Consider the following 230,686-nt stretch of genomic DNA (forward strand, 5'->3'; position numbering starts at 1 on the left):
TTCTAAATGTTATAATGGTGGTATAAAAATAAAAGGAGTTTGCCATGATTGGAAAGAACATAAAATCCTTACGTAAAACACATGACTTAACACAAGACGACTTTGCCCGAATTGTAGGAATTTCTCGAAATAGCTTGAGCCGGTATGAAAATGGAACGAGTTCAGTCTCTACGGAATTAATTGACATCATTTGTCAGAAGTTTAATGTATCTTATGTCGATATTGTAGGAGAAGATAAAATGCTCAATCCTGTTGAAGATTATGAATTGACTTTAAAAATTGAAATTGTGAAAGAAAGAGGTGCTAATCTATTATCTCGACTCTATCGCTATCAAGATAGTCAGGGAATTAGCATTGATGATGAATCTAATCCTTGGATTTTAATGAGTGATGATCTATCTGACTTGATTCATACGAGTATCTATTTAGTAGAAACTTTTGATGAAATAGAGAGATATAGCGGTTATTTGGATGGAATTGAACGTATGTTAGAGATATCTGAAAAACGGATGGTAGCCTAATGGAAATCCAAGATTATACCGATAGTGAATTCAAACATGCTTTAGAGCGGAACATTCGCTCACTGACAAGAGGAAAAAAGTCCAGTAAGCAACCTATAGCGATTTTGCTTGGAGGGCAAAGTGGTGCCGGTAAGACTACAATTCATCGTATTAAACAGAAAGAATTTCAAGGAAATATTGTTATCATAGATGGTGATAGTTTTCGTTCTCAGCATCCACACTATTTAGAACTGCAGCAAGAATATGGCAAAGATAGCGTTGAATACACCAAAGATTTCGCAGGGAAAATGGTAGAGTCTTTAGTAACAAAATTGAGTAGTTTGGGATACAATCTTTTGATAGAAGGAACTTTACGAACAGTTGATGTTCCAAATAAAACAGCAAAACTCTTGAAAAATAAGGGGTATGAGGTACAATTAGCCTTAATTGCAACAAAGCCTAAGCTGTCCTATCTGAGCACCCTTATCCGATACGAAGAACTATACGCTATCAATCCAAATCAAGCACGCGCAACTCCAAAAGAACATCATGATTTCATTGTAAATCATCTAGTTAATAATACACGACAATTGGAAGAACTAGCTATCTTTGAAAGAATTCAAATTTACCAACGAGATAGAAGTTGTGTATATGATTCGAGAGAAAATACAACTTCAGCAGCAACAGTTCTTCAGGATTTACTGTTTGGGGAGTGGAGTCAGGTCGAGAAAGAGATGCTTAAATCTGGAGAAGAAAGATTGAAAGATTTAACTAATCGAAATGGTTGTTAGATCATGAGTTTTAAAATATAGTCTATTGGATCGTCAATTAAAAAATAACGATCCTTTTTTATACTCTCTATTTTCTTCTTCTTCATATTTTTTCAAAAGTTTTAGCATTCTTCAGTCATGATTTCCTAACACTATAAGTACAAATTTAGCACAGTTTATGATTATTTTAAATCTTTGGGGTTTATTAAACTCTTGATTTTTTCAAGAAGCTATGGTATTCTTTTGTTAGTTAATAAACTTACAAAGGAGAAAAGATGTTTTCACCTACTAAATTAAAAGAAAAAAGAGAGAGTCAGGGCTTATCTCAATCTCAACTTGCATCCAGTTTGGGAATTAGTAGAGCTTCGTACTTTAATTGGGAATCAGGTAAAACAAAACCGAATCAAAATAATCTAAGCAAATTGAGTGAGATTTTTAATGTAGACCCTCGATATTTTGAATCAGAGTATGAAATAGTAGAAACCTATCTCAAGCTAACTAAAAAGAATCAAAAAGCAACACTTCATTATGCTACAGAATTGTTGAACAAACAGAATGCGAAGGTTGTAGAAATTCCTGAGCGTTTTGCTTATAAAGTTTACGAAAAATTATCAGCTGGTACAGGAACAGCTTATTTTGATGATGGTAATTACGATACAGTTTATTTTAATCATCAATTTGATTATGACTTTGCATCATGGGTGTTTGGAAATTCAATGGAACCGACATATGAAAATGGTTCTGTAGCCCTTATTAAGCAAACGGGATTTGATTATGACGGGGCTATCTATGCCATAGATTGGGATGGTCAAACCTATATTAAGAAAGTGTATCGTGAAGAAAATGGGCTTCGTTTAGTTTCACTCAATCGGAACTATTCAGATAAGTTTGCGCCTTATGATGAGAATCCTCGCATTATAGGGAAAATAGTTGGGAACTTTATGCCTTTAGAGGACTAAGCATGAGTTGGTTTGATTATAGTCTAGAACCTCAAAGTGACATTGCCTTTATTGATATGAAATCTTTTTACGCAAGTGTAGAATGTGTAGATAGAGGATTACACCCACTTAAGACTTCGCTTTGTGTTATGAGTCGTGCAGATAATTCTGCTGGTTTAATTCTTGCTTCCTCTCCTATGTTTAAAAAGGTCTTTGGAAAGTCGAACGTTGGACGTTCCTATGATTTACCATTTGATGTAAAGACTCGCAAATTCTCTTATTATAATGCTAAGAAGCAAGGTTTACCGACAACGATAGACTATGTCCGCTATATAGAGGAATGGGCAAAATCAACCGTGATTGTCCCTCCGAGAATGGATACTTATATAGCAGTCAATATGGAGATTCAAAAAATCTTTCATGATTTTGCGGCACCAGATGATATTTATCCCTACTCAATTGATGAAGGATTTATTGATTTAACAAGTTCATTAAATTATTTTGTACCAGATAAAAGTATTAGTAGGAAAGATAAATTAGATATTATTTCGGCTGCTATTCAAAAAAAGATTTGGAGAAAAACTGGAATCTATTCAACTGTAGGCATGTCTAATTCCAATCCCTTATTAGCTAAGTTAGCACTAGATAATGAAGCGAAAAAGACTCCGACAATGAGAGCCAATTGGTCCTATGAGGATGTCGAAAAGAAAGTATGGGCTATTCCTAAAATGACAGATTTCTGGGGAATTGGAAATCGGATGGAGAAGAGATTACATGGTTTAGGTATCTTTTCGATTAAAGAATTGGCACAGGCTAATCCTGACTTGATAAAAAAAGAGCTTGGCATTATGGGTCTAGAGTTATGGTTCCACGCCAATGGGATTGATGAAAGTAATGTTCATAAACCTTATAAGCCAAAGTCAAAAGGGATAGGGAACTCTCAAGTTTTACCAAGAGATTATATTAAACCAAGAGATATTGAAATTATCCTTCGTGAGATGGCAGAACAAGTTGCAGTTAGATTGAGAAGAGCTGGTAAAAAAGCAACAGTAGTTTCTATACACTTGGGTTATTCTAAGGCGGAACAGAAACGATCTATTCATACTCAAATCAAGATTGAACCAACCAATCAAACAGCACTACTGACAAACTACGTTTTAAAGTTATTTCACACTAAATATACTTCAGGAGCTATCAGGAATGTGGCAGTGAATTATTCTGGTTTAGTGGATGAATCCTTTGGATTGATTTCATTATTTGATGATATTGAAAAAATAGAAAAAGAAGAAAGGCTCCAGTCCGCAATCGATGCTATTCGAACAGAATTTGGTTTTACTTCACTATTGAAAGGAAATGTCCTAGATCAAGCTTCTAGAACAATTGCAAGAAGTAAACTTATTGGTGGTCATTCAGCTGGAGGATTAGATGGACTAAAATGATGAATCGTTCTTATTTGCCTTTTTTGTCTGCAAGAGAGTATCAAGATCGTGGGATGGCTAAGTGGATGGGCTTCTTTTTGTCAGAACATTCAAGTTCTCTTTGGGAAGAAAAAAATAAAGAAGATATCTCCATTTCCCTATCAATGGAAGAGAAAGTTCTATTTGTTCGGCAACTGTATACAAATGTCTTCCCAGCAACTTTTGTTTTTAAGTTATCCAATAGAAGAAAAGTAGTATCGGGTATTGTTAAAGAGATTGGAAAAGAGTTTATATCTATTAAATCAGATACTGGTTTTCTTCGATTAAGATGGGAAGATATACTCGATATCCAAATAGAAGGGGTGGATTTATATGAATCGTAAAGAATTATATGATGATAAATTGCAGCTGGATTATTTTTCTGATTCTTATTTACGATTTGAGTCAGATTTTTACAAGTATTCTGCTTTAGATATACCATTAACATTTATCACTGATGACATTTTACGCACAATGGCTATGTCTCAAAAACATTATTTTAAACTTAACAAAAGCAAATCTTTAGACGGTCGTGACCATTATTTTGTTTTTTCTATCAAGATGAACAAAGACAGTAGTGGCATTAGACAGTATGAATATCAGAGACATTGTTTTAGTTTGTAAGAGTCCGACAGGGCTCTTTTTTCTGTGATAATTTTATCAAAAAGTATTTGTTATACTTTTTTTAATTTAGATTTATCTTGGGGGTTTGGGGGCGTGCCACCACATTTTCATATCGTTTGTTTTTTGAACCGTATGGTTTGAAATGGCAGGCGATATGATTTTTGGGATATTGTGGACACAATATCTGAGCTCGCAAAGCCTTACAAGATGCTATATTTTGTTTTTATAAGTTTCCCGTGGTTGACACGGGGTCGGGAATTATCCGACAATAGATGAAAGTGAGGAAGTAGTGTGCCAGAACAATACAGAGACATTCGCAAAGAGGTTAATTTGACTGCAAATGAATTAGAAATGATTGACATAATGATGAAAAATAAAGGATTTGAACACTTTTCTTCATTTGCCAGAAACAAGTTACTGGAGAACGAGTTAGAAATGACTGCTGAAAAGTGGTTCACCTTCTGGCATTCTCAAAAGCTGGAACAAATCAGTCGTGATGTTTATGAGATTTTAATCTTATCAAGGGCAGAACATCAAGTCACCCAAGAACATGTATCCATTCTCTTAACCTGTGTTCAGGAATTGATTCAAGAAATAGGGAACTCCATTCCTCTTAGTCAAGACTTCCGTAAAAAATACATGAGGTAGGCACATGGAAAATCGTTACCGAACTAAGCTAAAGAAAGTTTTCCTATCTGATAGCGAATTGAGTCAGTTGAAACATTGCATCGATCAAAGCGGTTGTAAATCTTTTTCAGAATATGCTCGACGAACCCTACTTGACCCTGGTATGAATTTCATCACCATTGATACAACTGGTTATCAAGATTTGATATTTGAGTTGAAGAGGATTGGTAATAACATCAACCAGATTGCCCGAAGTGTTAATCAATCTCAGTTGATTTCAAGTGAAGAATTGCAAGACTTGAAAAAGGGAATCGCTGACTTGATAAGTGAGGTAGAGAAAGAGTTTAGTGTTCAAGCAAAAAAGTTGAGGGAGTTTTATGGTCATCACTAAGCATTTTGCCATTCACGGAAAGAGTTATCGCAGAAAAATTATCAAGTATATTCTTAATCCTGATAAGACTAAGAATCTTGCATTGGTATCGGACTATGGCATGAGAAATTTTCTGGATTTTCCTAGCTATGATGAGATGGTGCAGATGTATCATGAAAATTTTATCAGCAATGATACGCTTTATAATTTTCGGCATGCTAGGTTAGAGGAAAAGCAACGAAAAATTCATGCCCATCATATCATTCAGTCTTTTTCTCCAGAGGATCATCTCACTCCTGAACAAATCAATCAGATTGGCTATGAGACAATGAAGGAGTTAACCGGTGGAAAATTTCGTTTTATCGTTGCGACTCACGCTGATAAAAATCACCTCCATAATCACATCATTATCAACTCGGTTGATAGTAATTCGGACAAAAAACTCAAGTGGGATTATAATGTGGAACGAAATCTTCGAATGATTTCAGATAGATTTTCTAAAATTGCAGGGGCGAAAATTATAGAGAATCGCTATTCCCACCAGCAGTTTGAAGTTTATCGTAAGACCAATTACAAGTACGAACTCAAGCAGCGACTCTATTTTTTGATTGAAAATTCTACCGATTTTGAGGATTTAAAAAAGAACGCTCCATTACTACATATGGAGATGGATTTCAGTCACAAGCATACCACCTTTTTTATGACGGACTCAACTATGAGACAAGTGGTGCGTGGTAATAAACTCAATCGCAAGCAACCTTACACAGAAGAGTTTTTCAAGAATTACTTTGCCAAAAGAAAAATAGAAGAGCTTATGGAATTTCTTCTACCCAATGTTGATAACTTAGAAACTCTGATAAAAAAAGCAAAACTATTTGGATTAAATATCAGTCCTAAGCAAAAGCATGTTTCTTTTCAATTTTCAGGAGTAGAGGTGAAAGAGACCGAAATAAATAAGAAAAATCTTTACGATGTAGAATTTTTCAAAGATTATTTTGAAAAGAGAAAAAAATTGAAAGCTCCAGAACTTAAGGATTTAGTTCAAGTTTATCAAGAAGAGAAAATCTCCAAAGAAAAAGAACTCCCAAGCGAGGAGAAATTTTGGGAGTCCTATCAAGGGTTCAGGAAAAACAGGGACGCTGTTCATGAATTTGAGGTAGAGTTGTCATTTAATCAAATCGAAAAAGTAGTGGATGATGGAATTTACATCAAGATCAAGTTTGGTATTCGTCAGGAGGGGCTTGTCTTTGTACCTAACATGGAGCTAGATATGGAAGAGGATAAGGTAAAGGTTTTTATTAGAGAAACTAGCGCCTACTATGTCTATCACAAAGATGACGCCGAGAAAAACCGCTATATGAAAGGTAGAACGTTGATTCGCCAATTCAGCTCTGAAAATCAAACAATTCCATTCCACAGAAAAACGACTGTGGAGATGATTGAAGAAAAGATTGAAGAAGTGGATGCTTTGATTAAGTTGAATGTGGAAAATCAATCTTATATCACGATTAAAGACGAGCTAGTGCGTGAACTAGCAGCGTCTGAGTTGAGAATCAATGCTTTGCAAGAACGAGTGATAACCTTAAATCAAGTAGCAGAATATTTACTGTCTTCAGTTAAAAACAAGCAAGAAATGAAGTTGAATCTTTCAAAATTGAATATAACTGAGGCAATTAGTATTAATGTTGTGGAAGAGAATCTGAAGGAGTTGGGAAATCAATTGGCATTAGAAAAAGATAGATATGAGAACATCGTATTTAAAATGAATAAGTTTATCAATCGTGTGAGTAAGAAAATTTCAAAAGAAGAAGAGATGGGTTTTCAAAAATAACCTATCTAGTCATTATTTATATATAATTTGTATCTTTTGGCTTATAAATTTGTATTTAAAATTTAATCATGTTACAATTGAAATTGAAATCGAATAGAAAAGGAAAATGCAAACGTGGGCACACTATTAGCAACCAGATTAAAAAATAGACGAAAAGAATTAAAAATGTCTCAGCGAGAATTGGCCGAGGGGATATGTAAACAGGGACAGATTAGTCGATTAGAGAATGGAGAATTTACTCCAGGAGCAGACTTTTTATATGCTCTGTCTAAGAAGTTAAAAGTTAGTATAGATTATTTTTTTAATGAGCAAATTGTAGAAGAGATTGATGAGCTATCAGAGTTTAAGAAGTTAGCCCAGACATTTATCACAAATCGAAATTATGAGTCTTTGAAGTATATATATGAATTAGAGAGTGTAAAGGTACATCGCTTGTCTCTAGTAAATAAATTTTATATGGAGTGGATAAAATCTCTTATAGATTTTTATTTCTATGGGCAAAAAGAGGAAGCTGTGGCAAGATTGGAGAAGGTACTGTCTCAGTTAAATGTAACTGACCTGTTCTACCTTCAAGTTTCAAATACTCTATTTAATTTTTATTATGATATTGAAGATTTAGAGAGCTTTAATGAAATTCGAGAAAAGTTGGAGTGTCAAGTAAATCAACTCAAGTTAAACACAATCGAAGAATTAAACCTTTCTATTAAATTTAATTATAATGTTTGTCGCTATCTATGGTTGCAGAATAATACTGAAGAGGCTATTACTAAAATCACAGATACGATAAAGCAATGTAAGACGTATAGAACAACATATCTTTTGGCTGATTTGTATGTATTGATGGGAAATGTCAGTAAGAATTTTTCTTCTAAAGTTGCAGTAAAAGAGTACTTTGAAACGGCTTATTTCCTATATAAGCTTGAGGGCAATATGTCAATGGCTCTTAAAATCGAGCATTATATTGCAGATATAACAGAATAGCGTAGTTATAGTTTTAATTCTGTTAGGGATTGTATCGAAACCCCAATCTCATATAAAGGCAACAGAAATTGATCCTGGTCCTGCAAACGGTGTTTCTAGATAAAAATTTAGATATTAGAAAAAAATTAATATATTAAAAAAGAGGATTAAAATTGTTGATGTTTGAATTCTATATCCTGGCAGATGTATTGAAGGGAGTAAAATATAGTTTAAAAAGTTGTTTAAATCATCATTATATTTGTAAGGAGAGTCTTACCTGTACAGGTAAGTATTTAGTTATAACTAAATACTTACTAATCATATATGCAATTGTTTAATTATTAAAGGATTTTTACTATGCAAGAGGTCATTATTACAAATAAAAAATTAGATTATTTATTAAAATAAGTGAATGTAAGAATCTAATTTTATACTCTAAAACTGGAAATATAAATTACTTTAAGTTAGATGATAGAATCAGGCGAGATTTATCTAATTTAGATTTAGAGATTTTATATGCAGATACTAGAGATTATGATATTGCATATGCATTATCACAATGTATAGGTGCAAAATTTTTAAAAATTAAAACAGAAGCCTTGTTAAATAGGAATAAACAGTACATATTTATCAGTGAGTATGCAATGTCAAAAGAATTAGATAGTCTGATTATGAGATTATCAATATATAATATTACATACTTAGTTTCTCATGATTTAGAGGCACTATCTGTTTTAATTACGAAATTTTTGTATCCATATAAAATTGAGGGTAATGCGAATATAATATTAAATATGCTTGATTCTTCAATTAAAGAAATCTCTAGAGAAAATTTTTAGATTGTAAATCGTAAAGGGAATGTATATGAAAAATTATGTAATTTAAAAGAAATTAACTATTTATCCGCAATCGTTCATGGTAATGGTAATTTATTATATTTAGGTCAAGAAAAATTAGTGTCAGAAGCAATAGCAATTAATAGTAATGATACGATATTAGTTGATTTTTTAGACTCTAAAAAAAATAAAGTGATTTTCTTAGCTTCTTGTTTTGGAACTGTACTATCAGGAAAATCATATGTAGATGATTTAATCAAATCAAATGTTGATACTATTATTACATATAGAGGACTAAAAGAAAATGGATTCGCAGAGTGTTCGTGGTTTATTTTATTGAACTATTTTGGTTTTCAATATGATGAAATAGTTAGAATAATCAATAAAAAATCAGAAAAAAGAACAGTAGATGCTCCTAGGTATAGTTTGATTGGCTCTAGCGAGAATGCGTTAACGTTTTCTCCATATTGTGAGTATAGATTTGAAGATAATCATATATTGTGTCATACAGAAAATGAAAATCAATTTTACTTTGGTAAATGTAAACTGCCTTTAAATAAAAACGGAAAGGAAGTCTAAGAATGAAGAAATTTAGAAACTTTTCACGATTTTGATTTTGTTGATGGATATTATCATTATTGTTGGTGGCTAAGATACTTAGGAATAATATATAACAGTGTGTAACAAATATTTTTAATTAGTAGTATCTTATTTAAAAAAGTGGGGAGGAATATTATGTATTCTGCATTACTTGGTAATCCAGTGGAACATTCTATATCGGATGAATTATTTGAATATCTAAATAATATTATAGGAGGTTTAGACGACTATAAACATAAGAAAATTTTAGTGAACTCAGTGTGTTTAGAAGAAAAAATTAAAAATCTAATAAATGATCCACAATGCATTGGATTAAACATAACTTTACCCTATAAAAGAGAAACAATGAAATATATTGATACTTTAGATAAAGTAGCTGAGGTAACCGGTTCTGTTAACAATATTTACAAAACTGGAGATATTATTATAGGAACTAATACTGATTGGAAAGGTATTTATGATACATTAGATTTTTTCAATGTTAACCATTTAAAAAAATGTTGTATTTGGGGTACTGGAGGTACTTCAAGGGCGGCTATTTTTGCTTTACGAAAACTACAAATCTCACCAGTCATTGTATATAGAGAGCCAATTAGTGAAAATACATGGAGTTTAATGGAAAGTTTTTCTGATCTAAAGTTTATTACATATCAGGAATTGGTCAATCAACAACTTTTAAATGATATAGAGATCATAATAAATACTACACCAGTTGGAATGGTAAATTATGAAGATGATTTACCTATAAATCTTAAGCAGTTAGATAGTATTAATTATGAAGATAAATACTTTATGGATGTAGTTTTCAATCCTTTACACACTAAGCTTCATAAATATTTTAGTAGTAAAGGAGTAAAAATAATAGACGGTTTATGGGTTTTACTTTTTCAAGGGATCGAGGCATTTTCATTGTGGTGCGATAAAATCAATGATAGTAAGTATTTTTTACTAAAAGATGATATAGTACGGATACATAAATTTTTGGAAAGGAAGATACAAGAAACAGATGGTTTTTCATATAACAGTAAATCTCGATGAAATATCAGATAGCTTAGATACTTCGTTGAAATTTTTAAATAATCTATCAATTAAAAGTTGTGAATTAAGAATGATAAATAATAAAAATATTATAAAACTTAGTGACGAAGAGTTAATCAATTTAAAAGAAAAATTGCAAAAGTATAATATAACCCCGGTTTCCATTGCGAGTCCACTTTTTAAATGGAATGTAAAAGGAGAGAATTTAGAAAGTAATCTTGATTTATATGGTATGTCGACTAGTGTTACATTAAATGAACAATGGCTCTATATAAGAAAAATTATTTTTATAGCTAGATTCCTAAATATTAAATATATAAGAATATTTGGTGGAATTGGGTGTTCAGTAGATGATTTCTTGTGCAATGAACTATTTTTGAGTATGTTAAATGAGACTGATATTATTTTTTTAATTGAGAATGAGTTAGGGACTGCTGTGAGCACTGCAGACGACTTGATAAAAATAGGGCATTTTATAGATGAAAAATCGATAAAAAATTTAAAAATTTGGTTTGATATAGCTAATTATTATAGAATTGATCCCAAAGTAGGCCAGCTTATTCAAAAATTGAAAAATTATATCTATTATATTCATTGTAAGAATTATATTATTAATGATTCAGGAATATATTATGTAGAATTAGGAAAAGGAATTATCAACTTCAAAACTCTCATTCATGAAATCCGTGAACATTTTATAAATTTAATTTTTAGTTTAGAAGTACATGAAAAAGAACTGGATAAAAAGGCAGAAGTAGTGAGAAAATCCTATTTAACCCTAAGTGAGTATATTGATGGAGATTAAAATGAATTTAAGTATAGTTGGTTTAAAGAATATTCCTTATTTGAAAGAAGGTGAAAATTTAGAAAAGTTTATTGCAGAGAGTATTAAAGATTCAGATTTTTCTATTGAGGACAATAACGTACTTTGCATAGCTTCTAAAATTGTGTCTATTTCAGAAAATCAAGTTTTGTCTTTGAAACAGGTTCAAGTGAGTGATGAAGCTAAAGAAATTCAGAAGAGCATCCCTCGTAAAGATCCTAGAATAATTGAAATTATGCTCAACTTAGTTGATAGAGACCTGTCACGTTTAGATATAAAAAAAAATTACATTGGATGTAGATTGGAAAATGGTTTAAAGTTGACAAGTGGTGGAATCGATAAAAAATCAGTTGATGAAGTATTTCTCTTGCCTAAAAATCCAGATGCTTCTGCAAAAAGAATCTCAGAATATCTTAAACTGTCACTTGGTAAGAACGTGGCAGTTGTTATAACTGATAGTGATGGTAGGGAGGATAAAAGAGGAGCTACTCAAGTAGCAATTGGCATTTATGGTATTCCTCCATTGAGGAAAACAGCAGTAATAGATTCTAATGGAGAGACAATAAAATTCCAAGAAGAAACTTTATGTGACATGATTGCAGCTAGTGCTGGTTTAGTAATGGGGCAACGTGGAACAGGAATTCCTGCTGTTATTATCAAAGGCATAGAATATGAGTGGTCTGAAACGACAAATATTAAGGATGCAATTAATGAGAGTTCCAATTGAGAGTAAAAATATTTTAATGGTTGGATTTGGTAAAATTGGGAAAATAAAAGCTTATAAATGGATGGGCAGAGGCTACAATGTATATGTAAAAGATATAAAATTTTGTAATTTAATATTACTTAACAAAGGAATCAGTGTAGATGATGATTTATCGAGACAATATTTTACCATTGAAATTTGTACTCCGACTAACCAACATGTAGTAGTATTGAAGAATATTCTAAAAAAATATTTATTTTCATATGTTAGTATAGAGAAACCACTTTGTAATACATTTAAAGATCTAGAGGAAATTACTTCAATCATAAAAAAGCAACCAGATTTAGAAAAAAATATTTTTGTGAGTGAACAATATTTTTATTCTACAATTTTAGATATTTTCTCAAATCATGGATGTTTTTCTTTGAGTGGAACAGAAAAAATACAGATTGAATTTTCTAAAAATAGAATCTCGGATAATGAAAATGGAAGATTTTTAGATGAGGAGATATTAGGTTACGGAATCGAACTTCCGCATATATTAGCGATTTTAAGATATTTAGGAATATCATCAGATGAATTTGTTAATGGTGTTTTTGTAGATAATCTTTATATAAAAGATTTAAGAAACCATGATTATTCGATAGAAATTTTATCTAGAATTAGAAATATATCGATAGAAATTAACAGTAATTTAGGGAGTTTTTCGATAAAAGATGGAAAGCAGATGAATCGGAAAAATGGAACAGTAAGAACTGCTAGAATTGATGACTCAATTCTGATTTTTGATCCACATCCTAAGATTGAAAGATATAGAAGTGAGTTAATTAATGGTGATAATAAAATTCAAATTTCTGATGATATGATAGATAAACAATTAACATTATTAGAAGAGAATAGGATACCAAGAGGGTGTGATATTATTAGTGCTATTGAAATAACAAAAGTGTTACTTAAATTATATTTAGAATGCAATAAAATTTATGTATAGAGGTATAAATTATGGAATTAAAAATTACTAATGATTTTTATAGTCCAAGTCAATTAGCATATGAGGTTGTAGAACGTAAAGGATTAGGTCATCCTGATACCTTAGCTGATGGGATAGCAGAGCAAATTGAAATTGATTATTCTCAGTACTGTTTGAATAGATTTGGCATTATTCCACATCATAATTTTGATAAAATCATTATAAGAGGTGGACATTCCATTCAGAATTTTGGTGGTAGTGACTTTATTGAACCAATTAAAATTATTTTTTTAGGTAGGGCGAGCAAAAAATGTTTTGATATTCCAATTCCACTTTTTAAAATTCAAAAAAAAGCTGCAACTAAATATTTAAATAGAATTCTCCCCAACTTAGATGTTGAAAATTACGTAGAATTCGAAACATTGACTTCAGATTTTACTACAAAATCTAATTGGTTCTCCCCTACTACAATAGAAGACTTACCAGAGTATAAAGATGTACCAAAGGCAAATGATACAGCTACAATGATAAGTTATTGGCCCTTAACAATTTCGGAAGAATTAGCCTTAATGATTGAAGGGTATTTTTATAAACTAGATATCAATAAATTGCCAACGCCACGATTTATTCAAATGGGTGGAGATATTAAAGTGATGGTTGTAAGGAACGATTTACATTATTCTATTAGAATAAATTTTCCCTTAATAAGTAAATTTTTTAACAACGAGATTGAAAGTAGGCTATATGTTGATAAACATGTAGAAAAAATTAAGGAGTATGTTGAACAAAAGTATAAAAAGCTAAACTATTCTATTGATTATAATTACTATTTAACTTCTACAGGTTCTTGTATTGATTTTGGAGAAGAAGGTGCCGTTGGTCGAGGGAATAAAACTCATGGTATCATATCAAGCTTTAGACCAAATACTATGGAAGCACCAGCAGGTAAAAATTGTACTTATTTTGTAGGGAAAGTTTGGGGATTTTTATCTGATATTATTGCTAAAGATATTTATGAAACGTTTAAGACTCCATGCCAAGTAATTATGCAGTCAAATATTGGTTCAGAACTGTATAAACCAACCCATTTATATATTCAAACAGAAGAAAGTATTGATCAAACAAGGGTATTGGAAATTATTAATAGGCATTTATGTAAAGGTTCAAAAAATACGAATCTAATTTTATCAACTCAACATTTTATTCCTAAAACCAATGTTTATAATGGATAAGACAATTTTATATTTTGGGTTTGTCGGAATTTCTTTTGATGTACCTCACTTTATATTTCAAAATATAAAAGAGCAGGATAATAAAATAAGATGTTCTAGCGAAACAATAAAGATTTTAGGTAGTGTAAAATTTATTGAGAGTAATCAACAATATATAAAATATAATGGCAATGGAAGTATTTTAGTTTATGGTAGATTAGATTATTTTAAAGAAGGTATTTCACTATATTACATTGGAGAGTATTTAGCTGAGTGTCTTTTGATTGAGCAGGATAATACATTATTAATTCATGCAGCGTCAGTTTATAATCCTATAACGGATCATTCAATTTTACTCTTAGGGGATAAAGGTGCTGGAAAAACTACTGTCGCACTCAGACTTTGTATAGAACATGGATACCACCTTATAGGTAATGATCAAGTAATATTTGGCTTAGATTCTGGAATATTAGTAACTTGTGCAGGAACCTCATTCTTTAAAATTAGAAGAACAGCTGTTTTGTCAGATAAATTACTATTTAGACTGTTTAGTAAATATTTTAATCATCCATCACACTTCAATCAGGCAAGCTGGGATGATAAAATTTCAATTGACCCAGGAGAGTTAGGGATACGTACTTGTAATTTTTCTGTTGAAATTTCAGAAATTTATTACATAAAAGCAGACAAACAAGAAAAACAAATATGTCAATCAATTTGGAATGATAGTTTAGCCAGCTTATTTCTAAATGAAATATTGGGAAGACATATATCTGGACAAGTTGCATGTTTTCAATCAGATAAAGGAAAGTATTTTTCTGCTATGCCTTTAATAAATTATGAAAAAAATAATAGAGTACGTGAACAAATAGTAAAGAAAATTTTCACTAATAATAAATTATATAAAATTATTGCAGATTCTCCTGATAAATTAGCAAAAAAGATTTTAGAAAATGCTAGTGAAAACTCATATTACGAATGAATTGGGAATTGATGTGAATATATTGAAAAAGGAGTGGTAAATATGTTTGTGATAGGCATTCCAACCTTAAATGAGGCAGATAATATCAGTAGATTGGTTAAACAAATCGATGAGTATGCTGTAAATTTAGGGAAGGAAATTATTATTATTAATTCAGATAGTAATAGTACAGATGGAACACCTCAGATTTTTTTAGAAACAAAAACTTATAATACCAAAATTTCGATAGTATCAAAGCTAAAGGGAAAAGGTTATAACGTGAGAAATATTTTTGAATATACGATAAATAATTTTTCAAGTTTTTCAGGTTTGATTTTGATTGACGGGGACGTTGTCTCATTGGAAAAAATATGGCTAGAAAAAATGTTTATGTCAATTGAATCTGGTTATGATCTTATAATCCCAAATTATGCTAGAAAATTTTTTGAAGGAAATGCGACGAATCATTTTATTTATCCTATGTTAGTGAAAATTTTTAAAAGTGACGTACCTTATCAATGTATTTCTGGCGATTTTGGTTTTTCAAAGGAACTGGTAAAAGAGTTAACTTTGAAGTGTAATTGGCACAAGTATTCAAAAGGTTACGGAATAGATATCTTTTTAACCTTAACTGCGATGTTAAAGTCATACAAAATTAAGGAAATTGATTTACAATCAAAGATTCATAAAAAAAGCTTTGGGAAAATTGAAAAAATTTTTTTAGAAGTTTCTCAAAGTTTTTTCGAGACTATCAAAGATGATTTTTCAAATAAAGACAGATGGATTTTAAATATAGATTTTGAGAATCATTTAAGACGGTTTATTCATTCAAATGATATCCCTTCCAACGATGATATTGAGAACTTAAAGAAAAAGGCGTTATTTTTATTACAAGAAGAGAACAAGTATTCATATGGACTGTTAGATGTAGAGTGGGACAGAATATTGTCTAATGCGGTTAAAAATATTTACAATTATAGTAGTGAAGAACATTCAGTACATTTATTACCATTTTATTTGTTGAGGATATACAATTATCTAAAGTATAGTAAACTTAAAGACTCTAATTAAATATAGAGAGAGGATGATTTATTGAATATTTTAACATATTTAGTTAATATAAATAGTGGATTCAATAGGTTGGTTTGCTTGTTTGCATTAATAGTTTATTGTTGTTACTTTGAACTATAACGATACATCTATTATAGATTGTGAATCATTATCTGAGTCAGTTTTCTTACTGAGGTACAAAAATATTCAATTTTTGAACAATTCTTTTAATAATACTCAGTAAGGTTAACGTCAGTATGAATTTTGATATTGATATTAAAAGGTAGGAATAGAAAATATGAATCTATTTTTTTAGAAAGGAGAATAGTATGATTGAGATGTTAATGGATATGTTGGGGACAATTAGAGAAACAGATCCGAGTAGAACTGCTATAAAAGATAATACAAGAGTACTTTCATATTGTGAAGTGGATACAATAACTAATATAGTAGCTAATCAAATAGTTCGCAAAATAGGGGTGAACCAACGTGTTGCTGTTATCTTACCACATGGGATTAATCAAATATTAGCTATGATTGCAATATTAAAATCGAATAACTGTTATGTTCCGATAGATTACTCTTTAAATGGAGATAAAATTAAAAAAATTTATTCATCCACCCAAGCTGTGATGTACATATCTGATAAAAATATTCCGTATGTTTCAAAAACGAATTTTTTGGATGTTTCAGAATTTATTACAAAGAAATCAGATGAGAAATTGCCGATAGAAAATCCTTTTATATACCTTAGAGAACGAGAAGCTTATATTTTGCACACATCTGGATCAACGGGTGAACCAAAAGGTGTAATAGTGTCGATAGCCAATTTAGATTATATCATAAGGAACTTGAATACTATAACACCTGCCGTCGAAGAATCTAGATATTTATTTTCAACACCATATAGTTTTGATGTATCGATCACAGAAATGTTAGGTTGGATAGTGAGCGGCAGTAGCGTATACTGTCTAGATTTGAGTGTTCCCTCGAATTATAAATGTTTAGCAGAAATTATTTTTAAAAATAAAATAACGCATCTAGCCTTTTCTCCTGCAGCATTTTTAGCATTTATAGAGAGATTAGAACAACCGATATTGCAAAAATTAGATTCTACCATTAAGTATGTTGTTATTGCTGGTGAAAAATTTAATTTATCAATTTATAGACTTTGGAAAAGAAATAAGCTAAATTTTAAATTGATTAATGCGTATGGGCCTACAGAGACTACAATATATGCGACAGCGCATATTATTACGAAAGACGAGACGGAAGATATACCCATAGGTGTTCCATTAGAGGGTGTAAAATATATCATTAAAAGCAACGGAACCCACAATTATGGTGAACTTTATATTGGCGGGAAGGGAGTATCAAAAGGGTATACTAACACAAGTCTAAATAATGAAAGATTTCCAGTAATTGATGGGGATAGATATTATTCTACTGGTGATATTGTTTACTATAAAAATGGAAGTCTTTACTATGTTGGAAGAAAAGATAATCAAATTCAGAGAAATGGAATTCGTATAGAGTTAGGGGAAATTGAAAAAGGTATTGAGAGCAATAGTAAAGTAATTCAAGTTTTAGTATTACAGATTGAAAAGCAAATAGTCGCTTTTTATACAGGATATATCAGTCCTCAAAATCTTAAAAGGTTCTGTTTAAAAAATATTTCAAAATATATGATACCCAATTCCTTTATTAAGGTTGAACAGTTTCCTATGACTGTTAATAGAAAAATAGATAAAACTTTTTTAAAAGAAATATTTAAAGAGAGAAATCAAAATAATTTGGTAAGTGCAGCTGATTATAATAATCTAAGTGATGATGAAGTACAGATTTTAAAACTAGTATCTAAGAAATTAAATATTTCTATTACTAAGTTGGATATTTCAAAAGATTTTTTTGAAAATGGAGGAGATTCACTTTCTTTATTTACATTTATATTAGATCTTGAAGATTACTATGGAGTTTCAATACCCATGGATGATATTTATGGGAAAAAACTCTATGATTTGATTCGAGAACTTAAGGGCAATATAAAAAGAAAATTACATGTAGAAAAAACTGATAACTTGCTGGACATGAGAAATGAAGATTTTTATTCAAAGACTGAAATAAAATTTTTATATGACAGTTATTTAAGAAATACCAATAAAGTGATTTCCAAATTTCAGGCTATACATTGCCAAAGAATTTACTATTATGATAACTATAGAAATATTTTAACTTCAACCTTTGAATATAAAAATTGTAGTATTGAAAAAATTAAATCAGTTGTCCAACAAGTGATTGCTTCAAATAGTTTATTGCACTCAAAAATCTCTGTAGATGAAAAACGAATGGACTTTGAAATTGTAAAACCTAATTTGGATATACCAGTATTAAAAGTATCAAACCAGTCTGAACTAACTTATTTGGAAGATTTACTTGAAGATGTTGGGGAAGATATGATTCCTACATCACGTAATCAAGGCGGACAATTAGCGATGCCAATTATTATTAGCAACGGATTGAATGGGAAAATTATTATTCAAATGGACCATTCTATATCCGATTTATCCAGTATCAGTATTATAAAAAAGCAAATTGGTAGACTAGTTAGTGGTATCGAAGATACATTAACAAATGATGAAAATTATAAATATTATTGTGAGAAAATAAGAGAAATAAACAAAAAAGATTCATTGGAAAAAAATCAATATCATCATTTATTATTGAAAGAATCTAAAAAAATTAAACACCATACGAAATTTCTTTCAGACACTTTGAATTCTTTATCGATCATCCACGCACCAGATTATTCGAATATTGATAGTATTTTATATATTTCATTTAAAATTTCAAAAAAACTTTGTAAAGCATCCGGGAATAGTACTTTAATAATATCTACAATCTTTAATAACAGAGATTTAAAGGCTCTTAATCTACAAAATACAATTGGGGATTGTCATAGTTCTAAATATTTGATTTATAGAGAAGAAGATACCTTTGAGGAATATAAAAAAAGGAATTTCCCCCTTTTCATCAGTGAAGATGATAATGTAATCTACTATAGACCTGGGTTCATTTTTAATGAATTTTATCCAAATGTGTCAAACTGGCGACAAGAGATCAAGAAAAAACTTGCTAGTATTTCTTTGGTTTCTTTAAACTTTATAGGTATTATTAGTGAGCAGAAAAAGAAGCAATATTTAGATTCTTTTTCTGATATATCTGAATTCTTAGGTAAACACCCTAGAATTTATATAACTTCATTCAGGTATAAAAATCAATTTTATATCTTATCTAACAAAAAAATTGATTTATAAAAAGCTTTATAATAGAGGGTAATATGAAAATCACAGTCGTAGGTGTTGGATATGTTGGGTTATCAATAGGGGTACTACTTGCAAGAGAACATGTAGTTACTTTTTTTGATATTGACAATAAAAAAGTTGATTTAATAAATAAAAGGCAATCTCCTCTAAAAGAGAATGCTATAAAGAAATTTTTGCATGAGGCAAAAAATATTAATGCAACTACATCTGAAGAATTGGCTTATAAGGATGCAACTTTTATAATATTGGCATTGCCAACCAATCTGAAAATGAATAAGCTTGATACTTCCTATGTCGAAATTACAATAGATAATATTTTAAAGATAAATAAAAAGGCTACAATTGTTGTAAAGTCAACAGTTCCAATAGGTTTTACCAAATATTTAAGAAATCGTTTTAACTATAATGATATAATTTTTTCTCCTGAGTTCCTTCGGGAAGGTTATACTATTCATGATCAATTGTATCCTTCGAGGATTATTGTTGGTAATGAATCTAAAAATTCTCAATTATTTTTAGACATAATGATGAAAATAGCAGTTGAAGAAAACTTGCCAACTTTATTAATTGGGTCTTCTGAAGCAGAAGCGATAAAGCTATTTTCGAATGCATACTTAGCACAAAAAATTGCTTTTTTTAATGAGTTGGATACATTTGCTGAGATGCAGAATTTAGACTCTAAAAAAATTATTGAGGGGATGGGGTACGATTGGAGAATAGGAAATTCGTATAATAATCCTTCATTCGGTTTTGGTGGTTACTGTCTTCCTAAAGATGTTAAGCAATTAGAGTATCATTTTAAAGATATTTCTGCGCCAATTATTACAAGTATAAACAAGTCTAATTTATTTAGAAAAGTTCATATAGCAAAAATGATTTTAAATAGCTCAGCTAAAACCATAGGAATTTATAGAATTAATTCAAAAAAAGAGTCAGATAATTGCAGAGAATCTTCTACAATTGATGTTGTTAGACATATAAAAAGAAGTGGCAGAGATGTTGTAATATTTGAGCCTTTAATTAAAGACAAAATGTTTTTGGATTGCCCTATAATTAATGATTTTAATGAGTTTAGTGCTCATTCTGATATTATAGTTGCTAATAGAATAGATGACATTCTGATGAAATATAACTCAAAAGTTTTTACACGAGATATTTTTCAATATGATTAACAAAAAGATTGATATTTGAACAAAGTATTTTTTATTTAATAATTTCAGTTAATAGTTGTCGTACCCGAGAATTTTAAAGGTCTATAAAATGAATAATATGAAAAAAAATATTCTATACTTGGTGTATAGTAAAGGTATATCTCGAATAGGAGATGTTATGTTTGACTATGCTAATAACAGATTTCTTGCAGGGATCAATCCAACGTCACTATCGTTGGTTGCTATCTATCAATCATTAGAAAGTGTGATAGGAGTTCTATTTAATTTATTCGGTGGAGTCATTGCAGATAGCTTCAATCGGAAAAAAATTATTATTGCTACAAACATCTTATGTGGTCTTTCTTGCATAACTCTTTCATTTATATCCCAAGAACAATGGTTGGTTTATGCGATAGTCATAACAAATGTCATTTTGGCTTTTATGAGTGCTTTTTCAGGGCCATCATACAAAGCTTTTACGAAAGAAATTGTAAAAAAGGACAGTATATCACAACTTAATTCATTGTTAGAAACAACAAGTACTGTGATTAAAGTAACAATTCCTATGATTGCAATTTTCTTATATAAGTTACTTGGAATACATGGTGTGTTATTATTAGATGGATTATCGTTTTTAATTGCTACCTCACTAATTTTCTTCATTACTCCTGTAAATGAGGAGGTGGAGACAAAAGAGAATATGACGATAAGAGGAATCTTTGATGATTTAAAAATAGGATTTACGTATGTATATAGTCATAAACAAATTCTTATTATAATTGCCCTTTCAGCACTTGTTAACTTTTTTCTAGCAGCCTATAATTTGTTGCTGCCATACAGTAATCAAATGTTTGGAAGTATTTCAAGTGGGCTATATGGAACCTTTTTAACAGCCGAAGCGATTGGTGGCTTTATTGGTGCGATATTAAGTGGATTTATCAATAAATCCTTGTCAAGCAAACGTTTAATGCTCTTTTTAGCATATTCAGGTTTGATGTTAATGCTAGTAGCGCCGCTCTATTATATGTTCCGCAACGTCATTATTTTAGCCTTTTCTCCAGCATTATTTAGTCTATTTCTTTCCATTTTTAATATCCAATTTTTCTCTATTGTTCAAAGAGACGTAGATAATGAGTTTCTTGGCAGAGTATTTGGAATCATCTTTACGGTAGCTATTCTTTTTATGCCACTAGGTACTGTTTTTTTCTCAGTAGTTTTAAATCCTAACAATACTTTTAATCTTTTTATTATTGGTGTATCTATTACGATATTATCGCTAATATTCAGCACGCTATTGAAGAGGTATGATAGAAATTGATAGATGATAAAAATATCTGATATAGAGAATTTAGAGCGCCTTTGGAATTTAATCAATCACAGTTGAATGTGAAGGGCAATCTGTTTTATAAGAATACAATCAAGATATCATTATGCTATTTTTTTAGTTCAGTTAAAATATTGAGAAGTATTACTTTTATTTAAAAAGCATCATAAAGGACTCCAATTAATTACTAATGATTTTTCTAATTTAATTTTGTGGTTATTGACAAATAAAGTCTAGTTAATTGCTTTGAAATCCATGGATTGGTTTATATACATCTGTTAATGCAACGGATAATTTTATTGATAAGTAGGGAGTGGCTATTATTCAACTTTTAGGTTCTGAAAGTAAGAGATTCATCTTAGAAATATCATGTTGAGCATTTTTCAATTTGCTGGTTAGTAGTAATCTGGACATCATTAATCCCTTCCTTAACAAAATTATGTGACTTTTGTTACCGGATTACTGCTGATTTTTTAATAGCTTATAACATTTTTAGACGGTTAATAGATTTTGACCGTCTTTCTTAATATTGTCTTACCTATAATAGATATGCTTATGAGATATGTTTAATAGATTAATTTTAGTTCAAAATGTCCAGTTAGGACACTTTGAATGATTTCTTAGTTTTATATATTATACTTTTCTCAGGAGAAAGCTAGATGTACAGACGTTTGAGAGATTTGAGGGAAGATCACGATTTGACCCAAAAACAAATAGCTAAAATACTTTCGTTTACAAACTCAGCTTATGCTAAAATTGAACGGGGTGAGCATACGTTAACAGCAGATGTATTGGTAACTCTCTCAAACTTTTACGATGTCAGTACAGACTACCTATTGGGATTGACAGATTTTCCTGATAAAATTCGCTTTAGAAAATAATCTCCTCAATTTCATAGAGTGTGAAAATGAGGAGATTATTTTATTTGGTTCTTTGACAATTAAATAGTCCAAAATGGTACTTTCCTCATTTGTGGAGCAGTTTTGAATGGCTCGCCATGATAAGAGCGATATAAAAACCATCAATAAAATAGAGCGATACTTTATATGCCATGATACAAATGATATACAATGATACTTCTGACCGTTCAGGCTGCCACCGTAAAAGAGCAGCAAGTGAAATTCTTATGATGACTTCATCAGTCATGCCATGGAGGTGAAAAAATCTAAGAAAGGAAGTAGTAAAATCATGGAAACAGTAAACTATAAAGATTTAGTTGCGATTGGTTTTCCAGAGCACACATCGAGGAATATTATTAGACAAGCAAAAAAGATTGCTGTAAAAAAGTTTGAAGAAGCTAGAAAAAATGATAAGAATGCGGTACAATTAGGATGTTCACCTTTCGATAATAAAAGGTTAGGCATTGCTCCTAAAAATATTGTAGAAAATTTAATTGGTATTTCTTTTTCAGATATAGAAGGTGAGAAAAATGGTTATATCAAAGACAAAGAAATATAAAGGTGTATACAAAGATTCAAAAGGAAAAATATATTTTCAAATTGAATTAGGAGTTGATCCAATAACTGGGAAAAGAATTCAAAAGAAAGGAAGGAAAAATCAACAGGGACTACCGTTTAATTCTTTTAAGGAAGCATATGAAGAGATACTTCGTTTAAAACATGAATTTGTGAACTCTACTATTAATAATAGTTTTCTAACTTTTAGAGAGTTTATGGAAGAGATTTATTTAAAATATTATCAACAAAAAGTTCAATTTGTAACTTATCAGACCGCTTTACCACATCATCAGTTATTTATTAAGCAATTTGGTAGTAAAAAATTATCAGATATTAGTACTATTGACTGTGAAAGATTTCGCTTAGCTATTATAGACAAGTATTCTAGTAACTATGCTAAAAATATGTGGTCTAGATTTAAAGCATGTCTGGGCTATGCAGAAAGATTGGGTTATATTGATAGAGTTCCTTTTAAAGGATTAGATAATCCTAGAGGAAAGCACCCTGATACAAAATTTTGGACATTTGATGAATTTAAGAAGGTAATAAACTCTTTTGATATTAGTGAGTATGAGGGACTCCATAATTACATGACGATCTGGCTATATTTTATGACTGGCTTAAGAGTTAGTGAGGGTATTGCTCTTAAATGGGAAGATATTGATTTTGAACGTAAATGGATTCATGTTCATTCGACAATTGAGAAAGACAAAAACGGTGTATGGTATGCTAAACAACAAACAAAGACAGTAGCAGGGAATCGTAAAATTGATTTAGATGATTTTACGATTACAATACTTAAAAAATGGCGAGAAGTTCAAATCAAGAATGATGATAAAGATTATGTAATATCACGTTTTGGTGCCCCCTTGTGTAAGTCTACAATTTCTAGGATAATAAAAAGGCATGCTAAGATTACTGGTGTACCAGAAATTACAGGTAAAGGTTTAAGACATAGCCATGCCTCTTATCTTATAAATGTGTTACATAAGGATACTTTATACGTTTCATATCGATTAGGACATGCTGATAAGTCAACCACGTTGAATACATATAGTCATTGGTATTATTCAGGTGATTCAACAATTTCAGAAGAGATTACAAGCAGTTTAGATAATCTTGGATTATCAATTTACCTACCAAATTCCTGCCAGAGTTGAAAATTGAGGAATTAACCCACTAATACTGGGAGAAAATAGGATTTGCAAATTGTTACTCTTAAATAATAGAGCAACTACATTAGTAGCTTAAAAACATGATTAAACCGCTATTCTTGGGAGTAGCGGTTTTTCTTTTTGTTCGCGAGGGGGCAAAAAAGGGGCAAACTATTATATAGTTTATCTAGGAGACAAACAACTTTTGAATAATAGGCTTTCCATAAAAAATGATCCAAGTTTTTACTCTTCAGGATTTATTTTCTTTCTAGTATCATCATTCCTATTAACAGTAGAAAAGTAAGTTTTTAATTTGTTTATACTCCGGATATTATAATCTCAGTATTAAAGCACTTTATTGAAGGTAATTCTCGAACGGTTTGAGGTAATTTCAATAAAATTTTAAAAGATATTTAAATTTAGTCTTGACCCTGACCTTGGGTAAGGGATTATACTAATAGTAGATAAGAAAGGAGATTACTATGAAAATCAATATGATTCGTTCAGATAAAGTTTATCAAGAGATGTTAGAGCTACCCTTAGAAAAGAGAGAAGGTTGTTTTCGAGCCAAAATATTAGCACCTTTTGCAACAAAATATCAAACGCAACACATTCCTCTGAAAGCGAAGTATCCTGGAGGATTTGATGCCTTGTTCCTGCTTGGCTTTATGAATCAGTTGCCCGCAACTCTCTCAGAAAAGGATAGACCAGCTATCGACGCTCTGAGCTCTGATCAACTCTGGCAGGACTGCCAGGAAACAATCAAGAGGAGTATCGGTCTTTTTAAGCAAGCTGGCTATGATTTAGAGGTTGAGGATTACCATTTTACTATTTTATTGGGCAACCCTGAAAAGGCCATGTTACAGCTCAATAAGGGTTATAGCGGAGATGGTGGAATTCCAGGTTACCTCATGCTTAGTCTGCTACCAAATGACTATACTTTGCCACGTGTGCAAGCGGCACTGGCCCACGAGTGCAATCATAATGTCCGCTTCCAATTTATCAAATGGAACCAGCAGACGACATTAGCAGACTGGGTAGTCAGTGAAGGCTTGGCAGAGTCTTTTGCAGCTGAGCTCTATGGCAAAGATCTCATTGGGCCTTGGGTTACTTCAATCAGTCCAGAGCAGTTAGAAGAGATTAAGCCCATCATCTCAAGTCGGCTTCAGCTAACAGGGATGGCGGAAATGGCTCCTTATCTTTACGGTGATGAAATAGCTGAGATACAGGGTCAGATACCAGTCGGTATGCCCTATGCTGCAGGCTATGCCTATGGCTATCATCTGATACAAGCTTATCTGAAAAAGACTGGTAAGAGCATTATTGAGGCTACAGTAACACCGACAGAAGAGATTTTAGCAGCGACAAAAGACTTTTGGAAATGACACTTTTGCTTGCAAATCTGCCAAAACTTGATATAATGAAAGTAGTTTTTGGAGGTGGCTATATGCACTATAAAAGAGTTGAATTAAAAGTCACAAATCAAGGTATCCATGAGTGCAAGATTTTTCAAGGTGTTAAGATTTTTAGTCGAAGTAAATTGTCCAAAGATCAGAAAAGCATTCTGACGCAGAAGATTTACCTGACACCGAAGCAAAATATTGTTTACTATCAACGAACAGATATCAATTATGACCAGAATTGGCAACATCATAAGGACTATTACGAATTAGTTTATGGTCAGTTGGACAGAGAGATTGTCTTTAAGGTTTGTCAAGATTTTGACGAACTAAGTCCTTTTCTGGAAAATGAGCTGCTTGAGAAGCTAAAAGAAAAGCAGTCAACAGGCAAATTTTTTGAAAAGTTAGATATATAAAAATCCGGCTGCTTTTATAGGCAGTCGGATTTCTTTGAGTTCTAGTTTGATAATCTTTCATAAGGGAAAATAGCTCTATTTTTATCATGAACAGCTCACTTAGTTAGAAGTTTTGGAAACAGTATAGTTGAAATCTATGAAGAATAAGTGTATAATCAAGAAAAATGATTGAGTGCTCACTCAATTTTGTAGATGTGTAAAGGAGTTCATACAATGGTTGTTCAAGCAATACAATATAGTCGTTTCGGTGATGAAGAAGTGTTAGATTTAGTGAACATTAAATCTGACGCTTTGAAAGTGAATCAAGTTAGGATAGAAGTTCATGCTGTTGGTTTAAATCCTATTGATTATAAGACTTTTGAAGGTGCAAAGCCACTCCGATTTCTATCTTTTATGACAAAACTAAGGAAGCCAAGTCGTTGGTTTGAGTCAAAATCATCTCTTTTTCCAAGAGGTGTTGGTCGGGATTTTGCTGGAGTTATCATAGAAATTGGTGAAAGAGTAAATAGATTTGCAGTAGGGGATAAGGTTTTTGGAACAATGATCAGTGACCCTGGATTGGGAACCAAGAGGGGAGCTTTGGCAACAGAAATTTGTGTCAATGAATCGGAAATCGTATCGAAACCAGATATGATTGATATGAACCATGCAGCTACTATGGGTGTAGCCTCTCTAACAGTGGGAGGTGCTTTTAGAAAGATTGAGCTAAACTCTAAAGATATTGTAGTGATTTCAGCAGCGGCAGGTGGTATTGGAAGTATTGCAGTACAGTATGCAGTTGCTAAGGGTGCAACAGTTATCGGAATTGCAAGTAAGAAGAATTCAGATTATCTGAAGTCTTTAGGTGCTATACCGGTAGCCTACGAAGAGAACATCCAGAATGCTCTTCTATCAGCAAGTGCAAAGCCAATTACAAAATTCTTGGATTGCTATGGAAGTGATTATGTTAAATTGGCTTTCAGTTTGGGATTGAAGGGCACGGCTATTGGAACGCTAGTACCTTCACCATATGTTATTATAAGAGGAGCTCAGTTCACGGGTCCGAGACATTCCACATATGATGATTTTAGAGTTCTAGCGGAAATGGTCTCAGATGGGAAGGTTCGGCTGAATATTGATCAGGTTTATGATTTTTCTCTAAAGTCTGTTAGAGAGGCATATCGTAGTCTGAAGTCGGGACACACTCGAGGTAAGAAGGTTGTAAAAGTAAGAGAGTAGCAGATAGGTGTCAGCAATGGATAGTTTAGAACAAAAGTATGCTCAGACATTAGAAAATAGCAACTTGAGTTTAAAACAACGTCAAGTATTATTATCAAGTCTAAAGCTATTTTCAGAAATTGGCTTTGAAAATACAACAGCCAGCCTTATTGCTAAGGAGGCTGGAGTTTCAGAAGGGACCGTTTTTAGTTACTTTAAGACCAAGGAAGGCATCTTAGAGGCTATTCTGTCAACTTTTCTCGAACAGGTTATTCCAGATGTAATTGCTGATTTTTCTGAGAAGAAATTTACAGCAAACCAAGAGTCTTTTCCACTATTTTTAAGAAGTATTGTTCGAGATAGACTAGTTTTCATTCAGGAGAATCAAATGCAAGTTAAAATTCTCTTGAGTCGTTCTTTTATTGATAAAACTATTTCTGACCAGTTAGGGAATGTCATTGTTCACTCTATCATTAAGCCAATTAGTCCAGTCCTGAATCAGTTTAAAGAAAAGGGTGTTATCCGAGATTGGTCAAATGAAAGAATCGTTCGTTATATTTTAGCTTTGAGTCTTTCTTATATTATTCCAATGATGTTGAATGATAAGGAAGATGTAAACATAGATGAAGCAGTAAACGAAATTGTTGAATGCCTGTCTTTTACATTAGTAGAGGTAAAATAAATCTTGATTTTAAGCTTACTATTTTAAATGGTGAGCTTTTTTGAAGCCAACATAAAAATCCCCAATCATAACGATTGAGGATTGAGCAAATGAATTTTAAACAATACCTTGTGCAATCATAGCGTTTGCTACGTTTTCGAAGGCAGCGATATTTGCTCCTGCAAGGTAGTCAGTACCAAGACCGTATGTTTCAGAAGTTGTTTTAGCTGTGTTGAAGATGTTGGTCATGATGTCTTTGAGGCGTCCATCAACTTCTTCACGTGTCCATGAGAGGCGAAGGCTGTTTTGGCTCATTTCAAGCGCTGATACAGCTACACCACCAGCGTTAGCAGCTTTGGCAGGTCCGTAAAGGATTCCGTTTTCTTTGTAGACTTTAATCGCATCAAGGTCACTAGGCATGTTAGCACCTTCAGATACACAGATAACGCCTTGAGCAACCAAACGTTTAGCTGCGTCACCATTGATTTCGTTTTGAGTCGCACATGGAAGAGCGATGTCGTAGTTACCAGCGTAAGTCCATACAGAACCTTCATGGTAAGTAGCAGTGGCTTTTTCAGCAGCGTACTCAGTCAAACGTGCACGACGGTTATTCTTCACATCTGCTAGAAGATCGAAGTCGATACCATTTTCATCGATGACATAACCATTTGAGTCAGATACAGAGATAACAGTTGCACCAAGTTCAGTCGCTTTTTGAAGAGCGTATTGAGCCACGTTACCAGAACCTGAAATTACCACTTTCTTACCAGCAAAACTGTTACCATTAGCTTTGAGCATTTCTTCAGTGTAGTAAACCAAACCATAACCAGTTGCTTCTGGACGAATCAAGCTACCACCAAATCCAAGAGGTTTACCAGTCAAGACACCCGCATCAAATTGGTTAAGACGTTTGTACTGTCCGTAAAGGTAACCAATTTCACGTCCACCAACACCGATATCACCAGCAGGTACGTCAAGAGATGGTCCGATGTATTTTTGTAATTCTGTCATAAAGCTTTGGCAGAAGCGCATCACTTCAGCATCAGTCTTCCCTTTAGGATCGAAGTCTGATCCACCTTTACCTCCACCGATTGGAAGTCCAGTCAAAACGTTTTTAAAGATTTGTTCGAAGCCGAGGAATTTCAAAATCCCTTGGTTTACAGTTGGGTGGAAACGAAGTCCACCTTTATATGGTCCAACAGCTGAGTTGAATTGAACACGGTAACCACGGTTCACTTGGACTTTTCCATCACGGTCAACCCAAGGAACTCGGAAAGAAATTACGCGCTCAGGCTCAGTGATACGTGCCAAGATGTTTTCTTCGATATACTCGGGATGTTTTTCAAATACAGGTTCCAAAGTGCTGAAGAATTCTTCAACCGCCTGGAGAAATTCAGCCTCATGCCCATTACGAGCTTTCACAGTTGCAAACACGCTTTGGATATAGTCTTTAGCAGATGTCATATCGTTCTCCTTTTGTTGTTATATTTTATTACATGAGCCATTATAGCAGAATTTTTTTTGAGTGTAAAGAAAAAAACAGAAATTTTCTAAAAATTCTTTCAATTTACAAAACCGAACGTTTTATATAGAAATTAGTTTCTCAAAGAGAAAATCTTAAAGTATGGTATAATATTAGAAATAAAAGGAATCTGGAGGATCAGAATCATGGTATCAACGAAAACACAAATAGCTGGCTTTGAGTTTAACAATTGCTTGATGAATGCAGCGGGTGTGGCGTGTATGACGATAGAAGAGCTTGAAGGGGTCAAAAACTCAGCGGCGGGTACTTTTGTTACGAAGACTGCGACCTTGGACTTTCGTCAGGGCAATCCTGAACCACGTTATCAGGATGTTCCACTTGGTTCCATCAACTCTATGGGCTTGCCAAATAATGGCTTAGACTACTATCTGGACTATCTTTTGGACTTGCAGGAAAAAGAGCCAAACCGTACTTTCTTCCTATCTTTAGTTGGCATGTCTCCAGAAGAAACACATACCATCTTGAAAAAAGTTCAAGAGAGTGAATTCAATGGACTGACCGAGCTTAATCTCTCTTGTCCAAATGTTCCAGGAAAACCTCAGATTGCCTATGATTTTGAGACAACAGACCGTATCTTGTCAGAGGTATTTGCCTACTTTACCAAACCTCTTGGGATCAAATTGCCACCATATTTTGATATTATTCACTTTGATCAAGCGGCTGCTATTTTCAACAAATATCCGCTCAAGTTTGTCAACTGTGTTAACTCTATCGGAAACGGCCTTTATATAGAAGGCGAGTCGGTCGTGATTCGTCCTAAAAATGGTTTTGGTGGGATTGGTGGAGAGTATATCAAGCCGACTGCTCTTGCTAATGTGCACGCCTTTTACCAACGTCTCAATCCGCAAATCCAAATCATCGGAACGGGTGGTGTTCTAACGGGTCGTGATGCCTTTGAACACATCCTCTGTGGTGCTAGTATGGTGCAAGTAGGAACGACGCTCCACAAGGAAGGCGTTGGAGCTTTTGAGCGCATTACCAATGAACTGAAAGCTATTATGGCGGAAAAAGGGTACGAGAGCCTAGAAGATTTCCGTGGGAAATTGCGCTATATTGATTAAGTTTAATAAAAAATCAGAAGAAAGGAGAGAAGATGCTAGCCATTGAAGACAGTCAGAAATTGACTTTATCAAATCTATCTAGCTTGAATCTATTTACAGGGACAGATCAGGGTCAGTTTGAAGTTATGAAGAGTCAAGTGTTGAAGCAGATTGGTTATGATCCAGCTGATCTCAATTTTGCTTACTTTGATATGAAAGAAGTAGCTTATAAAGACTTAGAGTTGGAGTTGGTCAGTCTCCCTTTCTTTGCGGATGAGAAAATCGTGATATTAGATCATTTTGTCGATATCACAACAGCCAAGAAACGCTTTTTAACAGATGATGAGCTCAAGTCATTTGAGGAATACCTTGATAACCCTTCGCCAACAACCAAGTTGTTGATTTTTGCTGAAGGAAAGTTAGATAGTAAAAGACGGCTGGTCAAATTGCTCAAACGAGATGCGACTGTCTTTGATGCTATTGAGGCTAAGGAGCAAGAACTGCGCCAGTATTTCCAAAAATGGAGTCAGACACAAGGTCTGCAGTTTGTGGGGCAATCCTTTGAAAATCTACTTCTCAAATCTGGTTTTCAATTTAGTGAAATCCAGAAAAATCTCCTTTTTTTACAGTCTTATAAGTCAGATGGCATGATAGAGGAGAAGGATATTGTCGAGGCTATACCAAAGACCCTGCAGGACAATATTTTTGATTTGACTCAGTTTATCTTGGGCAAAAAGATCGACCAGGCCCGTGACTTGGTTAGAGATTTGACCTTGCAAGGGGAAGACGAAATCAAGCTCATAGCGGTCATGTTAGGGCAGTTTCGTACCTTTGCCCAAGTGAAGATTTTATCAGAAGCTGGTCAGACGGAATCACAGATTGCAAGCAGTCTGGGAACTTACTTGGGGCGCAATCCTAATCCTTATCAAATCAAGTTTGCACTGAGAGATTCGAGAGGGATTTCCTTAGATTTTCTCAAGCGAGCGATTTCTTATTTGATTGAAACAGACTACCAGATTAAGACAGGTGTCTATGAAAAAGGCTACCTTTTTGAGAGAGCGCTGTTACAGATATCTAGCCAAGCGTAATGAGCATAAAACTTGAAAAAAGAGGATGATTGCGTTATCATCTTCATATAGAAAGAAAAAGAGGTATTACAGATGGCTATTATCTTACCAGACCTTCCATACGCATATGACGCTTTGGAACCATACATCGATGCAGAAACAATGCACTTGCACCATGACAAACACCACCAAACTTATGTAAACAATGCAAATGCAGCGCTTGAAAAACACCCTGAAATCGGTGAAGACCTTGAAGCCTTGCTTGCTGATGTAGATTCTATCCCAGCCGATATCCGTCAAGCACTTATCAACAATGGTGGTGGACACTTGAACCACGCTCTTTTCTGGGAATTGATGACTCCTGAGAAAACTGCTCCATCAGCAGAACTTGCAGCAGCAATCGATGCAACATTTGGTTCATTTGAAGAGTTCCAAGCAGCCTTTACAGCAGCAGCTACAACTCGCTTTGGTTCTGGATGGGCATGGTTGGTTGTCAACAAAGAAGGGAAGCTTGAAGTAACTTCAACAGCAAACCAAGACACCCCAATCTCAGAAGGCAAAAAACCAATCTTGGGCTTGGACGTTTGGGAACATGCTTACTACGTGAAATACCGCAACGTGCGTCCTGACTACATCAAAGCTTTCTTCTCAGTGATTAACTGGAACAAAGTAGACGAGCTTTACGCAGCAGCTAAATAATAAAATATGGAGGGAAGAGTCAATCTTCTCTTTTTAAGGTTATAAAGCAGAAGTCTGACAAAATCGTCAGACTTTTTTCATTTAGAGGATATTCGTGCCAACTTGTAGAAATTATGGTAAAATAGAGTGTTAAGTAATCGTGGAAAAGGAAGACTATGCGTAAAGAAATTGCACCTGAATTATACAACTATAACAAGTTTCCTGGCCCAGAATTTCATGTGAATGGGGATAAGGTTGAGACTGAAGGGATTGCTTTTACCTTGGTTGAAAATATCAAGGATGCCTTCGATGTGACTGTCTTTAATCAACGCTTCTCAGAAGTGTTGACCAAGTTTGATTATGTCGTGGGGGACTGGAGCAATGAACAGCTCCGCCTACGCGGTTTTTACAAAGACGATCGAACAGAGGAAAAAATTGAAAAAATCAGTCGCTTACAAGATTATCTTTTGGAGTACTGTAGTTATGGTTGTGCTTATTTTGTCCTAGAAAACCAAGCACCTAAGCGTGCATCATTTGACAAGAAAATGCGTAAAAAGGAAGAGGAAAACCTTCCTAGAAGAGGCAAGAAACCTTCGCAAAACAAGAGAAAACCAAATGCGGATAAGAGAAATAGACGTCGTCATAAGGACCAAAAGTCTCAGAAAGAGGACAAGGGACAGCGCCATTTTGTCATTCGTCAGAAATAGATAGAGAATAAGGAGAAGAGATGAAACCGTCTATTTATAGTTTAACACGTCAAACAATGCAAGAATGGGTATTAGAACAAGGAGAAAAGAAATTCCGAGCAGATCAAATCTGGGAATGGCTTTACCGTAAACGTGTCCAGTCATTTGAAGAAATGACTAATCTTTCCAAGGGTTTGATTGCCAAGCTCAATGAGCAGTTTGTCGTAAATCCTTTGAAACAACGGATTGTACAAGAGTCAGCTGACGGTACGGTTAAGTATCTTTTCGAGTTGCCAGATGGCATGTTGATTGAGACAGTACTCATGCGTCAACACTACGGTTTGTCAGTCTGTGTGACTACTCAGGTTGGCTGTAATATTGGTTGTACCTTCTGTGCATCAGGCTTGATCAAGAAGCAACGTGACCTCAATAACGGGGAAATCGTAGCGCAGATCATGCTAGTTCAGAAATACTTTGATGAACGTGGTCAGGATGAACGTGTCAGCCATATCGTTGTTATGGGAATTGGTGAACCATTTGATAATTACAACAATGTTTTGAATTTTGTCCGTACCATCAATGATGACAAGGGGATGGCAATCGGTGCTCGTCACATCACGGTTTCAACTTCAGGTTTGGCCCATAAAATTCGTGACTTTGCTAATGAAGGCGTACAGGTCAATCTGGCTGTTTCCCTTCACGCACCCAATAATGAATTGCGCTCAAGCATCATGAAAATTAATCGTGCCTTTCCGATTGAAAAACTCTTTGCTGCTATTGAGTACTATATCGAAACAACCAATCGCCGTGTGACCTTTGAATACATCATGCTCAATGAAGTCAACGACGGTGTTGAACAAGCCTTGGAGTTGGCTGAATTGCTCAAGAACATCAAGAAATTGTCTTATGTAAACTTGATTCCCTATAACCCAGTTAGTGAACATGACCAATATAGCCGTAGTCCTAAAGAGCGCGTGATGGCCTTCTACGATACCCTCAAGAAAAAAGGGGTCAACTGTGTTGTCCGTCAAGAGCATGGTACAGATATTGATGCAGCTTGTGGACAATTACGCTCCAATACAATGAAACGTGATCGCCAGAAGGCAGTCGCAGCGGTAAATCCATAAAATGACTAAAAAAAGAGAATTAATCTTAAGATTGGGAGTGGCTGTTTACAGCCTTTGCATTGTCTGTTTTTGCTTCACTCCCCAACCTCAGCTTCCTACAGGAGTGGAAACTCCAGGTATTCAAACTTTTGGACGCCTGGTTTTTCTTTTAACTCCCTTAAACTCCCTTTGGAATCTGGGTGAAGTGACCAGTTTGGGACAAGTCCTTTGGATCTTTTTGCAGAACATTTTAAATGTCTTCTTGCTTTTCCCACTAGTCTTTCAACTGATCTATCTCTGTCCAAATTTACGACAAACGAAAAAAATCCTATTTCTCAGTTTTCTTCTGAGCTTAGGAATTGAATGTACGCAGCTGGTCTTAGACTTTTTCTTTGATTTTAATCGGGTCTTTGAGATTGATGATTTGTGGACCAATACCTTGGGTGGCTATCTGGCTTGGGTCCTCTATAAAGGACTGCATAAAAACAAGATAAGGAATTAGAATGAGTATTTTAGAAGTTAAAAATTTAAGTCACGGTTTTGGTGACCGTGCAATTTTTGAAGATGTGTCTTTCCGTCTCCTCAAGGGAGAGCATATCGGTCTAGTTGGTGCTAACGGTGAAGGGAAATCAACCTTTATGAGCATTGTGACTGGTAAGATGTTGCCAGATGAAGGGAAGGTGGAGTGGTCAAAATATGTGACTGCTGGCTATCTGGATCAGCACGCTGTGCTAAAGGAAGGTCAAACCGTGCGTGATGTCTTGCGGACAGCCTTTGATGAGCTATTTAAAGCAGAAGCTCGTATCAATGACCTCTATATGGAAATGGCAGAGGACGGAGCAGATATTGACGCGCTAATGGAAGAAGTTGGCGAACTCCAAGACCGTTTGGAGAGTCGAGATTTCTATACTTTGGATGCTAAGATTGATGAAGTAGCGCGTGCCCTCGGTGTCATGGACTATGGCATGGATACAGATGTAACAGCCTTATCAGGTGGACAAAGAACCAAGGTGCTTTTGGCTAAACTCCTCCTTGAAAAACCAGATATTTTGCTGCTTGACGAGCCAACCAACTACTTGGATGCTGAACACATTGACTGGCTCAAGCGTTATCTCCAAAACTATGAGAATGCCTTTGTCCTTATTTCGCATGATATTCCTTTCCTCAACGACGTAATCAATATCGTCTACCATGTGGAAAATCAACAGTTGACGCGTTACTCTGGTGACTACTACCAGTTCCAAGAAGTCTATGCCATGAAGAAATCTCAGTTGGAAGCAGCCTACGAACGTCAACAGAAAGAAATTGCCGACCTCAAGGACTTTGTCGCTCGAAACAAAGCGCGTGTCGCAACGCGTAATATGGCCATGTCCCGTCAAAAGAAACTCGACAAGATGGATATCATTGAACTCCAAAGCGAGAAACCAAAGCCATCCTTTGATTTTAAACCGGCTCGTACTCCTGGTCGCTTTATTTTCCAAGCTAAGGACTTGCAGATTGGTTATGACCGTCCACTTACCAAACCATTAAACCTCACCTTTGAACGCAATCAAAAGGTTGCCATTATTGGAGCCAATGGTATCGGGAAAACAACTCTCTTGAAGTCTCTCTTGGGAATTATTCCGCCAATCGCTGGGGAGGTTGAACGCGGTGATTACCTAGAACTTGGTTACTTTGAACAGGAAGTAGAAGGTGGCAATCGTCAAACACCACTAGAGGCTGTCTGGAATGCCTTTCCTTCCCTTAACCAAGCAGAAGTCCGTGCGGCCCTTGCCCGCTGTGGGTTGACGACTAAGCACATTGAAAGCCAAATTCAGGTCTTGTCAGGTGGAGAACAGGCCAAGGTGCGTTTCTGTCTCTTGATGAACCGTGAAAACAACGTCTTAGTGTTGGACGAGCCGACTAACCACTTGGATGTAGATGCCAAGGAAGAACTCAAACGGGCGCTTAAAGAATACAAAGGAAGCATTCTTATGGTTTGCCACGAACCAGACTTCTATGAAGGCTGGATGGACCAAATCTGGGACTTTAACAAGCTAACTTAAAAGCAGTAAAAAAGCCAAGTCGAAATGACTTGGCTTTTTTGACTAGTAATTTAAATAGTTTTCAACTTCAGATTTCTCAATTTCTTTACCGTAGTGGCAAATCGGACAAGAAACGAAGTAACTTTTACCATAAGGGAAAAGTGGAATCCAGTAGAGGGTGAACTTGCGCCCAGTTTCTACGATCTCCCAAGTGTCGACATTGTTACAGTGACCACATTCGATCGCAGTTTGCGTATGTCCCAAATCTTTCTGATAACCTTTAGAACCCCAAAATAAAATCATGTCATCGTCTCCTTATCTGTTGATGGCTTATTTTTTGCTGAAGTCGTAGTCTTTCACCACTTCTATACTATCAATGGTGATAGCAGACGTTGGTTTATCTTTCTCATCTTTTTCAGCCTTGGCAATCTTGTCAACAACGTCCATACCATCGATGACTTGACCAAAGACGGGGTGTTTGCCGTCTAGACTAGGATTTCCGCCCTCTTTATAGGCTTCGATGATTTTCTTTGGATACTTGCTAGTAGGAAGTTTAGCAGAAATATCTGTTGAGTTTTGGTTGATGAAGAACTGGCTACCGTTGGTGTTTGATTGACCAGTATTAGCCATAGCAAGGGCTCCTCGGATATTGTATAGGTAAGGAGAGATTTCATTTTTGAAACCAGTTCCCTTGTCCTTTGTTTTATCCTTATCATGCCAGATAGATTGGCCGCCTGTACCATCTCCCTTAGGATCTCCAGTTTGGACCATAAAGCCATCAATGACACGGTGGAAGGTGATGCCGTTATAATAGCCTTCCTTAGCGTGAGTGAGGAAGTTTTCAACTGCTAGTGGTGCTAGTTTTGGAAAGAGTTTGATGCGGATATCGCCTTGATTTGTGTGTAAAATGACCTCAGCTTCGTCTTCAGCAACTTCCTTAGAAAGTTGAGGGAAGTTGGCATTTTCATTGGTCAAAGCGTCATTCAAATCTTTGGCAGCCTGAGCAGCCGCTTTTGAGCTTTCTTCAGCTGAGATACTGGAGTCGACATATTCATCACCACGGAGACCACGTTGGATACTAGTACATCCAGCAAGGGCTACAGTTGATAGTAAAAGAAGGGTTGCTAGTTTTTTCATTGTTAACCTCTCAAAAATTCATTTCTACCATTGTACCTTAAAAGGAGTTTGATTTCAAATTTTAAAATGAGGTTATTTTGCTAATACATGTAATTTTATAGCTTGACTTACTCCATTTTGTTCATTAGAGTATGTTACTGCATTTGCACAGTCTTTGACATCTGTAGGAGCATTTCCCATTGCAATACCGAGACCTGCGGTTTCAATCATGGGAATATCATTATAATTGTCACCCAAGGTCATAATCTCCTTGAGAGGAATTTGATAATAGTTAGCCAATTCTAACAGAGCCTGTTTTTTAGATACTTGATTATGTGTGACTTCAAGATAGTTATCCTTGGAGAGATAAAAGTCGGTTTGAGGGAAATCCATAATGGATAAGATGTTTTGTAGTTTCTGTATAGTGTCTGCCTTATCAATTAATAATAGTTTATGAACAAGAGTATGTTCCTCTCTTATAAAATCTGTTATAGATGTAACTTTTGGACTTTCTCCAGTAATGTTAGCTTCGATTTGTACCCATTTATCTAAAGTATTAACAAACCAATCTTGTCCAGAATAAACATTGATAGAAACTGTCGGAAATTCTCTTTTTAAAAAATCATGAAGAAATGCCAATTCTTTTTTATCAATAGAATGCTGACTTAGAACCTCATCCCCCTTACTGATTAGGGCACCATTATAGCATGCAATTGGAAAGTCGGAAATTCCTAGTTTTCTAGAAATTGGAGCAATACCGAGAGGAGAGCGAGCAGAAGCTAAGACAAAAGGGATTTCTTTTTGTTTTAAAATTGGCATCAGTTCAGGCAAATAAGAGTCTATCTGGTGATTTTTGTCTAAAATTGTTCCGTCAATATCGCTTATAATCAATTTAATATTTCTCATAGCTTCCTCCCTTTTAAAATAGAATAGTTGTTTTGCCATCTAAAGATCGCTGAATTTCTATATCGGGTTCTTTGTCTGTAATCCAATAATCAAAATCAGCTAGTTCAGACAGAATAAAGTGAGAGTGTTTGCTTATTTTACTGGTTTCAGCCAGTAAGACACGAGTTTTGCTTGTTTTAAATGCTCTCTTTTTCATTAGAACATCTTCTTGGTCTTCAAAACTAACTTGACCATCTGAAAGACTTGCAGCTCCAAAAAAAGCTAAATCAAACTTAATAGAGTTTAAAATGTCCGATTCTTCTAGAGAGTAATAGAAACGATTCTTTTTATGAAACTTTCCGCCTAGAATGTGAAAATCGACATTTTCTTTTCCTCCTAGAATAAGCGCATTATCTAATGAATGACTGAAAATACTAACTTCTTTCTCAAGTATTTTAGCTAATTCTAGTACAGTTGTTGAAACATCAAAGAATAGTAGGTCTCCATTAGAAATGAGTTCCTTTGCTAGAGAGGCGATTTTCTCTTTTTCTTTGGAAGATTGTTCTCTCCTGTCTTTAAAGCCTAGTATAGGCTGTTTCTTTATTGATAGCAATCCTCCGTGAGTTCTTTGTGCTCTATTTTCCTTTGCAAGAATAGAAAAATCTCTGCGGACGGTATCTTTGGATACTTGGAAATAGTCAACCATTTCTTTTGCTGAAAGGCTTCCTCTCTCTTCTAAAAGTGTTATGATTTCTTCTAATCGTTGTGCTTGGTACATAAATTCACCTGCTTTCTGACTCTATTTTACTCTTTTTTGCAAGTCGAATCAAGCGTTTATAAGTTTTTTTAATTTAAAATCAATTTATTCAAGTTTTTTGTGGAAAATCTGAAAAAATAAAAACTCTGTCAAGTTTTTTTCTTGACACCTGTCAGAAATCTGCTATAATAGAACATGTGCTAAATAGCTCAGCTATTTCACCGAAATAAAAAAATAAGAAAAGAGACATTAAAAAATGGCAGTTAAAATCCGTTTGACTCGTATGGGTTCTAAGAAAAAACCTTTCTACCGTATCAACGTAGCAGACTCACGTTCACCACGTGACGGACGTTTCATCGAAACAGTTGGTACTTACAACCCACTTGTTGCTGAAAACCAAGTAACTTTGAAAGAAGACCGCGTTCTTGCATGGTTGGCTGATGGAGCTCAACCTTCAGATACAGTTCGCAACATCCTTTCAAAAGAAGGCGTATTGAAAAAATTCCACGATTCTAAATTCTCAAAATAAGTTTAAAGTAGGTTGACAGATGGATACGATTGAAAATCTCATTATTGCGATTGTGAAACCTTTGATTTCACAACCTGATGCCTTAACTATCAAGATTGAAGACACACCAGAGTTTTTGGAGTATCACTTGGATCTTGACCAAAGCGATGTCGGTCGTGTTATCGGTCGTAAGGGTCGCACTATCTCAGCGATAAGAACGATTGTCTACTCTGTCCCAACTGAAGACAAAAAAGTAAGAATCGTTATCGATGAAAAATAAAAAAAAAAAGCGGGACAGATGTCTCGTTTTTTTTGTGAGGAGGAGAAGATGAAGGATTTAACGTTTAGACAATTACAAGCCTACTTACTCGAACATTACCAGCAATCTCGAACTGAGGAAGGCCTCTTTATCAAGCTAGTGGAGGAAGTAGGAGAAGTAGCTGAGGTCTTGAATGGGCGCTCTGGTCGAAAAGAGGGGGTTCAGGACTCAAACGAGGAACTTGCCAAAGAATTGGCTGATATCATTCATTACACTGTTGCAATCGCGGCCATCAACGATATTGACCTAACCAAAACCATCTTTGACAAAGATAAAAAAGCAGCCATTAAGTATCAGCATGAACGTGATTTGGAAAGTTTTCTGAAGGGAGATTTGAGAGATATTGGACACTGATTATTTTTTAAAAATAGACTGGGCGATGTATATTGATTGGTTATTACGAATTATACAGATTTTGACTTTTATAGGTGTAATTTTAAAAATTAGTTTCCAGAATAAGGCCTATATTAATAATATCGAAATTCAGGCAATTAAACCAATCGAATTTGATTCCTTACATACGAAATTTCATCATGTTTATGAGTTTAAACATAATAAAAATGATAAACGCTATAACCATTTGATTTTTTATCCAAAAGAAGTTGATATTAAAATTGTAGAATTTTATTCTTTAATCTATGATTCAAAAAGTAATCGTTTAGTCGTTCAAGATAAAATACATACAGTCAAAAATTTAAAAAATTATACATGCTTATTGATTCATACAAATTTACCTGAGACTATACCTAGTTTAAGAAAGAAATGGAAGGCAAGTCAAGGTCAAATTGGGGAGTATACATTTTATAGTAATATGTATAACGGGAATATAAATATTTCTTCTTTCAAATATAAATTAACGTTAAAGAGGAAACTACTAGCACTTTTTGGATTATAGCTGATTTTCTCCAACTTGTGAAAATCCCTAGAACGTGATAAAATAAAGGATAGAAATAGATACAGGAGACAAGATGAACTACTTTAATGTTGGGAAAATCGTCAATACGCAGGGTCTGCAGGGTGAGATGCGAGTCTTGTCTGTGACGGATTTTGCTGAGGAACGGTTTAAAAAAGGGGCAGAGCTGGCTTTATTTGATGAAAAAGATCAGTTTGTCCAAACAGTGACCATCGCTAGCCACCGTAAGCATAAGAATTTTGACATTATCAAATTCAAAGATATGTACCATATCAATGCGATTGAGAAGTACAAGGGTTATAGCCTCAAGGTTGCTGAGGAAGATTTGAACGATTTAGATGATGGTGAATTCTATTATCACGAGATTATCGGTTTGGATGTTTACGAGGGTGACAACTTGATTGGAAATATCAAGGAAATCCTACAACCAGGAGCCAATGATGTCTGGGTAGTCAAGCGAAAAGGTAAGCGAGATTTGCTTTTACCCTACATTCCGCCAGTAGTTCTCAATGTTGATATTCCAAACAAACGGGTCGAAGTGGAAATCTTAGAAGGGTTAGACGATGAAGATTGATATTTTAACCCTCTTTCCTGAGATGTTTTCTCCGCTGGAACACTCGATTGTTGGGAAGGCTCGAGAAAAAGGGCTCTTGGATATCCAGTATCATAATTTCAGAGAATACGCTGAAAAGGCCCGTCATGTTGACGATGAGCCCTACGGAGGCGGTCAGGGGATGTTGCTCCGAGCGCAACCTATTTTCGATGCCTTTGATGCCATTGAAAAGAAAAATCCCCGCGTCATTCTTCTTGATCCTGCTGGAAAACAGTTCGATCAAGCTTACGCTGAGGATTTGGCTCAGGAAGAGGAACTGATCTTTATTTGTGGTCACTATGAAGGGTATGACGAACGCATCAAGACCTTAGTAACCGATGAAATTTCCCTAGGAGATTATGTCTTGACTGGAGGAGAATTGGCGGCCATGACCATGATCGATGCGACCGTTCGCCTGATTCCTGAAGTGATTGGCAAGGAGTCTAGCCACCAAGATGACAGTTTTTCTTCGGGACTCCTCGAATATCCTCAGTACACACGTCCTTATGACTATCGTGGCATGGTGGTTCCAGATGTGCTCATGAGTGGACACCATGAAAAGATTCGTCAGTGGCGACTGTATGAGAGCCTAAAGAAAACCTACGAGCGCAGACCTGACTTGCTAGAAAACTATCAACTAACAGCCGAAGAAGAAAAAATGCTGGCTGAAATCAAAGAAAACAAAGAATAAAGGAGAACCTTATGCAAGTAATCAAACGTAATGGAGAAATTGCTGAATTTGATCCAGATAAAATTTACCAAGCTGTCCTAAAAGCAGCTCAAACCGTTTATGTTTTGACAGATGATTTGCGTCAAAACCTTGCACAAGTTACTAAGAAAGTCGTTTTGGACTTGGAAGAAGCAAAAGTGGAACGTGCGACTATCAGCATGATCCAGTCAATGGTTGAGCACCGCTTACTTGGAGCTGGCTACATTACCATTGCAGAGCACTATATCTCTTATCGCTTGCAACGCGATTTGGAGAGAAGTGGTTATGGCGACCATATCGCCGTTCATCTTCATTTTGAACAAATCCGGTAAGAAAAAGAGTGGGATGCAATGAACATCTCACTCTTTCTTAAATAGACTTTTCTGAGCTTGTTGTACGGTTGAGGGAACAAAACGAAGCCGTTTAATATCACTGATACGAATGATTCGAGTCACGTTTTTTGAAAAATTCTTGACGATAATTTGTTGGCGATTGGCGTCGTGTTTGATAATATCACCCGTAAAACTTGTTTCTGCAAGTATCACATGAACAGCCGTCTTTTTCTGGATGGCTTGTTCAATCATAGCAGTGAGGGAGTTGTCCTCGATTTGAGGATGATCATCATTCCCATTGAGAAAACTATGTAGTTTATCTAGAACTAGTTGGAATGCCTGTCTCATAGAATCCTCCCTCCTTACATATCCACATTATATAAAATTTTTCTAAAAACTACAAGGTTTTTCGAATAATCTAATGAAAACTTAAAAGGAGAACAAAATGGCAGAATTTACATTTGAAATCGAAGAACACTTACTGACCCTGTCTGAAAATGAAAAAGGATGGACCAAGGAAATCAATCGCGTCAGCTTTAATGGAGCCCCTGCAAAGTTTGACATTCGCGCTTGGAGCCCAGATCATACTAAAATGGGCAAGGGAATTACTCTTACAAATGAAGAATTTCAGGTAATGGTGGATGCCTTTAAAGGTGGACAATAAAAAGAATCTTGAGTGGAACTCAAGATTCTTTTTTTATGACACAATATAGTCACAAAGAGAAGTCTTAGACAATTGAATGAAAGTCTCTCTATACTCTTCAGGTGGTATTGGATTATCTTTACGAATCCACACTTCAATAAAAGAGATGGCCATGGTCGTAATGATATAAGCGATGTCCTCTTTATTAAAATTATATTTCAGTTGGTAATTGACATTCTTTAGTACCCACTCTGAGTATGTTCCACGCAGAAATTCCTTCCAACATGGGTCGGCTTGTGTGGTATACAAGGTGTTAATAACTTCCCTTTTTTCGTATATGAGAGGAAGTATATGGTCTGCTAAAAAGCTGATAGGATCTCCATCATTGCTAGGGCAGTACTTATTAAAGACGTTAAAAATGTGTTGATTGGTCTCTTCGTGAATGTATTCGATAATATCTTCAAAGTTGTTAAAATGCTTTTGATAAATCGCTTGTCGTGAAATACCAGCTTCAGCAGCAATTTCAGTCATTGTAAAGGAACTACGCTGAGGATTTTTCTTAGCTAGTGTAATGAGAGCTCTAATGATTAGCTCACGAGTATTCTTTGCCATAGAATTACCTTTCTACTTATAATTATTTACAGTTATTTTTGAATGAAGAAAAATCAGAATGTTCAAGTTAATATAAACAATCAATGAACATTAAATTTTCTGAATCTTTTAGGTAGCTCTATTGTATCACAAATAATTTATAAAATATAGCTCTCTCAGTGAAAATGCGTTTTCTGAAAAGTATACAATTGCCAACCTTCCGAAATCAATGGAAGCATATTTGGTTTGAATCAATTAGAATACTTTTCTACTTTGCATATTTTGAATAGCTATAATTTGAAGAATAAAACGATTAATATTCATACTGGTATAAGAATAGTCGAGTATCTAAATAGTGTATAGTTGATTCTTAGAATGGAAATAGTCCAGAACAATTGTTCTGGACTATTCTTTTATCTTGAAAAATATGGAAGGCTTTTCAATCGTTTGAGTAGGGGACGACTAATGAAACTAATGGCAATAATCTTACCAAGATCAGGGAGGATAAAGGGAAGGACACCGACAGCTAGTGCCTGATTAAATGGCATACCAGCTAGGAAGTGGAGGCTGAGAATGCCTCCGACAAAGACGAGGGAGTCACCCAAGAGGTTGGCTAGGAAAATGCGAATGTAGCCACTATTTTGATGGATGAGATAAGATGTAAGTCCAGCATAGACAAGATCGAACCAAAGATAGCCTGCGCTTGGGCCGACTAAAACGTGAAATCCAGCTCCTCCCCCTGCAAAAACAGGTAAACCAATGGCACCCAGCAAGAGATAGAGAGCTACAGATAGGACGGCTTCCCTAGGTCTAAAAACAGTAGCAATCAGACCGATTGCAAAGTTTTGCAAAGTGAAAGGTACAGGACCGATAGGGAGACTGATTTGTGCCAATACGGCGATGAGAGCAGCACCGATAGCAGGGATAGCATAGATATGAGCTTTTTTCAAAACTGTTAACCTCTTTTCAAAATTATAGTAACTATTATACTAATCTAGAAAGAAAAGTCAACCTATTTTTGAAATCAAGGTAACAATTTTGTAACAGCCGATTTTACAAGTAAAAAGAGACCTCAAGAGGTCTCTTGTGATAATTAGCGCATGGTTACAAATTCTTCCGAGGCAGTTGGGTGGATAGCTACTGTAGCATCAAAGTCCGCCTTGGTTGCTCCCATCTTAATAGCAACAGCGAATCCTTGAATCATCTCATCCACTCCGTAACCAAGTCCGTGAAGTCCAACAACTTTTTCGTCAGCACCGGCGGTGATGAGTTTGAAGCGAGATTCTTGACGATGGTTTGTAACGGCTGAGTACATAGATGCAAAGCTTGACTTGTAGACTTTGATGTTATCTTGGCCGTATTCTTTGATAGCTTGATCTTCAGTTAAACCGACTGTTCCGATTGCTGGGTGGGAGAAGACAACTGTAGGGATAGTCGTGTAGTCCATCTTGGCATTTGTTTTCCCGTTGAAGAGGCGTTCAGATAAGGTACGTCCTGCCTTGATGGCTACCGGGGTCAGTTCCTTCTCACCAGTAACATCTCCAAGAGCATAGATACCATCTACAACTGTATTTTGATATTCATCCACTTGGATAAATCCACGTTGGTTGAGTGTGACGCCAGCCTTTTCTAACTCCAGACCGTCTACATTTGGACGGCGACCGGTAGCCCAGATAACTTGGCTGGCAGTATGACTAGAACCGTCTTCGAAATAAATGGTAATACCTTGCTCCGTTTCTTCGAGCTTGACGGGTACCTTATGTGTGTGTAAAGGTAGACCTGTTTTTTCCATTTCATTGACAAGTCCTTCAACGATGTAGCTGTCAAAACCACGCAAGGGACGATCACGACGGACAAACAAATCAGTTTTTACTCCTAGAGCGTGGAGAACACCTGCTAATTCAACGGCGATATAGCCAGCTCCAAGAATCGCAACAGATTCAGGAAGTTGCTCCCAAGCAAAGACATCGTCTGAGCTACCACCAAGTTCAGCTCCAGGGATAGTTGGAATGCTTGGACGAGCGCCAGTCGCAATCACGATATGTTTGGCACGAATCAATTCACCATTAACGCTGACCGTATGAGCATCAATGAAATGAGCACGACCTTCAATCAAATCAACACCGTTGCGCTTGAAACTTCCATCATAAGATGAGCGAGCACGGTCGATGTAGGCTTCACGATTTTGACGAAGTTTTGCGAAATCAAATTGAACATCTGAACTTGTAAAACCATAGTCAGGGCCGTAGTGGTTGAAGCTTTCAGCGATTTGCGCTCCATACCACATGATTTTTTTAGGAACACAGCCGACATTGACGCAGGTTCCACCTAATTTTTTCTCTTCGATAACAGCAGCTTTAGCACCGTGTTCACCAGCTCGGTTCATAGTGGCAATGCCGCCACTTCCTCCACCGATGGCGATGATATCATATTCTCTCATAGAAAACTCCTTATAGCTTTGATAGTCATATTCTATCGTTTTTATTTTTTGAATGCAAAAATCTGCTACGATAAAAAAATTATAAAAACGCTTGCCAAATTCAAAAAGATATTGTATTATATATCTAGCACAATAATCCAATAAACGAATACCGAACGAAATAATAATCCTGAACTGTCATTGTTTCTATCTGAACTGTCATTGTTTGGGCTTGGTATTTCTGATATAATGGTTTTTGTAAGGCAAAAGAATAAAGGAGCTTAAAAATGAAAAGAAATAAGAAGGCAAAAAAATGGCAATTATACACAGCGATTGGTGTTGCCAGTGCTATTGTTATCGGTGCTGCGGGGATTTTGATTTTTAGACAACCTTCCCAGTCAGCAGTCAAGGAGGAAACCCCTCATATCGTTACTGCTAAGGAAGGTTCTGTTGCTTCATCGGTTCTCTTGTCAGGTACAGTTACAGCAAAAAATGAACAATACGTTTATTTTGATGCTAGTAAGGGAGATTTAGATGAAATTCTCGTTTCAGTCGGGGACAAGGTCGAAGAAGGGCAAGCTTTGGTCAAATACAGCAGTGCAGATGCTCAAGCTGCCTATGATGCAGCCGATCGTGCAGTTGCAAAGGCAGATCGTCATATCGAGGAGTTAAACAAAGCTCGTGAAAATGCATCAGCTGCACCAGCTTCTCCACAGGTTCCAACAGAAGCTGGACTCCCAGAACAAGCGCAAGCAGCGACTTCTTCCGTATCTTCTATTGATTCTCAAATCAGTGATGCCAAGGATAACCGTGCAGATGCTGTGGCTCAGCTCAACAAGGCTCAAGCTCAGCTAGATGCTGCAACTGTCCTCAGTACACTTGAAGGGACTGTAGTTGAAGTTAATCGTAATGTTTCCAAATCACCAACGGGTAACAGCCAAGTGGTAGTACATGTCGTAAGTAATGAAAACTTGCAGGTCAAAGGGGAGTTGTCTGAATACAACCTTGCCAACCTCTCTGTAGGGCAAGAAGTTACCTTTACTTCTAAAGTGTATCAAGATAAGAGTTGGACTGGTAAGATTAGCTATATCTCAGATTATCCTAAAAACAATGGAGAAGCAGCAAATGCAGCCCTTGGAGGAAATACTGGCTCTAAGTACCCTTATACTGTTGATGTGACTAGCGATATCGGTGAGTTGAAACAAGGCTTCTCAGTCAGTGTTGAAGTCAAAAACAAAAGTAAAGCCATCCTTGTTCCTTTGACAAGTGTTGTTACCGAAAATGACAAAAACTATGTCTGGCTTTTAGACGACCAGAAAAAAGCGAAGAAGGTAGAAGTTACTTTGGGGAATGCGGATGCAGACAACCAAGAAATCACTTCAGGTGTGACAGACGGTGCCAAGGTCATCAGTAATCCAACATCTTCCTTGGAAGAAGGAAAAGAGGTGAAGGCTGATGAAGAAACTAATTAGTCTCAAAAATATCTGTAGAAGTTATCGAAATGGTGACCAGGAACTGCAGGTCCTAAAAAATATTAACTTAGAAGTTCAAGAAGGTGAGTTTGTCGCCATTATGGGACCGTCTGGTTCTGGTAAGTCTACGTTGATGAATACCATCGGAATGCTGGATACACCAACCAGTGGAGAGTATTATCTTGATGGCCAAGAAGTAGCAGGTCTTGGAGAGAAACAACTGGCCAAGGTCCGCAACCAGCAAATCGGCTTTGTCTTTCAGCAGTTCTTTCTCTTGTCCAAACTCAATGCGCTTCAAAATGTCGAATTGCCCTTGATTTACGCTGGAGTTTCGGCTTCTAAACGTCGGAAATTGGCTGAGGAATTTCTGGAAAAGGTTGAGCTGACGGAGCGCAGTCATCATTTGCCTTCCGAGTTATCAGGTGGTCAAAAGCAACGTGTAGCGATTGCGCGTGCCTTGGTAAACAATCCCTCTATCATCCTAGCAGACGAACCTACAGGAGCCTTGGATACCAAGACGGGAAATCAAATCATGCAGCTGTTGGTGGAGTTAAACAAGGAAGGGAAAACCATTATCATGGTCACGCATGAGCCTGAGATAGCTGCCTATGCCAAACGCCAGATTGTCATTCGTGATGGTGTCATCTCGTCTGACAGTGCTCAGGTAGAGAAGGAGGAAAACTAAGATGCAGAATCTGAAATTTGCCTTTTCATCCATCATGGCCCATAAGATGCGTTCCTTCCTGACTATGATTGGGATTATCATCGGAGTTTCGTCCGTCGTCGTCATCATGGCTCTTGGCGACTCTATGTCTCGTCAGGTCAATAAAAACATGACCAAATCGCAGAAGGATATCCATGTATTTTTCTCTCCTATCAAGAGCAAGGATGGCTCCTTTACTCAGCGTCAGTCAGCTTTGACAGTCAGTGGGAAAGAAGAGGATGTTCATGTTGAACCGCCAAAACCACTAGAATCCTGGGTCAAGGAAGCTGCTAAACTCAAAGGAGTAGACAGTTACTATGTCACCAACTCGACCAACGTCACCCTATCTTATAAGGATAAGAAGGTTGAACGAGCGACACTGACAGGCGGAAATAGCACCTACATGAACGCAGTTGAAAATGAAATCGTTGCGGGTAGAAGTCTAAGACCGCAAGACTACAAGGAATTTGCCAGTGTGATTTTGCTGGATGAAGAACTAGCCAAGAGTTTGTTTGATAGTCCAGAAGCTGCGGTTAATCAAATCATCTCTGTTAATGAATTTAGTTACCGTGTGATTGGCGTTTATTCGAGCAATGAAGCCAAAACTGCTAAAGCCTTTGGGATTGGTGGTCTTCCAATTACGACCAATATCTCTCTTGCAGCCAATTTTAATACTGATGAAATCTCGAACATCGTCTTTCGTGTCAATGATACTAGTCTAACGCAGACCTTGGGTCCGGAGTTGGCTCGAAAACTGACTGAGATTGCTGGTCTTCAGCAAGGGGAGTACCAAGTTGCGGATGCAACCGCCGCCTTCCAAGAGGTACAACAACTATTTGGTTTTATGACCACCATTATCAGTGCCATCGCAGGAATCTCTCTCTTTGTCGGGGGAACTGGTGTTATGAATATCATGCTGGTTTCGGTGACAGAACGCACGCGTGAGATTGGTCTGCGGAAGGCTCTCGGAGCTACACGGGCTAATATCTTAGTACAGTTTTTGATTGAATCCATGATTTTGACCTTGCTAGGTGGTGTCATCGGTCTTGGGATTGCTGCTGGAATGACCATGTTAGCCGGAGTGCTGCTTCAAAACATGATTGCAGGTATCGAAGTTGGGGTTTCCCTCCCAATTGCTCTCTTTAGCTTGGCTGTGTCAGCCAGCGTTGGTATGATATTTGGAGTCTTGCCAGCCAATAAAGCCTCTAAGCTCGATCCAATCGAAGCCCTTCGTTATGAATAAGATATAGAGCAGAAAAAACAAGATGGATAGTTGTCTGTCTTGTTTTTGTATGGATTTTCCTATAGAAAATCACTAAAAATGTGATATAATGAAGTGTTAGAAAAACAGGTTTCATTTGCCTGGAAAGGAAAAATTATGTCTGAAAAGAATTTTTATATTACAACGCCGATTTACTATCCATCTGGTAAACTTCATATCGGTTCTGCCTACACAACTATTGCTTGTGATGTTTTAGCACGTTACAAACGCCTTATGGGCTACGATGTCTTTTATCTTACAGGTTTAGATGAGCATGGTCAGAAAATCCAGCAGAAAGCAGAAGAAGCTGGCATCACACCACAAGCCTATGTTGACGGCATGGCGGTTGGCGTCAAAGAACTCTGGAAATTACTCGATATCTCATACGATAAATTCATTCGTACAACGGATGATTACCATGAAAAAGTTGTAGCACAAGTCTTTGAACGCTTGCTTGCCCAAGATGATATCTACTTGGGCGAATATTCTGGTTGGTATTCAGTCTCAGATGAGGAATTCTTTACAGAAAGCCAGCTTGCAGAAGTTTTCCGTGATGAAGCTGGAAATGTGACGGGCGGTATCGCTCCATCAGGACATGAAGTGGAGTGGGTTTCAGAAGAGTCTTACTTCCTTCGCCTCAGTAAATACCAAGACCGCTTGGTAGAATTTTTCAAATCGCACCCTGACTTCATCACTCCAGATGGTCGTCTCAATGAAATGTTGCGTAACTTCATTGAGCCAGGTTTGGAAGATTTAGCGGTTTCTCGTACAACCTTTACCTGGGGTGTTCCAGTTCCATCCAATCCAAAACACGTTGTCTATGTTTGGATTGATGCCCTTCTTAACTATGCGACTGCTCTTGGTTACGGTCAAGACGATCATGCTAACTACGACAAGTTCTGGAATGGAACGGTCTTCCACATGGTCGGAAAAGACATTCTTCGTTTCCACTCCATCTACTGGCCAATCCTTCTCATGATGTTGGATATGAAGTTGCCTGAACGTTTGATTGCCCACGGATGGTTCGTCATGAAAGACGGCAAGATGTCTAAGTCTAAAGGGAATGTCGTTTACCCTGAAATGCTAGTAGAACGTTATGGACTGGATCCACTTCGTTACTACCTCATGCGTAGCCTTCCAGTCGGTTCAGATGGAACCTTCACTCCAGAAGACTACGTCGGCCGTATCAACTATGAATTGGCCAATGACCTTGGGAATCTCCTCAACCGAACAGTTTCCATGATTAACAAGTACTTTGATGGACAAATTCCTGCCTATGTAGAGGGTGTGACTGAATTTGATAATGCTCTTGCTCAAGTAGCAGAGCAATCTATCGCTGACTACCATACACACATGGAAGCAGTTGACTACCCGCGTGCCCTAGAAGCAGTATGGACTCTTATCTCTCGTACTAACAAATACATCGATGAGACAGCTCCATGGGTCTTGGCTAAGGATGAAGCTCTTCGTGACCAATTGGCAAGTGTCATGAGCCACTTGGCAGCTAGCCTTCGTGTCGTAGCTCACATGATTGAGCCATTTATGATGGAAACCAGTCGTGCAGTCTTGACTCAACTTGGTCTCGCAGAAGTTTCTAGCCTAGAAAACTTGAGCTTGGCAGATTTCCCTGCAGGTGTGACTGTTGTTGCCAAAGGAACACCAATCTTCCCGCGTCTGGATATGGAAGAAGAAATCGCCTATATCAAGGAACAAATGGAAGGCAACAAACCAGCAGTCGAAAAAGAATGGAATCCAGATGAAGTTGAACTCAAACTCAACAAGGATGAAATCAAGTTTGAAGACTTTGATAAGGTCGAGATCCGTGTCGCAGAAGTCAAAGAAGTTTCTAAAGTGGAAGGTTCTGATAAGTTGCTTCAATTCCGCTTGGATGCTGGTGATGGTGAAGACCGTCAAATCCTCTCAGGAATTGCAAAATACTATCCAAACGAGCAAGAATTGGTCGGCAAGAAAGTCCAAATCGTTGCCAACCTTAAACCACGCAAGATGATGAAAAAATATGTCAGCCAAGGAATGATCCTCTCAGCTGAACATGAAGGCAAGTTAACCCTTCTCACAGTTGATCCAGCTGTACCAAACGGAAGTGTGATTGGGTAAAAGCAAAAAACCAACGTTAGACACGTTGGTTTTTCTTGTTATGTGCGAGATTTTCTAAGAAGTGGTCCATCTCCTTTTGATACCGGAGGACAATTACTTTCTCAGGGTAGGTTTCTTGAACCCGTTGATAGCGTTCTTTAGCATTCTTTGTCCGCCCATCCCAGAGAATCCATCGGATAAATTCCCAGTTAAAGCGTTCAGGACAGCCTGCTGCCATACTTTCTCGGACCTTGCCTCGGTATGTGAGATACCGTTTAAAGGCTCGAAAGAGACAAGTCCATGGTGAAAAATTGAGAAAGATGATTTGGTCGGCTTCCAGCATTCTTTCTTCATAGCAACACCAAGAGTAGTTGCCGTCTATGACCCAAGCTTCGTGCTTTGTGAGAAAGTTTTTCATCTCGCCCAACATCCATTCGCGGTCACTGTCTTGCCAACCAGGTTGAAATTGGAGTGTATCCATATGCAGTTTGGGGATGGAGTAGTAGTTTGATAATTTTTCAGCTAGGGTTGACTTGCCTGCTCCGGAATATCCTATAATTGCGATTTTCATTTTCTACCTTTTCTGACTAGAGGACAAAAAAACAGCCTCTATGGACTGTTTCTTATTTAGCAAGTTTAGCTGAAAGACGAGCTTTATCGCGGCTTGCTTTGTTTTTATGAATCAAACCTTTAGTTTCTGCTTTGTCGATAGCTGAGCTAGCAGCACGGAAAAGTTCTTCAGAAGGGTTTGCTTCGAAAGCTTTGATAGCAGTACGCATAGCTGATTTTTGAGCTGAGTTTTTTTCGTTGTGTTTAACGTTCAATTCAGCGCGTTTGATAGCTGATTTAATGTTTGCCAATGTTCTTACCTCCATATTTACTAACTATACCATTATATATGAAAACTTAGGTTTTGACAAGGGGAAATTATTTTTTTAGGTAAATTTCATCGATTTCATGGTTTTTAGTCTTGTGGAGAATGACCTCGGCGCGATTCCTTGTTGGTTCGATATAGTTTTGTAGATTTGTGAGATTAATGCTGGTCCAAACCTGGTGTGCAAAGGCTTCAACTTCTCCAATTGGCATTTGTGTAAAACGGTGGTAGTAGCTGTTGGGGTCATTTTGGGCAAAGCTGAGTAGTTTCAAGAAACGATCCAGATACCAACTTTCAATGTCCTCGACAGCAGCATCCACATAGATGGAGAAATCAAAGAAATCAGTGATGTAAAGGCGCTCATTTTGAGGGTTTTGAAAGACATTGATGCCTTCGACAATAACAAAGTCAGCAGCTTTGACACGTTGTTTCTCTCCAGGAACGATGTCATACACTTCATGAGAATAGACAGGAATATCGACATCTTGTCCATTCTTTAGGCGATCAAGAAAATCCAGTAAAGCTTCCATATCATAACTTTCAGGAAAACCTTTGCGATTTAAGATATCTTGGTCCATCAAGGTTTGATTGGGATAGAGAAAGCCGTCAGTTGTCACCAATTCTACAGTAGCATCAGTAACTGTACGAGAGAGAAGGATTTGCATAAGTCGGCTAGTTGTTGATTTTCCTACAGCTACACTTCCTGAAACTCCAATAATGAAGGGTTGAGATTTACTCTCTCTTTGGAGAAAAATCCCCTTAGAAAAGGCTAAATCCTCTTTGGTGCGTTTGTAAATTTGGATGAGATGAGCTAAAGGTAAATAAATATCTGTCACATCTTGCAGACTAATCTGGTCATTGAAACTCTTGATGGATTCTAACTCTTCCTCTGTCAAGGGAGGGGTTGTCTTGCGATGCAAGGACTGCCAGGTTTCACGGCTGATTTTTTCAAAATGTAAAAATTCGTTGGTCATATTTTTTCCTCGTTCGATATTTTAGTATATCATATTTCTCATCTAAAGAGAGAATGAAATTCGATATTTCTCATTCTGATTCTTGAAAGTTGCTATAAGTTGCTCTAAAAGATCAAAAATAGAGGAAGTAATACAAAAATCTTTTAATTATTGTCATAACAGATTTAGTTTGTTTGTTGAATTTTAGCTTTGTAAACGGTGTTAAAAAACCTTAAAATATGCTAAAATAGTTTTATGAGTAAAATGTATTATGCAGAAAATCCAGATGCTGCTCACGACATTCATGAGTTGCGAGTAGAATTGTTGGGACATAAAATGACCTTTTTAACGGACGCAGGTGTCTTTAGTAAAAAGATGGTTGATTTTGGTAGTCAGCTTTTACTGAAGTGTCTCGAGGTTGAAAAAGGCGAGCGGGTGCTAGATGTCGGCTGTGGGTACGGTCCCCTAGGGATTTCTTTGGTCAAGGCTTATGGAGTTCAGGCAACCATGGTCGATATCAATAATCGTGCCTTGGACCTAGCGCGACAAAATGCTGAACGAAATAAGGTTGAAGCGACGATTTTCCAATCCAATGTCTATGAACAAGTTGAAGGGGAATTTGACCATGTTATTTCCAATCCGCCCATCCGAGCGGGCAAACAGGTTGTTCATGAAATTATCGAAAAGAGCAGAGAATTTTTGAAAGACGGAGGAGATTTAACCATTGTCATTCAGAAAAAGCAAGGAGCTCCAAGTGCCAAAAGCAAGATGGAAGACGTTTTTGGAAATTGTGAAATCATAAAGAAGGACAAGGGATATTATATCCTTAGAAGTGTGAAATCATGAGAGCAGTTGATTTAATCCAAAAGAAACGAGATGGTCAAGAACTATCTTCAAGTGAGATTAAATGGTTGGTAGAAGGCTATGTGGCTGGAACTGTTCCAGACTATCAGATGTCTGCTTTTGCTATGGCGGTTTATTTCAAAGGAATGACCACACGTGAAATTTCTGACCTGACGATGAATATGGTTAAGACGGGTCAAGAGTTTGATTTGTCAGCCATAGAGGGTATCAAAGTAGATAAACACTCGACAGGTGGTGTTGGTGATAAGGTGACCTTGATTTTAGCTCCTTTAGTAGCAAGTTTTGGCGTGCCAGTAGCCAAGATGAGTGGTCGTGGATTAGGGCATACTGGAGGAACCTTAGATAAGTTAGAAGCGATCAAGGGCTACCAAGTGGAGCGTAGTCAAGAGGAATTCATCAAACAGGTCCAAGATATTGGTGTATCTGTCATTGGTCAATCTGACCAGCTGGTTAAAGCAGACAAACTTCTCTATGCCCTCCGTGATGTGACAGCAACTGTCGACACGATTCCTTTGATTGCTAGTTCGGTGATGAGCAAGAAAATTGCTGCAGGAGCGGATGCCATTTTGCTAGACGTAACGGTCGGTGAGGGTGCCTTCATGAAGACGGTTGATGAGGCGCGCGAATTGGCTCAAACCATGGTGGATCTTGGTAAGGCTGTTGGTCGAAAAACAGTAGCAGTCATTACCGATATGAGTCAGCCCTTGGGAAGAGCCATTGGCAATCGTCTCGAAATCCTTGAGGCAATCGATATTCTCAAAGGAAATGGCCGAGAAGATATTAGTCACTTTATCTGCGAGCTAGCTCAGATTATGCTTGGGTTGGCTGATATTGAGAAAACGATCGAGGAAATCCGTCAACACCTGGAAAATGGCCAAGCACTGTCTAAGTTTGAAGAAATGGTAGCAGCACAAGGTGGCGATTTAGAAGATCTCTATCGCCCAGTCAAAGTTGCCCATGTGCTGGAAATTCCAGCTCAAGATACAGGTGTTATTTCAGCCCTTCCAGCTATGGAATTTGGGCTCTATGCCATGAGACTAGGAGCTGGTCGTGCAGTCAAGTCTGATGACTTGGACTATGAAACAGGGATTGTTTTTGAAAAGAAAGTTGGAGACTCCGTTCAAAAAGGAGAAATTGTTGCAAAAGTTTATACAAATGGAAAAATTTCTTCTGAACTAGTTACAGAATTTCAAAAATATGTTAAAATAAATGATGGAGTGCAAAGTTTACGAGAAATTATAGAAATTATCTCATAAAACCAGGGAGAATCCGAATATGAAGTTAAATAAATATATTGATCATACGCTTTTAAAGCAAGATGCAAGTCAAGAACAAATTGATCGTTTGCTATCTGAAGCGCGTGAGTATGACTTTGCCAGCGTTTGTGTCAATCCCACATGGGTTAAACATGCGAAAACAGGGCTTGATGGCTCAGATGTAAAAGTTTGTACAGTAATAGGTTTTCCTTTGGGAGCAACAACTTCAGCTGTGAAAGCTTTTGAAACAAAAGAAGCTGTTCAAAACGGTGCGGATGAGATTGATATGGTTATCAATGTCGGTGCCCTCAAATCAGGCAATCTGGATTTAGTTGAATCGGACATCCGTGCTGTCGTAGAAGCAAGTGGTGACAAGTTGGTGAAAGTCATTATCGAAGCTTGCTTGTTGACAGACGATGAAAAGGTTGTGTCCTGCCAATTATCCCAGAAAGCAGGCGCTGACTTTGTCAAAACATCAACTGGATTTTCAACTGGTGGTGCCACTATAGAGGATGTTCAGTTGATGCGTAAAACAGTCGGGCCAGATATGGGAGTTAAGGCAGCTGGTGGAGCTCGTTCATATGCGGATGCTGTCGCTTTTGTAGAAGCAGGCGCTACCCGTATCGGGACATCTGCTGGCGTTGCGATTTTAAAAGGAGAATTGGCAGATGGCGACTACTGAGTTGATTGAACTAGCAATTGAAACCAGCAAACAAGCCTATGTACCTTATTCTCACTTTCCCATCGGAGCTGTTTTAGTAGCCAAGGATGGTAGTATTTATACGGGTGTAAACATCGAGAATGCTAGCTATCCCTTGACTAATTGTGGAGAACGTACAGCTATCTTCAAGGCAGTTTCTGAGGGGCAAAGGGAGTTTTCAGAATTGATTGTCTACGGACAAACTGAAAAACCCATCTCGCCATGTGGTGCTTGTCGCCAGGTCATGGTTGAATTTTTTGAAAAAGATCTAAAAGTGACACTTGTCGCAAAAGATAAATCGACGGTCGAGATGACGGTCGGGGAGTTACTTCCATACTCTTTTACAGACTTAAACTAGTCTGAGTCACTCTCTGAGTGACGCGGTCCTTGTGGCCAACCAATCCATACTTGCAACATCGTTGCACATCTTATTTAGGAGGTTCAGTAATGAACAAGAAACAATGGCTAGGCCTTGGTCTAGTTGCAGTGGCAGCAGTTGGACTTGCTGCATGTGGTAACCGCTCTTCTCGTAACGCAGCTTCATCTTCATCTGAAATGAAGACGAAAGCAGCGATCGTAACAGATACTGGTGGTGTTGATGACAAATCATTTAACCAATCAGCTTGGGAAGGTTTGCAAGACTGGGGTAAAGAACACAATCTTTCTAAAGATAAAGGCTTTACTTATTTCCAATCAACAAGTGAAGCAGACTATGCTAACAACTTGCAACAAGCGGCTGGAAGTTACAACCTGATCTTTGGTGTTGGTTTTGCACTTCACAATGCGGTTGAAGAGGCAGCAAAAGACCACTCTGACTTAAACTATGTCTTGATTGATGATGTGATCAAAGATCAAAAGAATGTTGCGAGCGTAACATTTGCTGATAACGAAGCGGCTTACCTTGCTGGTGTTGCAGCAGCTAAAACAACTAAAACAAAACAAGTTGGTTTTGTAGGTGGTATCGAATCTGAAGTTATTTCACGTTTCGCTGCTGGATTTAAAGCTGGTGTTGAGTCAGTAGACTCATCTATCAAAGTACAAGTTGACTACGCTGGTTCGTTTGGTGATGCTGCCAAAGGTAAAACAATTGCAGCTGCTCAATACGCTGCAGGTGCAGACGTTGTCTACCAAGCAGCTGGTGGTACAGGTGCTGGTGTCTTTGCTGAAGCAAAATCTTTGAACGAAAGTAAAAATGAAGACGAAAAAGTTTGGGTTATTGGTGTAGACCGTGACCAAGCAGCAGAAGGTAAATACACTTCTAAAGATGGTAAAGAATCAAACTTTGTTCTTGTATCTACATTGAAACAAGTTGGTACAACTGTAAAAGATATTGCCAACAAAACAGAAAAAGGTGAATTCCCTGGCGGACAAGTTATTGTCTACTCATTGAAGGATAAAGGGGTTGACTTGGCAGTAACAAACCTTTCAGAAGAGGGTAAAAAAGCTGTTGAAGACGCAAAAGCTAAAATCCTTGACGGAAGCGTAAAAGTTCCTGAAAAATAATGGATAAAAGTCATTTCTTAGGAAGCGACCATCGGTCGCTTCTTTAAGAATTGAGGCAATTTTTTGTCTCAATAGAACTTGTTAACACGATTAGCAGGTTTTATTGAAACAAAATAAACCTCGGAAAGGAAAAGCATATGGCACACGAAAATGTCATTGAGATGCGGGATATTACCAAGGTGTTTGGTGAATTTGTAGCGAACGACAAGATCAACTTGCAACTGCGAAAAGGTGAAATCCATGCACTTTTAGGAGAAAATGGAGCGGGTAAATCCACTCTGATGAATATGCTGGCAGGACTTCTCGAGCCAACTAGTGGTGAAATTGCGGTGAATGGTCAGGTTGTCAAACTAGATTCACCTTCTAAAGCTGCTAGTCTTGGAATTGGGATGGTTCACCAACATTTTATGTTGGTTGAGGCTTTTACAGTAGCTGAAAATATCATTTTGGGGAGTGAAATCACTAAAAATGGTGTGCTAGATATAGCTGAAGCTACTAAAGAAATCAAGGCTCTTTCTGAACGTTATGGTTTGGCAGTGGATCCTGCTGCCAAGGTGGCAGATATTTCCGTTGGTGCTCAACAACGTGTAGAAATCTTGAAGACACTTTACCGTGGTGCTGATATCCTCATCTTTGACGAACCTACGGCAGTATTGACTCCTTCAGAGATTGATGAGTTGATGGCTATCATGAAAAACCTTGTTAAAGAAGGAAAATCCATTATTTTGATTACCCATAAACTGGATGAAATTCGTGCGGTATCCAATCGAGTGACGGTTATCCGTCGTGGAAAATCAATCCAGACGGTAGAGATTGCAGGGGCAACCAATGCGGACTTGGCTGAGATGATGGTGGGACGTTCTGTCTCCTTCAAAACGGAGAAACAGGCACCACAACCAAAAGAAGTAGTCTTGTCTATCAAAGACTTGGTTGTTAATGAAAACCGAGGTGTACCAGCTGTGAAGAATCTTTCTTTGGATGTTCGTGCTGGTGAAATTGTCGGTATTGCAGGTATTGATGGCAATGGCCAATCTGAACTCATTCAAGCCATTACGGGTCTTCGTAAGGTTGAGTCTGGTAGTATTGAATTAAAAGGCAAATCAATCGTAGGGATGCACCCTCGACAAATTACGGAACTCAGTGTGGGGCATGTTCCTGAAGACCGCCACCGTGATGGTTTGATTTTGGATATGATGATTTCAGAAAATATCGCTCTTCAAACCTACTACAAAGAACCACTCAGCAAGAATGGTATCTTAAACTATGCCAATATCACTTCACATGCCAAGAAATTGATGGAAGAATTTGACGTCCGTGCGGCGAGCGAATTTGTCCCAGCAGCGGCTCTTTCAGGGGGGAATCAACAAAAAGCGATTATCGCTCGTGAGATTGATCGTGATCCTGATCTCCTTATCGTCAGCCAACCAACTCGTGGTTTGGATGTCGGTGCCATTGAATATATCCACAAACGCTTGATTGAAGAACGTGATAACGGGAAAGCTGTGCTTGTTGTCAGCTTTGAATTGGATGAGATTTTAAATGTTTCAGACCGAATTGCTGTTATTCATGATGGGAAGATTCAAGGTATTGTGTCGCCAGAAACGACTAACAAACAAGAACTTGGTATCTTGATGGCAGGTGGAAACTTGGGAAAGGAGAAGGATGATGTCTAAAAAGTTACAACAAATTTCGGTTCCCTTGATTTCCGTATTCTTAGGAATCTTGCTCGGAGCCATCGTCATGTGGATTTTCGGCTACGATGCTATCTGGGGTTATGAGGAGTTGTTCTATACAGCTTTTGGTAGTCTTCGTGGGATTGGCGAGATTTTCCGTGCCATGGGTCCTCTTGTCTTGATTGGTCTGGGTTTTGCAGTTGCCAGCCGTGCAGGTTTCTTTAACGTTGGACTTCCTGGTCAGGCACTAGCGGGTTGGATTCTTAGTGGTTGGTTTGCTTTGTCGCATCCGGACATGCCACGCCCAATGTTGATTTTAGCGACCGTAGTAATTGCTTTGATTGCAGGTGGGATTGTAGGTGCTATTCCAGGTATTCTCAGAGCTTATTTAGGTACATCAGAGGTTATCGTAACCATTATGATGAACTATATTGTTTTGTACGTAGGGAATGCCTTTATTCATTCTTTCCCGAAAGACTTTATGCAAAGTACAGACTCAACGATTCGTGTGAGTGCCAATGCCACTTATCAAACACCATGGTTATCTGAGTTAACTGGCAATTCTCGTATGAATATCGGAATCTTTTTTGCCATCATTGCTGTTGGTGTGATTTGGTTCTTGCTCAAGAAAACGACTCTCGGTTTTGAAATTCGTGCAGTTGGTCTCAATCCCCATGCCTCAGAGTACGCTGGTATTTCAGCAAAACGTACAATCATCCTATCAATGATTATCTCTGGTGCTTTGGCTGGTCTTGGTGGAGCTGTCGAAGGTCTTGGAACCTTCCAAAACGTTTACGTTCAGGGATCATCATTGGCTGTCGGATTTAACGGGATGGCAGTTAGTTTGCTTGCTGGAAATTCACCAATTGGAATTCTCTTTGCAGCCTTCTTATTTGGAGTTTTGCAAGTAGGAGCACCGGGTATGAACGCAGCACAAGTTCCGTCTGAGCTTGTCAGCATTGTAACAGCGTCTATTATCTTCTTTGTCAGCGTTCACTACCTAATCGAACGCTTTGTCAAACCTAAAAAACAAGTTAAAGGAGGTAAGTAAGGATGTCTATTACAACATTGCTCACCCTCTTGGTCTCTTCTATGCTGATTTACTCAGCGCCACTTATTTTTACGAGTATTGGAGGAGTCTTCTCTGAACGTGGTGGTGTCGTTAACGTCGGTCTTGAAGGAATCATGGTTATGGGAGCCTTTTCTGGGGTTGTCTTTAACCTTGAGTTTGCAGAACAACTTGGAACAGCGACTCCTTGGATTTCCTTGTTAGTTGCCGGTGCCGTGGGAGCTATTTTCTCCCTCATTCATGCAGTCGCTACAGTTCATTTCCGTGCGGATCATGTTGTCAGTGGTACAGTATTGAACTTGATGGCTCCTGCCCTAGCAGTTTTCTTGGTTAAGGTTCTTTATAACAAAGGACAAACGGATAATTTAAGCCAGACCTTTGGACGTTTTGATTTTCCAGTTTTGGCTAATATCCCAGTGATTGGAGATATCTTCTTCAAGTCAACAAGTTTGCTAGGTTATATCGCGATTGCCTTCTCATTCTTTGCTTGGTTTATCCTCTTCAAGACACGCTTTGGCCTTCGCCTTCGCTCTGTTGGTGAACACCCTCAAGCAGCGGATACCTTGGGGATCAATGTCTACAAGATGCGATATCTTGGGGTTATTATTTCAGGTTTCCTTGGTGGAATTGGGGGAGCGATTTATGCTCAATCCATTTCTGTCAACTTCTCAGTGACAACTATTGTCGGTCCTGGATTTATCGCTCTTGCTGCAATGATCTTTGGTAAATGGAACCCAATCGGTGCTATGCTTTCTAGTCTCTTCTTTGGACTTTCACAAAGTTTGGCAGTTATCGGTTCTCAATTGCCTTTCCTACAAGGAGTGCCAGCGGTTTACCTTCAAATCGCGCCTTATGTCTTGACCATTCTTGTCTTAGCAGCCTTCTTTGGAAAAGCAGTTGCACCTAAGGCAGACGGTATCAACTACATCAAGTCAAAATAAGCATACAAAAAACGTCAGTTTCAAACTGGCGTTTTATTTGTTAGGATTTTGATGGGTTAGGTTCAATCCCCAAGGGACAAGATTTTCAGTTTTATTTTTGATACGTGTGATATTATCCTTGTGACGAATGATAATCAAGCTAGCAAGTGCTAGGATAATCAGAATGAAGAGAGGGTCATAGCTGTCTAGGATAAATCCAAATAGTGGAAATAGGAGAACTCCGATAACGGCTGCGATAGAAGCGGCAACGCTAGATAAGGAAATCATACTACCAAGATAGAGAGTTCCAAAGAATACGACTGCTAGGTAGAGACAGAAGATAGGCGCAAATCCGAAAACAACTCCAGCGCTAGTTGCGACAGCCTTGCCCCCCTTAAAGCCTGCAAAGATAGGAAAGGTATGTCCAATGACAGCCAAAAGTCCAAAGACAAGAGGTGATACACCTTGTAGGTGGAAAAGAATTGGAAGCAGAGTGGCCAAGGTTCCTTTAAAGAAGTCAATCACAAAGGTTGCCATACCCGCTTTCTTACCTAAAATTCGGAAAGTATTGGTTGTTCCGGTGTTTCCAGAACCATGTTCACGCAGATTTGTTTGAAAGAAGATTTGTCCAATCCAAAGACCGGATGGAATCGAACCTAGCAGATAAGCTAAAATTAATAATACAAATGTCATCATAGAACTATTATACCATGAAATAGTGTAGAAATGATGAGAATATCCATTAAAATTGTGACAGCTGAACGGGAAAAACTTTGCAAAATCCCTAGAAAACCTGTAAAATAGAAAAGATGAACAAATAGGAGGTTCCTTGTGTCAAAAAAGGAAATCAATATTAATAACTACAATGATGACGCCATTCAGGTGCTAGAAGGGTTGGATGCGGTCCGTAAACGTCCGGGGATGTATATCGGTTCGACCGACGGTGCAGGTCTCCATCACCTAGTCTGGGAAATTGTGGACAATGCAGTCGATGAGGCCTTGTCTGGCTTCGGTGATCGCATTGATGTGACTATCAATAAAGACGGAAGTCTAACAGTAGAGGACCATGGTCGTGGGATGCCGACTGGTATGCATGCCATGGGTATCCCAACCGTTGAAGTTATCTTCACCATTCTTCACGCTGGAGGAAAATTCGGTCAGGGTGGTTATAAGACTTCTGGTGGTCTCCACGGGGTTGGTTCTTCCGTCGTGAATGCCTTATCTAGTTGGCTAGAAGTAGAAATCACTCGTGATGGTGCTGTTTATAAGCAACGCTTTGAAAATGGTGGAAAACCTGCCACGACTTTGAAGAAAATTGGTACAGCACCCAAGACTAAGACAGGTACCAAAGTCACCTTCATGCCTGACGCGACAATCTTCTCTACGACTGACTTTAAGTACAATACCATTTCAGAACGACTCAATGAGTCAGCCTTTCTCTTAAAAAATGTTACCTTGTCTTTGACAGATAAGCGAACAGATGAAGCAATCGAATTCCATTATGAGAACGGGGTACAAGACTTTGTTTCCTATCTGAATGAAGACAAGGAAACCTTGACGCCTGTTCTTTACTTCGAAGGGGAAGACAATGGTTTCCAAGTGGAAGTCGCCCTCCAGTACAATGATGGATTTTCAGATAACATCTTGTCCTTTGTCAATAATGTCCGTACCAAAGACGGTGGAACCCATGAGACGGGACTCAAGTCTGCCATTACAAAGGTCATGAATGACTATGCGCGTAAGACAGGTCTTCTCAAGGAAAAAGATAAAAACCTAGAAGGTTCAGATTATCGCGAGGGACTAGCAGCCGTTCTTTCTATTCTGGTTCCTGAAGAGCACCTTCAGTTTGAAGGACAGACCAAGGACAAACTAGGAAGTCCTCTGGCTCGTCCAGTTGTGGATGGGATTGTGGCTGATAAGTTGACCTTCTTCCTTATGGAAAATGGGGAATTGGCTTCTAACCTCATCCGTAAGGCTATCAAGGCTCGTGACGCTCGTGAAGCGGCACGTAAGGCGCGTGATGAGAGCCGAAATGGTAAGAAAAACAAGAAAGACAAAGGCTTGCTGTCTGGAAAATTGACCCCAGCCCAGTCTAAAAATCCTGCAAAGAACGAACTCTATCTAGTCGAGGGGGATTCTGCCGGCGGTTCTGCTAAACAAGGTCGTGATCGTAAGTTTCAGGCTATCTTACCTCTTCGAGGTAAGGTTATCAATACAGCCAAGGCCAAGATGGCGGATATCCTCAAAAATGAGGAAATCAACACTATGATTTACACCATAGGTGCAGGTGTCGGGGCAGACTTCTCCCTTGAAGATGCCAACTACGACAAGATCATTATCATGACCGATGCCGATACCGACGGTGCCCACATTCAAACACTTCTCTTAACATTCTTCTACCGTTACATGCGTCCGCTAGTCGAGGCAGGACATGTCTATATCGCCCTTCCGCCTCTTTACAAGATGTCCAAAGGGAAAGGCAAGAAAGAAGAAGTGGCCTATGCTTGGACGGACGGAGAGTTAGAAGAACTTCGTAAGCAATTCGGCAAAGGTGCTACCCTCCAACGCTATAAAGGTCTTGGTGAGATGAATGCGGACCAACTCTGGGAAACAACCATGAACCCAGAAACTCGCACTCTCATCCGTGTCACGATCGAAGATCTAGCACGCGCTGAACGCCGTGTCAATGTCCTCATGGGAGACAAGGTCGAACCACGCCGTAAGTGGATTGAGGATAATGTCAAGTTTACGCTGGAAGAAGTGACAGTGTTTTAGTATAGTATAGGGAATATTATGGCGAGACAGAATTATTTTGATATTTTGAACCGGATGGAGTTTGATCCACAGAGAGAGTTGAAAAATTTGATGGATTTACTGGAAATGGAGAGAAATTTCAAGAGGAGCTATTATGAAACAAGTTTAAATAGTGCCATTTCTAATAATTTCTTAGATTATCCTAATCGTTCAACATTCACCAGTTATTCACAAATGATAGAATTTGTTGGATCGAATATCTATAATACAACTGAACAACTATTTGTTTTCTCTGAGTTATTAGTTGACATTTTTTGTAATCTTGCAGAAAAATTTACAAAGGAAGAGAGTAGCTTTATTCAAGTTATATTTGATAATATTAAAAGGTTTTTAGAATTATCAAATCATGAATTGATTACATTGGATAATGGTAACAAAATCATTGTTGAAAAGAATGTATATGCCTCAGAAGCTTCTCAGATTGTATCTGAAACTAGTATTGAAGAGGCGATAAAGGTCTTAGAATATAATCATTTTTCAAATAAGGGAAATATTCAGCGTAAGAAAGAAATACTTATTGCTTTAGCGAACTACCTTGAACCGTTTAGAAGAGAACTAAATTATTCTGAAGAATTAAAAGATATTATGAAAGTTAACAATCAAAAGGTTATCGCGTTTGAAAAACTTTTTGAAATGTATAATAATTTTGGTTTAAGGCACAATAATTCAAATCAATATCATCTTGATTTGGCTGATGATGAATTGGAACAATGGTACGATGACATCTATACTTCGACTTTATTTGTTATTTTAAGCATGGATGAATCTAGAATTTTGTCGAAATTAAAAACTTTGAGAGAAGGATAGCTAAATCTGTTATAATTGATTAACTAATCTAACTTGAGAAATAGTATGCTAATAGACAGTAATATCAAATAAAGAACAGGTGTTAATATGAGAACTGAACCCGAAATGCTTGATTTAATTTTACAAACCGCAAAAACTCTAAAAGTCGATGCTGTGGCTCTATCTGGTTCAAGAACAGATGCTCAAGCTCCAAAAGATGAGTTTCAAGATTATGATGTTGTTTATGTCGTGGACGACTTAGATAATCTGACGAGTGATCTTGCTTGGTTGGACCAGTTTGGAACACGTATCATTGAGCAGCATAATATCCTTGGCAACCGTCGTCTCTACCTCATGCTCTTTGAAGATGGCAATCGGATTGATTTGACTCTATGTCCTAAAGAGTATATCAAGGAGTGGGTAGAAAGCGAAGCGGATTTCACGGTGCTAGAGGACACTAAGGGCTTGTTTGCGCCATATTCTCCAAGTTCACAACGTTACTGGACGAATCCATCTAGTCAGACAGATTTCGAAAAAGCCTGTAATGAATTTTGGTGGGTTTCAGCCTACGTGGTTAAAGGGATTTGTCGCAATCAGCTCATCTACGCGACCGACCATCTTTATGGTATTTGTCAACAAGAACTCTTGAAGGTCTTGGCTTGGCAGGTTGCCAGTGATAAGGGGACTGTCGACGTCGGCAAGAACTACAAGTATCTCTTTGACTATTTACCTGCTGAGAAAGAGAAGGAATTCTCAAATCTGCTTGATTTTTCAAGTATAGAGAAAATCACTCAGTCTTTGTTTGCTACAATGCAACTTTTCCACCACGAAGCTCAATCCCTTGCTAACAAGATGGGCTTTGACTACATGAAGGACGTGGCTGAGAAGATGATTGAGTATGCTGAAAAGAGACTTCTTAATCGCTGAATAATTTAAAAGATTAAACTACAGAAAGGATAGTTTGGTTACTTATAGTAACTGAACACGAGACTAATTTCTGTAAATTATCCCTTATTCTATAAAAACCTACTCTACATTCTTTGAAAGGAGTTGAACATGCCCTAAATGCTGTGTGAAAAAGATAAATTCTCTTGTGAGCATCGCTCACTGCAATAATTTCCTATTTTCACTTTGCATTTTACGGGCTTTGTATCCCATATGAGTAACATTCAAAACATGTCCCTTGAGGACATCATGGGAGAGCGCTTTGGTCGCTACTCCAAGTACATCATTCAAGACCGGGCTTTGCCAGACATTCGGGATGGATTGAAGCCGGTTCAGCGTCGTATTCTTTATTCTATGAATAAGGATGGCAATACCTTTGACAAGAGCTACCGCAAGTCGGCCAAGTCAGTCGGTAACATTATGGGGAATTTTCACCCACACGGGGATTATTCTATCTATGATGCCATGGTTCGTATGTCTCAGGACTGGAAAAACCGTGAGATTCTGGTTGAAATGCACGGTAATAACGGTTCTATGGACGGAGATCCGCCAGCGGCTATGCGTTATACTGAGGCGCGCTTGTCTGAGATTGCTGGTTATCTTCTTCAAGATATCGAAAAGAAGACAGTTCCCTTTGCTTGGAACTTTGACGATACCGAGAAAGAACCGACGGTTTTGCCAGCAGCATTTCCAAACCTCTTAGTCAATGGTTCGACTGGAATTTCAGCTGGTTATGCTACAGACATTCCTCCGCATAATTTGGCTGAAGTCATTGATGCGACTGTTTACATGATTGACCACCCAACAGCCAAGGTGGACAAACTCATGGAATTCTTGCCTGGGCCAGACTTCCCTACAGGAGCTATCATCCAAGGGCGTGACGAAATAAAGAAGGCTTATGAAACTGGGAAAGGGCGCGTGGTTGTTCGTTCTAAGACGGAGATTGAAAAGCTAAAAGGTGGTAAGGAGCAAATCGTTATCACTGAGATTCCTTATGAAATCAATAAAGCCAATCTCGTCAAGAAAATCGATGATGTTCGTGTCAATAACAAGGTAGCTGGTATTGCTGAGGTTCGTGATGAGTCTGACCGTGACGGTCTTCGTATCGCTATTGAGCTCAAGAAAGATGCTAATACCGAGCTCGTACTCAACTATCTCTTCAAATACACTGACCTTCAAATCAACTACAACTTCAACATGGTGGCGATTGACAATTTCACACCTCGTCAGGTTGGGATTGTCCCAATTTTGTCTAGCTATATCGCCCACCGTCGTGAAGTGATTCTGGCGCGTTCCCGCTTTGACAAGGAAAAGGCTGAGAAACGTCTGCATATCGTTGAAGGTTTGATTCGCGTGATTTCGATTTTGGACGAAGTCATTGCTCTTATCCGTGCTTCTGAGAACAAGGCTGACGCCAAGGAAAACCTCAAGGTCAGCTATGAGTTTACTGAGGAGCAGGCTGAAGCCATCGTGACCTTACAACTTTACCGTTTGACCAATACAGACGTGGTTGTCTTGCAGGAAGAAGAAGCAGAACTTCGTGAAAAGATTGCCATGCTTGCGGCTATCATCGGTGATGAACGTACCATGTATAATCTCATGAAGAAAGAACTTCGTGAGGTCAAGAAGAAATTTGCGACACCACGTTTGAGTACTTTGGAAGATACAGCAAAAGTGATTGAGATTGATACAGCTAGTTTGATTGCCGAGGAAGATACCTATGTAAGCGTGACTAAGGCAGGCTATATCAAGCGTACTAGCCCACGTTCCTTTGCGGCATCCACTCTGGAAGAAATTGGCAAGCGTGATGATGATCGTTTGATCTTTGTACAAACTGCCAAGACAACCCAGCACCTCTTGATGTTTACAACTCTTGGGAATGTCATCTATCGACCAATCCATGAATTGGCAGACATTCGTTGGAAGGATATCGGAGAGCATCTAAGCCAAACTGTCACAAACTTCGAAACTAACGAAGAAATTCTTTATGCAGAAGTAGTGGATCAGTTTGATGATGCGACAACCTACTTTGCAGCGACTCGCCTTGGTCAAATCAAGCGTGTAGAACGCAAAGAATTCTCTCCATGGCGGACCTACAAGTCGAAGTCTGTTAAGTACGCTAAACTCAAAGACGAGACAGACCAAATTGTAGCAGTAGCTCCGATTAAACTAGATGATGTTCTTTTGATTAGTCAAAACGGTTATGCCCTTCGTTTCAATATCGAAGAGGTTCCAGTTGTTGGTTCCAAGGCTGCAGGTGTCAAGGCTATGAACCTGAAAGCAGATGATGCGCTTCAGGCAGCCTTCATCTGTAACACCTCATCCTTCTACCTCTTGACCCAACGTGGAAGCTTGAAACGCGTTTCCATTGAGGAAATTCCAGCGACCAGCCGTGCTAAACGAGGTCTGCAAGTCTTGCGTGAGTTGAAAAACAAACCGCACCGTGTCTTTTTAGCAGGAGCAGTTGCAGATCAAGGACTTGTAGGTGATCTCTTCAGTACAGAAGTGGAAGAGAACGACCAAACACTGCTTGTTCAATCTAACAAGGGAACAATCTATGAAAGTCGATTGCAAGATCTCAGCTTGTCAGAACGAACTAGCAATGGAAGCTTTATTTCAGACACCATTTCAGATGAGGAAGTTTTCGCTGCTTACCTCAAAGAAGTCTTTAAAGAGGACAAAACAAATTCATAAAAAGAATCAGTCCAGAGGGCTGATTTCTTTATGTTGAAAAAATTTTCAGAAAATTACAAATAATACTTGAAATTTTACTAGAAAAGTGTAGAATAGAACACATAGTTTGAATAGTATAAAGGAGAAACACATGACAGTTGCAATTGATTGGGAAAACCTTGGATTTTCTTATATGAAATTACCTTACCGTTATATCGCTCACTACAAGAATGGTCAATGGGATCAAGGAGAATTGACAGAGGATGCGACCTTGCATATTTCAGAGTCTTCTCCAAGTCTTCACTATGGACAGCAAGCATTTGAGGGATTGAAAGCCTATCGTACCAAGGACGGCAGTGTTCAACTTTTCCGTCCTGATGAAAATGCCAAGCGTCTGCAACGTACCTGTGACCGTCTCTTGATGCCACAAGTTCCGACAGAAATGTTTGTAGAAGCTTGTAAAGCAGTTGTGCGTGCAAATGAAGAATACGTACCACCATATGGAACAGGTGGAACACTTTATCTTCGTCCACTTTTGATTGGTGTTGGAGATATCATCGGGGTTAAACCAGCAGAAGAGTACATTTTCACCATTTTTGCTATGCCGGTTGGTAACTATTTTAAAGGTGGTTTAGTCCCAACTAACTTCTTGATTCAGGATGAATACGACCGTGCAGCTCCAAATGGTACGGGTGCGGCCAAGGTAGGTGGGAACTACGCTGCTAGTCTCCTCCCAGGTAAAATGGCCAAGTCACGCCAATTTTCAGATGTTATCTACCTAGACCCATCTACGCATACAAAGATTGAGGAAGTCGGATCAGCCAACTTCTTTGGAATCACGGCAGACAATGAATTTGTTACACCATTGAGTCCATCCATCTTGCCATCTATTACCAAGTACTCTTTGCTTTACTTGGCAGAACACCGCTTGGGCTTAACACCGATTGAAGGTGATGTCCCAATCGATAATTTGGATCGTTTTGTAGAGGCAGGTGCTTGTGGTACAGCAGCGGTCATTTCTCCAATTGGGGGGATCCAACATGGCGATGATTTCCATGTTTTCTATAGTGAAACAGAAGTAGGCCCTGTTACACGTAAACTCTACGATGAATTGACGGGAATCCAATTTGGTGATGTGGAAGCACCAGAGGGATGGATTGTCAAAGTGGACTAAACGACACAAAGTAAAGAGAAACTCCATAGTAGTTATAATGGCTGAAATGGAGTTTTTTCTTGCTAGTTTGAGCATTTTCCTGTACAATAGAAAAAGTGAAAAGAGGTAAAGTATGAGTAAAAAAGATAAGAAAATTGAAATTCAATTAACCGATGCAAAAGTGACTGTTGGAAAAGACAGCTATGAAGGATACGTTTTGACGATCGGGAAAAAGGTTATCGGTGAAATTGCCGAATTAGATAGTCAATTTGCTATCATAAAAAATGGAAATGTCGATAGTTTTTATAAAAAATTTGAAAAAGCTGTGGAAATTTTGATTGAAAACTATAATTTGACAAAATAATACTTGTTTTATTGAAAATTTCATGATATAATAGTTCTCGTTAAACATTGGAGAGATAGCGAAGAGGCTAAACGCGGCGGACTGTAAATCCGCTCCTTCGGGTTCGGGGGTTCGAATCCCTCTCTCTCCATTCATAATGGGGTATAGCCAAGCGGTAAGGCAAGGGACTTTGACTCCCTCATGCGTTGGTTCGAATCCAGCTACCCCAGTTCTTAGGTAATAAATTCAAGATAAAAAGAAAATATCTTAGGGTATTTTATTTTTATAATTGAAAGGCGTGAACGATGTGAACATGTCTTTGCGGGTGCTTAGGAAAAAAATTATAAGTATGTCAAGTTTGGAAAGACTTGATTGTTGGAGGATTTTTTAGATGAACGAATTTGAAGATTTGCTAAATAGCGTTAGCCAAGTTGAGCCTGGTGATGTTGTTAGTGCTGAAGTATTGACAGTTGATGCGACTCAAGCTAACGTTGCAATCTCTGGGACTGGTGTTGAAGGTGTCTTGACTCTTCGCGAATTGACAAACGATCGCGATGCAGATATCAATGACTTTGTGAAAGTAGGAGAAGTATTGGATGTTCTTGTACTTCGTCAAGTAGTTGGTAAAGATACTGATACAGTTACATACCTTGTATCTAAAAAACGCCTTGAAGCTCGCAAAGCATGGGACAAACTTGTAGGACGCGAAGAAGAAGTTGTTACTGTTAAAGGAACTCGTGCCGTTAAAGGTGGACTTTCAGTAGAATTTGAAGGTGTTCGTGGATTCATCCCAGCTTCAATGTTGGATACTCGTTTCGTACGTAACACTGAGCGTTTCGTAGGTCAAGAATTTGATGCTAAAATCAAAGAAGTTGACCCTAAAGAAAATCGCTTCATCCTTTCACGTCGTGAAGTTGTTGAAGCAGCTACTGCAGCAGCTCGTGCTGAAGTATTCAGTAAATTAGCTGTTGGTGATGTCGTAACTGGTAAAGTTGCTCGTATCACTAGTTTTGGTGCTTTCATCGACCTTGGTGGTGTTGACGGATTGGTTCACTTGACTGAATTGTCACACGAACGTAACGTATCACCTAAATCAGTTGTAACTGTTGGTGAAGAAATCGAAGTTAAAGTCCTTGATCTTAATGAAGAAGAAGGACGCGTATCCCTTTCACTTAAAGCAACAACACCTGGACCATGGGATGGCGTTGAGCAAAAATTGGCTAAAGGTGATGTAGTAGAAGGAACAGTTAAACGTTTGACTGACTTCGGTGCATTTGTTGAAGTATTGCCAGGTATCGATGGACTTGTTCACGTATCACAAATTTCACACAAACGTATCGAAAATCCAAAAGAAACTCTTACTGTTGGTCAAGAAGTTACTGTTAAAGTACTCGATGTTAACGCTGACGCAGAACGCGTATCTCTTTCTATCAAAGCTCTTGAAGAACGTCCAGCTCAAGAAGAAGGACAAAAAGAAGAAAAACGTGCTGCTCGTCCACGTCGTCCAAAACGTCAAGAAAAACGTGATTTCGAACTTCCAGAAACACAAACAGGATTCTCAATGGCTGACTTGTTCGGTGATATCGAACTTTAATCAAATTGATAATCACAAAATCCTTTGTTTAAAACAAGGGATTTTTCTTTTGTCTCTTTCTCATTTTTGATATAATAGTTTTATGTTAGATTCAGAAAAACAATCACGTTATCAACTGTTGAATGAGGAACTCTCTTATTTACTAGAGGGTGAGAGCAATGTTCTTGCCAATCTTTCGAATGCTAGCGCCCTCCTAAAATCTCGCTTTCCAAATACTGTATTTGCAGGTTTTTATCTGTTTGATGGTAGTGAGTTGATTTTAGGTCCTTTTCAGGGTGGTGTTTCTTGTATTCGCATTTCGCTTGGGAAAGGCGTATGTGGAGAAGCTGCCGAGTTTCAAGAGACTGTTTTAGTAGGGGATGTGAGCACCTATCCAAACTACATTTCTTGCGATAGTAAGGCCAAGAGTGAAATCGTAGTTCCCATGCTCAAGAATGGTCAATTGCTGGGTGTCTTAGATTTGGACTCTTCTCTTATTGATGATTATAATGCCATTGACCGCGATTACTTGGAACAATTTGTTGCTATTTTGCTTGAGAAGACAGAATGGGACTTTACGATGTTTGAGGAGAAAGCCTAATGTATCAAGCACTTTATCGAAAATATAGAAGCCAAACTTTTTCACAATTGGTCGGACAAGAGGTAGTGGCTAAAACCCTAAAACAAGCAGTCGAGCAGGAAAAGATTAGTCATGCCTATCTTTTCTCAGGCCCTCGTGGAACTGGGAAAACAAGTGTAGCCAAGATTTTTGCCAAGGCCATGAACTGCCCAAATCAAGTGGATGGAGAACCATGTAATCACTGCTATATCTGTCAGGCAGTGACAGAAGGTAGCCTAGAAGATGTTATTGAAATGGATGCGGCTTCAAATAATGGAGTTGATGAAATCCGTGAAATTCGTGACAAATCTACCTATGCACCTAGCTTGGCACGTTACAAGGTCTATATCATAGACGAGGTTCATATGCTGTCTACGGGAGCCTTTAATGCGCTTTTGAAGACTCTTGAGGAGCCAACTCAAAATGTTGTCTTTATCTTGGCGACCACTGAATTGCATAAGATTCCAGCAACTATTTTATCGCGTGTTCAACGTTTTGAGTTCAAATCGATTAAAACTCAAGATATCAAGGAGCATATTTATCATATTCTAGAAAAAGAAAATATCAGTTCTGAACCGGAGGCTGTGGAAATCATTGCCAGACGAGCTGAAGGTGGAATGCGGGATGCCTTGTCCATTCTGGATCAAGCTTTGAGTTTAACACAGGGAAACGAGCTCACGACTGCTATCTCTGAGGAGATTACAGGCGCCATTAGTTTATCAGCACTAGATGACTATGTAGCTGCCTTGTCTCAGCAGGATGTTCCAAAAGCACTTGATTCTTTGAATCTTTTATTTGAGAATGGCAAGAGCATGACTCGTTTTGTGACGGATCTCTTGCAGTATTTGCGTGATTTACTGGTCGTCCAGACGGGTGGCGAAAATACTCATCATAGTCCAGTTTTTATGGACAATCTAGCTTTATCTCAGGAAAGCCTCTTTGAAATGATTCGAATAGCGACTGTGAGCTTGGCAGATATGAAAGCAAGCCTGCAACCTAAGATTTATGCTGAGATGATGACCATTCGTTTAGCTGAGATTAAGCCTGAGCCAGTGCTTTCAGAAACTGTCGAAGGTGAAATAGCTGCACTGAGACAGGAAGTCGCTCGTCTCAAACAAGAACTTGCCAATGTTGAAACGGCTCCTAAACAAGTGGTGCCAGTTCCTAGCCGTCCAGCCACTTCCAAGACAGTCTATCAAGTGGATCGCAACAAAGTTCAGACTATCCTGCAAGAAGCTGTCGAAAATCCTGATTTGGCACGGCAAAACTTGATTCGCCTCCAAAATGCATGGGGAGAAGTGATTGAAAGCTTAGCTGGTCCGGATAAGGCTCTGCTCGTTGGTTCTCAACCAGTTGCGGCAAACGAACATCATGCTATTTTAGCCTTTGAGTCTAATTTCAATGCAGGGCAAACCATGAAACGGGACAATCTCAATACCATGTTTGGCAACATCCTCAGTCAGGCAGCAGGTTTTTCACCTGAAATCTTAGCCATTTCCCTAGAGGAATGGAAAGAGGTTCGAGCGGCCTTTTCAGCTAAAGCTAAATCTTCTCAAGTTGAAAAAGAAGCAGAAGACAGTCTGATTCCAGAAGGATTTGAATTTTTGGCTGATAAAGTGAAGGTAGAGGAAGACTAAAGAAAGATTTCATGATACAATAAGTTTATGAATAGACAACAATTTATTATGATAGCGTTATTTACGGCTGCTGAGACTTATTTTTTCAATGAAGCCTGGATGACCGGGCGTTATTTCATGGCAGCCTTTTGGGCGATTCTACTCTTTCGAAATTTTAGGTTAAGTTACGTGATGGGGAAAATTGTAGACACCATTGATCAGCACCTAAACCGCAAGGACTAGCTCCAAGCTTCTAGACAAAATCAAAGCCTTTTAGGCTTTTTTTTGTTATACTAGTAGAGTATATTTATGGACCTTTTCTTGTATTTTTTAGAGAAATGTAAGTGATTTCTCAAAGGATAAAGGAAATAAGCCTGAAAAAGAAAGGAATTATCATGTCAGTATTAGAGATCAAAGATCTTCACGTTGAGATTGAAGGAAAAGAAATTTTGAAAGGAGTCAATCTGACTCTGAAAACAGGAGAAATCGCTGCTATCATGGGACCAAATGGTACTGGTAAATCGACTCTTTCTGCCGCTATCATGGGAAATCCAAACTATGAAGTCACAAAAGGTGAGGTCTTGTTTGATGGAGTAAACATCCTTGAGTTGGAAGTGGACGAGCGTGCGCGTATGGGACTTTTCCTTGCTATGCAATACCCGTCTGAAATTCCAGGCATTACCAATGCTGAGTTCCTTCGTGCAGCCATGAATGCTGGAAAAGAAGATGATGAAAAGTTTTCAGTTCGTGAGTTCATCACTAAACTAGACGAGAAAATGGAATTGCTCAACATGAAAGAAGAAATGGCAGAGCGCTACCTCAACGAAGGTTTCTCTGGTGGAGAGAAAAAACGTAATGAAATTCTACAACTCTTGATGTTGGAACCAACTTTTGCCCTTCTTGATGAGATTGACTCAGGTCTTGATATCGATGCTCTTAAAGTTGTGTCTAAAGGTGTCAATGCTATGCGTAGCGAAGGCTTTGGTGCTATGATCATCACTCACTACCAACGTCTTTTGAACTACATCACACCAGACGTGGTACACGTAATGATGGAAGGTCGTGTTGTCCTTTCTGGTGGTCCAGAATTGGCTGCGCGTCTAGAACGTGAAGGATACGCAAAACTAGCTGAAGAACTTGGCTACGACTACAAGGAAGAATTGTAATTCCCTCGTATCTTTTAGGAGAAGTAAATGACTAAAGAAACTATTAAACTTTTTTCAGAAATGCACGCTGAACCAAGCTGGTTGTCTGACCTCCGTCAAAAAGCTTTTGATAAGATTGAGAGTTTAGAATTACCAGTTATTGAGCGTGTGAAATTCCATCGTTGGAATCTAGGTGATGGAACGATTACAGAAAGTGAGCCATCAGCAAATGTTCCTGACTTCACGGCTCTAGATAATCACTTGAAGTTGGTGCAAGTAGGAACTCAAACTGTTTTTGAACAAACACCAGTTGAATTGGCTGAACAGGGTGTTATCTTCACAGACTTCCATTCAGCTTTAGAAGAAATTCCAGAGCTGATCGAAGAATTCTTCATGTCATCTGTTAAGTATGACGATGACAAGTTGGCAGCCTACCACACAGCTTACTTTAATAGTGGCGCTGTTCTCTACATCCCTGATAATGTTGAGATTACAGAACCAATCGAAGGGATTTTCTACCAAGACAGCGATAGCGATGTGCCATTTAACAAGCATATCCTTATCATTGCTGGTAAAAACTCTAAAATAAGCTATCTTGAACGTCTAGAGTCACGAGGGGGTGGCAGTGCAAAAGCAACTGCCAATATCACAGTTGAAGTGATTGCTCGTTCTGGTGCGCAAGTGAAATTTGCTGCTATTGACCGTCTAGGTGAAAATGTCACTGCCTACATTAGCCGTCGTGGTAAACTAGGCAACGATGCAAGCATTGACTGGGCAATCGGTGTCATGAACGAAGGAAATGTTGTTGCTGATTTTGATAGCGACTTGATTGGGAATGGTAGCCATGCTGACCTTAAAGCCGTAGCTCTTTCAAGTGGTCGTCAGGTGCAAGGGATTGACACTCGCGTAACTAACTATGGTTGCAACTCTATTGGAAATATCCTGCAACATGGAGTTATTCTTGAGAAAGCAACTTTGACATTCAATGGTATCGGTCACATCATCAAGGGTGCTAAGGGAGCGGATGCCCAACAAGAGAGTCGAGTTCTCATGCTTTCAGACCAGGCGCGTTCAGATGCCAACCCAATTCTTTTGATTGATGAAAATGATGTTACTGCAGGTCACGCGGCGTCTATCGGACAAGTTGATCCAGAAGATATGTATTACCTCATGAGCCGTGGATTGGATAAGGCAACTGCAGAACGCTTGGTTGTTCGTGGTTTCCTTGGCTCTGTTATCGTTGAGATTCCAGTTAAGGAAGTTCGTGATGAAATGATTGCGACTATCGAAGAAAAATTGTCAAAACGCTAAGGGGAAGCCTATGTTAGATGTAGAAGCGATTCGCAAGGATTTTCCAATTTTAGACCAGATTGTCAACGATGAACCTCTGGTCTATCTGGACAATGCTGCGACGACACAAAAACCACTAGCAGTTCTTGAAACAATCAACCGCTACTATGAGCAGGAAAATGCCAACGTTCACCGTGGTGTTCATACCTTGGCAGAGAGAGCAACTGCTTCTTATGAGGGGGCTCGTGAAACCATTCGTAAGTTTATCAATGCAGGCTCTACAAAAGAAGTTCTCTTTACCAGAGGAACGACAACCAGTCTTAACTGGGTAGCACGTTATGCTGAAGAAGTGTTGACTGAGGGAGATCAGGTCTTGATTTCCGTCATGGAACACCATTCCAATATCATTCCTTGGCAGGAGGCCTGCCGCAAGACTGGAGCGGAGCTCGTCTATGTTTATCTCAAGGACGGATCTCTGGATATGGCTGACTTGCAGGTGAAATTAACTGACAAGGTCAAATTTGTTTCACTAGCTCACGCTTCAAATGTTCTGGGTGTGGTCAATCCTATTAAAGAAATCACGCAAATGGCTCACCAAGTTGGAGCCATCATGGTGGTGGATGGTGCTCAGTCTACGCCTCATATGAAGATTGATGTACAGGACTTGGATGTGGACTTCTTTGCCTTTTCAGGTCATAAGATGGCTGGTCCAACTGGTATTGGTGTTCTTTACGGTAAAGAAAAATATCTCAATCAAATGTCACCAGTAGAATTTGGTGGCGAAATGATTGATTTCGTTTATGAGCAATCTGCTAGTTGGAAGGAATTGCCTTGGAAATTCGAGGCTGGAACTCCAAATATGGCAGGTGCTATCGGACTTGCTGCTGCAGTGGATTACCTAGAAAAGATTGGTATGGATGTTATTGAAGCTCATGAACAAGAACTGATTGCATATGTCTATCCAAAACTGCAGGCAATTGAAGGACTGACTATTTATGGTTCACAAGACTTGGCGCAACGATCGGGTGTTATTGCCTTTAATCTAGGCGAACTCCATCCTCACGATCTTGCGACTGCTTTGGATTATGAAGGAGTAGCCGTTCGTGCGGGTCACCACTGTGCCCAACCCTTGCTCCAGTATTTGGATGTCCCAGCAACAGCTCGCGCAAGTTTTTATATCTACAATACCAAGGCAGATTGCGACAAACTAGTCGATGCCTTACAAAAGACAAAGGAGTTTTTCAATGGCACTTTCTAAACTAGATAGCCTTTATATGGCAGTGGTAGCAGACCATTCGAAAAATCCACATCACCAAGGGAAGTTAGAAGACGCTGAACAAATCAGTCTCAACAATCCAACCTGTGGGGATGTTATTAATCTCTCTGTCAAGTTTGATGCAGAGGACCGCTTGGAGGATATCGCTTTTCTAAACTCAGGCTGTACTATCTCAACTGCCTCTGCAAGCATGATGACAGATGCTGTTGTGGGCAAGACCAAACAAGAAATTTTAGAACTTGCGACTATTTTTTCTGAAATGGTTCAAGGGCAAAAAGATAAGCGTCAAGACCAACTTGGAGACGCGGCCTTCTTATCAGGTGTTGCCAAATTCCCTCAAAGAATAAAGTGTGCAACTCTAGCTTGGAACGCCCTTAAGAAGACAATTGAAAATCAAGATAACTGATAAGACAAGTTTCTTTTGTCTTACGAATCAGTAGAAATGAAGAATGAAAGAAAGGATATTATGGCTGAAGAAAGAGTAGAACCAAAACCAATTGACCTTGGTGAATATAAATTTGGTTTCCATGACGATGTAGAGCCTGTCCTATCGACAGGAAAAGGATTGAATGAAGATGTCATTCGTGAACTATCAGCTGCTAAGGGAGAACCTGAGTGGATGCTAGAATTCCGTTTGAAGTCTTATGAAACTTTCAAAAAAATGCCCATGCAAACTTGGGGAGCAGACTTGTCAGAGATTGACTTTGATGACCTGATTTATTATCAAAAACCATCTGATAAGCCAGCCCGTTCGTGGGATGATGTTCCTGAAAAAATCAAAGAAACCTTTGAACGTATCGGGATTCCAGAAGCTGAGCGTGCTTATCTAGCTGGTGCCTCTGCCCAGTACGAGTCAGAAGTGGTTTACCACAATATGAAGGAAGAGTTCCAAAAATTGGGGATTATCTTTACAGATACGGATTCTGCTCTCAAGGAATACCCAGATTTGTTTAAACAATACTTTGCGAAGTTGGTACCGCCGACAGATAACAAGTTGGCAGCCCTCAACTCAGCAGTATGGTCTGGTGGAACCTTTATCTACGTGCCAAAAGGTGTCAAGGTAGATATTCCACTTCAAACTTATTTCCGTATCAATAACGAAAATACAGGTCAGTTTGAACGTACCTTGATTATCGTTGACGAGGGAGCAAGCGTCCATTACGTAGAAGGATGTACAGCACCAACATATTCAAGCAATAGCTTGCACGCTGCCATTGTAGAAATTTTTGCTTTGGACGGAGCTTACATGCGCTATACAACTATCCAAAACTGGTCTGATAATGTCTATAACTTGGTAACAAAACGTGCCAAAGCCTTGAAAGATGCGACTGTTGAATGGATTGATGGAAACTTAGGTGCCAAAACAACCATGAAATACCCATCTGTTTACCTAGATGGAGAAGGTGCGCGTGGAACCATGCTCTCCATCGCCTTTGCTAATGCAGGGCAACACCAAGATACGGGTGCCAAGATGATCCACAACGCTCCACATACAAGCTCATCTATTGTTTCAAAATCCATCGCTAAAGGCGGAGGAAAGGTGGACTACCGTGGACAAGTAACCTTCAACAAGAACTCTAAGAAATCTGTTTCTCACATCGAGTGTGATACCATTATCATGGATGACTTGTCAGCATCTGATACCATTCCATTTAATGAAATTCATAACTCGCAAGTTGCTTTGGAGCACGAAGCCAAGGTATCTAAGATTTCAGAAGAACAACTCTACTACCTCATGAGTCGTGGTTTGTCAGAATCTGAGGCAACCGAGATGATTGTCATGGGATTTGTCGAACCCTTCACTAAAGAACTTCCAATGGAATACGCGGTTGAGCTGAACCGCTTGATTAGCTATGAAATGGAAGGTTCTGTTGGGTAAGAATATGCAGAATCTGAACAGGAAGAGTTCCTGTTCAGATTTTTTTCAAAAAAGAATCTAATAAATATTCACAAAAATGCTTTTATATGGTAAAATAAAACAATTACATTTAGTGGAGATGAAGTATGAATATTTTTAGAACCAAGGATGTTAGTCTGAGACAGACAGAGATGCGTCGCCATTTGAAATTGTGGGATTTGATTTTATTGGGAATCGGTGCCATGGTAGGGACGGGGATTTTCACCATTACAGGAACAGCAGCGGCTACTCTAGCTGGTCCCTCACTAGTGATTTCCATTGTGATTTCTGCCTTATGTGTTTCTTTATCAGCTCTCTTTTTTGCAGAATTTGCCTCTCGTGTACCCGCAACTGGGGGTGCTTATAGTTATCTCTATGCGATTTTGGGAGAATTGCCAGCCTGGATTGCTGGCTGGTTGACCATCATGGAATTCATGACGGCTGTTTCAGGTGTGGCGTCTGGCTGGGCAGCTTACTTTAAGGGCTTACTCAGTGATTATGGTATTTCCATGCCCCAAGCCTTGAATGGAACCTTTAATCCTGAACAGGGAACCTATATCGATCTTCTACCTATTCTAGTACTTACCTTGGTAACAGGATTGGTTTTATTAAATTCCAAGGCAGCCTTACGCTTTAATTCGCTTCTAGTCGTCTTGAAATTCTCTGCTCTTGCTTTGTTTATTCTAGTTGGTATTTGGTACATCAAGCCTGAAAATTGGTCAAATTTTGCTCCTTTTGGCTTTGGTCAGATTTATGGAGGAAGCACTGGGATTATGGCAGGTGCATCTTTGATGTTCTTTGGATTTCTCGGATTTGAGTCTATTTCCATGGCAGTTGATGAAATCCAAAGCCCGCAAAAAAATATTCCTCGAGGAATTGTACTTTCTCTGACAATCGTCACCATTCTCTATGCCTTGGTAACCTTAGTATTGACAGGGATTGTTCACTACAGTAAGCTCAATGTGGACGATGCAGTAGCATTTTCATTACGGAGTATTGGTATCGGCTGGGCGGCCAATTATGTTTCGCTTGTAGCCATTCTCACCCTGATAACGGTATGTATTTCCATGACTTATGCTTTGTCTCGAATGATATACAGCTTAGCACGTGATGGACTTTTACCCCAAAGTTTCAAACAATTAAGCAAGACCAGTCGCGTTCCTAAAAATGCGACTCTCTTAACAGGAGTTGCTTCAGCCATTGCTGCAGGAGTCTTTCCTCTAGCCAGTATTGCAGCCTTCTTAAATATCTGTACCTTAGCTTATCTCATTTTACTAGCCTACGGAATAATAAAACTCAGAAAAGATAAGGGTATGCCCAAAAAAGGAGAGTTTAAAACTCCCTTGGTACCACTTTTGCCAATCCTTTCCATCCTTATCTGTGTTTCCTTTATGCTTCAATATAGTCTAGATACCTGGATTGCCTTTGGCATTGCTCTTGTAGTTGGTCTAGTCATTTACTTTACTTATGGGTTCCGCCATTCAACTCTCGCAGAAGAAAAATAAAAGCTGGGAAATCCCAGCTTTTTAATCTTTCACATAAGTAAAGCCTTCACCCAGAATTTCATGGGCCTCTGTGATGGTGATAAAGGCTTGAGGATCGACTTGGTGAATCATATCCTTCATTTTGACGATTTCGTTCCGACCGACGATACAGTAAATAATTTTTAAATCTTTCTTACTGTAATAACCTTGACCAGATATAAAGGTCACACCACGTCCAAGCTCCTCATTAATCTTATCAGCCAGTTGGTCAGGATATTGAGTAATGATGATAAATCCTTTGCCGGCGTAACCCCCTTCGCCAATCAGGTCAATAACGCGAGCGATGATAAAGTCAAACAAGAGAGTATAGGTAACGAGACGAAGATCTTGGAAGATAATTAAAATCAACATTAGGATAAAAAAGTCAATCCCAAAGAGCAATTTACCAATCGAAAGATTGGTGTACTTGTTGAGGATGCGGGCAACGATATCAGAGCCACCAGTGGTTCCACCAGCATTAAAGATAATTCCTAAACCAACTCCCAGTAAAACCCCTGAGACTAAAGCAACGATGATGAGGTCTCCTTGTAAATCAAACTGCAAGGGGATACGCTCAAAGATTGCGAGCCAAATAGAGAGAGAAATAGAACCCAGAAGGCTGGAGTAGAGGGTCTTGGAACCAAATATCTTCCAAGCCAAAATAAATAAAGGAATATTGATTAAGAGATTCATCAATGAGACAGGGATTTTAAAAAGATAGTAGGTAATCAAGGTGATACCTGTCGCCCCTCCCTCAAATAGATGATAAGGAACAACAAAGTAGGTGAGACCAAAGGCATAGATAGCTGCTCCAAATATAATCGTAATAATCGGTTGAACTTTTCGAATCATAGCTGTTCCTCGCTTTTCTATAGATAGATTATACCAAAAATTCAGTTTTTTTAATTGGATTACTTATGATTTTTTATCATTTTTTTGATATAATAAGAGTGAAAAATCCCAATCCTATTGAGAAGAATAGAAAGATTGAACTTATGACACAAGTAAAAATTGTAACGGACTCTTCTGTTACTATCGAACCAGAAGTAGTTAAAGAATTAAATATCACTATTGTCCCCTTATCAGTTATGATTGATGGCGTACTCTACTCAGATGCTGATCTAAAAGAGGGGGAATTCCTTCATCTCATGCAACAAAGCAAGAATCTCCCTAAAACGAGTCAACCTCCAGTAGGAGTGTTTGCTGAAGTCTTTGAAGAGCTGGGAAAAGATGGCAGTCAGGTTGTTGCTATTCATATGTCTCATGCCTTGTCTGGAACGGTTGAAGCTGCTCGCCAAGGCGCAAGTCTCTCAAGTTCTGATGTGACTGTTATTGATAGTTCCTTTACAGATCAGGCTATGAAGTTTCAAGTTGTTGAAGCTGCAAAACTTGCTAAAGAGGGTAAAGATTTAGAAACTATTCTAGCACATATAGAAGAAGTGAAGAATCACACAGAGCTTTATATCGGTGTTTCGACTCTAGAAAACTTAGTTAAGGGTGGGCGTATTGGACGTGTGACGGGACTATTAAGCTCACTATTAAATATTCGTGTAGTGATGCAGATGAAAAACCACGAACTTCAACCAATCGTCAAAGGACGTGGAGCGAAAACTTTCAAAAAGTGGCTTGAGGAATTAACCAATACTCTTTCCCAAAAATCAGTTGCAGAAATTGGAATTTCCTATGCTGGAACGAATGAATGGGCAAATGAGATGAAGAGTTTATTGCAAGCCTATGTTGAGAAACCAATCTCTGTACTGGAAACTGGCTCTATTATTCAAACTCATACTGGAGAGAATGCTTGGGCAATTCTAATCCGCTATAATTCCTAAAAAATAGAGAAAAATGTTTGAAATGGCGTTTTTGACTTGACCTATGGGCAATTTTAGGATATGATTATATTTGTTAATCAGAAATTATTTGGAGGATTTGTTAACATGGCAAACAAACAAGATTTGATCGCTAAAGTAGCAGAAGCTACAGAATTGACTAAGAAAGATTCAGCAGCAGCAGTTGACGCTGTATTTGCAGCAGTAACTGAATACCTTGCAGCTGGTGAAAAAGTTCAATTGATCGGTTTCGGTAACTTTGAAGTTCGTGAGCGTGCTGCACGTAAAGGTCGCAACCCACAAACTGGTAAAGAAATCGAAATCGCAGCTTCTAAAGTTCCAGCATTCAAAGCTGGTAAAGCTCTTAAAGACGCTGTTAAATAATGAATTTTCAAAAAGCCTGTCATATCAAGCATTTGAGCTTGTGCGACAGGCTTTTTTTGTGTATAGGGGGCAAAAAGGGGCCAAAGACGAATATTTCTTCATGATATCTACCACTGTTGATTTCATTTCTTTAGTTATATATGTATAAATTTAGGTGTTTTTCAACTGAGTCTTTGATATGATATATAACTTCTGAGATAAGTAGTCTTTTGAAAAATAGGGTTTAAGCCTTTACAGTAAAAGAAAAAAGGTTCCCATATTTGAGAACCTTCTTTTCATTAGTTTTTAGAAGCTGCTTGGAATTCAGGGTTTTTCCATGCTTCATCAATGATAGCTTGCAATTCTTTGGCAGATGCTTGCATTTTTTGAGTTTCAGCGTCGTTCAATGGGATGTTTACTGGACGAACGATACCGTGTGCACCAACAACAGCTGGTTGACCGATAAAGACGTTTTTAACACCGTATTGACCTTCTTGGAAGACTGAAAGTGGAAGTACTGCATTTTCGTCATCAAGGATTGCTTTTGTGATACGAGCAAGCGCTACTGCGATACCGTAGTATGTAGCTCCTTTTTTATTGATGATTGTGTAGGCAGCGTCACGAACACCTTCGAACAATTCAATCAATTCAGCTTCTTGAACGTTTTGAGTATCTTTAAGGAATTCTTCAAGGTTTACACCAGCGATGTTAGCGTGTGACCAAACCGCAAACTCAGAATCTCCGTGTTCACCCATGATGTAGGCGTGAACGGAACGAGCATCGACATCCAATTTTTCAGCAAGTGCTTGACGGAAACGTGCTGAGTCAAGTGAAGTACCTGAACCGATAACACGTTCTTTAGGGAATCCAGAGAATTTCCAAGTTGAGTAAGTCAAAACGTCAACTGGGTTAGCTGCAACAAGGAAGATACCATCGAAACCTGATTCAACAACTTGTGTTACGATTGATTTGTTGATAGCCAAGTTTTTACCTACAAGGTCAAGACGAGTTTCACCTGGTTTTTGAGGAGCACCTGCAGTGATAACAACAAGGTCAGCGTCTGCACAGTCAGAGTATTGAGCAGCATAGATTTTTTTAGGTGAAGTGAAGGCAAGGGCGTGGCTAAGGTCAAGCGCATCACCAACAGCTTTTTCGTGCAATTGTGGAATTTCGATAATTCCAAGCTCTTGTGCAATTCCTTGGTTAACAAGTGCGAAAGCGTAAGATGAACCTACGGCACCGTCACCAACAAGGATCACTTTTTTGTGTTGTTTAGTTGAAGTCATTATCTAAACATCTCCTTCATTTTTTTTTAGGGGAATCCCCAGACACTTTCATTCTATCACTTTTAAAAAGCTTTGTCACGAATATTCTATTCGGTTATCGATGTAAACGTTTTAGTGGTTTTCAAAGACTGAAATGAAGGACAAATTATGGTATAATATATCTAATTACTAATAGTGAAATGAGGCATTTATTAATGCAGGATAGAAATTTAGTGAATGTCAATCTGACAAAGGAGATGAAGACCAGCTTTATCGATTACGCCATGAGTGTTATCGTTGCGCGGGCTCTTCCTGATGTTCGAGACGGTTTAAAACCTGTTCACCGCCGTATTCTTTACGGAATGAATGAACTAGGTGTTACACCAGACAAACCTCATAAAAAATCAGCCCGTATTACAGGGGATGTTATGGGTAAATACCACCCACACGGGGATTTATCTATTTATGAAGCCATGGTTCGTATGGCTCAGTGGTGGAGCTACCGTTACATGCTTGTCGATGGACATGGAAACTTTGGTTCCATGGACGGGGATGGTGCCGCCGCACAGCGTTACACAGAAGCACGTATGAGCAAGATTGCTCTTGAAATGCTTCGTGACATCAATAAAAACACAGTTGATTTCGTAGACAACTACGATGCCAATGAGCGTGAACCCTTGGTCTTGCCGGCTCGTTTTCCAAACCTTTTGGTCAATGGGGCAACTGGTATCGCTGTTGGGATGGCAACCAATATCCCACCTCACAACTTGGGTGAAACCATTGATGCAGTGAAGTTGGTTATGGACAATCCTGAAGTGACGACTAAGGACTTGATGGAAGTCTTGCCTGGTCCAGATTTTCCGACTGGTGCTCTTGTCATGGGGAAATCAGGTATCCATAAGGCTTATGAGACTGGTAAAGGTTCGATTGTCCTCCGTTCTCGAACGGAGATTGAGACGACTAAGACAGGACGTGAGCGCATCGTGGTAACAGAATTTCCTTATATGGTCAATAAAACCAAGGTCCATGAGCATATCGTTCGTTTGGCGCAAGAAAAACGAATTGAGGGCATTACAGCTGTACGTGATGAATCCAACCGTGAAGGCGTTCGCTTTGTAATCGAGGTTAAACGCGACGCCTCTGCCAACGTTATCCTTAACAACCTCTTCAAGATGACCCAGATGCAAACCAATTTTGGTTTCAACATGTTGGCGATTCAAAATGGCGTGCCAAAAATCTTGTCCCTTCGTCAAATTTTGGATGCTTATATCGAGCACCAAAAAGAAGTGGTTGTTCGCCGTACTCGTTTTGACAAGGAAAAAGCAGAAGCGCGTGCGCACATCTTAGAAGGTCTTTTAATCGCTCTGGATCACATTGATGAAGTGATTCGTATTATCCGTGCTAGTGAAACGGATGCGGAAGCGCAAGCTGAGTTGATGAGCAAGTTCAAGCTTTCTGAACGCCAAAGTCAAGCTATCCTTGATATGCGTCTTCGTCGTTTGACAGGATTGGAACGTGATAAGATTCAGTCTGAATATGATGAGTTGATTGCCTTGATTGCAGATTTGGCTGATATTCTTGCCAAACCTGAGCGCGTGGCTCAAATTATCAAAGAGGAATTGGACGAAGTTAAACGCAAGTTTGGAGACAAGCGTCGTACGGAGTTGATGATTGGAGAAGTCTTAACTCTTGAAGATGAAGATTTGATTGAAGAAACTGATGTCTTGATTACCCTATCTAACAAGGGCTATATCAAACGTTTGGACCAAGGTGAGTTTACCGCACAAAAACGTGGTGGCCGTGGAGTTCAAGGTACGGGAGTTAAGGATGATGACTTTGTGCGTGAGTTGGTTTCAACCAGCACCCATGATCATTTGCTCTTCTTTACCAATAAAGGGCGCGTATACCGACTTAAAGGTTATGAAATCCCTGAATACGGTCGTACCGCTAAGGGCTTGCCAGTTGTTAATCTTTTGAAGTTGGACGAAGGTGAGAGTATTCAGACCATCATCAACGTTGAGTCTGAACGTAGTGATGACGCCTATCTCTTCTTTACAACTCGTCACGGTATCGTGAAACGAACCAGTGTTAAAGAGTTCGCTAATATTCGTCAAAATGGACTTAAAGCCTTGAATCTCAAGGATGAAGACGAATTGATTAATGTCTTGCTGACAGAAGAAGATACAGATATTATCATTGGTACCAAGTTTGGTTATGCTGTTCGCTTTAATCAATCAGCTGTTCGTGGCATGAGTCGTATCGCGACAGGTGTTCGAGGAGTCAATCTTCGTGAGGGAGACACAGTAGTTGGTGCTAGTGTGATTACAAACCAAGATGAGGTTCTTATCATCACTGAAAAAGGATATGGTAAACGTACACTTGCTACGGAATATCCTACCAAAGGCCGTGGTGGTAAAGGGATGAAGACAGCCAATGTTGCTGAGAAGAATGGTCCTCTGGCAGGTCTCCTCACTGTTAAGGGGGATGAAGACCTGATGATTATCACAGATACAGGTGTCATGATCCGTACAAACGTTGCCAATATTTCACAAACTGGACGCTCAACTATGGGAGTTAAGGTGATGCGTCTAGATCAGGATGCTAAGATTGTGACCTTTACAACGGTTGCTGCGGCAGAAAAAGAAGAAGTTGGGACTGAAATTGAAACAGAAGGTGAAGCATAATGTCTCATAGAAGAACGAAAAATAAAAAGAGTAAGAAAAATAAGCGCAGAAATCTATTTATCAATATTTTAGCGGGTTTCTTAATTCTTTTATCGCTAGCTTTGATTTTTAATTCAAAGATTCGTGATCTCTTTTTGGTATGGAATACCAATAAATACCAAGTCAATCAAGTGACCAAGGAAAATATTGATGAAAACCTGAAATCCGAAGGGAATTTTGATTTTGACTCTGTAAAGTCCATTTCATCTGAAGCTGTTCTTGCTTCACAATGGGATGCCCAAAAGCTTCCAGTTATCGGTGGGATTGCTATTCCTGAAGTGGAGATAAACTTACCGATTTTTAAAGGTTTGGATAATGTAAACCTGTTCTATGGAGCAGGGACCATGAAACCAGATCAAAAAATGGGAGAAGGGAACTATTCTCTAGCCAGTCACCATATCTTTACTGCTGAAAATGCCAGTCAAATGCTCTTCTCACCTTTGGTCAATGCCAAAGCAGGTATGAAAATTTATCTGACGGATAAGGATAAAGTTTATACTTATGAGATTACAGAAGTAAAACGTGTTACACCAGACCGTGTAGATGAAATCGAAGATCGTGATGGCGTGAAAGAAATCACCTTGGTAACCTGTGTAGACTATGATGCAACCGAACGAATTATTGTAAAAGGGATTTTTAAAGAATCAAAAGCCTATTCGGATACATCTGAAGATATTTTGAAGGCCTTTAATCAACCGTATAGACAACGATATTAAGTTTGAAAAAAACCAGTGAAACCATTTGTTTTACTGGTTTTTATATAAAGAAAAGTAGATGTTGGAAAATCTCTAAGAGAAAGAATGAGGAGTATTATATGTGAAATAGTTGAAACAAAATTTTTAGATTTTTGCAGAAAACGCTTTCTAGAAAACTAAAAATATGTTATAATTATCACAAATAAAAAGTTTTAGGAGTTTTCTATGGTCTCTTCAGAATTTATCTCAAAGATTGAATTTGCTTGTAAGAAGAAAGAAAGTCTTTATAGCCAAAGTAAGTTTAAGTATGCGATTCGTTCCATGTTTGCAGGTGCCTTTTTAACATTTAGTACGGCTGCGGGCGCAGTTGGGGCTGACTTGATTAATAAGATCGCACCAGGCAGTGGACGCTTCCTTTTCCCATTTGTTTTTGCTTGGGGATTGGCCTACATTGTTTTCTTGAATGCTGAGCTGGTAACTTCAAATATGATGTTTTTGACAGCTGGTAGTTTCTTGAAAAAAATCTCTTGGAGAAAAACAGCTGAGATTTTACTTTACTGTACCTTGTTCAACCTTATCGGAGCTTTGATAGCAGGTTGGGGCTTTGCCCACTCAGCAGCCTATGCAAATCTAACACATGATAGCTTCATTTCAGGGGTTGTAGAGATGAAGTTAGGTCGTTCCAATGAGTTAGTCTTACTTGAAGGTATTTTAGCCAATATCTTTGTAAACATTGCCATTCTTTCATTTGTTTTGGTGAAAGACGGTGGGGCTAAACTTTGGCTTGTTTTGTCAGCAATTTACATGTTTGTATTCTTAACAAACGAACACATTGCTGCGAACTTTGCTTCTTTTGCGATTGTTAAGTTTAGTGTTGCAGCAGATTCAATTGCTAATTTTGACATACCTAATATTCTTCGTCACTGGGGTGTAACCTTTGTCGGAAACTTTATCGGAGGAGGTCTCTTGATGGGCTTGCCTTACGCCTTCCTCAATAAAAACGAAGATACTTATGTCGATTAAAGAAATGAGCACGAGTTAATCGTGCTTTTTTGTTTGATGTGTATGACTAGTCATAGTTGTTCCTTATATCAAAATATAGAAAAACAGTATTGGAAAAGACTAGCCTAAGATGATACAATATCCCTAATGAAGCTATTTGGAGGTCGTCATATGACTCGTGATTTTAAATTTGAAACCCTACAATTACATGCTGGGCAAGTAGTTGATCCAGCTACTAAATCTCGTGCAGTACCGATTTATCAAACTACATCCTTCGTTTTTGATGACACGCAAGAAGGTGCCGATTTGTTTGCTTTGAGAAAACCTGGCAATATCTATACTCGTATTACCAACCCTACAACAGCGGCATTTGAAGAAAGAATCGCAGCTCTTGAAGGTGGTGTTGGAGCACTAGCGACAGCATCAGGTATGGCTGCTATAACCTACACTATTTTGGCGCTTGCTCACGCAGGTGACCATGTGGTGGCTGCGTCAACTATTTACGGTGGTACTTTCAATCTCTTGAAAGAAACCCTTCCTCGTTATGGAATCACAACTACCTTTGTAGATGTGGATAATTTGGAAGAAGTGGAAGCAGCTATCAATGACAATACAAAGCTTGTCTTGATTGAAACCTTGGGGAATCCCTTGATTAACATTCCTGACTTGGAAAAATTGGCTGAGATTGCGCATAAACACCAGATTCCTCTCGTTTCGGACAACACTTTTGCCACACCATATTTGATTAACGTCTTCTCTCACGGTGTAGATATTTCCATTCACTCAGCAACTAAGTTTATCGGTGGGCATGGTACGACTATTGGTGGAGTGATTGTTGATAGTGGTCGTTTTGACTGGGAGGCTTCAGGGAAATTCCCTCAATTTGTTGAGGAAGACCCAAGTTACCATAACTTGAGCTATACTCGTGATGTGGGTGCGGCAGCCTTTATTATCGCTGTTCGTGTTCAATTGCTTCGTGATACAGGTGCTGCCTTGTCGCCATTTAATGCCTTTCTCTTGCTTCAAGGGCTTGAAACTCTCTCTCTTCGTGTGGAACGTCACGTGCAAAATGCAGAGAAAATTGTTGATTTCCTTGTAAATCATCCTAAGGTAGAGAAGGTAAATTATCCAAAACTAGCTGACAGTCCATATCATGCCTTGGCTGAGAAATATTTGCCAAAAGGTGTTGGTTCAATCTTTACCTTCCATGTTAAAGGCGGAGAGGCAGAAGCTCGCGAGGTAATTGATAATTTGGAAATCTTCTCTGACCTTGCAAACGTGGCAGATGCCAAATCTCTTGTTGTCCATCCTGCGACAACCACTCACGGTCAGTTGTCAGAAAAAGATCTAGAAGCAGCAGGTGTCACACCAAACCAAATCCGCTTGTCTATCGGTCTTGAAAATGTAGAGGATTTGATTGAAGATTTGCGTTTGGCCTTGGAAAAAATTTAAAGTAACAGATATAAACAGTGGGTTTCGACTCGCTGTTTTTGATTTTCCCTCAGGCATGATATAATGGTTACAGAAGTCTAGAAAGAGGAAGGTTATGAACGAAATCAAATGTCCCAACTGTGGGGAAGTCTTTACAGTAAATGAAAGTCAGTATGCCGAACTTTTATCCCAAGTGAGAACAGCTGAGTTTGATAAGGAATTACACGATCGAATGAAGCAGGAGCTGGCCTTGGCTGAGCAAAAGGCCATGAATGAGCAACAGTCTAAACTGGCTCAAAAAGACCAAGAAATCGCGCAACTGCAGAGTCAAATCCAAAACTTTGATATAGAGAAAGAGTTAGCTAAGAAAGAAGTGGAACAGACAAGCCATGAGGCCTTATTAGCAAAGGAAAAGGAAGTGCAGGCCTTGGAAAGCCAATTGGCCACCTTGCGTTTAGAGCATGAAAACCAACTCCAAAAGACTCTCTCTGATTTAGAAAGAGAGCGTGATCAGGTCAAAAATCAGCTCCTCTTGCAAGAAAAGGAAAATGAGTTATCTTTGGCTTCTGTTAAGCAGAATTACGAAGCCCAGCTTAAGGCAGCCAGTGAGCAAGTCGAATTTTATAAGAATTTCAAAGCCCAACAATCCACAAAAGCTATCGGTGAAAGTCTGGAACAGTATGCAGAGAGTGAGTTTAACAAGGTTCGTAGTTTTGCCTTTCCAAATGCCTACTTTGAGAAGGATAACAAGGTCTCTGCGCGTGGATCTAAGGGAGACTTTATCTTCCGTGAATGTGATGAAAATGGAGTGGAAATTATTTCCATCATGTTTGAAATGAAAAATGAAGCGGATGGAACAGAGAAGAAGCACAAGAATGCCGATTTTTACAAGGAATTAGACAAGGACCGTCGGGAAAAGAACTGTGAGTATGCTGTGTTGGTGACCATGTTAGAAGCAGATAACGATTACTTTAACACAGGGATTGTTGACGTCAGTCACGAGTATGAAAAGATGTATGTGGTCCGTCCTCAATTCTTTATTCAGTTGATTGGGCTTTTGCGTAATGCGGCGCTTAATTCTCTCAAGTACAAGCAGGAGTTGGCCTTGGTTCGCGAGCAGAATATCGATATCACGCATTTTGAGGAAGATTTGGATGCCTTTAAACTAGCCTTTGCCAAGAACTACAATTCAGCTTCAACTAACTTTGGTAAAGCCATCGACGAAATTGATAAGGCCATCAAACGCATGGAAGAGGTTAAGAAATTCCTAACCACATCCGAAAACCAACTCCGCCTCGCCAATAACAAATTGGAAGATGTTTCAGTTAAAAAACTAACTCGTAAAAATCCAACTATGAAAGCCAAGTTCGAAGCATTGAGGGGGGAGTAGAAAGCAGTGGAAAATGAATTATTAGTATTGAATACTGAAGAAGTAAATGAGTCCGAAAATTTAAACTATGATGAGTTAGAAGAACTGTTAGAACAGCAATTTACAATGGAGTTTTCTAATCTTGAGAAATTAGAAGTAGATTGTAAAGTAATTAGTTCACCCGATAAATTAGGAGATGTTATTTTAGATGAAATTTGGAATCAATTCGGGAATCAAATTGGTTTAGATATGACAAGTGATACGCTTCTTAAGCAGTATAACGATAAACATCCTAATGGTTATACAAAAGAAGAGGGTGCTAAAATAATGAAAGATAAAAGGTATACTGATGCAAATAATGCTATGAAAGAAAAGCAAAAATCTGGAAATTTAAAGGATGAATATACTGGAAAAACTTTAAAATTAAATGAAAACGCAAATTTGGATCACGTTGTAGCACGTAAACAAATTTTTGAAAATTCTTGGAGAAAGATTGCTGATATAGATACTGCAGATTTAGCAAACAAAAAGGAAAATTTAGCAGCAACTAATGAATCACTTAATAAAAGTAAAGGTGCAAAATCTAATAGCGAGTATATAAAGGATAGAGAAGTAAGAGAAAAAAATCTAAAAGAACAAGTTGAAAGAGCTAATAAAAAAATTGACAAGAAGGATATTTCAGATTCCGAAAAACGAAATCTTAAAGCTATAAACGAAAAAAGATTAAATGATAAATACATTTTGCATGATTCTGCAAAAGAAACATTAAAAAAATATTTAGAATTACATAGTAACAATCCTGAAAATAAAAATGCAAATGGGCGATTTGTAAGAAATGTATTTGATAGGATAGCACGTTCTAGCGCACGTGTAAAAAAATGCTACAAAGTAAAATTGAGCAATTGCGCGATGATTTTGAGCGTGAACGTACTCAACTAGTGGATCAAATCGATCAAAAAGACAAGCAGATTGCTGACATGATCGGAATCTATCATTTAGAGGTAAAAGTAATGGAGGGAATTTAAATGGGATTTAGGATATTCATGCTAATCGTAGTTTTACTTATTCCGTTAACTATGCTTTTATTTGGCTGGCTATTTTTCAGGAGAACACCGAAAGAAATCAATTATGTATTCGGATACCGAACAAAAAGGTCCATGAGGAATGAAGAAACATGGAAGTTTGCGAATCAATATTTTGGGAAAGTATGGTATCTTTGCGGACTACTTTCAGCGCCTCTCTCCGTGATTGCCATGGCCATTGTTTTTGAAAAGGGAACGGAGACAATGAGTACTGTTGGCTTTATTATCACGATGATTCAGACAATCCCTTTAGTTGGCGCGATGATTTCAACAGAGATTGCATTGAAGAAAAACTTTGATGAAAACGGGAGAAGGAAATAAACGAGGTATATCCATCACTAGAAGAAAAGCAGCAAATCTTTTGTTACATTTGTTACAAAAGATAATTACATTACAATTCTTGAAGAAGATATTTCATGAATGAAATCAGAAAGCAACACATGAACGGTATTATCAACTTAAAAAAAGAAGCGGGGATGACCTCGCATGACGCGGTTTTTAAACTGCGTAAGATTTTGGGAACCAAGAAGATTGGTCATGGTGGGACCTTGGATCCGGATGTAGTGGGAGTTCTGCCAATCGCGGTTGGCAAGGCAACCCGTATGGTCGAATTTATGCAGGACGAGGGCAAGGTCTATGAGGGAGAGATTACTCTGGGCTATTCAACGACGACCGAGGATGCTAGTGGGGAAGTGGTCGCAGAGACTCTTGTTTTGTCGCCCTTGGATGAAAAGCTTGTCGATGAAGCGATTGCGAGTCTGACTGGGTCTATTACTCAGATTCCACCTATGTACTCGGCTGTCAAGGTCAATGGTCGTAAGCTCTATGAGTATGCGCGTGCAGGTCAGGAAGTGGAGCGCCCAGAACGTCAGGTGACTATTTATCAATTTGAGAGGACGAGTCCGATTTCTTATGAAGGCGAACTTGTACGTTTTACTTTTCGTGTGAAATGCAGTAAGGGAACTTATATCCGTACCTTGTCAGTTGACTTGGGAGAAAAGCTTGGTTACGCGGCCCATATGTCCCATCTGACACGGACTAGTGCTGCAGGGTTACAACTGGAGGATGCTCTTACCTTGGACGAAATTGCTGAAAAAGTGGAGGCTGGTCAGCTGGACTTTCTCCATCCTCTTGAAATTGGAACGGGGGATCTTGTCAAAGTTTTCCTAAGTCCAGAAGAGGCTACAGAAGTGCGCTTTGGTCGTTTTATCAAGCTAGACCAAACAGATCAAGAACTGGCTGCCTTTGAGGGGGATAAATTGCTAGCCATTCTAGAAAAAAGGGACAATTTTTACAAACCAAGGAAGGTTTTTAGCTAGTTTAACTAGAGTGTGGGGATGGAATCGTTTCCCCCTAGACTATCCAAATCAGACTATAAATTTTGAAAAAAATATGATAGAATAGACGACGGATAAAAAAACGGAGGATAGCATGCAAAATAGACCAATCATTATCGGAGTGACAGGTGGTTCTGGTGGTGGTAAGACCAGTGTTTCAAGAGCCATTTTATCGCATTTTCCTGATGAAAAGATTTCCATGATTGAGCATGATTCATATTACAAGGATCAGTCTCACTTGACCTTTGAAGAGCGTGTCAAAACCAACTACGATCATCCTTTTGCTTTTGATACAGACTTGATGATTGAGCAGATAAAGGAATTGTTGGCAGGGCGTCCGGTGGACATTCCAACTTATGACTATACAGCGCATACACGGAGCAGCAAGACCTATCGTCAGGAGCCTCAAGATGTCTTTATCGTTGAGGGAATTTTGGTCTTGGAGGACAAGCGTCTGCGCGATTTGATGGATATCAAGATTTTTGTGGATACGGATGATGATGTGCGCATTATTCGTCGGATCAAGCGTGATATGGAAGAGCGTGGCCGTAGTCTAGATAGCGTTATTGATCAGTATTTGGGTGTGGTTAAACCTATGTATCACCAGTTCATCGAGCCGACCAAGCGCTATGCGGATATCGTCATTCCTGAGGGAGTTAGCAATACAGTCGCTATTGACCTTTTGACAACCAAGATTGCAAAGATTTTGGAAGAAGCTCGTAACAGCAAATAATCAGATGAGGAGGCTTGGCCTCCTTTTTCTATTTTTCCTTTCGTTTCGGTATGTAAAAGGAGATTTTTAATCATATTTTTGGTATAATAATACCCATGGAAAAGCAAGAAAATGAATAGTAGGTGGAGATGGAAAAGTATTTATCAGTAACAACTTTGACCAAGTATCTGAAAATGAAATTCGATAAAGACCCTTACTTGGAACGGGTCTATTTAACTGGTCAAGTTTCCAACTTTCGTAAACGACCTACACACCAATATTTCTCCCTAAAAGATGACCACGCAGTCATTCAAGCGACCATCTGGTCAGGGATTTACCAGAAATTAGGCTTCGACCTCGAAGAAGGAATGAAGATCAATGTGATTGGGCGAGTTCAGGTTTATGAGCCGAGCGGGAGCTACTCCATCATCATTGAGAAGGCTGAACCTGATGGAGTTGGGGCTCTTGCGATTCAGTTTGAACAACTAAAGAAAAAACTAACGGAAGAAGGTCTTTTTCAAGAACGGTTCAAGCAACCTCTTCCCCAGTTTGCTAAGAGAATTGGTGTAGTAACCAGTCGCAGTGGTGCTGTTATTCAGGATATTATCACGACCGTCAGCAGACGTTTTCCAGGTGTTGATATCCTTCTCTATCCGACAAAGGTGCAGGGTGATGAAGCTGCTGAGGAAATTGCTCGAAATATTGCGCGTGCCAATCAACGTGAGGACCTAGATGTTCTCATCATTGGTCGTGGTGGTGGTTCCATCGAGGATCTCTGGGCCTTTAACGAAGAAATTGTGGTACGGGCTATTTTTGAATCCCGTTTGCCCATCATCTCTAGTGTTGGTCATGAGACGGATGTGACCTTGGCAGACTTTGTGGCCGATCGTCGAGCTGCGACGCCAACAGCTGCGGCTGAATTGGCAACGCCTGTGACTAAGTTGGATGTGTTGACCCATTTGCAAAATCAAGAAAAGCGGATGGCGACAGCAGTTCAGAATGTCCTGTCAAGAAAAAAAGAAGCTTTGAAAAAATGCAGTCAGTCAGTCATCTTTAGACAGCCAGAGCGCTTGTATGATGGTTATTTGCAACGATTAGATCAACTACAACTGCGCTTAAAACAAAGTTTGCGAACACGAATTTCTGATAGCAACCAGCTAGTTCAAGCAAGGACGCATCAACTAGTCCAATTATCACCTGTTACCAAAATCCAACGCTATCAGGATCGCTTAAGCCAGTTGGATAAGCTCTTACGTAGCCAAATGGCGTTGGTTTATGATGCTAAAGTTGCTGAAGTGAAGCGACTTTCAGAAGCTCTGCTGATGTTGGATACCAGTCGGATCGTGGCGCGTGGCTATGCAATTGTCAAAAAAGAAGAGTCAGTTGTGGATTCGGTTGAGAAGTTGAAGAAAAAAGACCAAGTGACGCTTTTGATGCGAGATGGTCAAGTAGAATTAGAGGTTAAAGATGTCAAAACAAAAGAAATTTGAGGATAATCTAGCAGAACTTGAGTCCATTGTCCAAAGTTTAGAAAATGGCGAAATCGCTCTAGAAGATGCGATTGCGGCCTTTCAAAAGGGCATGGTTTTGTCAAAAGAGCTCCAAGCGACGCTGGACAAGGCTGAAAAGACCTTGGTTAAGGTCATGCAAGAAGACGGAACAGAAAGTGATTTTGAATGAAGAAGCAAGAAAAATTAGCTCTTGTTGAGTCGGCTTTGGAAAATTTTTATGGAGACCAGCAGTTTGCCTCTAGTTTGCGAGAGTCCGTTCTCTATTCCATTCATGCTGGTGGCAAGCGTATTCGGCCTTTTCTCTTGTTAGAAGTTCTGGAAGCCTTGCAAGTAGTTATCCAACCAGCACATGCTCAAGTGGCAGCGGCCTTGGAAATGATTCATACAGGAAGCTTGATCCACGATGACCTTCCTGCTATGGATGACGACGATTATCGTCGGGGACGCTTGACAAATCATAAGAAATTTGGCGAAGCTATGGCCATTTTGGCAGGTGATGCTTTGTTCCTAGACCCCTATGCCTTGATAGCGCGGGCAGATTTACCAAGTCAGATCAAGGTGGACTTGATAGCCAAATTATCCCTTGCGTCAGGTAGTCTGGGCATGGTGGCAGGGCAGGTTCTGGACATGGAGGGTGAACGTCAGCACTTGTCTTTGGCAGAACTCCAGACCATTCATGCCAATAAGACTGGGAAATTACTAGCTTATCCCTTCCAAGCAGCTGCTATCATAGCTGAATTAGAACCAGAAATCCAAGTAAAACTGAAAACTGTGGGTGAATTGATTGGGCTGGCCTTTCAAGTCAGAGATGATGTACTGGATGTGACAGCTAGTTTTGAGGAAATCGGCAAAACACCACAAAAGGATTTACAAGCTGAAAAATCAACCTATCCTGCCTTGTTGGGCTTGCAAGATGCCATTGCCTTTTGTAACGAAACTTTGGATCAAGCTAATGAAAAATTAGAAGAAATTGCCCAGCAGGTTCCCTTTGAAACAGAATCGATTGTGAAAGTAGTAGAAAGTTTGAGAATCAATGGCTAAGGAAAGAGTGGATGTACTAGCTTATAAGCAGGGCTTGTTTGAAACACGTGAACAAGCCAAGCGGGGTGTTATGGCAGGGCTTGTTGTGGCTGTTCTTAATGGAGAGCGTTTTGACAAACCAGGAGAGAAAATCCCAGATGATACTGAGTTAAAACTCAAGGGTGAAAAACTCAAGTATGTCAGCCGAGGTGGTTTGAAACTGGAAAAGGCTTTGCAGGTCTTTGAATTGTCAGTGGAAGGGGCAACTACGATTGATATAGGAGCATCTACTGGTGGCTTTACTGATGTGATGCTACAGAATAGTGCTGAGTTAGTCTTTGCAGTCGATGTTGGCACCAATCAGTTGGCTTGGAAATTACGTCAAGACCCACGGGTTGTCAGCATGGAGCAGTTTAATTTTCGTTACGCTGAAAAGACTGATTTTGAGCAGGAACCGAGCTTTGCCAGTATTGATGTGAGTTTCATTTCCCTAAGTTTGATTCTACCAGCATTGCACCGTGTCTTGGCTGATCAAGGTCAGGTCGTGGCTCTGGTTAAGCCCCAATTTGAAGCAGGTCGTGAGCAGATTGGGAAAAATGGGATTATTCGTGATGCCAAGGTTCATCAAACTGTCCTTGAATATGTCACTGCTATGGCAGTTAAGCAAGGTTTTTCAGTGCTTGGTTTGGACTTTTCTCCCATCCAAGGTGGACATGGAAACATCGAATTTCTGGCATATTTGAAAAAGGAAGAGGGAGCAAGTAATCAAGTTGCCCCTGAAATAGAAAAAGTTGTAGAGAGAGCACATAGAGAATTTAAAGATGAATAAAAAAGAGAGACTTGAAAAAATTAGAAGATTTGTTACGGATTACCAAATCGGGACTCAGGAAGAAATCGTTGAGCATTTGAAGGAAGCAGGTATTTCTGCTACGCAGGCCACTGTCTCAAGGGACATCAAGGAGCTTGGTATTGTTAAAATTCCTTTGAAGAACAACACATATATCTATGAGTTGCCAAAATCAATCGTCAAAAGTTTGCAGTTGGCTGAGGACAATATTGTGAGTTCCGAGCTAATGGGAAATATGATCAACCTTGCTGTCATTCCTGGAAATACTATTTTTGTGAAGAGTCAGTTGGTTGAAGCATTTTCTGAACAGATTTTTAGCTGTCTAGCTGATGATGATTCTATCTTAATTGTAGCTAGAACAGCAGAGGCAGCTGAAGAAATTGTTGAACAAGTCAAAAAATGGTAGGTCAGTATGTTACTTGAAATTTCGATAAAAAACTTTGCCATTATTGAGGCGATTTCCCTCAATTTTGAAAAGGGTATGACTGTTTTGACCGGGGAAACGGGTGCTGGAAAGTCTATCATTATCGACGCTATGAATCTCATGTTGGGGGCTCGTGCAACGACAGACGTTATTCGTCACGGTGCTCCTAAGGCAGAGATAGAGGGACTTTTCTCAGTTGAAAATAGTCGCCTTTTACAGGAACTTTTTGAAGAGCAAGGTTTGGAAATGGGTGATGAAATTATCATCCGCCGGGAAATTTTGCAAAATGGTCGTAGTGTTAGTCGTGTGAATGGTCAGATGGTCAATCTTTCTGTCTTGCGTGCCATTGGGCAACACCTTGTGGATATCCATGGTCAGCATGACCAAGAGGAGTTAATGCGTCCTCAACTGCACATCCAGATGTTGGATGAGTTTGGTGATGCAGCTTTCTTGGACTTGAAGGAGACCTATCAGACGAGCTTTGATGCCTATCGTAAAATGCGCAAGCAGGTTTTGGAAGTTAAGAAAAACCAGCAAGAACACAAGGCTCGTATTGAGATGTTGGAATTTCAAATGGCAGAGATTGAGGCTGCAAACTTGCAGGCTGGTGAAGACTTGGCTCTCAACCAAGAACGAGATAAGCTTCTCAATCATAAGAACATTGCGGATACGCTAACCAATGCCTATAGTATGTTGGACAATGAGGAATTCTCCAGTCTTGCTAATGTCCGTTCAGCCATGAATGACATGGAAAGTGTCGAAGAATTTGACCCTAAATACCGTGAAATTTCAAGTTCTCTATCAGAGACCTACTATGTTTTAGAAGATATTACAAAGCGTTTGGAAGATATTATTGAAGATCTAGATTTTGATGGCAATCGCCTCATGCAGGTTGAGAATCGCCTAGATCTTCTGAATACTATTTCCCGTAAGTACGGTGGAACTGTGGATGATGTCCTGCTTTATTTTGCTAAGATTACGGATGAGTACAATCTCTTGACGGGTAATAACCTTTCTTCCGAAGACATGGAAACAGAGCTCAAGAAATTGGAAGTTAATCTTGTTGATTTGGCAGGGCAGCTTGCAACAGCTCGTCATGATTTGGCCCAGCAGCTTGAAGCAGAAATTAAACAAGAACTGCAAGACCTCTATATGGAGAAGGCTCAATTTCAAGTTCGCTTTAGTAAGAGCAAGTTCAGCCGTGAGGGGAATGAAACAGTTGAGTTTTACATTTCCACCAACCCTGGTGAAGACTTTAAACCCTTGGTTAAAGTTGCGTCCGGTGGGGAATTATCCCGCCTCATGCTAGCTATTAAATCCGCCTTTTCTCGTAAGGAAGGTAAGACTAGTATTGTCTTTGATGAGGTGGATACAGGTGTTTCAGGTCGTGTGGCCCAAGCCATCGCTCAAAAGATTCATAAGATTGGTCAGCATGGTCAGGTTCTTGCTATTTCTCATCTACCACAAGTAATTGCCATCGCGAATTATCAATTCTTTATTGAGAAGATTAGCGATGAGCACTCAACAGTTTCGACTGTTCGTCTCTTAACTTTAGAAGAGCGAGTAGAGGAAGTCGCTAAAATGTTGGCTGGGGAAAATGTAACCGAAGCTGCCCTTACTCAAGCTAGAGAATTATTGCAAACGAGGATGAAATAAATGACAGACTATTATGTAATTGGAGATGTCCATGGAAAAGCAGGTATGCTGGAAGACCTTCTCAAAACATGGGATGGTCACACCCAGTTGCTTTTTCTAGGGGATTTGATTGATCGAGGTGAAGATAGTCGCCGTGTTCTAGAAATGGTTAAGGACTTGGTGGATAATCAAGGGGCTATCTGTCTATCAGGAAACCACGAGTATATGTTTTTGACTTGGTTGGACCACCCTGAAGAAAGCTATGACCACTATCGTCGAAATGGTGGTGATACAACCATTAACTCAATCCTAGGGCGTCCTTTGGATGCACCAGTTGATGGCGTAGAAGATGCCAAACGGGTTGCGACTGAAGCAGCAGACTTGGTCGAATTTATTCGTCAAATGCCATTTGTAGTAGAGACAGACAAATATATCTTTGTTCACGCAGGTATTGATTTAACTTTGGATGATTGGCATGAAACAACAGATTATAAGAAAGTCTGGCTCAGAAAACCATTCCACGAAGCCGAAAATCATACTGGAAAAACCATTGTCTTTGGGCATACACCGGTTTATGGTTTGCTCAAGCAAGACCGAGGTACTGCTGAGCTTTGGATAACAGAGGATGGCAAGATTGGCATGGATGGAGGAGCTGTTTATGGTGGTGTCCTTCATGGGATCGTCTTTACTGACCAAGGTATGACCGAACACCACTTTATCGAAAATGATGGTTTTATTGCCGAAGATTAGTACTCCTAGCAGGGTATGGTCTTGTCAAAATGTTAAAAACAATTTATAATTAATAGATACCCTGAAAGGAAGAGCAGCATGAACTTAGAAGAATTAAAAAAACGACAGGAGAAGATTCGAAACTTCTCTATTATCGCCCATATTGACCATGGGAAATCAACCCTAGCAGACCGCATTTTAGAAAAGACGGAGACCGTTTCTAGTCGTGAAATGCAAGCCCAGCTTCTGGATAGTATGGATCTTGAGCGTGAACGTGGGATTACCATTAAACTTAATGCTATCGAGCTCAATTACACTGCAAAAGATGGCGAAACCTATATTTTCCACTTGATTGACACACCTGGGCACGTGGACTTTACCTATGAAGTTTCGCGTTCACTAGCAGCCTGTGAAGGGGCGATTTTAGTGGTTGATGCGGCCCAAGGGATTGAGGCGCAAACTCTTGCTAACGTTTATCTAGCCTTGGATAATGATTTGGAAATTCTGCCAGTCATTAACAAGATTGACCTACCAGCAGCTGATCCAGAGCGTGTGCGTACAGAGATTGAGGATGTAATTGGTTTGGATGCTAGCGAAGCGGTCTTAGCTTCAGCCAAAGCTGGTATTGGTATTGAAGAAATTCTTGAGCAGATCGTAGAGAAAGTTCCCGCACCAACTGGTGATGTTTCAGCTCCATTAAAAGCCTTGATTTTCGACTCAGTTTATGATGCCTATCGTGGGGTTATCCTCCAAGTGCGTGTCATGGATGGAGTGGTTAAACCTGGTGATAAGATTCAGCTCATGAGCAATGGCAAGACCTTTGATGTGACGGAAGTTGGTATTTTCACGCCGAAAGCAGTAGGACGCGATTTCCTCGCGACTGGTGACGTTGGTTATATTGCGGCTTCCATCAAGACGGTTCAAGACACTCGCGTCGGCGATACAGTTACCTTGGCAACCAATCCAGCAGCAGAACCACTACATGGCTACAAGCAAATGAATCCTATGGTCTTTGCAGGTCTTTACCCAATCGAGTCAAATAAGTACAATGACCTACGTGAAGCCCTTGAAAAATTGCAGCTCAACGATGCCAGCCTTCAGTTTGAACCAGAAACATCTCAGGCGCTTGGATTCGGTTTCCGTTGTGGATTCCTTGGGCTTCTCCATATGGATGTTATCCAAGAGCGTTTAGAGCGTGAGTTCAATATTGACCTCATCATGACAGCTCCGTCTGTTATTTACAAGGTTAATCAAACTGACGGTGAGTCTATGGATGTGTCAAACCCCTCTGAGTTTCCAGATCCAACCAAGATTGCGACCATTGAAGAACCGTATGTTAAGGCGCAAATCATGGTACCGCAGGAGTTTGTCGGAGCAGTTATGGAACTAGCTCAGCGCAAGCGTGGGGACTTTGTAACCATGGACTATATTGATGATAATCGTGTGAATGTTATCTATCAAATTCCACTTGCTGAAATCGTCTTTGACTTCTTTGATAAGCTCAAGTCTTCGACACGTGGTTATGCAAGCTTTGACTACGAATTGTCAGAGTACCGCCCATCTAAGCTGGTCAAAATGGATATCCTTCTCAATGGAGACAAGGTGGACGCCCTCAGCTTTATCGTTCACAAGGATTTTGCCTACGAACGTGGGAAACTCATCGTGGACAAGCTCAAGAAAATCATTCCTCGTCAACAATTTGAAGTGCCGATTCAAGCAGCTATTGGACACAAGATCGTGGCTCGTACTGATATCAAGGCCCTTCGTAAGAACGTACTTGCTAAGTGTTATGGAGGTGACGTTTCTCGTAAACGCAAACTCCTTGAAAAACAAAAAGCTGGTAAGAAACGCATGAAAGCTATCGGATCAGTAGAAGTCCCACAAGAAGCCTTCCTTAGCGTCTTGAGCATGGATGAAGAATAGAAATAAAAAAAACAAAACTCTTGAAGATTTTTCAAGAGTTTTTGCTTTAAATGTGAGCAATAAAATCGGAAACTAACAGAATAGATTAGGTAAGAATTTGACAGAAGTTCTTATTTTTCTTATAATGCAGATGGAGAGGTGGTAGGATGAAAAAATTATTGATTTTAGGTACTGTAGTTACTGTTAGTGCTTTTTTAGCTTCATGTTCCAATAATTCGCAAACAGCAACCGAAGAAAGTTCGACTGCGGTTGTTAGTTCTTCTAGCAGTCAGGAAACGAGTGGCTCTAGCTCTGCCGTTTCTGAAGCGAAAAAGGAAGAGATGCAAATCATCGGTTCGAATGAATATGGATTTGTCAAGGTACCCAAATCATGGGTTCGATTCCATGAAGTAGAAGGTGGAAATGATATACAGTATTGTGATGGAACAGATATCAACATTGTTACGCTGAATACCTTCAAGGCTGATCAGTTCAATATCAGCGAAGAAGAATATGCTAAACTGGATGTTGTGACTGTCTCATCTAGTATTTTAACTTCCAAAGAACAAAGCTCTGATTTCAGTAAGGTTTGGGGCTCTAAATCGACCATTGGAGGCTATGAAGCCTATGTTGTCAATGCAATTGCTAAGTCAGGGAAATACCTCGTTACCTGGGTTTTCCGATCAAATGATGGTAAAATCCGCTATGTTTCACTTGAAGGGGATGGGGAAACTTTAAAAACAATCTTACCGATGATTGAAAGTAGCTGGTCAACTACTAAAGCTGAATAAATGAAAAAAGAAGATCCTTGGTCTTCTTTTTATTTTTTTTTACGAATAGATAGATGAGTAGAAAAAGAAATGGAGTTGTATATGAAGATCACAAACTATGAGATTTACAAATTGAGAAAAGCAGGGCTGACCAATCAACAGATTCTAACTGTTCTTGAATATGATGAGACTGTAGATCAGGAGCTCTTGCTGGGTGATATTGCAGAAATATCGGGATGCTGTAATCCTGCAGTTTTTATGGAACGCTATTTCCAGATAGATGATGCACAGTTGGAGAAGGAGTTCCAAAAATTTCCTTCCTTTTCTATTCTTGATGACTGTTATCCTTGGGATCTGAGTGAGATTTATGATGCTCCAGCGCTCTTGTTTTATAAAGGAAATCTAGACTTGTTAAAGTTTCCGAAAGTTGCTGTTGTAGGGAGCCGTTCATGTTCTAGTCAGGGAGCAAAGTCGGTTCAGAGAGTCATCCAAGGTTTGGGAAACGAGTTGATCGTGGTCAGTGGCTTGGCTAAAGGAATTGATACAGCCGCCCATATGGCTGCACTCCAGAATGGAGGAAGAACGATTGCAGTGATTGGAACAGGATTGGATGTATTTTATCCCCGAGCCAATAAACGTTTGCAGGAACACATTGGCAATCACCATTTGGTACTTAGCGAGTACGGTACAGGTGAAGAACCCTTGAAATTTCACTTTCCAGCTCGAAATCGTATCATAGCAGGACTGTGTCGTGGGGTTATTGTAGCAGAGGCAAGGATGCGTTCGGGCAGTCTCATCACCTGTGAGCGTGCTATGGAGGAAGGGCGCGATGTCTTTGCCATTCCAGGGAACATTTTAGATGGCCATTCAGATGGCTGTCACCACCTAATCCAAGAGGGAGCAAAACTGGTCACCAGCGGTCAAGATGTGCTGGCTGAGTTTGAATTTTAATACCCTTCTAAAATCTCTTCAAACTACGTCAGTTCTATCTACAACCTCAAGACAGTATTTTGAGCAGCTTGCGGTTAGCTTCTTAGTATATTCTTTGGTTTTCATTTAGTATAAGAAGAAATTTCGCTCACTAGATAAACTTTTCTTCTATATATAGGAGCTAAGTCTTGACAGTTATGGCAAAATGGTTTACACTTTATAAAGTTTATTACTTTGAAAAGGTGTGATAGTGTGGCTACGGCAACAAAGAAGAAAAAATCAACAGTTAAAAAAAATCTAGTCATCGTGGAGTCGCCTGCTAAGGCGAAAACGATTGAGAAATATCTAGGCAGAAACTACAAGGTTCTAGCCAGTGTCGGGCATATCCGTGATTTGAAAAAATCCAGTATGTCGGTCGACATTGAAAATAACTATGAACCGCAGTATATCAATATCCGAGGCAAAGGTCCTCTCATCAATGACTTGAAAAAAGAAGCCAAAAAGGCCAATAAAGTCTTTCTGGCGAGTGACCCGGACCGTGAAGGAGAAGCAATTTCCTGGCACTTGGCTCACATTCTCAACTTGGACGAGAATGATGCCAACCGTGTAGTCTTTAATGAAATTACTAAGGACGCTGTAAAAAATGCCTTTAAAGAACCTCGCAAGATTGATATGGACTTGGTCGACGCCCAACAAGCTCGTCGAGTCTTAGACCGCTTGGTAGGCTATTCGATTTCGCCTATTTTGTGGAAAAAGGTCAAGAAGGGCTTATCAGCAGGACGCGTGCAGTCGGTTGCACTTAAGCTTATCATTGACCGTGAAAATGAAATCAATGCCTTCCAACCAGAAGAATACTGGACAATTGATGGTGTCTTTAAGAAGGGAACCAAGCAATTTCAAGCTTCTTTCTATGGTATGAATGGCAAAAAGATGAAATTGACTACCAACGAAGAAGTCAAAGAAGTCTTATCCCATTTGACTAGCAAAGATTTCACAGTAGACCAGGTAGATAAGAAAGAGCGCAAACGCAATGCGCCCCTACCTTATACGACTTCAACCATGCAGATGGATGCGGCTAACAAAATCAATTTCCGTACTCGAAAGACCATGATGGTGGCTCAACAGCTCTATGAAGGGATCAATATCGGATCAGGCGTGCAAGGTTTGATTACCTATATGCGTACAGACTCGACTCGTATCAGTCCTGTGGCTCAGAATGAAGCGGCAAGCTACATTAACGACCGTTTTGGTAGCAAGTATTCCAAGCATGGTAGCAAGGTCAAGAATGCCTCAGGTGCTCAGGATGCCCACGAAGCCATTCGTCCATCTAGTGTCTTTAACACACCTGAAAGCATCGCTAAGTACTTGGACAAAGACCAGCTCAAACTTTATACCCTTATCTGGAACCGTTTTGTAGCGAGCCAGATGACGGGAGCTATCTTTGATACCATGGCTGTCAAGCTCTCTCAAAATGGAGTTCAGTTTGCAGCGAATGGAAGCCAAGTTAAGTTTGATGGTTATCTTGCTATCTACAATGACTCTGACAAGAACAAAATGTTGCCAGATATGGCTGTTGGAGATGTGGTCAAGCAGGTCAATAGCAAGCCAGAGCAACATTTTACCCAACCACCTGCTCGCTATTCAGAAGCGACTCTTATCAAGACCTTGGAAGAAAATGGGGTTGGACGTCCGTCAACCTATGCTCCGACTATTGAAACTATCCAAAAACGCTACTACGTTCGTCTGGCAGCTAAACGTTTTGAACCAACAGAGTTGGGGGAAATTGTTAATAAACTCATCGTTGAATACTTCCCAGATATCGTCAATGTGACCTTCACAGCTGAGATGGAAGGAAAACTGGATGATGTCGAAGTTGGTAAGGAGCAGTGGCAACGTGTCATTGATGAATTTTATAAACCATTCTCCAAAGAAGTAGCCAAGGCTGAATCCGAAATGGAAAAAATCCAGATCAAGGATGAGCCAGCTGGATTTGACTGTGAAGTTTGTGGCAGTCCGATGGTGATTAAGCTCGGTCGTTTTGGTAAATTCTATGCTTGTAGTAATTTCCCAGACTGCCGTCACACACAAGCGATTGTTAAGGAGATTGGTGTTGAGTGTCCAAGCTGCCATCAAGGACAAATCATTGAACGCAAAACCAAGCGCAATCGTATCTTCTATGGTTGCAATCGCTATCCTGAATGTGAGTTTACTTCTTGGGACAAACCAATTGGCCGTGATTGTCCAAAATGCGGACACTTCCTTGTGGAGAAAAAAGTCCGTGGTGGTGGCAAGCAGGTTGTATGTAGTAATGGCGACTACGAAGAAGAGAAAATTAAATAAAATGAAGAGTCCTGAAAATGAATTTCAGGCTCTTTTTTGTTGATGCTTGACAAATTTCCCCCTTGTATGCGAAACTAGAGGAAGAGTAATTTATCTAGGAGAAATCATGCGTATTATTTATCTCTGTATTGGCTTTATTTCACTGGCTTTAGCTGTTATTGGAGTTGTCCTACCACTTTTGCCAACAACACCCTTTCTTTTGTTAGCTATCGCTTGCTTTTCAAAATCTTCTAAGCGTTTTGAAGACTGGCTTTATCATACAAAGCTTTATCAGACTTATGTAGCTGATTTTCGGGAAACCAAGTCAATCGCGCGAGAACGCAAGAAAAAAATCATCGTATCTATCTATATCTTGATGGGAATTTCTATTTATTTTGCCCCTCTTTTGCCTGTTAAAATCGGTTTGGGAGCCCTGACCATCTTTATCACCTACTATCTCTTTAAAGTCATTCCTGACAAAGAATAGATAAAAATAGTAGTTATTTGCCTTGATAAAAATGAAAGCATATTTAAAATAATATGATATAATAAATTCAAAGAAAACATCGAGGAGAATCAAATGATTTACGAATTTTGTGCTGAAAATGTGACCTTACTTGAAAAAGCGATGCAGGCTGGAGCTCGTCGAATCGAACTTTGTGATAATCTAGCAGTTGGTGGGACAACACCAAGCTATGGAGTGACTAAGGCAGCTGTTGAACTGGCAGCTAACTATGATAGCACCATTATGACCATGATTCGTCCCCGTGGTGGCGACTTTGTCTATACTGATCTTGAAATAGCAATTATGCTGGAAGACATTCGTTTGACTGCTCAGGCTGGAAGTCAAGGAGTAGTTTTTGGGGCATTGACTGCCGATAAGAAGTTGGATAAGGCTAATCTTGAGAAGCTGATTGCCGCATCTAAAGGGATGGAAATTGTCTTTCACATGGCCTTTGATGAATTGAGTGATGAAGAGCAATTGGAGGCTATTGACTGGCTAAGCCAAACTGGTGTTACTCGTATCTTAACTCGCGCTGGTGTGTCTGGGGACTCACTAGAGAAACGTTTTGCTCACTACCACAGAATTTTGGAACATGCAGCTGGTAAAATTGAAATTCTACCAGGTGGGGGGATTGACCTTGACAACCGTCAAACCTTTATCGACCAGCTGGGCGTGACACAATTGCATGGAACTAAGGTTGTCTTTTAAAAAATAGAAAGGAACTGCTAGCTTTTGGTAGCAGTTTTAACTTATGTTTGAAATTTTTAAATCCTATCAGTTTAATAAAGAAAAAGCCCATGCCTATGGTTTTGTAGAAAATGAGGAAGTCTGGACTTACAGTTGCCAGATTTTGCAGGGTGACTTTTTCATGACAGTCTCCATTACTACTGATAATGTGAGTTTTCAGGTCTTTGACCAGGAAACGGGTGACCTCTATCCTCAAGTACATATGGAAAGTATGCGGGGAAGTTTTGTAGGAAGTGTCCGCGAGGCTTGTTTGGAGATTCTCTACCAGATTCGGAAGGATTGCTTTGATGTGCAGGATTTTATCTGTCCTCAGACTAAGCGAATCATGTCTAAAGTTCAGGAAAAGTATGGTAATCAGTTGGAGTATCTGTGGGAAAAGTCGCCTGATACAGCAGTGTTAAGACATGAAGGAAATAAGAAGTGGTATGCTGTTATGATGAGAATCCCATGGGATAAGCTGGAAAAGGGCAGAGAAGGGCTAGTCGAAGCAGTCAATATCAAACACGATCAAGTGGCTGACTTGCTTTCAAAAAAAGGCATTTATCCAGCCTTTCATATGAACAAACGCTACTGGATTAGTCTGGCGCTTGATGATAGTTTGCTAGATGAAGAAGTGTTAGAACTCATCGAAAGAAGTTGGAATTTGACTGTGAAAAAATAAGGAAAGTTACTTGAGTTTTCAAATACTTTCAATTAGCAAAATATTCTTTACTGAAGAAATTTTCAGAAAATATTGGATTTTTTCTTGACAAGAGATTTTTCCTATGCTAAAATACTTAACAAGACATCAAACGAAGGAGAAAGTCAAACATGAAAACAGCTAAGTTTAATCAATTTGCTTTGTTGTTGAGGTACTCGGGCTAGTGCAAAAGCATTAGTCCTGTTTGGCTTACCAAGCGGGAGTAAATCAACATCTCGCTTGGGTTTCTGAGCGAGATGTTTTTTTAAAACCATATTTGGAAAAGGGGAAATCTTATGCGAACAGTTGAATTTCTAGATACCAGCCTTCGAGATGGAGAGCAGACACCTGGCGTTAACTTTTCAATCAAGGAAAAAATTGCAATTGCAAGGCAGCTGGAGAAGTGGGGCATTTCAGCCATCGAAGCTGGTTTTCCAGCTGCTAGCCCAGACTCATTTAAGGCAGTTCAGGAGATTGCTAAAGTCTTGAAGAAAACGGCGGTAACTGGTCTAGCACGTTCGGTCAAGTCTGATATTGATGCTTGTTATGAGGCGCTCAAGGATGCCAAGTATCCTCAGGTTCACGTCTTTATCGCCACCAGTCCGATTCACCGTAAGTATAAGCTCAATAAGAGCAAGGAAGAGATTTTGGAAGCAATCAGTGAACATGTTTCTTATGCTCGTTCTAAGTTTGAAATCGTCGAATTCTCTCCTGAAGATGCGACTAGAACAGAGTTGGATTTCCTCTTGCAAGTCGTTCAAACAGCGGTGGATGCTGGTGCGTCTTATATCAATATCCCTGACACGGTTGGATTCATCACGCCAGAAGAGTACGGAGCTATCTTCAAATACTTGATTGAGAATATCAAGACGGATCGTCAGATTATCTATTCACCTCACTGTCATGATGACCTCGGAATGGCAGTGGCTAACAGCCTTGCTGCTGTCAAGAACGGTGCAAGACGTGTTGAAGGGACTATCAATGGTATTGGGGAGCGAGCTGGGAATGCTGCTTTGGAAGAAATAGCAGTGGCCCTCAATATTCGCCAAGATTACTATCGGGCAGAGACAAGTATTGTCCTAAATGAAACCATTAATACGTCAGAAATGGTTTCTCGCTTCTCTGGTATTCCAGTTCCTAAAAACAAGGCTGTCGTTGGTGGTAATGCCTTCTCTCACGAGTCTGGTATTCACCAAGATGGAGTTCTTAAAAATCCTCTTACCTATGAAATCATTACACCTGAATTGGTCGGTGTCAAGAGTAACAGTCTTCCGCTTGGAAAATTGTCAGGTCGCCATGCCTTTGTTGAAAAACTAAGAGAACTGGCCCTAGATTTTACAGAAGAGGATATCAAACCACTCTTTGCTAAGTTCAAGGCACTAGCAGACAAGAAACAAGAAATCACAGATGCAGATATTCGTGCGCTGGTCGCTGGAACCATGGTTGAAAATCCAGAAGGCTTCCACTTTGATGATTTACAACTTCAAGCTCATGCAGACAATGATATTGAAGCGCTTGTTAGCCTGGCTAATATGGATGGTGAGAAAGTTGAATTTAATGCGACAGGGCAAGGTTCCGTTGAAGCAATCTTTAACGCTATCGATAAGTTCTTTAACCAATCCGTCCGTTTGGTGTCCTATACCATTGATGCTGTGACAGATGGAATTGATGCTCAAGCTCGTGTCTTGGTTACTGTTGAAAACAGAGATACAGAGACCATCTTTAACGCGACAGGTCTTGACTTCGATGTATTGAAGGCTTCGGCGATTGCTTATATCAATGCCAATACCTTTGTTCAAAAAGAGAATGCTGGTGAGATGGGGCGCAGCGTTTCCTACCGAGACATGCCTAGTGTGTAAAGGAGAAGGCTATGACAAAGAAAATAGTAGCTCTAGCAGGGGATGGAATCGGTCCAGAAATCATGGAAGCTGGTTTAGCAGTTCTGGAAGCTCTAGCTTCAAAAACAGGTTTTGACTATGAAATAGATAGACGCACCTTTGGAGGTGCAGGTATTGATGCTACTGGGCATCCCTTACCTGATGAAACCCTCAAGGCAAGTAGAGAAGCAGATGCTATCCTTCTGGCGGCTATCGGTAGTTCCCAGTATGATGGGGCAGCGATTCGCCCTGAACAAGGCTTGCTGGCTCTTCGTAAGGAACTCAATCTCTATGCCAATATTAGACCTGTTAAGATTTTTGACAGTCTCAAGCATTTGTCACCTCTCAAATCGGAACGAATTGCTGGTGTAGACTTTGTCGTGGTGCGTGAGTTGACAGGTGGGATTTACTTTGGAGATCATATCCTAGAAGAGCGCAAAGCGCGTGATATCAACGACTATAGCTATGAGGAAGTGGAGCGGATTATTCGCAAGGCTTTTGAAATTGCAAGAAGTCGCAGAAAAATCGTTACTAGTATCGATAAGCAAAATGTTCTAGCGACATCAAAACTCTGGCGGAGAGTAGCTGAGGAGGTTGCGCAGGATTTCCCAGATGTAACCTTGGAACACCAGTTAGTGGACTCAGCTGCCATGCTTATGATTACAAATCCTGCTAAATTTGATGTCATCGTGACAGAAAATCTTTTCGGAGATATTCTATCAGATGAATCAAGCGTTCTATCTGGCACGCTTGGAGTCATGCCATCAGCTAGTCATTCTGAAAAAGGTCCAAGTCTTTATGAACCTATTCATGGTTCGGCACCTGATATTGCAGGTCAAGGAATTGCCAATCCTATTTCCATGATTTTATCAGTTGCCATGATGCTGAGAGATAGTTTTGGGCGTTCTGAGGATGCAGGGCGTATCGAACAAGCTATAGAAGCCAGTTTGGCAGCAGGCATTTTAACAAGAGATATAGGAGGTCAGGCTTCGACCAAGGAAATGACGGAAGCTATTATTGCAAGGTTATGAAGTTAGATGAAAAAATTACTCTAGTTCTTTTGATTTGGAATGTCATGGTTTTCTTGATTTATGGCATTGACAAATCCAAGGCAAGGAGAGGTGCTTGGCGCATCCCAGAGAAAATTCTCTTGACTATAGCACTTGTCTGTGGTGGATTTGGCGCTTGGTTAGCAGGAATGACCTTTCACCACAAGACTAGAAAATGGTATTTTAAAACGGTTTGGTTCCTTGGGATGGTAACCACACTTGTAGCCTTATATTTCATTTGGAGGTAATAGATGGCAGGAAAATCGATTTTTGATAAATTATGGAACCGTCATGTCATCACAGGAGAAGAGGGGCAGCCCCAACTCATGTATGTAGATCAACACTATATTCACGAGGTGACCAGTCCCCAAGCCTTTCAAGGATTACGAGATGCGGGGCGCAGATTGAGACGGCCAGACTTGACATTTGGAACTTTTGATCATAATGTACCAACGGTCAATATCTACGATATTCGAGATGTGATTTCTAAGGCTCAAATTGATAAGCTTGCTGAAAATGTTGAGGAGTTTGGGATTGAACATGCAGCCCACGGTTCTGAGAAGCAAGGGATTGTTCACATGGTTGGTCCAGAAACAGGACGGACCCAACCAGGAAAATTCATCGTCTGTGGAGACAGCCATACAGCCACCCACGGGGCTTTCGGAGCTATCGCCTTTGGGATTGGGACTAGTGAGGTCGAGCATGTCTTTGCCACCCAGACCCTCTGGCAGGTCAAACCCAAGAAAATGCTGGTAGAATTCACTGGTGTTCCTCAAAAAGGAGTTTATTCTAAGGATTACATTTTAGCCTTGATTGCCAAGTATGGCGTTGCTTGTGGTGTTGGTTACGTTGTGGAATATCGTGGGGAAGCGATTGATGCTCTGACCATGGAGGAGCGAATGACCATCTGCAATATGTCCATCGAGTTTGGCTCTAAGATGGGAATTATGAATCCAGATCAGACCACCTATGACTATCTCAAGGGACGGGAATGTGTTCCCGAAGCTTTCGAGGAGGCTGTGGCGGATTGGAAAACCCTAGTCAGCGATGACGATGCTGTTTATGATAAGGTTATCCGGATGGATGTCTCAGACTTGGCTCCTATGGTGACCTGGGGAACCAATCCTGCTATGGGCGTTGACTTTGACAGTAGCTTCCCAGAAATTAAGGATATGAACGATGAACGTGCCTATCATTACATGGACTTGGAGCCTGGTCAAAAGCCAGCGGATATTGAACTAGGTTATATCTTTATCGGGTCTTGTACCAATGCTCGTCTCAGTGACTTGCAACTGGCTGCGCGATTTGTCAAAGGGAAGAAGATTGCTCCCAATCTAACAGCAATCGTAGTGCCAGGCTCTCGTCCTGTCAAACGAGCTGCTGAGAAGTTGGGCTTGGATAAGGTCTTCTTAGACGCTGGCTTTGAGTGGAGAGACCCAGGTTGCTCCATGTGTCTAGGGATGAATCCAGACAAGGTACCTGATGGCGTGCACTGTGCTTCAACCAGTAACCGAAACTTTGAAGATAGACAGGGATTTGGTGCTAAGACCCATCTCTGCAGTCCAGCCATGGCAGCTGCGGCAGCTATAGCAGGGCGTTTCGTAGATGTTCGGCAAATGCCAGAGGCCCAGTAAGGAGAGGATATGGAGAAATTTACAGTTTATACGGGAACGACTGTTCCTCTCATGAATGATAACATTGACACCGACCAAATCCTTCCCAAGCAGTTTCTCAAGTTAATTGATAAGAAAGGTTTTGGTAAATACCTTATGTATGCTTGGCGATATTTGGATGACAAGTATACTGAGGACCCAGACTTTGTCTTTAACCGACCTGAATATCGCAAAGCTAGTATTCTCATCTCAGGGGATAACTTTGGCGCAGGATCGTCCAGAGAACACGCTGCTTGGGCTCTAGCAGACTATGGTTTTAAGGTTGTAATTGCAGGTTCTTTTGGAGATATTCATTACAATAATGAACTCAATAATGGTATGTTGCCCATTGTTCAACCTAGTGAGGTTAGAGAAAAATTAGCCCAGTTACAACCAAGAGATCAGATAACCGTGGACTTGGAACAACAGAAAATCATCTCACCAGTTGGAGTCTTCACTTTCGAAATCGATAGCGAATGGAAACACAAGCTCTTAAATGGTTTGGATGATATCGGTATTACCTTGCAGTATGAAGATTTGATTGCTGCTTATGAAAAACAACGCCCAGCCTACTGGCAGGATTAGAAAAAATAGAAAAGGAAATAGAACTATGACAAAACACATTCAATGGAACGGAACACTTTCACAAGAAGGCTATGACATTTTAAAAGGTGAGGGCGGATGTATCGTTTGTCCTACCAAGGTTGGTTATATCATCATGACTAGCGATAAGGCAGGACTTGAACGCAAGTTTGAAGCCAAAGAGCGTAACCGTAACAAACCAGGGGTTGTTCTCTGTGGTAGCATGGACGAGCTTCGCGCTTTAGCACAACTCAATCCAGAAATTGAAGCCTTCTACCAAAAACATTGGGACGAAGACATTCTCCTAGGTTGTATCCTTCCTTGGAAACCAGAAGCCTTTGAAAAATTGAAAGCATACGGTGATGGTCGTGAAGAACTCATGACAGACGTGCGTGGTACTAGCTGTTTTGTCATCAAGTTTGGTAAAGCTGGTGAACAGTTGGCTGCTAAACTTTGGGAAGAAGGTAAAATGGTATACGCATCATCAGCTAACCCATCTGGAAAAGGAAATCGTGGTAAGGTGGAAGGTATCGGAGAACGTATCGAAGGAGCAGTGGACCTTGTCATTGAAGCAGACGACTACGTGGCATCAATCCAGCCTGACAAAACGATTGAAACTCGCTACGAACAAGGGGTGATGGTTTCTATGGTTGATAAAGATGGTAAACTCATCCCAGAACAAGGAGGAGCTCGCTCAATCTCACCAGCTCCAGTTGTGATCCGTAAAGGGCTTGACATTGATAAGATTATGATGCACCTGTCAGATACCTTTAACTCATGGGATTATCGTCAAGGGGAGTATTATTAATATTGAAAAGAAGTCTAGTGTTGAGAGGGAATAAAGTCTCTACACTGGACTTTTCTTTAGAAATTCTTTTCTTTTTTTATAGGATATGATATTCTATATATGAAATAGGATTTTGAAATATTAAATACTGACTAGTCTATATATGAAAATGGAGCTACAAAATGGAAGAAAAATTAAATTATTGGATGATAGTTGCAGGAGGAGGTGGAAAAGTTTGGTCCCTATTTAAAGAAGAGAATATAGCTTGTATAGATTTTGATTCTAATTTGTCTAGTATTCTAGATTATAAAAATCCTCAAGAATTGAAACAGGGAAAACAGAGAGATAAATTTATTTGGAAATTTGCTCATGACATAAAAAAAGATGATTACATAATAGCTACCACAGGGGTTAAGGAAATTTTAGGAATTGGTCAATGTGTGAAACCTTATTATTTTGACGAATCTAAAAAAACATTTAAACATTGTATTGGTGTTAAATGGTTGAAAGTAGATGGTGGATGGGAATACCAAGGTAAAAAAGGTACAAGACAAACCATCAACTGGGATAGAAATTCAGAACGTATCAATTTATATAAATCTATTATAAATGGTACATACAGAAAAAATATAGAGAAAATTGTTATGTATAAAAATATTAACGATTATTTAGATAAATTAAAAAAATCCAAAAACCTCATCCTCCGTGGTGCTCCTGGCACAGGAAAAACTTATCTTGCTAAAGAAATTGCCAAAGAATTAACGGGTGGCAACGAAGACCAAATCGAATTTGTACAGTTTCACCCTTCCTATGATTATACGGATTTTGTAGAGGGGTTGAGACCAATCCTGGTAAATGATGGACAGATTAACTTTGGCTTGCAGGACGGCATTTTTAAGAAGTTTTGTCAGAAGGCTAAAGAAGCTCAAAAAACTGGAGGCCAAGATAATTTTGAGGAAACGTGGACTAGGCTAACGGATGCTATCAATGAAAAGCAAGGACAATACTTCTTTCCTCGTAGTTCTGTTCCAGCCAGTCTAAACAGTCAAGGGAATGTGAAGTTTGATTCTCCTGTTGCTACCAAAGAAAAAGTGTATCTTTTGTACAAGGGTGAAGAGACTAATTTAAAGTACGAAACTTATCAAAAAATTGTTTTGGATCACATGAAAGAAAGTTATGGATTATGTGATTATGTATCTCCAACGATTGACACAGACAAGAAATTCGTTTTCATCATCGATGAAATCAACCGTGGGGAGATTTCTAAGATTTTTGGGGAACTCTTTTTCTCTATTGATCCTGAATATCGTGGCGAAAGGGGGAGTGTTTCCACCCAGTATGCTAATTTACATGAGACGGATGAGAAATTTTATATCCCTGAAAATGTCTACATCATCGGAACAATGAATGATATTGACCGTTCAGTAGATACCTTTGATTTTGCTATGCGTCGTCGTTTCCGTTTTGTTGAAGTTACTGCTGAAAGCCAGTTATACATTCTAGATAAGAAACTAGATGGACATGAGGAAGAAGCGAAAAAACGTTTAAGAAACTTGAACGCTGCTATCAAAAACGTTCAGGAGTTAAACAGTCATTATCATATCGGACCAAGTTATTTCCTTAAGTTGGAAGAAGTGGATTTTGACTATGAGTTACTCTGGTCTGATTACCTCAAACCTCTATTGGAAGATTACTTACGTGGTTCTTATGAGGAGGCCGAAACTCTGGATACATTGAAAAAAGCATTTGATCTGACAAATAAAGAGCAAACAGATCAGCAAGATACTGGTGATAATGATGCGGATAACTGATAATCAGCATAGAATTGCTAGAGAAGACTTTGTCGCAGAATTTCCCAACCTAAGTCAAGCGCTCCTTGATAGAACACTAGATAACCTATCTCAAGAGGACAATATTTTTATTTTTCCAAATGATTTGATGAATTCTCCTGATTTAGACAAGGACCAAAAGATTTTGGAAACAGTTAATCAGGAAATCAAGACAGGCAATGTGATTGGTTTTCTGGGATGCGGTCAGGAAAGATTAACGATTTCCTCTCGTTTTTCTGATGAAAGTAACGACCATTTTTTACATTATCTTTTACAAAAGGTTCTCAATATCAATCTGAATAGTTTGGATGTCGGTCTATCTCAAGAGGATAGACTCTATCAACTTTTGATTTACCTCTTTCCAAAATATCTGCAAGCGGCTCTCCGAAAAGGTCTTTATAAGGAATACCAGAGATTTTCTCATAACGACAGTCATGTAAAGGGAGTGATAGATGTAGGAAATCATCTTAAGAGGAATGTTCCTTTTATGGGAAATATCGCCTACACAACGAGAGAGTTTACCTATGATAATTCACTCATGCAATTGATTCGGCATACGATTGAGTACATTAAGAATCAGAAAATCATTGGGCAAGGGCTCCTTGATAATCTCTTAACTAGTCGTGAAAATGTGGCAGAAATCGTGCGAGTAACACCATATTATAAACTAGCTGATCGTGCTAAGATTATTCGGGGAAATCAATCTAAACCTATACGTCATGCATACTTTCACGAGTACAGAAAGTTGCAAGAGCTTTGCCTGATGATTCTAAATAGAGAGAAACATGGGTTAGGATATCAAGAGCAAAAAATCCATGGTATTCTTTTTGATGTTTCCTGGCTTTGGGAAGAGTATGTTTATACCTTGTTGCCAAAAGTTTTCATCCATCCACGAAATAAGGATAAGACGGACGGAATTTCAGTATTTTCTGACCGTGAAAGAAAAGTATTTCCAGATTTTTATCATAAAGAGTTAAAAATAGTTTTAGATGCTAAATATAAAGAACTGGAGTTCACTGAAAAAGGAATCAACCGTGAGGACTTATTCCAGCTGATTTCCTATTCTTATATTTTAAAAGTTGAGAAAGCTGGTCTTGTTTTTCCGAGCAAGCAAAAGGTTGTTGATAATGAGATAGGAAAGCTAGCAGGTTATGGAGCTTTGTTGAAGAAATTGTCTATACAAATTCCTCAAAAGGCTTCATCTTATAATGAATTTTGTGAAATGATGGAAAGCTCCGAAGAAACTTTTAAAAGGAATATTACTAAGGAAGTGGGGAGAAACTAATCTCCTCACTTTTTATATTTAAACAAGAAACCGAACATTATTATTTTATAATTGAAATTATTTGACAAAAACTGTACTTTGGTTTATAATGATTCAAGGAAACGTCGTAAAAGACGTAGGGATGCGCAAGCATAGGTAGGTCATTACAAAAGAAACGAGACATCGATATGTTAAATGAATTTCCAATTTTTGATTATGAAGATATTCAGTTGATCCCTAATAAATGTGTGATTAAAAGCCGTTCAGAAGCGGATACAAGTATTACGTTTGGAAAATACACTTTTAAACTACCTGTTGTGCCAGCAAATATGCAGACGATTTTGGATGAGAACGTAGCAGAGCAACTTGCTAAAGGCGGTTACTTTTACATTATGCATCGTTTTGATGAGGCTGGGCGCATTCCTTTTATCAAACGCATGCACGATCAAGGGCTCATTGCTTCCATTTCTGTCGGTGTCAAGGATTACGAGTATGACTTTGTTAGCCGACTCAAGGCTGATGCTCCTGAGTATATCACGATTGACATTGCCCATGGTCATGCGGATAGCGTGATTTCTATGATTCAACATATCAAGAAAGAATTGCCAGATACTTTTGTCATTGCTGGTAACGTAGGAACACCAGAAGCTGTTCGTGAATTGGAAAATGCCGGTGCGGATGCTACTAAGGTTGGAATAGGTCCTGGTAAGGTTTGTATCACAAAGGTAAAGACAGGTTTTGGTACAGGTGGTTGGCAGTTGGCTGCCCTACGCTGGTGTGCAAAGGCTGCGCGTAAACCGATCATCGCTGATGGTGGGATTCGTACTCATGGCGATATTGCTAAGTCTATCCGTTTCGGTGCCAGCATGGTCATGATTGGTTCCCTATTTGCAGGACATATCGAAAGCCCAGGAAAGACGATTGAAGTCGATGGCGAACAGTTCAAAGAATACTATGGTTCAGCTTCTCAATACCAAAAAGGAGCATATAAAAATGTGGAAGGTAAGCGCATCTTACTGCCTGCTAAAGGGCACTTGCAAGACACCCTTACTGAGATGGAGCAGGACTTGCAAAGTGCTATTTCCTACGCAGGTGGACGCAGGCTTGCTGACCTTAAACACGTTGATTATGTTATCGTGAAAAACTCTATCTGGAACGGGGATGCTTCCCACTAAGAGACACTTAGTCCACCAATAAAAAACTTGTTATTAGAGCAAATTTCTGTTATAATAAAGCAAGTTTCCACCCTTAGTGTAATGGATATCACGTAAGATTCCGGTTCTTGAGATGGGGGTTCGATTCCCTCAGGGTGGATGTAAATAGCCTAAGAAAGCCTTAAATAAGGCTTTTTCTTTATCTCGCCCCAAATTTGCCCCTAAAATTAAAAATTTTATTCTAAAAAATGCTCAAATCCCCTCTAGTCCCGTTTTAAAGTGACTCAGGGGGCTTTTTTTGATATAATAAAAGAGACTGTTATCAGTTAGAAAGAGGTTGGTATGAAAGAATTACAAACTGTACTAAAGAAGCGTTTTACAATCGAATTTGCAGATAAAAAACTACTAGAAACGGCCTTTACTCATACGAGTTATGCCAATGAGCACCGCCTCTTAAAAATTTCACACAATGAGCGCTTGGAATTTTTAGGAGACGCTGTTCTGCAATTATTGATTTCAGAATATCTGTATAAAAAATATCCTAAGAAACCAGAGGGAGATTTGTCCAAACTACGTGCTATGATTGTCCGTGAGGAGAGTTTGGCTGGTTTTGCGCGTGATTGCCAGTTTGATCAGTTTATCAAGCTAGGAAAAGGAGAAGAAAAGTCTGGTGGTCGCAATCGTGACACCATTCTTGGTGATGCCTTTGAAGCCTTTCTGGGTGCTTTGCTTTTAGACAAGGATGTTGCTAGGGTAAAAGAGTTCATCTATCAAGTCATGATTCCCAAGGTTGAAGCAGGTGACTTTGAAATGATTAAGGATTACAAGACACACCTGCAAGAGCTGCTCCAGGTTAATGGCGATGTGGATATTCGCTACCAGGTGACCTCTGAGACGGGGCCTGCCCATGACAAGGTTTTTGATGTAGAAGTTCTGGTTGAGGGCAAAAGTATCGGAAAAGGTCAAGGCCGTTCTAAAAAATTGGCAGAACAAGAGGCCGCCAAAAATGCAGTTGAGAAAGGGCTGGATTCATGTATTTAAAGGAGATTGAGATTCAGGGATTCAAGTCCTTTGCTGACAAGACCAAGGTCGTCTTTGACCAAGGTGTGACAGCTGTCGTTGGGCCCAATGGTTCTGGGAAGTCAAATATCACAGAAAGTCTACGATGGGCCTTGGGGGAATCCAGTATCAAGAGCCTTCGTGGTGGTAAGATGCCTGACGTTATCTTTGCTGGAACAGAAAGTCGCAAACCACTCAATTATGCCTCTGTTATCGTGACCTTGGACAATGAAGATGGCTTTATCAAGGATGCAGGGCAAGTCATTAAGGTAGAACGCCATATCTATCGTAGTGGAGATAGTGAGTATCGAATTGATGGCAAGAAAGTCCGTCTGCGCGATGTACATGACCTTTTCTTGGATACAGGTTTGGGACGGGATTCCTTCTCTATTATTTCCCAAGGGAAGGTTGAGGAGATTTTTAATTCCAAGCCTGAAGAGCGTCGAGCTATTTTTGAAGAAGCTGCTGGAGTTCTTAAATACAAAACTCGTCGAAAAGAAACAGAAAGCAAACTGCAACAAACTCAAGATAATCTAGACCGTTTAGAGGATATTATCTATGAGTTGGACAATCAAATCAAGCCTCTTGCCAAACAAGCTGAGAATGCTCGTAAGTTTCTCGACCTGGATGGTCAACGCAAGGCTATTTACTTGGATGTACTGGTTGCCCAAATCAAGGAAAACAAGGCTGAACTAGAGCTGACAGAAGAAGAACTAACTCAGGTTCAGGAACTTTTGACGAGCTATTACCAAAAGCGTCAAGAGTTGGAAGAAGAAAATCAAACACTTAAAAAGAAACGCCAAGATCTCCAAGCTCAAATGTCCAAAGACCAAGGAAGTTTGATGGATCTGACGAATCTGATAAGTGATTTAGAGCGAAAATTAGCCCTATCGAAGTTGGAATCTGAGCAAGTTGCTCTCAATCAACAAGAAGCACAAGCCCGTTTGGCATCTTTAGAAGATAAGAGAAAGACTCTAAGTACAGAGAAGGCTGAAAAAGAAGCGAACTTGGCACAGTTAGAGGAAAGTCTAGCTGAAAACAACAAGGAACTCAATCGTTTAGAGGCAGAATTGCTAGCTTTTTCAGATGATCCTGACCAGATGATCGAGCTCTTGCGTGAACGCTTTGTTGCGCTTTTGCAAGAAGAAGCGGATGTCTCAAACCAACTGACCCGCATCGAGAATGAACTAGAGAACAGCCGTCAGCTATCTCAAAAACAAACAGATCAACTTGAGAAACTGAAAGAACAACTGGCTACAGCTAAAGAAAAGGCCAGTCAGCAAGAGGCTGAACTTGAAACTGCTAAGGAGCAGGTTCAGAAATTATTGGCTGACTACCAAGCTAGTGCCAAGGAGCAAGAGGAACAGAAAGTTTCTTACCAAGCCCAGCAGAGCCAACTCTTTGACCGTCTGGATAGTCTCAAAAATAAGCAGGCTAGAGCTCAAAGTTTAGAGAATATCCTTAGAAATCATAGCAATTTTTACGCGGGTGTTAAGAGTGTTCTCCAAGAAAAAGACCGTCTAGGTGGAATTATTGGTGCAGTCAGTGAGCATCTGACCTTTGATGTTCATTATCAAATTGCCCTAGAAATTGCGCTTGGAGCTAGCAGTCAGCACATCATAGTAGAAGATGAGAACGCAGCGACTAAGGCTATTGATTTCCTCAAGCGCAACAGAGCCGGTCGAGCAACCTTCCTTCCGTTGACGACGATCAAGGCTCGTGCGATTTCGAGTCAGAACCAAGATGCTATCGCATCAAGTCCAGGCTTCCTTGGAATGGCTGATGAGTTGGTTACTTTTGATACTAGACTAGAAGCCATTTTCAAGAACTTGCTAGCTACGACGGCTATCTTTGATACCGTAGAACATGCCCGTGCAGCTGCTCGTCAAGTTCGTTACCAGGTTCGTATGGTGACACTGGATGGGACAGAGTTGCGTACAGGGGGTTCCTACGCGGGTGGTGCCAATCGCCAGAATAACAGTATCTTCATCAAGCCTGAACTGGAACAATTACAAAAAGAAATTGCTGAAGAAGAAGCTAGTCTGCGTTCAGAAGAAGCGACTTTGAAGACCTTGCAAGATGAGATGGCAGTATTAACAGAAAGATTAGAGGCCATCAAATCTCAGGGTGAGCAAGCTCGTATCCAGGAGCAAGGCTTGTACCTTGCTTATCAACAAACCAATCAGCAACTAGAAGAGTTAGAAACTCTTTGGAAACTTCAAGAAGAGGAATTAAATCGCCTTTCTGAAGGAGATTGGCAAGCGGATAAGGAAAAATGCCAGGAGCGCCTTTCTACTATCGCAAGTGAAAAGCAAAATCTGGAAGCTGAGATTGAAGAGATTAAGTCCAATAAAAACGCTATTCAAGAACGCTATCAAAACTTGCAGGAACAAGTAGCGCAAGCCCGCTTGCTTAAGTCAGAACTGCAAGGACAAAAACGTTACGAAGTGACTGATATTGAACGCCTAGGTAAGGAACTGGATAATCTAGATATCGAACAAGAGGAAATCCAGCGCCTCCTCCAAGAAAAGGTTGATAATCTTGAGAAGGTTGATACGGATTTGCTAAGTCAGCAGGCGGAAGAGGCCAAAACTCAGAAAACAAACCTCCAACAAGATTTGATTCGCAAGCAATTTGAGTTGGATGATATCGAAGGTCAGCTGGATGATATTGCCAGCCATTTGGATCAAGCTCGTCAGCAAAATGAAGAGTGGATTCGCAAACAAACGCGTGCTGAAGCCAAGAAAGAAAAGATCAGCGAACGCTTGCGCTATCTACAAGCTCAATTAACTGACCAGTACCAGATCAGCTATACCGAGGCTCTAGAAAAAGCGCATGAGTTGGAAGATCTCAATCTAGCAGAGCAAGAGGTTAAAGATCTTGAGAAGGCTATTCGCTCACTCGGTCCAGTCAATTTGGATGCTATTGAACAGTACGAAGAAGTCCACAACCGTTTGGATTTCCTAAATAACCAACGAGATGATATTTTGTCTGCGAAAAACCTGCTCCTTGAGACCATCACAGAGATGAATGATGAGGTTAAGGAACGTTTTAAATCAACCTTTGAGGCTATTCGTGAGTCCTTTAAAGTGACTTTTAGACAGATGTTTGGCGGAGGTCAGGCAGACTTGATATTAACTGAGGGCGACCTTTTAACAGCTGGTGTAGAGATTTCTGTTCAACCACCAGGTAAGAAAATCCAGTCTCTCAACCTCATGAGTGGTGGTGAAAAAGCCCTATCGGCTCTTGCCTTGTTATTCTCTATCATTCGAGTCAAGACTATTCCTTTTGTTATCTTGGATGAGGTAGAGGCGGCACTAGACGAAGCCAATGTTAAACGTTTTGGGGATTATCTCAACCGCTTTGACAAGGATAGTCAGTTTATCGTCGTAACCCACCGTAAGGGGACGATGGCAGCAGCGGATTCTATCTATGGAGTTACCATGCAAGAATCAGGTGTGTCTAAGATTGTTTCTGTTAAGTTAAAAGACTTGGAAGAAACAGTAGACTAGTTAACAAACGATAGCATCTCTTAGGAGGTGCTATTTTTTAAAACTAAAGCCCTAAATTTTCTCTTACGGTCAGTTCAGGCGCAAAAAACGACATTTGGGATTTCCTCTTAGCGAAAAGACTTTCTCTATGATATAATAGTTTCATGATTACAACAGTACCTATTAAGAACGAAAAAGATATTGCAGTACCAGGTAATACAGTCCTTGTACTAGGTTATTTTGATGGCATCCACAAGGGGCATCAGAAACTCTTTGAAGTAGCCAGTAAGGCTTCGATGAAGGATTATCTGCCAGTTGTCGTGATGACCTTTACAGAATCGCCAAAACTTGCCTTACAACCTTACCAACCTGAACTCATGCTTCACATCGTCAATCATGAGGAACGAGAGCACAAGATGAAGTGGCACGGAGTAGAGGCTCTTTTCCTACTTGACTTTAGTAGCAAATTTGCTAGTTTAACGGGTCAAGAATTCTTTGATACATATGTTAGAGCTTTAAAACCAGCGATTATTGTAGCAGGATTTGACTATACCTTTGGCTCAGATAAGAAAACTGCGGATGAACTGAAGGACTATTTTGATGGAGAGATTATCATTGTTCCTCCAGTTGAGGATGAAAAGGGCAAGATTAGTTCTACACGGATTCGCCAAGCTATTCTTGATGGAGATGTCAAGGAAGTCAATCATCTGCTCGGCACTCCGCTCCCATCTCGTGGAATGGTCGTTCATGGAAATGCTCGTGGGCGGACTATTGGTTATCCAACAGCCAATCTAGTTCTAAGAGACCGAACTTACATGCCAGCAGATGGTGTTTACGTAGTCGATGTGGAAGTGCAGCGTCAGAGATATCGTGGCATGGCAAGTGTTGGAAAAAATGTTACCTTTGATGGTGAAGAACCACGTTTTGAAGTCAATATTTTCGACTTTTCAGACGATATTTACGGTGAGACAGTTATGGTCTACTGGCTGGACCGTGTCCGAGATATGGTCAAGTTTGACTCCATCGACGAGCTCGTAGACCAACTCCAGAAAGATGAAGAGATTGCTCGGAACTGGAAGGATGGAGAGTAGAAGAGTTAAAAAAGTGAACCATATTTTGGGTTTGCTTTTTTTATTTTTGAAAGAAATTTTTATAGAGAGAAACATAATTGAAGGTTGATTGAAAACCTATTAAAATAGTGCTATTCATAACTTTAAAAACCAAAGAAAAGAGACTAATATGATTACAGGAGAATTAAAAAATAATATTGATCAGCTGTGGGAAATGCTGTGGACAGAAAGAAATGCAAATCCTCTAACAAATATTGAATATATGATAGAAAGAGCAAAATCATAATTGGCAATTCAAAAATCTTTGGAAGAATTGAAAAACTTAAAAAATCACTTATGCAGGAGTATTTTGGATAAGATTTGAGATGAGATAGCAGTTTTACACTATCATTGTAATTACCGTAATTATTTGTTATGATACTTCAAAGGAGGAAATCAGATGGTAGTAAAAACAAGAAAACAAGGAAATTCAATCACCATTACGATTCCAAGCGAATTCAATATTCCAAGTGGTGTTAAATACGACGCAAAATTGTTACCAAGTGGTGAAATTATCTTTACTCCTGAAGAATTGGATCATCAGGTCTCTTATGTATCTGATGATGCCTTTAACTTGAAATTGGATACAGTTTTTGATGAATACGACGATATTTTCAAAGCTTTGGTGGAAAAATGACAGTCTATTTAACAGAAAAGCAAATTGAAAAAATGATAAGCTACTCTAAATGGGTTTCTGAACATTCTATCAGAGAAATGATCAAAAAATAAGATAGTACGCTGGATTGAAATGAGCATAAGAAAAAATGAAAAGACAATATTAGAATTCTGTAATGCAGAAACTCTGATATTGCCTCTTTTTATTAAAACATGCGATATACATAAGGATTTTCTGGTTTATCTACTTTTGTGAAACTCTCAACCTCCAGTGTTGGGAGTTTTTGTTTGAGTTCTTTATGGTAGTGGAGGGTCAGGGTTCCGCTAGCGGTGATCCAAGTATTGTCAGAATACTGGCGTGAGTTCCCCTTGGTCAGGAGTCCATATACTCCAGAGTCTGCGATACAGTGGATGATTCCAAAGCGAAAGAGGAACTGGCTATCTGGATGGCTAGGATCGTTATAAACAAAGCCTGTAAACTCTATTCTCTTTCCTTCAAACTCTTGAGGATAGTCATAGAGAACTTCCATGACCTCCATATAGTTATCGTCTGTAATTTGAATGGTTGGCTGGGAGAGGTATTTGTCAGCTGTAGTCCTCATTTCCTTTTCATAAGCAGATTTGGAAAAATAGGTACTGGTATCGGGTTTGAGGTATTGACTGGATGTTCCTTCGCTTGCCTGAATAGCAGTATTGATTCCCTCAGCAAGTGGGAAATGATATCCCTTAGCTGATACGGTTCTCGAGTCCAAACTTACTGTCGGAAAGGCAACCCCAATCAACAGAGGTAGTGACAGTAAAAGGATACTGATTCGTCTAGCTCGACGACTTTCCAAATGGCTGTGAGAGTTGATTTTTTTGATCCAGATGTAGAATTGGACCAGAGCCAACAGAAGAGAAAGGAACATGGAGATATAGACTAGATAGGAATAGTGGAGGTTAATGTAGTGACTGAGCTTGCCAGATAGCTGCAGATAAAGGGTCAGAGCAAAATAACCTAGTAGAATGATAAATCGGATCATAGCATCACCCCCATCATGTAAGAATAAAGCAAAACAAGCACTGTCACGATGCCCATGAATTGCCAGATGAAGTGCGCTTTTAGATAGTGTTTCATCATGAGGAGATTTTTGATATCAAGCATGGGGCCAATGACCAGAAAAGCAAGGACTGGCGCTAGGCCGAAGCTCGAGAGGAGAGAAGCACCGATAAAGGCGTCCGCCTCGCTACAAAGAGAGAGGAGAAAGGCTAGAAACATGAGCAAGAGAATCGCAAGGACTGGACTTGCGCTGATAGAGGTCAAGATCCGAGTCGGGACATAGACCTGCACGATAGCCGCAAAGAGACAGCCAAAGACCAAGTAACGCCCCATATCGAAAAACTCATCAATAGCTTGTATGAAGACCTGAAATACTTTTCTAGCGGGACCCAAGTGTGAAAAGTCATGTTCATGGCAAGCGATAGGATTCTCTTTTTGAATGGGTTCCTTCCAGAAAAATCCTAGGAAAATTCCAAGCACCAAAGCAATCACAATAGCTCCCAGCGCTCGCAAGAAGGCAAATTTTATTGAATTGCCAAAGGCAGAATAAGTGGCGAAAAGAACGATAGGATTGATAATGGGAGCAGTCACCAGAAAGGGAACCGCTGTGTAGCTGGGCACTTTCTTTTCCAGAAAACGATTGATAATTGGAACGATTCCACACTCGCAGGATGGAAAGAGAAAGCCAATGAAGGTACCAAAAAAGATCCTCCCCCAACGATTGCGAGGAAGAAACTCATAAACTTTATCAGGTGTGATATAGACCTCAATCAATCCCGAAATGAGACTCCCAATCAAGACAAAAGGAAGGGCTTCAATCATGATGGAAAGAAAGATAGCCCCTGCTTGTAAGATGCTAGGAGGAAGAGATTGGAAAACAGTCATCTATTTTTCTTCTCAACTTTTTCTTTTTTGTTTTTGTCATCTGGGAAAGTGACTTGTGTTAAGTCAGGAAGTTTGGCGAATTCTTCAAACATCTTGTCCAAGTCATCCGTTTTTGTAAATTTAACAGCCATGGGCCTACCTCTTTTCTACATTCTACCTCTATTATACTATTATTTTGTGGAAAAGGGATTATTTTGATAATCAAAGAGGTAAAAAAGGGTAGGACGAAACAAGGGCTGTTCCTTATGGTATAATAGATTCATGGATAAAAAATATGAAAAAATCTCCCAAGATTTGGGAGTAACCTTAAAGCAAATCGATACTGTTCTAAGTCTGACGGCTGAGGGGGCGACAATTCCCTTCATCGCGCGTTACCGGAAGGACATGACTGGTAGTCTGGATGAGGTGGCGATTAAGGCTATTATTGATCTGGATAAAAGTCTGACAAATCTCAACGACCGTAAAGAAGCTGTCTTGGCTAAGATTCAAGAACAAGGCAAGCTGACCAAGGAATTGGAAGAAGCTATCCTGGCAGCTGAAAAATTAGCAGACGTAGAAGAACTCTACCTTCCTTATAAGGAGAAACGTCGTACCAAGGCAACCATTGCCCGTGAAGCTGGACTCTTTCCTCTTGCTCGCTTGATTTTGCAGAATGTAGATGGCTTAGAGAAAGAAGCTGAGAAGTTTGTCTGTGAAGGATTTGCGACTGGTCAAGAAGCCTTGGCTGGTGCGGTTGATATCTTGGTAGAAGCCTTATCTGAAGATGTGACCTTGCGCTCACTGACCTATCAGGAAGTGTTGAGACACTCTAAAATCACTTCGAAAGTCAAAGATGAAAGTCTTGATGAAAAGCAAGTTTTCCAGATTTATTATGATTTCTCAGAGACAGTTGGCAATATGCAAGGCTATCGTACCTTGGCACTCAATCGTGGGGAAAAGCTAGGCGTCTTAAAAGTCGGTTTTGAGCACGCGACAGATCGTATTCTTGCTTTCTTTGCTGCCCGTTTCAAGGTGAAAAATGCCTATATAGATGAAGTTGTCCAACAGTCAGTTAAGAAAAAGGTCTTGCCTGCTATTGAGCGACGCATTCGGACAGAATTAACTGAGAAAGCAGAAGAAGGAGCTATCCAACTTTTTTCTGACAACCTGCGCAATCTCCTATTGGTTGCTCCGCTGAAAGGGCGCGTGGTTCTAGGATTTGACCCTGCTTTTCGTACAGGTGCCAAACTTGCTGTCGTAGATGCAACAGGGAAAATGCTGACGACTCAAGTCATTTATCCTGTTAAACCAGCCTCAGCTCGTCAAATCGAAGAAGCCAAGAAAGATTTGGCAGATTTGATTGGTCAGTACAGTGTCGAAATCATTGCCATCGGAAATGGAACGGCCAGTCGGGAAAGTGAAGCCTTTGTGGCGGAAGTTCTGAAAGATTTTCCTGAGGTCAGCTATGTTATTGTCAATGAAAGTGGCGCTTCTGTCTACTCTGCCAGCGAACTTGCTCGTCAGGAGTTTCCAGAATTAACTGTTGAAAAACGCTCTGCTATCTCTATCGCTCGACGTTTGCAAGATCCGCTTGCCGAATTGGTCAAAATTGATCCCAAATCAATCGGTGTCGGGCAATACCAGCACGATGTCAGTCAGAAGAAACTGTCTGAAAGTCTGGACTTTGTAGTCGATACCGTGGTCAACCAAGTCGGTGTCAATGTCAATACAGCTAGCCCAGCACTTCTTTCCCATGTGGCTGGACTCAATAAAACCATTTCTGAAAATATTGTCAAATACCGTGAGGAAGAAGGAAAAATCACTTCACGCGCTCAAATCAAGAAGGTTCCTCGCCTAGGTGCCAAAGCCTTTGAACAGGCTGCCGGTTTCCTCCGTATTCCTGAAAGTAGCAATATCCTTGATAATACAGGAGTTCACCCAGAAAACTATGCTGCGGTTAAGGAGCTCTTCAAACGCTTGGATATCAAGGACTTGAATGAAGAAGCACAAAATAAGCTTAAGTCCCTATCAGTCAAGGAGATGGCGCAAGAACTGGATCTTGGACCAGAAACGCTTAAAGATATCATTGCCGACCTTCTCAAACCAGGTCGAGATTTCCGCGACTCTTTTGATGCACCTGTTCTTCGTCAAGATGTCTTGGATATCAAGGATTTAAAAGTCGGCCAGAAGTTGGAAGGTGTGGTGCGTAATGTCGTTGATTTCGGTGCCTTCGTTGATATCGGGATTCACGAGGACGGCCTCATTCATATTTCTCATATGAGTCGCAAATTTATCAAACATCCCAGCCAAGTGGTGTCTGTTGGAGATTTGGTAACGGTTTGGGTTAAGAAAATCGATACTGAACGTGAAAAAGTCAATCTGTCGCTTCTAGCTCCAAATGAATCTAACTGAGTACGTTCAATCTGTTTCTCTCGAAGACTTTGGTAGACCTTTTAAACACCAAGCCCAGTGGAATTCTCGTCTGCGAACGACAGGTGGGCGATTTTTCCCCAAGGATGGGCATTTGGACTTTAATCCCAAGGTTTATAATGAACTTGGTTTGGAGGTTTTTCGGAAAATCGTGCGCCATGAACTCTGTCACTACCACCTTTATTTTCAGAAAAAGGGTTATCGACATAAGGATCGAGATTTTAAGGAACTTTTGAAAGAAGTGGATGGACTGCGCTTTGTACCATCTTTGAGAGCCCAAAGTAGTTACCTAGTCTATCAGTGTCAATCCTGCCAGCAATCCTATCAACGCAAGAGGAAGATTGACACGAAACGCTATCTCTGTGGCGTCTGCCGTGGTAAACTTGTCATTTTAAATCGGCCTAAGGACTGATGTTTGTGACCCCGTTTCATGCTATACTACTTGTAAGAATACCGAAAGAGGAACAAATCATGAATACAAAATTTTATAAAATGAGACGAAATCGCATGGTGTCGGGAGTCTTAGCTGGTCTATCAGACAAGTGGAATTTTGATGTAACTCTAGTCCGCTTTCTCTTCGCCATTTTTACCATATCAAATTTTGGAGTTGGTGTGATTATTTACATCATCCTCGCCTCTATCCTGCCAACTAAGGAAGAAATCGAAGCAGAAATGTACGGAACAGGACCACGCAAACGCAAGGAAGCCGAGGCCATTGATGACAATGATGGGCGGTTTTGGTGAGTTGGATTTTGAAATAGTTTATAGATAGTTTCCTTATTTCTCAAAGTCATCAGAAAAAGAAGTGAACCTTAACCCTTGCATCCGCAAGGGTTTTCTTCTTGCCTTTCTTTTATGGTAAAATATTGATAGCAAAATTACTTGATTTTCTTCAATCTTACAAAAATGTAAGATTAAAGTCTCTTTTGTAAGGTTAGGTTATGGCAAGCCGCCTTTTTTTGCGATAAACTAGACTCATAAAGAACAAAGGAGCAAAACCATGAAAAGAATTTTACAAAAGAAAACAAGAAAACCAAGTCAAAAAGATATCGAGCGTGTTCAACTGGGATGCGCTATGATGCAAGCACAGTTTCAAATGATGGGATATTAAGAAGGAGAAAATCATGACACTTTTAGATGTAAAACACGTTCAAAAAATCTATAAAACACGTTTTCAAGGCAACCAAGTAGAAGCACTTAAAGACATTCACTTTACCGTAGAAAAGGGTGACTATGTTGCCATCATGGGAGAGTCTGGTTCTGGGAAATCAACCCTGCTCAACATCCTAGCTATGCTGGATAAACCAACTCGAGGTCAGGTTTACTTAAACGGAACAGACACAGCCACTATTAAAAATTCACAGGCTTCGAGTTTCCGTCGTGAGAAGTTGGGATTTGTCTTCCAAGACTTTAACTTGCTAGATACCCTGTCTGTTAAGGACAATATCTTGCTTCCGTTAGTTCTATCACGAAAACCTATTACGGAGATGATGAAGAAATTGGTAGTGACAGCTGAAAATTTGGGCATCAACCAATTGCAAGAGAAGTACCCTTACGAGATCTCAGGTGGTCAAAAGCAGCGGGTAGCAGTAGCACGCGCCATCATCACTGAACCTGAAATTCTCCTTGCGGATGAGCCAACAGGAGCTCTTGACTCCAAGTCATCTGCAGCTCTTCTAGATGTTTTTGATGAAATCAATGAACGCGGTCAAACCATTCTCATGGTAACTCACTCAACGGCGGCAGCCAGCAGGGCCAAACGCGTTCTCTTTATCAAAGACGGCATTCTTTACAACCAAATCTACCGTGGAGACAAGACAGAGCGTCAGATGTTCCAAGAAATCTCTGATACTTTGACTGTCATGGCAAGCGAGGTGAATTAGTATGTTCCGATTGACCAATAAGTTAGCGGTGTCAAACTTAATCAAAAACCGCAAACTCTACTATCCCTTTGCCTTAGCTGTTCTCTTAGCAGTGACCATCACCTATCTCTTTTATTCATTGTCACTTAATCCTAACATTGGCAAGATCCGAGGGGGAGAAACTATCTCTATGACCCTGGCTCTCGGTATGGTGGTTGTTACCATCGCTTCTGGAATTATTGTCCTGTATGCCAATAGTTTTGTCATGAAGAACCGCTCCAAGGAGCTGGGTGTATATGGTATGCTGGGTCTTGAAAAGCGCCATTTGATCAGTATGGTTTTTAAGGAGCTTCTTATTTTTGGTTCCTTAACCTTGACAGCTGGTCTCGGCCTAGGAGCTCTCTTTGATAAGCTAATCTTTGCCCTTCTTCTGAAGCTGATGAAGATGAAAGTGGAACTCGTTTCGACTTTCCAACCAATTGTCTTTATCCTAGTTCTCATCGTCTTTGGAGCTATCTTCCTAGGTCTAATTTTTATCAATGCCTTTCGCATCGCACGCATGAATGCCCTTCAGCTCTCTCGTGAAAAAGCCAGTGGTGAGAAAAAAGGACGTTTCTTAGGCCTTCAAACCATTCTAGGTCTAATCAGTTTGGGAGCTGGTTATTACCTAGCAGTTACAGTTGAAAATCCACTTTCTGCTGTTCTGATTTTCTTCGTAGCAGTTTTGTTAGTAATTTTGGGAACTTATCTTCTCTTCAATGCAGGAATCACAGTTTTCCTACAAATCTTGAAGAAAAACAAGCGTTATTATTACCAACCTAACAACATGATTTCTGTATCCAATCTCATTTTTCGTATGAAGAAAAATGCGGTTGGTCTGGCGACGATTGCTATTCTTTCAACCATGGTCTTGGTGACAATGTCTGCTGCAACGAGTATCTTTAAAGGCTCTGAAACTTTCAAGAAAGTCATGAATCCACATGATTTTGGAATTACAGGACAGAATATTGAAAAAGAAGACATAAATAAACTCCTAGACCAGTATGCTAGTGATAAGGGATTGACTGTTACAAAGAAAGAAGTTCTTACATACAGTAGCTTTGGTGTAGCAAATCAAGAAGGTACGAAATTAACAATCTTTGACAAAGGTCAAAACCGTGTTCAACCGAAAACTGTTTTTATGGTCTTTGACCAAAAAGACTATGAGAATATGACGGGGCAAAAACTCGCACTTTCAGGAAAGGAAGTTGGATTGTTTACTAAAAACAAAGAACTTCAAGGACAGAAAGAACTGACTCTAAATAACCAGACCTACACGATCAAAGAAGAAATCAAAAAAGATTTTATTCTTGAACATGTCCCAAATCAGTACAATATTCTAACTTCGGACTATAACTATCTGGTTGTTCCTGACCTACAAGTCTTTCTTGACCAGCATCCTAATTCTTCCATCTTTAATCAATACTACGGTGGTATGAATGTAACAGCTAGTGAGGAAGAGCAACTCAAACTTGCCAACGACTATTCAAAATTCCTTGGTGATTTTAATAGAGAATTAAGCAAAGAAGGAAGCTATGTTTACGGAAGCAATCTAGCTGATAGCAGTGCGCAGATGAGTGCTCTCTTTGGTGGAGTCTTCTTCATCGGTATCTTCCTCTCTATCATCTTTATGGTGGGAACAGTTCTTGTCATCTACTACAAACAAATCTCTGAAGGCTATGAAGACCGTGAACGCTTTATCATTTTGCAAAAAGTCGGTCTCGATCAAAAGCAAATCAAGCAAACCATTAATAAACAGGTCCTAACTGTTTTCTTCCTCCCTTTGCTCTTTGCCTTCCTACACCTTGCCTTTGCCTATCATATGCTTAGCCTCATTCTAAAAGTCATTGGGGTACTAGATGCAACCATGATGTTGACCGTTACACTTTCCATTTGTGCTATCTTCCTCATCGTCTATGTCTTGATCTTTATGATTACCTCAAGAAGCTACCGCAAGATTGTGCAAATGTAAAAAAGATACCTCGATATTTATCGAGGTATTTCTTTATCTTAAATGCTAAAGAGTTGTCCCAAGAGGAAGGTTACGCCCATGGTCAGAAGTCCGATACAGAGGTTGCGGATCATAGCTGTTTTCGTAGGAGCCTTGCCTAGTTTAGCACTGGTATAGCCAGTGACGAGAAGGGAAAGGGCCACGATAAAAACAGTAGCAGGAATACGATAGTCACTTGGAAAGACGGTGATTGAAAGCATGGGAGGAAGACTTCCCAGTACAAAGGCAATAAAGCTAGAGATAGCAGCATGCCAAGGATTGGTAAATTCTTCGTACTCGATACCGTATTTTTCCTCAACCAAGGCTTTGAGTGGATTTTTTAAAAAGGCCTTGTTGGTCAAAAGTTGGGCGGACGTTTCACACTCACCGTTTTGAAGATAGGCAGCATAGAGGGATTGTTTTGCAGATTCGATGTCCTTATCCAAGAGCAACTGTTCTCTGGCAACAGCGGCTTCTTCCGTGTCTTTCTGAGTGGATACAGAGACATATTCGCCACCGGCCATAGAGAAAGCACCAGCGAGGATAGCCGCTAAACCTGATAAAAAGATAATCCAGATATTGCTTGTCGCACTGGCAACGCCGATAACGACTCCAGCGATGGAAATAATTCCATCATTGGCACCCAGAACACCTGCGCGTAGGATATTGAGTCGTCCTGCAAAGTTAGCATCAATTTCATGTTTTATTTCTGTCATAGTCATCTCCTTTCTCTCCATTATAGAGAAAAGAGTAGGGGAATACAAACTTTTTAAACTATCTGAAAAAAGTTCTACGATTCTAATTTTTAGGTCCTTTGAAGTTTCTCCGAAAAAGTAGTGCTATCCTACTGTACTAGAACTTTTTAAACTTATCTATGGTATAATAGAAGATAGATTTATCAATTGGAGAATAAAGGATTTTATGATTAAACTTGTAGCAACGGATATGGACGGAACCTTTCTTGACGGAAAGGGGCGGTTTGATATGGAACGCCTCAAAAACGTACTTGCTTCTTACAAGGAAAAGGGGATTTATTTTGCAGTGGCTTCAGGTCGTGGTATTCTGTCCCTAAAAAAGTTGTTTGCGGATGTGCGTGATGAAGTGATTTTTATAGCTGAAAACGGGAGCTATGTTGAGTTTCATGGTGAGGATATGTATGAGGCTACTATGTCTCGGGATTTTTACTTGAGCACTTTTGAAGCTTTAAAGAAATCACCCTATTTTGATGAAAGAAAAATGCTCTTGACTGGGAAAAAAGCTTGTTATGTTTTGGAAACAGTGGATGAGACCTATCTCATGTTTAGCCGTCACTACAATGAAAATATTCAAAAAGTAGCAAGTTTAGAAGATATCACGGATGAGATTTTTAAATTCACTACTAACTTTACTGAAGAAACGATAGTAGCTGGTGAGGCCTGGGTCAACGAAAATGTTCCTGGTGTGAAAGCCATGACCACAGGTTTTGAATCCATCGATATTGTCTTAGACTATGTTGATAAGGGTGTGGCTATTGTTGAGCTAGCAAAAAAACTGGATCTAACCATGGATCAGGTTATGGCTTTTGGCGATAATCTCAATGACCTGCACATGATGCAGGTTGTTGGACATCCAATCGCTCCTGAAAATGCGCGACCAGAGATTTTAGAATTAGCAGAGAGAGTGATTGGGCACCATAAGGACCAGTCAGTGATGGCTTATATGGAGGGCTTGTAATGGCGGATATTAAATTGATTGCATTGGATTTGGATGGTACTTTGCTGACAACGGATAAAAAGCTAACAGATCGTACCAAGGAAGTCCTCAAAGCTGCGCGTGACCGTGGCATCAAGGTCGTTCTGACAACAGGTCGTCCTTTGAAGGCTATGGATTTCTTTCTCCATGAGCTAGGGACTGATGGTCAGGAGGACGAGTACACCATCACCTTTAATGGTGGTCTAGTGCAAAAAAACACAGGAGAGATTCTCGATAAAACAGTCTTTTCAATCGACGATGTAGCACGATTGTACGAGGAAACTGAAAAACTCGGACTTCCGTTAGATGCCATTTCAGAAGGAACCGTCTATCAAATTCAGTCAGACCAAGAAAGTCTCTATGCTAAGTTCAACCCAGCCCTGACTTTCGTACCTGTCGCTTTTGAAGATCTATCTAGTCAGATGACGTATAATAAATGTGTGACTGCCTTTGCCCAAGAACCTTTGGATGCGGCGATTCAACAGATTTCTCCTGAATTGTTTGACCAATACGAAATCTTCAAATCGCGTGAACTCTTATTGGAATGGTCGCCGAAAAACGTCCACAAGGCAACAGGTTTAGCGAAATTAATTAAACACTTAGGAATCGATCAAAGTCAAGTCATGGCTTGTGGTGACGAGGCCAATGACCTTTCCATGATTGAGTGGGCAGGTCTAGGAGTTGCCATGCAAAATGCAGTTCCAGCAGTTAAGGCAGTTGCAAATGTGATTACTCCGATGACCAACGACGAGGAAGCCGTTGCCTGGGCTATCGAAGAATATGTGCTAAAGGAGAGTTAAAAAATGGGATTATTTGACCGTTTATTCGGAAAAAAAGAAGAGCCAAAAATCGAAGATGTTGTAAAAGAAGCACTGGAAAATCTTGATTTGTCAGAAGAGGTCGAAGAAACAGCGACGGACAAAGTGGAAGAAACACCTGCTCAAGAAGAACTTCCTCAGATCTCGACAGAAGAAGTTATTGAACCAGAAGCAGTCGAGGAAACTGCTCAGGAAGAGCTTGAGCTAGAATCTGATGAACTGGAACAATTCCAAGAGCCGGAAGAAATTCTAGAAGAAGAGAACCAAGAAACTGTAGAAACTGAAGAAGAGCTCGCGTCTGAAGTCGTAGAAGAAAGTCCTCAGGTTGAAGAAACCGTTCAGGAAAAATATGACCGTAGTCTCAAAAAAACCCGTACGGGATTCGGTGCTCGTTTGAATGCCTTCTTTGCCAACTTTCGTTCTGTCGATGAAGAATTCTTCGAGGAATTGGAAGAACTGCTTATCATGAGCGACGTTGGTGTGCAAGTCGCTTCAAACTTAACAGAAGAACTACGCTATGAAGCCAAACTCGAAAACGCTAAGAAGCCTGACGCACTTCGTCGTGTCATTATCGAGAAATTGGTTGAACTCTATGAGAAGGATGGCAACTATGATGAACAAATCCACTTCCAAGATGGTTTGACAGTCATGCTCTTTGTTGGTGTTAATGGTGTTGGGAAAACAACTTCTATCGGGAAATTGGCTCATCGCTACAAACAAGCTGGAAAGAAAGTCATGTTGGTTGCGGCAGATACCTTCCGTGCTGGAGCTGTTGCCCAGCTAGCTGAATGGGGCCGACGTGTGGATGTTCCTGTTGTGACGGGGCCTGAAAAGGCTGATCCAGCAAGTGTGGTCTTTGATGGGATGGAACGTGCTGTAGCAGAAGGGATTGATATTCTCATGATTGATACAGCAGGTCGTTTGCAAAACAAGGACAACCTTATGGCCGAGTTGGAAAAGATTGGTCGCATTATCAAGCGTGTCGTTCCAGAGGCACCCCATGAAACCTTCCTGGCCCTTGATGCGTCAACTGGACAGAATGCCTTGGTACAAGCTAAGGAATTTTCTAAGATAACACCATTGACAGGAATTGTTTTGACAAAAATTGATGGAACTGCCCGAGGTGGTGTTGTACTAGCCATTCGAGAAGAACTCAATATCCCTGTAAAATTGATCGGTTTTGGTGAAAAAATCGATGATATCGGTGAATTTAACTCTGAAAACTTTATGAAGGGTCTCTTAGAAGGCTTGGTTTAATAGAAAATAAATAATCCTGCAAGATACACTTGCAGGATATTTTTGTTATTCTAAACGACCTTCTTCACGATAGGCGATATCTGGTTGCCAAGTCCATTTAGCTCCAAACTTCTCTAGTAAGTCAAAGCTAGCTTGTGGGCCCATACTTCCAGCTTTATAATCGTAGAGTGGAGCTCCATTTTCAGCCCAGAGCTTTTCGATACGGTCAATCAATTTCCAAGAAGCACTCACCTCGTCCCAGTGGCTAAAGTTGGTTGAGTTGTTGTTCAAAACATCGTAGATTAATTTCTCGTAAGGATCTGGTGAGGCCCCAGTAGCAGTAGCATCTGTACGGTAATCCAGAGAGCTTGGTGCTAGGTTAAATTCTTCACCGACTTGCTTCCCATTGAGGCTGAGTGAGAAGCCTTCAGTTGGTTGGATATAGATTGTCAAAATGTTTGGAGCAAGAGGCTCTCCAAAGATAGAGTCCATTTGCTTAAAGACGATATTGACATGAGTGCCTTTTTCTGTCAGGCGTTTACCAGTACGGAAGAAGAAGGGAATACCACGGAAACGATCGCTATCTACAAAGAAGGCGCCAGATGCAAAGGTTTCTGTTGTAGATTCAGGATCGACATTTGGCTCGCTTCGATAGGAAATGTATTTCATACCATCGATTTTACCAGAGCGGTACTGACCACGGATAAACTGTTCTTTCAATTCTTCCTCAGTTGGATGATAGAGGTTTTTAAAGACCTTTATCTTTTCAGCACGAATCTCATCCTTTGTAAAGCTAGCTGGTTTGTCCATGGCTAGAAGAGAGAGGAGTTGGAGTGTATGGTTTTGCACCATATCACGAAGGGCACCTGATTCATCATAGTAGCCACCACGTTCTTCAACACCTAGACGCTCAGCAAATGTAATCTGAACATTATCAATATGATCGCGATTCCAAACATTTTCAAAAATCATATTGGCAAAGCGGACTGCAAAAATACTCTGAATCATCTCTTTACCTAGGTAGTGGTCAATACGGTAAATTTGCTCCTCGTCGAAGGTAGCAAGAAGTTCTTCATTGAGTTGTTTAGCAGTAGCATAGTCTGTACCGAAAGGTTTCTCGACAATCAAACGTTCAAAGCCTTTTCCGTCTACGATTTGCTCTGACTTGAGGTGTTTGGCGATAGTCCCAAAGAATTGTGGAGCCATAGAGAGGAAGAAGAGCTTGTTGTGCTCGGTTTGGTATTTTTCGTTTAACTCAGCCTGAAGTTTGCGTAATTCGATGTAGTGTTCGGTATCATTGACATCATGACTTTGATAGTAAAAATGACTAGCAAAAGATTGAGCTTCTTCTACGCTATCTGCCAAATCAAGAATGGATTCGACTACAACAGACTCAAAATATTCCTTACTCCAAGGTCTACGAGCCGTTCCGATAACAGCAAAATGATCAGACAAATTACCTGATTTATAGAGTCTGAAAAGGGAAGGGTAGAGTTTGCGTTTAGCTAAATCTCCACTCGCACCGAAAATTGTAACAATAACCTTTGATGACATCTAGCTACCTAATTTCTATATTTTTTCCTAGTTGGACTAGGGATGAGATTTTCTCATTTTCATAGTCTATATTTTATCATAATTTTCAAAAAAATCAAAAATCCAATACGCAATTAAAAAACTGTAAGGAGAACCTTACAGTTTTGTTTTATACATTTAAGACCTTATCCAAGAACTCTTTTAGACGAGGGTGTTGCGGGTTATCGAAGATTTGATCTGGAGTTCCATCTTCCAGGAATTCGCCATCAGCCGTAAAGATAACACGGTTGGCCACCTGACGAGCAAATCCCATCTCATGGGTTACGATAATCATGGTCATGCCTTGTTCCGCCAATTCCTTCATAACATTCAGTACATCTCCGACCATCTCAGGGTCAAGAGCGGAAGTTGGCTCATCAAAGAGCATGATGTCTGGATTCATGGCAAGTCCACGAGCGATGGCCACACGTTGTTTCTGACCACCTGATAGGCTATCTGGGTTGGCATTAGCTTTATCTGCTAGTCCAACCTTTTCAAGCAACTCCATCCCTAATTTCTCGGCTTCTTCTTTGGTCATCCGTTTGTGTTCAATAGGAGCAAAAGTGATATTCTCTAGAACGGACATGTGAGGGAAGAGGTTGAAATGTTGGAAAACCATTCCTACGTTCTCACGAACATGGTCGACATTGGTTGATTTGTCAGTCAAATCATAACCATTCACAGTGATGTGACCACTCGTTACCTCCTCGAGAAGGTTAAGGCTGCGGAGGAAAGTGGATTTACCAGAACCAGAAGGACCGATGATACAGACAACATTCCCTTCATAGAACTTAGTAGTAATGCCTTTTAAAACTTCATTTTTTCCATAATACTTATGCAAATCATTTACATCAATTTTTAGTTTTGCCATTAACGAATCCTCTTTTCTAAGCGTTTCGCTAGTCTAGTCAAAAGCGTGATAATTACAAGATAGAAGATAGCAAGGATTGCATACATCTTGAAACTTTGGTAGTTACGGGCGATGATGATCTTACCAGTTTGGAAGAGTTCCACCAAACCAATAGCAGATACGATGGTTGTATCTTTAAGAGCGATAACGAATTGGTTGACGAAGTTTGGCAACATCAATTTAGTCGCTTGTGGCAAGATAATCTTTCGCATGGTTTTTCCATAAGAGATACCAAGACTGCGACTGGCCTCCATTTGCCCAACTGGAACAGCTTGGATCCCACCACGAACAATTTCAGCGATATAAGCAGCTGCATTGAGTGAGAGGGCGATAGTACCAGCTACAAAGTCATTGATTGGACTTTGTTGGCCTGTAATCGACTCGATGAAGTTTGGAATACCCCAGAAAATGAAGGCTGCAAGAATCATCAATGGAATACCACGGATAACGTCAACGAAAATCTCAGAGATCAGACGAAGAGATTTGTATGGGCTGACGCTAAACATACCGAAGATAATACCGATGACAATGGCAATTGCAAATGAAATAAGCGCTAGAGCAAGTGTGATTCCAAGTCCACTAAGAAGTTGTTTGTAGTTGTTTTGAAGCAAGCCCCAGATAGTGGTTTCGTCAACCGTACTTGTAGAGTCAGATGATGTTTCGCTAGCTAGGTACTTGTCAAGAATCTTTTGGAATTCTCCGTTAGCTTTGAGGTTCGCAAGTCCGTTATTGAACATCTGGATCAATTCTGGATTTGTTCCTTTTTTAACCGCAAAGGCTGTTTCACCGATTGGAGTTCCAGCGATTGGCGTTTTCAATTTTTGCCCTTGGCTGATAGAATATTTGAGAACTGGCTCATCATCCATCACGGCATCAATAGATCCAGTATTCAGACTGTCATACATAGAAGCGCCATCTGCGAAAGTTTTAATCTTATAGCCGTATTTGCTTTGATTTTCAGTAAGGAACGTTTGAGAAGCAGTCCCGTTTTTAACACCGACAGTTTTATCCTTGAGGTCTTCATAAGAAGCAATGGTGCTTGATTCTTTTACACCGAGAATCGTATTTGCTGTGTAGTATGATTCTGAGAAGTCGAAGGTTTCCTTACGGGCATCCGTTACAGACATACCAGCAATGATACCATCTGCTTGTCCTGCTTGTACAGCACTAATGGCTGCGTCAAATCCTGGGTTGGTAATCTCAATTTCAAAACCTTGATCTTTGGCAATAGCCTTGATGAGGTCCATATCAATACCAGTGTATTGATTGCTTGAATTTTGAAAGACGAATGGGGCGAAAGATGAGTCGCTGGCAATAATGTACTTGCTTTTCACAGGAGTAGCTTTTTGTCCAGCAGCAGTAGTTATTGTTGGGCTTGCCGTAGTTTTAGAAGCCGTCCACTTTTGGATGATTTGCTCCAAGCTACCATCCTTCTTCATTTGTGCTAGGGCTTCGTTAAACTCGGTAACCAAGTGTTCATACTTGCTCCCTTTCTTGACACCAAAGGCAAAGCTTCCAACAGCCTCACCATCCATATTGATGCTGAGATCTTGTCCTTGGTTAATCGCATACTCAATAACAGGTTTGTCATCCATGATGGCATTTACAGCACCAGCACTTAGACTGTTATTCATCAAATCACCTGTATCAAAAGTTTTGATAGAGAAACCGTATTTATCTTTGATACTTTCGAGGAAACGTTGAGCGGCAGTTCCGTTCTTAACTCCAACTGTTTTCCCACTGAGTTCCTCATATTTGGTGATTTTATTTGCCTTAGTGGTAGCAATGACAACTTTTGTATCATAATAGGTATCAGACATGGTAAAGACATTTTCACGTTCTTTTGTTTTTGTCATACCTGCCATAATAGCATCTGCTTGACCTGACTGCACTGCATTTACGGCTGCGTCAAAGCCGGGATAAGACATTTGGATGTTCCATCCTTTGATTTCTGCGACTTTATTGATAATATCAACATCAATCCCTTTGTAGGTTTGATCTGAATCTTTAAACTCAAAAGGTGCGTAAGCTGTATCAGACACAATCTTAACAGTATCAGCTTTTGCCATACCTAGTGAGAAAATGGGAAATAAAATGAGCAAACATGCTAGTATTTTTTTCTTCATTTTTAGTCTCCTTTTCCGAATATTTTTCCATTATACCAGAAAAAAAGTGAAAAGGCAAATTTTATGAATTTTATGTAAGGAAATATAACATGAACTGCACATTCTTATCAGTTTGGAGAAGAGTCTGAAAAACAAATTTATGGTAAAATAGAAGGATAGAAAAAAGCAGATGAGGCAATCATGATAAATCGAATTACAGATAATAAATTTAAACTAGTATCAAAATACCAACCTTCAGGAGATCAACCACAAGCGATTGAGCAGTTGGTTGACAATATCGAGGGTGGAGAAAAGGCTCAGATTTTGATGGGGGCGACGGGTACAGGGAAGACCTACACCATGAGTCAGGTCATTTCCAAAGTCAATAAACCTACTTTGGTCATTGCCCATAACAAAACCCTAGCTGGTCAGCTCTACGGAGAGTTTAAGGAATTTTTCCCTGAGAATGCTGTTGAGTACTTCGTATCCTACTATGATTATTATCAACCCGAGGCCTATGTGCCTTCTAGTGATACCTACATTGAGAAGGATAGCTCGGTCAATGACGAGATTGATAAGCTCCGTCACTCAGCGACTTCAGCCCTTCTGGAGCGCAATGATGTCATCGTTGTGGCTTCAGTCTCTTGTATCTATGGTTTGGGTTCGCCCAAGGAATACGCTGATAGCGTGGTTAGTCTGCGTCCAGGTCTTGAGATTTCTCGTGATAAACTTTTGAATGACTTGGTCGATATTCAGTTTGAACGTAACGATATTGATTTCCAACGGGGAAGATTTCGTGTTCGTGGGGATGTGGTGGAGATTTTCCCAGCTTCCCGAGATGAACACGCTTTTCGAGTAGAGTTTTTCGGGGATGAAATTGATCGTATCCGTGAAGTTGAGGCTTTGACAGGTCAGGTATTGGGAGAAGTGGATCATTTGGCGATTTTCCCTGCCACTCACTTTGTGACCAATGATGACCACATGGAAGTTGCGATTGCGAAAATTCAAGCAGAATTAGAAGAGCAGTTAGCCGTCTTTGAGAAGGAAGGCAAACTGCTAGAAGCCCAGCGTTTGAAACAGCGAACAGAGTATGATATTGAGATGTTACGTGAGATGGGCTATACCAATGGTGTTGAAAACTACTCACGCCACATGGATGGTCGTAGCGAAGGAGAGCCTCCTTATACGCTTCTTGACTTCTTCCCAGATGATTTCTTGATTATGATTGATGAAAGTCACATGACTATGGGGCAAATAAAGGGCATGTACAATGGTGACCGTTCTCGTAAGGAAATGTTAGTGAATTATGGTTTCCGCTTGCCGTCTGCCTTGGACAATCGTCCCCTCCGTCGTGAAGAGTTTGAAAGCCATGTCCATCAGATTGTTTACGTTTCAGCGACACCAGGTGACTATGAAAATGAACAGACGGAGACAGTGATTGAGCAAATCATTCGTCCGACAGGGCTTCTAGACCCAGAGGTGGAAGTTCGTCCGACTATGGGACAGATTGATGACCTCCTAGGTGAAATCAATGCCCGTGTTGAAAAGAACGAACGAACCTTTATTACCACCTTGACTAAGAAAATGGCAGAAGACTTGACCGACTACTTCAAGGAAATGGGCATCAAAGTCAAGTACATGCACTCGGACATCAAGACCTTGGAGCGGACGGAGATTATCCGTGACCTACGCTTGGGTGTCTTTGATGTTTTGGTTGGAATCAACCTGCTCCGCGAAGGGATTGACGTACCTGAAGTAAGTTTGGTTGCTATTCTAGATGCTGACAAGGAAGGCTTCCTTCGTAACGAACGTGGCCTCATCCAGACCATTGGACGTGCTGCCCGTAATAGCGAAGGACATGTTATCATGTACGCTGATACCATGACTCAGTCTATGCAACGTGCCATAGATGAAACGGCCCGTCGTCGGAAAATCCAGATGGCTTATAATGAAGAACATGGCATTGTACCTCAGACAATCAAGAAAGAAATTCGTGACTTGATTGCCGTGACCAAGGCAGTTGCTAAAGAAGAGGACAAGGAAGTCGATATCAACAGCCTCAACAAACAAGAGCGTAAAGAACTCGTCAAGAAACTAGAAAAACAAATGCAAGAAGCCGTCGAAGTGCTTGACTTTGAATTGGCGGCCCAGATTCGTGATATGATGCTGGAAGTCAAGGCGTTGGGGTAGAGAGGCCCTTAAGTCAAATTTAATTAGCCAAATTGCTATGCCCTTGTTTCAGTAGTCTAGATATGAAGAAAACGGTGAAAATGAATAAAAGAAATTCAAATACAAAAAAGAATCTATCAAGGAAAGAAAGTTTTCAGCATTGGCTAGATTCTCATAAAATTATAGGTTTCTTCTTAGTCCTTTTTCTAATCTTAGGAATAGGACTAGGTATTAATTTTATTTTTGAAAGCCTCCCACTTCCTTTACTATACAGAGATATTAACTATAGTTTTCCATTATATGCAAATCTTTTTTGTCTGGTCTACAGAATATTTGACTATTGGTTTCTAGATTTATCCAGGTTAAGGATGACTCTAACCAGATTTGCTGGATTGTTCATCTATCTTAATAGTATCGGTTTAGTGGTCCATCTGTTTTTCGGAGTTAGTGGGAAAAACAGTAAAGGGATTTTACCATCTCTTTTATCACTAGATTATCGCTACATCTGGTTTCCTATCGCAACTTACATGCTATTCTTTTTCTTAGGATTGGTCATTTTAATTCTTGCTAAACATTTAGAAAAGAAGAAATTGAAGAAATGATTGTAATACCTCTTTCATCTATTCTTGTCAATATAGGCCATTATATATAATTATCACTGTCAGAGTATCTTATCATAATACCATGACTTAGTTAATGCTTTTATCGTGAAATCCCCAAAAATTCAACAAAAATATATTTTAATAACTTAGAAAGCGAGCGAATCCATGTCTCGATCCCAATCAACTATTTTAACCAATATCTGTCTAATTGAAGACTTTAAAAATCAACGTGTAGTTATGCAATATCGGTCTCCTGAAGAGAATCGCTGGTCTGGTTATGCCTTTCCTGGAGGCCATGTAGAAAATGGAGAGTCTTTCGCAGAGTCTGTCATACGTGAAATCTACGAAGAAACTGGCCTGACTATTCAGAATCCCCAACTGGTTGGCATTAAAAATTGGCCTCTGGACTCAGGTGAGCGCTACATCGTCTTTTGCTATAAGGCGACAGAGTTTAGTGGAAATCTCCAATCTTCAGAAGAAGGAGAAGTATCTTGGGTGCAAAAAGACCAGATTCCAAATTTGGATCTGGCCTATGATATGTTGCCTTTGATGGAAATGATGGAAGCACCTGACAAGTCTGAGTTCTTCTATCGTCACCGTACAGAGGACGGCTGGGAGAAAGAAATTTTCTAGTCTTTTACCAAATAACCTAACTGATCCAAGGCCTCCTCGATATAGTGGAGGTCTTGTTGTGTCTCGGCTTCAACAAGGTGGTAATGGATGCCGTCTGTCAATTCAGAAAGGGGTCTAAAGTCTGAATTCTCGACTTGTTCCAGAAAGTGCTGGACATCTCGGCGGCAGGTGAGTTTGAGGTGGGTTTCAATTTCACCATAAACGGGATGATCGATTAAGATATTTTGAACGCGTCCGCCATTATCTACAATGGCTAGAAGTTCCTGCCCGATTTCTTCCAGTTCATGTTTCACTTTAAAGAGTTTGTGGACGTAGGGACTGGCATCATTTTCTTTGTAGATATAACCACGATTGGTGGATAGGATAGGAGCCCCATCTGCTCGGAGAATAGCGATATCCTGTACAATGACTTGGCGCGTAACATGAAAGTGTTCAGCCAAGGTTTGACCATTGAGAGCTTTTGGCGCCTCTTTTAATAGTTTGAGAAGAGCTTGTTTGCGATCCGTTGTCATAGTTTTTCCTTTTAGCGACGTTTTCGAAGCACTTTATAGACAGCTAGTGCTAATGTATAGTCTACCATACTATGGACAATTGTGCCAAAGCCAACTAGGACGAAGAGAACATAAAACATATTTTCAACGTTTGTCCCTGAAGTAGCATAGAAGATGATACAAGCTAGTACTTCAGCGATAGCGTGAACAACACCCAAAACAAAGTTAAAAATCCAAGATGCCTTTGGTTTATCCAAGGTTTCAGGGAATTTCTTTAAGTACAAAGCCCCCAAAGTACCAAAAACGATGTGAGAAAAGGCGCGTAGGACAATAACCATAGGGTAGCCTGCCATCAGAAAACCAAGACTAGAAGCAATAATCACAAAAGCAGCCATCAAAGGCGAAAGAAACATGGCGATAAAGATGGGGATATGACTTCCTAAAGTGTAAGAAGCCGGTGGGATAACGATTTTAAAAGGCATAATGATTGGAATCAAAATCGCTATTGCAGTGAGTAGGGCAGTCATAGTCATAAACTGCGTTTTTTTCCGTATATCCATAAGAACCTCCATTTATCTGTATATACACAAGTATAGTACAATAAACAAGACAATAAAGCAAGGATTTACTTGGGTTTATAGGTCGTTTTTTAGTTAAAAGTTGGTAAAGACTTCACAAAAAAGAAACTACTTCAAACAAAATCTCCACCTTCAGGACGAAAGTGGAGTTGTTTTTTTATTTCTTCAAGGTTTCGAGACGTGGGACAATCATTACAGTCAAGATGGCTGAGATAACCAATTCGGCGATTGAGTTTGTAGAGATAACAGTTGCTAGGAGTTTTTGGATATTCCCATCAAAGACATTTCCAAAAAGGTAGAAAATTCCACCAAGTACAAAGACTGTGTTGGTAAGTGAACCAAGGGCACCAGCTAAAATCAGACCAGTTTTATTTTTCATCAGTTTATAAACTAGATAAGGAGTTAAACCAATCAAAATACGTGGAACGATAGCTATGATAGCTGAGTAGATGTTTCCGTTTGGTACAAATGGGGAGAAGAGGTAACTTGTCGGTAGAATCGTAATCGTGTTAACCGTCAAGCTAAGTAGTCCCATTAAAAATCCAAGTGTAACCCCAACGCGTGGACCGTAAATAATACTTGCAATAATAACAGGAACATGCACGATAGTTGGTTTAATTGGGAATGGGAATAGATTAAATAAGAGAGAGCTTAGAAAGTGAATGACCAACATGGTCGCAAAAAAGATAGCAATTGGGGCAATATTAGATCGTTTTTTCATTGAGAGTTTCCTTTATTCTTTCTAAAATAATATCAAGGTCTGCCAAAGCTCCCCTTCCGTAGTCTCCACAAGCAAGTAAGGATTCTTTTGGAGAGATAAGCTTGTAACCATATGTTTCTAAAGTTTTAAGGTTTGTTTGAGTTGCCGGATGGTCATACATTTTTGTATTCATAGCAGGAGCAAGTAGTTTAGGAATGTTTTGGGGTAAAGATAACGCTGTACTAGTCACCATGTTGTCCGCAAAGCCATGTGCTAGTTTTGCAATGGTGTTAGCTGTGGCAGGGGCCACGATAAATAAATCCGTTTCTTTACCAAGTTGGATATGATTGACCTGATCAGGATAGGGTTCCTTCATGACATCCAAGTGGACAGGATTCTGTGATAAGACCTGTAGTGTCAAAGGTTGGATAAACTCTGTAGCAGCCTGAGTCATTAAGACAGTGACTTGATGGCCTTGTTTTTTTAGAGAACTGACTAAATCTGCCGACTTGTAAGAGGCGATTGACCCAGTTACAGCCAAGAGAATGTTTGCCATAGCTTTCCTTTCTATGAATGATAGGATTGAATCTTTTCAAGGAGGAGTTCTGCAATTTCTTCTTTAGTATGAACCGTTTGAAGATGATCTTTCTCAACAAAGATTGCACGATGTTGGTTTGCTGAAATTTGAGTCAGATCATTTGCAATGATTAAGTCTGCTTGGTTCTTGATAAGACTTTTTCTAGCAATGTCAACCAGATGATCTTCGTTAACATCAACTAGCAGTTTGAAACCAATCAGATGAATAGCTGGATTCCATTCCTTGACTAGAGAGATGATTTTGGGTGTTTTTTTCAGGAATAAAACCTGAACCTCATCAGTTGAAGAAATCTTAGTTTGATGATTTTGCTTGCTTAAAAATTCTTCTAGATTGGAGCTAGCCTGAACTTCCTCAAGCCCTGTCATATAAACAGGAGTGTAGTCGGACACAGCCATTGAGTGGATCAAGACCTGATAATCCTTGACACGTTCTTGCATTTCTAGTAGAAGCTCGTGGGTATTGGTAATTTCTCGAATACTTAGGTTGGGATGGGATTCTGGCTTCAGAGATCGTTTTGTCGTTATCAAACAAACTTCATGTCCTGCAGCAAGCAAAGTTTCAGTGATGATTTTCCCCAGGCGACCTGTAGAATGGTTAGTGATAGCGCGGACGCTATCGATAGCTTCACTGGTACCGCCTGACGTAACTAAAATTTTCATAGGACTATTGTACCAAAAAATAAAATAGAATCAAAAGAAAGCGTTTGTTTTTTTCATCTAATTTTCCAGAAAGATTATAGTTTTTGGCTATAAAAACTTATAAAAAGTAAAAAAGATGACTAAAATCGGCCTTAAAACTTGATGTTTATAAACTTTACTAAGCTTTTTGTATGTGAAAAACCTTTTTTTGTGTTATAATGAATTATCATATAAGAGGTTAGAGGAGTTTTGAATGAAAACAGATATTGAGATCGCACAGAGTATTGAGTTGAAGCCAATCGTTGATGTTGTGGAGAAACTTGGTATTTCTTACGATGATTTGGAGTTGTATGGAAAGTACAAGGCTAAGCTCACCTTTGATAAAATTCGTGCAGTTGAGAGCAATCCAGTTGGTAAGTTGATTTTGGTGACAGCTATCAACCCAACACCAGCAGGTGAAGGAAAATCAACTATTACCATTGGTCTTGCGGATTCCTTAAACAAGATTGGTAAGAAAACCATGATTGCCATTCGCGAACCGTCACTTGGTCCAGTAATGGGGATTAAGGGTGGTGCAGCCGGTGGTGGTTATGCCCAAGTGTTGCCAATGGAGGACATCAATCTCCACTTTACTGGAGACATGCATGCCATTACAACTGCTAATAATGCCCTTTCTGCCTTGATTGACAACCACTTGCACCAAGGAAATGAGCTGGGAATTGACCAACGTCGTATTCTCTGGAAGCGTGTCGTGGACTTGAACGACCGTGCGCTGCGCCATGTAACCGTTGGTCTTGGTGGTCCTCTAAATGGTATTCCACGTGAGGATGGATTTGATATCACAGTTGCTTCTGAAATCATGGCTATTCTTTGCTTGGCAACGGATATCGAGGACTTGAAACGTCGTTTGGCCAATATCGTTATTGGATACCGCTATGACCGTACTCCTGTTTCTGTAGGTGATTTGCAGGTTGAAGGTGCTTTGGCTCTGATCTTGAAGGATGCCATTAAACCAAACCTTGTTCAGACAATTTACGGTACACCTGCCTTTGTACATGGTGGTCCATTTGCCAATATCGCTCACGGTTGTAACTCTGTTTTGGCGACAAGCACAGCCCTACGCTTGGCTGATTATACGGTTACTGAAGCTGGTTTTGGTGCAGACCTCGGTGCTGAGAAATTCCTTGATATCAAGACCCCAAACTTGCCAACTTCTCCAGATGCGGTAGTCATCGTCGCAACCCTTCGTGCCCTCAAGATGAATGGTGGCGTTGCTAAAGATGCTTTGACAGAAGAAAACGTAGAAGCAGTTCGAGCAGGTTTTGCTAACTTAAAACGCCACGTTGAAAATATCCGTAAATTTGGAGTGCCTGCAGTTGTCGCGATTAACGAATTTGTCTCTGATACAGAAGCTGAAATCGCAGCTTTGAAGGAACTTTGTGCTTCTATTGATGTGCCAGTTGAGTTGGCTAGTGTCTGGGCTGATGGCGCAGAAGGTGGTGTAGCACTTGCCGAAACACTTGTCAAGACTATCTCTGATAATCCAGCCAACTACACTCGTCTTTATGACAATGACCTTTCTGTCCAAGAAAAGATTGAAAAGATTGTTACTGAAATCTACCGTGGTAGCAAAGTGAACTTTGAGAAGAAAGCTCAAACTCAAATTGCCCAAATCGTTCAGAATGGATGGGACAAATTGCCAATCTGTATGGCTAAAACTCAGTACAGTTTTTCTGACAATCCGAATGCACTTGGAGCACCAGAAAACTTTGAAATTACCATTCGTGAATTGGTACCAAAATTAGGTGCAGGCTTCATCGTAGCCTTAACTGGTGATGTTATGACCATGCCAGGACTTCCAAAACGTCCAGCCGCTCTCAACATGGATGTTGAAAGCGATGGAACAGTTCTAGGCTTGTTCTAGTATATTGCAATTGATTTCAAATGAGTTTGGAAAAGCTATCCAAGCTCATTTTCGATTTTAGAAAGAGAAATATATGTCAACGATTCGAACAGTAAGGGAGTCTGATATTCCAGACCTACTTGCTATTTATGCTCCCTATGTCCTTAATACAGCCATTACATTTGAATACGAGGTGCCAAGTGTTGAGGAATTTCAAAGAAGAGTTCAAAAGACCTTGCTTAAATATCCTTATCTAGTGCTAGTGGAAGAAGGCAAAATTTTGGGATATGCCTATGCTTCCACCTATTATGATAGGAGAGCCTATGATTGGTCAGTCGAAGTCTCAATTTACTTGAATCAAGAAGCCAAAGGTCAAGGGTTAGGGAGTCTACTCTATGACTGTCTGGAGGAAGAACTAGAGTCTAGAGGTTACTTACGCTTCTTAGCTTGTATTGCTTTACCGAATGATAGAAGCATTTCTCTTCACCAAAAGAGAGGCTATGAACAAGTAGCTCATTTCCCTAAGATAGGCTATAAGTTTGGAAAATGGCATGATATTGTTTGGATGCAAAAGTCATTGACTCCTCCTGATGATATGAAAGAGTAGAATTCCACACGCAACCAGTCTAGGTAAAGATATTTTCCTTGAATTCTGATATAATAGAAATATTGACTTCAAGAGTAAGGAAGAGAAAATGAACGCATTATTGAATGGAATGAATGACCGTCAGGCTGAGGCGGTGCAAGCGACAGAAGGCCCCTTGTTAATTATGGCGGGTGCCGGGTCAGGAAAGACCCGTGTTTTGACCCACCGCATTGCCTATCTGATTGATGAAAAGATGGTCAATCCTTGGAATATCTTGGCCATTACCTTTACCAACAAGGCTGCGCGTGAGATGAAAGAGCGTGCTTATGGTCTTAATCCAGCTACTCAGGACTGTCTGATTGCGACTTTTCACTCCATGTGTGTTCGTATTCTGCGTCGCGATGCGGATCATATCGGCTACAATCGTAATTTCACCATTGTAGATCCCGGTGAACAACGAACCCTTATGAAACGCATTCTCAAGCAGTTAAACTTGGATCCGAAAAAATGGAATGAACGGACAATCTTGGGTTCCATTTCCAATGCTAAGAATGACTTGATTGATGATGTGGCTTATGCAGATCAAGCTGGAGATATGTACACGCAAATCGTGGCTCAATGTTACACAGCCTATCAGAAAGAGCTTCGTCAGTCTGAGTCCGTTGACTTTGATGATTTAATCATGTTGACCCTGCGTCTCTTTGATCAAAATCCTGATGTCTTGACCTACTACCAGCAGAAGTTCCAATACATCCACGTTGATGAGTACCAAGATACCAACCATGCCCAGTACCAACTAGTCAAACTATTGGCATCTCGCTTTAAAAATATCTGTGTAGTTGGGGATGCAGACCAGTCTATCTACGGTTGGCGCGGTGCGGATATGCAGAATATCTTGGATTTCGAAAAGGATTATCCTCAAGCTAAGGTTGTCTTGTTAGAAGAAAATTATCGTTCAACCAAAACCATTCTGCAAGCTGCCAATGATGTTATTAAAAACAATAAAAATCGTCATCCTAAGAATCTCTGGACTCAGAATGCTGATGGGGAGCAGATTATTTACTATCGTGCCAATGACGAACAAGATGAGGCTGTATTTGTAGCCAAAACCATTGATGAACTTAGTCGCAGTCAAAATTTCCTTCACAAGGATTTTGCAGTTCTCTATCGGACTAATGCGCAATCTCGTACTATTGAGGAAGCCTTGCTCAAGTCCAATATTCCTTACACTATGGTTGGTGGAACCAAGTTCTACAGCCGTAAGGAAATTCGTGACATTATCGCCTACCTCAACCTCATTGCTAATCTGAGTGACAATATCAGTTTTGAGCGGATTATCAACGAACCAAAACGTGGAATTGGGCCAGGAACGGTTGAGAAAATCCGTGATTTTGCGAATATGCAGGACATGTCCATGCTAGATGCTTCTGCAAACATCATGTTGTCTGGCATCAAAGGAAAAGCAGCCCAGTCAATTTGGGACTTTGCCAATATGATTTTGGATTTGCGAGAGCAACTGGACCAATTAAGCATTACAGAGTTGGTTGAGGCCGTCCTAGAAAAAACAGGTTACGTCGAGATTCTAAATGCCCAAGCAACCTTGGAAAGTAAGGCTCGGGTTGAAAACATCGAAGAGTTCCTATCAGTTACTAAGAATTTTGACGACAATCCCGATAGTCAAGAAGAGGAAACTGGCTTGGATAAGCTCAGTCGTTTCTTGAATGACTTGGCCTTGATTACAGACACAGACTCTGGTAGTCAGGAGACATCTGAAGTAACCTTGATGACCTTGCATGCTGCTAAGGGGCTTGAGTTTCCAGTCGTCTTTATCATTGGGATGGAGGAAAATGTCTTTCCGCTTAGTCGAGCGGCTGAGGAACCTGATGAACTGGAAGAAGAACGCCGTTTAGCCTATGTCGGTATCACGCGCGCTGAGAAAATCCTCTATCTGACCAATGCCAACTCACGCTTGCTTTTCGGTCGTACAAGCTATAACCGTCCAACACGTTTCATCAATGAAATTAGCTCTGACTTGCTTGAGTATCAAGGTTTGGCTCGTCCGGCAAATACCAGTTTCAAGGCTTCTTATAGCAGTGGTGGAATTGCTTTCGGTCAAGGTATGAGCTTAGCTCAGGCCCTTCAAGAACGGAAACGCAATGTCGCACCAAGCTCTATCCAGTCAAGTGGTCTCCCATTTGGACAGTTTGTAGCCGGAAATAAAAAAGATTCGACTGATACAAGTTGGTCTATTGGAGATATTGCACTTCACAAAAAGTGGGGTGAAGGAACAGTTCTTGAAGTGTCGAGTAGTGGCGCTACTCAGGAATTGAAAATCAATTTCCCAGAAGTGGGTCTGAAAAAACTCCTAGCGAGTGTGGCCCCAATTGAGAAAAAAATCTAATTTTTCATCCTTCTCACGAATAATAAAGTGAGGAGGATTTTTATGTACAGTATTTCATTCCAAGAAGATTCACTTTTGCCAAGAGAAAGACTAGTTAAAGAAGGAGTAGAGGCTCTGAGCAATCAAGAATTGCTAGCTATACTACTCAGAACTGGAACACGTCAGGCAAATGTTTTTGAAATTTCCCAAAAAGTCTTGAACAATTTGACTAGTTTAACTGATCTGAAAAAAATGACCCTGCAGGAATTGCAGAGTCTGTCTGGTATTGGACGGATTAAGGCCATTGAACTACAAGCGGTGATTGAACTGGGACATCGTATTCACAAACATGAAACCCTTGAGATGGAAAGTATTCTCAGCAGTCAAAAGCTAGCTAAGAAAATGCAACAGGAACTCGGCGATAAAAAACAAGAGCACCTAGTGGCGCTCTATCTCAATACTCAAAATCAAATCATTCATCAGCAAACTATTTTTATCGGATCTGCGACACGTAGTATTGCTGAACCGAGGGAAATCCTTCACTATGCTATTAAGCATATGGCGACTTCTGTTATTTTAGTCCACAATCATCCATCAGGCGCAGTAGCACCTAGCCGAAATGATGATCATGTAACCAAGTTAGTCAAGGAAGCCTGTGAACTGATGGGACTGGTGTTTCTGGATCATCTGATTGTCTCTCACTCTGATTACTTTAGTTACCGTGAAAAGACGGATTTGATTTAAGATTGCACATGATCTTACTCAATTACTTTTAAAACATAGGAATCTACTTCTGCCATATTGATAACAGGAAGAGGTTTTATCGTGGGTACAAGTAAATCTTCTTGAACGATAAAGTTGACAATCGAATTGAAATCTTCGATTTTATAATATCTTTTTTTATGAATGAGAATATCTCTGTAAAAGTAAAGACGTGAATGAAATTTACTTTTTAGTTTAGCATCTGCCTTTTTACAAAATAGTTTTGCCTTTTTAGACATTTCTTTCAGCTGTTTTTCTTTTTGAGATAGTTTATCGAAATTCTCTTTATTCTTAGAAAAAGATTGGTAACTTTCCGCTGTTAAAAGTCTATAGAGATTAGAAAGATGAAAGCAAACCCTTATTTCTTTTTCATTGTTTGATAAGAAAAGATTAGCTTCCTTTTCCTTATAAGATATGAAAACATTAGCTTCTATATCTCTCAAAATCTCATGAGTAGAAGGTATTTTAATTTCATTCATGATTAATAACCTATTTATAAGTCCTAGAGTTCGTTAACAACATAGTCAAACAGCGTTTTATCTTTGGGGCGGTTTTCAAAGAGAAATTCAGGATGCCATTGAACACCAAGATAAGGGAAGCCGTCCGTAGTTGTCACAGCCTCAATGATTCCATCTTTAGGATCATGTGCTACAACCTTAAGATTTGAGGCTAGATCTTTAATGCTCTGGTGGTGGAAGGAGTTGATGTGAGAGATTTCTCCATAGATTTCTCGGAGAATCGTATCAGGTTCCGTTACGAGGCGTTGGGTCGTGTATTCGGCTGAACAATCCTGCCAGTGGTCTTCGATATCTTGGTGAAGCGTTCCTCCCATAGCAACATTAAAGAGCTGGGTACCTCGACAAACAGAGAAGATTGGCTTTTTCTGCTTGATAGCTTCCCTAATCAGAGCTAATTCAAACTGGTCTCTTTGAAGGTGGTAGTCATCACTATCAATAGCCTTTGGTTCACCATAGTATTTTGGATCAACATTTTGCCCACCCGTTAGGATGAGCTTATCAATGATATTGATGTAATGGGTAGCCATTTCTTGATCACCAATCGGTAGGATGATTGGAATTCCGCCAGCGTCCTTGACTCCTTCAACAAAGCCCTTTGCTGCATAGCTCATCATGATGTTATCATCTGGATGAGCTTTTTCATTTCCTGTAATCCCAATAACTGGTTTTTTCATAAATGCTTTCGCTTTCTAATCCTCTTTACGCATAAAATAGAGGAGGGTTTGGAGTTCGCTTGTCAAATCGACATACTGAACGACCACATCTTTTGGAAGGTGGAGGTGAACAGGGGAAAAACTGAGAATACCTTTTATACCTGCATCGACCAAAAGATTGGCGACTTCTTGTGATTTAACACTTGGAACAGTTAGGATAGCAGTTTTAACATCTGCCTCTTTGATTTTTTCTTTAATTTGAGAGATACCATAGATTGGAATTCCATCAGGTGTCTGGGTTCCAACTTCTGGATGGTTATCTAGGTCAAATGCCATGATGATTTTCATCTTGTTACGCTCATGGAAGCGATAGTGGAGAAGGGCATGCCCCATATTTCCAATCCCGACCAGCATAACATTTGTAATGGAGTTATCATTTAGGAGATCAGCAAAAAAATTCATCAATTTTTTGACATCGTAACCAAAACCACGACGACCTAGTTCGCCAAAATAGGAAAAATCACGACGAACAGTCGCAGAATCGATACCGATAGCCTCTGCAATTTGCTTGGAGTTGGCACGTTCGATTTTCTCGGCATGAAATCTCTTGAAAATTCGATAGTAGAGAGAGAGTCTTTTTGCTGTTGCTTTTGGAATAGCAGACTGTTTATCTTTCACAAAACCACAACCTTTCTATTCTTCTATTTTATAGAAACATTGTGAAAAAATCAACAAAAACAAGAAAAAACTAAGAAAATCTTAGTTTTAGTTTTAAAAATTAGCTTGTGATAGAAAACGGTAGAGATCTCCGACCAATCCTTGATAGATAACTTTATCATCAAAGGTTAATGAAGTGACTAGGAATGTATCTGGAAGAGTTACACAACCTGATAGAGATAACATAAGCTCTTCGTAATTTTCAAATTCAAGGGTACGCTCTACTTGATAACTATCTTGATAGGTAAGTTGATACATAGCCAATTATCTTTCTTCTTTTGTGAAGATTCCGCGTTCTACAAGGCTGTCCATGAGAAAGTAGAATTTTTCTTGGTGAATATGGTGATCTTCTGATTTAAAGATATTCACCAAACGAAGGCCTGACTTGTCAGTGATGTTGAGTTTAGCACCTGTAAGGTCTTTATTGATGATGATTTTTAGGTTGAAGCCTTCACCGCTGTTAGGTACTTTCTCAAGCAGACGAGTTAGTTCGAAGTTTCCAACTTTTGTTTCAAAGAAAGTATTATCTTTCAGTGTGAACTTTTTGACAGTTGGGCTAAGTGTGTAGTCGTAGCGGCAGTTTTGTAGTTTAATGGTTTTTTCGAATGCCATTAGATTAATCTCCAATAATATTTTTTAAGGTTTGTGCGAGTTGTTTCAGTTCTTCCTCAGTGTTAAGAGGAGACAGGCTGATACGGACAGATTCTTTCAAACGATGCGAATCTGGTCCATAAAATGCTTTAAGCACATGACTGGTTTGTACAACACCAGCGGTACAAGCTGAACCGGTAGAAATTGAAATTCCTTCAAGGTCTAACCGTAGCAAGAGCAAATCATTTTTTTGACCAGGAAAGCCAATATTGACAACATAAGGAAGCTGGTATTGGCTTTCGTTGAGATAGTATTCTAGATCTGCAATCTCATCTAGAAAAGCAGATTTTAATCCCTCTAGTTTTTGGTAATGTTCAGCTTGCTGCTCTAAGTCCTCTTTAAGAGCAGCGACCATGCCTACAATGGCAGCGAGGTTTTCTGTTCCAGCCCGTTTCTTTTGTTCTTGGTCTCCACCGTGAAGATAGGAATCAAAGTCCGCGGAAGAAGCATAAAGAAAGCCGATTCCCTTTGGTCCATGGAATTTGTGGGCAGAAGCACTGAGGAAATCAATTCCCAATTCCTCAGGATGGATAGGAACTTTTCCGATAGCTTGAACAGCATCTACATGATAAGCCGCAGGATGCTCTTTTAAAACACGTCCAATCTCAGCGATAGGTAAGAGACTGCCCGTTTCATTATTAGCATACATAGTGGAAACGAGAATAGTATCGTCACGTAAGGCCTCTTGAATTTGCTGGGGAGTAATTTCTTGATTTACTGGTTGGATGATAGTCGCTTCAAAGCCAAAATGTTGCACCAGATAATCGATAGTCTCAAGCACAGAATGATGTTCAATAGCTGTCGTGATGATATGTTTTCCACGATTTTGATGACGGAGACAATAGCCAATAATAGCTGTATTGTTGCTTTCTGTACCGCCAGACGTAAAAAAGATATGTTGAGATTTTGTCCCCAATAACTGGGCTAGTTCCTGACGGGCTTCTCGCAAGAGTTTGCCAGCCTGTCGACCATGACTATGAATACTAGAAGGATTACCGTGGGTTTCTTGCATGACCCTGGTCATTTCTGAAATAGCAACTGCTGACATAGGAGTCGTAGCAGCATTGTCCAAATAAATCAAAGAATCACCTTATTTCTTTTTGTTGTAAGCAAAGAGTGGGCTGACTGGTTTTCTTTCATGGATGCGGACGATCGCATCTCCGATTAACTCGCTAGCAGTAATGTAACATACATTTTCAGGAGTTCTTTCTTTGGTTGCTACGGAGTCTGTCACTAGGATTTCTTTGATGTTTGTAGCGTCAAGGAGGTCTGCTGCACCTTCAACAAATAAACCGTGACTAGAAACTGCATAAATCTCAGTTGCACCTTCACGTTCAACGATTTTGGCAGCTTCAGAGAAAGTACGACCAGTATTTAGGATATCGTCAATCAAGATAGCTTTCTTGCCTTCAACATCCCCAATGATATAGCCTTCGTTACGATTAGAATCGTCTTGGGCGTAGTCAATGATAGCGATAGGAGCATCAAGGTATTCAGCCAAACTACGTGCACGTTTAACACCAGAGTTCTTTGGACTGACAACAACAACATCGGAGCCAAGGAGTCCTTTATCACAGTAGTGCTTAGCAAATAGAGGAACAGTATAAAGATTATCTACAGGAATATCAAAGAAACCTTGGACCTGAACAGCATGGAGATCAAGCGTTAGAACACGACTTACACCAGCTTTGACAAGCATATTGGCAACTAGTTTTGCAGTGAGGGGTTCGCGAGAAGAAGCGATACGATCCTGACGCGCATAACCAAAGTAAGGAAGGACAACGTTGATACTATGAGCACTTGCGCGTACACAAGCATCAACCATGATTAATAATTCCATCAAGTGGTTGCTAACGGGGTAGCTGGTTGACTGGATGATGTAAACATCGTAACCACGGACACTTTCTTCGATGTTGACCTGGATTTCTCCGTCAGAAAATTGACGAGAGGATAATTTTCCGAGAGGTACACCAACTGTATCAGCAATCTTTTGAGCGATTTCTGGGTTAGAGTTTAGGGTGAAAAGTTTCATGTTGTTTCTATCTGACATTATAGACCGTCCTCTGTAAACTTTGCGAATCTTCTTTGAGAAAGTTTTGTTTTTCAAAGCCAGATTCTTTTATTTTTATCTTTTCTATTCTACCAAAAAAAGGAGATTATTTCAGCTTTTTTTCATGCTTTTAATAAAACGAATTAATTTTGATGGAGCTTTCTGATAAGTTATTTGATTATCATCTAAAAATCTCTGAAAATCGGCTTTCCCTTTTTCATGGTCGGTGACTTCAAGCTCGAGTTCATAGTCCGTTTGGTCAAAGTAGTGACTTTCATCTAAGGCCATTAAGCCAATTTCTGTTTTCGTTTCATAACGAAGGGTTGAAAGGCAGCCTAAAACAAGCCAGTCATGACTTTCAATACCAATTTTAGCAAGCTTTTCTAGAACGAGCCCTTGAGGTAGTTTTTGTTTTTCTAGGTATGATTCAGCTTCTGGAAGAGTTAGTTTCTGGTTGTATTCCATATTTCCTACAGTTTGAGGAACTTTTAAGGTCAATTCCGCCCAATCTGCAAAAGTGCGAATGCGCATGGCAACCTTCTTTTCACGCAATTGAAAATCTGGTGTGTCAATGTAGTAGTTTTTCTGAAGGACGGATTGGATATGGGAAAACTGTTTTTTTAGATGATCATATTCCTCTTTTTTCAGAAGTGTTTTCAATTCTATTTCTAAATGTTTCATTTTTTCAACCTTTTCTATATCTTTGAAAGCGATTTATGGTATAATGGACAATGTATTTATTGTATACGAATGTACTGAAAAAATCAAAGATTTTCGACAGAGCAATCAAACATTACAAGGGAGAGAGTATGACCATAGAATGGGAAGAATTTTTAGATCCTTACATTCAGGCTGTTGGTGAATTGAAGATTAAACTTCGAGGAATTCGCAAACAGTATCGTAAGCAAAATAAGCATTCTCCGATTGAGTTTGTAACGGGTCGGGTAAAACCGATTGAAAGTATCAAAGAAAAGATGGCTCGTCGAGGAATTACATATGCAAGTCTAGAACATGATCTGCAAGATATTGCGGGTTTACGTGTCATGGTTCAGTTTGTTGATGACGTTAAAGAGGTAGTTGAGATTCTACGTAAACGCCAAGATATGAGAGTCGTTCAGGAACGAGACTATATCACTCATCGTAAGGCTTCAGGTTATCGTTCTTATCACGTGGTTGTCGAATACACGGTTGATACGATCAACGGAGCGAAGACGATTTTGGCGGAAATTCAAATACGGACTTTAGCCATGAATTTCTGGGCTACGATTGAACACTCGCTCAATTATAAATATCAGGGCGATTTTCCAGAAGAAATCAGGAAAAGGCTGGAAATCACGGCCAAAATAGCCTATCAACTGGATGAAGAAATGGGTAAGATTCGTGATGATATCCAGGAAGCGCAGGCTCTCTTTGATCCATTGAGCAGAAAACTAAACGATGGTGTAGGAAATAGTGACGATACAGATGAAGAATACAGGTAAACGAGTTGACCTCATAGCAAATAGAAAACCTCAGAGTCAGAAGGTCTTGCATGAGCTGAGGGAAAAACTAAAGAAACAACATTTTATACTGAATGATACCAATCCCGACATCGTCATTTCGATTGGTGGTGACGGGATGCTTTTGTCTGCCTTTCACAAGTATGAGAATCAGTTAGACAAGGTTCGATTTGTAGGTGTTCATACAGGGCATTTGGGATTTTACACAGATTATCGTGATTTTGAGCTGGATCAGTTGGTGACCAATCTTCTGCTAGACACTGGTGCCAAAGTTTCCTATCCTGTTTTGAATGTCAAGGTAACGCTTGAAAATGGAGAAGTGAAAATCTTCCGGGCCTTAAATGAAGCGAGTATCCGTCGATCAGACCGGACCATGGTGGCAGATATCATCATTAACCATGTTCCGTTCGAGCGATTTCGTGGAGATGGAGTGACTGTTTCAACGCCGACGGGAAGTACTGCCTACAACAAGTCCTTGGGTGGAGCTGTCTTGCATCCGACTATTGAAGCCTTGCAGTTGACGGAGATAGCGAGTCTTAACAACCGAGTCTATCGCACTTTGGGATCATCGATCATTATTCCCAAAAAAGATAAGATTGAACTCTTACCGACACGCAATGATTACCATACGATATCAGTCGATAACAGCGTCTATTCATTCCGTAATATCGAACGGATTGAGTATCAAATCGACCATCACAAGATTCACTTTGTAGCAACACCAAGTCACACTAGTTTCTGGAATCGTGTCAAAGATGCCTTCATCGGCGAGGTGGACGAATGAGGTTCGAATTTATCGCAGATGAACATGTCAAGGTCAAAACCTTTCTGAAGAAACACGAGGTTTCTAAAGGACTGTTGGCTAAGATAAAGTTTCGAGGTGGGGCTATCCTAGTCAATAATCAACCTCAGAATGCGACTTATCTCTTAGATATTGGAGATAGGGTTACCATTGACATCCCAGCAGAGGAAGGCTTTGAAACCCTTGAAGCAATCGACCGTTCCTTAGATATCTTGTATGAGGATGACCATTTTCTGGTTTTGAATAAGCCTTATGGAGTTGCTTCCATTCCCAGTGTTAATCATTCTAATACCATTGCGAATTTTATCAAAGGCTACTATGTTAAACAGGGATATGAAAATCAGCAGGTTCATATCGTGACCAGACTTGATCGAGATACATCAGGTTTGATGCTCTTTGCCAAGCACGGTTATGCTCATGCACGATTAGACAAGCAACTACAACGAAAGTCTATCGAAAAACGTTATTTCGCTTTGGTTAAGGGCAATGGGGATTTGGAGCCTGAAGGGGAGATTATCGCCCCGATTGCTCGTGATGTGGACTCCATTATCACGAGACGGGTTGCTAAAGGTGGAAAATACGCCCATACATCTTACAAAGTTGTAGCGTCTTATGAGGATATTCACTTGGTTGATATTCAACTGCATACTGGGCGAACCCATCAGATTCGTGTTCATTTTTCACATATTGGTTTTCCCTTACTTGGAGATGACCTCTATGGTGGAAGTTTAGAGCATGGCATAGAGCGTCAAGCGCTACATTGCCATTTCTTATCTTTTTATCATCCTTTTCTTGAAGAACAGTTGGAAATATCATCTCCACTGCCAGATGATTTTAAGAATTTAATAACTAAGTTATCAATTAATTAATATTAAAGGAGAAACTCATGGAAGTTTTTGAAAGTCTAAAAACCAACCTAGTTGGTAAAAATGTACGCATCGTTCTCCCTGAAGGGAAAGAACCTCGTATCCTCCAAGCTACAAAACGTTTGGTTAAAGAAACAGATGTTATCCCAGTATTGCTTGGTAACCCTGAAAAAATCAAAATCTACCTTGAAATCGAAGGAATCACTGAAGGTTACGAAGTTATCGACCCTGACCACTACGCTAAGTTTGACGAAATGGTTGCTGCGCTCGTTGAACGTCGTAACGGTAAGATATCAGAAGAAGAAGCTGTTAGACTCTTGCGTGAAGACGTTAACTACTTTGGTGTAATGCTAGTATATATGGGCTTGGTTGACGGTATGGTTTCAGGTGCACTTCACTCAACTGCTGCAACAGTTCGTCCAGCCCTTCAAATCATTAAAACTCGTCCTAATGTTACTCGTACTTCAGGTGCCTTCTTGATGACTCGTGGTTCAGAACGTTATCTTTTCGGAGACTGTGCGATCAACATTAATCCTGATGCAGATGCCTTAGCTGAAATTGCTATTAACTCAGCAATCACTGCGAAAATGTTTGGTATCGAACCCAAAATTGCTATGTTGAGCTATTCTACTAAAGGTTCTGGTTTTGGTGAGAACGTTGATAAGGTAGTAGCAGCTACACAACGTGCGCACGAACTACGTCCAGACCTTGAAATCGATGGGGAATTGCAATTTGACGCTGCCTTCCACCCTGAAACAGCAGCTTTGAAAGCTCCAGGAAGTAAAGTAGCTGGACAAGCAACTGTATTCATCTTTCCAAGTATCGAAGCAGGAAATATCGGTTACAAGATTGCAGAACGTCTTGGTGGTTTCTCGGCTGTAGGTCCTGTTCTGCAAGGTTTGAACAAGCCAGTAAACGACCTTTCTCGTGGATGTAACTCTGATGATGTTTACAAGTTGACCCTTATCACTGCTGCCCAAGCAGTTCATCAATAAGAAATAGACCTCTTTCCCTATGGGAAGGGGCTTTTTAGTACTGAGAAAAGGACAGTTAGAAGCTTCTATGTTATACTAGATATATGTTAGATTTGAAAGAACATGGTGTTGACATGTGGCCAGAGGAGAAGATCATTTCATTTCGTGAAAAACTCCTCAAGTGGTATGATGAAAACAAGCGAGATTTACCTTGGCGGAGAAGTAAAAATCCTTATCACATCTGGGTATCTGAAATCATGCTGCAGCAGACCAGAGTGGATACAGTTATTCCATACTACGAACGATTCTTGGACTGGTTCCCAACTGTTGAAAGTCTGGCGAATGCCCCTGAAGAGCGTCTACTGAAGGCTTGGGAAGGATTGGGCTATTATTCTCGAGTACGCAATATGCAGGCTGCAGCCCAGCAGATTATGGCTGACTTTGGGGGTCAATTTCCAAACACCTATGAAGGAATTTTTAGTTTGAAAGGGATTGGACCATACACTGCGGGAGCTATTTCTAGTATCGCTTTTAACTTGCCTGAGCCAGCTGTCGATGGCAATGTCATGCGAGTTTTGGCACGTTTGTTTGAGGTTAATCATGATATCGGAGTTCCCAGCAATCGAAAGATTTTCCAAGCTATGATGGAAATCTTGATTGATCCGAAACGACCAGGTGATTTTAACCAAGCACTGATGGATTTAGGTTCTGACATAGAGGCACCAGTTAACCCTCGACCAGAAGAAAGCCCTATTAAGGAATTTAGCGCAGCCTATCAGAATGGGACCATGGATGTATATCCGATTAAAGAACCCAAGAAAAAGCCTCTCCCAATTTATCTCAAGGCTTTGGTTGTACGCAATGACCGTGGTCAATATCTACTTGAGAAAAATGAAAGCGAAAAACTGCTAGCTGGATTTTGGCATTTCCCCTTGATTGAAGTTGATGATTTCTCAAGTGATGACGATCAGCTAGATCTCTTTTCTCAAGTCACAGAGGAAAGCAGAGCATTTGGACCAAGTCCTCAAGAAAACTTTGAGCAGGATTATGATTTAGAAGTGAATTGGTCCCAGCAAGTATTTGACCAGGTAAAGCATGTATTTAGTCATCGGAAATGGCATATTCAAATCCAAGCTGGCCAGGTGACAGAAACAAAGCAGTTTTCGGACAGAGAAATTCGTTGGGTTTCTCCTCAGGAGTTTTCTGATTATCCACTTGCGAAACCTCAACAAAAAATTTGGCAGGCTTATAAAACAACTTTTGAAGATAAAGGCCTATAGTAGCCATTTGTACCTTCTTTGCATTTTTTTGTTATAATAGATAGAGAAAAGGTGATAAAATGAAAAAAATATTAATTGTAGATGATGAGAAACCAATCTCAGATATTATTAAGTTTAATATGGCCAAGGAAGGTTATGAAGTCGTTACAGCCTTCAATGGTCGTGAGGCAATCGAGCTATTTGAAGCTGAGCAACCGGATATTATTATCCTCGACTTGATGCTACCTGAAATTGATGGTTTAGAAGTTGCTAAAGCTATTCGTAAGACTAGTAGCGTGCCGATTATCATGCTATCAGCTAAGGATAGCGAGTTTGACAAGGTTATTGGTTTAGAGTTAGGTGCAGATGATTATGTTACAAAACCTTTCTCAAACCGTGAGTTGCAAGCACGAGTCAAGGCCCTACTTCGTCGTACGGATCTAGTTTCTGTGGATAGCCAAGAGTCTGATGAGAAGAAGACGCAGCCTTTACAAATTGGTGATTTGGAAATCGTTCCAGATGCTTACGTGGCTAAGAAATATGGTGAGGAATTAGATTTAACCCACCGTGAGTTTGAACTCTTGTATCACTTGGCGTCTCATATTGGTCAAGTGATTACGCGTGAACACTTGCTTGAGACTGTATGGGGTTATGACTATTTTGGTGATGTTCGTACTGTGGACGTGACCATTAGACGCTTGCGTGAGAAAATAGAAGACACTCCAAGTCGCCCAGAGTACATTCTCACACGTCGTGGTGTTGGATACTATATGAGAAAAAATGATTGAAGATATTAGACAAACTATTCTGACCAGCGATTTTATCTTTATCCTGATTTTACTTGGCTTTATCCTGGTGGTGACCTTGCTGTTACTGGAAAATCGTCGGGATAATATCCGTCTGAAGGAGATAAATCAAAAGGTTAAGGACTTGATTGCAGGTGATTATTCTCAAGTTTTGGACTTGCAAGGAAGTACAGAAATCACCAATATCACCAATAATCTGAACGATTTGTCAGAAGTTATTCGTTTGACCCAAGAAAATCTGGAACAAGAGAGTAAACGATTGAACAGTATTCTTTCTTACATGACAGATGGCGTTCTTGCGACCAATCGCCGTGGCCAGATTACCATGATTAACGATATGGCCAAGAAACAGCTCGGTGTGCAGAAAGAAGATGTTCTGAATAAAAGCATCCTCGAATTGCTTAAGATAGAAGATGAGTATGAGCTGCGTGACCTGATTACACAGATTCCTGAGTTGACGATTGACTCCCAGGATGTGAATGGGGAATACCTGAGCCTTCGTGTACGTTTTGCTCTGGTTCGTCGTGAGTCAGGTTTCATCTCTGGTTTGGTTGCCGTTTTACATGATACGACCGAACAGGAGAAGGAAGAGCGTGAGCGAAGACTCTTTGTTTCGAACGTGAGTCACGAGTTGCGAACTCCTTTGACCAGTGTTAAATCTTATCTTGAAGCCTTGGACGAGGGAGCTCTGTATGATCCTGTTGCTCCTGATTTTATCAAGGTTTCACTCGATGAAACCAACCGTATGATGCGGATGGTAACAGATCTCTTGCATCTCTCTCGTATTGATAATACGACAAGTCAGCTAGATGTGGAATTGATTAATTTTACAGCATTCATCACCTTTATTCTCAACCGCTTTGATAAGATGAGAAGTCAGGATGACGAGAAAAAATATGAACTTGTTAGAGATTATCCAATTAATTCAGTTTGGATTGAGATTGATACCGATAAGATGACTCAGGTGATTGATAATATTCTTAACAATGCAATCAAGTACTCACCAGATGGCGGCAAAATTACTGTTAGCATGAAGACCACTGATGACCAGATGATTTTATCCATCAAAGACCAAGGTCTAGGTATTCCAAAGCAAGATTTGCCGAAGATCTTTGACCGCTTCTATCGTGTGGATCGTGCAAGAAGCCGGGCTCAAGGTGGAACTGGTCTAGGTCTAGCCATCGCAAAAGAAATCATCAAACAACACAATGGCTTTATATGGGCCAAAAGTGAATACGGTAAGGGATCGACCTTTACCATAGTGCTCCCTTATGATAAGGATGCCGTAAAAGAAGAAATATGGGAGGACGAAATAGAAGACTAGAATGAGTGAAAAAGGCTTTAAATACAGTATTTTAGCATCAGGTTCCAGTGGAAATTCCTTTTATCTGGAAACCCCAAAAAAGAAAATCCTAGTGGATGCGGGCTTGTCTGGTAAGAAAATTTCAAGTCTGCTAGCTGAAATCAATCGCAAACCTGAAGATCTGGATGCGATTCTGATTACGCATGAGCACTCAGATCATATCCATGGGGTCGGTGTATTGGCTCGTAAATATGGTATGGATCTTTACGCCAATGAAAAGACTTGGCAGGCTATGGAGAATAGTAAGTATCTTGGCAAGATAGACTCTTCACAAAAGCATATTTTTGAAATGGGTAAAACCAAAACCTTTGGTGATATCGACATTGAGAGTTTTGGTGTTAGCCATGATGCGGCAGCACCACAGTTTTATCGTTTTATGAAGGATGATAAGAGTTTTGTCATGTTGACTGACACAGGTTATGTTAGTGATCGTATGGCAGGAATTGTTGAAAATGCGGATGGTTACCTCATCGAGTCCAACCACGATGTAGAAATCTTACGAGCTGGATCTTATGCTTGGCGACTCAAACAGCGTATCCTATCTGATCTCGGTCACCTTTCTAACGAAGACGGTGCTGAGGCCATGATTCGTGCCATGGGAAATCGTACCAAGAAAATCTACCTTGGCCACTTGTCCAAAGAGAACAATATCAAGGAGCTGGCTCATATGACCATGGTCAATCAGCTAGCCCAAGCTGATCTGGGAGTCGGAGTAGACTTTAAGGTTTATGATACCTCACCAGATACCGCAACTCCATTAACAGATATATAAAAAAGAAGGCGAGTGCCTTCTTTTCTTATGTTTAGCTATTATTTTCTACTCCAAACACGATCTAAAATATGATATAATAAGGTTTATAGTACGAGAAAGGTTGCCTTATGACGATAGATATTAGTGAAGAAAAGTTGGCTTTGGAGTCTGCTGACTTATTAAAAATTCTTTTAAAAGATCGAACGACAAAGAAAAATATTGTTTGGGCAACGCATTCTTATGAATTGTTGGGAAAGGGATTTGCTTCAAGTGACCGCATTACTCCAAGTAGGGTGACGGGAAACTATGCAAACTTGATTCAACCCCGATCAGAAAAGTCCAAGTATGAACAAAAAGACCGAACCAAGATTAGAGCCGAAGTCTTTACGCCAACTTGGTTGGTTGAAAAGCAAAATGGCTACGTGGAAGCTGAACTTGAAGCTCTAGCTCTTGAAGATTATATCCAAGTCCGCTGGCTAGAAATCACCTGTGGTGAAGCACCTTATATGGTTTCTCGCTATGATACAGTGATTGGTGAGGAAATTCCATTATCTGAGCGAGTTGGTTTTCTTGATAGAAAATTGCAACGCATTAGTCGTGAGGTCTCAGATGAAGCCACCTTCTATAAGCTTGTAAAAAAAGCTTATCGATCTTCTTATGGATATGAGTATCAAGGAGATTCTCTGCTTTTGGCGCGTGAAAATCTTTTAGCAACATTTGAGGACTACTATCTTGCAAAGACTGGCAATCAACCGACCTTAGAGCAAAAGAAAGAAATTGCGACTATTATATCCTACAATGTCTTTCAGATGGATGGACTGAAAAAAATTAGTCCTTACTCAGCTACACAAGAGCAATCTCAACAACTAAGCTTGTTTTCAGATGAGCTAGAAGTTCAAGAAGTAGAAGAATCTAAAACCCAAATCAAAAACTGGAAAAAGAATAAAATGATAGGTTTTGAGAGCCTATCAAGCGAGGAAAGTGAAATGAAATTTGATGTCGTGATAGGAAATCCGCCGTATCAGGAAGAATTACAAGGGACAAGTGATAAACCAATATATCATCATTTCATGGATGAATCTTATAAGATTAGTAGAAAATCAGTATTAATAACACCTGCTAGATTTTTATTTAAAGCTGGGAAAACACCAAAATCATGGAATGAAAAAATGCTGTTGAATGAACATTTCAAAGTCATGTATTATGTTCAAGATTCTTCAAAAGTTTTTCCTGGTACGGATATTAAAGGCGGAGTAACGATTAGTTACCATGATAATGATAGAGTTTTTGGAGCAATAAAAACATATACTCCTTTTACTGAATTGAATGAAATCTTACAGTTAGTTATTAACCATAAAATTTTTAAACCAATTACTCCGATTATTTATTTACAAAATAAATTTAATTTAGATGCTGTTTATAGTGATTATCCAGAGTTGCGGTTTGTTATTGGTAGTGATGGAAAAGAGAAACGTCTTACTACATCAATTTTTGAACAACTTCCATTATTTACAGATATAACACAATCAGATGATGATATTAAAATACTAGGACTAATCAAAAATAAACGTCAGTATAAATATATAAATAAAAAATATATTGAGAAACATGGAAATTTGAATAAATATAAAGTATTGTTACCTAAGTCCAATGGGAGTGGGGCGATTGGCGAAGTCCTATCGACCCCACTCGTGGGTACCCCACTCGTGGGTTATACACAATCTTTTATTTCTTTTGGTAATTTTGATTTAGAAGTTGAAGCTGAAAACTGTCTAAAATATATTAAAACAACATTTTGTAGAACATTGTTAGGGACTCTTAAGATTACTCAGGATAATAATAAAGATACTTGGCAAAATGTCCCTCTCCAAGACTTTACGGTCAATTCGGACATTGATTGGACACAATCAGTGGCTGATATTGACCGCCAGCTCTATCAAAAATATGGTCTTTCTCCAGAGCATATAGCTTTTATTAAAATACATGTGAAGGAGATGGATTGATGGTAGAAATTAAAACTTCTAAAGAGATTCATCCTAAAATCTATGCCTACACCACTCCTACGGTAACTAGTAATGAGGGCTGGATTAAGATTGGTTATACAGAGCGTGATGTCACGCAACGGATTAAAGAACAAACGCATACTGCTCATATAGATACTGATGTCTTATGGACTGGGGATGCAGCCTATACGGAAGAACCTGATAAAGGAAAAACTTTTAAGGACCATGATTTCCACCATTTCCTTTCTTTTCATGATGTGGAACGTCGTCCCAAGACTGAATGGTTTTACTTTAATGGAACTCCTGAAAAATCTAAAAATCTTTTTGATAAGTTTGTTCAGCATGATTTGTCAGGTTATCAGCCTGGTCAAGGACAGGACTATACCTTACGACAAGAGCAAGAAGAGGCAGTTTCTAAAACTTTAGCTTATTTCAAGAATCATCTAGGAGGTAAGTTTCTCTGGAATGCCAAGCCACGTTTTGGTAAAACCTTATCTACCTATGACCTAGCTCGTCGAATGGATGCTGTCAATGTCCTAATCGTAACCAACAGACCTGCAATAGCTAACTCATGGTATGATGATTTTGAAAAATTCATAGCTGGTCAAACGACTTATAAGTTTGTTTCAGAAACAGACAGTCTTAAAAATCGGCCAACCTTGTCACGAAAAGAATTTGTTGGTATTTTAGATGACGATGTAAGACAACTTGCTTTTATCAGTCTCCAAGACTTGAAAGGCTCTGCTTATCTTGGTGGAGAGCACAATAAACTCAAATGGGTAACCGACCTACATTGGGACTTGTTGGTTATCGATGAAGCTCACGAAGGAGTTGCTACCTTCAAGACAGATCAGGCTTTTAATAAGATTCGTCGAAACTTTACCTTGCATCTATCAGGAACTCCATTTAAGGCACTAGCTAAGGGAGAATTTACCGAGGAGCAGATCTACAACTGGTCTTACGCTGATGAGCAGGCAGCTAAAACAACTTGGTCACCTGATCAAGAAGAGGAAAATCCATATGAGAGCTTGCCTCAGTTAAATCTCTTTACCTATCAAATGTCTCAGATGATTGGAGAGGAGTTAGAAAAAGGGGCTCAACTCGATGGAGAGAACATCGACTATGCTTTTGACTTGAGTGAGTTCTTCGCAACAGATGATAAAGGGAAATTTATCCATGAGCAAGATGTCAGAAATTGGTTAGAGACTTTATCAAGCAATGAAAAGTATCCATTTTCAACCAAAGAACTTCGTAATGAACTCAAGCATACTTTGTGGCTCTTAGAACGTGTAGCCTCAGCAAAAGCCTTAAAAGTACTGCTAGAGGAACATCCCATCTATGAAAACTATGAGATTGTGTTAGCTGCTGGTGACGGGCGTATGTCTGAGGAAGATGATAAGGTTAAACTCAAATCCCTAGACTTGGTTAGAAAAGCGGTAGCAGAGAATGACAAAACCATTACCCTATCCGTCGGTCAATTGACGACAGGTGTGACGATCCCTGAATGGACAGGCGTATTGATGTTATCAAACTTAAAATCACCTGCCATTTATATGCAAGCTGCCTTTCGTGCACAAAACCCTTACTCATGGAGCGATAACAAAGGAAATCACTTCCGCAAAGAAAGAGCCTATGTATTTGACTTTGCGCCAGAAAGAACCCTGATTCTCTTTGATGAGTTTGCGAACAACTTATCACTTGCGACTGCAGGAGGTGGTGGAACTTCCGCAACTCGTGAAGAGAACATCAGAGAACTCTTAAATTTCTTCCCTGTCATAGCAGAAGACCGTGCAGGTAAGATGGTTGAAATTGATGCTAAGGCAGTTCTGACTATACCGCGTCAAATAAAAGCTAGGGAAGTCCTCAAACGAGGGTTTATGTCTAATCTCTTATTTGATAATATCAGCGGCATTTTCCAAGCCAGTCAAACCGTTCTAGACATCTTAAATGAACTACCAGTTGAAAAGGAAGGAAAGTTACAAACATCATCGGATCTACTAGACTTTTCAGGTGTTACAGTGGATGATGAGGGCAATGCAGTGGTTGACCATGAAATCGTGGTCAATCAACAAGCACGACTTTTTGGTGAAAAAATTTATGGGCTTGGTGAGTCTGTTGCTGAATTAGTCACAAAAGATGAGGAAAGAACTCAAAAACAGCTGGTCAATGACTTGAGTAAGACCGTTTCTTCAGTAATTGTAGAGGAATTGAAGGCTGGATATGATCTGAAAACTCGGGAAACAGATCAAATCAAGAAACAAATTGCAGCAACATTTGAGAACGAAGTTCGAAAAAATGAGATTGAACGTAAAATTTCTGAAGCTCATATCAAGGAAGAGTTGCAACAACAACTCAAGGAAACAAATGATAAGGAACAGAAAGATAAGATTCAAGAAGATCTTGAAAAACGTATAGAAGAAAATAATCTCATTCACAAAGAAAAACTAGAACAAACACTCAAAAATGAAGTGGAAAAAATGCCTGAGAAGTTCATCGAACAGGTTGAGATAAAACGTGTAGAGCAGTTGAAACAATCAGCTCAGGATGAGATTCGGGACCATCTTCGAGGATTTGCACGAACAATCCCTAGTTTTATCATGGCCTACGGTGATCAATCTCTAACACTTGATAATTTTGACATCTTTGTTCCTGAGCATGTCTTCTTTGAAGTGACTGGTATTACGATTGACCAATTTCGTTATTTGAGAGATGGTGGGCAAGATTTTGCAGGACATCTCTTTGATCGAGCAACATTCGATGAAGCTATTCAAGAATTTCTTCGCAAGAAAGAGGAGTTGGCGGATTATTTTAAAGATCAAAAAGAAGATATCTTTGACTATATTCCACCACAAAAAACCAACCAAATTTTCACTCCTAAACGGGTAGTGAAGAGAATGGTGGATGACCTTGAAAAAGAAAATCCAGGAATCTTTGATGATCCGTCTAAGACATTCATTGATTTGTACATGAAGTCAGGTCTCTATATTGCAGAGCTTGTTAAGCGGCTATATAACAGCAATGGCTTGAAAGAAGCTTTTCCAAATCCTGAAGAACGCTTAAAACATATCCTAGAAAACCAAGTTTATGGATTTGCACCGTCCGAAATTATCTATAACATTTCCACTAATTTTATCTTTGGAAATCTCTCTCAAGATATCAGTAGAAAGAACTTTGTTTTAGAAGACACCATTCCAGCTGCCAAAGAAGGTAGGATTCAGGAATTGGTGGATAAATATTTTGAATATAATTAAAAAAGAAGGCGAGAGCCTTCTTTTGTTGTCTTTTACAATCCTGCAAATTCTTTGATTTCTTCTGCTGACATGGAAGAGTCGCAACGGACATTGATTTGGCCATCAGCAACATGAACGAATCCCGGAACAGTTGGGATACCATAGCGTGAACGGAAATCTTGCAAAGCATTGAGTTGGCTAGGTTCTTCGCTATTGATGAAGTAGATGTGGGCTTTGGTTTCAGCTACGACACCTGCCAATGTGCCTGCAAATTTACGGCAGTAAGGGCAAGTTTTACGGCCAATAAAGAAGGTTGCTGTTTCTTTATTATCGAGTGCTTCTTGCGCACGCGCAACTGTAGTGACTTCAAGGTCTTTGATATTATCTAAAAATTGTTCCATGAGATTACCTCGCTTTCATTGATAAGTCTAGTATGCCATAAAGTTTCTAAAAATGCTTAGATTTGATACGAAAAAAAGATGAGACTGGTTGGTCTCATCTTTTATAGGGCTTTATTTTACAAAGGCATTGATTTCAGCTTCGATATTAGCAATCTTAGCTTGTGAATCTTCATTACTTTCACCCACAACGGCAATGTAGAACTTGATTTTTGGTTCAGTACCGGAAGGACGAACGGCAATCCATGAACCATCAGCAAGTGTGTATTTCAAAACATCACTTGGAGGAGTTGTCAAGTTTGTAACAGTACCATCAGCAGCAGTAGCAGTTTGAGCCTTGAAGTCTTCTACGACAGTGATAGTTGTTGCGTTCCATTCTTTTGGAGCATTGTTACGGAACTTAGCCATGATTTCCTTGATTTGTTCTGCACCATCAACACCAGAAAGGGTAACAGAGATAGTCTTTTCAGCGTAGTAGCCGTATTCTTTGTAGATTTCTTCGATACCGTCAGCAAGTGTCAAACCACGTGAACGGTAGTAGGCAGCAAGCTCAGCAACGACAAGAACGGCTTGGATAGCATCTTTATCACGTACGAATGGCTTAATCAAGTAACCGAAGCTTTCTTCAAATCCCATCATGTAAGTGTGATTGTGTTTTTCTTCAAATTCTTGAATTTTTTCAGCGATAAATTTGAAACCAGTCAAAACGTTGAACATGGTTGCGCCGTAGCTTTCAGCAATTTTCGTTACCAAGTCAGTTGAAACGATTGATTTGCAGAGAGCAGCATTTTCAGGAAGAGTTCCAGCATTTTTGTGGGCTTCCAAGATGTATTTAGCCATGATAGCACCGATTTGGTTACCTGAAAGGTTAAGGTAGCTACCATCTTTTTGAAGAACTTCAACACCAACACGGTCAGCGTCAGGGTCAGTTGCAACAAGCACATCTGCACCAACTTGACGACCAAGTTCTTCAGCAAGGGCGAAGGCTGCTTGGCTTTCTGGGTTTGGAGATTTTACAGTTGAGAAGTCAGGATCAGCAGTTGCTTGTGCTTCAACAACTTGAACAGAGTCAAATCCTGCTTGAGCAAGAGCACGACGAGCCAACATTTCACCCGTACCATGAAGTGGTGTGTAGACAATCTTCATGTCTTTACCGAATTCTTCAATCAAGGTTGGGTTGATGTTTACGTCCTTAACTTCTTTAAGATATTCAACATCGACAGCTTCGCCAATGACTTCAATCAAGCCAGAAGCTTTTTCTGCTTCGACATCAGCAACTTCCACAGCGAATGGATTTTCGATAGCACGAATGTAAGTGGTCAAAGCATCTGCATCATGTGGAGGCATTTGTCCACCGTCTTCTCCATAAACCTTGTAACCGTTAAATGGAGCAGGATTGTGGCTGGCAGTAATCATGATACCTGCGAAACAGTTGAGGTGACGAACAGCGAATGAGAGTTCTGGAGTTGGACGGAGGCTTTCAAATACGTAAGATTTGATACCGTGTTTAGCAAGAACTGCTGCAGATTCAAAGGCAAACTCAGGTGAGAAGTGACGGCTATCATAGGCAATCGCCACACCACGTTCTTTTTCATTTCCACCTTTTGATTCAATCAAACGAGCCAAACCTTCGGTAGCTTGACGAACAACGTAGATGTTGATGCGGTTTGTACCAGCACCGATCAAACCACGCATACCAGCAGTGCCAAATTCAAGATTGGTATAAAAGGCATCTTCCTTAGTTTTTTCGTCCATATTTTCCAAATCTTGACGAAGGTAGTCTGGAAGGCCGGTAAAATCGACCCATTTTTGATAATTTTCTTGGTAAGTCATAGAGTATCTCCTTTATCTATTGCTTTGATCGCTTTCATTATATCACGATTTGATATTTTAGTAAAACGTTAGCATAACTTAAAATGTTGGAAATTTACTTTTATTTCATTGTAGAAGAATAGCCCAATACGCTTTCTAATGAAAAAGAAGATGAATAGTTCGGGTTTATGACTCAAACTTTTTTCATTGCAATTGTGCAAAAGAGAAAAAGATAGTAAAATGGATGTATGATTATTTTACAAGCTAATAAAATTGAACGCTCTTTTGCTGGAGAGGTTCTTTTTGATCATATCAATCTGCAAGTAGATGAACGAGACAGAATAGCCCTCGTTGGAAAAAATGGAGCAGGTAAGTCTACTCTTTTGAAGATTTTGGTTGGGGAAGAGGAGCCAACCAGTGGAGAAATTAATAAGAAAAAAGATATTTCTCTATCTTACCTAGCCCAAGATAGCCGTTTTGAGTCTGAAAATACCATCTACGATGAGATGCTTCATGTCTTTGATGACTTACGTCGGACGGAGAAACAACTTCGTCATATGGAGTTATTGATGGGTGAAAAGTCTGGTGAGGATTTGGAGAAGCTGATGTCAGATTACGACCGCTTATCTGAGAATTTTCGCCAAGCAGGTGGCTTTACCTACGAAGCTGATATCCGCGCTATCTTGAATGGTTTCAAGTTTGACGAGTCTATGTGGCAGATGAAAATTGCTGAGCTTTCAGGTGGTCAAAATACTCGTCTTGCACTGGCTAAAATGCTCCTTGAAAAGCCAAATCTCTTGGTCTTGGACGAGCCTACCAACCACTTGGATATCGAAACCATAGCCTGGCTAGAGAATTATTTGGTGAACTATAGCGGTGCCCTCATTATTGTCAGTCACGACCGTTACTTTTTGGACAAGGTTGCGACGGTTACACTCGATTTGACTAAGCATTCCTTGGATCGTTATGTAGGCAATTACTCTCGTTTTGTTGAGTTAAAGGAGCAAAAGATAGCTACTGAGGCAAAAAACTATGAAAAGCAACAGAAGGAAATCGCGGCTCTAGAAGACTTTGTCAATCGCAATCTAGTCCGAGCTTCAACGACCAAACGTGCTCAATCTCGCCGTAAACAACTGGAAAAAATGGAGCGTTTGGACAAGCCTGAAGCTGGCAAGAAATCAGCCAATATGACCTTCCAGTCTGAAAAAACGTCGGGAAATGTCGTTTTGACTGTTGAAAATGCGGCTATTGGCTATGATGGGGAAATATTGTCAGAACCTATCAACCTAGACCTTCGTAAGATGAATGCTGTCGCTATCGTTGGTCCAAATGGCATTGGCAAATCAACCCTTATCAAGTCTATTGTGGATCAGATTCCTTTTATCAAGGGAGAAAAGCGCTTTGGGGCCAATGTTGAGGTGGGTTACTATGACCAAACCCAAAGCAAGCTGACAGCAAGTAATACGGTACTTGATGAACTCTGGAATGATTTTAAACTGACACCAGAAGTTGAAATTCGCAACCGCCTTGGTGCCTTCCTCTTCTCTGGTGATGATGTTAAGAAATCAGTAGGCATGCTGTCAGGTGGCGAGAAAGCTCGTTTACTGCTTGCCAAACTTTCAATGGAAAACAATAACTTCTTGATTCTGGATGAGCCAACCAACCATTTGGATATTGATAGCAAGGAAGTGTTAGAAAATGCCCTGATTGACTTTGACGGAACCCTTCTTTTTGTCAGCCACGACCGTTACTTTATCAATCGTGTAGCCACTCATGTACTGGAATTGTCTGAGAATGGCTCAACCCTCTACCTTGGAGATTACGACTACTATGTTGAGAAGAAAGCAGAAGTAGAAATGAGTCAGACAGAGGAAGCTTCAACTAGCAATCAAGCAAAAGAACCGAGCCCATTCAATGACTACCAGGCCCAGAAAGAAAGTCAAAAAGAAGTTCGCAAACTCATGCGTCAAATTGAGAGTTTGGAAGCTGAAATCGAAGAGTTAGAAAGTCAAAGCCAGGCTATTTCTGAACAGATGTTGGAGACAAACGATGCTGAAAAACTCATGGAATTGCAGACTGAACTGGACAAAATCAGCCATCGTCAGGAAGAAGCTATGCTTGAGTGGGAAGAATTATCGGAGCAGGTGTAAGAAATGGAACATCTTGGAAAGGTATTTTGTGAATTTCGAACAAGTGGGAAGTACTCCTTAAAAGAGGCAGCAGGTGAATCATGTTCAACCTCTCAGTTATCTCGCTTCGAGCTTGGGGAGTCTGATCTAGCAGTTTCTCGTTTCTTTGATATTTTGGACAATATTCATGTGACCATTGAAAATTTCATGGACAAGGCTAGGGATTTTCAAAATCACGAACATGTTTCCTTAATGGCACAGATTATTCCGCTTTACTACTCAAATGATATTGCAGGTTTTCAAAAGCTTCAAAAGGAACAGCTCAAGAAAGCAAAGAGTTCGACCAATCCCCTCTATTTTGAGCTGAATTGGATTTTGCTACAAGGTCTGATTTGTCAAAGAGATGCTCGTTACACGATGAGTCAGAGTGATTTGGAAAAGGTAGCAGATTATCTTTTTCAAACAGAAGAATGGACCATGTATGAGTTGATCCTTTTTGGCAATCTCTATACTTTCTACAATGTGGACTATGTGGCTCGGATTGGCAGAGAAGTCATGGAGCGAGAGGAGTACTATAAAGAAATTGGTCGCCATCGAAAACTCGTTTTGATTTTAGCTCTTAACTGTTACCAGCATTGTTTGGAGAACCGTTCTTTTGCAAATGCGGACTATTTTGAGGGCTATGTGGAGAAGTTGATTGGAAATGGTATCAAGCTTTATGAGCGCAATATCTTCCATTATCTCAAAGGTTTTACCCTCTACCAGAGAGACTTGAAAGAAGAAGGTTGTAGTCAGATGCAGGAGGCTATGCATATTTTTGAAGTACTTGGACTTCCAGAGCAAGTGGCTTACTATCAGGAACATTATGAAAAATTTGTAAATGCTTAAATTTCCCAAATAAGGGAAATATGAAGGAACTCCTTTCAGTTTTGATACAATAGTTTCAAAATTTGAGAGGAGCTTTTTATATGAATCGACATGCAATCCAGTTGATTAGTCGTGGTGCGATTAATAAGATAGGAAATATGCTCTATGATTATGGAAACAGTGTTTGGTTAGCATCAATAGGGACGATAGGACAGACTGTTCTTGGGATTTATCAGATTTCTGAACTCGTCACATCGATTCTGGTCAATCCCTTTGGTGGAGTGATTTCAGACCGCTTTTTCGCGTCGCAAAATTTTGATGACGACGGACTTGATTTGTGGTATTCTCTGTTTAGCTATTTCTTTCATAAGAAATGATAGCTTGATGATTGCTGCTCTGATCTTCGCAAATATTGTTCAGGCGATTGCCTTTGCATTTTCTCGTACAGCCAATAAAGCCATTATAACTGAGGTAGTAGAGAAAGACGAGATTGTGACCTATAATGCTCGCTTAGAGCTCGTTTTGCAGGTTGTAGGTGTTAGCTCTCCTATACTTTCTTTCATCGTTTTACAATTTGCCAGTCTCCATATGACACTTGTTTTAGATGCCATTAGCTTTTTCATCGCATTTACTTTAGTAGCTTTCCTTCCCAAAAAAGAGACTCAGGAATAAGAGAAAAAGACTTTCAGCTGGAAAAATATTTTTGCTGATATGAAAGAAGGACTTGGCTATATCTGGCACCAGCAAGAGATCTTTTTCCTTTTGTTAGTGGCTTCCAGTGTTAATTTCTTTTTTGCGGCTTTTGAATTTCTCCTCCCTTTTTCAAATCGACTATACGGGGTAGAAGGAGCTTATGCAAGTATTTTGACTATGGGGGCAATTGGTTCCATTATTGGAGCTCTTCTTGCTAGTAAGATAAAAGCAAGTGTTCATAGCCTTTTGGTTTTACTAGCTTTGACTGGAGTTGGAGTTTTTATGATGGGATTACCACTGCCAACTTTTCTTTCCTTTTCTGGAAATTTAGTTTGTGAACTGTTTATGACGATTTTTAATATTCACTTTTTTACTCAGGTGCAAACCAAGGTTGAGGGAGAATACTTGGGGAGAGTCCTAAGCACAATTTTTACCTTAGCCATCCTATTTATGCCGATTGCAAAAGGCCTTATGACGGTGCTACCAAGTGTACATCTCTCTTCTTTTCTGATAATTGGAAGCGGGGTTATTGTCCTGTCTTGTTTCTCCCTCGTTTATGTGCGAAGTCGTTTTGAAAAAAAGGTATAAATCCCCTTTCTTTAAAAAAATTTCACTATTAACTATTTTTCAGCCCTTCTCCATTGTGAGGAGGGCTTGGTTTGTGGTAAAATGGTTTTATGAATGAAAGAATGAATGAGTTAGTTGCCTTACTCAACCGCTATGCGACGGAGTACTATACGAGTGACAATCCTTCGGTTTCAGATAGCGAGTATGATCGCCTCTACCGAGAGTTGGTCGAGTTGGAGGCTGCCTATCCAGATCAAGTTTTAGCGGACAGTCCGACCCATCGTGTTGGTGGTAAGGTTTTAGATGGTTTTGAAAAATACAGTCATCAGTATCCTCTTTATAGTTTGCAGGATGCTTTTTCACGTGAAGAGTTAGAAGCTTTTGATGCGCGTGTTCGAAAGGAATTACCCCATCCAATCTATATCTGTGAGCTGAAAATCGATGGTTTATCTATCTCGCTTACGTATAAAAAGGGGATTTTGGTTGTCGGTGCGACACGTGGGGATGGTTCTATTGGAGAGAATATCACAGAGAACCTCAAGCGTGTCAAGGACATTCCTTTGACCTTGCCAGAAGAACTAGATATCACCGTTCGTGGAGAGTGTTATATGCCACGCGCTTCGTTTGATCAGGTCAACCAAACTCGCCAAGAAAATGGGGAGCCTGAATTTGCCAATCCTCGTAATGCAGCAGCTGGGACCTTGCGTCAGCTGGATACAGCAGTAGTAGCCAAGCGCAATCTTGCCACTTTCCTCTATCAAGAAGCCAGCCCTTCTACTCGTGATAGCCAAGAAAAAGTCTTGAAGCATCTTGAACAGCTTGGATTTGTAGTTAATCCTAAACGAATTCTGGCTGAAAGCATAGATGAGATATGGGATTTCATCCAAGAAGTTGGACAGGAACGAGAGAATCTGCCTTATGATATCGATGGGGTGGTGATTAAGGTCAATGACCTAGCAGGGCAAGAAGAGCTCGGTTTTACTGTCAAAGCGCCTAAGTGGGCAGTCGCCTATAAATTTCCTGCTGAAGAAAAAGAAGCCCAGCTCCTTTCAGTTGACTGGACAGTAGGTCGTACGGGTGTTGTGACCCCGACTGCCAATCTAACACCTGTTCAGCTTGCTGGGACAACTGTTAGCCGTGCAACACTGCACAATGTAGATTATATTGCTGAAAAGGATATCCGCAAAGATGATACAGTTATCGTTTATAAGGCGGGGGACATCATTCCTGCTGTTTTGCGTGTGGTAGAGTCTAAGCGTGTTTCTGAAGAAAAACTAGATATTCCGACTAATTGTCCAAGTTGTGACAGTCACTTGCTTCACTTTGAAGATGAAGTAGCTCTTCGTTGTATCAATCCTCGCTGTCCTGCCCAAATCATGGAAGGCTTGATTCACTTTGCCTCTCGAGATGCCATGAATATTACAGGACTTGGTCCATCTATCGTCGAAAAGCTTTTTGCTGCTAATCTGGTTAAGGATGTGGCGGATATTTACCGTTTGAAAGAAGAAGACTTCCTCCTTTTAGAAGGCGTCAAGGAAAAGTCTGCTTCTAAACTGTATCAAGCCATTCAATCATCCAAGGAAAACTCTGCTGAAAAGCTCTTGTTTGGTCTGGGAATTCGCCATGTCGGAAGCAAGGCTAGCCAGCTCTTGCTCCAACATTTCCACTCTATTGAAAATCTAGCCCAAGCAGATCCAGAGGAAGTAGCAAGTATCGAGAGCTTGGGTAGTGTGATTGCCCAAAGCCTTCAGACTTATTTTGCTACAGAAGGGTCGAATATTCTCTTAGACGAGTTGAAAGAAGCTGGAGTCAATCTGGACTACAAAGGACAGACAGTAGTAGCAAATGCAGCCTTGTCAGGTTTGACAATTGTATTAACTGGTAAATTGGAACGTCTCACACGTTCTGAAGCCAAAAGTAAACTCGAAAGCCTCGGTGCCAAGGTCACAGGCAGTGTATCTAAGAAAACGAATCTTGTCGTAGCAGGAGCAGATGCAGGAAGCAAGCTCCAAAAAGCACAAGAACTTGGTATCGAAGTTCGAGATGAGGCCTGGCTAGAAAGTTTGTAAAGAATAGTTGAAAACTAGATGTTAGATAGTATGGAACTATCTCTCCTGATGTGTTTTTATATCTATTAAAGCTATTCTATATTGTGCTGAAATTCCCGTTAAATTCTTCAGCATGACTTAAAAATTAAAATTAGGAATTAGGAAAAGTAATGTATAGATACCCTGTAGTCATCCATTTTCACCGAAAAAATGGGGATTATGATGCTTGTTCATTCAGTAGAAAACAGGCGGATATTAAAGAAAATTTGTATTATGAAAATGACTATTTTGGAGCAAAATTCTCCTTTACAGTTACAAGTGCAGAAAGGCTCGATACTCTGACCTTTTCTATCGAAATCGATGGAAAGACAAAGGACTATCTCCTGCGGTTTAACCATTATCCACTGTTGACTGAGGTTTGGATTTTGGATGGTGATGAGACAGTTTATTATTCTGAAAATCCAGCCATTGCAAGTCCTTACTATAAAGATCAAAACCCGTTTGCTTTTGATAAAGCCTTTCACAGTGAAAGTTTTGATCATCATTGGGGATACCAAGGAGAGTTAGGTTATAGTATCTCAGACTACCAGACAAGCTTTAAACTCTGGGCTCCAACAGCTACAGCAGTCCAAGTGGTTGTTTATGAAAATACAAGTAACGACGCGCCGATTTGGAAAACCTTTAATCTTGAGCGTGGGAATAGCTATTCATACAGCCATAAGTACAATACTATTGGTGTTTGGAGTGTAGACCTGGATGAAAATCTTGCAGGTAAAGCCTATCAGTATCAGATTGAGTTTCCGCACCACCAGACTTTGACACGAGACCCATACACTATCGCTACAAGTTCTGACGGGAAACGTTCTGTTATCCTCTCTCAGCAAGATAGACAAGTAGAAGGATTCAAAGTCAAACATGGGACAGATGCTCCTTGGCGTTTGGAGAACCCATGTAAAGCCGTTATCTGTGAGATGCACATTCGTGATTTTACAAAATCACCGACATCTGGAGTTCCAGAAAACCTTCGAGGGACCTTCCTTGGGGCTGCCCAGACTGGAACAGTTAACCAGTATGGTCAAGCAACTGCCTTTGACTATATCAAAGAACTTGGCTGTAATTATGTTCAGCTCCAACCAATCTTTGATCGCCATAAGGAATACGACGAGGACGGGAATGTAACTTATAACTGGGGTTATGACCCTCAAAACTACAATGCGCCAGAACCAAGTTTCTCTAGCAATCCAGATGATCCAGGACAGGTTATTCGAGATCTCAAAGCCATGATTCAGGCTTATCATGATGCAGGAATCGGTGTCATTATGGATGTCGTTTACAACCATACCTTCTCAACAGTTGATGCACCTTTCCAAACAACTGTTCCTGATTATTACTATCGTATGAATCCAGATGGAACCTTCCAAAACGGCACAGGTGTAGGAAATGAAACCGCAAGCGAACACGAAATGTACCGCAAGTATATGATTGACTCACTCCTTTATTGGGTGAAAGAATACAATATTGACGGCTTCCGTTTCGACTTGATGGGAATTCACGATGTTAAAACCATGCAGGCAATTCGCTGGGCGTTAGATGAAGTCGATCCGCGTATTCTCACTTATGGAGAAGGTTGGGATATGGGGACAGGTCTTGCACCTTATGACAAGGCCAAGAAGGATAATGCCTACCAGATGCCAAATATTGGATTTTTCAACGATGATCAGCGAGATGCCATCAAAGGAGGAGAAGTTTATGGCTCAATCAAGGCAGGATTTGTTAGTGGTGCAGCTACAGAACCAATCGTAGCCAAAGCCATTCTTGGTAGTCGAGAGTTGGGCTCATATCTTAGCCCAAACCAAATCCTTAACTATGTGGAGGCCCATGATAATTACAACTTGCATGATTTGTTAGTAACCCTTCATCCAAATCACAGTTCAGATAAGATTATGCGCCAAGTTGAGACAGCAACAGCGATGAGCATTCTCATGCAAGGGATGTCCTTTATAGAGCTGGGTCAAGAATTTGGCCGCACTAAACTCCTTGCTACTGGAGAAAATGGCGAGCTGACTGCGGCAGATAGAGAACGGGCTATGAACAGCTACAATGCTCCAGATAGTGTCAACCAGGTCAACTGGGATTTAATCAATGAGAGACAAGAGAGCATTAACTTTATTCGCCAGATTATTCGCCTGAAAACACAGACCAGTGCCTTCTCCTATCCTACATACGAAGAAGTTTACCGTCATGTTTTTGTCCATACAGCTGCTGAAAATAGTGGGTGGATTGTTTACGAAATTCACGGTGGACCAGAGCACTTATTGGTAGTCTTTAATGCGAAAGGGACTTCCTTCTACTTTGAGAATGCAGGAAATCTTGAAATGCTGGTGTCTAATAGTCGTTCTAAAGAATCAAATGTGATTGATGATACCAGTGTCGTAGTCTTAAAAGTACTCTCGTAAATTAATGTTCTGAAAAGGTTTAGATTAACTAGACCTTTTTTGATTTTTATTGAAAAACCAATATCTAATAGGAATAAAATTCAAATAATTTGAAGAATCAAGTTTGTGAAAAAAATATCAATATTTTCACAAAAAGGGTTGTAATTTTCTGAAAATTTGATAAAATAAGTTTTAATCATTTTCAGGAGGAAGAGAATTTGACAAATTATCAGAATTTAGTGAATGGAAAATGGAAATCATCAGAGAACAAGATTACGATCTATTCTCCTATCAATCAAGAAAAACTAGGTACAGTACCCGCTATGAGTCAGTCTGAAGTAGATGAGGCTATGAAAGCTGCGCGTGCAGCTCTCCCAGCATGGCGTGATTTAGCACCAGTTGAGCGTGCAGCCTATTTACATAAGACAGCAGATATTTTAGAACGTGATAAAGAAAAAATTGGTACAATTCTTGCCAAAGAGGTTGCAAAAGGGATTAAAGCAGCCATTGGAGAAGTAGTACGTACAGCAGATTTGATTCGTTTTGCTGCTGAGGAAGGTCTCCGTATTACTGGACAAGCAATGGAAGGTGGCGGTTTTGAAGCTGCAAGTAAAAACAAACTAGCCGTTGTCCATCGTGAGCCAGTTGGTGTTGTTTTAGCTATCGCGCCATTTAACTACCCAGTCAATCTTTCTGGATCCAAGATTGCTCCGGCTCTGATTGCAGGAAATGTCGTTATGTTTAAGCCACCAACGCAAGGATCTATTTCTGGTCTCTTGCTAGCTAAAGCATTTGACGAAGCAGGAATCCCAGCAGGTGTCTTCAATACCATCACTGGACGAGGTTCTGAGATCGGAGACTACATCATTGAACACAAGGAAGTTAACTTCATTAACTTTACGGGTTCAACACCGATTGGTGAGCGTATTGGTCGTTTAGCTGGTATGCGCCCGATTATGCTTGAACTTGGTGGGAAAGATGCAGCAATCGTTTTAGAAGATGCAGATTTAGAGAATGCAGCCAATCAAATCGTGAGTGGTGCATTTAGCTACTCTGGTCAGCGTTGTACCGCTATTAAACGTGTCTTAGTTGTAGAAAGCGTAGCAGACAAGTTAGCCGAATTGCTCCAGGCTAAAGTCGCTAAGCTAACAGTCGGTGATCCATTTGACAATGCTGATATCACACCTGTTATTGACAATGCTTCAGCTGATTTCATCTGGGGATTGATCGAAGATGCACAAGAAAAAGGTGCTAAGGCTCTTACACCAATCAAGCGTGAAGGCAATCTTCTCTGGCCAGTGCTTTTTGACCAAGTTACAAGAGATATGAAAGTAGCCTGGGAAGAACCGTTTGGACCTGTTCTCCCAATTATCCGTGTCGCAGATACGAATGAAGCAGTAGCAATTGCCAATGAATCTGAGTTTGGTCTTCAATCCTCTGTCTTTACAAATGACTTCAAGAAGGCGTTTGAAATTGCTGAAAAACTTGAAGTGGGAACCGTTCATATTAATAATAAAACACAACGTGGACCAGATAATTTCCCATTCCTTGGTGTAAAAGGTTCTGGTGCAGGCGTACAAGGAATTAAATATAGTATCGAAGCGATGACAAATGTTAAATCCATTGTTTTTGATGTGAAATAATCTATAAAATCAGGAAAATAACTTCCTGGTTTTATTTTTTCAAAAAAATACAGTAGAAAATTGATAAAAAACGGATGTTTTGGTATTATAATAAAAAAATATATGGAAATTGTTTCGTGTTCTATTTCAGGATATATCATTTTTAAAATGCTCGGTAATTTTTTGAAGACTTTCATAAAAAAATATGATTTCCTTCGTAAATTACTTGAAAGTTATCTTAAAAGAGTGTATAATGGAATCATAGAAAACGCTTACAAAAGAAAGGGGATTGAATGAATAATCAAGAAGCATTAAGAACCTTTACTACAGGTGAGAACTTTCACCTCCAGCATTATTTAGGAGCGCATAGAGAGGAGAAAAACGGAGAAATAGGCTATACCTTTAGGGTTTGGGCCCCGAATGCACAAGCAGTTCATCTAGTTGGTGATTTTACCGATTGGGTTGAGAATCAGATTCCCATGATTCGTAATGAAGCAGGTGTTTGGGAAGTCTTTACGAGTCAAGCTCAGGAAGGTCAGATTTATAAATATCATATCACGCGTGCAAATGGTCACCAGATTATGAAGATTGATCCTTTGGCAGTTTATTTTGAAGCTAGACCGGGTACAGGAGCTGTTTTGACCAATATCCGTGAAAAGAAATGGAAAGATGGACTTTGGCTAGCACGTCGCAAACGTCTGGGATTTTTCGAGAGACCAGTTAATATATACGAGGCTCATGCAGGGTCTTGGAAGAGAAATCCAGATGGTAGTCCCTATACGTTTTCGCAACTGAAAGACGAGTTGATTCCATACTTAGTTGAGATGAACTATACACATATTGAGTTCATGCCTTTAATGGCTCACCCACTTGGATTGAGCTGGGGCTATCAGCTTATGGGTTACTTTGCTTTTGAACATTCCTATGGTAGACCTGAGGAATTCCAGGATTTCGTTGAAGAGTGTCATATAAATAATATCGGTGTTATCGTAGACTGGGTTCCAGGTCATTTCACCATTAATGATGATGCCTTGGCATATTATGACGGTACACCAACTTTTGAATACCAAGACCACAACAAGGCTCATAACTATGGTTGGGGTGCTCTGAATTTTGACCTCGGGAAAAATGAGGTCCAGTCTTTCTTGATTTCAAGTATTAAATTTTGGATTGATTTTTACCACTTAGATGGCATTCGGGTAGATGCAGTAAGCAATATGCTTTACCTAGATTATGATAATGCTCCTTGGACTCCAAACAAAGATGGTGGAAACCTTAACTACGAAGGTTATTATTTCCTTCAACGGTTGAACACAGTGATTAAGTTAGCTCATCCAGATATCATGATGATTGCAGAAGAAAGTTCATCAGCGACAAAGATTACTGGTATGAAAGAAATGGGTGGCCTTGGATTTGACTATAAATGGAATATGGGCTGGATGAATGATATTCTCCGTTTCTACGAGGAAGATCCGATTTACCGCAAGTATGACTTTAATCTTGTGACTTTCAGCTTTATGTATGTTTTCAATGAAAACTATCTCCTACCTTTCTCACACGATGAAGTGGTTCATGGCAAAAAGAGTATGATGCATAAGATGTGGGGAGATCGCTACAATCAGTTCGCTGGTCTGCGCAACCTCTACACCTATCAAATTTGTCATCCAGGTAAGAAACTCTTGTTCATGGGTAGTGAGTACGGGCAATTCCTAGAGTGGAAGTCTGAGGAGCAGTTGGAATGGTCTAATCTAGAAGATCCGATGAATGCCAAGATGAAGCATTTCACTTCACAACTAAATCAATTCTATAAAGAGCATCGTTGTCTTTGGGAAATTGATACTAGTTATGATGGTATAGAGATTATCGATGCTGATAATAGAGATCAGAGTGTCCTTTCCTTTATTCGTAAGGGCAAGAAGGACGAAATGTTAGTCTGTGTCTTTAACATGGCACCAGTTGAACGTAAGGACTTTACGATTGGTTTACCTGTTGCAGGTATTTACGAAGAAGTTTGGAATACAGAATTAGAAGAATGGGGAGGTGTGTGGAAAGAACACAATCAAACAGTTCAGACTCAAGAAGGCTTATGGAAAGATTACGAGCAGACTTTGACCTTCACCTTGCCTGCTATAGGAGCAAGCATTTGGAAGATCAAGCGTCGTTTGAAACCAGCTAAGAAAAAAGAATAGCAGGCTGTTGATTACAATTTTTAATATTTTAAAAACGGATGTACTTGTATTGGACTTGAAACAAAAGAGAAATGGATTTCCTATTATTTTTATAAAAAGTTTGACTTCCGACCTTCTTTCGATTTTAACGTTCACATGTCTTTATAAAGGAGTAGAAAATGAAGAATGAAATGCTAGCTTTGATCCTTGCGGGTGGGCAAGGAACACGTCTCGGAAAACTCACTCAAAGCATTGCCAAACCGGCGGTGCAATTCGGTGGGCGCTACCGTATCATTGACTTTGCTCTTTCCAACTGTGCAAACTCTGGGATTCATAATGTTGGTGTTATTACGCAGTACCAACCTCTTGCTTTGAACAACCATATTGGGAATGGTTCTAGCTGGGGACTAGATGGTATTAACACAGGTGTTTCTATCCTTCAACCCTACTCTGCGAGTGAGGGAAACCGTTGGTTTGAAGGGACCAGTCACGCTATCTACCAAAATATCGACTACATTGATAGTATTAATCCTGAGCATGTTTTGATCCTTTCTGGTGACCATATCTACAAGATGGACTACGATGATATGCTCCAATCACATAAGGATAACAATGCCAGTCTGACTGTAGCTGTTCTAGACGTACCTCTAAAGGAAGCTAGCCGTTTTGGTATCATGAATACAGATGCCAATAACCGTATCGTTGAATTTGAAGAAAAACCTGCTCAACCTAAGTCTACAAAGGCTTCAATGGGGATTTATATTTTTGATTGGAAACGTCTCCGCAATATGCTTGTTGCTGCTGAAAAGAACAAGGTAGATATGTCAGACTTTGGTAAAAACGTTATTCCAAATTACCTTGAGTCTGGAGAAAGCGTCTATGCTTATGAATTCAAAGGCTACTGGAAAGACGTTGGTACTATCGAGTCTCTATGGGAAGCCAATATGGAATACATTGATCCAAACAACGCTTTGGATAGTCGTGATCGTCAGTGGAAAATCTACTCACGGAACTTGATTTCACCACCAAACTTTATTGGAAAACACGCTCATGTAGAAGATTCTTTAGTTGTGGATGGCTGTCTCGTGGATGGAACTGTTAAGCATTCTATTCTCTCAACAGAAGCGCAAGTACGTGAGGGTGCTGAAGTAGTAGACTCTGTAATCATGAGTGGTGCCATTATCGGAAAAGGTGCAAAAATTAAACGTGCCATTATTGGTGAGGGTGCTGTTATTTCTGAAGGTGTCGAAATTGATGGAACAGACGAAGTACAAGTAGTAGGATACAATGAAGTAGTGGGGGTAGCATCAGATGAAGATTGATAAATATTCAGCCATTTTAGGAAACACAGTTGGTTTTCATGATATGTCAACGTTAACAGAACACCGTCCGGTGGCTAGCTTGCCATTTGGAGCAAAATATCGTTTAATTGATTTCCCTCTTTCTAGCCTTGCAAATGCTGGTGTTCGTAGTGTCTTTGGAATTTTCCAACAAGACAATATCAGCTCAGTTTTTGACCATATCCGTTCAGGTCGTGAGTGGGGCTTATCCACACTTCTAAGTCACTACTATCTAGGAATTTACAATACTCGTGTTGAAAGCAGTACAGTTGGAAAAGAGTATTACCAACAGCTTCTTACCTACTTGAGACGTTCAGGTTCAAACCAAACCGTTTCGATTAACTGCGATGTGCTGGTGAATATTGACTTGAATCAAGTCTTCCACCTACACAATACAACAAAAGGTCCGATCACAGTTGTATATAAGAAACTTCCGAAGAAAGACATTTCAGATGTGAATGCTATCTTGGAAATTGATGAAACAGACCATGTTCGTTCGCATAAACTCTTTGATAACAAATCTACAGATGAACTCTTCAACATGTCTACAGATATCTTTGTTGTGGATACTCCTTGGTTGATTGAACGACTTGAAGAAGAAGCTCAGAAAGAATATCCTGAAAAGTTGCGCTATGTTCTCCGCGATTTAGCTGTAAAAGAAGGAGCTTTTGCTTACGAATACACAGGCTACTTAGCAAACATTCATTCTGTCCAGTCCTATTATCAAGCAAATATTGATATGCTTGAATCTAAAAAGTTCTACTCACTCTTCTCACCAAATCAAAAGATTTATACAAAAGTTAAGAATGAAGAACCAACCTACTATGCGAATACTTCAAAAGTAAGTACTTCTCAGTTCGCTTCTGGTAGTATCATTGAGGGTGAGGTAGTTCAGTCAGTCCTATCTCGTAATATTTATGTTCACAAAGATAGTGTGGTGAAGGACAGCATTTTATTCCCTCGTGTTGTGATTGGTCAAGGAGCCCAGGTTGAATATGCCATTCTAGACAAAGGAGTTGAAGTTGCGGACGATGTTGTCATTCGAGGAACAGCAGAACATCCAGTTGTAGTTAAGAAGGGCGAAACAGTAACAGAGGACATTTATTCATGAAAATTTTATTTGTAGCGGCAGAAGGAGCACCCTTTTCAAAAACAGGTGGTTTGGGCGATGTCATTGGCGCCCTTCCCAAATCACTTGTAAAAGCAGGGCACGAAGTTGCAGTTTTCTTGCCTTACTATGATATGGTAGAAGCTAAGTTTGGTGACCAGATAGAGGATGTTCTCCACTTTGAAGTTAGTGTAGGATGGCGTAGACAGTACTGTGGTATTAAGAAAACGGTCTTGAATGGGGTTACCTTCTACTTCATTGATAATCAATATTATTTCTTCCGTGGCCATGTGTACGGTGATTTTGACGATGGTGAACGCTTTGCCTTTTTCCAACTGGCTGCTCTTGAAGCCATGGAACGCATCGGCTTTATTCCTGATCTTCTCCATGTTCATGATTACCACACAGCCATGATTCCATTTTTGTTAAAAGAAAAGTACCATTGGATTCAAGCATATCAAGGAATCAGAACAGTTTTAACCATTCACAATTTGGAATTCCAAGGTCAATTTTCTGAAGGAATGTTGTGGGATTTGTTTGGTGTTGGATTTGAACGCTATGCTGATGGCACCCTTCGGTGGAATGATTGCCTCAACTGGATGAAAGCAGGTATTCTCTACGCGGATCGTGTCTCAACCGTTTCCCCTAGCTATGCGCACGAGATTATGACCAGTCAGTTCGGCTGCGGTTTGGACCAGATTCTTCGGATGGAGTCAGGTAAGGTTTCAGGTATTGTCAATGGTATTGACGCAGATCTTTATAATCCTCAAACAGACCCACTTTTAGATTATCATTTTGATAAGGAAGATTTGTCTGGAAAAGCACAAAATAAAGCAAATTTGCAAGAGAGAGTTGGGTTACCTGTCCGAGCAGATGTTCCTCTAGTTGGGATTGTCTCTCGTTTGACCCGTCAAAAAGGCTTTGATGTTGTTGTAGAGAGCTTGCATCGTTTCTTACAAGAGGACGTTCAAATAGTCCTTTTAGGAACAGGTGACCCGGCTTTTGAACATTCCTTCTCCTGGTTTGCGCAAGTCTATCCTGACAAACTATCAGCAAATATCACTTTTGACGTCAAGCTCGCTCAAGAAATTTATGCAGCTTGTGACCTCTTCCTCATGCCAAGTCGTTTTGAACCATGTGGCTTGTCACAAATGATGGCTATGCGTTATGGAACACTACCATTGGTTCATGAAGTGGGTGGACTAAGAGATACAGTTCAATCCTTCAATCCGATCGAAGGAACTGGTACTGGATTTAGCTTCGACAATTTAACACCATACTGGCTTAACTGGAGTTTCCAAACAGCCTTGGATGTTTATAAGTACCAGCCGGACGTTTGGAAAAATCTACAAAAACAAGCTATGGAATGCGATTTCTCATGGGATACAGCCTGCAAATCTTATCTTGACTTGTACCATAGTCTAGTCAACTAATAGATAAAATCGTATGATTCTTTCATACGATTTTTGGGCTGTTTAGAAAAGAGGAGAAGTGATGACTCAAGTAATGGGGCTCTGTGTCATGGATGTTGATGGCACCCTGATAGCAGAGGAAGTGATTGATCTTTTAGGAAGAGAAGCAGGTTGCGAAGCCGAAATTTCGCAAATTACAAGCCAGGCAATGCGAGGTGAACTGGATTTTAAAACAAGTTTAAGAGCAAGAGTGGCTTTGTTAAAAGATCTTCCAATCTCGGTCTTTGATAGAGTTTTCAAATCTATCCATCTGTCCAAGAATGCTCAAGAATTTATCTCCATTCTTCAAAAGAAGGGCATTCTAGTCGGTCTAGTGTCTGGTGGCTTTACACCAATAGTTGAGAGATTGGCAGAATCCCTTGGTATCTCCTATTTCTCTGCTAACCAGTTGGAAGTCAAAGACGGTTTTTTAACAGGAAAATTAGTTGGTGAAATTGTGACAGGTCAAGTAAAAAATGCTACTCTTGAGAAATGGAGAAAGGAATTAGAACTACCCAAAGAAAGAACGATTGCTATCGGTGATGGTGCCAATGACCTCTTGATGTTAAAGACAGCAGGCCACGGTATAGCCTTTTGTGCCAAAGAGGTCGTAAAAGCAGAGACAGCTTGTCATGTAGATACGAGGGATTTTTTGGAAGTTCTTCCTTTGATTGATTTCTTAGAATGAGAGGGAACTATGAAAATTGTAATCGCACCCGATTCTTTTAAAGAAAGTTTGACAGCAGAAGAGGTCGCTCAAGCTATAAAAAGGGGCTTCGAACAGTCAATAGCGGATGTAGAATGTCTGCTCTGTCCTGTTGGTGATGGTGGGGAAGGAACTGTAGATGCTATTCGCCATTCTCTTGAACTCGAAGAAAAATGGCAAGAGGTGACAGGGCCTTTTGGGCTAAAAGAATCAATGCGCTACTTTCAAAAAGATCAAATAGCGCTCTTCGAAGTTGCTGACTTGGTTGGTTTAGGAAAGATTCCGCGGGAGAAACGAAATCCCCTCCACATCCAAACCAGAGGTATCGGAGAGCTGATTCGCCATCTCATTGATCAAGGAATGAAGGAAATCTATATTGGCGTTGGTGGTACGGCTAGTAATGACGGTGGGATAGGCATTGCTGCTAGTCTGGGTTATTGTTTTTATGATAAGAATGAAAAGGAATTACCAGCTTGCGGTCAGACTTTGCTTGAGTTCGAGTCAGTTTCAGACAGTGAGTTGTATAGGATTCCTGAAGATGTGAAAATTCGCATTTTAGCAGATGTCGTGAGCCCTTTATGTGGTCATCAAGGAGCGACCTATACATTTGGAAAACAAAAGGGCTTGGATCCTGCTTTATTTGAGACAGTAGATCTGGCTATGCAGCGGTTCTATGAAAAATTATCGCCTTCTACCCTATTTCTTAAAGGAGCAGGGGCAGGTGGGGGTATTGCTGCTGGACTCTGTGCCTTTGCTAAGGCCTGTATCGTATCTGGGATTGATACTTGCTTGGATTTGATAGACTTTGACAAGAAAGTTGCAGGTGCCGACTTGGTTATCGTTGGAGAAGGCAGACTGGACAGTCAAAGCTTTGCTGGAAAAGCTCCTATCGGCGTAGCAAAAAGAACCCCTAACAGAGTTCCAGTTATTGCTATTTGTGGTAGTCTTACTGACGATTTGCCTCCCCTACCATTTGAAAATATAGAAGCTGCCTTTTCCATTTTAGAGAAATGTGAACCTTTAGAGAATAGTTTGAAAAATGCAAGTCTCTATTTGGAGCACACAGCTACTAATATCGGTCATTTATTAAATATGAGGAAGGATTAACCGAACCATTTTTTCCAGATTGATTTTTTAGGAGTTTCTGTCTTTTTCTCCTCCCAGAGATTCGAGAATGCAAGTCTAAGGTCTTTTTCATCTACTTGAACAGGTTCGTTCGTGTGAATGACAAGGCCGAAAGGAGAGGTGATATGATCATCTGAAACAATAGTCGCCTGGCAGTTGCTTTCCTTTGCTTGTTTTAAGTAAAAGACCTGTTTGTCAAACTCGATATTTGGTGAGATTTTCACAAAAAGTTCCTCTACCTTTTCTTGAAACCTTTCTAAAATAGAGAAAAATCCCTTTTGTAGCTGAAGGCTATTGGCTGTCTCAACATCCGCATAGCCTAGAACTCTTTCCTCGAAAGTGCCGAGAAAACGACGTTGCTCATCCGGGTTTAATTTTGGCCCACCATGAGCTTTTTCTAGTAGTTGTTTTGATAAATCTGTCATGAAAATAGTATATCACAAAAATCTCATGAAAACAGACAAAAGAAAGCGATTACTTTATAAAGTTAAGGAAAATTTGCACAAAGATAACGTTTTTTCTTGAAAAACGCTTATTTTTAAGGTATCATAGAGGTGTAAAAAATTTAACTCAAAGGAGAGTAAAAAATGTCAATTATTACTGATGTTTACGCTCGCGAAGTCCTAGACTCACGCGGTAACCCAACACTTGAAGTAGAAGTTTATACTGAATCAGGTGCTTTCGGACGTGGTATGGTTCCATCAGGAGCTTCTACCGGTGAACACGAAGCAGTTGAACTTCGCGACGGTGACAAATCTCGTTACGGTGGTCTTGGTACACAAAAAGCTGTTGACAACGTAAACAACATCATCGCTGAAGCTATCATCGGCTACGATGTACGTGACCAACAAGCTATCGACCGTGCTATGATCGCACTTGACGGTACTCCTAACAAAGGTAAATTGGGTGCAAACGCAATTCTTGGTGTGTCTATCGCTGTAGCTCGTGCTGCTGCTGACTACCTTGAAATCCCACTTTACAGCTACCTTGGTGGATTCAACACTAAAGTTCTTCCAACTCCAATGATGAACATCATCAACGGTGGTTCTCACTCTGATGCTCCAATCGCTTTCCAAGAATTCATGATTGTACCTGCTGGTGCACCTACATTCAAAGAAGCTCTTCGTTGGGGTGCTGAAATCTTCCACGCTCTTAAGAAAATCCTTAAATCACGTGGTTTGGAAACTGCCGTAGGTGACGAAGGTGGATTCGCTCCTCGTTTCGAAGGAACTGAAGACGGTGTTGAAACTATCCTTGCTGCTATCGAAGCTGCTGGTTATGTTCCAGGTAAAGATGTCTTTATCGGATTTGACTGTGCATCATCAGAATTCTATGATGAAGAACGTAAAGTTTACGACTACACTAAATTTGAAGGTGAAGGCGCTGCTGTACGTACTGCTGCAGAACAAATCGACTACCTTGAAGAATTGGTAAACAAATACCCAATCATCACTATCGAAGATGGTATGGATGAAAACGACTGGGACGGTTGGAAAGCTCTTACTGAACGTCTTGGTGGTAAAGTACAATTGGTTGGTGACGACTTCTTCGTAACAAACACTTCTTACCTTGAAAAAGGTATTGCAGAAGGTGCTGCTAACTCAATCCTTATCAAAGTTAACCAAATCGGTACTCTTACTGAAACATTTGACGCTATTGAAATGGCGAAAGAAGCTGGTTACACTGCCGTTGTATCACACCGTTCAGGTGAAACTGAAGATTCAACAATCGCTGACATCGCAGTTGCAACTAACGCAGGACAAATCAAGACTGGTTCACTTTCACGTACAGACCGTATCGCTAAGTACAACCAATTGCTTCGTATCGAAGATCAACTTGGTGAAGTAGCTGAATACCGTGGATTGAAATCATTCTACAACTTGAAAAAATAAAATAGTTCAGTGAACTATTTTATCCCGAACCTTGAAATTCAAAAGTTCGGTCGTTGATCTAACAACGTTTTAAGCCCCTCGGATTTTATCCGAAGGGCTTTTTTTCTGTTCAGGGGGCAAAAAGGGGGCTGAGATTATGGTATAATAGACAAAAACACTTGTATTAGAAAGAAACTATGTCTAAAGAAATTGATATTGAGTATTACCATCAACTAGCCTTGCAGAAGCAGAAGGAGCATCGTAAAGTTTTAGCTAACCTAAAGAAAAAGCCACCAAAAAATCTAGACAAGATTGCCCAGCAGATTCACCAAGAAGTCTTTGCTGAGATTGATTGCACTGCCTGTGCCAACTGTTGCAAGACTTTGGGACCAGACTTTAAAGAGGCAGACATCACACGTATTGCTAAGTACTTTAAGATGAAATTACCGGCTTTTGAATCGGAATTTCTGCAGGTGGATGAAGATGGAGATAAGGTTTTCAAATCCATGCCCTGCCCCTTTCTAGGAGGAGACAATCTCTGCTCCATCTATGATGTTCGTCCCAAGGCCTGTCGTGAATTCCCCCATACAGATCGGAAAAAGATCCATCAAATTAATCATTTGACGATTAAGAATACCTTGACCTGCCCTGCAGCCTATCTCTTTGTTGAGAAATTAAAAGATAAGTTATAGATTTTACACCTTTAAATCTTGTACAAAAATTCTGGGGCGGAAGTATCTTATATCTGTTAGACTATAGTTAGAATTGAACACGGCCTAAAAGCTGTGTGAAAAAGATGAAATTTTCTCGGAGCAGGAGCCCCTCCGTCAATTTTCCAATTTTCACTTTGCTTTTAACGGCCTTAGTATCTTTTGTGAGGTGAAAAAGAATATGATGCATCAATTCAATCGAACCATGGAATATCTGGAAAGTAAGCTGGACGCAGAAGTGGATTTGCAGAAATTCCAGCAGCTATCAGGCTATTCTTATGCTCTCTTTAGCAGGCTTTTTTCCATCCTAGCAGATATGACTTTAGCAGAATACTTGCGCAATCGCAGGCTATCAGAAGCTGTGACAGACTTGCGGGAAGGCTCTGAGAAAGTCATTGACATAGCAATGAAATACGGCTATGAGTCTGCGGATGCCTTCAGCGCAGCCTTTAAGAAATTCCATGGTGCAACCCCCTCAGAAGTTCGAAATGGAAAACCTTATCGGATCTTTCCTAGACTTCAATTATCCTTAAAGATTACAGGAGGAAAGAACATGGATATCAAGATTCAAAAGAAACCTGCATTTACCGTGGCAGGCGTCCTATTGGAAGCTATTGACAATAGTCAGTGCCCGTCTGCTTGGGAGGATCTCTATAACAATCACAGTCTTGAAAGCCTAGAAGGTTTGGGTAGCGGCCAATCCTTTGGCGTCTGCTCGGATGTCAAAGAAGGCGAAATCATCAACTACATGGCTGCTTATGATGTGACAGATAAAGCTAAAGCAGAAGAACTAGATCTGTCCATCAAAGATATCCCAGCGGCTGAATATGCTATCGTCCCAGTCAAAGGTCCTATACCAGCTAGCATTCACAATGCTTGGAAATATGTCTTGGAGGTCTTTTTCCCAGAGACTAACTATCGTCACTCAGGAGCGCCAGACTTTGAAGTCTATACTGAAGGTGACATGTCGTCACCAGACTATCAAATGGAATTATGGATACCTGTAATCAAGAACTAGATCATTTTCTGATAATTTATAAAGATGCAAATCGAACTCTGTAGAAGATAACTTTTACAGAGTTTTTTATTGTGGAAATTCATGTCTATAAATCAAACATACCATAATTTTTGTTTAGATTTTATGGGGCATGAGAATAGTTTTCTCGGTATAATAGTCCCATAGAAGATAAGGAGGCAGGAATATGCAGATGTATTTTGGAGATGTGTCGCTTTGCTATAGCTATTCATTGGCAATGGCACTGGATAGCTATGGTTATGACTTTAAAGCAGAGTTTTTAGAGGCAATTATGGTGATGGGCAATGGCGCTAGTATTGTAAAGGAAGATGACCAGCACCCTCTAGTATTCTTTGATAACGGAATGCCAGATCTTTCCATCTCCCATTACTTAAAAATACTTGGATTTGACTATGAGGACTTCTATCTAAAGGATGGAGCGGAAGTAGATTTGGAAGAGATTAAAAGAAAGTTGGAAACCTTTCTGTTCAATGGACCTGTCGTACTGGGCCCTCTTGATATGGGCCATCTGACCTACAACCCCAATCACACAATCCTTTATGGTGTGGATCATTTTGTAACCGTGTATGGTATTGATGAGCAGTACCTTTATTTGCATGATCCAGCTGGTTTTGCCTGTATGAAGGTTGCTTTTAATGACATACTAGAAGCCTGGAAGGCAGAGGCTATTGACTATAAGCGTGGAGCCTACTCCATGTGGGGAAATTTTAAGAAGGTCAAGAGTCCTAGTCAGACTGAAATCTATCAAGAAACAGCAAGGATTATGAAGAAACGATATTTGAATGGCCAAAACGGTGTTTTGGAATGTTATGCAAAAGCAGTTGCTGAAAACGGCTTAAATACAGAACAAAAACAATTGCATCAGTATTTCAGCTTCAAACTTGCGGCTGTTCGAAATCTCTACCTCAGTAAGTTCTTAAAAGATCATAATCCAGAAGGGGCAAGATTAAAAGAAGAATTGGCTACTCTATTTAGCCAAGCCCACCTTTCATGTTTAAAAGAAGATTACCAAGAACTGTCCCACTTGCTCTATCAGATAGCAGAATTGGACGGTCTCTTTAAAGATTTATATGTAAAGTAGTGACTATAAGCATAAAAAATAGTTAGTAAAAGCAGTTTTTCGTAAAATGAAGAACTGCTTTTTGATTATGGTATAATGAAGTGAGGAAATATCTTATTCTACTTGAAAATGAAGGGAGAACGCCTATGCCTAGACCAAAAACAAAAGAGGAGCTAGTGCTAGCCTCTAAGGAAAACTATGAAAAGCTCAATCACTTTATATCTAAATTAAGTGAAGAGGAACTACAGACTCCTTTTGATTTTTCAAAAGATCAAAAGAAAAAAGAAGCTCACTGGAAAAGAGATAAAAATCTAAGAGATGTTCTGATCCATCTCTATGAATGGCATCAGTTACTTTTGACCTGGGTACATTCTAATCAAAAGGGACATGAAAGACCTTTTCTCCCTGAACCTTATAATTGGAAAACTTATGGGGAAATGAATGTCGCTATTTGGAAGAAGCACCAGAAAACGACCTTAGAAGAAGCGACCAAGCTCCTCAATCAATCGCATGGAGAGGTTTTAGAGTTGATGGAAGGCTTCAGCAATGACCAACTCTTTACCAAAGGTGTCTATAAGTGGACGGGTGGGACAAGTCTAGGCTCCTACTTTGTGAGTGCCACTTCCAGTCACTATGATTGGGCTCTGAAAAAACTCAAAGCTCATCAGAAAAATTGTAAGAAACGTTAATTGAAGAGTTTATGAAGGTTGGAAAATCTTCTTCTAAGCTTCGAATAGCTTAGTTCTCGTGATTTTTGAGCTCTTCTAGCTTTAGAATCCTTCAAAAATTAAAATTTAAAGCTGTCATAGACTTAGAATAGATCTAAAAAATATATACAAATGCAATTCTAAACTTAGAATTGAATTTATATTAAAGTGATTATACTGTTCGATACTTAGAATGACTTGATTCTGAGAAATGTTGACTAGAAAATGGATCGAATGGCTTTTTTCTGATATAGGATGATAGATAGATGGGTGAGATGATGAACATACAAAAAGAGAAAGTTAGAAAAGAGTTGATGTCCCTCTGTTTGGGAGAGTTCACAGCCGTCCTATCTATTTGGTTTTGTTTTTTCCTTTTGAAAAATAGGCTTGGTGATTGGAATGGTTTGATCTCTATTCTTCATCCGTTGTCTTTACTGACATTTATTTTGCTTCAAGGTTCAATCTATTGGGCGATTTTGATTAGAAGACTCTCGAAACCTCAGTTCGGAAGTGAAAATGTCCCTAAACTATATGGTGTGCTCAGAATACTAGACCTCGTTTTACTTATTTCAGGCTTTCCTTTTATTGTCTGGAATACACAGAGTTTCCAACTGGCTATTATAGCCACACTAATACAGCTTTTTGCCCTTATCGAATGGGTTAATTATTTCCTCCTACGTTTATCCTATAGTCTGAACCCACTTGTTTTATGGAAACGAATTACTAAGGGAAAACTTGAAAAGAGTAGAATAGCCAAGGAGTTGGGGTAAGGGAGAATGAATGTATGTTTTAGATACTATCAATATAAAACTTTAGTTGACGTTAAATAATATTAAAAATGAGTAGGAGAATATCTATGTCTGTAGGGTTAATGGTTGGTTATAATTGGTGGACTATAGGAGAAGGGAGTCTTTTTAATTCATTCTTTTCGACTATTTATGTTCGCTTAGAAAATAATGAGTGGGGAAGTAGATACCCAGTAATAATGAATAAGCTTTACTGGGGAGATGTTCCTTTTGAATCTGTTGAAAGAGGAATAGAGGAGTTGTTATCTATCCAAGAGGAGTTGAAAACATTTCTCCCTCAGGATGTTATATGGGATTTTGAAGATTTGTCACTCACTCCTCCTTGGGGAAATAATATCGCAGAGCATATAACAAATTTATCGCATTATTTCATAACGAGTTCCGGAAAAGATTTAATAGAAGTTTTGCTGACTAGTTTTAGCTTTTCACTTGAGCACGGTCAAAATGTGAGTGTAAAAAGTATTTGAAACTCAATAAATCAAAGATTCATTTATGCTATAATATTCTTAATGAAACTCAGAAAGGAAGCTCAATGTTCAATAAATTTCTACTCTTCGAAATTACTTAATGGAATAAATCAAATAGTTATAGAGAATGTGCAAAAATGAATGAAAAATTACTTTTCTATGTTATTACTCACCTCTAGTCAACCATTAAAAATACTGATTTGATTTTTGTGATGAAAGTCAGGATCTTCACCAGATTTGCTAGTCATGATGAGTTGATGGCATTGATTGGTTTTTACCACGATTGACATAATCGTTAGTTTTCTCAAATGGCTTAATTATTATTTTTGAAAGGTCTTTTATGGAAAAAATTCTATCTTTAGGTCTGACAGGTAGGAAATTACTTGCTCAGGGTTTCTTATTTGTTCTGCTAGGTCTTATCTTGATGGTTACGGGGACTTGGTTGCCAGTAACGGTTATTCGACTGGTTCTGTTTTTAGCTTGGATAGCAACGGTCTTAGATTTAGTATTACGTATTTTCAAAAAAAGTCAGTCAACGGACACCTTGGGAGTTGCACTGGTTAAATTGTTAGTGCTGGGATATTTGCTAGGCTCGAATCTTGCGACGGATGTGCCGATTTATATTTTGGCTCTTGTGATTGGAGTTTATCAGATTTTTCATGCTACTATCAACCTTGTCACCTATGTTCTCTACCGTAAAAATAATATTCGACCTCGTTTTCGTCTCTTACTAGATGGTATTCTACTAGTTTTTCTTGGTGGAGCTAGTCTTTTGTCCTCTACGGGAAATTCTGTCTTTCAACTCTTTGTTTTAGGGGCTTATTTTTTCCTTTATGGTCTGTCCAATATCCGTGACGGTTTCTTATTTGAAGGGGAAATTGGGAAAAACCATCTCAAACGTCGTATTAGAATTAGCTTACCTATTGTCCTAGCCGCTCTCATCCCTGCAAGAACTTTAGCAAAAGTTAACAAATTTATGCTGGAAAATGCTGATGAGGAAGAGAACATCCATCTTGGAATAGTGAAGTCTGGTAAAACAGCGGAGCTAGAAATTTTTGTTCATACAGCTGAGACCTCCCTGTTTTCAGCTATTGGTCATGTGGATATCTGCTATCAGGGCCGTGTTATTTCTTATGGCAACTATGATCCGTCATCTGAGACCTTATTTGGTATGGTAGGAGATGGTGTTTTATATTTCTGTGACCGCGATAAGTACATTGATCTATGTAAACGTGAGAGTCAAAAAACGCTTTTTGGTTACGGAATAGATTTGACACCTGAAATGGAAAAAGCGGTTCAGAAAAAGTTGGCTGAATTGAAACAACTGACGATTCCATGGGAGCCAAGTGCAGATAAAATCACGACAGGTGATGGTAAGGAAGACTACACCTACGCTTATAAAATCAGACATGAGACAGATGGGGAACTTTATAAATTTATCAAATCTAAGTTTAAATCCTACTTTGTCTTATCTACAAACTGTGTGCTCTTGGCTGATACCATAGTCGGTCAGGCTGGCACCGATATCCTCTCACCCAAAGGATTTATCGCTCCAGGAACTTACCAAGCCTACCTTAATCGAGAGTTTGAAAAACCAAATAGTATAGTCGTATCTAAACATGTTTATTAAGGAGAATTTATGAACTTAGTAAAAAAATACACCCCGTTAATACTTTTTATAGGGCTGGTTGCTCTTGTAATTCTGAATGCATCGAGCTTTATATCAGGAGCAATCTCTCTCTTTGATGTAATATCAACCTTGATTTATGGTGCTGTTATTGCTTTTGTTCTTAATGTTCCTATGAAAAAAATTGAACAGTACTTAGTTAAATTGAAGGTAAAGGCAGAGTTGCGTCGTCCGATTGCCATGGTACTTGTTTTCCTAGCTCTTATCTTAATCGTGATTGCTCTTTTGGTTTTGGTGCTGCCAACCCTAGCCCAGACTATTAGTCAGCTGGGAACAGTCCTTTCAACAGTCCTTACTCAACTTGGGAAATTGCTAGGCAGCTCGGAATTTGTAACCAAAGACATGTTGTCAACTATCGTATCAGGCATACAGGGACAATCTAGTTCTATTAGCCAAGCTTTGATAGGTTTTTTATCAGGTCTGACTAGTAATATCGGCAATATTTTTTCAAGTTTGATGAATGCCTTTTTGATTATAGTCTTCACCTTTTTATTTTTATCCAGTAAGGAACATTTGGCAGCGATGACGAGTCGACTTCTAAAAGTTTTTCTTCCAGAGAAGGTGGTGATAAAGTTGACTTACATTGGACAAGTAGCACTAGAGACTTATGACCAATTTTTGATGGGTCAGCTGATTGAAGCAGTTATCATAGGAGTTATGATAGCGGTTGGTTACAGCGTGTTTGGGATACCCTATGGAGTAATGACAGGTATCTTTGCAGGAGTGCTATCGTTCATTCCTTATGTAGGGCCTATGATTGCTTGTGTTGTGGGAGCGATTTTTATCTTCACAGTGAGTCCTACTCAAGCCTTACTTTCTCTTCTTCTATATCAAGTTATACAGCTGATTGAAGGAAACCTTATTTATCCTAGAGTTGTAGGTCAGTCTATTGGTTTGCCAGCTATTTTCACGCTTGCGGCTGCTAGTATTGGAGGCAATCTCTTTGGCTTACTTGGGATGATATTCTTTACACCGATATTTGCTGTTATCTATCGATTGGTTAAGGAATTTGTCGTTGCAAAGGAAAATCAGCTAGATAAAAAATAAATTTAATGAGACTTGTTAAATAAATTATCTGTGTGAAAGAAGAAAATAAAATAATTACTTGGACTTTGTCTCTTTTCCTGTTTTGAAGGTTCATGAGACTATTTTATCTCCTTAGAAAGGAAAACTCTCAAATTGTCCTATAAATTTCTACTCTTTGACCTTGACCACACTTTGCTGGATTTTGATGCTGCTGAAGATGTAGCTTTGACACAACTTCTAAAAGAAGAAGGAGTTGCGGATATCCAAGCCTATAAAGACTATTACGTCCCTATGAACAAGGCTCTCTGGAAGGACTTGGAGCAAAAGAAAATCAGTAAACAAGAACTGGTTAACACGCGCTTTTTTCGTTTATTTGCTCATTTTGGACTGGAAAAAGACGGTAGGTTACTTGCCCAGCGTTACCAATTTTACTTAGCCCAACAGGGACAAACACTTTCGGGCGCTCATGAATTCTTGGACAGCCTCATCGAGCGTGATTATGATTTGTATGCTGCGACAAATGGGATTACTGCCATCCAGACAGGGCGTTTGGCTCAATCAGGTCTGGCTCCCTATTTCAACCAAGTCTTTATCTCTGAACAGTTGCAGACGCAAAAGCCTGATGCACTATTCTATGAAAAAATCGGTCAGCAGATTGCAGGTTTTAGTAAAGAAGAGACGCTGATGATTGGAGATTCCCTGACAGCTGACATTCAAGGTGGCAATAATGCTGGAATTAACACGATTTGGTACAACCCTCATCACCTAGAAAGTCATACACAAGCCCAGCCGACTTACGAAGTCCATTCTTATCAAGACTTGCTGGATTGTTTAGATGCTTTGTAGTGATTTTCCCAAGAGGTGTTGATATGGAAATTAAAGTCATTGAAGAGATTGATAACTTACTAAATCTCATCGAGCAGTATCAGTTAAAAGGTGTGGTTGCTCAAGTAAATTCGTTAAAAGAGTTAAAGTATATCATAAGCAATCATATAGAGTTAAGTACTCGAGAGAAGATGAATATCCACTATTCACTCTTTCTCCCTAGGGGTGGTTTATCTGAACTCTACTATATGGACGCTAATCTTGAACGGATGATGTCTGTAAATAATCAACTTTCCTATTCTATTGATACAATCGAAAAGTTTTTAATGGCTGATTGATACTGTGAATACTAATGTCAAATAATAGGGTCAATAACAGTATATATAAGAACTGTAAAAAGTGGTTTAGATAGCCACTTTTTGCTATAATAGAGGCAGTAAAAATAAAGGAATAGTAAACGATGTCAAGACCAGAACTTTCTCTTTATGAACCATTGTATACACTAAAGGAAGTTGATCAAAATATCTGGATAGCAGATGGTGATTTGATACAAATGGACTTGAAGGTCCTCAAACTACCTTTTCAGACACGTATGACAGTGATAAAGTTAAACGATGGAAAACTCTGGATTCATTCTCCTATTGCGCCAAATGAGGAGCTCTTTACTGAACTGGACGCTTTGGGCAAAGTCGCTTACCTAATTTCACCCAATAAGATTCACTACGCCTATATTGCAGATTGGAAAAAAAGATATCCTTATGCACAAGCATGGTCTAGTCCAGGAGTTGAAGAGAGAGCAAAAAGTCAGAATGTCATGGTGGAATTTGATGCTCCTTTAACTGATAAGGCACCTGACTTATGGTCTGATGAGATTGATCAACTTATTTTTAAGGGAAGTTCTGTCATCGAAGAGGTCGTGTTTTTTCATAAATCGACTAAAACACTCATTGTAACGGACCTTATAGAGAATTTTGAACCTGAAAAGATAGCTAGTCCAATCCGAAGAAAAATTTATCGTTTAGCTCGTGTAACAGCCCCTGATGGTCAAACTCCTATTGACTATCGGATGACTTTTTTAGGAAGACAAAGGGAAGCAAAGGTTTCCTTTTCCCGTATGTTAAACTGGAAACCGGATAAGATCATACTTGCACATGGTTTATGCTTTTTTAAAAATGGTACGGATGAATTAAGACGTGCTTTTAGATGGATACGATAAAGGAGAGAAAGATGCAACACTCATCTTGGCATGCTTTGATTAAGGAGCAATTACCTGAAGGTTATTTTGGGAAAATCAATCAATTTATGGAACAGGTCTATGCTCAGGGAACTGTTTATCCACCTAAGGAAAAAGTTTTTCAGGCTCTCTTGACTACACCGCTTGAAGAAGTGAAGGTAGTGATTCTAGGGCAAGACCCCTATCACGGGCCAGGTCAAGCGCAGGGTTTGAGTTTTTCTGTACCTGACTCAATCCCAGCTCCGCCGTCCTTGCAAAACATTTTAAAAGAGTTGTCAGATGATATCGGCGTTAAGAAATCTCATGATTTGACGTCTTGGGCTAAGCAAGGAGTCTTACTTCTTAATGCTTGCTTGACGGTCCCTGCTGGTCAGGCAAATGGTCATGCTGGGCAGATATGGGAGCCTTTTACTGATGCCGTGATTCGGGTTGTCAATAATCTAGACAGACCTGTAGTCTTTGTACTCTGGGGTGCTTATGCACGCAAGAAGAAGGCCTTGGTTACCAATCCTCACCACTTGATTATCGAATCAGCCCATCCTAGTCCTTTATCAGTTTACAGAGGATTTTGGGGTTCCAAGCCTTTTTCCAAGGCCAATGCATTCTTAATAGAGACAGGACAAGAGCCAATCGATTGGCTTAGATAAGGAGATAATATGCCTCAGTTAGCGACGATTTGCTACATTGATAACGGAAAAGAACTGCTCATGCTCCATCGTAATAAGAAGCCCAATGATGTCCACGAAGGCAAATGGATTGGTGTGGGTGGTAAGCTAGAGCGAGGTGAGACTCCACAGGAATGTGCAGCGCGTGAAATCCTCGAAGAAACAGGGCTCAAAGCCAAGCCGGTTCTAAAAGGTGTTATCACTTTTCCAGAATTCACACCAGATTTAGACTGGTACACCTATGTTTTTAAGGTGACGGAGTTTGAGGGTGACTTGATTGACTGCAACGAGGGAACTTTAGAATGGGTTCCCTATGATGAAGTTTTGAGCAAGCCAACTTGGGAGGGTGATCACACTTTTGTTGAGTGGCTTTTAGAAGATAAACCCTTCTTTTCAGCCAAGTTTGTTTATGATGGGGATAAATTATTGGATACCCAAGTTGATTTCTATGAATAAAGGAGAAAGCAAATGCTACTAATCAAAAATGGTCGTGTAATGGATCCCAAGTCTGGTTTGGATCAAGTGTGTGATGTTTTAGTGCAAGATGGGAAAATTGTCAAAATAGATGCCGAAATCAAGGAAGAAGGAGCAGAGCTAATTGATGCTACTGGTCTTGTAGTTGCGCCTGGACTAGTGGATATTCATGTTCATTTCCGTGAACCTGGTCAAACCCACAAGGAGGACATCCATACTGGGGCACTAGCGGCTGCTGCAGGTGGTTTTACAACGGTTGTCATGATGGCTAATACTAGTCCAACCATTTCGGACGTAGAGACTTTGAAAGAAGTTCTCCAGTCTGCTGCCAAGGAAAAGATTAACGTCAAGACAGTTGCGACTATTACCAAGAACTTTAATGGCCAAGACTTGACAGACTTTAAGGCTCTTTTAGAAGCTGGAGCCGTTGGTTTTTCAGATGATGGAATTCCGCTTGAAAGTAGTAAAGTGGTTAAGGAAGCAATGGTAGAAGCCAAAAAACTCAATACCTTTATCTGCCTTCATGAGGAAGATCCAGGTTTGAATGGAATTCTTGGCTTTAACGAAAACATCGCTAAAGAACATTTCCATATCTGTGGAGCGACAGGAGTGGCTGAGTACGCTATGATTGCGCGCGATGTTATGATTGCCTATGCAACCAAGGCCCATGTTCACATCCAGCATTTGTCTAAGGAAGAAAGTGTCAAGGTGGTGGAGTTTGCTCAAGGACTAGGTGCGCAGGTCACAGCAGAAGTAGCGACACAGCATTTCTCTAAGACAGAAGCTCTTCTTTTAACTCAAGGAAGCAATGCCAAAATGAATCCTCCACTTCGTTTGGAGTCAGACCGTCGTGCCGTTATCGAAGGTCTCAAGTCAGGTGTTATCACAGTTATCGCAACGGACCACGCGCCTCACCATGCAGATGAGAAAAATGTTGAAGATATCACCAAAGCACCATCTGGTATGACAGGTTTGGAAACCTCTCTTTCTCTTGGTTTGACTTATTTGGTGGAAGCTGGTGAGTTGAGCTTGATGGAATTGCTAGAAAAAATGACTGTCAATCCAGCCAAGCTTTACAACTTTGAAGCAGGTTACTTGGCTGAGAATGGTCCAGCGGATATCACTATCTTTGACGCTAAGGCTGACCGCCTTGTGGACTCCCATTTTGCGTCAAAAGCAGCCAATTCCCCATTTATCGGTGAAACTTTAAAAGGGCAGGTTAAATATACCATCTGCAAGGGACAAATTGTCTACCAAAACTAGATGGGATTCTGCTCTAGAAACTATAAGAATAGAGAGCGTATATGTATCCAACCCATCAATTTAAAGACAAGTTTGTCTTATTTCTTAAGATATTTTTCCCTATTCTGATCTATCAATTTGCCAATTATTCTGCCTCTTTTGTTGATACAACCATGACTGGGCAGTACAATACCATGGACTTGGCGGGGGTGTCAACCGCAACGAGTCTATGGAATCCTTTCTTTACTTTTTTAACAGGGATTGTTTCGGCCATGGTTCCCATCATAGGCCATCATCTGGGACGGGGCAAAAAGGAAAAAGTAGCATCTGATTTTTACCAATTTATCTACTTGGCTTTCGGACTGTCTTTGGTCTTGCTTGGAATGGTAGTATTCTTAGCGCCACCTGTCTTAACCAACATCGGACTAGAAGCTCAAGTGGCGGCAGTTGCAGTTTCCTATCTTTGGTACCTGTCTATTGGAATTATTCCCTTGTTGCTGTTCAGTGTCATTCGCTCTTTGTTGGATTCTCTTGGATTGACCAAGCTATCTATGTACCTCATGCTCCTATTACTTCCGCTCAATAGTGGTTTTAACTATCTCTTGATATATGGAGCTTTCGGTTTCCCTGAGCTTGGTGGCGCAGGAGCAGGACTAGGAACTTCACTAGCCTATTGGGTTTTATTGGGGATTTCTATTCTTGTTTTATTCAAACAAGAAAGGTTAAAAGCGTTACATCTTGAAAAACGCATTCCACTAAATATAGATAAAATCAAGGAAGGTGTTCGATTAGGTCTACCAATCGGGGGAACCGTATTTGCTGAAGTAGCCATTTTCTCCGTGGTTGGACTAATCATGGCTAAGTTTTCATCGCTCATCATTGCCAGTCACCAGTCAGCTATGAATTTTTCGAGTCTCATGTATGCTTTTCCTATGAGTATTTCCTCTGCTATGGCGATTGTTGTGTCTTACGAGGTGGGGGCCAAACGTTTTGAGGATGCAAAAATCTATGCTCGTCTGGGGAGAGTAACCGCCCTTATTTTTGCAGGTCTTACCCTATCTTTTCTCTACATTTTTAGAGATCGTGTAGCAAGTCTATATGGGAATGACTCTCAGTTCATTGAAACAACTGCTGTATTTCTAACCTACAGTCTCTTTTTCCAGCTAGCTGATACCTTTGCGGCTCCGCTCCAAGGAATTTTAAGAGGGTATAAGGACACTATCGTTCCTTTCTATCTTGGCTTAATCGGATATTGGGGAGTAGCGATACCACTAGGATATCTACTAGATCAAGTAACTGACTTAGGGGCATTTGCCTACTGGATTGGGTTAATTGCCAGCTTGATTGTTTCTGGTTGTTTGTATCAATGGCGTCTGAAAACCGTAATGAAAAGATTGAGCTAATTTTTGGAAAATATCCTGAAAAAGCACTTTGTGAAAAAATACTCTAACTAGAGAGAATCCCTGTTTTAACAGGGGTTTATTTTTTTATATTGTGAATTTTTATTAGCCATATACTTTGACAGCGTATACTAAAAAAGGTAAAATAGTAAGGTAAGTACAAAGTTAGAAAGGCAAGATTATGTCAACTTTAGATAAGAATCTTTTGCTAGAGATGTTCCGTAAGATGGAAGAAATCCGTCGCATGGACTTAAAAATCGCTCAGTTAGTGAAAAAGGGGAAAGTTCCCGGTATGACTCACTTTTCTGTCGGAGAGGAAGCTGCTAACGTCGGAGCGATGCTGGCTCTTAATCCAGATGATCTGATTACCTCAAATCACCGTGGACACGGGCAAGCTATTGCTAAGGGGATTGACCTCAACGGAATGATGGCTGAAATCCTCGGGAAATACACTGGAACCTGTAAAGGAAAAGGTGGTTCTATGCACATCGCTGACCTGGATGCTGGGAACCTCGGTGCCAATGGTATCGTTGGTGGTGGTATGGGAATCGCTGTCGGTGCAGCCCTCAGTCAACAAATGCAAAACACTGGAAAAATCGTCGTTTGCTTCTTTGGAGATGGTGCGACCAACGAAGGTGTCTTCCACGAAGCAGTCAACATGGCTTCTATTTGGAACTTGCCAGTTGTTTTCTACTGCATTAACAACGGTTATGGGATCTCTGCGGATATCAAGAAAATGACCAATGTAGAGCATATCCATCAACGTAGTGCGGCATATGGAATTCCTGGAATGTTTATCGAAGATGGGAACAACGTCATCGATGTCTATGAAGGATTTAAGAAAGCTGTAGATCATGTTCGTGGTGGCAATGGCCCAGTCTTGATCGAAAGTGTAACCTATCGCTGGCTTGGCCACTCATCATCTGACCCTGGTAAATATCGTACTCGTGAAGAAGTGGAATTGTGGAAACAAAAAGACCCAATCGAAAACCTTCGCAAATACCTCATTGAAAACAATATTGCAAGTGCAGAAGAATTGGAAGAAATTCAAGCACAAGTCAAGGAAGCAGTAGAAGCTTCTGTTAAATTTGCTGAAGAAAGCCCATTCCCACCACTAGAATCAGCATTTGAAGATATTTACGCAGACTAAGGAGAAAGAGATAAAAATGGAAACAAAAACAATGTCGTTCCGTGACACCATTATCCTTGCTATGTCTGAGGAAATGCGTCGCGATGAAAATGTATTCTTGATGGGAGAAGACGTCGGTGTCTTTGGAGGAGACTTCGGAACTTCTGTTGGAATGCTCGAAGAATTTGGTCCAGAACGTGTTCGTGACTGTCCGATTTCTGAAGCTGCTATCTCAGGTGCAGCAGCAGGAGCAGCCATGACAGGACTTCGTCCAATCGTCGATATGACCTTCATGGACTTCTCGGTCATTGCCATGGACAATATCGTCAACCAAGCTGCTAAAACACGTTACATGTTTGGTGGGAAAGGTCAGGTTCCAATGACTGTCCGATGTGCAGCTGGTAACGGAGTTGGTTCTGCAGCTCAGCACTCTCAGTCTCTAGAGTCTTGGTTCACACACATCCCAGGTCTTAAGGTTGTAGCTCCAGGTACACCTGCTGACATGAAAGGACTTCTCAAGTCTTCTATCCGTGATAACAACCCTGTTATCATCCTTGAATACAAGTCAGAATTTAACCAAAAAGGGGAAGTGCCAGTTGATCCAGACTATACAATCCCACTTGGGGTTGGGGAAATCAAACGCGAAGGTACAGATGTAACAGTCGTTACTTATGGAAAAATGCTTCGCCGTGTGGTTCAAGCTGCTGAAGAATTAGCAGAAGAGGGAATTTCAGTTGAAATTGTGGACCCACGTACCCTCGTTCCACTTGATAAGGATATCATCATTAACTCAGTGAAGAAGACTGGTAAGGTCGTTCTGGTCAACGACGCCCACAAAACAAGTGGCTATATCGGAGAGATTTCAGCTATTATTTCAGAATCAGAAGCATTTGATTATCTAGACGCACCAATCCGCCGTTGCGCCGGAGAAGATGTGCCAATGCCTTACGCGCAAAACCTTGAAAATGCAATGATTCCAACAGTTGAAAGCATCAAAGATACAATCCGTAAGACATATAACAAAGAATAATACATAATATAAGTTATGTAAATAAAATAAAAAAGACGAGAAACTTTGTATCTTTTAGGTGCAGAACTCTTTTCGTCCTTAATATCTTAGTATAGAATTGGAGAGGTCATGGCTGATGACAAGCTAAGAGCGACTCCTGCGGCTAGAAAGTTAGCGGATGATCTAGGAATCAACCTCTACGACGTTTCTGGCTCAGGTGCAAACGGTCGTGTCCACAAAGAAGACGTGGAAACTTATAAAGACACAAACGTGGTTCGCATTTCGCCACTTGCAAAACGAATTGCCCTCGAACATAACATTGCTTGGCAGGAAATCCAAGGAACGGGTCATCGTGGTAAGATCATGAAGAAGGACGTTTTGGCCTTGCTTCCTGAAAATATCGAAAACGACACCATCAAGTCTCCTGCTCAAATCGAAAAAGTGGAAGAAGTTCCAGACAATATCACTCCTTATGGTGAGATTGAGCGTATTCCAATGACACCAATGCGTAAGGTTATCGCGCAACGTATGGTTGAATCTTACCTAACTGCGCCAACTTTCACACTCAACTATGAAGTTGATATGACTGAAATGCTGGCCCTTCGTAAGAAGGTTCTTGATCCGATTATGGAAGCGACTGGTAAGAAGACTACTGTAACAGACCTTCTTTCACTCGCTGTTGTGAAAACATTGATGAAACACCCATACATCAACGCTTCATTGACAGAAGACGGCAAGACCATTATCACTCATAACTATGTCAACCTTGCGATGGCGGTTGGTATGGATAACGGTCTAATGACACCAGTTGTTTACAATGCTGAAAAAATGAGCTTGTCAGAGTTAGTAGTAGCCTTTAAAGACGTGATTGGTCGTACCTTGGATGGCAAATTGGCTCCAAGTGAGTTACAAAACTCAACCTTCACAATTAGTAACTTGGGAATGTTTGGTGTTCAGTCCTTTGGTCCGATTATTAACCAACCCAACTCAGCAATCCTCGGGGTAAGCTCAACAGTCGAGAAACCTGTAGTTGTCAATGGTGAGATTGTTATCCGACCAATCATGAGCCTTGGTTTAACTATTGACCACCGTGTTGTAGATGGTATGGCTGGTGCTAAGTTTATGAAAGACTTGAAAGCCTTGATTGAGAATCCGATCTCAATGTTGGTTTAAGTCAGCTATTGTTATTTTAGAGATTTAGAAGGAAGTAAGACATGGCCTTAGAAGTAATTATGCCAAAAGCCGGCGTAGATATGACAGAAGGACAAATTGTCCAATGGAATAAAAAAGTCGGTGAATTTGTAAAAGAAGGAGAAATCCTTTTGGAAATCATGACTGACAAAGTCAGCATGGAATTGGAAGCCGAAGAAGATGGATACTTGATTGCCATCCTTAAAGGAGATGGTGAAACTGTTCCAGTAACTGAAGTTATCGGTTACCTTGGAGAAGAAGGGGAAAACATCCCAACAGCTGGCGCAGCTGCGCCAGAATCAAAACCTGCACCTGCAGCTAGTGCCTCAAACGACGATGGTAAGAGCGATGATGCCTTTGATATCGTTGTGATTGGTGGAGGTCCTGCTGGTTATGTTGCAGCCATTAAAGCTGCCCAACTCGGTGGGAAGGTTGCCCTTGTTGAGAAATCTGAACTCGGTGGAACGTGTTTGAACCGTGGCTGTATCCCAACGAAGACCTACCTTCACAATGCTGAAATCATCGAAAATATCGGTCATGCAGCAAACCGAGGTATCGTCATCGAAAATCCAAACTTCACTGTAGATATGGATAAACTTTTAGAGACAAAATCTAAGGTTGTCAATACTTTGGTTGGTGGCGTTGCGGGTCTTCTTCGCAGCTACGGAGTTACAGTTCATAAGGGTGTTGGTACTATCACTAAAGATAAGAATGTCTTGGTAAATGGTTCTGAATTGCTTGAAACCAAGAAAATTATCCTTGCTGGTGGTTCAAAAGTCAGCAAGATTAACGTCCCTGGTATGGAATCTCCACTTGTGATGACCAGCGATGATATTCTTGAAATGAACGAAGTTCCAGAAAGCCTCGTAATCATCGGTGGTGGGGTTGTCGGTATCGAACTCGGCCAAGCATTCATGACATTTGGTTCAAAAGTAACTGTTATCGAAATGATGGACCGTATCGTTCCAGCTATGGATGCGGAAGTGTCTAAGAATCTTCGCTTGATTCTTGAGCGTAAAGGTATGACTATCTTGACAGGTACAAAATTGCAAGAAATCATCGAAGAAAATGGTCAACTTCGTATCAAGGTTGAAGGAAAAGACGATATCATCGCTAGCAAAGCTCTTCTTTCAATCGGTCGTGTGCCAGACCTTGAAGGAATTGGTGATGTTGAGTTTGAATTGGATCGTGGACGTATCAAGGTCAACGAATACATGGAAACTTCTGTTCCTGGAATCTACGCACCAGGTGACATCAACGGTACTAAGATGTTGGCGCACGCAGCCTTCCGCATGGGTGAAGTTGCCGCTGAAAATGCCCTCAAAGGAAATCATGCTGTTGCGAAACTCAACTTGACTCCTGCAGCCATTTACACTCTTCCTGAAGTAGCAGCAGTAGGTCTGACTGAAGAACAAGCCCGTGAGAAATACGATGTAGCCATCGGTAAATTCAACTTTGCTGCCAACGGACGTGCAATTGCATCAGATGCGGCTCAAGGTTTCGTAAAAGTTATTGCTGATAAGAAATACGGAGAAATCCTTGGTGTGCACATCATTGGTCCTGCAGCTGCAGAATTGATCAACGAGGCATCAAGCATCATCGAAATGGAAATCACTGTTGAGGAAATGCTGAAGACCATCCACGGACACCCAACCTACTCTGAAGTGATGTACGAAGCATTTGCAGATGTTCTAGGAATGGCCATCCATTCACCAAAGAAAAAATAAAACGAAGATAGACTAGGCTGGAAAGATGTTTTCCAGTCTCTATCGTATAAAGGGATATCATGAAATATATTATCAATCATTCAAACGACACTGCTTTTAATATCGCCTTGGAAGAATATGCCTTTAAACACCTTTTGGATGAGGATCAAATCTTCCTTCTTTGGATTAACAAACCTTCTATCATTGTTGGTCGTCACCAGAATACTATCGAAGAAATCAACCGTGACTATGTTCGAGAAAATGGTATTGAGGTAGTCCGCCGTATCAGTGGTGGCGGAGCTGTTTATCACGATCTAAACAACCTCAACTACACCATCATTTCAAAAGAAGATGAAAACAAGGCCTTTGACTTCAAGAGCTTCTCAACTCCAGTTATCAATACCTTAGCTCAACTAGGCGTCAAAGCTGAGTTCACAGGCCGTAATGACCTTGAGATTGATGGAAAAAAATTCTGTGGCAATGCCCAAGCCTATATCAATGGGCGTATCATGCACCACGGTTGCTTGCTCTTTGACGTTGATTTGTCAGTCCTTGCTAATGCCCTCAAGGTTTCAAAAGACAAATTTGAATCAAAAGGTGTGAAATCCGTTCGTGCCCGTGTAACCAATATTGTCAATGAATTACCTGAAAAAATCACAGTTGAAGAATTCCGTGATTTGCTATTGGAATACATGAAAAAAGAGTACCCAGAGATGACTGAATACGTCTTTTCAGAAGAAGAAATGGCGGAAATCAATCGCATTAAGGATACAAAGTTCGGTACTTGGGACTGGAACTACGGTAAATCACCTGAATTTAACGTTCGTCGGGGAACAAAATTCACTAGTGGAAAGGTTGAAGTTTTTGCCAACGTCATTGAATCAAAAATCCAAGATATCAAGATTTATGGTGACTTCTTTGGTATCGAAGACGTTGCAGCTGTAGAAGATGTCCTTCGTGGCGTAAAATATGAACGCGAAGATGTTCTTAAGGCACTAGAAACTATTGACATCACACGCTACTTTGCTGGTATCAGCCGTGAAGAAATCGCTGAAGCAGTAGTGGGGTAAGGAAAAAGAATCCATTTATGATGGATTCTTTTATTAGGGTTAAACTTAATAATCAAGCTGATTAGATTATAATAGTGATGAAAAAAGAAAAGGAGTTATTCGTTTATGTTAGAAATTTCAGTAGAAAAACTTGATCTATTTGAACAGTTAGACCGCAATGTTGTTGCTTTTTATAGAAATGCAGAAATTTCTCAAGCTGAAAATTTATATATAAGCATCACACAAGAACATTATTATAAAAAATACAAAGAGCTTCAGCCTTTAGGATACCAAGCTGTTCAAATACCTTTAGGAATGGCTTTAGATAATGTAATCCAGCAAGCCTATTTCCAAAATCTTATAATTGGCGGACTTCTCCCCGATGAAATCAAAGTAAACAAAGAGGACTTAATGCCTTTGAAAGACATTGTTGATAGTTTTTGTATTATGTATGCTGCAACAAATAACCGACTTGAAAATAGTAAGGCTTATGAACTTATGAAAAATAAGACAGTGTTCTTTATTGGTAAACTGTTAACTGATGATCTTAAAAGTGGTGACGAAATTTCTTATATGGGAATCGAAAGAGAATCAGCTGATGGAACTTCTTATGAAGCAGTAAAATGTTTTCTAACTAAAGAGAGTGCTGAGCAATACAATGATTCAAAAAAACCTGTAAGCCCAGCAAATCTAGCCTATCTGCAAGCCTTTTGGGGTAAACCAGTAATTATAGAGCCACACCGTAACTACTGGATTGAGTTTAAATAACTAAAAAACGAAAGATAAAAGGAATTGATCTTTCGTTTTTTAGCGATAGTTGATTTACATAATTTATAATATGTAACACTTATAAACTATCCAAAGCATTCTTTTGTTCATCATTGACGATATGGGTATAGAGGTCAGTGACTTGTGTGCTAGCATGACCTAACTGATGGCTGACCAAAACTTGCGATTTAGTAGCATCATAGAGCCTGGTCGCCAGGGTATGGCGTAGTTTGTGGGGAGTTACACGGACTTTGAAATCCTCTGAGTACTTAGCAACCATTTTCTCAACACTAGAAGCATCGATACGATTGGGAGCACCACGATATAAGGTCAGAAATAATGCTGTATCTGTCTTTTCCGTCTTATAGCGTTGATTTCGAATGGCTAGATAATTTTCAAGATAAGGCTTAGCAAAGGCCGCGACATTGACAGAATCACGTTTGCCCCCTTTTCGAGTGACATCTATAACCATCATTTTGAGATTGAGGTCTCTTAGATCCAGATTAACAGCTTCAGATAAGCGGACACCAGACGCCAAGAGAAGGGCAATAATGGCTAAATCACGTTCTTTATTTTTATTGAATGACGAGAGTGCACGATTTGAGAGCTGTTGTGGGTACTCCTGGTCGATATAGGTTAAAAAACCTTCTGTTTCATCACCTAGAAAGAGTTTTTGTTTGATGTTTTCAGCTCTAGCAGCAAGTGTTTCTTTCTTTTTCTTGGTTGAAACTTTCTTCATTACATTACGATAGAAATAGGGCTCTCCTTGGTCATTTTCAACTTCCTCAGTTAGATACTTGTAAAGACTAGAAAGTGCTGACAAGGTCCGATTGATGGTCGTCTGAGAGACACCTTGTTTGGTTGTATTGGCGTTCAGCAAAGGACGTTCTCGTAGATAGAGGATAAAGGATTCCATATCTTTCTTTGACATGTTTTCCAAGACCGATAAAGGAATATCAGCCATTTTATCAGCGTTTGAAATCCCAGACTCCAAAACCCAGCTGAAAAATCGATCATATTCCTTGAGGTATTCGTACAAGGTTGTAAAACTATAGGGGACAGCAAGCTTAGATTGGTAGTATTCCAGAACATACCAGGGCATGATTTGTTTTAGTTTGTCGATTCGTTCCAGTAGAATCTCACGTTTCATGTATTTTCTCCATAATTAAGTCTACTAGTAGTATAGCATAGACTAATATATTTTTCAAGAAAATTATAGTTTTTCGGAAAGATGTCATAAGTGTTTACTGTTTTTAGAACCAAACCAAAAAATAACTAAAAATTTTTTTGGAACAAAAATGGTTTAAAAATGTATCTTGTCAAAGTGAAAACTGGAAATTTTCAAATGTACATTTTGACAATAAAAAACACTCCAATATCAATTTAATGATCTTTAGAGTGTTTTTAGCTTGTTTGATTTTAATATTTTATTACATCTTTAATCTAATTTTCTTCTTAAACCTTTGCAAATCGAACATACCTTTTTATTTCGTTTTCTGTATGCCATTCTTTCTTTAACTTGAATTTTATAACGATGTTCTGGATTTTCTTGACATATCCACCATACAGACATATTACTCAACTCTGTGATTTCAGTTGGACTTGCTATTAGGAGGTTATTCAAATAATCCCACTCATTCATTAGACTTTGTTGAGTTGTTGCCAAGTCGTTAAATCCTTTTAAAACTTTTTGATTCCTACAATATGGACAAGAATTTTCTCGGTAAAATTTTTCTTTAATGACTTGCTGATATTCTCCAGTGCATACAGGACATTTCCACCATGCGGTATATGTTGAATTAACTCTTACTGAAAACATTTCTTGTTTATTTAATATAGACCAATTCTTTAATTAACCAAGGATGTGTTGTTTCAAGATCGTTATAACTTTTGCAGTCTTTTTAAATGAACAATATGGGCAACATTGGTCGTTTTCGGAGCGTTCAGAAATTTTCGCTTTATAACTCCTGTGACATTTACGACAAATTCGATCAACTATTATATTTGAATCATAAAAGAAAGTGTCAATATCTCCGTTATGTTCTTTCACCCATTCATTGATTAAGTACGGTTTAGCGAAGCTTATTTTTTCATTTGGTTTAGGGATTTTTTTATTACAGTAAGGACAAATAGAGTTAAGATTATTAAAGTCACTGTTGGTAAATACATCTAAAACAATCCCTAACTTTTCATTGAATTCTAATTTGCAACAATCACAAATCCAAGTAAATATTTTATTTTCGGATTCTACTGATGTTACCTCTTTGATTAATGCATCCTAATATTGAATATAGGACTCCTGAATTACTTCGATAAAAAAGTTAACTACAGAAACAACGGAATTAAATTTGTTTTTTGCGCTAAAATGATGCGCACGTTTAGAATAAAACAAGTATTAAACTTAATACAATTTTAACATAGCGGAAAAGAGGTGTAAAGAATAAATACTCTGAAAAGCTTGTATACATTTTTGATTCGTGCACAAGTATGTAAATATTGTAAAACAATTTCAAAATGTGGTAGACTAGATATGAATTTTGATGGACGATAATTAGGTCAGAGAAAAGGTTACAGATGGAAAAATTAGTTTTTATCGGAATGCTAGTGTTCTTGGCATTTGTGTTTATTGGAATATTGTTTTGGCTGCGTTTTAGAATGAAGAACACCTTTGAGAACGGTGTTCCAGTGTACGATGCCCCAGCAAATAATCAGACTAGGACGAGTAAGCTAAGCGTAGGAGAGTATGCAGTGCACATAATTTTAATACTAATTAGCGCTATAATTGCCTTTAAGGTCATGAGCATGTTCCGTCATGGGGCGGCGCCAATTGGTGCTGCTATAATCACGCCTTCTATAATGTCGCTTTTCAATGCACGAAGGAGAACCGGGAAATCTTGGATGAGTATCGTTGCAGTGCTTATGATATTCGTGTTTTTGATGTTTGTATATATAATTATAGGTCTACCTGATAACGCACCTCCACTTAAAATTGACGGAACTGAAATTCATCTTACAGAGACTAAGATTTCGGATTTGATAGACAAGGGGTTTGAAATTTATGTGTCAAATGGTAGACATGATTATCCTAATTATAACGAGCTTTTGACAACGGGAAGCTATACTAAATACCAAGTAGCTGGGGTTAGCGTACCAAACGGCTTTAAGTCATATGACTCAGCAGTTACGCGATCTACCTATCTTCTTGTAAAGAAGAATGTAGTTCTCGGATGTATAGGTGTTTACGGAGATAAGAGGAAGAGTACGGAGCTGAAGGACTGTGTAGTTACGCAGGTTTGCTTCGATTCTGAGTGCACAGCTGTTGCCAAAAAATATGGAATTTCATATAATATAGATGGTATAGATTTGCTAAAGAAGCTTGACGAAAACGAGTTCACGAAAGTATTTGGGGAAAAAAATATGGCTGACTCCAAGCGAGCCAAGAGATGAATATTTGAGTCATTATGGCGTGCAGTGGGGAGCAGGTAACAATGAATTCTTTTGGAATCATTATTTTATGAATTTAGACCTTGATTCGAATAATGATATAGTTAATTTTAATTTTAGTTCTAATATTGCAGCAGAGCGATAGAAGAATTTGCAGGGATAATTAGGCAAAATGAAAAAGAAAAAAGTACTAAGTAAGATAAAGTATGCTATTTATCTTCTAGTGGTCCACCTTATATGCATACTTTTCACTATAAGCAAAATAGTGATACCTTCATGGGATCACTGGTTAGAGACGACACGCTTTCTTTGGACAAGCTTTCCTACCTATGTATGCGTGTTAATAGCCATTCTCCCAATGGTATGCTTTTGGCCATATTTGATTAGTGCAGATTTTAAGCCGGGTACAGCAAAGACCTTGCTTGCAACTTTTGGTCTAATAGTAGGTAACGTGACTCTGATTTTGATATATACGACTATTTTGCACAAGGTATTATAGGTATAAAAAAATCCCTTTATAGGGATTTTTTGATTTCTTCAAGTAGCTCGTCATATTCTTCAAATGCTGGAACCTTTGGGTGATCCTTCTTGATTGACAAGAATCCTTGTGGGTGTCTCCTTGAAAGAAGTCGGTTTAATCGACGGTCAAGGCAGTTGATTTGGTTAGTCCAAATTATTCGGCAAGCCATAAAAATACTCAAATTTCTCCCAATAACATTGTCATCATAGATAGTTTCCCCTTATCACTTTGTCAACCAGTCCGTAACCATAGAGCACATGTTTTTAATGAACTAGCCGACATTGGTTACAATTCCTCTAAGCACCTTTGGTTCTATGGATTCAAAGTACATATGCTGGTCACCCTATCAGGCTATATTCTGAATTATGTTGTAACGCCTGCCTCAGTACATGATATTAGGGCAGTTGATGACTTACTAGAAAATTATTCTCAACCCTATGTTTTAGCTGATTTAGCTTATCTTAGCTATGAACTCAGAGAACAGTTGAAACAGAAAGGTTACCATCTTTGGACGCCTTTACGTCAAAAGATGGTAAGAGCTAAACAACATAATCATTGGAAACTAATGGCTATGAGACGGACTATTGAAACTCGATTTTCAGAACTTTGTGCTTTTTTTGATGTCGAACAAACACTAGCTAGAGGCTTAACAGGATTGCAGTTGAGAATGGAGCAAATTGTACTGACTTATAATCTGAGATACTTTGAGATTAACTAGCACCACGAGTAAAAATCTATATCTTACTATCAATAAGACCTTAAATGAGTAGCAAAAAATGTACAATTGAACCACTACTTCTTCTGCACCTATTAGAGTAAAAATGTACAAATCAATTCCTTAAATCAGATGATGTTATGAACTAGAAAATATACAAAATAACACTTCAAAATAATGTACAAAATAAAAATAAAGTACACTCCTTAAAGAATGGACTTTATGCTTCTAATTCAGTTGTATCAATAGTTTAGCTCACGTTAAGTCAATTGTACATAAACTTTTAGTTTTTAAAAAAGACTTAAACCTGTGTAAAACAAATCTAAATCTTTGGAGTTATTATTGTGAATCATTATCTAGTGCTTTTTCTAGTTTCCAAATACTAAACCAGAATGAAATAGTCAGCAGAATAAGGAAAATAAAAAAGAGATTATCAGTAACGAAACTTCTGTTCATTCTACATAACTGAAGAGCTATATAAGGAGCTATGAGATACAAAATACATTGTATAATTGCTATTGTTTTCTTTTTCATGATTCTTAATCTTACTGTACAGATTTGATACAGTAAACTCCTTTCTAGCTTTATCATTCCTAACTTAATTATAGTCTTATTTTTTACAAAGTTCAATTACTTGTATGTTGAAATACCTTATCAGTAAGAAATAACCGATCTCATTGCAGAGAATCGGTTTTCAAAATACATCAAGAAAGTATTTTACATAATTTATGTTATGCAAAATACTACAACAACAAATCTTTGACTTTCCCAATTTCACTTTTTGGAATAACTAGGTGGATCATATCACCCAGATACATTCTAGTTGAGCCGTGAACTGTTTGGCTCTTACCATTATGGACTTGGGTGGTGATGAGTACGTTATGTGGCAAGTTGAGCTCGTGAACCTGTTTTCCTGCTATTTTATCTGAAACAGGAATTTCAATTAGTGTTACTTCTCCTTCGTCTGTTGCTTCTTCTGGTAGCATTTTTTCTAGCATGGCCTCATAGACCGGAGCACCCTTGAGCAGATCCATGATGATGTAGGCGACTAAGGTCACTAAACCAAGTGGCATGAGATTGCGAATATCTCCAACCATCTCGGTTACGAGTATCATAGCAGTTAAGGGAGCCTTGGAAATCGCCCCAAAGTAGCCACTCATCCCTAAAATGATAAATATAGGGAATTGTTGCTGACTGACAAGTCCAAGATTGACACAAATGACACCAACTAGGGCACCAAGTAAGGAACCAAGCGCCAAAATTGGTAGGAAAATTCCTCCTGGCAGGCCACTTCCATAACTAATCATGCTCCAGATAAAGCGGATCAAAAAGTAAACTAATAGAACTTGGAAACTAAAATCTTGCTCAGTTAGAGAAAGAACGACCTGATTCCCACCACCAAGGATTTGTGGCAAGAAAATCCCGACTGGTATGATGAGGATAAAGGTCAAGATTGGATAATAAGCTTTATCCAAATGGATTTTTTGACTAATCCAGTCATAAACTCGACCGACATTGAGTACAGCTTTCTCATAGAGAAAACCTGATAGCCCGAGAAAAACTCCCATAAGGAGGTAAATCCAATACTGGTCTAGGGTCATGAGAGGAATGTTGTCTGGCATATCCAGTACGGGTGTTAGGCCAAATATGAGTAGTGAGACAAAGTTTGCTACGAGACTAGCTGCTAGAGTTGAGACCCAGAAAAAGCGTGAAAAATGGTGGTAAACTTCTTCTATAACAAAGAGGAGACCTGCGATTGGTGCATTAAAGGCAGCTGCTAATCCTGCTGCAGCACCACTAGCAATCAAAGAGCGTTCCTCAACTGGACTCGATTTGAGCCACTTGGCAATTCCTTTACCACCGACCGCTCCAAGTTGAATACTTGGCCCTTCACGCCCTAGCATAAGGCCGCTTGCAATAGCAAGAATCCCTAGAATATATTTTTTCCAGAGGACACTCCACCAGTTAAGAGTCATCAGTCCCTTTAGTTCGGCTTCGACTTGTGGGATTCCTGAGCCTTTGATATCTTTCTCTGACCGAGTTAGTTTGGCACTGAGACAGCAAACTATTAAATAAAATAGGCTAATGATAAAAAGATTGCGCACTAGGTGCGCTTGATCTTGATAGAGTCCTTGTATCAGGTGGAAGCCTTTTTCGATTAAGAAACGAAAGGATCCTACGATTAGCCCGACGACGAGACCAACAATGATTCCTCGTCCAACTTGGGATAATATGGTGCTTGAGGCAAAGGCAAATTCTTTCTTGGAACTGAGTGTTTCTGACTGTTCCTCCATAATCATTTCCTCTTACTTGTCTTTCTTAGTTGAAATCAGTGTTTTGACTGGTTCAAAACTGGTTCGGTGAATTGGGGTGACACCTAGTTTTTCCAGTCCTTCTAGATGTTTAGCTGTTCCATAGCCTGCATTAGCCGTGAAATCATAGCCAGGATATTGCTGATCGTATTCCTTCATCAATTTATCCCGTGTCACCTTGGCCACTATAGATGCTGCTGCAATAGAGAGGGAATTAGCATCCCCTTTGATAATGGAAGTTTGTGAAATTGGTAATTCCAACTTCATGGCATCTATCAAAAGGTGCTCTGGTTGAGGACTGAGCTGGGAGATTGCTTCCTTCATGGCCAGTTTGGTAGCCTCATAGATATTAACTTGGTCAATGACTTGATTATCCATGATTCCAATGCCGATTGCCAATGCTTGATCTTGAACAGCATGATAAATTTCCAGATGTTTCTTTTTAGGGATTTTTTTGCTATCGTTGAGGCCTCTAATCTTACAATTTTTTAGCAGGATAACGGCTGCAGCGACTACAGGTCCAGCAAGAGGACCGCGACCGACCTCGTCAACACCTGCAATTAAGGTCACTCCTTGCTTATAAAGTTCTTTTTCATAGGAAAGCATGGATTCCAAACGAAGGTTTTCATCCAGTTCTGCCTGAATAGCTTTTTTACGCTTGCTGATTTCCTTTTGAACTCCAGAACGAGGATCTTTTTCGAATTCCAGAAAAAGAGGATTGTCTAATTCTTTAACAGTGGCAAGAAGTCCTTTGATTTCTTTAATCGTCGTCATCGATGTCGTCCAATGTATCTAAGGTATAGTTACCAAGTTTGCCATCGCGTACTTCCTTGACGAAGAGGCTGTAAAAGCGGTCGTAGTCGTCTCGGAAGCCAAGGGCACGTGTCATATCCATGATGATAACAGGAGCTTCTTCTTCAATTTTTATTTGTTTGAAGCGTTCAGCTAGCTTTTCTGGATAGTGTTTTTTGAAATAATTGAGACCAAAAATGGTCACCTCATCCATAGGAAGCAACTGGTCTTTAATTGCCCCTGTTAGGGCTAGTTTCAAAGCGACGGTTTCGTCTTCGAACTTAGGCCAAAGAATCCCTGGTGTGTCTAGGATTTCAAGGTCTTTATTGGTTTTGAGCCATTGTTGCCCCTTGGTAACACCTGGTTTGTTGCCGACAACTGCGATTTTCTTACCAGCCAAGCGGTTCATGAGAGTTGATTTACCAGCGTTTGGAATCCCGATAATCATGGTCCGCAAGGTTTCGATTTTGATACCGCGCTCTTTCTGGCGTGCAATCTTATCAGCCATGAGCTTTTTAGCAGCATCCGTCACAACTTTTACAGTTACTTGTTCTTTGGAGTTGATAGCCAAAGTCTGGATTCCCCGTGATTCAAAATATTGACGCCATTCTTTGGTCATTGCGGGGTCAGCAAGGTCTGCCTTGTTCAAAATTAAGAGTTTTGGTTTATCACCCACAATCTTGTTTAACATAGGATTTTGACTAGATAGAGGTAAGCGAGCATCCACCAAAATCGTCACAAAATCAACAAATTTTAAATTCTCCTGAACTTGTCGCCGAGCCTTAGACATGTGGCCCGGAAACCATTGAATTGTAGCCATAAATTTCCCTTTCCGACTGAAAAACGTAGTAAAAACGTTTTCTTTCCTACCATCTATTCTATCATAAATTAGGAACTTTTGCACAGGCTTGGACCACAATAAATGACAAATAGTAATCGTGTGAAACATCCTTGATACCAGTAAGGATTGACTTGACTTTTTTTGATGATAGGTATATACTTAGTGTATACATTTTTCTGGAGGTAGAGCAATGAATACAGTAAAGACTCGGAAGGTAGGGAATTCTCTCACTGTGACCATTCCTAAAAATTTGGGTATGACAGAAGGTCAAGAAATGGTTGTCTATAAAGGGATTGACGGAGTCATTGTCTTAGCTCCAAAACTGAAAGATCCTTTTGATGGGATTACTAATTTGAGAATGACAAATGATTTTGAAGGGGTAAGGTCACTTGATAGCGAAATCTGAGTATATTCCTGAAAAGCAGGATATCATTTGGCTGGACTTTGATCCATCAGTCGGTCGAGAAATCCAGAAACGGCGACCTGCTTTGGTAGTTTCTAGGAGAGAATATGCCTTGCAAACTGGTTTTGTAGCTGTCTGCCCTATCACTCATGGCCAACAACGTTTGGCAGAAAAAGGCTTGCTCGTTCCTGTCTCGTCGGACAAGGTAGATGGCGCTGTCAATCCATTTCAATTGTATACCTTTGATTTTCGGATGCGTAATGCTCGAAAAATAACAAGAATGGACACACAATGTTTTCAGAAAGTCGTCCAACTTTACCAGTACATCTTTGGAGATACATAAATCCTACCATGCATAGACAAGGTAGGATTTTTTCTATATGAGTAACCTATTTAAGAACGGGTGAAGGCAATTAAAGAGAATTTCTCTAATCCAGCTTTCTTGTGCAGATGATAGATGTTCTACCTGAAGGCATTCTTTTAGAAAATCGCGGACTTGTTCTGGTGCAATTTCAAACTCAAAGGCTTTCATCTTGTAGAAAAAGTCGATGAGATACTCAGATAAGTAATCATCTGAAAAGGGTACTTCTCCACTTTTTCGATATTCTAATAAGAGCCTAGCAAATCTAGATTTTTCTTCAGGAAGCGCACGAAAATAAGAATTGAGAAACCAGGTCTGCTTCTGCTTTCTTTCAATTGGATCCTGACTGGCAATGCGTTGGGCTTTTTCCAGCTCTTTTTGGTTTTGCTTTGCCTTGATGGCCCGCTCTTCTCTATTTTTACCAAAAAGAATTTTTTCCCATTTTCGTTCTTCTGGTGTGAGAGTTTCTGTAAAGCCAAAGTAATCTTGATAGGCGCGTTCAGCGGGTCCCATGGCTAGAATGAGATTGTCAGCGTATTGCTTGGCGATTTTGTCTCTTTTCTTACGTTCTTTCTCTGCCTGAATCCGTAAATGCTGCTCGTAGTCTATTTTCTCCTTACCTAGCTTGATAAGGTATAGGTGGTCATCAGACTTACCAAGTAAAAAAGGTTTGATACACTTTTCAAGGACTTCTTCCAGACGAGCCTTCTTTTTTGGCTCTGCCTTGGTCCAACTTCCTCCTTGAAAGACTTCTAGGAAAAGCTGGTAATCTTTCTCAGGTGCAAATTGATTGCCACGATTGGCTTTGAAAACACCTTTCTCCCAAAACCATTTTAAAAGTCGTTCGTCAAAGTCGCTTTTATTAACCTTGATTTTTTCCTTTTTCTGAGCCTTTCTGGTTAGGTTTTCAACTTTTCTGAGTAGTCTTTCTTCCTCTTCCAGTTGCTGATCGAGGCTAATACGATGAAAATGGCGAACACAGTCGCTTCCTATAGGGAAGAGACGTTGGCCTGTAACTCCGTTAAAGAGTTCGTAGGCGTATTTTATGGCGTTCCCACAGACGCAATTGCTACGGCCAATGCCATTAAAAATCAAGGAAACTTCATTCCATTCCTTGGTAGCTTGATCCCAAGTATCGGCTTTTGAAGCCTGTAAAACCGCATCGTGCAGGGATTTTCTAACTGGAAGAGTCATGAGGTTTCCTTTCTAGGTTATACTTTTACAACTTGAACCTCGTCTTTACCGAGTAAAATCAAGTATTTCTCAATATTTTCAATCAAATAAGCTCGTGATAAGGCCTCACCATATAGGGCTAACTGGCCACGATAGCGGTCTATGAGTTGACTTGGTTGATCATAACGGTCAGTCTTGTAGTCAAAAAGAACGATGCGATCCTCATAAAGCAGATAGCCATCCAAGATCCCACGGACAACGAAGTCTTCCTGACTCTTTTGTTCTCGTTTGAGCATAGAAAAAGGTTGCTCGCGGTAAAGATGGCTAGTATTAGCGAGAATTTCCTGACCAAGTGCTGTGTCAAAGAAAGCTAAGATTTTAGAAAGATTGATCCTATCTCTAACAACTGGACTAGTCTGAACTTGTTTAAGTGTTTCTGTTAGGCTAGCAAGGGTTGGTTGCTGACTAAGGTCAATTCTCTGCATGAGTTCGTGAGTGGCACTACCAATCTCAGCTCCAGTTACCTTTTCTTTAGTTGAAAAATCTGGTAAATCAAAGCTGATTTGCTTCTCCGGTGATTGAGTTTGGTTAGTAATTTCTACCCCTTCCATATCCATAACGGGTTCGTAGAATTTCTTGATTTGGCTTGGAGTTTGAACACTTGGTAGTTCAATGGCTGCGCGGTGCAGCGTATTATAGACTTCTACTTCTTTTAGCATTTCAAGAGCTTCTTTGATAGTTTCTGACTGGCGATTGTCTGCTTGAGAGCTATCTTGTAGAGGGCTCTTATTTTCCAATTCTCCGATAGCTTCTCTAGTCAACTGGTCTTCACCAATAAAACGATAGCTAAAGTTGAGATTGTCCTTGGCAAATACTTTGCTGATAGCCCAGATCCAATCTTGGAAATTTCTTGCTTGCAGTCTGGTATTGCTATCTAATTTTCCGTTATTTGCTGCCGGGTATTCCTTGGCTTCTAGCTTTTCACGAGAACCCTTACCGACAAGATAGAGCTTTTTCTCAGCCCTCGTCATGGCAACATACAGCAAACGTATCTGCTCTGAATAGCTAGCCAATTGCAGTTCTTTCTCATTCTGCGTATAAGTTAGGCTAGGAATGGAGAGTTTGATGGTTTTAGGATAGTGTGCTTCCACTGCTCCTGTTTCCACTTTGGCAATGTATTTGACACCAAGTCCATTCTGACGACTGAGAATAACATCTGACATTGAGTCTTGCTTATTGAAGTCCTGATCCATGTTGAGGATAAAGACATAAGGAAACTCCAGACCTTTGCTCTTGTGAATAGTCATGAGTTCCACAGCATCCTTTGGCGGGGCGACAGCTACGCTTGCAAGATCATGCTGGGCTTCTAGGACTTGGTCAATCATACGTATAAAACGCGACAAGCCTTTGAAATTACTCTTTTCAAACTGGTCAGCTCGCAGAGCTAGGGCGTAGAGATTGGCCTGTCTGGCAGGACCATTTGCTAAAGCCCCAACATAGTCATGGTAAAAACGGTCGTTGTAAATCTTCCAAATCAAGTCATAGAGAGAGTGGGTTTTGGCATACAAGCGCCAAGAATCCAAGATATCAATGAACTGATTTAATTTTTCAGCTAGAGCTGTATGAATTAAATCTTTCTTGCTAGCTACTTGTTTTTGAGCATTGATCAGTTTCTCAAAAAGATTCTCTTGGACTTTATCTTCTGCTTTCTGAAGGGACAAGCGTGCCAACTCGTCCTCATCAAAGCTAAACATAGGAGACTTCATCAGGGCAACCAAGGCATAGTCTTGCAGGGGATTGTGAATGACACGCAGGGTGTCTAGCATGACTTGTACTTCTAGGGATTGGAGATAATTGTTTTGCTCACCGTCGGTTTTAACTGGAATTCCGTACTCAGACAGGGCAAGTAGAATCTGGTCATTACGACTCCGACTGGAAGTCAAAAGGGCAATTTCTTTGAAGGCAACACCTTTTTCTTGATGGAGCTTCAGGATTTCCTTGATGACCAGGCGCATTTCACCTGTTAGTTTCGTTTCTGCTTGGCTCTCTTCTTCCTCTTGCTCACTATCGTCCTTGTCGTATAAGAGAAATTCTGCCTTGTTGTCTGGATTAGGAGTCAGTTTGGTATTGGCAAAAACAAGCTGGTGCATGCTATCATAGTTGATTTCGCCGACCTCTTGGTCCATAAGGCGTCCAAAAACATCATTGGTTGCAGACAGCACTTCTGAACTGCTACGGAAATTTTCCTTTAGGAGAATTAACTTGCCCTCTTTAGGATTTTGCGCATAGCGTTGGAATTTCTCATTGAAAATCTGCGGGTCTGCCTGACGGAAACGGTAGATAGATTGCTTGATATCTCCCACCATAAAACGATTGTGGCCATTCGACAGCAATTCCAGCATTCGTTCTTGAATATGGTTGGTATCCTGATACTCATCGACCATGACTTCGTGGAATCGTTCCTGATAAGCCTCGCGGACTTGTGGGAAATTTTCTAAAATTTCAATGGTATAATGGCTGATATCAGCGAATTCAAAGGCGTTTTCCTGGCGTTTACGTTCACGATAAGCCTCCACAAAATCACTCATAAAGTTTTGGAAGGTTTTAGCTAGATCCCAGGTATCTTCATGATATCGCTCTTGATAGTCGAGAATGGTTATCTGGTCTGACAGTTGTCCTAGTTTAGCAAACTGGATCTTTCTCTCATCGTTATAGGCATCAGCCAGTGGTTTCAAATCGGCCTTACGACTAGAATTAGCCAGAGCTCGACCATTTTTCTCTTTCGAGATGGCAACAACACGCGCAAGCACTGCTTGATAAGCCTGACTATCGGACTCTTGATTTAAGGAGCTAATTTCATCCAGAACCAGCTGCACATTTTCTAAATAGGTAGCTTTTGGAAACTCCTTGGCATCATTATCCAGATGACAACGGAAAAAGCTTTCCAAATCCCAGAGCGCCTGTTTGATTTGCTCGATTTGTTTGTCTTTCTCATTTGCAAAGTCAGCTTCTTCAAACCCTTTGAGGAAAGAGTTACTCAACCATTTTTGTGGACTGCTGGTGGATTGAAGAAAGTCATAGATTTTGTAGACTTGCTGGCGCAGACCTCGTTCATCCTTGCCTCTCCCAGCAAAATTCTTCACCAAACGACTAAATTTCTCTTTATTTTCGTCTTGGTAATGCTCTTCAAACACCTGATGAAAAACTTCGTTTTTTAAGATTAACTGTTCACTTTCATTTTGTAGAATACGGAAATTTGGTGCAGTATCAATCAGATAGCCATGTTTGCCAAGGAACTTTTGTGTGAAGGAGTCCATGGTTCCGATGGCTGCGTTTGGCAGATCTGCCAACTGACGTCCCAAGTGTTGTTTGAGATCAACATCATCTGTTTCTTGGATTTGTTGGCTGATTTTTTTCTCCAAACGTTCTTTTAGTTCAGTGGCAGCCTTGACGGTAAAGGTCGAGATAAAGAGTTGAGAAATTTCGACACCACGGGCTAATTGGTCCAGAATGCGCTCTGCCATAACAAAGGTTTTCCCTGAACCAGCAGACGCTGAAACTAGGATATTTTGCCCTGCGGTATAAATGGCTTCGATTTGCTCGGCTGTTTTCTTCTGTTCCTTGCTCGAATTCGCTTCTGCTTCTTGCAGTTTTTGAATTTCTTCCTCAGTTAAAAAGGAAATGGGGTTCATCGATTCAACTCCTCTCTCATTTTCTCAAACCAAGCTTGCTTAAGTTTTTCTCCTACCAGACGCTTGCCATCAGATAAGTCCAATTTCTCAAGGAAACGGGCTTGTCCCAAGTGGTAATTGGCTTCAAAACCTGTGATAGCTTGATGCTGCTGAACGTACGGGGCAATGCTTCTGCCATTTTCGGTATAGGGATTGATAGCGAACTGGCCCTTTAAAATTTTCTCAGCTGCCTTCTTGTACAGATGGGCATTGTAGTCTAGTAAGAGCTGGAACTCCTCATCTGTCAGCTGATTGGCCTTGTTTTTGTTATAAAATTCGCCCAAGTGACTGCTTTCTTTTTCTAAAAAGAGTCCTTGGTATTTCATTGATTTGCTGGCTTCTACTACTGCTCCTGCCAGACTTTTAACAGCTAATAAAGATTGGACAGGCTCAGCCATTTCCAAGTACATGGCACCGAAAAAGTTCTGCTCCCCTTCTCTTTTTAGGGCAGCAAGATAGGTGGGCAGCTGGGAATTAAGGCCATTAAAGAAATTCGGAAACTGGAACTGAGTTAAACTAGACTTGTAGTCCACTACTCCTAGTGCTCCATCAGCTTTCAGGCGGTCAATGCGGTCAACCTTGCCTCGCACATGGACACTCCGACCATTATCCAATTGAATAAAGGCCTGATCTTTACCACCAAATGTTGCCTCCTCTTGGATGGTTTCGATAGCTGGATTATGACGAAGGATGTGGCCCGTAGTTCGCGCGACATCAAGAAGAACTTCCTTGGTAAACTGGGCTTCCAGACTTTCCTGATAAATAGCCTCAAATTCACGTTCTTGGCTGGTTTCTTGAATAGCTTGTTCCAGACGTTGATCAAAGGAATCTTCATCAGGCAGTTTCAAGGCACGTTCAAAAATACGATGCAAGAAATTCCCGTGACTTCGAGCATCAGGACGCAGGCGCAATTCCTCCTGCAAGCCTAAGACATAACGGAGGAAATAACTATATTCATTGCGGTAAAACTCCGTCAAACCAGAGGTAGACAAGTAAAACTCCTTGTCAACTGGATAGAGTGCCTGCAAGGTATCTTTTTCTAATGGCTTGCTACTTGGATTAGTTGGGATAGCTGGATTTGTAAGACCTTTTTGGTCAAGTTTTTTCCCCATGACACGCGCAAGAACCTTTACAAAGGTCACATCTTGCTCATTTTCATTAGAACCTGCCTGCTGATGATAGGCAACTAGACTAGACAATAGACTGTGATAAGAACCCATATCATCCTTAGACAGACTTTTTTGATGAATCTTCTTCTCTATCCGGCTAAATCCAAAACTCACCAGTTCCTGAAGATAGGCCGATTCCTTGCTCTCATTTTCATTAAGAAGACTTGGTGCTGACAACACCAACTGCTTACGAGCGGCGTTGACTAAAGAAAGCATGGTATAGCGATTTTTCTTGAGATTTTCGCTACTTGCAATCAGTAATTGTGCTCCCTCTTCAGTTGCTTGGTTTAGGCTTTGTCTTTCTTCGTCTGTTAACAGGCTGGTGTTTTGCGCAATTTTTGGTA

The 230,686-nt window shown here is 39.6% G+C and carries 218 protein-coding genes, 3 tRNA genes and 2 pseudogenes (1 of these 223 running past the window's edge); 176 read left to right on the plus strand and 47 right to left on the minus strand.

From position 1 onward, the window contains the following. Positions 1-44 precede the first annotated feature (44 nt). From pezA to STO1_RS03945, 29 genes are all read left to right on the plus strand, one after another. On the plus strand, positions 45-521 hold the full coding sequence (pezA, locus tag STO1_RS03805; RefSeq protein ID WP_045773571.1) for a type II toxin-antitoxin system antitoxin PezA: 477 nt from the start codon (positions 45-47) through the stop codon (positions 519-521). Continuing rightward, positions 521-1,291 (plus strand): type II toxin-antitoxin system toxin PezT, encoded by a 771-nt coding sequence (pezT, locus tag STO1_RS03810; protein WP_045773572.1) that lies wholly within the window; start codon positions 521-523, stop codon positions 1,289-1,291. Before pezA ends, pezT begins: the two co-directional genes overlap by 1 nt. Before the next feature lie 254 nt (positions 1,292-1,545). Then, on the plus strand, positions 1,546-2,229 hold the full coding sequence (locus tag STO1_RS03815) for a LexA family transcriptional regulator (protein ID WP_045773573.1): 684 nt from the start codon (positions 1,546-1,548) through the stop codon (positions 2,227-2,229). Positions 2,230-2,231: 2 nt separating this feature from the next. Continuing rightward, on the plus strand, positions 2,232-3,647 hold the full coding sequence (locus tag STO1_RS03820) for a Y-family DNA polymerase (protein WP_045773574.1): 1,416 nt from the start codon (positions 2,232-2,234) through the stop codon (positions 3,645-3,647). Beyond that, positions 3,644-4,009, plus strand: coding sequence for a hypothetical protein (locus STO1_RS03825; RefSeq protein WP_045773575.1), 366 nt, complete (start codon positions 3,644-3,646; stop codon positions 4,007-4,009). Before STO1_RS03820 ends, STO1_RS03825 begins: the two co-directional genes overlap by 4 nt. After that, positions 3,999-4,289 (plus strand): DUF5960 family protein, encoded by a 291-nt coding sequence (locus tag STO1_RS03830; protein WP_001080186.1) that lies wholly within the window; start codon positions 3,999-4,001, stop codon positions 4,287-4,289. The genes STO1_RS03825 and STO1_RS03830 overlap by 11 nt, the downstream gene beginning before the upstream one ends. A 291-nt stretch (positions 4,290-4,580) precedes the next feature. Beyond that, positions 4,581-4,937 (plus strand): SAG1252 family conjugative relaxosome accessory protein, encoded by a 357-nt coding sequence (locus STO1_RS03835; protein WP_001115082.1) that lies wholly within the window; start codon positions 4,581-4,583, stop codon positions 4,935-4,937. A gap of 4 nt (positions 4,938-4,941) precedes the next feature. Continuing rightward, positions 4,942-5,307 carry a MobC family plasmid mobilization relaxosome protein gene (locus tag STO1_RS03840; protein WP_037612713.1) on the plus strand — a complete coding sequence of 122 codons (366 nt, stop codon included), beginning with the start codon at positions 4,942-4,944 and terminating at the stop codon, positions 5,305-5,307. Further along, on the plus strand, positions 5,294-7,117 hold the full coding sequence (locus STO1_RS03845) for an SAG1250 family conjugative relaxase (protein WP_037612711.1): 1,824 nt from the start codon (positions 5,294-5,296) through the stop codon (positions 7,115-7,117). Before STO1_RS03840 ends, STO1_RS03845 begins: the two co-directional genes overlap by 14 nt. 114 nt (positions 7,118-7,231) lie before the next feature. Continuing rightward, entirely contained in the window at positions 7,232-8,098 is an 867-nt protein-coding gene (locus tag STO1_RS03850; protein WP_037612709.1) for a helix-turn-helix domain-containing protein, read from the plus strand. Positions 8,099-8,721: 623 nt separating this feature from the next. Further along, entirely contained in the window at positions 8,722-8,916 is a 195-nt protein-coding gene (locus tag STO1_RS09885; protein WP_225915778.1) for a hypothetical protein, read from the plus strand. A gap of 117 nt (positions 8,917-9,033) precedes the next feature. Continuing rightward, complete coding sequence (locus tag STO1_RS09890) at positions 9,034-9,492, plus strand: hypothetical protein (RefSeq protein ID WP_225915779.1); 459 nt, start codon at positions 9,034-9,036, stop codon at positions 9,490-9,492. A 156-nt stretch (positions 9,493-9,648) separates the two neighbouring features. After that, a complete protein-coding gene (locus tag STO1_RS03860) occupies positions 9,649-10,551 on the plus strand; it encodes a shikimate dehydrogenase (protein ID WP_051415232.1) in 903 nt (300 codons plus the stop codon). Next, positions 10,520-11,356, plus strand: a complete 837-nt coding sequence (locus STO1_RS03865; protein ID WP_041331783.1) for a sugar phosphate isomerase/epimerase family protein — start codon at positions 10,520-10,522, stop codon at positions 11,354-11,356. The genes STO1_RS03860 and STO1_RS03865 overlap by 32 nt, the downstream gene beginning before the upstream one ends. Before the next feature lies 1 nt (position 11,357). Further along, positions 11,358-12,101, plus strand: coding sequence for a coenzyme F420-0:L-glutamate ligase (locus tag STO1_RS03870; RefSeq protein WP_037612706.1), 744 nt, complete (start codon positions 11,358-11,360; stop codon positions 12,099-12,101). Beyond that, positions 12,085-13,071 carry a dehydrogenase gene (locus tag STO1_RS03875; protein WP_096422019.1) on the plus strand — a complete coding sequence of 329 codons (987 nt, stop codon included), beginning with the start codon at positions 12,085-12,087 and terminating at the stop codon, positions 13,069-13,071. Before STO1_RS03870 ends, STO1_RS03875 begins: the two co-directional genes overlap by 17 nt. Positions 13,072-13,082: 11 nt before the next feature. Beyond that, on the plus strand, positions 13,083-14,282 hold the full coding sequence (locus STO1_RS03880) for a methionine adenosyltransferase (protein ID WP_041331786.1): 1,200 nt from the start codon (positions 13,083-13,085) through the stop codon (positions 14,280-14,282). Then, complete coding sequence (locus STO1_RS03885) at positions 14,266-15,243, plus strand: phosphoenolpyruvate carboxykinase (ATP) (protein WP_037612947.1); 978 nt, start codon at positions 14,266-14,268, stop codon at positions 15,241-15,243. Before STO1_RS03880 ends, STO1_RS03885 begins: the two co-directional genes overlap by 17 nt. Before the next feature lie 42 nt (positions 15,244-15,285). Then, positions 15,286-16,293 carry a glycosyltransferase family 2 protein gene (locus tag STO1_RS03890; RefSeq protein ID WP_037612949.1) on the plus strand — a complete coding sequence of 336 codons (1,008 nt, stop codon included), beginning with the start codon at positions 15,286-15,288 and terminating at the stop codon, positions 16,291-16,293. Between the two features lie 308 nt (positions 16,294-16,601). Next, positions 16,602-19,586: a non-ribosomal peptide synthetase gene (locus STO1_RS03895; protein WP_037612950.1), complete on the plus strand. Its 2,985-nt coding sequence runs from the start codon at positions 16,602-16,604 to the stop codon at positions 19,584-19,586. 23 nt (positions 19,587-19,609) lie between these two features. After that, positions 19,610-20,767: a nucleotide sugar dehydrogenase gene (locus STO1_RS03900; protein WP_037612952.1), complete on the plus strand. Its 1,158-nt coding sequence runs from the start codon at positions 19,610-19,612 to the stop codon at positions 20,765-20,767. Between the two features lie 88 nt (positions 20,768-20,855). Next, positions 20,856-22,064, plus strand: coding sequence for an MFS transporter (locus STO1_RS03905; RefSeq protein ID WP_037612953.1), 1,209 nt, complete (start codon positions 20,856-20,858; stop codon positions 22,062-22,064). Between the two features lie 665 nt (positions 22,065-22,729). Next, positions 22,730-22,951, plus strand: coding sequence for a helix-turn-helix domain-containing protein (locus tag STO1_RS03910; protein ID WP_016397755.1), 222 nt, complete (start codon positions 22,730-22,732; stop codon positions 22,949-22,951). Positions 22,952-23,258: 307 nt separating this feature from the next. Then, entirely contained in the window at positions 23,259-23,528 is a 270-nt protein-coding gene (locus tag STO1_RS03920; RefSeq protein ID WP_000450956.1) for a DUF3173 family protein, read from the plus strand. Continuing rightward, entirely contained in the window at positions 23,500-24,687 is a 1,188-nt protein-coding gene (locus tag STO1_RS03925) for a tyrosine-type recombinase/integrase (RefSeq protein WP_037612959.1), read from the plus strand. The genes STO1_RS03920 and STO1_RS03925 overlap by 29 nt, the downstream gene beginning before the upstream one ends. Positions 24,688-25,163: 476 nt before the next feature. Beyond that, positions 25,164-26,066, plus strand: coding sequence for a DUF2268 domain-containing putative Zn-dependent protease (locus tag STO1_RS03930; protein ID WP_007522243.1), 903 nt, complete (start codon positions 25,164-25,166; stop codon positions 26,064-26,066). Positions 26,067-26,128: 62 nt separating this feature from the next. Further along, positions 26,129-26,497, plus strand: coding sequence for an EXLDI protein (locus tag STO1_RS03935; RefSeq protein ID WP_045617978.1), 369 nt, complete (start codon positions 26,129-26,131; stop codon positions 26,495-26,497). A gap of 213 nt (positions 26,498-26,710) precedes the next feature. Further along, positions 26,711-27,715, plus strand: coding sequence for an NADP-dependent oxidoreductase (locus STO1_RS03940; RefSeq protein ID WP_084939781.1), 1,005 nt, complete (start codon positions 26,711-26,713; stop codon positions 27,713-27,715). 16 nt (positions 27,716-27,731) lie between these two features. Next, positions 27,732-28,376: a TetR/AcrR family transcriptional regulator gene (locus tag STO1_RS03945; RefSeq protein WP_096422021.1), complete on the plus strand. Its 645-nt coding sequence runs from the start codon at positions 27,732-27,734 to the stop codon at positions 28,374-28,376. 96 nt (positions 28,377-28,472) lie between these two features. Here the strand turns inward: STO1_RS03945 and gdhA are convergent, their stop codons facing one another. After that, positions 28,473-29,819, minus strand: coding sequence for an NADP-specific glutamate dehydrogenase (gene gdhA, locus STO1_RS03950; protein ID WP_061588269.1), 1,347 nt, complete (start codon positions 29,817-29,819; stop codon positions 28,473-28,475). A 204-nt stretch (positions 29,820-30,023) separates the two neighbouring features. On the opposite strand from gdhA, the gene STO1_RS03955 reads away from it, so the two are divergent. The 7 genes from STO1_RS03955 to STO1_RS03985 all read left to right on the plus strand — a co-directional run bounded on the left by STO1_RS03955 (position 30,024) and on the right by STO1_RS03985 (position 36,520). Continuing rightward, complete coding sequence (locus tag STO1_RS03955; protein ID WP_096422023.1) at positions 30,024-30,959, plus strand: dihydroorotate oxidase; 936 nt, start codon at positions 30,024-30,026, stop codon at positions 30,957-30,959. 32 nt (positions 30,960-30,991) lie between these two features. After that, positions 30,992-32,026, plus strand: coding sequence for a DNA polymerase III subunit delta (gene holA, locus STO1_RS03960; protein ID WP_096422025.1), 1,035 nt, complete (start codon positions 30,992-30,994; stop codon positions 32,024-32,026). 72 nt (positions 32,027-32,098) lie between these two features. Next, positions 32,099-32,704, plus strand: coding sequence for a superoxide dismutase SodA (gene sodA, locus STO1_RS03965; protein WP_000974728.1), 606 nt, complete (start codon positions 32,099-32,101; stop codon positions 32,702-32,704). Positions 32,705-32,859: 155 nt separating this feature from the next. After that, entirely contained in the window at positions 32,860-33,390 is a 531-nt protein-coding gene (locus tag STO1_RS03970) for a YutD family protein (RefSeq protein WP_001224366.1), read from the plus strand. A gap of 20 nt (positions 33,391-33,410) precedes the next feature. Beyond that, entirely contained in the window at positions 33,411-34,496 is a 1,086-nt protein-coding gene (gene rlmN / locus STO1_RS03975) for a dual-specificity RNA methyltransferase RlmN (protein WP_061852432.1), read from the plus strand. 1 nt (position 34,497) lies between these two features. Next, positions 34,498-34,977 (plus strand): VanZ family protein, encoded by a 480-nt coding sequence (locus STO1_RS03980; protein WP_096422027.1) that lies wholly within the window; start codon positions 34,498-34,500, stop codon positions 34,975-34,977. Between the two features lies 1 nt (position 34,978). Continuing rightward, positions 34,979-36,520, plus strand: coding sequence for an ABC-F family ATP-binding cassette domain-containing protein (locus STO1_RS03985; protein WP_096422029.1), 1,542 nt, complete (start codon positions 34,979-34,981; stop codon positions 36,518-36,520). 42 nt (positions 36,521-36,562) lie between these two features. Here the strand turns inward: STO1_RS03985 and STO1_RS03990 are convergent, their stop codons facing one another. The 4 genes from STO1_RS03990 to STO1_RS04005 form a co-directional block, all read right to left on the minus strand. Further along, positions 36,563-36,802 (minus strand): zinc-ribbon domain-containing protein, encoded by a 240-nt coding sequence (locus STO1_RS03990; RefSeq protein WP_000600214.1) that lies wholly within the window; start codon positions 36,800-36,802, stop codon positions 36,563-36,565. Positions 36,803-36,829: 27 nt separating this feature from the next. Next, complete coding sequence (locus STO1_RS03995) at positions 36,830-37,636, minus strand: peptidylprolyl isomerase (RefSeq protein ID WP_084939105.1); 807 nt, start codon at positions 37,634-37,636, stop codon at positions 36,830-36,832. A 72-nt stretch (positions 37,637-37,708) separates the two neighbouring features. Further along, positions 37,709-38,521, minus strand: coding sequence for a Cof-type HAD-IIB family hydrolase (locus STO1_RS04000; protein WP_033606116.1), 813 nt, complete (start codon positions 38,519-38,521; stop codon positions 37,709-37,711). A 13-nt stretch (positions 38,522-38,534) separates the two neighbouring features. After that, entirely contained in the window at positions 38,535-39,278 is a 744-nt protein-coding gene (locus STO1_RS04005) for a DeoR/GlpR family DNA-binding transcription regulator (RefSeq protein WP_045617342.1), read from the minus strand. A 235-nt stretch (positions 39,279-39,513) separates the two neighbouring features. Here STO1_RS04005 and rpsP point away from each other — a divergent pair, with 235 nt between their 5' ends. The 7 genes from rpsP to STO1_RS04040 all read left to right on the plus strand — a co-directional run bounded on the left by rpsP (position 39,514) and on the right by STO1_RS04040 (position 42,630). After that, positions 39,514-39,786: a 30S ribosomal protein S16 gene (rpsP, locus tag STO1_RS04010; RefSeq protein ID WP_000268760.1), complete on the plus strand. Its 273-nt coding sequence runs from the start codon at positions 39,514-39,516 to the stop codon at positions 39,784-39,786. Positions 39,787-39,805: 19 nt separating this feature from the next. Then, positions 39,806-40,045, plus strand: a complete 240-nt coding sequence (gene kphA / locus STO1_RS04015) for an RNA-binding protein KphA (protein ID WP_000379617.1) — start codon at positions 39,806-39,808, stop codon at positions 40,043-40,045. A gap of 48 nt (positions 40,046-40,093) precedes the next feature. Beyond that, entirely contained in the window at positions 40,094-40,438 is a 345-nt protein-coding gene (locus tag STO1_RS04020; protein WP_096422032.1) for a MazG nucleotide pyrophosphohydrolase domain-containing protein, read from the plus strand. Beyond that, positions 40,428-40,979: a hypothetical protein gene (locus tag STO1_RS04025; protein ID WP_096422034.1), complete on the plus strand. Its 552-nt coding sequence runs from the start codon at positions 40,428-40,430 to the stop codon at positions 40,977-40,979. Before STO1_RS04020 ends, STO1_RS04025 begins: the two co-directional genes overlap by 11 nt. 73 nt (positions 40,980-41,052) lie before the next feature. Continuing rightward, positions 41,053-41,571, plus strand: a complete 519-nt coding sequence (gene rimM, locus STO1_RS04030) for a ribosome maturation factor RimM (protein WP_096422036.1) — start codon at positions 41,053-41,055, stop codon at positions 41,569-41,571. Further along, positions 41,561-42,280, plus strand: a complete 720-nt coding sequence (gene trmD, locus STO1_RS04035; protein WP_002882191.1) for a tRNA (guanosine(37)-N1)-methyltransferase TrmD — start codon at positions 41,561-41,563, stop codon at positions 42,278-42,280. Before rimM ends, trmD begins: the two co-directional genes overlap by 11 nt. Positions 42,281-42,291: 11 nt before the next feature. Continuing rightward, entirely contained in the window at positions 42,292-42,630 is a 339-nt protein-coding gene (locus STO1_RS04040) for an ATP cone domain-containing protein (protein WP_001196045.1), read from the plus strand. A 27-nt stretch (positions 42,631-42,657) separates the two neighbouring features. Here the strand turns inward: STO1_RS04040 and STO1_RS04045 are convergent, their stop codons facing one another. Further along, positions 42,658-42,978: a hypothetical protein gene (locus STO1_RS04045; RefSeq protein WP_001248070.1), complete on the minus strand. Its 321-nt coding sequence runs from the start codon at positions 42,976-42,978 to the stop codon at positions 42,658-42,660. A gap of 97 nt (positions 42,979-43,075) precedes the next feature. Here STO1_RS04045 and STO1_RS04050 point away from each other — a divergent pair, with 97 nt between their 5' ends. Continuing rightward, the gene (locus STO1_RS04050; RefSeq protein WP_000807427.1) at positions 43,076-43,294 is read left to right on the plus strand and encodes a YdbC family protein; all 219 of its coding nucleotides are present in this window, start codon (positions 43,076-43,078) and stop codon (positions 43,292-43,294) included. Positions 43,295-43,327: 33 nt separating this feature from the next. Here STO1_RS04050 and STO1_RS04055 read toward each other — a convergent pair whose 3' ends face one another. From STO1_RS04055 to gor, 3 genes are all read right to left on the minus strand, one after another. Further along, positions 43,328-43,885 (minus strand): TetR/AcrR family transcriptional regulator, encoded by a 558-nt coding sequence (locus STO1_RS04055; RefSeq protein WP_084918232.1) that lies wholly within the window; start codon positions 43,883-43,885, stop codon positions 43,328-43,330. A gap of 392 nt (positions 43,886-44,277) precedes the next feature. Beyond that, positions 44,278-44,814, minus strand: coding sequence for a biotin transporter BioY (locus STO1_RS04060; protein WP_084918234.1), 537 nt, complete (start codon positions 44,812-44,814; stop codon positions 44,278-44,280). Between the two features lie 143 nt (positions 44,815-44,957). Further along, on the minus strand, positions 44,958-46,304 hold the full coding sequence (gene gor / locus STO1_RS04065) for a glutathione-disulfide reductase (RefSeq protein WP_096422038.1): 1,347 nt from the start codon (positions 46,302-46,304) through the stop codon (positions 44,958-44,960). 266 nt (positions 46,305-46,570) lie between these two features. On the opposite strand from gor, the gene STO1_RS04070 reads away from it, so the two are divergent. The 4 genes from STO1_RS04070 (at position 46,571) to metG (ending at position 51,834) form a co-directional block, all read left to right on the plus strand. Beyond that, positions 46,571-47,755, plus strand: a complete 1,185-nt coding sequence (locus STO1_RS04070) for an efflux RND transporter periplasmic adaptor subunit (RefSeq protein WP_000827874.1) — start codon at positions 46,571-46,573, stop codon at positions 47,753-47,755. Then, the gene (locus STO1_RS04075) at positions 47,739-48,440 is read left to right on the plus strand and encodes an ABC transporter ATP-binding protein (RefSeq protein ID WP_000733794.1); all 702 of its coding nucleotides are present in this window, start codon (positions 47,739-47,741) and stop codon (positions 48,438-48,440) included. Before STO1_RS04070 ends, STO1_RS04075 begins: the two co-directional genes overlap by 17 nt. A gap of 1 nt (position 48,441) precedes the next feature. Then, positions 48,442-49,701 (plus strand): ABC transporter permease, encoded by a 1,260-nt coding sequence (locus tag STO1_RS04080; RefSeq protein WP_096422040.1) that lies wholly within the window; start codon positions 48,442-48,444, stop codon positions 49,699-49,701. Positions 49,702-49,836: 135 nt separating this feature from the next. Then, positions 49,837-51,834, plus strand: coding sequence for a methionine--tRNA ligase (gene metG, locus STO1_RS04085; RefSeq protein ID WP_096422042.1), 1,998 nt, complete (start codon positions 49,837-49,839; stop codon positions 51,832-51,834). Between the two features lie 16 nt (positions 51,835-51,850). Here the strand turns inward: metG and STO1_RS04090 are convergent, their stop codons facing one another. The 3 genes from STO1_RS04090 to coaA form a co-directional block, all read right to left on the minus strand. After that, entirely contained in the window at positions 51,851-52,384 is a 534-nt protein-coding gene (locus STO1_RS04090; RefSeq protein ID WP_096422044.1) for a DNA topology modulation protein, read from the minus strand. Positions 52,385-52,436: 52 nt separating this feature from the next. Continuing rightward, positions 52,437-52,673, minus strand: a complete 237-nt coding sequence (gene rpsT / locus STO1_RS04095; protein ID WP_002895661.1) for a 30S ribosomal protein S20 — start codon at positions 52,671-52,673, stop codon at positions 52,437-52,439. A gap of 67 nt (positions 52,674-52,740) precedes the next feature. Next, positions 52,741-53,661: a type I pantothenate kinase gene (gene coaA, locus STO1_RS04100; RefSeq protein ID WP_096422046.1), complete on the minus strand. Its 921-nt coding sequence runs from the start codon at positions 53,659-53,661 to the stop codon at positions 52,741-52,743. Between the two features lie 234 nt (positions 53,662-53,895). Between coaA and STO1_RS04105 the strand changes: the two genes are divergently transcribed. The 8 genes from STO1_RS04105 (at position 53,896) to STO1_RS04140 (ending at position 61,646) form a co-directional block, all read left to right on the plus strand. Continuing rightward, entirely contained in the window at positions 53,896-54,486 is a 591-nt protein-coding gene (locus tag STO1_RS04105; RefSeq protein WP_096422048.1) for a class I SAM-dependent methyltransferase, read from the plus strand. Next, positions 54,483-55,760 (plus strand): pyrimidine-nucleoside phosphorylase, encoded by a 1,278-nt coding sequence (locus STO1_RS04110; RefSeq protein ID WP_096422050.1) that lies wholly within the window; start codon positions 54,483-54,485, stop codon positions 55,758-55,760. Before STO1_RS04105 ends, STO1_RS04110 begins: the two co-directional genes overlap by 4 nt. A 19-nt stretch (positions 55,761-55,779) precedes the next feature. Continuing rightward, positions 55,780-56,442: a deoxyribose-phosphate aldolase gene (deoC, locus tag STO1_RS04115; protein WP_096422052.1), complete on the plus strand. Its 663-nt coding sequence runs from the start codon at positions 55,780-55,782 to the stop codon at positions 56,440-56,442. After that, positions 56,429-56,818, plus strand: coding sequence for a cytidine deaminase (locus STO1_RS04120; RefSeq protein ID WP_057489192.1), 390 nt, complete (start codon positions 56,429-56,431; stop codon positions 56,816-56,818). The genes deoC and STO1_RS04120 overlap by 14 nt, the downstream gene beginning before the upstream one ends. Before the next feature lie 89 nt (positions 56,819-56,907). Further along, on the plus strand, positions 56,908-57,963 hold the full coding sequence (locus STO1_RS04125; RefSeq protein WP_096422054.1) for a BMP family lipoprotein: 1,056 nt from the start codon (positions 56,908-56,910) through the stop codon (positions 57,961-57,963). 137 nt (positions 57,964-58,100) lie between these two features. Further along, positions 58,101-59,636 (plus strand): ABC transporter ATP-binding protein, encoded by a 1,536-nt coding sequence (locus STO1_RS04130; RefSeq protein WP_007519847.1) that lies wholly within the window; start codon positions 58,101-58,103, stop codon positions 59,634-59,636. Beyond that, positions 59,629-60,687 carry an ABC transporter permease gene (locus STO1_RS04135; protein ID WP_096422056.1) on the plus strand — a complete coding sequence of 353 codons (1,059 nt, stop codon included), beginning with the start codon at positions 59,629-59,631 and terminating at the stop codon, positions 60,685-60,687. Before STO1_RS04130 ends, STO1_RS04135 begins: the two co-directional genes overlap by 8 nt. Before the next feature lie 2 nt (positions 60,688-60,689). Further along, positions 60,690-61,646 (plus strand): ABC transporter permease, encoded by a 957-nt coding sequence (locus STO1_RS04140; protein ID WP_096422058.1) that lies wholly within the window; start codon positions 60,690-60,692, stop codon positions 61,644-61,646. Positions 61,647-61,679: 33 nt separating this feature from the next. Here STO1_RS04140 and plsY read toward each other — a convergent pair whose 3' ends face one another. Then, on the minus strand, positions 61,680-62,321 hold the full coding sequence (gene plsY, locus STO1_RS04145) for a glycerol-3-phosphate 1-O-acyltransferase PlsY (RefSeq protein ID WP_096422060.1): 642 nt from the start codon (positions 62,319-62,321) through the stop codon (positions 61,680-61,682). A gap of 135 nt (positions 62,322-62,456) precedes the next feature. Here plsY and parE point away from each other — a divergent pair, with 135 nt between their 5' ends. The 18 genes from parE to STO1_RS04235 all read left to right on the plus strand — a co-directional run bounded on the left by parE (position 62,457) and on the right by STO1_RS04235 (position 81,260). Then, positions 62,457-64,400, plus strand: coding sequence for a DNA topoisomerase IV subunit B (parE, locus tag STO1_RS04150; RefSeq protein WP_096422062.1), 1,944 nt, complete (start codon positions 62,457-62,459; stop codon positions 64,398-64,400). 18 nt (positions 64,401-64,418) lie between these two features. After that, entirely contained in the window at positions 64,419-65,246 is an 828-nt protein-coding gene (locus STO1_RS04155; protein ID WP_000113754.1) for a hypothetical protein, read from the plus strand. Between the two features lie 87 nt (positions 65,247-65,333). Further along, entirely contained in the window at positions 65,334-66,152 is an 819-nt protein-coding gene (locus tag STO1_RS04160; protein ID WP_096422064.1) for an aminoglycoside 6-adenylyltransferase, read from the plus strand. Between the two features lie 231 nt (positions 66,153-66,383). After that, positions 66,384-68,864, plus strand: a complete 2,481-nt coding sequence (gene parC, locus STO1_RS04165) for a DNA topoisomerase IV subunit A (RefSeq protein ID WP_096422066.1) — start codon at positions 66,384-66,386, stop codon at positions 68,862-68,864. Between the two features lie 130 nt (positions 68,865-68,994). Then, complete coding sequence (locus STO1_RS04170; protein WP_000214934.1) at positions 68,995-70,017, plus strand: branched-chain amino acid aminotransferase; 1,023 nt, start codon at positions 68,995-68,997, stop codon at positions 70,015-70,017. Between the two features lie 112 nt (positions 70,018-70,129). After that, the gene (locus tag STO1_RS04175; protein WP_096422068.1) at positions 70,130-70,360 is read left to right on the plus strand and encodes a DUF2969 domain-containing protein; all 231 of its coding nucleotides are present in this window, start codon (positions 70,130-70,132) and stop codon (positions 70,358-70,360) included. 49 nt (positions 70,361-70,409) lie between these two features. After that, positions 70,410-70,490, plus strand: a tRNA-Tyr gene (locus tag STO1_RS04180). A 7-nt stretch (positions 70,491-70,497) separates the two neighbouring features. Further along, positions 70,498-70,569: transfer RNA gene (locus tag STO1_RS04185), tRNA-Gln, on the plus strand. A 161-nt stretch (positions 70,570-70,730) separates the two neighbouring features. After that, positions 70,731-71,933, plus strand: coding sequence for a 30S ribosomal protein S1 (rpsA, locus tag STO1_RS04190; RefSeq protein WP_096422070.1), 1,203 nt, complete (start codon positions 70,731-70,733; stop codon positions 71,931-71,933). Between the two features lie 82 nt (positions 71,934-72,015). Then, on the plus strand, positions 72,016-72,513 hold the full coding sequence (locus STO1_RS04195; RefSeq protein WP_061588250.1) for a GAF domain-containing protein: 498 nt from the start codon (positions 72,016-72,018) through the stop codon (positions 72,511-72,513). Then, the gene (gene dnaX, locus STO1_RS04200; RefSeq protein ID WP_096422072.1) at positions 72,513-74,168 is read left to right on the plus strand and encodes a DNA polymerase III subunit gamma/tau; all 1,656 of its coding nucleotides are present in this window, start codon (positions 72,513-72,515) and stop codon (positions 74,166-74,168) included. The genes STO1_RS04195 and dnaX overlap by 1 nt, the downstream gene beginning before the upstream one ends. A 27-nt stretch (positions 74,169-74,195) precedes the next feature. Then, positions 74,196-74,390, plus strand: coding sequence for a DUF3272 family protein (locus tag STO1_RS04205; RefSeq protein ID WP_001081611.1), 195 nt, complete (start codon positions 74,196-74,198; stop codon positions 74,388-74,390). Between the two features lie 152 nt (positions 74,391-74,542). Then, positions 74,543-75,313 carry a Fe-S cluster assembly ATPase SufC gene (gene sufC, locus STO1_RS04210; protein ID WP_096422074.1) on the plus strand — a complete coding sequence of 257 codons (771 nt, stop codon included), beginning with the start codon at positions 74,543-74,545 and terminating at the stop codon, positions 75,311-75,313. Between the two features lie 27 nt (positions 75,314-75,340). Continuing rightward, positions 75,341-76,603, plus strand: coding sequence for a Fe-S cluster assembly protein SufD (gene sufD / locus STO1_RS04215; protein WP_084920693.1), 1,263 nt, complete (start codon positions 75,341-75,343; stop codon positions 76,601-76,603). A 10-nt stretch (positions 76,604-76,613) separates the two neighbouring features. After that, a complete protein-coding gene (locus tag STO1_RS04220; RefSeq protein ID WP_096422076.1) occupies positions 76,614-77,840 on the plus strand; it encodes a cysteine desulfurase in 1,227 nt (408 codons plus the stop codon). Continuing rightward, positions 77,827-78,264 (plus strand): Fe-S cluster assembly sulfur transfer protein SufU, encoded by a 438-nt coding sequence (sufU, locus tag STO1_RS04225; protein WP_045617306.1) that lies wholly within the window; start codon positions 77,827-77,829, stop codon positions 78,262-78,264. The genes STO1_RS04220 and sufU overlap by 14 nt, the downstream gene beginning before the upstream one ends. 60 nt (positions 78,265-78,324) lie before the next feature. Then, on the plus strand, positions 78,325-79,737 hold the full coding sequence (sufB, locus tag STO1_RS04230; RefSeq protein ID WP_000797048.1) for a Fe-S cluster assembly protein SufB: 1,413 nt from the start codon (positions 78,325-78,327) through the stop codon (positions 79,735-79,737). Between the two features lie 125 nt (positions 79,738-79,862). After that, positions 79,863-81,260, plus strand: a complete 1,398-nt coding sequence (locus STO1_RS04235) for an APC family permease (RefSeq protein ID WP_096422078.1) — start codon at positions 79,863-79,865, stop codon at positions 81,258-81,260. A 21-nt stretch (positions 81,261-81,281) separates the two neighbouring features. On the opposite strand, the gene STO1_RS04240 is transcribed toward STO1_RS04235, so the two are convergent. Beyond that, the gene (locus tag STO1_RS04240) at positions 81,282-82,130 is read right to left on the minus strand and encodes a YitT family protein (protein ID WP_096422081.1); all 849 of its coding nucleotides are present in this window, start codon (positions 82,128-82,130) and stop codon (positions 81,282-81,284) included. 143 nt (positions 82,131-82,273) lie between these two features. Between STO1_RS04240 and STO1_RS04245 the strand changes: the two genes are divergently transcribed. Together STO1_RS04245 and STO1_RS04250 are read left to right on the plus strand one after the other, a co-directional pair. Next, the gene (locus STO1_RS04245; protein WP_033584840.1) at positions 82,274-83,110 is read left to right on the plus strand and encodes a DegV family protein; all 837 of its coding nucleotides are present in this window, start codon (positions 82,274-82,276) and stop codon (positions 83,108-83,110) included. A 105-nt stretch (positions 83,111-83,215) separates the two neighbouring features. Then, positions 83,216-83,491: an HU family DNA-binding protein gene (locus STO1_RS04250; RefSeq protein ID WP_001284635.1), complete on the plus strand. Its 276-nt coding sequence runs from the start codon at positions 83,216-83,218 to the stop codon at positions 83,489-83,491. A gap of 278 nt (positions 83,492-83,769) precedes the next feature. Here the strand turns inward: STO1_RS04250 and STO1_RS04255 are convergent, their stop codons facing one another. Continuing rightward, entirely contained in the window at positions 83,770-84,756 is a 987-nt protein-coding gene (locus tag STO1_RS04255) for an L-lactate dehydrogenase (RefSeq protein ID WP_000204722.1), read from the minus strand. 194 nt (positions 84,757-84,950) lie between these two features. Between STO1_RS04255 and gyrA the strand changes: the two genes are divergently transcribed. The 37 genes from gyrA to STO1_RS04440 all read left to right on the plus strand — a co-directional run bounded on the left by gyrA (position 84,951) and on the right by STO1_RS04440 (position 125,594). Continuing rightward, positions 84,951-87,419: a DNA gyrase subunit A gene (gyrA, locus tag STO1_RS04260; protein WP_096422083.1), complete on the plus strand. Its 2,469-nt coding sequence runs from the start codon at positions 84,951-84,953 to the stop codon at positions 87,417-87,419. Next, positions 87,419-88,174: a class A sortase gene (locus tag STO1_RS04265; protein WP_045617298.1), complete on the plus strand. Its 756-nt coding sequence runs from the start codon at positions 87,419-87,421 to the stop codon at positions 88,172-88,174. Before gyrA ends, STO1_RS04265 begins: the two co-directional genes overlap by 1 nt. Positions 88,175-88,378: 204 nt before the next feature. Then, on the plus strand, positions 88,379-89,176 hold the full coding sequence (locus STO1_RS04270) for a formate/nitrite transporter family protein (RefSeq protein WP_000254787.1): 798 nt from the start codon (positions 88,379-88,381) through the stop codon (positions 89,174-89,176). A gap of 150 nt (positions 89,177-89,326) precedes the next feature. Next, the gene (locus tag STO1_RS04275; RefSeq protein ID WP_096422085.1) at positions 89,327-90,607 is read left to right on the plus strand and encodes an O-acetylhomoserine aminocarboxypropyltransferase/cysteine synthase family protein; all 1,281 of its coding nucleotides are present in this window, start codon (positions 89,327-89,329) and stop codon (positions 90,605-90,607) included. A 94-nt stretch (positions 90,608-90,701) separates the two neighbouring features. Beyond that, complete coding sequence (locus tag STO1_RS04280; protein WP_096422087.1) at positions 90,702-91,976, plus strand: DUF2130 domain-containing protein; 1,275 nt, start codon at positions 90,702-90,704, stop codon at positions 91,974-91,976. 6 nt (positions 91,977-91,982) lie between these two features. Beyond that, positions 91,983-92,894, plus strand: a complete 912-nt coding sequence (locus STO1_RS04285) for a hypothetical protein (RefSeq protein ID WP_096422089.1) — start codon at positions 91,983-91,985, stop codon at positions 92,892-92,894. Between the two features lie 86 nt (positions 92,895-92,980). Next, positions 92,981-93,358, plus strand: a complete 378-nt coding sequence (locus STO1_RS04290; protein ID WP_000506904.1) for an SdpI family protein — start codon at positions 92,981-92,983, stop codon at positions 93,356-93,358. A 119-nt stretch (positions 93,359-93,477) separates the two neighbouring features. Beyond that, on the plus strand, positions 93,478-94,356 hold the full coding sequence (gene truB, locus STO1_RS04295; protein ID WP_096422984.1) for a tRNA pseudouridine(55) synthase TruB: 879 nt from the start codon (positions 93,478-93,480) through the stop codon (positions 94,354-94,356). 112 nt (positions 94,357-94,468) lie between these two features. Further along, a complete protein-coding gene (gene udk, locus STO1_RS04300) occupies positions 94,469-95,107 on the plus strand; it encodes a uridine kinase (protein ID WP_001181369.1) in 639 nt (212 codons plus the stop codon). A gap of 128 nt (positions 95,108-95,235) precedes the next feature. Next, a complete protein-coding gene (gene xseA / locus STO1_RS04305; RefSeq protein ID WP_096422091.1) occupies positions 95,236-96,576 on the plus strand; it encodes an exodeoxyribonuclease VII large subunit in 1,341 nt (446 codons plus the stop codon). Further along, positions 96,554-96,766 (plus strand): exodeoxyribonuclease VII small subunit, encoded by a 213-nt coding sequence (locus tag STO1_RS04310; RefSeq protein ID WP_084944567.1) that lies wholly within the window; start codon positions 96,554-96,556, stop codon positions 96,764-96,766. Before xseA ends, STO1_RS04310 begins: the two co-directional genes overlap by 23 nt. Further along, positions 96,763-97,638: a polyprenyl synthetase family protein gene (locus tag STO1_RS04315; protein WP_096422093.1), complete on the plus strand. Its 876-nt coding sequence runs from the start codon at positions 96,763-96,765 to the stop codon at positions 97,636-97,638. Before STO1_RS04310 ends, STO1_RS04315 begins: the two co-directional genes overlap by 4 nt. Beyond that, complete coding sequence (locus tag STO1_RS04320) at positions 97,631-98,446, plus strand: TlyA family RNA methyltransferase (protein ID WP_096422095.1); 816 nt, start codon at positions 97,631-97,633, stop codon at positions 98,444-98,446. The genes STO1_RS04315 and STO1_RS04320 overlap by 8 nt, the downstream gene beginning before the upstream one ends. Beyond that, the gene (locus tag STO1_RS04325) at positions 98,439-98,870 is read left to right on the plus strand and encodes an arginine repressor (protein WP_001034390.1); all 432 of its coding nucleotides are present in this window, start codon (positions 98,439-98,441) and stop codon (positions 98,868-98,870) included. Before STO1_RS04320 ends, STO1_RS04325 begins: the two co-directional genes overlap by 8 nt. Positions 98,871-98,876: 6 nt before the next feature. Next, a complete protein-coding gene (gene recN, locus STO1_RS04330) occupies positions 98,877-100,544 on the plus strand; it encodes a DNA repair protein RecN (RefSeq protein ID WP_096422097.1) in 1,668 nt (555 codons plus the stop codon). Then, a complete protein-coding gene (locus STO1_RS04335; protein WP_096422099.1) occupies positions 100,545-101,273 on the plus strand; it encodes a metallophosphoesterase family protein in 729 nt (242 codons plus the stop codon). A gap of 78 nt (positions 101,274-101,351) precedes the next feature. After that, positions 101,352-103,175, plus strand: coding sequence for a translation elongation factor 4 (lepA, locus tag STO1_RS04340; protein ID WP_007522109.1), 1,824 nt, complete (start codon positions 101,352-101,354; stop codon positions 103,173-103,175). A 146-nt stretch (positions 103,176-103,321) separates the two neighbouring features. Further along, the gene (locus tag STO1_RS04345; protein WP_096422101.1) at positions 103,322-103,945 is read left to right on the plus strand and encodes a hypothetical protein; all 624 of its coding nucleotides are present in this window, start codon (positions 103,322-103,324) and stop codon (positions 103,943-103,945) included. An 81-nt stretch (positions 103,946-104,026) separates the two neighbouring features. Then, positions 104,027-104,875 carry a DNA-processing protein DprA gene (gene dprA / locus STO1_RS04350; RefSeq protein ID WP_096422103.1) on the plus strand — a complete coding sequence of 283 codons (849 nt, stop codon included), beginning with the start codon at positions 104,027-104,029 and terminating at the stop codon, positions 104,873-104,875. A gap of 231 nt (positions 104,876-105,106) precedes the next feature. Further along, on the plus strand, positions 105,107-107,194 hold the full coding sequence (gene topA, locus STO1_RS04355) for a type I DNA topoisomerase (RefSeq protein WP_057489171.1): 2,088 nt from the start codon (positions 105,107-105,109) through the stop codon (positions 107,192-107,194). Between the two features lie 106 nt (positions 107,195-107,300). Next, on the plus strand, positions 107,301-107,660 hold the full coding sequence (locus tag STO1_RS04360) for a YbaN family protein (RefSeq protein WP_001220350.1): 360 nt from the start codon (positions 107,301-107,303) through the stop codon (positions 107,658-107,660). A gap of 93 nt (positions 107,661-107,753) precedes the next feature. After that, entirely contained in the window at positions 107,754-108,386 is a 633-nt protein-coding gene (locus tag STO1_RS04365; protein WP_000638773.1) for a copper homeostasis protein CutC, read from the plus strand. 43 nt (positions 108,387-108,429) lie between these two features. Next, complete coding sequence (locus STO1_RS04370) at positions 108,430-109,086, plus strand: MmcQ/YjbR family DNA-binding protein (RefSeq protein WP_000461561.1); 657 nt, start codon at positions 108,430-108,432, stop codon at positions 109,084-109,086. A gap of 314 nt (positions 109,087-109,400) precedes the next feature. Then, positions 109,401-110,963 carry a 2-isopropylmalate synthase gene (locus tag STO1_RS04375; protein ID WP_096422105.1) on the plus strand — a complete coding sequence of 521 codons (1,563 nt, stop codon included), beginning with the start codon at positions 109,401-109,403 and terminating at the stop codon, positions 110,961-110,963. An 11-nt stretch (positions 110,964-110,974) separates the two neighbouring features. Further along, entirely contained in the window at positions 110,975-112,012 is a 1,038-nt protein-coding gene (leuB, locus tag STO1_RS04380) for a 3-isopropylmalate dehydrogenase (RefSeq protein ID WP_096422107.1), read from the plus strand. Then, on the plus strand, positions 112,009-112,278 hold the full coding sequence (locus tag STO1_RS04385; RefSeq protein ID WP_049536564.1) for a DUF1294 domain-containing protein: 270 nt from the start codon (positions 112,009-112,011) through the stop codon (positions 112,276-112,278). The genes leuB and STO1_RS04385 overlap by 4 nt, the downstream gene beginning before the upstream one ends. Positions 112,279-112,281: 3 nt before the next feature. Beyond that, positions 112,282-113,664, plus strand: a complete 1,383-nt coding sequence (gene leuC / locus STO1_RS04390) for a 3-isopropylmalate dehydratase large subunit (protein ID WP_096422109.1) — start codon at positions 112,282-112,284, stop codon at positions 113,662-113,664. Positions 113,665-113,673: 9 nt separating this feature from the next. Then, on the plus strand, positions 113,674-114,267 hold the full coding sequence (gene leuD, locus STO1_RS04395; RefSeq protein WP_096422111.1) for a 3-isopropylmalate dehydratase small subunit: 594 nt from the start codon (positions 113,674-113,676) through the stop codon (positions 114,265-114,267). 25 nt (positions 114,268-114,292) lie between these two features. Beyond that, positions 114,293-115,072, plus strand: a complete 780-nt coding sequence (locus STO1_RS04400; RefSeq protein ID WP_000160503.1) for an L-threonylcarbamoyladenylate synthase — start codon at positions 114,293-114,295, stop codon at positions 115,070-115,072. Between the two features lie 161 nt (positions 115,073-115,233). Further along, positions 115,234-116,862, plus strand: coding sequence for an AAA family ATPase (locus tag STO1_RS04405; protein ID WP_033606326.1), 1,629 nt, complete (start codon positions 115,234-115,236; stop codon positions 116,860-116,862). Then, positions 116,846-118,165: an McrC family protein gene (locus tag STO1_RS04410; protein ID WP_084647667.1), complete on the plus strand. Its 1,320-nt coding sequence runs from the start codon at positions 116,846-116,848 to the stop codon at positions 118,163-118,165. The genes STO1_RS04405 and STO1_RS04410 overlap by 17 nt, the downstream gene beginning before the upstream one ends. Before the next feature lie 167 nt (positions 118,166-118,332). Then, positions 118,333-119,319, plus strand: coding sequence for a GMP reductase (guaC, locus tag STO1_RS04415; RefSeq protein WP_033585352.1), 987 nt, complete (start codon positions 118,333-118,335; stop codon positions 119,317-119,319). Between the two features lie 67 nt (positions 119,320-119,386). Continuing rightward, positions 119,387-119,458 (plus strand) — tRNA-Arg (locus STO1_RS04420). 182 nt (positions 119,459-119,640) lie between these two features. Continuing rightward, positions 119,641-120,339 (plus strand): ribonuclease III, encoded by a 699-nt coding sequence (gene rnc / locus STO1_RS04425; protein WP_033585349.1) that lies wholly within the window; start codon positions 119,641-119,643, stop codon positions 120,337-120,339. Continuing rightward, on the plus strand, positions 120,330-123,869 hold the full coding sequence (gene smc, locus STO1_RS04430) for a chromosome segregation protein SMC (protein WP_096422113.1): 3,540 nt from the start codon (positions 120,330-120,332) through the stop codon (positions 123,867-123,869). The genes rnc and smc overlap by 10 nt, the downstream gene beginning before the upstream one ends. A gap of 143 nt (positions 123,870-124,012) precedes the next feature. Next, positions 124,013-124,939 carry a bifunctional riboflavin kinase/FAD synthetase gene (locus STO1_RS04435; protein WP_096422115.1) on the plus strand — a complete coding sequence of 309 codons (927 nt, stop codon included), beginning with the start codon at positions 124,013-124,015 and terminating at the stop codon, positions 124,937-124,939. 418 nt (positions 124,940-125,357) lie between these two features. Next, positions 125,358-125,594 carry an AbrB family transcriptional regulator gene (locus STO1_RS04440; RefSeq protein ID WP_096422117.1) on the plus strand — a complete coding sequence of 79 codons (237 nt, stop codon included), beginning with the start codon at positions 125,358-125,360 and terminating at the stop codon, positions 125,592-125,594. A gap of 184 nt (positions 125,595-125,778) precedes the next feature. Here STO1_RS04440 and STO1_RS04445 read toward each other — a convergent pair whose 3' ends face one another. The 3 genes from STO1_RS04445 to STO1_RS09960 are packed head-to-tail and all read right to left on the minus strand — an operon-like array spanning position 125,779 to position 127,627. After that, positions 125,779-126,594, minus strand: a complete 816-nt coding sequence (locus STO1_RS04445) for a TIGR03943 family putative permease subunit (RefSeq protein ID WP_096422119.1) — start codon at positions 126,592-126,594, stop codon at positions 125,779-125,781. Beyond that, positions 126,591-127,496 carry a permease gene (locus STO1_RS04450; protein WP_096422121.1) on the minus strand — a complete coding sequence of 302 codons (906 nt, stop codon included), beginning with the start codon at positions 127,494-127,496 and terminating at the stop codon, positions 126,591-126,593. Before STO1_RS04450 ends, STO1_RS04445 begins: the two co-directional genes overlap by 4 nt. After that, positions 127,493-127,627, minus strand: a complete 135-nt coding sequence (locus STO1_RS09960; RefSeq protein ID WP_096422123.1) for an SPJ_0845 family protein — start codon at positions 127,625-127,627, stop codon at positions 127,493-127,495. The genes STO1_RS04450 and STO1_RS09960 overlap by 4 nt, the downstream gene beginning before the upstream one ends. A 130-nt stretch (positions 127,628-127,757) precedes the next feature. Here STO1_RS09960 and STO1_RS04460 point away from each other — a divergent pair, with 130 nt between their 5' ends. The 5 genes from STO1_RS04460 to STO1_RS04480 all read left to right on the plus strand — a co-directional run bounded on the left by STO1_RS04460 (position 127,758) and on the right by STO1_RS04480 (position 133,778). After that, complete coding sequence (locus STO1_RS04460; RefSeq protein WP_096422125.1) at positions 127,758-129,887, plus strand: Tex family protein; 2,130 nt, start codon at positions 127,758-127,760, stop codon at positions 129,885-129,887. Next, positions 129,874-130,317 carry a SprT family protein gene (locus tag STO1_RS04465; protein ID WP_096422128.1) on the plus strand — a complete coding sequence of 148 codons (444 nt, stop codon included), beginning with the start codon at positions 129,874-129,876 and terminating at the stop codon, positions 130,315-130,317. The genes STO1_RS04460 and STO1_RS04465 overlap by 14 nt, the downstream gene beginning before the upstream one ends. 59 nt (positions 130,318-130,376) lie before the next feature. Further along, the gene (locus tag STO1_RS04470) at positions 130,377-130,649 is read left to right on the plus strand and encodes a PspC domain-containing protein (RefSeq protein ID WP_007516821.1); all 273 of its coding nucleotides are present in this window, start codon (positions 130,377-130,379) and stop codon (positions 130,647-130,649) included. Between the two features lie 380 nt (positions 130,650-131,029). Beyond that, positions 131,030-131,788, plus strand: a complete 759-nt coding sequence (locus STO1_RS04475) for an ABC transporter ATP-binding protein (RefSeq protein WP_000173369.1) — start codon at positions 131,030-131,032, stop codon at positions 131,786-131,788. A 1-nt stretch (position 131,789) separates the two neighbouring features. Next, on the plus strand, positions 131,790-133,778 hold the full coding sequence (locus STO1_RS04480; protein WP_000489341.1) for an FtsX-like permease family protein: 1,989 nt from the start codon (positions 131,790-131,792) through the stop codon (positions 133,776-133,778). Positions 133,779-133,816: 38 nt separating this feature from the next. Here the strand turns inward: STO1_RS04480 and STO1_RS04485 are convergent, their stop codons facing one another. Then, positions 133,817-134,512 carry a VIT1/CCC1 transporter family protein gene (locus STO1_RS04485; RefSeq protein WP_000136037.1) on the minus strand — a complete coding sequence of 232 codons (696 nt, stop codon included), beginning with the start codon at positions 134,510-134,512 and terminating at the stop codon, positions 133,817-133,819. Positions 134,513-134,717: 205 nt separating this feature from the next. Between STO1_RS04485 and STO1_RS04490 the strand changes: the two genes are divergently transcribed. The 3 genes from STO1_RS04490 to ftsY are packed head-to-tail and all read left to right on the plus strand — an operon-like array spanning position 134,718 to position 137,602. Continuing rightward, positions 134,718-135,509 carry a Cof-type HAD-IIB family hydrolase gene (locus STO1_RS04490; protein WP_096422130.1) on the plus strand — a complete coding sequence of 264 codons (792 nt, stop codon included), beginning with the start codon at positions 134,718-134,720 and terminating at the stop codon, positions 135,507-135,509. Next, positions 135,509-136,327, plus strand: coding sequence for a Cof-type HAD-IIB family hydrolase (locus tag STO1_RS04495; protein ID WP_096422132.1), 819 nt, complete (start codon positions 135,509-135,511; stop codon positions 136,325-136,327). The genes STO1_RS04490 and STO1_RS04495 overlap by 1 nt, the downstream gene beginning before the upstream one ends. A 3-nt stretch (positions 136,328-136,330) precedes the next feature. After that, on the plus strand, positions 136,331-137,602 hold the full coding sequence (ftsY, locus tag STO1_RS04500; RefSeq protein ID WP_096422134.1) for a signal recognition particle-docking protein FtsY: 1,272 nt from the start codon (positions 136,331-136,333) through the stop codon (positions 137,600-137,602). Between the two features lie 45 nt (positions 137,603-137,647). Here the strand turns inward: ftsY and zwf are convergent, their stop codons facing one another. The 3 genes from zwf to STO1_RS04515 all read right to left on the minus strand — a co-directional run bounded on the left by zwf (position 137,648) and on the right by STO1_RS04515 (position 142,189). Beyond that, the gene (gene zwf / locus STO1_RS04505; RefSeq protein ID WP_096422136.1) at positions 137,648-139,135 is read right to left on the minus strand and encodes a glucose-6-phosphate dehydrogenase; all 1,488 of its coding nucleotides are present in this window, start codon (positions 139,133-139,135) and stop codon (positions 137,648-137,650) included. A 148-nt stretch (positions 139,136-139,283) separates the two neighbouring features. After that, positions 139,284-140,024, minus strand: coding sequence for an amino acid ABC transporter ATP-binding protein (locus tag STO1_RS04510; RefSeq protein WP_096422138.1), 741 nt, complete (start codon positions 140,022-140,024; stop codon positions 139,284-139,286). Then, positions 140,024-142,189 (minus strand): ABC transporter substrate-binding protein/permease, encoded by a 2,166-nt coding sequence (locus STO1_RS04515; protein ID WP_096422140.1) that lies wholly within the window; start codon positions 142,187-142,189, stop codon positions 140,024-140,026. Before STO1_RS04515 ends, STO1_RS04510 begins: the two co-directional genes overlap by 1 nt. A 180-nt stretch (positions 142,190-142,369) precedes the next feature. Between STO1_RS04515 and uvrB the strand changes: the two genes are divergently transcribed. The 3 genes from uvrB to STO1_RS04530 all read left to right on the plus strand — a co-directional run bounded on the left by uvrB (position 142,370) and on the right by STO1_RS04530 (position 145,572). Then, entirely contained in the window at positions 142,370-144,358 is a 1,989-nt protein-coding gene (uvrB, locus tag STO1_RS04520; RefSeq protein WP_084873165.1) for an excinuclease ABC subunit UvrB, read from the plus strand. Positions 144,359-144,420: 62 nt separating this feature from the next. Beyond that, the gene (locus STO1_RS04525) at positions 144,421-144,939 is read left to right on the plus strand and encodes a hypothetical protein (RefSeq protein ID WP_096422142.1); all 519 of its coding nucleotides are present in this window, start codon (positions 144,421-144,423) and stop codon (positions 144,937-144,939) included. A 165-nt stretch (positions 144,940-145,104) separates the two neighbouring features. Further along, positions 145,105-145,572 carry an 8-oxo-dGTP diphosphatase gene (locus STO1_RS04530; RefSeq protein ID WP_096422144.1) on the plus strand — a complete coding sequence of 156 codons (468 nt, stop codon included), beginning with the start codon at positions 145,105-145,107 and terminating at the stop codon, positions 145,570-145,572. Here STO1_RS04530 and STO1_RS04535 read toward each other — a convergent pair. From STO1_RS04535 to coaB, 5 genes are all read right to left on the minus strand, one after another. Beyond that, on the minus strand, positions 145,569-146,084 hold the full coding sequence (locus STO1_RS04535) for a transcription repressor NadR (RefSeq protein WP_000205862.1): 516 nt from the start codon (positions 146,082-146,084) through the stop codon (positions 145,569-145,571). The two genes, STO1_RS04530 and STO1_RS04535, sit on opposite strands and share 4 nt — an antisense overlap. An 11-nt stretch (positions 146,085-146,095) precedes the next feature. Further along, positions 146,096-146,623 carry an ECF transporter S component gene (locus STO1_RS04540; RefSeq protein ID WP_000354641.1) on the minus strand — a complete coding sequence of 176 codons (528 nt, stop codon included), beginning with the start codon at positions 146,621-146,623 and terminating at the stop codon, positions 146,096-146,098. A 175-nt stretch (positions 146,624-146,798) separates the two neighbouring features. Continuing rightward, positions 146,799-147,362: an ECF transporter S component gene (locus STO1_RS04545; protein ID WP_061588203.1), complete on the minus strand. Its 564-nt coding sequence runs from the start codon at positions 147,360-147,362 to the stop codon at positions 146,799-146,801. Next, complete coding sequence (gene coaC, locus STO1_RS04550) at positions 147,346-147,897, minus strand: phosphopantothenoylcysteine decarboxylase (RefSeq protein ID WP_033606394.1); 552 nt, start codon at positions 147,895-147,897, stop codon at positions 147,346-147,348. The genes STO1_RS04545 and coaC overlap by 17 nt, the downstream gene beginning before the upstream one ends. A gap of 11 nt (positions 147,898-147,908) precedes the next feature. Continuing rightward, the gene (gene coaB / locus STO1_RS04555; protein ID WP_007522039.1) at positions 147,909-148,598 is read right to left on the minus strand and encodes a phosphopantothenate--cysteine ligase; all 690 of its coding nucleotides are present in this window, start codon (positions 148,596-148,598) and stop codon (positions 147,909-147,911) included. A gap of 232 nt (positions 148,599-148,830) precedes the next feature. Here coaB and STO1_RS04560 point away from each other — a divergent pair, with 232 nt between their 5' ends. The 4 genes from STO1_RS04560 to radC all read left to right on the plus strand — a co-directional run bounded on the left by STO1_RS04560 (position 148,831) and on the right by radC (position 154,190). Beyond that, positions 148,831-150,501, plus strand: coding sequence for a formate--tetrahydrofolate ligase (locus STO1_RS04560; protein ID WP_084873157.1), 1,671 nt, complete (start codon positions 148,831-148,833; stop codon positions 150,499-150,501). A gap of 73 nt (positions 150,502-150,574) precedes the next feature. Next, positions 150,575-151,087 carry a GNAT family N-acetyltransferase gene (locus STO1_RS04565; protein WP_007522035.1) on the plus strand — a complete coding sequence of 171 codons (513 nt, stop codon included), beginning with the start codon at positions 150,575-150,577 and terminating at the stop codon, positions 151,085-151,087. Positions 151,088-151,175: 88 nt separating this feature from the next. Beyond that, positions 151,176-153,467, plus strand: coding sequence for a DNA helicase PcrA (pcrA, locus tag STO1_RS04570; protein WP_096422146.1), 2,292 nt, complete (start codon positions 151,176-151,178; stop codon positions 153,465-153,467). Positions 153,468-153,509: 42 nt separating this feature from the next. Further along, positions 153,510-154,190 (plus strand): RadC family protein, encoded by a 681-nt coding sequence (radC, locus tag STO1_RS04575; RefSeq protein ID WP_096422148.1) that lies wholly within the window; start codon positions 153,510-153,512, stop codon positions 154,188-154,190. Positions 154,191-154,204: 14 nt separating this feature from the next. On the opposite strand, the gene STO1_RS04580 is transcribed toward radC, so the two are convergent. From STO1_RS04580 to STO1_RS04615, 8 genes are all read right to left on the minus strand, one after another. After that, the gene (locus STO1_RS04580; RefSeq protein WP_096422150.1) at positions 154,205-154,687 is read right to left on the minus strand and encodes a hypothetical protein; all 483 of its coding nucleotides are present in this window, start codon (positions 154,685-154,687) and stop codon (positions 154,205-154,207) included. 23 nt (positions 154,688-154,710) lie between these two features. Next, on the minus strand, positions 154,711-155,400 hold the full coding sequence (locus STO1_RS04585) for a gamma-glutamyl-gamma-aminobutyrate hydrolase family protein (protein ID WP_045617200.1): 690 nt from the start codon (positions 155,398-155,400) through the stop codon (positions 154,711-154,713). 15 nt (positions 155,401-155,415) lie between these two features. Further along, positions 155,416-156,057 (minus strand): redox-sensing transcriptional repressor Rex, encoded by a 642-nt coding sequence (locus tag STO1_RS04590; RefSeq protein ID WP_045617198.1) that lies wholly within the window; start codon positions 156,055-156,057, stop codon positions 155,416-155,418. 93 nt (positions 156,058-156,150) lie between these two features. Continuing rightward, positions 156,151-156,354, minus strand: a complete 204-nt coding sequence (locus tag STO1_RS04595; protein ID WP_096422986.1) for a DUF4649 family protein — start codon at positions 156,352-156,354, stop codon at positions 156,151-156,153. A 6-nt stretch (positions 156,355-156,360) separates the two neighbouring features. Further along, positions 156,361-156,708, minus strand: coding sequence for a DUF1831 domain-containing protein (locus tag STO1_RS04600; RefSeq protein ID WP_000863524.1), 348 nt, complete (start codon positions 156,706-156,708; stop codon positions 156,361-156,363). Positions 156,709-156,712: 4 nt separating this feature from the next. Further along, complete coding sequence (locus STO1_RS04605) at positions 156,713-157,828, minus strand: cysteine desulfurase family protein (RefSeq protein WP_033606401.1); 1,116 nt, start codon at positions 157,826-157,828, stop codon at positions 156,713-156,715. A 9-nt stretch (positions 157,829-157,837) separates the two neighbouring features. Then, positions 157,838-158,797 carry a ribose-phosphate diphosphokinase gene (locus STO1_RS04610; protein ID WP_001283847.1) on the minus strand — a complete coding sequence of 320 codons (960 nt, stop codon included), beginning with the start codon at positions 158,795-158,797 and terminating at the stop codon, positions 157,838-157,840. 111 nt (positions 158,798-158,908) lie between these two features. Then, the gene (locus STO1_RS04615) at positions 158,909-159,478 is read right to left on the minus strand and encodes a CYTH domain-containing protein (RefSeq protein ID WP_096422152.1); all 570 of its coding nucleotides are present in this window, start codon (positions 159,476-159,478) and stop codon (positions 158,909-158,911) included. Between the two features lie 128 nt (positions 159,479-159,606). On the opposite strand from STO1_RS04615, the gene STO1_RS04620 reads away from it, so the two are divergent. The 10 genes from STO1_RS04620 (at position 159,607) to STO1_RS04665 (ending at position 172,371) form a co-directional block, all read left to right on the plus strand. Next, positions 159,607-160,278, plus strand: coding sequence for a GTP diphosphokinase (locus tag STO1_RS04620; protein ID WP_000151555.1), 672 nt, complete (start codon positions 159,607-159,609; stop codon positions 160,276-160,278). Next, positions 160,262-161,080: an NAD kinase gene (locus tag STO1_RS04625; RefSeq protein ID WP_000799063.1), complete on the plus strand. Its 819-nt coding sequence runs from the start codon at positions 160,262-160,264 to the stop codon at positions 161,078-161,080. The genes STO1_RS04620 and STO1_RS04625 overlap by 17 nt, the downstream gene beginning before the upstream one ends. Beyond that, a complete protein-coding gene (locus STO1_RS04630) occupies positions 161,077-161,967 on the plus strand; it encodes an RluA family pseudouridine synthase (protein ID WP_096422154.1) in 891 nt (296 codons plus the stop codon). The genes STO1_RS04625 and STO1_RS04630 overlap by 4 nt, the downstream gene beginning before the upstream one ends. Before the next feature lie 17 nt (positions 161,968-161,984). Next, positions 161,985-162,959 (plus strand): phosphate acetyltransferase, encoded by a 975-nt coding sequence (gene pta, locus STO1_RS04635; protein WP_096422156.1) that lies wholly within the window; start codon positions 161,985-161,987, stop codon positions 162,957-162,959. An 83-nt stretch (positions 162,960-163,042) separates the two neighbouring features. Further along, a complete protein-coding gene (gene mutY / locus STO1_RS04640) occupies positions 163,043-164,218 on the plus strand; it encodes an A/G-specific adenine glycosylase (RefSeq protein ID WP_096422158.1) in 1,176 nt (391 codons plus the stop codon). A gap of 59 nt (positions 164,219-164,277) precedes the next feature. Then, positions 164,278-164,985: a response regulator YycF gene (gene yycF, locus STO1_RS04645; RefSeq protein ID WP_096422160.1), complete on the plus strand. Its 708-nt coding sequence runs from the start codon at positions 164,278-164,280 to the stop codon at positions 164,983-164,985. After that, positions 164,978-166,327 (plus strand): cell wall metabolism sensor histidine kinase VicK, encoded by a 1,350-nt coding sequence (gene vicK / locus STO1_RS04650; protein ID WP_000568721.1) that lies wholly within the window; start codon positions 164,978-164,980, stop codon positions 166,325-166,327. Before yycF ends, vicK begins: the two co-directional genes overlap by 8 nt. Position 166,328: 1 nt before the next feature. Further along, a complete protein-coding gene (locus STO1_RS04655; RefSeq protein WP_096422162.1) occupies positions 166,329-167,138 on the plus strand; it encodes an MBL fold metallo-hydrolase in 810 nt (269 codons plus the stop codon). Between the two features lie 107 nt (positions 167,139-167,245). Next, entirely contained in the window at positions 167,246-169,120 is a 1,875-nt protein-coding gene (locus STO1_RS04660; RefSeq protein WP_096422164.1) for an Eco57I restriction-modification methylase domain-containing protein, read from the plus strand. Further along, positions 169,117-172,371: a DEAD/DEAH box helicase family protein gene (locus STO1_RS04665; protein ID WP_096422166.1), complete on the plus strand. Its 3,255-nt coding sequence runs from the start codon at positions 169,117-169,119 to the stop codon at positions 172,369-172,371. Before STO1_RS04660 ends, STO1_RS04665 begins: the two co-directional genes overlap by 4 nt. 32 nt (positions 172,372-172,403) lie before the next feature. Here the strand turns inward: STO1_RS04665 and STO1_RS04670 are convergent, their stop codons facing one another. Next, a complete protein-coding gene (locus STO1_RS04670; protein WP_096422168.1) occupies positions 172,404-172,751 on the minus strand; it encodes a DUF6568 family protein in 348 nt (115 codons plus the stop codon). Between the two features lie 111 nt (positions 172,752-172,862). Next, complete coding sequence (locus STO1_RS04675) at positions 172,863-174,581, minus strand: phospho-sugar mutase (RefSeq protein WP_096422170.1); 1,719 nt, start codon at positions 174,579-174,581, stop codon at positions 172,863-172,865. A 227-nt stretch (positions 174,582-174,808) separates the two neighbouring features. Between STO1_RS04675 and STO1_RS04680 the strand changes: the two genes are divergently transcribed. The 12 genes and pseudogenes from STO1_RS04680 to STO1_RS04735 all read left to right on the plus strand — a co-directional run bounded on the left by STO1_RS04680 (position 174,809) and on the right by STO1_RS04735 (position 192,801). Continuing rightward, positions 174,809-176,710 carry an ABC-F family ATP-binding cassette domain-containing protein gene (locus STO1_RS04680; protein WP_096422172.1) on the plus strand — a complete coding sequence of 634 codons (1,902 nt, stop codon included), beginning with the start codon at positions 174,809-174,811 and terminating at the stop codon, positions 176,708-176,710. A 3-nt stretch (positions 176,711-176,713) separates the two neighbouring features. Continuing rightward, positions 176,714-177,577: an Rgg family transcriptional regulator gene (locus STO1_RS04685; RefSeq protein WP_096422174.1), complete on the plus strand. Its 864-nt coding sequence runs from the start codon at positions 176,714-176,716 to the stop codon at positions 177,575-177,577. A gap of 80 nt (positions 177,578-177,657) precedes the next feature. Continuing rightward, positions 177,658-178,837: pseudogene (locus STO1_RS04690) on the plus strand (MFS transporter). An 89-nt stretch (positions 178,838-178,926) separates the two neighbouring features. Then, a complete protein-coding gene (gene ligA, locus STO1_RS04695; protein WP_096422176.1) occupies positions 178,927-180,885 on the plus strand; it encodes an NAD-dependent DNA ligase LigA in 1,959 nt (652 codons plus the stop codon). Between the two features lie 149 nt (positions 180,886-181,034). Beyond that, positions 181,035-183,320 (plus strand): type I pullulanase, encoded by a 2,286-nt coding sequence (pulA, locus tag STO1_RS04700; RefSeq protein WP_096422178.1) that lies wholly within the window; start codon positions 181,035-181,037, stop codon positions 183,318-183,320. Between the two features lie 197 nt (positions 183,321-183,517). Further along, positions 183,518-184,942, plus strand: coding sequence for an NADP-dependent glyceraldehyde-3-phosphate dehydrogenase (locus STO1_RS04705; RefSeq protein ID WP_084851319.1), 1,425 nt, complete (start codon positions 183,518-183,520; stop codon positions 184,940-184,942). A gap of 272 nt (positions 184,943-185,214) precedes the next feature. Then, positions 185,215-187,110: a 1,4-alpha-glucan branching protein GlgB gene (glgB, locus tag STO1_RS04710; RefSeq protein WP_096422180.1), complete on the plus strand. Its 1,896-nt coding sequence runs from the start codon at positions 185,215-185,217 to the stop codon at positions 187,108-187,110. A 158-nt stretch (positions 187,111-187,268) separates the two neighbouring features. Further along, positions 187,269-188,411, plus strand: a complete 1,143-nt coding sequence (locus tag STO1_RS04715; RefSeq protein ID WP_096422182.1) for a glucose-1-phosphate adenylyltransferase — start codon at positions 187,269-187,271, stop codon at positions 188,409-188,411. Further along, positions 188,401-189,540: a glucose-1-phosphate adenylyltransferase subunit GlgD gene (glgD, locus tag STO1_RS04720; protein WP_096422184.1), complete on the plus strand. Its 1,140-nt coding sequence runs from the start codon at positions 188,401-188,403 to the stop codon at positions 189,538-189,540. Before STO1_RS04715 ends, glgD begins: the two co-directional genes overlap by 11 nt. Continuing rightward, positions 189,537-190,970 (plus strand): glycogen synthase GlgA, encoded by a 1,434-nt coding sequence (glgA, locus tag STO1_RS04725; protein ID WP_096422186.1) that lies wholly within the window; start codon positions 189,537-189,539, stop codon positions 190,968-190,970. The genes glgD and glgA overlap by 4 nt, the downstream gene beginning before the upstream one ends. Positions 190,971-191,031: 61 nt before the next feature. Beyond that, on the plus strand, positions 191,032-191,676 hold the full coding sequence (gene serB, locus STO1_RS04730) for a phosphoserine phosphatase SerB (RefSeq protein ID WP_096422188.1): 645 nt from the start codon (positions 191,032-191,034) through the stop codon (positions 191,674-191,676). Between the two features lie 9 nt (positions 191,677-191,685). Next, on the plus strand, positions 191,686-192,801 hold the full coding sequence (locus STO1_RS04735) for a glycerate kinase (RefSeq protein WP_096422190.1): 1,116 nt from the start codon (positions 191,686-191,688) through the stop codon (positions 192,799-192,801). Here the strand turns inward: STO1_RS04735 and STO1_RS04740 are convergent. Next, complete coding sequence (locus STO1_RS04740) at positions 192,798-193,244, minus strand: DUF1694 domain-containing protein (RefSeq protein WP_096422192.1); 447 nt, start codon at positions 193,242-193,244, stop codon at positions 192,798-192,800. The two genes, STO1_RS04735 and STO1_RS04740, sit on opposite strands and share 4 nt — an antisense overlap. A gap of 162 nt (positions 193,245-193,406) precedes the next feature. Here STO1_RS04740 and eno point away from each other — a divergent pair, with 162 nt between their 5' ends. The 22 genes from eno to STO1_RS04850 all read left to right on the plus strand — a co-directional run bounded on the left by eno (position 193,407) and on the right by STO1_RS04850 (position 214,881). Beyond that, positions 193,407-194,711, plus strand: coding sequence for a surface-displayed alpha-enolase (eno, locus tag STO1_RS04745; RefSeq protein ID WP_000022823.1), 1,305 nt, complete (start codon positions 193,407-193,409; stop codon positions 194,709-194,711). A gap of 176 nt (positions 194,712-194,887) precedes the next feature. After that, positions 194,888-195,382, plus strand: coding sequence for a YkgJ family cysteine cluster protein (locus tag STO1_RS04750; protein ID WP_096422194.1), 495 nt, complete (start codon positions 194,888-194,890; stop codon positions 195,380-195,382). A 199-nt stretch (positions 195,383-195,581) separates the two neighbouring features. After that, positions 195,582-196,418, plus strand: a complete 837-nt coding sequence (locus STO1_RS04755) for an AraC family transcriptional regulator (protein ID WP_096422196.1) — start codon at positions 195,582-195,584, stop codon at positions 196,416-196,418. 184 nt (positions 196,419-196,602) lie between these two features. Beyond that, positions 196,603-197,517 (plus strand): YobF C-terminal domain-containing protein, encoded by a 915-nt coding sequence (locus tag STO1_RS04760; protein WP_096422198.1) that lies wholly within the window; start codon positions 196,603-196,605, stop codon positions 197,515-197,517. Positions 197,518-197,642: 125 nt separating this feature from the next. Next, positions 197,643-198,185 carry a ClbS/DfsB family four-helix bundle protein gene (locus tag STO1_RS04765; RefSeq protein WP_001137895.1) on the plus strand — a complete coding sequence of 181 codons (543 nt, stop codon included), beginning with the start codon at positions 197,643-197,645 and terminating at the stop codon, positions 198,183-198,185. A 284-nt stretch (positions 198,186-198,469) separates the two neighbouring features. Beyond that, a complete protein-coding gene (locus STO1_RS04770) occupies positions 198,470-198,973 on the plus strand; it encodes a hypothetical protein (protein WP_096422200.1) in 504 nt (167 codons plus the stop codon). An 86-nt stretch (positions 198,974-199,059) separates the two neighbouring features. Continuing rightward, the gene (locus STO1_RS04775; RefSeq protein WP_096422202.1) at positions 199,060-199,476 is read left to right on the plus strand and encodes an Imm70 family immunity protein; all 417 of its coding nucleotides are present in this window, start codon (positions 199,060-199,062) and stop codon (positions 199,474-199,476) included. Between the two features lie 340 nt (positions 199,477-199,816). Beyond that, positions 199,817-201,106 carry a hypothetical protein gene (locus tag STO1_RS04780; RefSeq protein WP_096422204.1) on the plus strand — a complete coding sequence of 430 codons (1,290 nt, stop codon included), beginning with the start codon at positions 199,817-199,819 and terminating at the stop codon, positions 201,104-201,106. Positions 201,107-201,115: 9 nt separating this feature from the next. After that, positions 201,116-202,210 (plus strand): AI-2E family transporter, encoded by a 1,095-nt coding sequence (locus STO1_RS04785; RefSeq protein WP_172843641.1) that lies wholly within the window; start codon positions 201,116-201,118, stop codon positions 202,208-202,210. A gap of 132 nt (positions 202,211-202,342) precedes the next feature. Then, positions 202,343-203,035, plus strand: a complete 693-nt coding sequence (locus STO1_RS04790; RefSeq protein WP_096422206.1) for a pyrimidine 5'-nucleotidase PynA — start codon at positions 202,343-202,345, stop codon at positions 203,033-203,035. A gap of 23 nt (positions 203,036-203,058) precedes the next feature. Continuing rightward, complete coding sequence (locus STO1_RS04795; protein ID WP_049478788.1) at positions 203,059-203,352, plus strand: hypothetical protein; 294 nt, start codon at positions 203,059-203,061, stop codon at positions 203,350-203,352. A 122-nt stretch (positions 203,353-203,474) separates the two neighbouring features. After that, positions 203,475-204,230, plus strand: a complete 756-nt coding sequence (locus STO1_RS04800; RefSeq protein ID WP_049478789.1) for a DUF4336 domain-containing protein — start codon at positions 203,475-203,477, stop codon at positions 204,228-204,230. Between the two features lie 11 nt (positions 204,231-204,241). Next, complete coding sequence (locus STO1_RS04805; protein ID WP_096422208.1) at positions 204,242-204,895, plus strand: uracil-DNA glycosylase; 654 nt, start codon at positions 204,242-204,244, stop codon at positions 204,893-204,895. A gap of 9 nt (positions 204,896-204,904) precedes the next feature. Then, complete coding sequence (locus STO1_RS04810; RefSeq protein ID WP_001135768.1) at positions 204,905-205,369, plus strand: NUDIX hydrolase; 465 nt, start codon at positions 204,905-204,907, stop codon at positions 205,367-205,369. 12 nt (positions 205,370-205,381) lie between these two features. After that, positions 205,382-206,650 (plus strand): dihydroorotase, encoded by a 1,269-nt coding sequence (locus tag STO1_RS04815; RefSeq protein WP_070657668.1) that lies wholly within the window; start codon positions 205,382-205,384, stop codon positions 206,648-206,650. 41 nt (positions 206,651-206,691) lie between these two features. Beyond that, complete coding sequence (locus STO1_RS04820) at positions 206,692-208,032, plus strand: MATE family efflux transporter (protein ID WP_096422210.1); 1,341 nt, start codon at positions 206,692-206,694, stop codon at positions 208,030-208,032. A gap of 178 nt (positions 208,033-208,210) precedes the next feature. Next, complete coding sequence (locus tag STO1_RS04825) at positions 208,211-209,179, plus strand: thiamine pyrophosphate-dependent dehydrogenase E1 component subunit alpha (protein WP_000105373.1); 969 nt, start codon at positions 208,211-208,213, stop codon at positions 209,177-209,179. Positions 209,180-209,195: 16 nt separating this feature from the next. Beyond that, positions 209,196-210,188, plus strand: a complete 993-nt coding sequence (locus tag STO1_RS04830; protein WP_008808674.1) for an alpha-ketoacid dehydrogenase subunit beta — start codon at positions 209,196-209,198, stop codon at positions 210,186-210,188. A gap of 108 nt (positions 210,189-210,296) precedes the next feature. After that, the gene (locus tag STO1_RS04835; protein ID WP_000752714.1) at positions 210,297-211,340 is read left to right on the plus strand and encodes a dihydrolipoamide acetyltransferase; all 1,044 of its coding nucleotides are present in this window, start codon (positions 210,297-210,299) and stop codon (positions 211,338-211,340) included. A gap of 41 nt (positions 211,341-211,381) precedes the next feature. Continuing rightward, positions 211,382-213,085 (plus strand): dihydrolipoyl dehydrogenase, encoded by a 1,704-nt coding sequence (lpdA, locus tag STO1_RS04840; RefSeq protein WP_084878281.1) that lies wholly within the window; start codon positions 211,382-211,384, stop codon positions 213,083-213,085. 59 nt (positions 213,086-213,144) lie between these two features. After that, positions 213,145-214,134, plus strand: coding sequence for a lipoate--protein ligase (locus tag STO1_RS04845; protein ID WP_049484467.1), 990 nt, complete (start codon positions 213,145-213,147; stop codon positions 214,132-214,134). Between the two features lie 105 nt (positions 214,135-214,239). After that, entirely contained in the window at positions 214,240-214,881 is a 642-nt protein-coding gene (locus STO1_RS04850) for a hypothetical protein (RefSeq protein ID WP_096422212.1), read from the plus strand. A gap of 79 nt (positions 214,882-214,960) precedes the next feature. On the opposite strand, the gene xerS is transcribed toward STO1_RS04850, so the two are convergent. The 3 genes from xerS to STO1_RS09900 all read right to left on the minus strand — a co-directional run bounded on the left by xerS (position 214,961) and on the right by STO1_RS09900 (position 216,931). Beyond that, on the minus strand, positions 214,961-216,031 hold the full coding sequence (xerS, locus tag STO1_RS04855; protein ID WP_096422214.1) for a tyrosine recombinase XerS: 1,071 nt from the start codon (positions 216,029-216,031) through the stop codon (positions 214,961-214,963). Between the two features lie 288 nt (positions 216,032-216,319). Beyond that, positions 216,320-216,700, minus strand: a complete 381-nt coding sequence (locus tag STO1_RS09895) for a zinc-ribbon domain-containing protein (protein WP_231869992.1) — start codon at positions 216,698-216,700, stop codon at positions 216,320-216,322. Positions 216,701-216,733: 33 nt separating this feature from the next. Then, a complete protein-coding gene (locus tag STO1_RS09900; RefSeq protein WP_231869993.1) occupies positions 216,734-216,931 on the minus strand; it encodes a zinc-ribbon domain-containing protein in 198 nt (65 codons plus the stop codon). A gap of 524 nt (positions 216,932-217,455) precedes the next feature. On the opposite strand from STO1_RS09900, the gene STO1_RS04870 reads away from it, so the two are divergent. Further along, positions 217,456-218,328, plus strand: coding sequence for a hypothetical protein (locus STO1_RS04870; protein WP_231869994.1), 873 nt, complete (start codon positions 217,456-217,458; stop codon positions 218,326-218,328). Positions 218,329-218,928: 600 nt separating this feature from the next. Then, positions 218,929-219,563 (plus strand): annotated as a pseudogene (locus STO1_RS04880) (IS982 family transposase); the annotation flags it as partial. A gap of 740 nt (positions 219,564-220,303) precedes the next feature. Here the strand turns inward: STO1_RS04880 and STO1_RS04890 are convergent. From STO1_RS04890 to ylqF, 3 genes are read right to left on the minus strand one after another with little or no spacing between them, the layout of a single operon-like run. Beyond that, entirely contained in the window at positions 220,304-221,854 is a 1,551-nt protein-coding gene (locus tag STO1_RS04890) for a ClC family H(+)/Cl(-) exchange transporter (RefSeq protein WP_096422218.1), read from the minus strand. Between the two features lie 12 nt (positions 221,855-221,866). Then, positions 221,867-222,646 (minus strand): ribonuclease HII, encoded by a 780-nt coding sequence (locus STO1_RS04895; protein WP_084938619.1) that lies wholly within the window; start codon positions 222,644-222,646, stop codon positions 221,867-221,869. Next, positions 222,633-223,484 carry a ribosome biogenesis GTPase YlqF gene (gene ylqF / locus STO1_RS04900; RefSeq protein WP_084938618.1) on the minus strand — a complete coding sequence of 284 codons (852 nt, stop codon included), beginning with the start codon at positions 223,482-223,484 and terminating at the stop codon, positions 222,633-222,635. The genes STO1_RS04895 and ylqF overlap by 14 nt, the downstream gene beginning before the upstream one ends. Positions 223,485-223,695: 211 nt before the next feature. Here ylqF and mazE point away from each other — a divergent pair, with 211 nt between their 5' ends. Then, positions 223,696-223,911: a type II toxin-antitoxin system PemI/MazE family antitoxin gene (mazE, locus tag STO1_RS04905; RefSeq protein ID WP_045617137.1), complete on the plus strand. Its 216-nt coding sequence runs from the start codon at positions 223,696-223,698 to the stop codon at positions 223,909-223,911. Further along, entirely contained in the window at positions 223,895-224,251 is a 357-nt protein-coding gene (locus tag STO1_RS04910) for a type II toxin-antitoxin system PemK/MazF family toxin (RefSeq protein ID WP_045617136.1), read from the plus strand. Before mazE ends, STO1_RS04910 begins: the two co-directional genes overlap by 17 nt. Positions 224,252-224,284: 33 nt before the next feature. Here the strand turns inward: STO1_RS04910 and STO1_RS04915 are convergent, their stop codons facing one another. The 3 genes in view from STO1_RS04915 to rexB are tightly spaced (at most 17 nt apart) and all read right to left on the minus strand, a layout consistent with a single transcriptional unit that may run on beyond the window. Further along, positions 224,285-225,463: a hypothetical protein gene (locus STO1_RS04915; protein WP_096422220.1), complete on the minus strand. Its 1,179-nt coding sequence runs from the start codon at positions 225,461-225,463 to the stop codon at positions 224,285-224,287. A gap of 17 nt (positions 225,464-225,480) precedes the next feature. Beyond that, entirely contained in the window at positions 225,481-229,134 is a 3,654-nt protein-coding gene (gene addA / locus STO1_RS04920) for a helicase-exonuclease AddAB subunit AddA (RefSeq protein WP_096422222.1), read from the minus strand. Continuing rightward, on the minus strand, positions 229,131-230,686 hold the 3' portion of the coding sequence (gene rexB, locus STO1_RS04925; protein WP_096422992.1) for an ATP-dependent nuclease subunit B. 1,720 nt of this gene lie beyond the right edge of the window; 1,556 of the gene's 3,276 nt are visible here — the last part of the coding sequence; the start codon falls outside the window, past its right edge — the gene reads right to left on this strand; it ends in the stop codon at positions 229,131-229,133. Before rexB ends, addA begins: the two co-directional genes overlap by 4 nt.

Origin of the sequence: Streptococcus oralis subsp. tigurinus, assembly GCF_002356415.1 — a bacterium.
GTDB lineage: Bacteria > Bacillota > Bacilli > Lactobacillales > Streptococcaceae > Streptococcus > Streptococcus oralis_F.

Coding starts and splice junctions, on each gene's coding strand:
- STO1_RS04075 (WP_000733794.1), top strand. CDS start 47,739: ATGAAGAAACTAATTAGTCTCAAAAATATCTGTAGAAGTTATCGAAAT.
- zwf (WP_096422136.1), bottom strand. CDS start 139,135: ATGTCATCAAAGGTTATTGTTACAATTTTCGGTGCGAGTGGAGATTTA.
- STO1_RS04370 (WP_000461561.1), top strand. CDS start 108,430: ATGTTTGAAATTTTTAAATCCTATCAGTTTAATAAAGAAAAAGCCCAT.
- STO1_RS04760 (WP_096422198.1), top strand. CDS start 196,603: ATGCAGATGTATTTTGGAGATGTGTCGCTTTGCTATAGCTATTCATTG.
- STO1_RS04470 (WP_007516821.1), top strand. CDS start 130,377: ATGAATACAAAATTTTATAAAATGAGACGAAATCGCATGGTGTCGGGA.
- STO1_RS04290 (WP_000506904.1), top strand. CDS start 92,981: ATGGGATTTAGGATATTCATGCTAATCGTAGTTTTACTTATTCCGTTA.
- STO1_RS04825 (WP_000105373.1), top strand. CDS start 208,211: ATGTCAACTTTAGATAAGAATCTTTTGCTAGAGATGTTCCGTAAGATG.
- parC (WP_096422066.1), top strand. CDS start 66,384: ATGAGTAACATTCAAAACATGTCCCTTGAGGACATCATGGGAGAGCGC.
- STO1_RS04805 (WP_096422208.1), top strand. CDS start 204,242: ATGCAACACTCATCTTGGCATGCTTTGATTAAGGAGCAATTACCTGAA.
- coaB (WP_007522039.1), bottom strand. CDS start 148,598: ATGAAAATTTTAGTTACGTCAGGCGGTACCAGTGAAGCTATCGATAGC.
- STO1_RS04240 (WP_096422081.1), bottom strand. CDS start 82,130: ATGATTCGAAAAGTTCAACCGATTATTACGATTATATTTGGAGCAGCT.
- dnaX (WP_096422072.1), top strand. CDS start 72,513: ATGTATCAAGCACTTTATCGAAAATATAGAAGCCAAACTTTTTCACAA.
- truB (WP_096422984.1), top strand. CDS start 93,478: ATGAACGGTATTATCAACTTAAAAAAAGAAGCGGGGATGACCTCGCAT.
- STO1_RS04895 (WP_084938619.1), bottom strand. CDS start 222,646: ATGACGACGATTAAAGAAATCAAAGGACTTCTTGCCACTGTTAAAGAA.
- mutY (WP_096422158.1), top strand. CDS start 163,043: ATGTTAGATTTGAAAGAACATGGTGTTGACATGTGGCCAGAGGAGAAG.
- STO1_RS03940 (WP_084939781.1), top strand. CDS start 26,711: ATGGTTGTTCAAGCAATACAATATAGTCGTTTCGGTGATGAAGAAGTG.
- STO1_RS04495 (WP_096422132.1), top strand. CDS start 135,509: ATGGCGGATATTAAATTGATTGCATTGGATTTGGATGGTACTTTGCTG.
- STO1_RS04490 (WP_096422130.1), top strand. CDS start 134,718: ATGATTAAACTTGTAGCAACGGATATGGACGGAACCTTTCTTGACGGA.
- smc (WP_096422113.1), top strand. CDS start 120,330: ATGTATTTAAAGGAGATTGAGATTCAGGGATTCAAGTCCTTTGCTGAC.
- STO1_RS04105 (WP_096422048.1), top strand. CDS start 53,896: ATGAGTAAAATGTATTATGCAGAAAATCCAGATGCTGCTCACGACATT.
- STO1_RS04120 (WP_057489192.1), top strand. CDS start 56,429: ATGGCGACTACTGAGTTGATTGAACTAGCAATTGAAACCAGCAAACAA.
- STO1_RS04385 (WP_049536564.1), top strand. CDS start 112,009: ATGAAGTTAGATGAAAAAATTACTCTAGTTCTTTTGATTTGGAATGTC.
- STO1_RS04125 (WP_096422054.1), top strand. CDS start 56,908: ATGAACAAGAAACAATGGCTAGGCCTTGGTCTAGTTGCAGTGGCAGCA.
- mazE (WP_045617137.1), top strand. CDS start 223,696: ATGAATACAGTAAAGACTCGGAAGGTAGGGAATTCTCTCACTGTGACC.
- ligA (WP_096422176.1), top strand. CDS start 178,927: ATGAATGAAAGAATGAATGAGTTAGTTGCCTTACTCAACCGCTATGCG.
- uvrB (WP_084873165.1), top strand. CDS start 142,370: ATGATAAATCGAATTACAGATAATAAATTTAAACTAGTATCAAAATAC.
- STO1_RS04675 (WP_096422170.1), bottom strand. CDS start 174,581: ATGACTTACCAAGAAAATTATCAAAAATGGGTCGATTTTACCGGCCTT.
- STO1_RS04045 (WP_001248070.1), bottom strand. CDS start 42,978: ATGAGACAGGCATTCCAACTAGTTCTAGATAAACTACATAGTTTTCTC.
- STO1_RS04830 (WP_008808674.1), top strand. CDS start 209,196: ATGGAAACAAAAACAATGTCGTTCCGTGACACCATTATCCTTGCTATG.
- STO1_RS04270 (WP_000254787.1), top strand. CDS start 88,379: ATGGTCTCTTCAGAATTTATCTCAAAGATTGAATTTGCTTGTAAGAAG.
- STO1_RS04610 (WP_001283847.1), bottom strand. CDS start 158,797: ATGTCAGATAGAAACAACATGAAACTTTTCACCCTAAACTCTAACCCA.
- STO1_RS04000 (WP_033606116.1), bottom strand. CDS start 38,521: ATGAGAAATATTAAATTGATTATAAGCGATATTGACGGAACAATTTTA.
- STO1_RS03845 (WP_037612711.1), top strand. CDS start 5,294: ATGGTCATCACTAAGCATTTTGCCATTCACGGAAAGAGTTATCGCAGA.
- sufC (WP_096422074.1), top strand. CDS start 74,543: ATGTCAGTATTAGAGATCAAAGATCTTCACGTTGAGATTGAAGGAAAA.
- STO1_RS04320 (WP_096422095.1), top strand. CDS start 97,631: ATGGCTAAGGAAAGAGTGGATGTACTAGCTTATAAGCAGGGCTTGTTT.
- STO1_RS04345 (WP_096422101.1), top strand. CDS start 103,322: ATGAAAAAATTATTGATTTTAGGTACTGTAGTTACTGTTAGTGCTTTT.
- gyrA (WP_096422083.1), top strand. CDS start 84,951: ATGCAGGATAGAAATTTAGTGAATGTCAATCTGACAAAGGAGATGAAG.
- STO1_RS03840 (WP_037612713.1), top strand. CDS start 4,942: ATGGAAAATCGTTACCGAACTAAGCTAAAGAAAGTTTTCCTATCTGAT.
- STO1_RS04405 (WP_033606326.1), top strand. CDS start 115,234: ATGGAAGAAAAATTAAATTATTGGATGATAGTTGCAGGAGGAGGTGGA.
- pezA (WP_045773571.1), top strand. CDS start 45: ATGATTGGAAAGAACATAAAATCCTTACGTAAAACACATGACTTAACA.
- STO1_RS04545 (WP_061588203.1), bottom strand. CDS start 147,362: ATGAAAAAACGATCTAATATTGCCCCAATTGCTATCTTTTTTGCGACC.
- STO1_RS04275 (WP_096422085.1), top strand. CDS start 89,327: ATGACTCGTGATTTTAAATTTGAAACCCTACAATTACATGCTGGGCAA.
- coaC (WP_033606394.1), bottom strand. CDS start 147,897: ATGGCAAACATTCTCTTGGCTGTAACTGGGTCAATCGCCTCTTACAAG.
- STO1_RS04685 (WP_096422174.1), top strand. CDS start 176,714: ATGGAACATCTTGGAAAGGTATTTTGTGAATTTCGAACAAGTGGGAAG.
- STO1_RS03985 (WP_096422029.1), top strand. CDS start 34,979: ATGAGTATTTTAGAAGTTAAAAATTTAAGTCACGGTTTTGGTGACCGT.
- STO1_RS03955 (WP_096422023.1), top strand. CDS start 30,024: ATGGTATCAACGAAAACACAAATAGCTGGCTTTGAGTTTAACAATTGC.
- leuC (WP_096422109.1), top strand. CDS start 112,282: ATGGCAGGAAAATCGATTTTTGATAAATTATGGAACCGTCATGTCATC.
- STO1_RS04510 (WP_096422138.1), bottom strand. CDS start 140,024: ATGGCAAAACTAAAAATTGATGTAAATGATTTGCATAAGTATTATGGA.
- STO1_RS04915 (WP_096422220.1), bottom strand. CDS start 225,463: ATGACTCTTCCAGTTAGAAAATCCCTGCACGATGCGGTTTTACAGGCT.
- sufU (WP_045617306.1), top strand. CDS start 77,827: ATGGCACTTTCTAAACTAGATAGCCTTTATATGGCAGTGGTAGCAGAC.
- trmD (WP_002882191.1), top strand. CDS start 41,561: ATGAAGATTGATATTTTAACCCTCTTTCCTGAGATGTTTTCTCCGCTG.
- STO1_RS04130 (WP_007519847.1), top strand. CDS start 58,101: ATGGCACACGAAAATGTCATTGAGATGCGGGATATTACCAAGGTGTTT.
- STO1_RS03980 (WP_096422027.1), top strand. CDS start 34,498: ATGACTAAAAAAAGAGAATTAATCTTAAGATTGGGAGTGGCTGTTTAC.
- STO1_RS04445 (WP_096422119.1), bottom strand. CDS start 126,594: ATGATCCGATTTATCATTCTACTAGGTTATTTTGCTCTGACCCTTTAT.
- STO1_RS04770 (WP_096422200.1), top strand. CDS start 198,470: ATGGGTGAGATGATGAACATACAAAAAGAGAAAGTTAGAAAAGAGTTG.
- rlmN (WP_061852432.1), top strand. CDS start 33,411: ATGAAACCGTCTATTTATAGTTTAACACGTCAAACAATGCAAGAATGG.
- leuB (WP_096422107.1), top strand. CDS start 110,975: ATGACAAAGAAAATAGTAGCTCTAGCAGGGGATGGAATCGGTCCAGAA.
- gor (WP_096422038.1), bottom strand. CDS start 46,304: ATGAGAGAATATGATATCATCGCCATCGGTGGAGGAAGTGGCGGCATT.
- yycF (WP_096422160.1), top strand. CDS start 164,278: ATGAAAAAAATATTAATTGTAGATGATGAGAAACCAATCTCAGATATT.
- STO1_RS04850 (WP_096422212.1), top strand. CDS start 214,240: ATGTTAGAAATTTCAGTAGAAAAACTTGATCTATTTGAACAGTTAGAC.
- STO1_RS04055 (WP_084918232.1), bottom strand. CDS start 43,885: ATGGCAAAGAATACTCGTGAGCTAATCATTAGAGCTCTCATTACACTA.
- STO1_RS04845 (WP_049484467.1), top strand. CDS start 213,145: ATGAAATATATTATCAATCATTCAAACGACACTGCTTTTAATATCGCC.
- STO1_RS03815 (WP_045773573.1), top strand. CDS start 1,546: ATGTTTTCACCTACTAAATTAAAAGAAAAAAGAGAGAGTCAGGGCTTA.
- serB (WP_096422188.1), top strand. CDS start 191,032: ATGACTCAAGTAATGGGGCTCTGTGTCATGGATGTTGATGGCACCCTG.
- STO1_RS04620 (WP_000151555.1), top strand. CDS start 159,607: ATGACCATAGAATGGGAAGAATTTTTAGATCCTTACATTCAGGCTGTT.
- addA (WP_096422222.1), bottom strand. CDS start 229,134: ATGAACCCCATTTCCTTTTTAACTGAGGAAGAAATTCAAAAACTGCAA.
- gdhA (WP_061588269.1), bottom strand. CDS start 29,819: ATGACATCTGCTAAAGACTATATCCAAAGCGTGTTTGCAACTGTGAAA.
- STO1_RS04560 (WP_084873157.1), top strand. CDS start 148,831: ATGAAAACAGATATTGAGATCGCACAGAGTATTGAGTTGAAGCCAATC.
- STO1_RS04755 (WP_096422196.1), top strand. CDS start 195,582: ATGATGCATCAATTCAATCGAACCATGGAATATCTGGAAAGTAAGCTG.
- STO1_RS04540 (WP_000354641.1), bottom strand. CDS start 146,623: ATGGATATACGGAAAAAAACGCAGTTTATGACTATGACTGCCCTACTC.
- STO1_RS04525 (WP_096422142.1), top strand. CDS start 144,421: ATGAAGAAAACGGTGAAAATGAATAAAAGAAATTCAAATACAAAAAAG.
- STO1_RS04460 (WP_096422125.1), top strand. CDS start 127,758: ATGGATAAAAAATATGAAAAAATCTCCCAAGATTTGGGAGTAACCTTA.
- STO1_RS04740 (WP_096422192.1), bottom strand. CDS start 193,244: ATGACAGATTTATCAAAACAACTACTAGAAAAAGCTCATGGTGGGCCA.
- xseA (WP_096422091.1), top strand. CDS start 95,236: ATGGAAAAGTATTTATCAGTAACAACTTTGACCAAGTATCTGAAAATG.
- STO1_RS03880 (WP_041331786.1), top strand. CDS start 13,083: ATGGAATTAAAAATTACTAATGATTTTTATAGTCCAAGTCAATTAGCA.
- glgB (WP_096422180.1), top strand. CDS start 185,215: ATGAATAATCAAGAAGCATTAAGAACCTTTACTACAGGTGAGAACTTT.
- STO1_RS04475 (WP_000173369.1), top strand. CDS start 131,030: ATGACACTTTTAGATGTAAAACACGTTCAAAAAATCTATAAAACACGT.
- STO1_RS04160 (WP_096422064.1), top strand. CDS start 65,334: ATGAGAACTGAACCCGAAATGCTTGATTTAATTTTACAAACCGCAAAA.
- STO1_RS04080 (WP_096422040.1), top strand. CDS start 48,442: ATGCAGAATCTGAAATTTGCCTTTTCATCCATCATGGCCCATAAGATG.
- rpsP (WP_000268760.1), top strand. CDS start 39,514: ATGGCAGTTAAAATCCGTTTGACTCGTATGGGTTCTAAGAAAAAACCT.
- pezT (WP_045773572.1), top strand. CDS start 521: ATGGAAATCCAAGATTATACCGATAGTGAATTCAAACATGCTTTAGAG.
- STO1_RS04530 (WP_096422144.1), top strand. CDS start 145,105: ATGTCTCGATCCCAATCAACTATTTTAACCAATATCTGTCTAATTGAA.
- metG (WP_096422042.1), top strand. CDS start 49,837: ATGTCTGAAAAGAATTTTTATATTACAACGCCGATTTACTATCCATCT.
- STO1_RS04715 (WP_096422182.1), top strand. CDS start 187,269: ATGAAGAATGAAATGCTAGCTTTGATCCTTGCGGGTGGGCAAGGAACA.
- recN (WP_096422097.1), top strand. CDS start 98,877: ATGTTACTTGAAATTTCGATAAAAAACTTTGCCATTATTGAGGCGATT.
- STO1_RS04625 (WP_000799063.1), top strand. CDS start 160,262: ATGAAGAATACAGGTAAACGAGTTGACCTCATAGCAAATAGAAAACCT.
- STO1_RS04600 (WP_000863524.1), bottom strand. CDS start 156,708: ATGGCATTCGAAAAAACCATTAAACTACAAAACTGCCGCTACGACTAC.
- STO1_RS04765 (WP_001137895.1), top strand. CDS start 197,643: ATGCCTAGACCAAAAACAAAAGAGGAGCTAGTGCTAGCCTCTAAGGAA.
- STO1_RS04090 (WP_096422044.1), bottom strand. CDS start 52,384: ATGAAAATCGCAATTATAGGATATTCCGGAGCAGGCAAGTCAACCCTA.
- STO1_RS03820 (WP_045773574.1), top strand. CDS start 2,232: ATGAGTTGGTTTGATTATAGTCTAGAACCTCAAAGTGACATTGCCTTT.
- deoC (WP_096422052.1), top strand. CDS start 55,780: ATGAAGTTAAATAAATATATTGATCATACGCTTTTAAAGCAAGATGCA.
- STO1_RS03890 (WP_037612949.1), top strand. CDS start 15,286: ATGTTTGTGATAGGCATTCCAACCTTAAATGAGGCAGATAATATCAGT.
- STO1_RS04800 (WP_049478789.1), top strand. CDS start 203,475: ATGTCAAGACCAGAACTTTCTCTTTATGAACCATTGTATACACTAAAG.
- radC (WP_096422148.1), top strand. CDS start 153,510: ATGTACAGTATTTCATTCCAAGAAGATTCACTTTTGCCAAGAGAAAGA.
- STO1_RS03970 (WP_001224366.1), top strand. CDS start 32,860: ATGCGTAAAGAAATTGCACCTGAATTATACAACTATAACAAGTTTCCT.
- STO1_RS04205 (WP_001081611.1), top strand. CDS start 74,196: ATGAATAGACAACAATTTATTATGATAGCGTTATTTACGGCTGCTGAG.
- STO1_RS03935 (WP_045617978.1), top strand. CDS start 26,129: ATGCACTATAAAAGAGTTGAATTAAAAGTCACAAATCAAGGTATCCAT.
- STO1_RS04440 (WP_096422117.1), top strand. CDS start 125,358: ATGGTAGTAAAAACAAGAAAACAAGGAAATTCAATCACCATTACGATT.
- STO1_RS04220 (WP_096422076.1), top strand. CDS start 76,614: ATGTTAGATGTAGAAGCGATTCGCAAGGATTTTCCAATTTTAGACCAG.
- pcrA (WP_096422146.1), top strand. CDS start 151,176: ATGAACGCATTATTGAATGGAATGAATGACCGTCAGGCTGAGGCGGTG.
- STO1_RS04735 (WP_096422190.1), top strand. CDS start 191,686: ATGAAAATTGTAATCGCACCCGATTCTTTTAAAGAAAGTTTGACAGCA.
- STO1_RS03900 (WP_037612952.1), top strand. CDS start 19,610: ATGAAAATCACAGTCGTAGGTGTTGGATATGTTGGGTTATCAATAGGG.
- STO1_RS03925 (WP_037612959.1), top strand. CDS start 23,500: ATGGTTATATCAAAGACAAAGAAATATAAAGGTGTATACAAAGATTCA.
- STO1_RS03865 (WP_041331783.1), top strand. CDS start 10,520: ATGGTTTTTCATATAACAGTAAATCTCGATGAAATATCAGATAGCTTA.
- rpsA (WP_096422070.1), top strand. CDS start 70,731: ATGAACGAATTTGAAGATTTGCTAAATAGCGTTAGCCAAGTTGAGCCT.
- eno (WP_000022823.1), top strand. CDS start 193,407: ATGTCAATTATTACTGATGTTTACGCTCGCGAAGTCCTAGACTCACGC.
- STO1_RS04660 (WP_096422164.1), top strand. CDS start 167,246: ATGACGATAGATATTAGTGAAGAAAAGTTGGCTTTGGAGTCTGCTGAC.
- STO1_RS04135 (WP_096422056.1), top strand. CDS start 59,629: ATGTCTAAAAAGTTACAACAAATTTCGGTTCCCTTGATTTCCGTATTC.
- STO1_RS04655 (WP_096422162.1), top strand. CDS start 166,329: ATGAGTGAAAAAGGCTTTAAATACAGTATTTTAGCATCAGGTTCCAGT.
- STO1_RS04170 (WP_000214934.1), top strand. CDS start 68,995: ATGACAGTTGCAATTGATTGGGAAAACCTTGGATTTTCTTATATGAAA.
- sufD (WP_084920693.1), top strand. CDS start 75,341: ATGACTAAAGAAACTATTAAACTTTTTTCAGAAATGCACGCTGAACCA.
- STO1_RS04485 (WP_000136037.1), bottom strand. CDS start 134,512: ATGACAGAAATAAAACATGAAATTGATGCTAACTTTGCAGGACGACTC.
- STO1_RS03930 (WP_007522243.1), top strand. CDS start 25,164: ATGAAAATCAATATGATTCGTTCAGATAAAGTTTATCAAGAGATGTTA.
- STO1_RS03860 (WP_051415232.1), top strand. CDS start 9,649: ATGTATTCTGCATTACTTGGTAATCCAGTGGAACATTCTATATCGGAT.
- xerS (WP_096422214.1), bottom strand. CDS start 216,031: ATGAAACGTGAGATTCTACTGGAACGAATCGACAAACTAAAACAAATC.
- STO1_RS03830 (WP_001080186.1), top strand. CDS start 3,999: ATGAATCGTAAAGAATTATATGATGATAAATTGCAGCTGGATTATTTT.
- STO1_RS03895 (WP_037612950.1), top strand. CDS start 16,602: ATGATTGAGATGTTAATGGATATGTTGGGGACAATTAGAGAAACAGAT.
- STO1_RS04810 (WP_001135768.1), top strand. CDS start 204,905: ATGCCTCAGTTAGCGACGATTTGCTACATTGATAACGGAAAAGAACTG.
- STO1_RS03910 (WP_016397755.1), top strand. CDS start 22,730: ATGTACAGACGTTTGAGAGATTTGAGGGAAGATCACGATTTGACCCAA.
- glgD (WP_096422184.1), top strand. CDS start 188,401: ATGAAGATTGATAAATATTCAGCCATTTTAGGAAACACAGTTGGTTTT.
- STO1_RS04310 (WP_084944567.1), top strand. CDS start 96,554: ATGTCAAAACAAAAGAAATTTGAGGATAATCTAGCAGAACTTGAGTCC.
- vicK (WP_000568721.1), top strand. CDS start 164,978: ATGATTGAAGATATTAGACAAACTATTCTGACCAGCGATTTTATCTTT.
- STO1_RS04005 (WP_045617342.1), bottom strand. CDS start 39,278: ATGTACCAAGCACAACGATTAGAAGAAATCATAACACTTTTAGAAGAG.
- STO1_RS04480 (WP_000489341.1), top strand. CDS start 131,790: ATGTTCCGATTGACCAATAAGTTAGCGGTGTCAAACTTAATCAAAAAC.
- STO1_RS04020 (WP_096422032.1), top strand. CDS start 40,094: ATGAAGGATTTAACGTTTAGACAATTACAAGCCTACTTACTCGAACAT.
- STO1_RS03870 (WP_037612706.1), top strand. CDS start 11,358: ATGAATTTAAGTATAGTTGGTTTAAAGAATATTCCTTATTTGAAAGAA.
- ylqF (WP_084938618.1), bottom strand. CDS start 223,484: ATGGCTACAATTCAATGGTTTCCGGGCCACATGTCTAAGGCTCGGCGA.
- STO1_RS03990 (WP_000600214.1), bottom strand. CDS start 36,802: ATGATTTTATTTTGGGGTTCTAAAGGTTATCAGAAAGATTTGGGACAT.
- STO1_RS04870 (WP_231869994.1), top strand. CDS start 217,456: ATGGAAAAATTAGTTTTTATCGGAATGCTAGTGTTCTTGGCATTTGTG.
- STO1_RS04835 (WP_000752714.1), top strand. CDS start 210,297: ATGGCTGATGACAAGCTAAGAGCGACTCCTGCGGCTAGAAAGTTAGCG.
- STO1_RS04450 (WP_096422121.1), bottom strand. CDS start 127,496: ATGACTGTTTTCCAATCTCTTCCTCCTAGCATCTTACAAGCAGGGGCT.
- STO1_RS09885 (WP_225915778.1), top strand. CDS start 8,722: ATGTCAAAAGAATTAGATAGTCTGATTATGAGATTATCAATATATAAT.
- STO1_RS04565 (WP_007522035.1), top strand. CDS start 150,575: ATGTCAACGATTCGAACAGTAAGGGAGTCTGATATTCCAGACCTACTT.
- STO1_RS03995 (WP_084939105.1), bottom strand. CDS start 37,636: ATGAAAAAACTAGCAACCCTTCTTTTACTATCAACTGTAGCCCTTGCT.
- STO1_RS04515 (WP_096422140.1), bottom strand. CDS start 142,189: ATGAAGAAAAAAATACTAGCATGTTTGCTCATTTTATTTCCCATTTTC.
- STO1_RS09960 (WP_096422123.1), bottom strand. CDS start 127,627: ATGGCTGTTAAATTTACAAAAACGGATGACTTGGACAAGATGTTTGAA.
- STO1_RS03905 (WP_037612953.1), top strand. CDS start 20,856: ATGAATAATATGAAAAAAAATATTCTATACTTGGTGTATAGTAAAGGT.
- glgA (WP_096422186.1), top strand. CDS start 189,537: ATGAAAATTTTATTTGTAGCGGCAGAAGGAGCACCCTTTTCAAAAACA.
- holA (WP_096422025.1), top strand. CDS start 30,992: ATGCTAGCCATTGAAGACAGTCAGAAATTGACTTTATCAAATCTATCT.
- STO1_RS04195 (WP_061588250.1), top strand. CDS start 72,016: ATGTTAGATTCAGAAAAACAATCACGTTATCAACTGTTGAATGAGGAA.
- STO1_RS04465 (WP_096422128.1), top strand. CDS start 129,874: ATGAATCTAACTGAGTACGTTCAATCTGTTTCTCTCGAAGACTTTGGT.
- STO1_RS04360 (WP_001220350.1), top strand. CDS start 107,301: ATGCGTATTATTTATCTCTGTATTGGCTTTATTTCACTGGCTTTAGCT.
- STO1_RS04820 (WP_096422210.1), top strand. CDS start 206,692: ATGTATCCAACCCATCAATTTAAAGACAAGTTTGTCTTATTTCTTAAG.
- sufB (WP_000797048.1), top strand. CDS start 78,325: ATGGCTGAAGAAAGAGTAGAACCAAAACCAATTGACCTTGGTGAATAT.
- STO1_RS04595 (WP_096422986.1), bottom strand. CDS start 156,354: ATGTATCAACTTACCTATCAAGATAGTTATCAAGTAGAGCGTACCCTT.
- STO1_RS04070 (WP_000827874.1), top strand. CDS start 46,571: ATGAAAAGAAATAAGAAGGCAAAAAAATGGCAATTATACACAGCGATT.
- STO1_RS04815 (WP_070657668.1), top strand. CDS start 205,382: ATGCTACTAATCAAAAATGGTCGTGTAATGGATCCCAAGTCTGGTTTG.
- STO1_RS04750 (WP_096422194.1), top strand. CDS start 194,888: ATGTCTAAAGAAATTGATATTGAGTATTACCATCAACTAGCCTTGCAG.
- STO1_RS04785 (WP_172843641.1), top strand. CDS start 201,116: ATGAACTTAGTAAAAAAATACACCCCGTTAATACTTTTTATAGGGCTG.
- STO1_RS04245 (WP_033584840.1), top strand. CDS start 82,274: ATGACACAAGTAAAAATTGTAACGGACTCTTCTGTTACTATCGAACCA.
- STO1_RS04585 (WP_045617200.1), bottom strand. CDS start 155,400: ATGAAAAAACCAGTTATTGGGATTACAGGAAATGAAAAAGCTCATCCA.
- sodA (WP_000974728.1), top strand. CDS start 32,099: ATGGCTATTATCTTACCAGACCTTCCATACGCATATGACGCTTTGGAA.
- STO1_RS03875 (WP_096422019.1), top strand. CDS start 12,085: ATGAGAGTTCCAATTGAGAGTAAAAATATTTTAATGGTTGGATTTGGT.
- dprA (WP_096422103.1), top strand. CDS start 104,027: ATGAAGATCACAAACTATGAGATTTACAAATTGAGAAAAGCAGGGCTG.
- STO1_RS04040 (WP_001196045.1), top strand. CDS start 42,292: ATGCAAGTAATCAAACGTAATGGAGAAATTGCTGAATTTGATCCAGAT.
- STO1_RS04175 (WP_096422068.1), top strand. CDS start 70,130: ATGAGTAAAAAAGATAAGAAAATTGAAATTCAATTAACCGATGCAAAA.
- rimM (WP_096422036.1), top strand. CDS start 41,053: ATGAACTACTTTAATGTTGGGAAAATCGTCAATACGCAGGGTCTGCAG.
- STO1_RS04795 (WP_049478788.1), top strand. CDS start 203,059: ATGGAAATTAAAGTCATTGAAGAGATTGATAACTTACTAAATCTCATC.
- STO1_RS04235 (WP_096422078.1), top strand. CDS start 79,863: ATGAATATTTTTAGAACCAAGGATGTTAGTCTGAGACAGACAGAGATG.
- STO1_RS04255 (WP_000204722.1), bottom strand. CDS start 84,756: ATGACTTCAACTAAACAACACAAAAAAGTGATCCTTGTTGGTGACGGT.
- STO1_RS03945 (WP_096422021.1), top strand. CDS start 27,732: ATGGATAGTTTAGAACAAAAGTATGCTCAGACATTAGAAAATAGCAAC.
- STO1_RS04615 (WP_096422152.1), bottom strand. CDS start 159,478: ATGAAACATTTAGAAATAGAATTGAAAACACTTCTGAAAAAAGAGGAA.
- STO1_RS04670 (WP_096422168.1), bottom strand. CDS start 172,751: ATGGAACAATTTTTAGATAATATCAAAGACCTTGAAGTCACTACAGTT.
- rnc (WP_033585349.1), top strand. CDS start 119,641: ATGAAAGAATTACAAACTGTACTAAAGAAGCGTTTTACAATCGAATTT.
- STO1_RS04535 (WP_000205862.1), bottom strand. CDS start 146,084: ATGACAACGGATCGCAAACAAGCTCTTCTCAAACTATTAAAAGAGGCG.
- STO1_RS04375 (WP_096422105.1), top strand. CDS start 109,401: ATGCGAACAGTTGAATTTCTAGATACCAGCCTTCGAGATGGAGAGCAG.
- STO1_RS03885 (WP_037612947.1), top strand. CDS start 14,266: ATGTTTATAATGGATAAGACAATTTTATATTTTGGGTTTGTCGGAATT.
- STO1_RS04890 (WP_096422218.1), bottom strand. CDS start 221,854: ATGGAGGAACAGTCAGAAACACTCAGTTCCAAGAAAGAATTTGCCTTT.
- STO1_RS04780 (WP_096422204.1), top strand. CDS start 199,817: ATGGAAAAAATTCTATCTTTAGGTCTGACAGGTAGGAAATTACTTGCT.
- STO1_RS04315 (WP_096422093.1), top strand. CDS start 96,763: ATGAAGAAGCAAGAAAAATTAGCTCTTGTTGAGTCGGCTTTGGAAAAT.
- STO1_RS03825 (WP_045773575.1), top strand. CDS start 3,644: ATGATGAATCGTTCTTATTTGCCTTTTTTGTCTGCAAGAGAGTATCAA.
- lepA (WP_007522109.1), top strand. CDS start 101,352: ATGAACTTAGAAGAATTAAAAAAACGACAGGAGAAGATTCGAAACTTC.
- STO1_RS09895 (WP_231869992.1), bottom strand. CDS start 216,700: ATGTTTTCAGTAAGAGTTAATTCAACATATACCGCATGGTGGAAATGT.
- STO1_RS04110 (WP_096422050.1), top strand. CDS start 54,483: ATGAGAGCAGTTGATTTAATCCAAAAGAAACGAGATGGTCAAGAACTA.
- leuD (WP_096422111.1), top strand. CDS start 113,674: ATGGAGAAATTTACAGTTTATACGGGAACGACTGTTCCTCTCATGAAT.
- STO1_RS04775 (WP_096422202.1), top strand. CDS start 199,060: ATGTCTGTAGGGTTAATGGTTGGTTATAATTGGTGGACTATAGGAGAA.
- STO1_RS04400 (WP_000160503.1), top strand. CDS start 114,293: ATGACAAAACACATTCAATGGAACGGAACACTTTCACAAGAAGGCTAT.
- STO1_RS04435 (WP_096422115.1), top strand. CDS start 124,013: ATGATTACAACAGTACCTATTAAGAACGAAAAAGATATTGCAGTACCA.
- STO1_RS04050 (WP_000807427.1), top strand. CDS start 43,076: ATGGCAGAATTTACATTTGAAATCGAAGAACACTTACTGACCCTGTCT.
- STO1_RS04140 (WP_096422058.1), top strand. CDS start 60,690: ATGTCTATTACAACATTGCTCACCCTCTTGGTCTCTTCTATGCTGATT.
- STO1_RS04365 (WP_000638773.1), top strand. CDS start 107,754: ATGATTTACGAATTTTGTGCTGAAAATGTGACCTTACTTGAAAAAGCG.
- STO1_RS04265 (WP_045617298.1), top strand. CDS start 87,419: ATGTCTCATAGAAGAACGAAAAATAAAAAGAGTAAGAAAAATAAGCGC.
- ftsY (WP_096422134.1), top strand. CDS start 136,331: ATGGGATTATTTGACCGTTTATTCGGAAAAAAAGAAGAGCCAAAAATC.
- STO1_RS04410 (WP_084647667.1), top strand. CDS start 116,846: ATGATGCGGATAACTGATAATCAGCATAGAATTGCTAGAGAAGACTTT.
- coaA (WP_096422046.1), bottom strand. CDS start 53,661: ATGACCAACGAATTTTTACATTTTGAAAAAATCAGCCGTGAAACCTGG.
- kphA (WP_000379617.1), top strand. CDS start 39,806: ATGGATACGATTGAAAATCTCATTATTGCGATTGTGAAACCTTTGATT.
- STO1_RS04580 (WP_096422150.1), bottom strand. CDS start 154,687: ATGAATGAAATTAAAATACCTTCTACTCATGAGATTTTGAGAGATATA.
- STO1_RS03920 (WP_000450956.1), top strand. CDS start 23,259: ATGGAAACAGTAAACTATAAAGATTTAGTTGCGATTGGTTTTCCAGAG.
- STO1_RS04680 (WP_096422172.1), top strand. CDS start 174,809: ATGATTATTTTACAAGCTAATAAAATTGAACGCTCTTTTGCTGGAGAG.
- lpdA (WP_084878281.1), top strand. CDS start 211,382: ATGGCCTTAGAAGTAATTATGCCAAAAGCCGGCGTAGATATGACAGAA.
- STO1_RS04250 (WP_001284635.1), top strand. CDS start 83,216: ATGGCAAACAAACAAGATTTGATCGCTAAAGTAGCAGAAGCTACAGAA.
- STO1_RS04335 (WP_096422099.1), top strand. CDS start 100,545: ATGACAGACTATTATGTAATTGGAGATGTCCATGGAAAAGCAGGTATG.
- pulA (WP_096422178.1), top strand. CDS start 181,035: ATGTATAGATACCCTGTAGTCATCCATTTTCACCGAAAAAATGGGGAT.
- guaC (WP_033585352.1), top strand. CDS start 118,333: ATGTTAAATGAATTTCCAATTTTTGATTATGAAGATATTCAGTTGATC.
- STO1_RS04325 (WP_001034390.1), top strand. CDS start 98,439: ATGAATAAAAAAGAGAGACTTGAAAAAATTAGAAGATTTGTTACGGAT.
- STO1_RS04155 (WP_000113754.1), top strand. CDS start 64,419: ATGGCGAGACAGAATTATTTTGATATTTTGAACCGGATGGAGTTTGAT.
- STO1_RS04630 (WP_096422154.1), top strand. CDS start 161,077: ATGAGGTTCGAATTTATCGCAGATGAACATGTCAAGGTCAAAACCTTT.
- udk (WP_001181369.1), top strand. CDS start 94,469: ATGCAAAATAGACCAATCATTATCGGAGTGACAGGTGGTTCTGGTGGT.
- pta (WP_096422156.1), top strand. CDS start 161,985: ATGGAAGTTTTTGAAAGTCTAAAAACCAACCTAGTTGGTAAAAATGTA.
- STO1_RS04280 (WP_096422087.1), top strand. CDS start 90,702: ATGAACGAAATCAAATGTCCCAACTGTGGGGAAGTCTTTACAGTAAAT.
- plsY (WP_096422060.1), bottom strand. CDS start 62,321: ATGATGACATTTGTATTATTAATTTTAGCTTATCTGCTAGGTTCGATT.